Raw genomic sequence first — 230,686 nt, 5'->3', positions numbered from 1 at the left:
GCGAACGCTCCGCCCAGCGCGCCAGGCGCCCCTCGGCTCCCCCGGCGCGCAGGACCTCGAGCGCCTGCGCCGTCCCCTCGCGCAGGTCCGCCGCGCGCCCGCTGACCCAGAGGAGCGCCCCCGCGTTGATGGCCACGATCTCGGCGTGCGCCGCCTCGCCGCGCCCCCCGAGCAGGTCGCGCAGCCAGCGGGCGTTCTCCTCGGCGCCCCCGCCGCGCAGCGCCTCGAGCGGCCGGCGCTGCAGCCCGGCTTGCTCGGGACGCAGGACCAGCTCCTCGAGGCTCCCCTCGCGCCAGAGCGCGGCCACCGTCGGGCCGTGGAGCGCGATCTCGTCCAGGCCGCAGCCGTTCACCACCAGCGCGCGCTCGCAGCCGAGCAACCCCAGCGTGCGCGCGAGAGGAGCGCAGAGCGTCGCATCGTAGACTCCCACGACCTGCCACGCCGGCCGGGCGGGGTTCGACAGGGGACCGAGGAGGTTGAAGAGCGTCCGCACGCCGAGAGCCCGCCGCACCGGCATCGCGTGCCGCACGCCAGCGTGGTACTGCGGCGCGAAGAGAAAGCAGATGCCGAGCTCGTCGAGGCACCGCCGCGAGACCTCGGGGGGCGCGTCGATCTTCACCCCCGAGGCCTCGAGCACGTCCGCCGACCCGCAGCGCGACGAGATGGAGCGGTTCCCGTGCTTCGCCACGGGCACGCCGGCCTCGGCCACCACGAGCGCCACCGCGGTAGAGATGTTCACCGTGGCCGCCCCGTCTCCGCCGGTGCCGCAGGAGTCCGAGACCTTGAGGCTCCCCACGTCGAGCGCCAGGGCCGCATCGCGCAGCGCCTGAGCGGCTCCCGCGATCTCCTCCGGGGTCTCGCCCTTGGCCTTGAAGCCGATGAGGAGCGCCGCGAGCTCGACCTCGCTCACCTCCCCGCGCAGCACGCGCGAGAAGAGCTCGAGGGCGGCCTCCCGCGAGAGGCTCTGGCCACGACAGAGCGTCTCGAGCGTCTCCCGCGTGGTCATCGCGCCACCTCGGCGGCGGTGGCCCAGGCGACGAGACGATCCATGAGCGGACCGCCGAGCGGCGTCAGGATCGATTCGGGGTGGAACTGCACGCCGGCCATCGGATGGTGGCTGTGCTCGACGGCCATCACGATCTCGCCGTGGCGCGCGGTGACCTCGAGGACCGGCGGCACGCGGGTCGCCGCCAGCGAATGGTAGCGGCCGACGCGCAGCGGGGACGGGAGCCCGCTGAAGAGGCCCCGCCCCGAGTGCTCCACCAGCGAGGCCTTCCCGTGCACGACCTCACCGGCGAAGGCCACGACGCCGCCGAAGGCCTCCACGAGCGCCTGGTGGCCCAGGCAAACGCCGAAGAGAGGCACCCGCCCTTCGGCCAGGCGCGCCAGCTCGAGACAGCACCCCGCCTCGGCGGGGGTACCGGGCCCCGGGGAGAGCACGAGGAGCCGCGGAGGGGGCTGCGCGAGGAGGTGCTCGAGGGCGCGGAGCGCCGGCACGTCGTTGCGGAAGACGATGACCTCGGCCTGACGCCGCCGCAGCTCCTCGACCAGGTTGTAGGAGAAGGAGTCGAAGTTGTCGATCAGCAGGACGCTGAGCGGCCCGGCCTCCTCTGCCCCCTCGGCCTGCAAGCTCCGTTGATCCACGGTCGGTCGCCTGGTCACTCTCGCCGACGCACTCATGGCTCGCTCCCGTCGTGGGTCTGCCGCAGAGCCTCGAGCACCGCCTCGGCCTTGCGCCGCGTCTCGGCCGCCTCGGCCGCGGGCTCCGAGTCGTAGACCACTCCCGCGCCCGCCCGCACGTGACCGAGCCCGTGCTGCACCACCGCCGAGCGGATCACGATCGCTGTATCGAAGGCCCCGTCCTGCGCCAGGTAGCCGACCGCACCGCCGTACGGCCCTCGCGCGGTGGCCTCGTGCAGGCGGAGCAGCTCCGCGGCCTTCAGCTTCGGCGCCCCCACCAGCGTCCCCATGTTCATGGTGGCCGCGTACGCGTGGAGGGCGTCGAGCTCCGGCCGCAGCTCGCCCTCGACGTGCGAGACGAGGTGCATGACGTGCGAATAGCGGTCCACGCCGAGGAGGCGCGAGACGGCGCGCGTCCCCGGCACGCTCACGCGCGCCACGTCGTTGCGCGCCAGGTCCACCAGCATGAGGTGCTCGGCGAGCTCCTTCTCGTCGAGCCGCAGGTCGGCCTCCAGGCGGCTGTCCAGGTCCCGGTCGATGCGACCGTCCGCGCTCTTGCCGCGAGGCCGGGTGCCGGCGATCGGGCGAATCTCCACCCGCGGCGGCCGTCCCTCCACCTTGAGCGCCGTCTCCGGAGAGGCGCCGAATAGGACGCCGCGCGTGCCGTGCACGAAGAACATGTACGGGCTCGGGTTGAGCCGCCGCAGCACGCGATACGCGGCGAGGGCGTCCCGACAGGGGAGCGAGAAGGTGCGCGAGGGGACGATCTGGAACACGTCGCCGGCCACGATGTGCTGCTTGAGGGTCTGCACGAGGGTCCCGTACCCGGCGTCGTCGAGGTCCACCGTCGGCACCGACGGCGTCTTCCCGCGCGAATCCTGCCCCTCGTCGACCGCGCCGGCCCCGCCGACCGCCCCCGCCGAGCGCTGCAGCGCCTCGCCGAGGCGCACCATGGCGGAGGTCGCGTCGTGGTAGACCCCCTCGGCGTGCTCGCCCCCGAAGACCTGCAGGACCACCGTCGCCGAACCCTGCCGGTGATTGAGCCAGACCACCTGGTCCGCCAGGCAGAGCTCGAACTCCGGCCAGCCCAGCGGGTCGGCCGCAGGCGGGGGCAGCGTCTCGTACTGGCCGAGCAGGTCGTAGGAGAAGACCCCGGCGGCGAGCGGCAGGAGCGTTCGCTCGCTCGCGCGAGGGCGCAACGAGAGCACCATGCCCCTGAGGACATCCATGGGCGAGGGGGCGTGGAGGCGCGCCTCCTCGTCGCCGGCGACCGGCGCCTCGTAACGCACGACGAAGGTGCTGCCGTCGTCCTTCACGAGGACGTCCCGGCCGAGCGACCGCGCGATCCAGGGGAGCAAGCTCCGCCCGTTGGCGTTGAGGGAGGTGATCTCGACCTCGCGACCGGTGCACCGCGCGCGAAGGGCGCTCCGCACGACGAGGAGGCTCTTCTCCCCCGCCTGCGTGGAGGTCTCGGCCGACTCGAGCAGCAGCGTGTTCGGCCACCGCCCCCCCTCGGCGAGCTCGGAGAAGAGCGTCACCGGATCGGGACAGTGGGCGTACGTGCGCGACAGCGCCAGGGTCTCACCGGCGGCGAGGGACCGAGGGCTCACAGGGTCTTTCCGGCCGCTTCGACGAAGGGCTGCAGGGCCCGCATCAGCGCGCTGAACTGGTCGGGGTAGAGGGACTGCTGCCCGTCGGAGAGCGCGTGGGCCGGGTCGCGGTGCACCTCGACCATCACGCCGTCGGCGCCGCAGGCCACCGCCGCCCGCGCCATCGGCGCCACGAGCTCCCGGATCCCCGTCCCGTGCGACGGGTCCACGATCACCGGCAGGTGCGAGCGTTGCTTGATGAAGGGGATGGCGTTCAGGTCGAGCGTGTTGCGGGTCGCCGTCTCGAAGGTCTTGATCCCGCGCTCGCACAGAATGACGTGCGGGTTCCCCGTGCTCACCACGTACTCGGCCGCCATCAGGAGATCCTCGATCGTCGCCGCCATCCCGCGCTTCAAGATGATCGGCTTTTTGCAGTCCCCGAGGGCCTTCAGGAGCCGGAAGTTCTGCATGTTCCGCGCCCCGACCTGGAGCACGTCGGCGTGCTCGGCCACCGCCTCGACGTCCGCCACCTCCACGACCTCCGTCACCGTGGGCAGCCCCGTGCTGCGCCCCACCGCGGCGAGGATCTTCAGCCCCTCGAGGCCGAGCCCCTGGAAGCTGTACGGGCTGCTTCGGGGCTTGAAGGCGCCCCCGCGCAGCGCGTGCGCGCCGTGCTCCTTCACGCGACGCGCCGTCTCCTCGAGCTGCTCGAGGCTCTCCACGGCGCACGGTCCGGCGATCACGGTGAAGCGCCCGCCCCCCACGCTCCCGTTCCCGAGCGGGATCAGCGTGTCGTGCGGGTGCATCTCCCGACTCACCATCTTGTAGGGCGCCAGGATCGGCTTGACGCTCTCCACCTGCGGGTAGCCTTCCAGGTGGAGCGCCCCGAGCACGCGCTCGTCACCGATGGCGCCGAGCACGGTGCGCTCGATCCCCGGCATGCACAGCGGCTTGCACCCCTTCTCCTCGATGTGGGCGAGGATCTCGTCCGCCTCCGCCTGCGTCGCGCCCCTCTTCAACACGATGATCATGTGCCGTCCTCTTCCTCCCCTCGGGGTTTCTCGTATGGACCCGCGACGACGCTCGCCACGGCCGCCCATAGAGTGTCGGTCTCTCTCGCCGGCAAGCCAAGCTCTCCCGCGACCTCCCGACGGAGGTTCGCCAGCGCTCCGTCCGCCGTCGCGCTCCCGCCGAGCTCGCGCCGCACGGCCGCGTAGGCCGCCACCGCGCGCAGGACCTCGGCCTCCCGGAAAGCGAGCTCAGCTACTAATTGCGCCTCGTCCGTCGCCGCCTCGCGCAGGGCCTGCTGCCGGAGGAAGGCGTCGCAGAGGACCAGGGCCAGCATGGCCTCGGCCACGGGCACCAGCCGCGGACAGATGCAGGGGTCGTGGCGCCCCGTGACCCGCAGCGTGACGGGGCGACCCTCGGTGTCGATGGTCGCCTGCGGCACGCGGATCGACGAGGTGGGCTTCACCGCGAGGCGCGCCACGATGGGGGCCCCGCTCGAGATGCCGCCCAGCAGGCCGCCGTGGTGGTTCGAGGCGAAGCCGCCGGGGAGAAGCGCGTCGTTCGCCTCGGAGCCCCGGAGGGAGGCCAGGGCGAAGCCGTCGCCGAGCTCCACGCCCTTGACCGCGCCGATGGAGAGCAGGGCGGCGCCGATTTGCGAACTAAGTTTCTGGAATACCGGATCGCCTAGGCCGGCGGGCACCCCGTGCGCCACGACCTCTACCACCCCCCCGAGCGAGTCCCCGGCCTTTTGCGCCTCCTGGATCGCCGCCGCCATCCGCTCGGCCGCCTCCGGGTCCGCACAGCGCACCGGGTTCTGCTCGATCGCCGCCGCGTCGAAGCGCGCCGCCCGCACCGGACCTACCTGCAGCACGTGCCCGAGGATGGTGATCCCCTCGCGTTCGAGGAGCTGGCGCGCCACCGCCCCCGCCGCGACACGCGCCACCGTCTCCCGCCCCGAGGTACGCCCGCCGCCGCGCCAGTCGCGGATACCGAACTTCCGCTGCCAGGTCAGGTCGGCGTGCCCCGGTCGAAAGAGGTCCTTCATCCGATCGTAGTCCTGCGAACGCTGATCGGTATTGCGGACCAGCAACGCGAGCGGCGCGCCGGTCGTCTTCCCCTCGAAGAGCCCGGAGAGGACCTCGACGCGGTCTCCCTCCTTGCGCGGCGTGGTGAGGGAGTTCGAGCCCGGCCTTCGTCGGTCCAGCTCGCGCTGGATCCCCTCCACGTCCACGGAGATGCCCGGGCGCAGCCCGTCGATCACGACCCCGAGCGCCGGGCCGTGGCTCTCGCCGAAGGTGGTGATGCGGAAGTTGTCGCCGAGGGTGTTGGAGCTCATGGGTTCCTAGGTGCGCCGGAGCAGGGCCGCCGCGGCCTGCGCCACCTCGGCGGCGGACTGTCGCGAGGTGTCCATGGTCCAGGTCGCCACCTCGCGGTAGAGCGGCTCCCGCTGCGCGAGCACCTCGGCCAGCTCGAGGTGGATGGGCAGGCCCGTCAAGCTCGGCCGGTCCGTATGGCGAACCCGCGCGGCCAGCACGGCCACGGGCGCCGTCAGCCAGAGCGTGGCGCGCCGTTTCAGCCGCCCCCGCACCTCGTCGTGCAGCACGGCCCCACCTCCCGTGGCGAGGATCAGCCCCGGCTGGTCCAGGAGCTCGAGGAGCACCGTGCGCTCGAGCTGCCGGAAGCCGGCCTCCCCCTGCTCGCGGAAGAGCTCGGGGATGGTGCGTCCGGCGCGCCGTTCGAGCTCGGCGTCCGCGTCGAGCCACGGGGCGCCGAGGAGCTCGCCGAGGAGGCGCGCGACGGTGCTCTTGCCCACGCCGCGCATCCCGACCACCACGAGCCCGGGTGAAACGAGCGCCGCGGTCATGCGCCAGCCCCCTGCCCCGTCGAGGGGTCGAAGCGCGCGAGCTCCTCCCAGAAGAGCGGGAAGGACTTGCTCACACACCCCGGGTCGAGCACGCGGAGGCCGGGGACGCGCCGCGCCCACAGCCCGAAGGTCATCGCCATGCGGTGGTCCTCGTGGGGATCGAGCTCGATCGGACCCGGCCGGGGCGCCTCGAGCGGTCGGACGGTCAGCCCGTCGGGCCGCTCCTCGACGCCGGCCCCGATGCGGCGCAGCCCCTCGGCGAGGACCGCAATGCGGTCGCACTCCTTGACCCGCGTGTGCCCCGCTCCGACGATCTCCGTCGCATCCGCCGCGAAGGGGCAGAGCGCCACGAGGGGGGCGAGGAGGTCGGGGGTGTCGGTCAGGTCGAAGCGATGCACGCGGGGCCGCCGAAGCTCCTCGATCATCCCGGCGAACGCGGCGTCCCCCTGGAGCGAGGCCTCGGGGGGGAGGAGCCCCGGGACCTCGACCGGGCGCCCCAGGAGCTCGCCCGCGGCGAGGAGAAAGGCCGCCCCCGACCAGTCCGGCTCCACGCCGAGCGCCGGCGCCAGCGCGTCGGCCCGGTAGCTCCCCGGCTCCACGCGCACCGTCCGCGCGTCGAGCCAGGCCAGCTTCGCCCCCGCTCGCTCCATCAGGGCCCCGGTCATGGTGAGGTAGCTGCGCGAGACGACCGCGCCCGCGAGCCGCAGAGTGAGCGGCGCGGGGAGGCGCGGCGCCACGAGGAGCAGCCCGCTCGCGAACTGGCTGGAGAGGGCCGCCTCCACCGTCACCTCGGCGGGGGGCGGGGCGCGACGCTCGAGCCGCAGCGGCGGAAAGCCGGGCTGGCCGAGGTAACGGACCTCCACGCCGAGCGCGTGCAGTGCGTCTCCGAGAGGACCGATCGGCCGCTCGCGCATGCGCGCGTTGCCGTCGAGGACCAGCGGCCCGTCGAGGATCAGGGAGAGCGCGGCCGAGAAGCGCATGGTGGTGCCGGCGTTGCCGCACGCGTGCGCTTCCTCGCTCCCGCGCAGCGGACCGGGAGTAACGCGCACGCGCGTGCCTTCCCACCGCACGCCGACCCCGAGCCGCACGAGCACCTCGGTGAGGTGCCGCGAGTCGTCGCAGACCAGCGCCCCCTCCACGGTGACGGGCCCGTCTGCCAGCGCCGCGACGACGAGCGCCCGCTGGGTCAGGCTCTTGCTCCCGGGAGCAGTGAGGATCGTGGGCTTCATGGCAAGAGCGACCTGAGCTCCTCGGCGTCCACCGGCTCGCCGGTGATGAAGGACATCTGGGTCGCGCCCTGGTGGAGCCACATCTCCTCGGGACGCAGGAGCCGCGCCCCTTCGCGCTCGCTCCGCGCCACGAGGGGCGAGGCCCCCGGGCCGATGGCGAGGTCGAAGACCACGCGGGGGAGCGGCGCCTCGGCGGGCCACGCGCCGTCGTCGCGCAGCGGAGTGGCGTTCACGAGCACCTCCGCGCCGAGGCTCGCACGGTCGGCCCACGCGACGAAGCGTCCGCCGGCGAGCGCCACCGCCAGGGCGGCACGGTCGCGCGACCTCGCGCTCACCACCACCTCGAGACCGAGCTCCCGGCAGGCCAGCGCCGCCGCGCGCGCGGCACCTCCCGCGCCCTGGACGAGCGCCACGCACCCCGGCCGCTCGCCGAGGGCCGCACCGCGGAGCGCCCGACCGAGCGGCACCGCGACCCCCTCCACGTCGGTGTTGGTGGCCCGCGTCTCGCTCCCGTCGAAGCGCAGAGTGTTCGCCGCCCCGAGCTCGCGCGCCCGCTCGTCGAGAAGGGCCCCGTCGAGGACCGCCGCCTTGTGCGGCATGGTGACGCTCGCACCGAGCGCGCCGAGCCGCCGAAGTAGCGCGAGGCTCTTAGCCGCCTCGGCGCTCGCGACCGGCAGGTAGCTCCAGGCCTTGCCGCGGCGGCGAAAGAGCCGGTTGTAGACCACGGGGCCCGGAGAGTGCGCCACCTGCGCGCCTCCGAGCAGCGCCACGAAGGGCGCACGCGCTCCCTCGGGCAGACCGAGCTCGAGCGCGGCGGCGAGCGAGAGCTGTCCCGGCGCGGTGGCGAGCTCCGCCGCGGCTGCGACGTAGGTCCAGGGAGAACCGAAGGCGGGATAGCGCGCGCGGCTGAGCAGGCCCGCGAGGCCCATCCCGATCACGATCGCCGGTCGGCCGAGCCTCTGCCCCAGCTCGAGCAGCGCGGTCAGCTCCGCCGCGTCGTCGACCCGCGCGGCGAGCTTCACCAGGTCCACGGGCCGGCTGGCCATGCGCTCGAGGCGCCCGAGAAGTTCCGGCGACAGCCCGTCGAAGTCGTGGTGCGAAAGCACGAGCTGCCGCGCGCCCAGGCTCCTGAGGCGCGAGAGCGCGGCGTCGGGAAGCTCCTCCTCCAGGTCCAGGTAGGCCACGCCCGAGGCCGCGGCCCGCGCGAGCAGCGCCAGCCGTTCCTCCTCGGACCCCGCAAACGCGCCCCCCTGACGCGGCGGCCGGCAGCAGACGACGAGGCGGTCGCGCCACGGGGCGAGCCCCTCCTCGAGCCCCTCCCCCGGTCGGTCGAGGGCGTCGAGGCGGACCTCCTGCAGAAACGAGGCGCCGCCGGCCTGCGACGCCACGCGCGCGAGGCGGGCCCCGAGCGCCTCCCAGCTCTTCTCGGCCCCCGTCACGCAGAGCACGCGTCGCTCCAGGCCGCCTCGAAGCGTTCGAGCGGGACGGTCACCGCGAACGCCCCCTCCGAGGGCTCCATCTCTCCGAGCCGTAGCGGGAGCGCGCACCGCACCTCGCCTCCGCGCGTCTTCTTGTCGGCGCCGAAGTACACCCGCGCCTCGGCGAAGGGGACGGGCGGGCGCGTCGGCAGCCCGAGGCGTTCGAGGAGCGCCACGAGGCGGGCCCGCTCGTCCCCGCCAAAGCCGCAGAGCGCCTCGGCCACGCGCGCCTCGACGACCATCCCGGCGGCCACCGCGCGTCCGTGCGGTACGGCGTGCCCCGTGGCGGCCTCGATCGCGTGCCCCGCCGTGTGCCCGAAGTTCAGGATCTGCCGAAGCCCCGCCTCGCGCTCGTCCTGCTCGACCACCTCCGCCTTGATCCGCACGCAGCGGCCGAGGAGCTCCTCGGGGAGCACGAGCCCCCCTTCCCCGCCCCACGCCTCGAGCGACGCGAAGAGCTCGGCGTCCGCCACGACCGCGTGCTTCACCGCCTCGGCCAGGCCGCAGCGAAGCTCCTCCTCGGGGAGCGTGGAGAGCGCCGCGCGCGCGACGAGCACCGCCCGCGGGGGGTGGAAGGCGCCGATCAGGTTCTTGCCGCGCGAGGTGTTGACCCCCGTCTTGCCGCCGACGGCCGCGTCCACCTGGGCCAGGAGCGAGGTCGCGAGGTTCAGGTGGGCCACGCCCCGCAGGTAAGTGGCCGCCACGAAGCCCGCGAGGTCCAGCACCACCCCGCCCCCCACAGCCACCACGCAGGCCCGGCGATCGATTCCGGCCGCCAGCATGGCGTCCTCGAGCTCGGCCTTCATCTCGCGCGTCTTCGACCCTTCGCCGGCGGGGATCCGCAGCGGCAGGAGGCGCTCGACGCGCGAACCGAGCCACGCCTCGAGCGGCCCGAAGAAGAGGGGCGCCGTGTTCTCGTCGCCGACGAGCACCGCCTGGCGCCAGCTCTCGCGCCACACCTCCCCGAGGCCGCTGACAAAGTCCGGCCCGAGGAGCACCGGGTAGGACTCCTGACGAGCCGTTTTCACCTGGGTCAGTAGACGCATCGGAACGGTAAGTCTAACGCAGGAAGGGCCCGGCCGGCCACGTCCAGGTCGGGGCGGTGTCCAGGTCGGGGCGGGGTGTGAGCGCGGACTGTCGGTCAAGGGTTCCGGGGGAAATGGTGGCACTGGCCAGGGAGGGGTGGACGACGTCGAGCAGGCGGGCGTTTGGCCGACGCGCGAGAGGTGGGGGGTTTGTTGGTGGGAGGTGGGGGGGGGGGCGCGAGCGGCGGTGAGCGCACGCGGAGGGCCGGGGTGGATCGGTGCGGCGAAGAGGGGTTTGTGTCTGTTTGTGTGTTCGTGAAATGAGCTCGCTTGATGGCAGACCGGCGCTTTGATGGTATTAGCCGTATTCATGATGGCCCGCAAACGCAAATCCTCCTCGGGTTGTGGCCGGCCTTCGGGCACGCGTGCGCCGGCGGGGTGGGGCGGGAAGCGCGACGGTGCAGGGAGGAAGAAACAGCCGGGGAGCGAACTCCCGCATCGGGCGCGACCGCTTCTGGCGAGCCGCTTTCCGGTGCACGTGACGATGAAGGTCGTGTCAGACCTCCCGAACCTGCGCGTGAAGCCGCAGCTCCGGGTGACGGAAGCACTGCGCGCAGCGCGGCAAGTGGGTGCCCAGGCGTGAGCTCGATCCGTGCTCCTCGGCGCTCTATCTCGTGGACGGCTGGAAGGACCTCGCGCCGGTGCCGCCCTCGGGAGAGCCTACGGTCGGCGAGCCACGAACCTGGCTCCTGCACACGGGCTGGAAGCTTCGCGGGAAGCTGCGTACGGACGACGTTCCAGGACGCTGAGCCTCTCAGAAGGCCGGGACGACCGCCAGCGCCTGCTCGAGGCCGGAGAAGACGCGCGCTCCCGCCGCGGTCAGCGCCTGGGCCTTGAGCGAGTCGGTGGTCACGCCACAGAAGGTGAGCTCGAGCGTCACCCCGTGCGCGGCGAGGAGCTCACCGGCCGCCTGGGCGCTGTGCAGGCCCTTGGCCGAGTCCTCGAAGATCCAGACCCGTGCTCCGTCGAGCGCGCGCCACGCCGCACCGTCGAGCCCGTCGAGCGCGAGGCCGGCGGCGAGGTCGAGCGCGTCCGCTGCGGTGCGACCGGCCGCGAGCTGCAGCGCCGCCAGCGCGTGCACCGGCGAGGGCTTCATCAGCTCGTCGGTGAGCGCCCCGCGCCGCTCGGCCAGCCAGCTCAGCCCCCCGAGCCCCAGGATGGGGAGCTCCGGTACGCCCACGCAGCGCACCCCCGCCTCGGCCTCGGGCGTCCCCCGCGCGCCGCCCGGCCCTCGACACGGGCGGTTGGTGAATACCGCCCCATGCTGCGACGGCCGACCGAGCCAGGCCCGCAGCCGCGCCGCCCCCGCCGGGCTGAGCCCCGGGCGATCGTGCTGTTCGAGGTAGCTCGCCGTGCCGAGCGCGGGCTTGCGCCCGTAGGTCCGTTCGAACTCCGCGCTGCCCAGCGCGAGCTCCTGAAAGACCCGATGCGTGACCGACCCGTCGAAGTCGCGCGCGCGTCGCAGAAGGTCGCCGACCACGCGGCGCTTCTCCTGCTCCAGGCGGCGGTGGGTCAGAAGCGCCGCCTCGGCCCGCTCGGGGGCGCTCGTCCACCTCTCCTGGCCGTCACGCGCGAGGCGCTGCATGAAGGCCACGAAATCGGGGACGGGGAGCCCGTGCGCCTCCGCCGCGGCCCCCGGCAGCTCCTCGGGCAGAGAGCGCGGCAGCTCCGCCTCCCAGGCCTGGACCAGCATCAGCGCCGTGCAGATGGCCGACGACTCCCACTCGCTCGAGACGCCGGCCGCCTCGAAAGCCGCGATCTCCTCGGGGGTGAGGCTCACCTCGGGGTAGCCGAGCGCCTGCCCCGCCAGCCGCACCGTCTCCGCGAGAGCCCGGTGGTAGCCCTCCGGGGCCACGAGCACGCCGTCCATGTCGAAGAGCAGGATCTTCATCGGCGGCGACGGAGCTCTTCCTCGAGGTCGGCGAGCGTGAGGTCCCGCGACACGAGCAGCACTGCGACGTGATAGAAGAGGTCCGCGAGCTCCTCGACGAGCCGGGCGTCCCCCTGCCCCTTCGCGGCCAGGATCACCTCCACGGCCTCCTCCCCGATCTTCTTCAGCACCTCGTCCTCTCCGGCCGCGAAGAGTCGCGCCGTGTAGGACTCGGGCGTCGGGTTGACCTTGCGCTGTCGGATGACCTCGAAGAGTTCGCTCAGCATGCTCTACTCCAGTTCCCGGAAAAAGCAGCTCCGGGCCCCCGTATGGCACGCGGGTCCCGCCGGCCGCACCTTGAGCAACAGGGTGTCCCCGTCGCAGTCCACGCGAATCTCGACCACCTCGAGCACGTTCCCCGAGGTCTCCCCCTTCTGCCAGAGGGCCTGACGGCTGCGGCTGAAGAAGGTCGCGCGCCCGCTCTCGCGCGTTCGCCGCAGCGCCTCGGCGTTCATCCAGGCCACCATCAACACCTCGCCGGTCACCGCGTCCTGCGCCACCGCGGGGAGCAGCCCCCGTTCGTCGAAGGTGAGGTCTTTCATCAGGCCCCCGGGGGTCGAACGGGTACGCCCCGGTCCGCGAGGTGGCGCTTCACCTCGGCGACCCCGAGCTTCCGGTCGTGAAAGAGCGACGCCGCCAGCGCCGCGTCGGCCTTCCCCTCGGTGAACACCTCGGCAAAGTGCTCGAGCCGCCCCGCGCCCCCGCTCGCGATGACCTGCACCGCCACGGACTCGGCCACCGCGCGCGTGAGCGGCAGGTCGAACCCCGCGAGCGTGCCGTCCGCGTCCATGCTGGTGAGCAGGATCTCGCCGGCCCCGAGCGCGACGCCGCGGCGCGCCCACTCGAGCGCGTCGAGCCCGGTCGGCGTCCGTCCGCCGTCGAGGTAGACCTCCCAGCCCCCCCCCGCGCACCCCTTCGCGTCGATGGCCAACACGATGCACTGGCTGCCGAAGCGACTCGCCCCCTCGGAGAGGAGCTCGGGGCGTCTGACCGCCGCCGAGTTCACGCTCACGCGGTCGGCCCCGGCGAGGAGCAGGCGGCGCATGTCCTCCACGGTCCGGATCCCGCCCCCCACCGTGAGCGGCAGAAAGACGCAGTCGGCCACAGCGCGCACCACCTCGGCCGTGGTGTCGCGCGCCTCGGGGGTGGCGGAGATATCGAGGAAGACCAGCTCGTCGGCCCCCTCGCGGTCGTAGAGCCGCGCCTGCTCGACCGGGTCGCCGGCGTCGCGCAAGTTGACGAAGTTGACCCCCTTGACCACACGGCCGTCCTTCACGTCCAGGCAGGGGATGATCCGACGCGCGAGAGACATGCTCAACGCCCCTCCCCGACGGCCGCGAGCGCCTCCTCGAGGCCGAAGCGGCCGTCGTAGAGCGCGCGCCCGACGATCACTCCCGGCAACCCGGCCGCGCGCACCCGCCGCAGATCCTCGAGAGAGCCCACGCCTCCGGAGGCGATGACCTCGAGCCCGGTGGCCGAGGCCAGCGCCGCGCAGGCGGGCACGTCCACGCCGGTGCCGAGCCCGTCGCGGCTGATCTCGGTATAGATCACCGTCCTCAGCCCATCCTCGCCGAAGCCACGCGCGAGCTCGTCCGGTGCGACCCCGGCCCCGTCGCGCCACCCCCGGGTCCGCACGAGCCCGTCCCGCGCGTCGAGGCCCACCGCCACGCGCACGCTGCCGAAGCGCGCGAGGGCTTCGCGCACGAGCTCGGGCTTTTCGACCGCCGCCGTGCCGAGCACCACGCGCGCCACGCCCAGCGCGAGCGCCTCCTCGACCGCCGCGAGCGAGCGCAAGCCCCCGCCGAGCTGCACCGACGCGCCCTCCCCCGTCGCCCGCTCCAGGATCGCGCGCACGGCCTGCCGGTTCCCCGCGTCCGCCTCGTCGAAGGCGCCGTCCAGGTTCACCACGTGGAGCCAGCGCGACCCCGCCGCGAGCCAGGCCTCGGCCACGGCCGCGGGGTCGTCACCATAGGTCGTCTGGCGCGCGGGGTCCCCCTCCGCCAGGCGCACCACCTTGCCGCGACGCAGGTCGATCGCGGGATAGACCACGCAGGCCTTCATCCGCGGCGCTCCACGAAGTTGCGCAGGATGGCCAGGCCCACCCGCTGGCTCTTCTCGGGATGGAACTGCACGCCGAAGAGCCAGCCGTCCCGCGCGACGATCGAGGCGTACCTCCGTCCGTAGTCCGTCTCCGCGGCCGTGTCGGCGGGCGCCGCGTCGCAGAAGAAGCCGTGGTTGAAGTAGGCGTAGGCCCCGTCGTCCAGGCCCTCGAGCAACGGGGCGTCGCCCTGCGTGCGCCAGAGCTGGTTCCAGCCGGTGTGGGGCACCTTCAGCGCGCCGGCGTCGAAGCGCCGCACGCGACCCGGCAAGAGTCCGAGCCCCTCGTGCCGCCCGTGCTCCTCGCTCTCCTCGAAGAGCACCTGCATGCCGACGCAGATGCCGAGCAGCGGCGTCCGGCGGCGCGCCACCTCGACGAGCGTCGCGATGAGGCCGCGCTCCGCGAGGCCCCGCATCCCGTCGCCGAAGGCGCCGACCCCGGGGAGGACGACCTTCTCGGCCTCGAGCACCACCTCGGCCCGGTCGGTGAGGCGCACCTCCGTCCCGATCGCCTCGAAGGCCTTCTGCACGGAGCGCAGGTTTCCCGCGCCGTAGTCGATGAGGGCGATCATTGGGCCGGGTTCTATTCTACAGCGTCCCCTTGGTGCTCGGCACGCGCCCCGCGCGACGGGGGTCTTCGGCCACGGCCGCCGAGAGCGCCCGGCCGAGGGCCTTGAAGAGCGCCTCGGCCTGGTGGTGGTCGTCCTGGCCGTAGAGCACCTTGGCGTGGACGTTCGCCCGCGCCGCGACCGAAAGGGACTGAAAGACGTGTCCGACGAGCGTGGTCTGCAGCCCGCCGATCGTCGGCGTCTGGAAGTAGGCCTCGAAGACGCAGAAGGGCCGGCCCGAGAGGTCCACCGTCACCTGCGCGAGGGTCTCGTCCATCGGCACCACGGCGTGCCCGATGCGCGCGATCCCCGCGCGGTCCCCGAGGACCTGATCCAGCGCCTGGCCGAGCGCGAGCGCGCAGTCCTCGACGGTGTGATGGGGATCCACGTGCAGGTCCCCCTTCGCCCGCAGCCGGAGGTCGAAGAGACCGTGGAGCGCGACGTGCCCGAGCATGTGGTCGAAAAAGCCGATCCCCGTGCTCACCTCGTGCTCGCCCCGGCCGTCGAGCGAGAGCTCGACGCGGATCTCCGTCTCCTTCGTTTTTCGCTCCACGATGGTCTGGCGCATCGGCTCACTCCAGGGCCGCGAGGGCGGCGAGCAGGGCGTCGGTGTGCTCGGGCTTGCCGACGCTCACGCGAACGTGGTCGGTGAGGCCCGCCGTGTCGAAGTAGCGCACGAGCACGCCCCGAGCGGCCAGGCCTTCCTTGAGCGCCCGCGCCTCCCTCCCGACGACGCGGCAGAGGATGAAGTTGGACTGAGACGGGTACGGCGAGAGGAACGGCACGGCCGCGAGGCCCGAAAAGAGCCGCGCCCTCTCGGCCACGAGCCGCTCCCCCACCGCGTGGAGCTTCTCGGCGTGACGGAGCGAGACGATGGCCGCCGTGCTCGCTGCGACCGAGACGTTGTACGGCTGCTTGATCTTCCAGAGGTGCGGGACGAGCCCCGAGGGGAAACCGCCGTAGCCGACCCGCAGGCCGGCGAGCCCCGCCCACTTGCTGAAGGTGCGCAGCACGATGAGGTTCGAGCGCTGTGCGACCTCGGTCAGGCGGCTCGTCCCCGGCGGGGCGAACTCGACGTACGCCTCGTCGAGGAGCACGACCACCGGGAGCGCGAGCACGCGCTCCAGTGCCTCGCGCGGAAGCTGGCTGCCGTCGGGGTTATTCGGCGAGGCGAGGCAGAGGAGCTTCGGCCGCTCCGCCCGCACCACCCGCTCGAGCTCGTCCAGGTCGAGCGAGAAATCCGCGCGCCGCCGGACGTTCACCACCCGCGCCCGGTGCAGCCCCGCGTCGAAGGCGTACATGCCGAAGGTCGGCGGGCACGAGACCACGGCGTCCCCGGGCTCGAGGAAGAGCAGCATCACGAGGTCGATGAGCTCGTCGGCCCCCGCCCCGGCGAGGAGGTTTCCGACGGGCAGCCCGGTGTGCGTGGCCAGCGCCTCGCGGAGCTCGGTGCTCTCGGGGTCCGGGTAGATGTGCGCGAAGGGGAGCGCGGCGAGGGCCAGCCGCACCTCGGCGAGCGGACCGTAGGGGTTCTCGTTCGCGTCCAGCTTGACGATCGCCTCGGGGGCGCGGCCGAGCCGTCGGGAGAGCACCTCGAAGGGCAGGATCGGCTGGTACGCGGAGAGCCCCCGCACGTCCCGCCGGATGAGCGACTCCGCGTCGATCACGAGGCGCCCCGGCGCAGCGCCGCGGCGTTCGCGTGCCCCGTGAGCCCCTCGGCCCGCGCGAGCGCCTCGGCGGGGACCGAGACGCGTGCCGCCGTCGGCCCATCCAGCGCCACGATGCTGGTGATCTTCACGAAGTCGAGCACGTTCAGCGGCGAGGCGAAGCGCGCCGTCCCCCCCGTGGGCATCACGTGGCTCGGCCCGGCCACGTAGTCCCCGAGCACCTCGCACGAGTGCTCGCCGATGAAGAGTCCCCCCGCGTTGTGGATCTGGTGGCTCCAGAAGTCCGCGTCGGCGACGGAGAGGCAGAGGTGCTCGGGGGCGTAGGCGTCCGCCAGCGCGGCCGCCTGCACCAGGTCGTGGGTCACCACGATCCCGCCGTGGCTGGCCAGCGACTCGCGCGCGATCTCGGCGCGCGCGAGGGTCGGGAGCTGACGCTCCACCTCGGCCTGCACGGCCCGGGCGAGCTGCGCCTCGGGGGTGAGCAGGATGGCCGAGGCCAGCATGTCGTGCTCCGCCTGGGCCAGTAGGTCCGCCGCCGCCCAGTCGGCGCGCGCCGTCGCATCCGCGACGATCATCGTCTCCGTCGGCCCCGCGAGCCCGTCGATCCCGACGAGCCCGTAGACCTTCTGCTTGGCCAGCGTCACGAAGAGGTTTCCGGCCCCGACGATCTTGTCCACGGGGGCGAGGCCCTCGCAGCCGAAGGCCAGCGCCGCGATGGCCTGAGCGCCGCCGATCTGCACCACCTCGCGCAGCCCGCAGAGCCTCGCCGCGGCGAGGATAGAGAGCGCGGGGCGTGGCGGCGTGCAGACCACCACCTCGGAGACCCCCGCCACCTGCGCGGGGATGACCGACATGAGCAGCGACGAGGGGAGAGGGGCGGACCCGCCGGGGACGTAGACCCCCACGCGGCGGATCGGCGTCATGCGCTGCCCCACGTTCCCGCCGAGCGCGTCGGTGCTCCACGAGCTCCAGGGCTGGCGGTGGTGAAAGAGGCGCACCCGCTCGGCGGCCTCCTCGAGCGCGCGCGCGAGCGCCGGGTCGAGCGATTGCCAAGCGGCTTCCAGCGCCTCGTGCGGCACCTTCAAGGTATCCAGGTCCACACGGTCGAGCCGGGTGGTCCAGCGCTTCACGGCAGCCGCGCCGTCGGCGTGGACCTCGGTGAGAATGCGCTGCACCGCCTGGTCGGGGGTCAGCGCCTCGCCGAAGCGGGCACGGATCCCCTCCAGCAGGGCCTCCGAGTAGATCTGCGCCCCGGACCACTGGCGGCGCAGGATGCTCCGCCGCGCGTGCTCGACGTCGAAGATCTTGATCAACGACATGGGTTCACCCTTCCCGGCTCGCAGTCTCGTCGCGCCCGAGCGCCTCCACCATCGCCCGGCACGCCTCCGGCTCCTCCTCGAAGATGTACGTCACGGGGGCCACCACCACGCCGCTGCCCCCGATCGCCCGGAGCTCGGAGATCGCCTGCCCCAGCCGATCTTTGCGCACCACGATGTGCACGGCGAACCAGTCGCTCCGCGCGGGGTGCACGATGGGAGAGACGGTCGGGCCCTGGAGCCCCCCGATCACCTTCTGCGTGGCCATGCGGGCGGCGATCGCCTCGGGCGAGGCCCCACGCATGTTGGCGAAGATGGCCACGTTCGCCGCGGCGCGCAGATGCGCGTCGATGAACTCGATGAGCTGTCGGGCCAGGGCCAGCACCTCGGGTCGCCGCTTCAGGCTCTGCCGGTGGGCGATGAGGCAGGCCTCGGAGTCCACGATCAGGCCGTCCTCGAGCGCCTTGAGGCGGTTGTCGCGCATCGTGGTCCCGCTCGAGACCAGGTCGCAGATCAGGTCCGCGTACCCGATGGTGGGCGCGACCTCGAGCGTCCCCTCGGGCTGGATCAGGCGCGGCTCGCCGAGGCCGTGCTGCGCGAAAAAGGCGCGCGTCAGCTCGGGGAACTTCGTGGCCACCCGCAAGGGCGCCCCCTGCGACGCGGCCACCGCGGCCAGGTCCCGCATGCAGCGGACCTCCGTCCAGGCCTCGGGCACGATGGCGAGGAGCCGGCAGTGGCCGAAACCGAGGCTGGGGATCAGCCGGAGCACGGCCCCGTCGGCCCCGCCGCGCTCGGCGACCGCGTCCCAGCCGGTGAGCCCGAGGTCCACGCTGCCGTCGCGCACGCTGACGGCGATGTCCCCGGCCCGCTGGAAGAGGACCGAGAGCCCCGGCAGCGCGGGGATCGTGGCCTGTAGCTGTCGCGGATTGGGCTTGTCCACTCGCAAGCCGGCCTGCGAGAGAAAGGCCAGCGCCTCCTCGGCCAGGCGCCCCTTGCTCGGCAGGGCCAGCCGGATATCCGTTCGGTTCGTGCTCATGCGCTCCTCGCGGCCGGCGGAGGGGCCGCGGACCGCTCCGATTGATAACACGGCCCGCCGAAGGGGGCGAGACGCCCACACCGGGGTTAACTTTGCCGCAGCCCCGCCGATGGATCCGGCTGGATGCGTGTCCTTTCCTATCAACTGGGCGCCGAGCTCGCCGAGGAGCTCGCCCCCCTCTGCCGAAGCCGTGGATACCGTCTCGAAGCCGTCGCCAGCCCGGAGGCCGTGGTCGCCGCGCTCCGGGGACGCGACGGGCCGACCGTGCTCCTACTGAACGAGTGGGACGAGGGCGCAGACTACCCCACCCTGATCCAGACCCTGAAGAGCCTGCCGGAGGGAAGCCGCCTAACCGTCGTCGCTCTCCTCGCCTCCGACGACCCGTCCGCGCTCGAACCACGCGCGAGAGCGGCGCTCTGCGACGCGATCTTTCCGCCCCACCGCGCGGCACGGGTGCTCTTCCGGCTGGACCTCGCCGAGCAGCGCCTCTCGGCAGCGCGCCGCGAGGCCGGTCTCGTGGACCTCGTCAAGCTGGTGGCGCAGGTCGCCGAGCGGTCGAGCTCCCTCGACGAGGCGGCCCGGGACTGCCTCGCGCGCGTCGGCCCCATCGTCGGCTGGCCCGTGGGACACCTCTACATGGCCTCGGAGGCAGGCCTCCTCGTCTCCACCCACCACTGGTACCTGCCCGAGGAGGCGCGCTTCGCCGAGTTCCGCCAGCTCACCGAGGCCACCCCCTTTCCCCCGGGGACGGGACTGCCGGGGCGGGTGCTCGAATCCGGCCAGCCGGTGCTCACCATCTGCCTCGAGGAGGAGGCGTGGTTCGTGCGCCGGGACGCCGCTCGGTCGGTCGGCCTCCGCAGCGCCGCGGCGTTCCCCATCTCGTCCCACGAGCGGACGGTCGGCGTGCTGGAGTTCTTCCATCCGGAGCGCCTCGAGATGAACCCCGGCCTGCGGGAGGCTCTGGTGGAGGTGGGCAAGCAGCTCGGCCGCGTCGTCGAGCGGGACCGCGCCGAGTCCCGCCTCGCGCGCAGCGAGGCCCGGCTCCGCGCCCTGCTGAGCGCCGTCCCGGACATGATCTTCCGCCTGAAGGCCGACGGGACGGTGGTCGACTTCAGCTCCTCCGCTGGCCTCGAGCCTCTCGTGCCCCCCGAGGAGTTCCTCGGCCAGCGCGTGAGTGACGTGCTTCCCCCCGAGGTGGCGGTCCGCGTCACGGAGGCGATTCGCCGGGCCATCTCCCGGAGGGAGTCCCAAACTCTGGAGTACCGGCTCGCCACACACGGCAAGACGCGGTACTACGAGGCCCGCCTGGTGGCCACGAGCCCCGACGAGGTGGTGGCCATCGTGCGCGACGTGAGCGAGCTGAAGCGGATGCACGCCCAGCTCTTCCTGGCCGACCGCCTGGCCTCGGTGGGAACCCTGGCGGCCGGCGTGGCGCACGAGATCAACAACCCCCTCTCCTACGTGATCTGGAACCTCGGCTACCTGGCCGAGTCGCTGACCGAGCTCGCGCAGTGGCTTCCGGCCGAACGCCAGAAGGAGCTCGACGAGGCCCTGGGAGAGGCGCGCCAGGGAGCGGAACGCATGCGGCAGATCGTGCGGGACCTGCGCACCTTCTCGCGCCCCGACGATCAGAAGGACGGTCCCGTGGACCTCCATCGTCTGCTCGAGTCGACGGTGAACATGGCGCACAACGAGCTCCGCCACCGCGCGCAGGTCACGAAGGACTTCGGCGCGGTGCCCGCCGTGCTCGGCAACGAGTCGCGCCTCGGCCAGGTCTTTCTGAACTTGCTCGTGAACGCCGCGCAGGCCATCCCGGAGGGGGCGGCCGACCATAACGAGGTGCGCATCCGCACCTTCACCGACGCCACCGGACACGCCGTGGTCGAGATCACCGACACGGGCAGCGGCATCGCCCCGGAGCTGGTCGGCCAGCTCTTCGACCCCTTCTTCACCACCAAGCCCGTAGGGGTCGGCACCGGGCTCGGCCTCTCCATCTGCCACGGCATCGTGACCAGCCTCGGGGGCGAGATCCAGGTCGAGAGCGAGCTCGGCCGCGGGAGCACCTTCCGCGTCGTGCTCCCGCGCGGACGACCCGTGGCAGTCCCTCCGTCGATGGGCGCGGAGGCCCCGACCCCGAGCAAGCGAGGCCGCGTGATGGTCGTGGACGACGAACCGCTCGTCGGGACGGCGATTCGCCGCTCGCTGAGCGCCGAGCACGACGTGGTGGTCCTGACCCGGGCCCGCGAGGCCCTGGACCGCATCCTCTCCGGCGAGCTCTACGACCTCATCATCTGCGACCTCATGATGCCGGAGATGACCGGCATGGACCTGCACGCCGCCCTGGCCGACCGCGCGCCGGGGACGCTCGAGAAGGTGGTGTACCTGACCGGCGGCGCCTTCACCTCGCGCGGGCGCGACTTCCTCGACCAGGTCCCCAACCTGCGCCTCGACAAGCCGCTGAACCCGAAGGAGCTGCGCGCCCTGGTGCGCGAACGCCTGGGAGAGTGACGAACCTGAAGGGACCCGCCGCGGCCCCCAGCGGCCGAGCGAGCTCCGTCAATACCCTTCCGGAATGCGCCCGTGCAGGCAGGTGATCGTGTGCGGCCGTCCGGGGCCCGAGCCGAGGGCCAGCTCGGGCGCCGAGGAGCTGCCGCGCGCGAGGCCCTCACCGGGGTCCCACCCGGGTCGTGCCCCGGCGTCGAGGCTGTGCAGCCCGCTCTGCCAGAAACCGATCACGTGCGTGTGGCCGGCGGTGCGCGCGCCGAGAAAATCGCTCCACGCGCTCGCGAAGCGCTGCCCGGCCACGGCCCCGTAGGTCTCGCAGGTGCGCCACCACCAGAGCCCGCGCCCGTCGAGGACAAACCTCGACCGCATCGCCTCGAGGAGGGGCCAGAGCTCGTGCCGCGCCACGAGCGCGCTCGCATCCAGCCGCTCTCCGCCGACGAGCGCGCCCCCCCATTTGCCGTGCCCCCAGAACTGCACCTCGGCGATCCGGCGCCCGGGAGCGACGCTGCCGAGCCAGGCGAGCGCCTCGGCCCAACCGGTCGCCCCGAACGCCGCGTCCAGGCGACCGAGCCCCCGATAGAGCCGCGAGCCCGCAGCCCAGCTGTGCGAGAGGCCCGGCAGAAGCGGTCGCCCGCGACAGGTCCTGTCGAAGACGAGGACCCTCAGTCCTCGTTCCGGCTCGCCGCTCCTCGGTGGATCGATTCGCATCGCGACTCCCTCGACCGTCGGAGCGAGAAGTCTACCGCCCCGGACGGGGGCTGACAGAATCGATCGCCCCGGCCGCGCTCCCGTCCGCGGTTGACGGGCCCCGCCTCCTGCTGCTAATTCGCCGTCATGCGCGCGGCGGCCTTTTACGACCTCGACGGGACCCTCATCCGGACCAACCTGGTCCACTCGCTCGGCTACTTCGCACGCAACCAGCAGGGGCTCCTCCCGAGTCTGGCCAAGACGGCGCGCACCGTGGTGAGCGTGCCGCTCTTTCTCGCCGCCGACTTCTACAGCCGCAAGGTCTTCAACACGATCTTCTTCAAGCACTACGAGGGCGAGTCCGAAGACCGCCTGCGCTACCTGGCGGACGAGCTCTTCGACGAGGTGCTGAGGCCCTCGATCTATCCGGGCACCCCGGCGCTCATCGAGAGCTCGAAGCGCCGCGGCCTGCGGCAGGTGCTCGTCACCGGGGCGCTCGACTTCGCCATCCGGCCCCTGCTCAAGCACCTCGGCTTCGACGACTACGTCGCAAACCGCCTCGAGTTCGTGGGGGGCCTCGCCACGGGGCGCCTGCTGCCCCCCGTGATGGCCAGCGCCACCAAGGCCTCCTGGATGCGGGTCTACGCCGAGAAGGAGGGGCTCTCGCTCTCCGACTCGTACGCCTACTCGGACAGCATGAGCGACCTCCCGATGCTGTCGGTGGTCGGCCACCCGACGGCCGTGAACCCCGACTTCCGGCTGCGCGCCACGGCGCAGCGCCACGACTGGCCGATCGTGGACCTGCGCTGAGCGCGTTGATGCGACGGTTAGGGCCCTTGGACGTTCCCATCCGACGCGCGATCCTGCTGGCGCTCGCGCTCTGGACCGTCGCCTGCCCCGGGACGAGCGGGTATCTCCCGCCCGACCGCGGAGGCAGCGACTGGGGTCCGCACTTCGGGGACGCCAGCGGGCTCGCCGATGCGACGGACGATCTCGCGCGGGGCGACGGCAGTGCCTCCGACGGACGGCGCGCGGATGGTCCTCGTGCCGACGGCCCGGCGAGCGACGGCCGCCCCGTGGACGCGGGGGACGGACCTCGCCCGAGCGGCGACCTTCGCGCCCCGGACGGCCCCTCCCCCGTCGGAGACAAGGGCCCGCCGAAAACCGACGCCGACCCCTGCGCGAGCCTGACCTGCGGGGCCCACGCGGCCTGCACGCTCGGCGCCTGCGGCTGCCTTTCCGGCTACGGCAACTGCGACGGCAACTTCGCGACGAACGGCTGCGAGGTGCAGCTCGGTTCGAACGCGCACTGCGCCCGCTGCGGCGACACCTGCACGGGAGGCGCGACCTGCCAGAGCGGGGGCTGCCGCTGCTCGGGCAGCCAGAAGCTCTGCGGCGCGACCTGCACGACCCTCGGCACCGACGAGAACTGCGGCGACTGCGGGGACCGGTGCACCGGGTCGAAGCGCTGCCAGAACGGCCAGTGCAAGACGATCTGCGCGCCCGACCAGTGCTGGACCGGCGCGGACTGCCACCTCGGAGCCACGGACGCCCACTGCGGCAAGAACGGCGATACCTGCGCGACCTGCGGCACGGCCTTCGACGGCTGCCAGTGCTACGCCGGCTGGGTCTGCGGCGCGAACCGCAACTGCTGCTACAACGCGGGGCTCGGCCGCTTCTGCTAGCCACGGTCACCTGGGCCGCGATCCATCCCGTCAGGGGGCGTCGCGCCCGCCGGACGCCTCGCAGGCGACGCGCAGACGACGCGCAGGTTGACGGCCGCGCCCCGAGGCTGCTAATGCCTGCGGGCCCACGTCACCCGTCGAGGTCTGCCCGATGCCCATGAGAGCCCTGCCCCGCCGCAAGCTGGACGAGCAGGTGGTCTACATCGATAAGGATTCCGCCCCACGCATCGTCTACTACGGGGAGGACTTCTGGCTCGAGGACTTCCCCGTCGGGACGCGCGTCATCTACCCCAAGCCGCCGATCCAGGGCCTGCCGAACGCGGGGGCCGCAATCCGCCACGCGCTCAACCACCCCGAACAGATGGACCCCCTCTTCGCCCAGCTCGAGCCGGGGATGAAGGTGACCATCGCCATGGACGACATCAGCCTCCCGCTGCCGCCCATGGCCACCCCCGACCTGCGCCAGACCATGCTCGAGATCGTGCTCGAGCTGCTCGCGAACTACGGCGTGGACGACGTGCACCTGATCGTCGCCACCTCGCTGCACCGCCGCATGACCGACGCCGAGCTGAAGCGCATGGTGGGGGCCAAGATCTTCGACGCCTATCACCCGGACCGGCTCTACAACCACGACGCGGAGGACCCCGACGGGATGGTCTTCCTCGGCAAGACGGACCACGACGAGCCGGTCTGGCTGAACCGCCGGGCCGTGGAATCGGACCTGACGATCTACCTGAATCTGAACCTCGTGCCGATGGACGGCGGGCACAAGTCCGTGGGCGTGGGGCTCTGCAACTACGAGACGGTGCGGGCCCACCACGAGCCCCACACGATTCGCGCGAGCGACGGCTACATGGATCCGGCCCGCTCGATGCTGGCCAAGAAGTGCAACCGCATCGGTCGCCTCGTCGACCAGCACCTGAAGGTCTTCCATATCGAGACGGCCCTGAACAACCGCATGTACAAGGGCCAGATGGACTTCCTGATGAAGCAGGAGGACGACTTCACCGAGCTCGACCGGCTGAAGTTCGAGGGCCTCAAGTGGACGCTGTCGAAGCTACCGCGCGCGGCGAAGCGCAAGCTGATGCACTCGGTCCCCGCGAGCTACGAGCTCATCGCCTGCCACGCCGGCGCGACGGAGCCCGTGCACGAGAAGATCCTGGCCCGCTGCTTCGATCAATACGCGGTGAAGGTGCGCGGGCAGTGCGACATCCTCGTCTCGGGGATCCCGTACATCTCGCCCTACAACGTGAACTCGATCCTGAACCCGATCCTGGTGCAGGTGATGGGGCTCGGCTACTTCCACAACATGTACCGGGGCAAGCCCTTGCTCAAGAAGGGGGGGGTCCTCGTCCTCGCGCACCCCTGCTACGACGAGTTCGACCACGACCACCACCCGAGCTACATCGAGTTCTTCAACCGGCTGCTCCCCGAGACGCGCGACGCGGTGACGCTGCGCGAGAAGTACGAGCTCGAGTTCGCCCACAACCCGAGCTACGTCCAGATGTACCGGCGCGGCAACGCCTACCACGGCGCGCACCCCTTCTTCATGTGGTACTGGGGCGAGAACGGGCGCCAGCACGTGGGGAAGGTGATCGTGGCCGGGGCGATCAACGCCCACGTGCCGGAGATCCTCGGCTGGGAGCGCGCGGACACGATGGCCGAGGCCCTGGCGATGGCCAAGGGCTACGTGGGCGCGAGCCCCGAGATCTCGGTCTTGCACCACCCGCCGATCCTGATCGCCGACGTCGAGTAGGCCGCGGCGACGCGCACGGACGGGCGGGACGCGCGCGCTACTTGTTGATGAAGCTCGTCGGCTGGGCGTCGAACTTGGTCTTGCAGGGCGGACAGCAGAAGGCGTAGTGCTTGCCCCCGTGCTCCGAGCGCGGGGAGTCCGCCGCGACCGTGAAGGTCTCCCCCGACACGGGGCACTTGGCCTTGGTGCCGGCCGGAGGCGCGCTGTCGAAGGCCGCCGCGGGCGCCGCTCCTTCGCCCCCCACGGGCTGAGCCGGCGCCGCCGCCGGAGGCGCCCCCGTGGTCGGGGCACCGCCCTGAGGGTTACCGCTCTTGCACCCCGCCGCCACCGCGAGCATCACTCCACCGACGAGAAAGAAGGTACGCATCATCCACTCCTTGAAATAGTCCGATGGTTGACGCCTGGGTATCGCATGCCGACAAGGAGCGTGCAAGGCGCCGCACCGCGCCCATGAACGCGCGCCGCGACGGGCGTTGATGCTGCCCGCCACGGTGTGTAGAGTGAGGCCATGAAGGCTTCGATGCGTTGGATGGGGATGGGGATGGTCCTGGTGGTGGCCAGCCTGTCGTCGGTGGCTCGCGCCGCGGGCGACGAGGATCTGGCGAAGAAGTACTTCACGCTCGGCGAAGAGCTCTACAACCGGGCCGACTACGAGGGGGCGCTCAAGCAGTTTCAGCAGGCCTACGGCTATTCGAAGAAGCCGGCGCTGCTCTACAACATGGCGCGCTGCTACGAGTCGCTCGGACGCGAGGACGAGGCGATCAAGAACTTCGAGGCCTACGTGGCCTCGAAGCCCGGCGAGGAGGTGGAGCGCCAGGTCCGCTCGCGGGTCGAGAACCTGCGCCGCACCTGGGAGAAGAAGAAGGCCGAGCGGGACCGCGTGGCGGCCGACCGTGCGCGCCTCGAGGAGGAGCGACGCCAGCTCGAGGCCTCGCGACGACAGACCCGGGTGACGGAGGCGCCGGCTCCGCGGCGCGGAGCCCTCGGGATCGCCGGGTGGACGACCCTCGGCGCGGGGGGCGTGCTGCTCGTCGTAGGCGCCATCATGGGCGGTCTGGCCAAGGCCAACGCCAGCGCGCTCGAGGAGGACAACCTCGCCGGCCGGGAGTTCTCCGAGGTGGCGGGCAAGGAGTCGCGCGGCAAGACCTTTCAGAAGGTGGCCTTCGTGGGCCTCGGCGTCGGTGCGGTCGCCGCGGTGACCGGCGGCGTCCTGCTCGTGCTGCACTATCGTCGTCCTCGCACCGAGAGCCGCGTCTCCATCGCACCGCTCTTCGGTCCCCACGGGGCGGGCCTCCACGCCGCCTTCCGGTTCTGAGGTGACGCCATGACCCTACGCACGCGCCGCCTCAGAGGCATCCTCCTCGCCGCGCTCGCAGTCACCTCCGCCGCGGGCTGCTTCAACCCGGACTACGGCGACGGCGGGTTCACCTGTAACGAGGGGAAGTGCCCCGAGGGGCTGGTCTGCCGGGCGGAGGGCCTGAAGCACGTCTGCCGGCCGTCGGGCTTCGTCCCCTCGGCGCAGCCGCAGGTCTCGGCCACGGCAAACCCCACCACCCTGCGAGGCGGCGACAAAGTGCGCCTGACGATCACCGTCACCAACTTCGCGCTGGTCGACCCCGAAAAGAACACCGAGGTCAAGACGGGAGAGGGGCACTACCACGTCTTCCTCGACGACCGGAGGGGGGCCTACCTCGCGCTCGGCTTCAAGGGAGAGATCGAGGTGGACATCCCGCGGACCACCCAGCAGGGCAAGCACGACCTGATCGTCGCGCTCGTGCAGAGCAACCACACCCTGCACCCGTCCGGGGCCCACGCGGTCGTCCCGATCACGGTCCGGCCCTGACCCACGCGCGGCGCGCGCGCGTCCGTCTTGGTTGACGCCCTTGGTTGACGCCCCCCGCGGCTTCCTGTTAATGCCCTGTCACGTCCCGAGGATACGCGTGCATGGCGACCCTTTCCCCAACCGAGATCTATAACGGCCGCAGGGTCTTTCTCCTCGGCGGCACCGGGTTCCTGGGGAAGGTGACCCTGGCCATGCTGCTCCACCGCTTTCCCGGGGTGGGCCGCGTCTACACCATGTGCCGGGCCGGCAGCGGCACCGACAGCGAGGCCCGCTTCTGGGCCGACGTGGTGGGCTCCCCCGTCTTCGACGTGCTCCGCGAACGCTACGGCGGCGCGCTCGAGGGCTTCCTGCGCGACAAGGTGCGCGTGGTCGGCGGCGACGTCACGCTCGACAACCTGGGCTACACCGACGAGCAGGCGCAGGCCATCGCCGACGACGTGGACGTGATCCTGAACAGCTCCGGCAAGGTGACCTTCAACCCGGCGCTCGACCAGTCGCTGCGCACGAACGTCCACGGCACGAAGAACCTGCTCGCCTTCGCGAAGCGCATGAAGCGCCCTGCGCTGGTGCACGTTAGCACCTGCTTCGTCGCGGGGAACCGCTCGGGGGAGGTCTGGGAGGACGAGGAGGTCTTAGGCTACTTCCCGCGCCAGAAGGAGCTCGAGGGGGCACGCTTCTCCGTCGAGCAGGAGCTGGCCGATTGCGCCCGCCTCTCCGAGCGCGTGCGCGAGGAGGCCGACGACGCGGTCCAGGCGGCGCAGTTCCTGGTGGCCGCGCGCCTCCGCCTCCGCGAGGAAGGGCGCGACCCGGACAACGAGCGCTACGTGAAGCTGGCGCAGGCCCGCGAGCGCAAGAACTGGATCCGCGACCGGCTGACCCAGCTCGGCGTGGAGCGCGCCCAGCGCTGGGGCTGGCCCAACATCTATTGCTACACCAAGGCCATGGGGGACCAGCTCGTGGTGGCCGAGACGGGGATCGTGCGCTCCATCGTGCGCCCGGCCATCGTGGAGAGCGCCGTCCACTTCCCGCTCGCCGGCTGGAACGAGGGCTTCACCACCACGGCCCCGCTCATCTTCCTCGCGCTCAAGGGGCAGAACCTCTTCCCCTCGTCGGACAAGCTGATCCTGGACCTCATCCCGGTGGACTACGTGGCCTCGACGCTGCTCCTCGTCGGCGCGCAGGCCTGCGTCGAGCAGCCGAAGCTCGTCCACCAGCTCTGCTCGGGGGACGACAACCCCATCCGCATGCGGCGGGTCGTCACCCTCCTCGGGCTGCACAAGCGCCAGCGCTACCAGGAGAAGGAGTCGGGCAATCGGGTCGTGAACGAGCTGATGGCCCGCATGGAGGCCCAGCCCGTCTCGCTCGAGCGCTTCGACCGCACCTCGCTGCCGATGTTCAACCGGCTGGCGAAGAAGGCCGGCGAGACGCTCGACCGCCTGCGTCCCCGCTGGGGGGGCGGTCATGTGGTCGACCTCGTGGACCGGCTGAAGGAGAAGGTGGACCGCGCCGAAGAGGTCACGCGGAGCATGCAGGACGCCTTCGACATGTACCGCCCCTTCACCGTCGAGAACCACTACATCTTCCGGGCGGACAACGTGCGGGCGCTGCACGGCCGCGTCCCCGCCGAGGAGCGCGCGCTCCTGCCGTGGGGGGTGCACGAGCTCGACTGGTACGCCTACTGGATGGAGGTCCATTTCCCGGGGCTGCACAAGTGGGTCTTCCCCGAGCTCGAGAAGGACTTCGCCGCCAAGCCGAAGTCGACCTACACGTACAATCATCTGCTCGAGCTCTTCGAGACCTCGACCAAGCTGCACCGCCACCGGGTGGCCCTCCGGATGCTGCGCGACGGCCACCGGGACCAGTACACCTACGAGGAGCTCCACGAGCTGGCGACGCGCGTGGCGGGTTTTCTCGCCGAGGGGGGCGTGGCCCCGAGCGACCGCGTGCTCCTGCTCAGCGAGAACCGGCCCGAGTGGGCCATGGCCTACTTCGGGGTGATCAAGGCCGGCGCGACCTGCGTGCCCATCGACAAGGAGTCCACGCGCGACGAGATCGTCAACCTCACCCGCTCGGCCGCCGCCCGCGGGATCTTGATCAGCGACGCGCTCCTCGAGAAGCACGCCGGGCTGGAAGCGGCGCTCCGCGGCGCGGGGTTGGAGAGCCAGCTCTGGACCTTCAGCCAGGCCTTCGCGCTCCCGCTCCTCGAGGAGGAGACCGCGCGCAAGAGCCGCCTCCCCGACCGCGTGGCGAGCGACGCCGTGGCCTCGCTGATCTTCACCTCGGGGACCTCGGGTCACCCGAAGGGGGTGATGCTGACGCACAAGAACTTCACCTACATGGTGTCGGAGCTCTCGTCGGTCTTCGACTTCACGCCGAACGACGGCTCGCTGAGCGTCCTCCCCCTGCACCACACCTTCGAGTTCTCCGCCGGCCTGCTGATGCCGCTCGCCAGCGGCGCGGCGATCACCTACCTGCCGGAGCTCACGGGCGAGGCGATCACGAGCGCGCTCAAGGAGGGGCACACCACGGCCATCGTGGGGGTCCCGGCCCTCTGGGAGCTCCTGCAGCGCCGCATCCGCAACCGACTCGGAGAGCGGTCGGTGGTGCTCGAGCAGGCCGCCGAGCTGGTGATGCGCGCCAACAGCTGGCTCTGGGACAAGAGCGGGCTCAACCTCGGGCGCATCGTCTTCTACCCGATCCACCGCCTTTTCGGCGGTCGCATCCGGTACCTCATCAGCGGCGGCTCGGCCCTCGCCGACGACGTGAAGCGCGCCTTCCACGGCCTCGGGCTCCAGCTCCTCGAGGGCTACGGTCTGACGGAGGCCTCACCGGTGCTGACGGTGGCACGCCCGAGCCACAGGCTCATCGCGGGCTCCGTCGGTCAGCCGCTCCCGCACGTGGAGGTCCGGATCCTCGAGCCGGACGAGCGCGGGGTGGGCGAGGTCGTGGCCCGAGGGCACAACGTGATGGCCGGGTACTTCCAGAACCAGGAGGCCACGCGCGCCACGATCCGCGAGGGGTGGCTCCACACGGGCGACCTCGGGCACCTCGACGAGGAGAAGAACCTCTACATCGTCGGCCGCAGCAAGGAAGTGATCGTCGATTCGAACGGCAAGAACGTCTACCCCGACGAGCTCGAGGAGCTCTACGCCTCGCCGTGGGTGAAGGAGCTGAGCGTGGTCGGGCTCCCCGACGGGACCGCCGAGCGCGTGGCGGCGCTGGTGGTGCCGGACTACGAGCACGACGGAGCGCTGGAGAAGGAAGAGGTGCGCGAGCGGGTGCGCGAGCACGTGCGCTCCGTCTCGGCGGGCCTCCCCTTCTTCAAGCGCATCAAGGTGGTGCAGCTCAGCGACCGGGAGCTGCCGCGCACGGCCACGAAGAAGGTCAAGCGGCGGGAGGTCGTAGCCGAGCTCCAGCGGCTGCACAAACACGGCGAGACGGATGGGGCCCGCGAGGGGGGCGGCGAGGCGGAGCACGACTGGCTGCTCGACATCGTGGCCCAGGTCTCGGGGAGGCCACGCGGCCGGATCGCGTTGCCGACGCGGCTCGACGAGCTCGGCTTCGACAGCCTGATGTACACGGAGCTCGGCGTGGCGCTCGAGGCCGCGGGGGCCACCGTGCGCGGCGTGGACGACCTGACCGGGATCGCCACGGTGCGCGAGCTCGCCGGCGTAGCGCAGCGCACGCGCCCGAGCCGCGCGCCGGTCGACGAGACGGAGGCCAGCGTGGCGGTCGAGCGCGACGAGCTCCAGATCCCCGAGGTCGTGGCGAGCGTCGGCCGGAAGGTCCTCGGCGCCGGCCAGCGCTGGCTCTACGAGCGACTCCTCGAGACCTCCTTCGACGGTCAGGCGCACATCCCGGCCCACTGCAACTTCATCCTCGCACCGAACCACTGCTCGCACCTGGACATCGGGCTGGCCAAGTTCGCCATCGGCGAGGCCGGCGACAGCCTCTGCGCGCTGGCCGCCTCGGACTACTTCTTCGACCAGCGCTACAAGCGGGCCTACTTCGAGAACTTCACCAACCTCGTGCCGATGGATCGCTCGGGGTCGCTGCGCAAGTCCCTCAAGCGCGCGCTCCAGCTGGTGGAGCACGGCTACAACCTGCTCATCTTCCCCGAGGGGACGCGCTCTCCGACGGGCGAGCTCGGCGAGTTCAAGGCCAGCCTCGGCTACCTCGCGCTCCACGGCAAGGTCGGCATCCTGCCGATGCACATCTGGGGGACCTTCGACGTCTTCCCGAAGGGGGCTGTCTGGTTGAAGGGCCGCAAGGTGGGGGCCACGATCGCCCAGTTCATGCCCCACGAGGGACTAGAAGAGCTCGTCTCCGGGCTGCCCAAGAGCGAAGGCTACCGGCTGGTGGCGGCCGCCACGCAGCGCCTGGTGGAGCGCGCCCGGGACGGCCGGAACGCGACCTTCGTCCCCTCCGCGCTGCGCGCCCTCTGGGATGGTGAACGGCTCGGCCCCGACGGAGGCCTCGCATGACGCGCACCCTCGTGACCGGCGGAACCGGCTTTCTGGGACGACACCTCGTCGAGCACCTGCTCGCCCGAGGAGAGAGCACGTTGCGCGTTCTCACCACCGGGCCGGCGCCGCGCTGGCTGGAGGCGCTCGGCGCGGAGGTGGTGCAGGGCTCGATCACCGAGCCCGAGGTCGCCACGCGCGCGGTCGCGGGGGTCGAGACGATCTACCACCTGGCGGGGCGGGTCTCGCGCAGCCCCGACGACGCGCGGCTGATGCACGCCATCCACGTGGACGGGACGCGCCACCTCTGCGAGGCCGCGAAAGCGGCGCGGGTGCGGCGCATCGTGCTCGTCTCGACCAGCGGCACGCTCGCCGTGACCGAGACGGGGCTGCGGATCCCCGACGAGAGCCACGCCGCGCCGCTCGAGCTGATCGGACGCTGGCCCTACTACGCCAGCAAGTACTATCAGGAGGAGACCGCAGCGCGCGCGTGCGAGGGGGGGCCGGAGCTCGTGACCGTGAACCCGAGTCTGCTCCTCGGCCCGGGCGACGACCGGCTGAGCTCCACGCAGGACGTCCTGCGTTTCCTGAAGGAGGAGATCCCCGTCGTCCCCTCCGGAGGGATGAACTTCGTGGACGCGCGAGACGTGGCCCCGGCGCTCGTGGCGGCCATGGAGCGCGGGCGCCCCGGCGAGAAGTACCTGCTCGGCGGACCGAACTGGACCTGCGCGGAGTTCTTCGGACGCCTCGCGCGCATTACCAAGGTCCCCGGGCCGCGGTTGAAGCTCCCCGACCGGCTGACGCTCCTCGGGGCGCGCGTGATGGACAGCCTCTACCGGCATTTCGACCGCGTCCCTCCAGTGGATTACACGAGCGTCGAGATGGCGACCTACTTCTGGTACCTGGACGATGGCCGCGCGCGCCGCGAGCTCAGCTTCACCACGCGGGACCCGGGGGAGACGCTGCTCGACACCGTGAGCTACCTGCGGCGACACCTCCTCGAGAGCGACGCCTTCTCCGATCCGCCCGCCGAGCTTCCGGCCTGACCCGCGGGCCCTCGTAGCGGCATGGACCCGACCGCGCCCCTCGGACTGTCGCTGCTCTGCCTGGCGGTTGCGCTGGGGGCGGCGCTCTACTCGGCGGGCGGGCACGGAGGCGGCTCGGCGTACCTGGCCCTCTTCGCGCTCTTCGGCATGCCCGCGGCGGTGATGAAGCCGACGGCGCTGGCCATGAACGTCCTCGTCGCCGGCGTGGCCGTCGTGCGCTTCGGCCGGAGCGGCGCCGTGCCCTGGCGGCTCCTCGTCCCTCTCTGCGCGGGGTCGGTGCCGGCGGCCCTCGGCGGGGGCTTCATCCTGCTCCCCGAGCGGATCTACATGCCGCTCCTCGGCGCCACCCTCCTCGTCGCGGCGGCCCGGCTCTGGCTTCCCGCGCGGCTGGACGCGTTGCGCCCGGCCCCCGCGTGGCCCTGGCTCGTGCTCCTCGGTAGCGCGCTCGGCTTCCTCGCCGGCCTCACGGGCATCGGCGGCGGCATCTTCCTCTCGCCGATCCTGATCCTGGCCGCCTGGCAGGACCCGCGCGGGGCGAGCGGCGCGGCCGCGGTCTTCATCGTGGTGAACTCGGCCTTCGGCCTCGCGGGACACCTCTTGCGCGGCGCGCCCCTGTCGACCGCCTTCCTGCCGCTGGCCGGCGCGGCGGTGATCGGGGGCCTCGCCGGGAGCTGGCTCGGCGCGGCGCGGCTCGAAGCGCGGACGCTGCGTCGCATCCACGCGCTCGTGCTCCTCGTGGCGAGCGCGAAGCTCCTCGCCCGGCTGCTGCGCGGAGCGTGACCGGCGACCGTGTAGTTTGATCAAGAACACACTAATTCGAGATCAAACATGGCCGGATTGGCCGCGAGGCGCCCGGCAGGCAAGGAGCGCCGAGCACCGGAGCGGAGCAGCCTTTTTTGCGCTGTGAGCACCGGAGCGCAGGCGCGACACAGCCCGCCGGGATGGATCGCGGCCAAGGTGGCCATGTTTAGGGACAGCGGTCGTCGCCGGGCAAATCCACCTTGCAGTCGGAGATCATCTCGAGCTTGAGCGAGAGCTTCGCGCCGTCGGCCACGGTGAGCGGCTTGTTCGCGCGGCACTTGGCACAGCGGTCGGCCCCGCAGTAGGCCGCGAGCGCCACGCGGATCTGCGAGCCCGCGGTGAGCTGCAGGCCCGCCAGCACCTGATCGGGCTGCGCGGTCACGGGCGCTTCCCTGTAGATACAGCCCTCGTGCCCCCCCTCCTTGAGCACGTAGACGGTGTACCGGTTCACGGTGCAACCCGGCCTGCACTCCCTCTGGTCCACGGTCACGTCGAGCCGCGCGGCCGGTGGGGCCTGGACCGGCTCCTCTCCGCACGCCAGAAAGAGGCTCGCGGCGACGAGGCTTCCGATGCGACGGAGCGCGTGGTTCACGTGGTCCCTTCCTGCCTCAGAAGTGGAGGTGCAAGTCGAAGCCCGCGGGGCCCGGAGGCGTCGGAGTCCCGCCACGGCTGGTCGTCAGCCCCACGCCGAGCGCGACCGCCGTGCCCGACACCACGACTCCGGCCACGGTCCAGACCCACCAGTGCTGATACCAGGACCGTCTCTTCGCGGCCGGCGGAGGGGCGCCCTGCCCTCCCGCGCCCGCCGCGAGTCCCGGGGCCGGCGGCCCGCCGAGAGCTCCGCCGAGCGCCTGCACGACGAGCGCCGCGCTCCCCGCGAGCAGCGTCCCCTCGGGCATCGTCCGTCGCAGCGTGGCCGCCACCGCGCCGCGGGAGTGCTCGTACACGGCGACCTGCACCTCGACCTCCGCCGGCCCGCGCGGCTGCACCGAGACCCACACCAGCGTCCCGAGCCGGCTGCGCTGGGCGAGCTCGGCGAGCTCCTCCCGGCGCGGTGGCTTGGGCGCACGCGGGGCGCGACGTGCTTCCTCGAGCAGGCGCGCGGCCCGCGGTGCCATACGGTCGGGGTCCACGGCCAGCTCCGGTTCGAGCTCTACCGCCGCGCCGAAGGCGGCCTTCGCCCCGTCGGGGTCCGGCGGATAGAGGAGCAGCGCCTGACCGAGCGCCAGGTGCGCCTGCGCGAGCGAGTGCCTCGCGTGGTTGGAGGCGCCGACCGCGCGAAGCTGCGCCACGGCCTGCGTCGCGGAGGCCACGGCCGCCGCTCGGTCCATGCGCAGGGCGGCTTGCTCCGCGTGGACCACCTTCTGCCCCGCGGCCTCCACGGCCTGCGCCACCCCCTCCGCGCCGCCGAGTCGCACGCTCAGCTCGGCCGGAGCGAGCACCCCCGGACGTCCGGCCTCGGCTACCGCACGCCCGAGAGAGACCTCGAGACGCGCCGCGTGTCGCGCCGGCGCGGCGACGCGCAGGATGCCGGCCCCACCGTCCGCGAGAACCCGCGCGGGTGCGGCGAGAGCCAGCGCGACCCCAAGGAGCGCCCGCGCGAGGGAGGCTCGCGCGCTCACGGTTCCTCCGGAAGGCCGTGCTTGCGCAGGAGCCGGCGCACGAGCTGGCGGTCGACCCCCGCGTCTCTCGCGATGCGCGAGATGTTGTGGCCGTAGCGCTCGTAGAGGCGCGAGAGGTAGAGCTCCTCGAAGAGCTGGAGCAGCGACTCCTTCGCCCCCTTGTAGGGCTGGTCGAGGAAGCCGGCCGGTACCGCCGGAGCGAGCCAGTTTGCGGCGCCGCTCGGCGTGGTCACCGGACGGTGTGCGGCCCCGCGCTCCTCGTCGGTCAGCCCCTCCTCCTCGGAGGTGGCCGAGAGCTGCGCCGAGTCCACCTGGAAGGGGGCCTCGTCCGCCAGCACCACCGAGCGCTCCACCACGTTGCGGAGCTCGCGCACGTTCCCCGGCCACTTGCGCGAGAGGAGCACCTTGAGCACCTCGGGGGTGAGCACCTCGGGCGGGTTGACGCAGCCCATCTGCCAGAGGAAGTGCTCGGCGAGGAGCGGGAGGTCTTCGAGCCGCTTGCGCAGCGGGGGCACGTTGATGCGCACCACGGAGAGGCGGAAATAGAGATCCTGGCGAAAGCGCCCCTGGCGCACCTCCTCGCGCAGGTCCCGGTTCGTGGCGGCGACGATGCGCACGTCCACCTTGCGCACGGCGTCGCCCCCCACGCGGCGGATCTGCCGGCGGTCGAGGACCCGCAGCAGGCGCGTCTGCACGTCGAGCGGCAGCTCCCCCAGTTCGTCGAGGAAGACCGTTCCGCCGCGGCTCTTCTCGAAGATACCGGCGCGCTCGGACGAGGCGCCCGTGAAGGCCCCTCGCTCGTGCCCGAAGAGCTCCGACTCGATGAGCGTGGGCGGCAGCGCCCCGCAGTCCACCACGCTGAAGGCGTGGCGCGCGCGCGAGGAGTGACGGTGCAGCTCCTCGGCCACGAGCTCCTTGCCCGTCCCCGTCTCCCCCTCGATGAGCACCGTCACGTCCGTCGGCGCCACCGCGGCGATGAGCCCGTAGACCTCCTGCATCGGGGCGGAGCTGCCGATGAGGGTCCCCAGGGCCTGGCGCCGCGCCACCGGCTCGGAGCGCTCGCTCTGGGCCACCACGCGGAGCACCGTGGACCCGAGGCGCAGCTCGGCCCCCGGCGAGACGAGCACCTCGAGAATCCGGGCCCCCTGGTAGTAGGTCCCGTTCGTGCTCTTCAGGTCCCGCACCAGATAGCCCTGGTCGTGCACCTGGAACTCGAGGTGGCGCCGCGAGACCTGCGGATCGGTGAGGACCAATTCGTTATCCGACGCCTGCCCGACGCTGACGCGATGCAAATCGAGCGCGCAGCTCTTGCCGACGTCCGGCCCCGCGTGGACCGTGAGCATGGCCGCCCGCAGCACCAGCACGGGCTTCTGTTCCTGGTAGATGATTTCCGTGGGCCGTTCCACGGTGCTCCTCGAGGGGGTGGGAGAGCCGCCATCCGAACAGGCTCCATGGTAGCATAGGAGCACCATGACCTCGCCACGGTAGCCACGGGGCCTGCACGGTGTTTCCCGAGGCTGACGGCGCAGAGCTGCTGCGCCGCATCGACAAGTACGAGATCCTCTCGACCATCGGCGAAGGGGGGATGGCGTCGGTCTATCGCGCGCGGCTGCGCGGCCCGGGGCATGCCTCCAAGCAGGTGGCGCTGAAGCTCATCCACGAGCACCTCTCGCGGCGCGAGAACTTCCTGCTCATGTTTCTCGACGAGATGCGCGTGGCCATGGCCATGACCCACCGCAACATCGTCCAAACCTTCGACGCCGGCCAGGTGGGGGAGCGCCATTACCTGGTGATGGAGCTCGTCCCGGGGTGCACCTTGCGCTGGCTGCTCGACCGCACGGCCGGCCGACGCCTGATGCCCGTGGAGCTCGCGGTCTTCATCGCCATGGAGGTCTGCTCGGCCCTCGACTACGCGCACTCGTTTCTCCCCGAGGTGCCGGGGCAGCCCGCCGGCGTGGTCCACCGGGACGTGAGCCCGAGCAACATCCTCCTCTCCAGCCACGGCGACGTGAAGCTGGCCGACTTCGGGGTGGCCAAGGCCGCCGGCCAGCTCCAGGAGAGCTCGGCCAACCTGATCAAGGGGAAGCTCGGCTACATGGCGCCCGAGCAGGCCCGCGGCCGCGTCGAGCCGCGAAGCGACCTCTTCTCCCTCGGCGCGGTGCTCTACGAGATGCTGGCCGGGCAGGCCTTCCGGCAGTCGTACGGCCTCGAGAGCGTGCGGCAGGGGGGAGAGACGAGCGCGCCCCTCGCGCACGTGCGGCCCGACGTGCCCGCGTCGCTCGAGGCGCTGGTCCGGCGCTGCCTCGCCACGACCCCCGAGCAGCGCCCCGCCTCGGCGGCGGCGCTCCGTCAGGCCCTCGCCGACGAGGCCTTCCGCTGGCAGCTCGACCAGGGCCAGCGGCAGGACCCGCACGCGCACCTGCGCGCCTTCCTGGCGGAGGAGGGCGCGAGCGACGAGCCGGCCGCCCCCAGTCAGCGCGCAGCACGCCTCGCGCAGCTCATGGTGGAGCAAGCGGGCGAGGTCGCGAGCACGACCGAGCCCTCCCTCGACGACGCGCCGACGATCGCGCGGCGGCTGGAGGCGCCGGGAGCCTCGCCCGCGCCGGCCGCAGCGGAGCCCTTCACCGAGCCCGCGCCGCGACCGAGCGAGCCCTTCACCGAGCCCGCGCCGCGACCGAGCGAGCCCTTCACCGAGCCCGCGCCCCGAGCGGGCGAGCCCTTCACCGAGCCCGTGCCGCGACCACCGGCCACCTCGATGCCGGTCGCCGCCGGCGACGATCGTTCGCCGCGCCCTCCTTCGGCGGTGGAGACCACCTTCGACGTGGTGCCGCGCTACCGCTACGCGCGATGGATGCTCGCAGCCCTCGCGCTCTGCGGCCTCGCCGCGGTCGGTTTCTGGGCCTTCCGGCGGCGCGTCCCCGACGAGGGAGCGGCGGTCTCGGCGGGCCCCGGAACCGCGCCGGAGGATGAGGCCGCGCGAGTGAACGCCACCACCCGTGCTCCGCTCGCAGCGGTTCGCCCGCGGGCCCCGGCCTCGACCGACGCCGGAGGGGACCCGCAGGCTGCGGACGCCGAGCCGGCCCCCCCGTCCCGAGCCGTCGCGCGTCCGAGCCCGACCGCACCGCCGCCCCGCGCCGCCCCGACGCCCCGTCGACGCGAGAGCGGCGTGGGCCGCCTGGAGCTCAACGCGGTCCCCTGGGCCGAGGTCTACGTGGATGGTCGCCATCGCGGTGAGACCCCTCTGCAGCGCCTCGAGCTGGAAGCGGGAACGCACCACGTGCGCCTCGTGAACCGCCGCCACGCGATCAGCAAGAGCTTCACCGTGCGCATCCGTCCCGGGGCGACCACCACGCGCGTGGTGAATCTCCGCTGACCATTGACAGCGGAACCATGGACACGCGACGAGGGGCGCCTTGACCCCTCCGTCGGGGGCAGGGATAATTCAAGGCGCAGTTTGAATGTTCGGATAACTAACCGTGACCAAGCACCGCGCCTTCAAGGACGCCGTCTACGAGCAGCTCGGTCGGGTCGGCCGGGCGGTGGGGAGTCCGCGCCGCATCGAGCTCCTCGAGCTCCTCTGCCAGGCCCCTCGGACCGTGGAGGTGCTAGCCGAACTGACGGGACAGAGCGTGGCCAACACCTCGCACCACCTGCAGGGGCTGCGGCGCGCGCAGCTCGTCGAAGCCGAGCGGGCGGGGCTCTACGTCACCTATCGCGTTGCCGACGAGGAGGTCTGCCGCTTCGTGGTGGCCCTCCGGCAGCTCGCCGACGCCCGCCTCGCCGAGCTCGAGCAGGTGACGCGCCAGTTCCTCACCGCCGAGGATCTCGAGGAGACCGATCTGAAGCAGGCCCTCTCTCGCGCGCGCCGCGGTGAGGTCCTGCTGCTCGACGTCAGGCCGGCCGAGGAGTACCGCGCCGGTCACCTCCCGGGGGCGCTTTCGCTGCCGCTGGCCGAGCTCCAGGCCCGCCTCGCGGAGCTTCCGCGCAAGACGCCTATCCTGGCCGATTGCCGGGGACGCTACTGCGTGCTGGCCGTGGAGGCGGTGCGCAAGCTCCGACGACAGGGCTATCAGGCGGTGCGACTCGCCGAGGGCGTGCCGGACTTTCGCGCGCGCGGCCTCGCGCTGCGCAGCGGCGCCGAGCCTTGATCTGGCGCCCTTGACACGGATCATGGCGAGCGCCACCTCCGCACGCTAACCCTCTTTTCCCCTGGCGCTGCTCCGGAGCGCGGCTATGCTCCGGACCCCACAAGGAGTGAACCCGTGAAGATCACCGATGCCCTGCTTGGCGAGCACGGAGTGCTCTACGTCCTCTTCGACCACGCCGAGGAAAACCTCGCAAAGACCACCACGACCGACGACGTGGTGCGGCTGACCGGCGCCTTCATCGAATCGCTCATCACGCACGCCAAGATCGAGGAGGAGTACCTCTTCCCGGCCATGGAGCAGAAGATGGGGCCCATGGGCCCGCTGGCCGTGATGCGGGCGGAGCACGAGGAGATCGAGGGCACCCTCGTTCGCCTCCCGTCCCTCGGCGACGCGAAGTCCATGGTGGACGCCGCCCGGCACGCTATCGCGGTCGCACGCGACCACTTCATCAAGGAGGAGCAGGTCCTCTTCCCGATGGCCGAGAACGTGCTCGGCGAGAGCGCGCTCCTCGACCTCGGCCGCGTCTGGGCCGACAAGCGCCGCGTCGCGATTCGGTAGCGCGAAGCTGGCCTGTGCCCCATCGCCCCGCCCCGCGCTTGATCTGCCGCGGCGCAGGGGTAGAATGCCCGCGGTCGTAGCTTCCACCCCGTTTTCCGACGGAGGGCGCACGTGAGTCTCGAGCGAAGCGACTGGATCATTCGAACGCTGAAGGAGCAGGACCTGCCGCGGCTGGTGAAGATCGACCACCAGATCACCGGCCGCAGCCGCCAGCTCTGGTACGAAGGTAAGCTCCGGCGCGCGCTCCGGGACACCGACGTGCAGATCTCCCTCGGCGCCGAGCGGGACGGAGTCCTGGCCGGGGCGCTCCTGGCCTCGCTGCACTACGGCGAGTTCGGCGTTCCCGAGCCGGTGGCGGTCCTGGACACGATGCTCGTGGACCGCTCGTTCGCACGGCAGGGGGTGGCGAGCGCGCTCCTCGAACAGCTCGTGAAGAACCTGCGCGGCCTGCGCATCGAGCAGGTCCGCACCGAGGTGGCCTGGGATCAGCAGGAGCTCCTGAGCTTCTTCAAAGACGCGGGTTTCGCGCCGCTGCCGCGGCTCGTCCTCTCCCTCGACGTGAACCGCTTCTCCGAGCGTCCGCCGAAGGGCGAGTAGCCAGCGCCGCCGCCATGTCCCAGCCGACGTCCGACGCCACCTCTCGCGCAGCGACGCGCACGATCGTCGAGCTGCGGGTCAACGGGCGCCCGATGAGCGTGCTCGTGGCCACGCACCGCACGCTGCTCGAGCTCCTGCGCGAGGACCTGGGGCTGACCGGCACCAAGCACGCCTGCGAGCTCGGGGAGTGCGGGGCCTGCACGGTGCTCCTCGACGGCACGCCGGTGCTCTCGTGTCTCACGCTGGCCGTGGCCTGCGCCGGCCGCGAGGTCACGACGGTGGAGGGGCTGGCCCATGGCCCCACGCTCCACCCGCTGCAAGAGGCCTTCGCCGAGCTCGGCGCCGCGCAGTGCGGCTTCTGCACCCCGGGCACCCTGATGACGGCGCGCGCGCTCCTCGAGGAGAACCCGAGCCCCACGCGGCAGGCCATCGCCGAGGCGCTCTCGGGGAACCTCTGCCGCTGCACGGGCTACGCGAAGATCCACGAGGCTGTGGAGCTCGCCGCCCGCCGCTCCACGGAGAAGTGATGCCCCCGGAACGGCACGTCGGAAAACCCGGCCGCAAGGTGGACGCGACGGACAAGGTGCTCGGCCGCACGCGCTACACGGCCGACCTGAGCCTGCCGCGCATGCTCGCCTGCAAGCTCCTGCGGAGCCCCGAGCCGCACGCCGTGCTCGAAGGCGTGGACGCGAGCGCGGCCCTGGCCATGCCGGGGGTCGTGGCCGTGCTGACGGGTCAGGACCTGCCCATCCCCTTCGGTCTCTTTCCGATCAGCATGGACGAGCACGCGCTCTGCACCGACCGCGTGCGCTTCGTCGGGGATCCGATCGCGGCCGTGCTCGCCGAGGACGAGGAGCTCGCCGAGGCCGGCGCGCGCGCCTTGCGCCCGACGCTGCGGCCGCTCCCCCCGGTGCGCTCGATCGAAGAGGCCGTCGCCCCCACCGAGCACAAGATCCACGACTACGTCCCGGTGGCCAACATCCACCGGCTCGCGGCGATGGAGTTCGGGGACATCGAGCAAGCCCTGGCCGGCTCGTCGCACGTGCGCGAGGACCTCTTCTTCTACGGCGGCAACACGCACCTCGCGCTGGAGGAGCACGCGGCGCTCGCCGAATGGTCTCCCGACGGACGGCTCACGGTCTGGGCCTCGACGCAGACCCCGCACTACCTGCACCGCGCGCTCGTGCGGGTGCTCGAGCTCCCCTTCGCCCGCATCCGCGTCATCGCCCCTCCGACGGGGGGCGGCTTCGGCGGCAAGACCGAGCCCTTCGGCCACGAGCTGGTGGTGGCGAAGGCGGCGATGCTCACGGGGCGGCCGGTGAAGATCGTGCTCACCCGCGAGGAGGTCTTCGCCTGCCACCGCGGGCGGCACCCGACGCTGCTCTCGATGCGCACCGGCGTGGACGCCGAGGGGCGCATCCAGGGGATCCACGTGCGTACGATCCTGGACGGCGGGGCCTACGGCTCCTACGGCGTGGCGAGCACCTACTACACGGGCGCGCTCCAGACCGTGACCTATCAGGTGCCGCGCTATCGCTTCGACGGCGCGCGGGTCTTCACCAACAAGGCGCCCTGCGGGCCGAAGCGCGGCCACGGCACGCCGCAAGGGCGCTTCGCGCTCGAGGTGCAGCTCGACAAGCTGGCCGAGGAGCTCTCGCTCTGCCCGGCCGAGCTCCGCCGCCGGCAGCTCGCCCCCGCCGGCAGCACCACCGCCAACTTCCTCCAGATCGGCTCCATGGGCCTCGGACCCTGCCTGGAGGCGGTCTACGCGGCGAGCGGCTTTCGCGACAAGCACGGCCAGCTCCCCTTCGGCCGCGGGGTGGGGATCGCCTGCTCGAGCTACCTGAGCGGCGCGGGGCGCGCGATCTACCGGAACGACCTGCCGCACTCGGGAGCCAGCCTGAAGCTGGACCGCGGGGGCGGAGTGACCGTCTACTGCGGCACCACCGAGGTGGGCCAGGGCTCGGAGACGGTGCTCGCCACCATCGCGGCCGAGGTGCTCGGCGTGAGCCCCTTCGACGTGCGCACGGTGACGGGAGACACGGACCTGACCCCCGTGGACCTCGGCAGCTACTCGAGCCGCGTGACGGTGATGGCAGGCCGCGCGGTCCTGCAGGCCGCCGAGCGCGCGCAGGAGCTCCTGCGGCACGCGGTGGCCGAGAAGGTCCAGGTCGCGCCCGAGGCGCTCGTCTTCGCCGACGGGCGCGTGTTCGACGCGGAGAGCCCTGAACGGGGCGTGACCTTCTCCGAGGCGGTGCACCTGGCGGAGAAGACGCACGGCACGCTGGTCACGGCCGGCAGCTACGCCCCTCCCGAGACCCCCGGCACCTATCGCGGCGCCGGCGTCGGCCCCTCCCCCGCCTACAGCTACAGCGCGGCGGTGGTCGAGGTCACCGTGGATGCCGAGACGGGGATCGTGCGGCCGGTGCAGGTCTGGGTGGCCCACGACGTGGGCCGCTGCATCAACCGGCAGTCGGTCCTCGGCCAGGTAGAGGGCTCCGTCTACATGGGCCTCGGCGAGGCGCTGATGGAGGAGATGGCCTACCTGCCCAAGCGCGGGATGCTGCACCGGCGGCCGAGCCTCCTGCAATACAAGAGCCCGACCAGCGTGGACATGTGTCCCATCGAGACCTTCTTGATCGAGGAGCCCGACCCCGAGGGGCCGTACGGCGCCAAGGAGGTGGGCCAGGGACCGCTCCTGCCCATCCCGCCGGCGGTGGCCTGCGCGGTCTACGACGCGGTGGGCGTGCGCATCGACGAGGTGCCGATCACCGCGGAGAAGGTGCTCAAGGCGCTCACCGCAAAGCGCGCTGGCAAGGAGCCCCGCGTGGGCCCGAAGGCCATGCCCGCCGTCCCATGGCCCACGCCCGAGAAGGTGCCGCCCCCCTGGGAAGGGGGGGACGGCTCCGCGCTCCCTCGGCCGCCGAAGGAGAAGCGCTGATGCTCCGGCTGCCTCCCTTCGAATTCTGCGTGCCGACAAGCGCCGCCGAAGCGGTTGCGCTCAAGGCCGAGCTCGGCGAGAGCGCGAGCTACGTGGCCGGCGGGACAGACCTCTTCCCCAACATGAAGCGGCGGCAGCAGGAGCCCACGCGGCTCATCCCGGTCGGCGCGCTCCCCGAGCTCCGCGGCATCCGGCGTCTTCCGTCGGGAGAGCTCTTCGTGGGCGCCTCGGAGACGCTCGCGCAGGTCGCAGCGAGCCCGCTCGTGAAGGAGCACGCCCCCGCGCTGGCCCGCGCCGCCGGGCTCGTGGCCAGCCCGCTCCTGCGCAACATGGGGACCGTCGGCGGGAACCTGTGCCTCGACACCCGCTGCAACTACTACGATCAGAGCTACGAGTGGCGGCAGGCCCTCGGCTTCTGCATGAAGAAGGAGGGCGAGATCTGCTGGGTCGCCCCCTCGTCTCCGCGCTGCTGGGCCACCTCCTCGAGCGACACGGCCCCCGTGGCCGTGGCCCTCGGCGCCGAGCTCGACCTCCTCGGCCCCGACGGCGAGACGCGGATCCCCGCGGCGGGCTTCTACGCCGACGACGGGATGCGCCCCTTCACCAAGCATCCGGACGCCCTGCTCCTCGGGCTGCGTGTGCCGAGTCAGGCCGGCGCGCAGGCCACCTACCTGAAGGTGGCCCCGCGCGGGAGCATCGATTTCCCGGTATTGGGCGTAGCGGCCTATGTTAAACGCATAGCGCAAGACGCCCCTGTGACCGAGGCGCGTATCGTGCTCGGCGCGATTACCTCCTATCCGCTCCTCATCCCCGCGGCGGCCGCCGCCCTGGTCGGTAAGCCGCTATCCCCCGAGACCATCGCCCAGGCCGCCCAGGCCGCCGCCCTCGCCGCCCGCCCCCTCGAGAACCTCGACGAGCCGGCCTCCTGGCGCAAGAACGTGACCCAGGTCCACGTCCGACGGGCTCTCGAGGCGCTCGGGGCGTAGGCCCCCAGGTTTCCTTGACCTCTCGCCGCCTGCCGTTGATGCTCTCGGAGGGGGTAAGACGCGTTTGCACGATCCGGGTCGCACGCAACCTAACCGCTCGCCCCGCGTGGCTCTCACTGTACTCTGCCTGCTCGCCTCTACAGGGTGCACCCCCAACCCACCCCGGGATCCCCGTTTCCCCATCTACGTCGACCGACCCTTCACCGGGATGTCGAGCGCGGGCCCGCTGCAGCGGATCTACATCGTCAGTGGACCGCCGCCGGAGGCCGCGGCCGCGGCCGCCTACCTGCCCCCCTACCTCGAGCTGCTGAACCTCCGGTCGGGCGTGGTGACCCCCGTCACCGTCCACGCCGGTAGCACCGAGCCTGGGGTCAGCACGAGGTACCCCGTCGTTGTGGTGCCAAAGACGCCGCTGCCGGCGAACGAGGAGTACGGCCTGCGGCTGCTGCCGAACCCGCGCTACGTTCGCCCCGTCGGCGATGCCTCTCGGGAGGAGCTGGCGCAGTTCTTCGTAGGGTCGAGGCCACGCGCCCACTTCGTCCGGGGAGGTCATTACCCCGGTCTCCCCTTTCTCCAGGACGCTTCGCTGAGCCTGAGCTTCTCGGAGGGCATGTCCCTCACGGGCCTCAATGCGCCCGGAACGTTCTCGCTGCGGGACGTCCAGACCGGCGAGGTCACGGAGCTCCACGCGCTGGATCCCCGCGACGGTGACAACGCCGTCGTCCTGCCCCTCGGCCCGAAGGAGCGGTGGCACGCAGACCACCGATACGTCCTCCGGGCCTCCCGAAATGCCACCTCGACGGCGGGCGCGCCGCTCGATGGCAAGCTGACCTGGCCGGGTGCGGCGGAGGACTTCGAGTTCGCCCTGCCCTCCAGCTTCCCGGCGGTCATCTACGAGTCTCTATCGGGCGCGTTCACCTATTGGTGTGACGAGCAGAGGTGGTGGACGGGTAACGGCCCCGCCGCCATTCCCCCCCGCTGCCGTTTCGAGAGCCGCGAATGAGCTATCTCAGAGCAGTTGCGATTCTCTTTGGCCTCTCCGCCTGCGGCAGTAGCCCCGGCGGCTCGACCCCCGGCTCGGGGAAGGTCCTCCTCGGCTCGTGGACCCCTCGCCCCGGCGCCTCGAGCCAGACCCACGACACGGCCATCTTCGTCACGATCGGCAACGACACGGGGCTCGCCAGCGTCGCCACGGAGGCCGCATCGACGCTCGGCCAGCACTTCGAGCTCTGGGATCTGACGAACGGCCAGCTCGTGACGACGACCCGTGATGCCGGCTCCCCGAACGGCGACCCACGAAACACCATGCTGCGCCTGCGGGCCGCGAGCCCCCTCCGCGACGGTCACGAGTACGGCCTGCGCCTCCTGCCGCACCCCAGCTACGAGGTGCTTGGGGTGCCGAATGGGGAGCTGACCCACTTCTACGTGGGCCCCCGTCCGCGCGTCCGGGAGATCGTCCTCAAGTCGTCTGGAGGCGCGAGCTCGCCGAAGGGCCCTGGACCCGCGCGAACCACTCTCGCGGTCGAATTCTCGGAAAGCGTGGAGAGCAGGTCCCTCAGCGGCGCGCTCACGCTCACCAACCTCGCCACCGGCCAGAGCCTCACGCCTCCACTGCTGCTCGGCGGGGGGAGCGTGGGCTCCGTCGGCCTGGACCTGCACAGCCTGCCCATCTGGAACCCGAGCCAGCGGCTGCGCCTGACGCTGGCGAACTCCATCTCCGGCGCTTCGGGCAACGCCCTCGACGGCAAGAACCAGATGCCGGGCGGCTCACCCGCCGACTTCGAGCTGATCTTCGAGCCCTCCGAGCTCGAGAAGGTCACCCCCGGCCGCGACGCGCTCGTCACCTATGCATGCGGCTACAGCACCTCCTGGGGCGCAGGGCCGACGCCAACCCTACCCCGCCCTAGCTGCGCGGCGCTGACCGTACGCGAGCTCTGATTCGCGCAGTCGACTACGGAAACAGCCAGTCCGTGAAGGCGAGGCTCCGGCCCATCGCGGCGGGCTGCGTCGGCAACGTGGTGCCGTAGAAGTGGTTCGTCACCCAGGGGATGTGCCGCTGCACGGAGCCGTTCGCGCTCGACGGGAGCTGCTTCTCGCGGAGCAACCACTGCATGCCGCGCCGGAGCGCGTCCCCCGACCAGCCGAAGGCCGGGTAGCCTGCCCCCTGGAGTAGCAGCGCCGCGAGGTGCAGCGCGCCGAGAGATTCGTACGTGTACCCGATGCCGGTGGCGTCCCAGCTCGGATAGGCGCCCGCCGACCGAGCGATGTCCTCGACGACGAGGCCATCGTAGCCGGGGCCGCAGCTCGCCGGGTTGATGGGCTTCCACCCGCCCACCGTGGCAGCGTAGGGGCAGGCCCAGCTCGCGGCGAAGCCGGCCGTCACCTGGAAGCCGGCCCCGGCCGCGGGGGTGACGCCCGGCGGGTAAGCAGGATACGCCGCGCTGTCCCCGAGAAACCCGCGCACGACCAGCGCGGCGCGGGAAACGTCGCTCGCATCGCCTCGATAGCGGCTCACCGCGATGCGGGCCGCAGCGCAGTGCGCGCCCCAGTTGGACGCCGAGTTCTCATGCGTCTGCGAGATGCTCTTCCAGCGGCCGTGCGTGCCGATGGTCTTCGTCAGCATCGTCTTCAGCCACGCGTCGAAGCTGACCCCGGTCCACCCGGGTCGGCTCCCCGTGAGCGTTCCGTTGAAGTCGATGAGGTCGGCGGCCATGACCCACGCCGCGAGCTGGCGACAGGTGGCCAGGAGTGCATCCCCCGAGGCGGTGCCGTCGGTGCTCGCCGCTTGCTCCGAGCCGATGACGTGTCGGAGCGCGTCCTCCACGGCCTTGCGGTAGGTGGCCTTCGCGCCGCTCCAGGCGCTGGCGTACACGAGCGCCGCGCCGAGGTACTTCGGCGCCACGACGGCGTAGTTCGGCAGCCACGGCGAGCTCGCGCTGGTGGCGTTCAGAGGGGTGGAGACAGCCTCGTCGGCGCGCGCCCGGAGGTACGTCCACGCATCGCCCGAGGTGGGCAGGGTCAAGAGCCGGGCCTTGGTCAGGAGGAGGTACTTGCCCGACGCGACGGAGCCGTCCTTGCCGGCGACGAGCGCGTCGGAGCCCGCCGAGCGCAGATCGCTCGCGGCCGGTCCTCGGTCGCGTCCTCCGCGCCCCGTGTCTCGTCCCGGGAACCCGCCATCGGGCCCCGGCAGGGCGCCATCTCGCTGCGCCAGCCCGTCGACCGCCGCCAGGTCGCGACCGAGCCCCGGGCCGTCCGTCCCGCGCGCATCCGCCGCGCCGCCCGTCGCGTCGGCGCCTCCCCGGCTCGGGCCGCTCGTACATGCTCCGGCCAGGAGCGCGGCGATCACATAGAGGGCGCGTTTCGCCATGCAGGTCGCTCCTCGCATCGTCTTCGGGCTGAAGATCGACGGATCGACTATAGGGACGGCCGAGTCGTGGCGCAATCAAGGCGCTCCCGCGAGAACAGGCGGACGGCGGGACCTCGCTTCCCCCTGGGCCCGCCGAGTGCCTGCGCCACTATCTGTACGCGCAGCGTTGTCGGAGCGACAAACCGGACGAATAGTTCCGGCCACGGAGGGACATCCCATGCGCATGACGAAAAGCGACCTACCCGTAGTAATGGAGATCCCGGGTGCCGTCCTCCGCCTGAAGGGCGGCTTCGGGGAGGCGGCGGGGCTGGGCAAGATCAGCGGCGAGTACTTCTCGCTCTCGGCCGGCGTGGACACCACACCGCTGTTTCAGGGCCTGAAGGGAAACCAGTGTCAGGTGCCGCACTGGGGCTACGTCCTGCGGGGCGAGCTCACCACGACCAGCGCGACCGGGGAGGAGGAGACCGTCAAGGCCAACGACCTCTTCTACTGGCCGCCCGGCCACAACGTGAAGGTCACGGCCGACGCCGAGATCGTGATGTTCAGCCCGGAGCACGAGCACACGAAGGTCATCGACCACATGCGGGAGAAGGTGAAGGCCCTGTAGCTCGGGCGGGGCGCAGGGCGTATCACCTGCGCCGCCTACGGCGTGAGCAGCGGCGTGGGGAAGGCGCTCAGCCGGATCGCGAGGCCCTCGGGGACGAGCGCGTTATGGAACTGGCGCTCGAAGGTAGCCCAGGGGACGTGGTCGTAGCGCGGGCTGTCGGGCCAGGGGTCCATCAGGTGCACGCCCACGGCATCCACCCCCTCGACGACGCGGAAGTGCCCGGAGTCCGGACTCACCCCGTCGAGAAGACCCCACACCACCGGAGTCTCTCCGAGGGCCAGCCAGCTCGCGAGCTGGTTGGTGAAGCCGTCGGTGCGGACGCCGCGTTCCACCTTGGCGTAGAGCCCGTGGTGCCGAGCCGCCGCGGCCAGCCCGTCCGCGTCGTTCCAGAGGAAGGTGGGGTGCGGCGCCGTTCGAGCGAGGAGCGGTTTGAGCGCGGCCGCGTACTGGGTGGCGAGCTGCACCACCTGCATCTCGTCGGGAAAGCGCAGCTCGAAGCCGGGGAGCCAGTAGCGCAGAGCCGCGGTGACGGCGCTCGGGCCACAGGTATTGCGGAGCACGGCGTTCTGCATGAAGGCCGGCACGCGCCGGGGCAACGCGATGCCCGCGCCGCGAAGGGGCGCTCGCGGGGCCCACGGCTCGGCGGCAGCGGGGCGCGTCAGCGTGGCGGCGCCCACGAAGGCCAGCGCCGCGAGAGCGCAGCGGCGACGGGTCGATGGGTACATGATGGGTCTCCTCCGGTCGGACGTGACTGTTTCGGGGGCGCTCGCGCCCCGTGGCCGCGCTGCGCGAGGACCGAGAGCAAGAGCCGTTCCTCGCCCGCCTCTACGCGGCAGTCGCAGGTTCGTCGCCAGGTTGCGCGTCGCGTGGACGCCACCGCCGCCTGCCCACCGCATCGAAAACGAGCCGAGCTGTCGCGCATTCGCGGAGGTGACGAGAGTTGCCGCCAGGCCTCCGGCTTTCGGAGCGCGTGTCGCAAAGGAAGTCGGCACGCCGTGACCGCCGAAACGTAAAGCATTGACACGACATACCTCGCGATTGGCCCGCCCGGTGCAGCCCTCGCGACCCCAGCATGAGCCTTTCACGACCCGCAGCGCGAGGCCTCCCCCACTCTCTTCGACGATGCGCCGCGCTCCTCGCCCTCCTCCTTTGCGGTGCATCCACTTCGGCCATCGCGCAACGCCTGGACGCGCGCGCTCCGATTCCGGCGTCGATCCAAGCGCTCTCCGCCGAGCTCGCGCCGCTGCAACGCGTGCTGCAGCAGGAGTTCGGCCACGCGCGCTTCTTCATCGGCGGCGGCAGCTCGCGTTCGATCCTGGACGCGCTCTACTTCGGTCGGCCGCTCGACGCACGTGACATCGACATCTTCGTGGTCGCGGACCGCAAGGTAACGCGCGCCTACGCCGCGAAGGTGGCCGAGCGCTGCCAGGCCGTGCGACCCGGAGCCCTCGCGATCAAGGACCTCGAGACCCGCCCGCGCGCGAACCCCGCGCTCCCGCCCCGCGAGGCGGCCCGCTACATCGCGGGCTATGGGTTCTTTCTCACGCAGCCCGACGGCAAGGTCTTCGACCTCTCCCTCTACCATTCGCCCGCGGACCTCGCGCTGAACGGCGCGCTGAGCGTGGACACGGTCATGATCCCGCTCCCGCCGGAACGGACGCTCGTCGGCGCCGTCGACGCGATGCGGGGGCGGCCCTACGAGCGGCTCGTGCGCGACGGCACGGTGGTCGACGCGTATCGGGGCTACGAGGCGTGGCAGACGCGCCGGCTCGAGCTCGTGCATCCCGCCGAGCTCCAGGCCAAGCCGCTGCTCTGGCTCCTGCGCCTCGCGCGCAGCTTCGGGCGGTCGGGCTACGACCGGCTGCCCTTCGAGATCGTGAACGCGATCCAGCGCGGCACCAAGCTCGCGCCCGCGCGGCTGAACGTGAAGGTCTTCACCCGCTACCTGACGCGGGTCCTCAACGATCCTCGGGCGGACGTGGAGCTGCAGATGCTCAAGGATGCGCGCGTGCTGGAGGGGCACGCCGGCATCCGACGGCTCCTCGGCTCCCCCGCAAAGTGGGAGGTTCCCACCTTGCGGAGCCGTCTCGAAGCGCTCGCCGTGGCGAAGGTCGACCGCGCGTGGAGCAAGGCCGCGCGGCCTGCGCTGCCCCGGAGCCCGCTAATCGTCAACCGGAGATGAGGATGCTGCGAACCTTCGACGCGCGTCGTACACGACCCGTTCTTCTCGGGACCGCCTCGGTCATCTGCGCCCTCGCGCTCCTCGGCTCGCTCGCGCTGCCGCGCCGCGCGCAGGCCGGAGCGCCCGGGAGGCTGCGCATCGTGGCCTCGGTGGGTCCTACCTCGGGGACGGTGGAAGTCCTCCAACGCCTGCTCGTGCAGGGCGCGGACCTGTTCCGCTTCAACCTGGCCCACAAGGATCGACGGATCTCGCTGCGGGAGACGCAGGCGGCCCGTGCAGCCGTGGCCCGCGTCGGACGCCAGGACGTCGCGCTCCTCTTCGACCTGCCGGGAGGCAAGCTGCGCACCGGCCCCGCGCCCGCAGGCGGCGAGCTGACGCTCCGCGAGGGGGACGCCTTCGCGCTGACCTTCGGGGGCCGCGCCGGCGCCACGACCCGCGACGGCGCCTCGGTGGACTACGCGCGCCTCGACCGCTACGCCCAGGTGGGCGGACGGGTCCTGCTCCACCAGGGCAAGCTCGAGCTGGAGATCACCGCGGTCGCGCCGGGCCGGATCGAGACCCGCGTCGTGCGCGGCGGCGTGCTGCGCGGCCACGCCACCGTGAACCTCGTGGGCCAGGACCCGCGCTTTCCGGCCATGACGGCCCAGGACCGGCGCAAGCTGAAGATCGCGGTGGAGTGCGGGGCGGACCTCGTCGGTGTGTCGATGGTCCAGACCCCGTCGCAGATGCGCGCGGTCCGCCGAGCGCTCGTCCGCCTCGGCGCTCCCCGGGTGCGGCTGGTCTCGAAGATCGAGACCCTCTCGGCCCTCGAGCACCTCGAGGCGATCGTGGACGAATCGGACCTCGTCATGATCGCTCGCGGCGACCTCGCCACCGCGGTCGGCACCAAGGAGGCGCTCACGGCGGCCGAGCGGCGCATCGCGGAGGTCTGCCGCCGCAAGGGCAAGGCCTTCTTCGACGCCACGGGCTTCGAAGGCCCCGACGCTGCCGCCGAGGTAGCGCGCGCGCGGGCCCTGGGATCGAGCTACATCATCCTCAAGAACACCGCCATCGACGCCGACCCAGCGAGCCTGGTGAGCCGCCTGAGAGCCCTCCTGACGCGAAAGTAACGACCCGCCGACCGGCGCCGCGTTGCTGGGAGCCGAGTCGCCGGATCGGGGTCCCCGCGAGAACCCATTCGTAGCGGCGAGGCTACGCTGCGCGGTGCGGCGCCGCGCGAAACCCTCGGAACCGCGTGCGCCCCACGACGGTACGGGGAGTGCAACGCTCACGCTCTAAGACACCCTTCTGAAGCATGACCCGCGTGATCGCTGCGACCAGGAGCACGACATGATCCGCTCGGCTTGCGTCCCGTCCATCTGCTATCTCGCGGCGCTGCTGCTGGCGAGCTGCGAAGGGACCATGCCGCGGCGCGAGGCCTCCGAGGCCGGCCTGGCAGCGGATGCGGGCGGCGCCGGCACGGACGACGCGGGCGGAGGAACCGGCGGAGGAGCGGGACCGGGCGGCTCCGGCCCGGGGGCCGTCGCTGACGGAGGCGGCGCTTTGCCGACGGGCGATGGGCGAAGCGCAACGGACGGGAGCGGCGCGCCGAGCGGCAAGAAAGACGCCCGCGCCTCCTCGGGGCGGCTGGACGGCGGCACCGGCGGCACCGGCGGCAACACCATCTCGGGGACCGTGAAGGGCAAGAGCTTCGCGTCGGTGGGGAGCGCCTCGTGGATCAACGTCACCCCCGACCCGACCGACCCGACCTCGCGCCCGACGCAGATCTACATCTCGGAGGCGGCGCTCAGCTGCGGCGCGATCAGCGTGCCCCTCTGGGACAAGGTCCCCGGGGTGACGCAGCTCCTGGAGGTGGTCCTCGCCAGTCCGAGCGTGAAGACCTTCACCATCGGCAAGGACGCGGACGCGAACTATCTCGCCGGCGCCACGAGCGCCTACAACCCCACCGCCACGGGTGGAAGCGTGACCGTCACCGCCGTGAACCCATCGCAGAACATCAAGGGCACCTTCGACCTGAACGTGGGCGGAGGCCGTCTGCAGGGGAGCTTCGACGCGCCGTTCTGCGCCACGGGGCTCGAACCGTGACGCGAGCGACTCACGATGAAGGAGCGTCGATGGCATTGCGCGGTCTGGTGAGCTGGATGGTGGTCGGCTTGGCAGGAGCGGCGGGACTCGGGTGCAGCCCCTCGAGCCCCGCCCCGGCGTCGGTCTCCGACGGGGGAGTGACGGGCCCCGCGCGGACCGACGCGGGCGGCGACCCGGCTACCGGGTGCGCGGCCGCGAAGCTGCCGGGGGCGCCGAGCTACGACCCGCTCATCGTGGCGGCGAACTTCTCGGCCACCATCGACAACCCGTACCTGCCGCTCACGCCGGGCACCGTCTTCTCGTGGCGCGAGACGACGGGCCAGACGGGCGAGATCACCGTCACCTCGGAGACCAGGACCATTCTCGGGGTGCCCTGCCGCGTGGTCCACGACGTGGCCCGGGCCGCCAACGGAGAGGTGATCGAGGATACCTGGGACTGGTACGCGCAGGACAAGGAGGGCAACGTCTGGTACTTCGGTGAGGACACCAAGGCCTTCCAGAATGGCAAGGCCATCTCCACGCTGGGCTCGTGGGAAGCCGGCGTGGATTGCGCCAAGGCCGGCATCGTGATGAAGGCCAGGCCACAGGTGGGCGACAGCTACCGCCAGGAGTACCGCGCCGGGATCGCCGAGGATCGCGCGGAGGTGGTGAGCCTCGACGAGCGCGTGACGGTGCCCTACGGGGCCTTCGAACACTGCCTGATGACGAAGGACTACACGGACCTCGAACCGGGCAAGTACGAGCATAAGTTCTATTGCGCCGGGGTGGGACAGGTCGCGGCCGAGGAGATCGTCGCCGTCAAGAAAGGGGACCGCGAGGAGCTGGTCTCGGTGGTGAAACCCTAGGCGGCGTTCCGACCGCGCTCGGCCTCGGTTTGACCCGGTCCACGCGCGGTGCTTCACTGAACCTATCACTCCGCGCAGCCACATAGCCCCGAGCCCGCCGCGACCACGGTGGTCCCTTGTGGTGCTGCTCTGGCTGGTGGGCTGCCCCGGCAGTACGGAGATCCTGCCGCCCCAGGCCTTCCCCGAGGCGAGCATCGCGTACGGCGACAGCCGCCCGCCGCGACCCGGCGACGATGCGCAGCCGGACGCGCCACACGATGGAACCGCCCTCGGAGACGGCGCCAGTCGGACCGACGGTGCGCCCGCCGACGGACGCCGCCCCGATGCGCGCGCCCGCGACGCGCGGCTCCCGGATGCCCGCCCCCCGGACACGCGGCCCGATCCCTGCGCTCCCGGCGCGCCCTGTACCGCGGGTCAAACGGAGGAAGGCGCTCCCCAGGGCTGCGGCCGGTGCGGAACGCAGCGCCCGAAGCGGCAATGCAGCGCGACCTGCACCTGGGGAGCCTGGGCGCCCGGCACCTGCGGTGGCGAAGGGCCCTGCGACCCCGGGGACACGAGGACGACCGGGTGCGACACCTGTGCGCGGAAGGTCTGCGGTCAGAATTGCCAGTGGGGGGGATGCACGCTCAAGCCCGGCGCGCAGTGCGAGTGGCGCGCGGGAGCCCACTTCCGCTGCTGCGCGGCCGACCGCTGGGAGTACTGCCTCCCCTCGTGCGTATGGAGCGGCAACTGCGCCTACTGCGGCTCGAACTGTCCCGAGTGCTGACGGCCCGTGTCTGTGTCTAGCGGGCCGCCTCGACGGTCGTTCCCGTCCAGCGCAGCGCGTCCACGCGCGGCCCCTCGAAGACGTGACCGCGCAGGGTCCCCCCAGCGCTCACGCGCGGCTCCTTTACGTTGACCCGCCACGGCCCGCCGCGCCCCATGGTGCTGAAGGTCGCGACGCTCTGGATCCCTCGCGGCAAGTTTCGATAGCAGGAAATGCTGGAGATGCTGCGCGGCCCGTCCACCCCGTGATCGAAGGCCACCGAGACGAAATCGAACGGCTGCCGTCCGAAGAGGCCGCCGCCCCCCTGCGGGCCCTTGAAGTCCACGTAGATCAACCCTCGCTCGAGCAGGCCGATGGAGAGCTCGGGACGCCAGCCGTTCCCGAGAGCCCGTTCGAACGCCCCGAGGGCCGGGCCCCGTCGGTCGTGACGGAAGTTGAACCCACGCTCGCCGGAGAGGAGCAGGTCTCCCGTCACTCCCGGCTGCCCCGGCTGCGGCAGGGTCACGAAACACGAATCGCGGCTTCCGTGGGTGTTCGCCGTGAGGCCGCTCTCGAGGAAGGGAGCCAGCACGGGATGCGCGCAGAGCTCTCGCAGGAGCCGCTGCACCTCATGAGGCGCCTGCTGCTCGTCGGCGCGGGCCACGCTCGCCCCACTCAAGGCCAGCAGTAACCCTGCCGCGCCAAACCAACCCCTCGGTCGACGTCGCATGACACGATCTCCTTTCACGCAGGGCTCCTCGGCCACGCCCGACCGGGCGGGACGGGGTCCCCTCGAGCCGCTCCACCTCGGCGGCGTGCCGTCCGACTTAGCAACTGCCAGACCAACGAGCGTTGCTTCCCCGCCCGGGCGCAAGCTGTGTGATTGCACGGCACTTGCGGCGTCCCCGCCCGCCTCGGGCAGGATTCCTCTGACCGATACCGAGAGGGTGGCTAGCCGCGCCGCGGACGCCGAATCGGCCGGAGGCGCCGGCAGACCAGCAAGACGCCCAGCCCCACGAGAAGCGCCAGACCGTCGATGCCGGCGTCGTCCGAGGAAGACATGCTGCAGCGCCCGCCGCGCGCTTCGTCAGCGTGGAGGCCGTCCGCCCTTCCCTGCACCTCGGCGTCGCCTCCCCGTAGGCCGTCCGCGGGGCCGGACGCGTCGAGCGCCCCTCGCGCGTCCGGAGCAGCCCCGTCCGCACCACCGTCGCCGAGGCCTCCTCCGTCGCGCGTCGCCCCCCCGTCGGGCACGTCGCTACAGCTCGCCGGAATCGCACCCGTCGACGCCGCCACGACCCCCAGGTGATAGGCCACGAGTCGCTCCTGCCCGTCCGTGGGCGAGTTCTTGAGGCCCCCGAGCGCCAGCACCCAGAGCTTGCTCGAGCCCCCGCCGTCCAGATTGACGGCGTCCCAGGCGCCGTACTCGAGCGCGACGTGGCCGACCGAGGCCGCCCCCACGACCGTGTAGCCCTGCGCTCCGACGGGGACGTTGCGCCCCTGCGTGACGAAGACGAACGCGTATCGGCGATCTCGCGACAGTCCGATCACCGTGCGCGGATGGCGCGCGAAGAGCCCCGCGTCGGTCGACGTGCTGCTCGCCGGCACCACGCCGCCACGCACCGCCCACTCGGAGCCCGTGAAGACGTCGGTGAAGCAGCGCGGTGCCGGCCCGTGGAGCAGGTTCAGCGAGTCGAAGGCATCCGCCAGCCCGTCCTGCCGCCGAAATCCTAGACTCGCCGTGAAGGTGGGCGGCTGATACCAGCGCACGGCGTTCTGCGCCACCACGCCCGCCCCGACGAGCAGCCCCACGGGAGGCCCCTTGGCGGCATCCACGTAGAAGTTGGAGTTCGCCACGGCGAGCGCCGAGGTGGCCTTGGCGAACGCGGCCGCCGAACGCTGTAGCACCTTCGACGGATCGGTCTGCACGATCCGCAGCCGCGCGAGGTCGACGCGGAGGACGTGCACGGGACCTCCCTTGAACTTCCCGGGGAGCACCTCGTAGTCGAGGCCGGGAACCACGGGAGCCGCGAACGCGGAGCGCGCGACCAGGACCAACACGAGAAGTAGCGGGAGACGATGCACCGGAGCCGACCCCCTTGCACGAGGACCCTTCGCCGCCGCGCAGAGGGAGCTCGAGCCTCCCTGTGCGCGGCGGATTCACGAGAAGCAGGGCACGTGCCACCGGGCGCACGTCGAACCTCGCGCACCTACGCGCCATCGCAACCGCCTGTCCGCGGCCTTCGACCACGCCGGTCGCCACCTCGCAACGATCCAAGCTAGCCGCGCCCGCGGAGAGGGGTCGGGTGGACCGGGAAGGTTGTCCTCCCCGGTCCACCACGGCGTCGGCCCCCACGACGAGTTGTTTTCGGAGCTCCATCACGCGGCCCGCGCACTCGCCCGCCGTCCTCTCGAAGCTCAGCGTCCTGGGACTCCGTCTGTGCGCAGCCGCCCTCGAAGCTTCCAGCCCGTCTGCAGGAGCCAGGTTCGTGGCTCGCCGACCGTAGGCTCTCCCGAGGGCGGCACCGGCGCGACGTCCTTCCAGCCGCCCACGAGATAAAGCGCCGAGGAGCACGGATCGAGCTCACGCCTGGGCACCCACTTGCCGCGCTCTGCGCAGTGTTTCCGTCGGTTCTGGAGCACATAGGCGACGGCGTGCCTGGTCTCGCTCGGCGTCTTCAAGATGCGCTGGTGGTAGCGGTCGGCGAAGACCCGGCCGTGGCGCCCGAGACGGTCGTTGAGTCGCCGGGCGAGGCGAATCGCCAGGCCCCTGAGCCCCTTCATGAGCACGTCCCGGTCTTTGGCCTCGGTGATGAGGTGCAGGTGGTTCTTCTCGATCGAGTAGTGCGCGAGATTGAGCCCGTGGCGGCCGAGTGCCGCCCGAAATGCGCCCTCGATCACCCGGAGCTGCGGCTTCGCGCGCAGGTTCGGGAGGTCTGACACGACCTTCATCGTCACGTGCACCGGAAACCGGCTCGCGAGCAGCGGTCGCGTCCGGTGCGGCAGTCCACTCCCCGGCTGCTTCTTACGCCCCGCGCCCTCGCGCTTCCCGCCCCACCCCGTCGCCTCCCGCAGTGGCAACGGGAGCTGCTTCGCAGAACCCGCCGGAACACGCGTGCCCGCAGACCTGTCACTACCCGAGGAGGATTTGCGTTTGCGTGCCGTCATGAATAGGGCCAATACTATTCGAACGCGGGTCTGGCGTCAAGGATGTCTGTGGTTGCACACACCAACAACAAAACCAAAACAACAGCCCCCACACGCGACCCCCCTCCCGCCGCACCGATCCACCCCGGCCGTCCGCAAGCGCCCACCGCCGCTCGCGCTCTCGCTCACCCCCCGCGCGTCGGCCCAACGCGCGCTTGCACGACGTCGCCCACTCCTCCCTGGCCAGTGTCACCATCTCCCCCGGCACCCTTGACCGACGGTCTGCGATCACACCTCCACGGGCCGGCCCGCTACCGGTCCCCCCGCCGTGCCGCTAGAATGACGCCATGCGCAGCCTGCTTCCCTGGGTCCTCGCCGCCGCCTCGGCCTGTCATACGGTGGCACCGTACGCGAACACGGACGCGAGCGGTCCTCGTGACGCAGCCGCGGACCGGGGCACCGTGCTCGACGGCACGGGGGACCGCGGGCCTCGCGACGCGGGCGACCTGGGGAGCCTTCCCGATGGCCGGCCTCGCGACGGGGCCACCGACCTCGTCCTTGCGCGCGACGCCCAGCCCCTGTGCGCACCGGGCTGCACCCTCGGCTGCACCTCGACGGGGAGCTGCCTCGCCGTGAGCAACGTGACCGCAGCGCAGCTCAGCGCCGTCTCGAGCTGCGGGGACCTGCGCCTCGACGCGCCGGCCCTCCTCGACACCACGACCTGCGAAGCAAAGCAGCTCACCGGCCCCTGCGGCGGCACGCACGGCAAGCTGCGCCTCGTGCAGAGCGGCGGCGGCCAGCCGGCCTGTCTCTGGGTCCTGCGCACCCTGACCGTGGACTCGCAGCTCAACGTGCGCGGCACGGCACCCCTCATCATCGTCGCCGACCGGGTCGAGATCACCTCGGGGAACGGCATCGACCTCACGGCCTCGCAGAGCACCGCCGGGGCCGGCGGCTACGCGGCGGGACTCGGGCCCGCGAGCGGCACGAGCTGCGGCTGCAGCATCGCCGCGAGCGATGACTGCGGAGGGGGTGGCGGCGGAAACGGTACGGCAGGGGGCTCCGGAGGGGCCGACATCAGTGCATGCGCCACCCCACCAACGGGAGGCGGAACCATCGCGAATCCGTTCTCGCCGCTCGTCGGTGGGAGCGGCGGCGCCTCCGGCGGAAACATCCACGCCACGGCCACGGCCGGCACAGGCGGCGGTGGGGGCGGCGCGATCCAGCTCAGCGCCCGCGAACGCCTGCGCCTGGACGGAAAGATCGTGGCTACCGGCGGCGGCGGCGGCGGGGCCACGGCCAACGACAGCTCCGCCGGAGGGGGCGGAGGCGGCGCGGGAGGCACGATCCTCCTCGAGAGCTTCGACGTCTCCGGCTCCGGGTGCCTCACCACCAAGGGGGGCGCCGGCGGCGGTGGAGTGCACGCCGATGCGGGTGACACCGAGTCGAGTCAGGCCGGCGAGGATGGTCCCGTGAACTGCAACGCGGACGCGGCCTCGGGAGGCAAGGGAGTGCGAGGCACGACGGGCGCCGTCACCGACGGAGGCGACGGGGCCACGCTCCTTCAGGACGGAGTCTCCGCTCTCGGCGTGGTCGCTCCGAGGGTGGGCGGCGCGGGGGCCGGTGGGGGCGGAGGGGGCATGGGGCAGGTCGGGCTGCGCTGCCCGAGCTGCGGGTCGATCAGCCTGAAGGTCGCGGGACGTCTCGTCCGCCTCCCCTGAGCCCGAGGAGGCGGACGGAGGTGGGACTACGCGTCGCGGGTTACCGCTGGTGCACGAGGCCGATGGCCCCGATGCGACCCGGGCCGTGGCACATCATGCACTGCTCGGTGTTCCCGGCCGCGAGGACCTGAGACCGCGGGGCGTAGAAGCTGCCACCGTGGGTCGTCATGTGCGTCCGCGCCACGGGGCTATCGTGGCAGGCCGAGCAGACACCCGTGAGCTGCGACATGACCAGGGTCGTGCCGGCGGCCTGCGTCGCGAGGCCGGTGGCTCCGGCGAAGGAGAAGCCCGCGCCGTAGTCCTTCAGGTTGTCCGCCACCACGTACGGTGCCAGCGTGTAGTAGGTGGAGTTCACGAGCGGGTCACTGTTGTACTTGCCCGTGGCCGTCGTGATGACCGTCCGGTTGGCCAGCGCCGTGAGGTTCGCCGACGCCGTCAGGTCGTAGGTGTTCGCCACGTGACAGACCTTGCAGTCGTTGAGCGGGCTCGGGAACTCGATCTCCCCGTAGCCGGGCCCCTTCTTGGTCGCGTGCCAGGTGAAGTGCTGCGTGCGCTTGCGGCCCGCGTGCACCGCGTGGATGAAGTACTCGGAGCCCGCCGACCACCCGGAGCTGGCGCGGTTCGGGGTGTGGCAGAAGGAGCACGTCGGACCGTCGTTACGCTGCCCGGCGTGGAAGGAGGGCGCCACACCGAGGGTTCCGTGGCAGTTCTTGCACTTCGCGTTGTCTACGATCGCGCGGCGGCCGGTGAAGCCCGTGGCCACCTTCCAGACGTTCGGCGGCGGCACGACGAGCCCGCCCTGCTTCTTGTCGGCCGTGTACGGATAGGCCGGAAGGTCGATCTGCGTGAGCGGCAGCGCCGTGCTGATGTTGTAGCTGTAGCCGAGGCCACCGGTCAGCATCGTGGCCTTCTCGGGGAGCTGCACGCCGGTGAGCTTGATCGTGTAGTAGCCGCTCGCGTCCGGGCCCGTGATGGTCCCGGCGGCGGTGCCGGTCGCGGTGCCGTTCCAGATGTTCTTGATGTAGCCGCTGGCCGAGGCGTTGAAATCGGCCGGCTTCTCGATGCCGTCCTGCGGCACGGCGAAGGCGAAGTAGACGCTCGGCGAACCCACGAAGCCCGCCATGAGCTCGGTGGTGGTGCCCGCCGCGTAGGTCTGGAAGACCACGTCCTTGCCGTCCTTCTTCAGCTTGAAGGTGATGGCGAGGCGCTTGTTGGGCTTGATGGTGTCGTCCGCCACCGCGTCCACGCTCTTCACGTCGTAGGTGATCACCGCCGCGCCCTTGGGCACGAAGCCCGTCGCCGCCACGTACGCGGCGTTGGTGTTGTTGCTACCGCCCGTCACGATCAGCCCGTTCTTGGGATCCGGCGGGATGACCGGCTCGTGCTTCGCCAGCACGGAGTCCGCCTTGTGGCAGCCGGCGCAGCCCGTGTCGTCCGCCTGGGCACCGCCCACGTGCTTGCACGGGACGGGCAGGCCGTTCGCGTCCACCGTCACCGGGTTGGTACAGGCCGGCTTCGTCGAGGCAGCGAAGTCCACGTAGTCGTGGCACGACCCGCAGGAAGCGATCGTCGGCCGGGTCTGGGCCTGGGCCCCCTGCGCCGCGCCCTTGTGGCAGGCGTCGCAGTTCCGGATGTCCTGCGGATAGGTCGCCGCGATGCCGTCGAAGATATTCGCCGGCTGCAGGTGCTCGCCGCGGTGAATCCGGTGCACGAAGGTGGCGGAGTTCGCCGCCGGGTTCGACTTCCGGTCCGGGTTGTGGCAGACGTTGCAGAAGAGCGCGTTGATCCGGCCACCGCCGTGGAAGGCGTTGCTGGTCGTCGTCTCCGGCTTGAACTTGCTGTGGCACTTGATGCAGCCGTCGTTCGAGACGATCTCGCGCGACAGCGGCGTGCCCTTCCCGCTCGGGATGAAGTAGTAGTCCTGGTTCGCCGCGAAGAAGGTGTTCGCGTTGGTCGGGAAGACGAGGTCAGTCTGGCGCGAGGCCTGGATCCAGACCACGTGCGTCTCGTCCAGCTTCGTCGCATCGTAGGCCACTTTCCGCGGCCCGGGCTCCGTGTCCGTGCTGGGGAAGGTATAGGTGTAGTCGCCGGCGCCGACGCCGTTCTCCTTGATCGTTCCGGCCGTCGTGGCCGTGGCGCTCGGAGCGTAGGCCGTGGGGTTCGGCGTGGGGTTGGTCGCCGAGTTGCTCTTGGTGTAGACGTTCAGGGGCAGGACGTTTCCGTCCTTGTCCTTGGTGAACCAGGCCAGCGCGAAGCGCGGCGCGATAGGCGTGTTCACCGAGAAGTTGCCGGCCATGTCCACCGGGAAGCCGCGATCGTCCTTGAGCAGGAAGCGCACCGTGATCGGGTCGCCCGCCTTGGTACTGACGGACTTGACCTCGATCTTCAGCCCCGTGCTGGGCGAGGTGATGCCCGTCGGCCCGGAGGCCGCGGCGCCGTTGCAGACGTAGGTCGTCTGCGCGGCCACGATCTCCGTCGGCTCGAGCGTGCCGTTGCCGTCGGCGTCCACGCCGGTCTCGATCTTGATGCCACCACCCGCGCAGTTCGTGCCCGCGGGCTCGGCGCTGGTCTTCACGAGCGCGCTCTTGCCTGCCGCCGTCCCGTTACAGACGTACGAGGTGGCGGCGGCCGTCACCTCTCCATCTTCTAGCGTGCCGTTGGCGTTGGCGTCGAGACCCACCTCGACCTTGATTCCCCCTCCGGGGCAGGTCTTGCTCGCCGGCTCGGTGGTGGTCCGGACCAAGGCGTTTCCACCCGGAGGACCTGCCTTTCCTTCCGAACCCGCCGGCCCCTCGCACCCCGTGAACAATAGCGCGACGCTCGATAGCGCCGCGCCCACCATCCAGCTTGATTTGCGGCTCATGTCGTTCCTCCTGGGAATCTGCAGTCAGGCTAGACCCCGAGGAGAATCGCGACGTGACATGAGGCCGGTGCCTACTTGACGTAGGTCAATTTTGCCCCCAGGTAATGGAACGCGGCGAGCTGATCCAGGCGATGCAACACGAAGTGCTCGGCCAGGTGCTGCGTCAGACCGTCGTAAACCACCACCGGGTAACGCACCCCTTGCGGATCGTAGGGGCTGACGATCCACTCGCCGGGGGACCCTACGAGCGGGATCCCGGTGACCTCCTGGCTGCGCACGACGCGCCCCGAAGGGCAGTGAAGCTCCGTGAATACCACCCCCGTGCGATCTCGCTTCACGAGGTGCGCGAAGAAGGTGTGCCCCTTCTCGTGCTCTTCGCCGTAATGCGCTCGCATCCGCGCGCCATCCGTCCCCGCGTAGGCCTGCTCGAGGACCCAGGAGGCCACCTGCAGCCGCGCCTGCGCGAGAGCCTGCGCGAGAGCCTGCCTCGCCACCTGCCCCAGGTTCCAGATCCGCACCTCGGGGCCCCCGAGGAACGTCCCTCGCACGACGCGCTCGGCGAGTAGCCGGCTGCCGCGTCGGAGGCGCAAGCGCAGCGTCGCGGTTCCGTGCGGCAAGAAGTTGCGCGTGTCGACGAAGCTCCCTCCGCCGAGGGTGGCCATCCCCTCCTCGTCCTGGTACTGCGCCGCGACGAGGTGCAAGAGCTCTGTCTCCAGGCTCAGCTCGCCGCGCGCGGGCGAGACCTCGGCGAAGAGCCCCGTCGACCGCAGGTGGAGCAGCAGGCTCTGGTGCAGCTCGGGGAGCAGCGTCGGCAGGAAGTGCCCCGGCCCGGTCAGGTGCGTTCCACGGCTCGCGCTCACGAAGGTGAGGCCGAGGAAGACGAAGTACTTCACGCGCGGACGATCCCCGTCGCGCTCGAGCTGCGGGCGAAGGTCCACGGGCGGCCGCACGTACAGGCTCGGCGGTCGCCCGACCGATGGCAGGCGCAGCGGCGCCGGAGCCGCGATGAGCATCGAATAGGGCTGCGTGCACGCGGCGAGGCCGAGCACGAGCAACGCGGCGGCAGTGCGGAACATCATGGCGCGCCTCCGATCGCCACACGAAAGGCCCGATCCCCGAGGAGCCCCGCCGAAACGGCCTGTCCGAGCCGCCGGAAGGGATCGTGGGCCCACGCGCTGCGAAACGCGACGCGGGGCCTTCCCCGCCAGAGCAGCTCGCCGCTCTCCCCCCGCAGCAGGCGCAGGTCGAGCTCCGCGATCAGCACGTCCCCACCGTGTACCTGCCGCGCGAGCCCGAAGGACTCGATGCTCCCCCGAAGCACGAGCAGGCCCGGCGGATACGGCGGCGATGGGAAGGGCGCGGGGGCGCCAGAGTCCAGGTACTCCTTCACCACGCGTGCTCCGCGCTCTCGCAGCCCCGCGTGCAGCTCGTCGAGCACCTTCGGCGCGAGCGCCCAGTAATAGAAGGTGCGGAGGAGCGGCGAGACCCGGTACTCCTCCTCGTTGTATTGGCCCCCCACGGGCTGCACGGTGTGGTCCTCGAGCGCTCCGAGCACGAGGAGCCGGGGCATGGCCGGCGCACGCACGGCGGAGTCCACGAAGGTCGGTACCTGCTCGAGGACGAAGTCCGGCTGCCCGTAGGGGCGCGCCGGAGTGGCGCAGGCCAGCGCCGTCGCGGCGCCGAGGATCCCGAGGCTCACGCGCAAGGCCGCTAAGCGCGCGGTCATAGCGGCGCCTCGCCGAGGGGCCGAAACGGCGCCAGCAGGAGCTCCTTGCGCGATCGAAGCAGCTCGTCGGAGCCCGGGTAAGGGGGCACCGGTTCGCCGGCGCGCTGGGGGACGCGCACCCCCGTGTACCCGCTGCTCGCCTGCGTGAGCGTGGTGGTCGTCGTGAACGCTCTGCCGCCGGAATGCGAGGTGCTGCTGCTCGTGGTGCTGCGCACGACGTGCCGGCGAAAGCCCGCCGCCACGAAGTACCAGTCCCGTCCCTCGGGGACCGGCGCCTCCGAAACGGGGGTGGTGCAGGCCCCGACCCCGAGCAACGCCGCCGCCGCCACGCCTCGTGTCCACGCTCGAACCATCGGCTTCCTCCCCGACGAACGTCGCCGCGAGCTGCATCTTTAGAGCCCGGCCATAGCCTGGTCAATGCGCACCCTGACAAGCTTGTCGCGTCTACGCCCCCGAGCCGCGAGGCCACGGCAGGGCTGTCACGCCATTTCCGCCCTTTGGCCGACGCAGTGGGACGGCACGTAGCTTGCCCTGTCAGTCTTCGGCCGCTACGGTCCGTGCCGTCCGAGCCACGGCCCTCGACCACCGAGCCGACAAAGGAGCCCTCCATGCGCCACCCCGTCTTCGCCCTGCTCGCCGCCCTGGCCACCGCGAACCTGACCATCGTGCCCGCCGCGACGGCCCGCGCCGAGCCCGCCATACCCGTCCACCCCACGACGGGGCTCGACCCGCAGCGCAGGCTCCTCGCGCTGCAGCAGCTCGACGATCAGATCGCCGACGCCCGCAGCCTGAAGCTGGGCGGCATGCTGCTCACCTTCCTCGGCATCGTGGCCACGGCGACCGGCGCCGGCCTGATGCCCGCCGCCTACGAGCATTCCAGCCAGAAGGCCTTTCAAGGCGCCGCGTGGGCCACCCTGATGGTGGGGCTCGCCTCCCTGCCGGTAGGTCTTCCGTTCTGGGTCATGGGGAGCAAGCGCGAGAAGGAGTACCGCGACCTGAAGACCCGCGTCATCCTGAGCGTGTCCCCGGGGCGCGAACGGCAGATCGTGCAAGTGGGATTCGCGTTCTAGAACGAAACTACTCGGCCCAGATCGAGGTCCCCTCGCCCCCCCAGCGGGCATAGAAATCCTGCAGCTGCGACCGCGTCAGCTCGAGCGGCCCGAGCTTCGAGAGCGGATCGGCCACGAGGTACTTCCCCGACGCGCGCAGCGCCAGGACCAGGATCGAGTGGCGCCCGTCGAAGGTGTACGCGTAGCCGGCCGTCGCGAACGCCTTCTGGTAGGCCGTGGAGGAGCCGCCTCCGCCATCGCCGGGCGTGCCCACGAGCACCACCAGCCGCCCCTTGCCGAGCTGCGCCTCGAGTCCCCCTTTGGCCATCGCCACGTACTTGAGGCCGAGCTTCTCCACGCCCGTGCGCACCTGGTCGAGCGTCGCCCCCCCGGAGTCGGAGGCCTTGCCCATCAGCTTGCGCACGCGGTCGATGCTCTCCTCCACGTCCAGGTCGGGCGGCTCCTTGCCGAGCGCCTTGACCGCGATGGCGAGGCTTGTGGGGGCACAGTTGCCGCTCGTGGAGGGCCCCGTCGGATTCCACACGCTGTGGAAGACCTGCCGCTTGAAGAAGGCCTTTGGATGCGCCAGCGCGACCTCGCGCATCTTCGTCCCGAGCGCGACGCCGACCAGGCGCGAGGTGGGCATCCAGCCCGTCTTGGTGAGGAACTTCACCTTCAGATAGCCGCCCGTCGCCGCAGCGTTCGCGTCCGCCGGCGCGACGATCGACCCCCGGAGCACGCTCCTCACCGTCGCTGCGTCGGCGCGCGCCTCGGAGCGCATCGGCGTGTCCCAGAGCACGAGGTACGAGGCGGGTCGGGCTGCGGCGTCGGCCCCGGCGCCACGTCCATCCAGAGACCCATCGCCGGCACCCTCGGGAAGCTCTCCCGCGTCGAGTCCCACGGAAGACCCGCCATCGGGTTCGAGCGGCGGATCCTCGGTGGCGAGGCTCTCGATCGGAGTCGATCCGGCGCACCCCCCGAACGATGCCAGGACCAGGACGAGCAGCAGAGCAAGACCTGGGACCCTTTCGGACTGCGTCCAGCGCCACATCTCCTTCACGATAACACCGTTGCGGCCCAGTTCGGCTACGCTTCCGCCATGCCTCACGCCTCCCTTCGCACGGTCCTCTTGATCTCCGTCGCTCTGCTGCTCGGGGCCCCGGCCTGCCGCTCGCCGCGCGGAGTGCGCTCGCCGCCAGCGGCCTCCGTCAGCCCGCCGCGGAATGAGCCTCGCATCTTCGACGTGCGCGCCCGCCGCTTCGTGGACGAACGCACGCTCCTCGCCGCGCTGGCGAAGGCCCGCTTCGTCCTGCTCGGCGAGCGGCACGATCACCCCGAGCACCACCGGCTGCAGGCGCGCATCCTGGCCGGCCTCGTCGCGAGCGGTCGCCGGCCATCGGTGGGCTGGGAGATGATCGAGGAGGAACGAGGCGACGCGCTGCGGGCGTACCTGCAGCGGCCCGACGCGTCGGCCCAGGGCCTCGGCCCCGCGCTCTCCTGGGAGCGTTCGGGCTGGCCCCCGTGGGGGATCTATCGACCGATCGCCGAGGTGGCGTTCGCCGCCCACCTGCCCCTCTTCGCGGCGGGCATGAGTCGCACCGCGCTGATGCGCCTGCACACCGCGGGGCCGCCGCCCGACGCCCTCCCCGCCTCGCAGCCGCACGCGGCGACCGACCTGCTCGGTCCCGAAGCGCGCGCCGAGCTGGCCGTCGAGATCAAGGAGGCCCACTGCGGACACGCGAGCGAGCGCCTCGTCCGGATGATGACGGCCATGCAGGCGGCGCGCGACCGGCACCTGGCCGAGCGGCTTCTCGCCCACGCCACCTCCCACGGCGCGGTCCTCATCGCCGGCAACGGGCACGTGCGGCGCGACCGGGGCGTCCCGCTACACCTCGCGCACCTGGGCCGCCGGCAGGCCACGGCCATCGCGGTGGGTATTCTCGAGGTGGACGCGCTGCCGGCCAGCTCCGATACGCGCCTCGAGCCGCTCCTTCAGCTCGCGCGCCCGTTCGACTTCGTCTGGTTCACCACGCGCCTCGACCGCGAGGATCCGTGCGTGAAGTTCAAGCGCGCGCTGGAGCGCATGAAGCGGCATCGGTAAGCGCCCGACGGCCGGCCCAGCACCAACCCTCGTCACGTCGCGGGCAGCAGCGTCGCCACCTGCTGCGCGTAGAAATCCACGAAGAGGCGCACCTTGGTCGGCAGGTGCTCCCGATGCGGGTAGACCAGGTAGAGCGCCGAGGGCTTCAGCTCGTACTCCTCGAGGAGCGGGCGCAGCCGGCGCGCACGCAGCTCGTCCGCCAGATAGAAGCTCGGCATGGCCGTAATCCCCGCCCCCGCCATCAGCGCCTCCCAGCCGGCGAGCCCCCCGTTCGTGGTGAAGCGCCCGTTCACGCGCACCGTCACGCGCCGCCCGTCGCGGTGGAAGACGAGGCGGCGCGGCGACGGGAGCAGGCTATAGATGAGCCAGTCGTGGCCCGCGAGGTCCTGGGGTTCCTTCGGCGTGCCCCGCCGCTTCAGGTACCCCGGCGTGGCGCAGACCACGTAGCGAATGGGCGCCACCTTGCGGGCCACCAGGCTGACGTCGGCCGTGAGCCCGATGCGGATCCCGACGTCGATCCCCTCCTCCACCAGGTTCAGGTAGTGGTCGTCGAGCAGGACGTCCACCTTCACCTCGGGATAGCGCGCCATGAACGCGAGGAGGGGCGGAACGATCAGCCGATGACCGATCACCGGGCCGGTCACGCGCAGCGTGCCCGTCGGCCGACTCTGGAGCTGGCGCACCGACTCGTCCGCCGCCCGCGCCTCGGCCAGAATGCGCGCGCAGGCCTCGTAGTAGCCGGCGCCCGCCTCGGTCAGGCGAAGCGTCCGCGTCGTGCGATGCAGGAGCCGCACGCCGAGCTGCGTCTCGAGCAGCGCGACCTGCCGGCTCACGGCGGATCGGGTGAGGCCCAGCTTCCGGGCCGCCTCGGAGAAGCCCCGGAGCTCCACCACCGTGCCGAAGATCCCCATGCGGCGAAGCTGGTCGATGGCCATTGTTGCGTTTCCTGCAACAGTCTTGTCCTGCCTCGAACCATTGTCAATGAGGCCTGTCGCCCGCATGGTTAGGGCAGGCAGAATCCAACCGACCAGGGAGCCAGGACCATGAGAACGCATCGAACCTCTCGCGCCACCCTCCTCACCGCGTGCGCCGCCGGCCTTCTCGCCACGCAGGCCCACGCCGCCGACAGCTATCAGCTCGACCCGTCGCACACGACGGTGCTCTTCCGCGCCACGCACTTCGACATCGGGGTGGTCTACGGCATGTTCCGGAACGTCACCGGCAAGTTCAGCCTCGACGAGAAGAAGCCGGCGGAGAGCTCGGTGACGATCGAGGTGGACGCCGACAGCGTCTACACCAACGAGAAGAAGCGCGACACGCACCTCAAGAGCCCCGACTTCCTGAACGTGAAGGTGAATCCGAAGATCACCTTCACCAGCACGAAGGTGAAGAAGGCGGGCAAGGGCTACGCCGTCACGGGTGACCTCGTGCTGGCGGGCGTGACCAAGTCCGTGACGGTCAAGCTGACCAAGCTCGGCCAGGGCAAGGACCCCTGGGGCAAGGAGCGCCTCGCCTTCGAGGGCACCTTCTCGGTCAAGCTGAGCGACTTCAAGGTCAAGGGGGTGCCCAAGGTGGTGGGGGACACGATCACGCTCACGCTCGCCACCGAGGGGATCAAGCAGTAGCCCCCCATCACGCGCGGAGGTCGCCATGCTCGGCCAGGCCTTTCTCGCGAGCGTCGTCGTTCCGGCCGTCGTCGCGGTTCTGGCCCTGCTCCTCGCCTGGCAGCCCTTCCGGCGCGACGAGAGGCCCCGCGGCGGGTGGGGCCTCCCGGCGGGCCTGGGCCTAGCCTATCTCGGCGCGAGCTACCTGGCCGGCGGCGGCCTGCTGGGTAGCTCGCCGAATCACCGCCTCGCGCTCGTCGTCGCGGCCGGCTCGGCCGTGGGGGTGCTCGAGGCGCTGGCGCCGACGCTCCCGCGGCTCGTGACCTGGGCGCTGCGTGTCGGCGGAAGCGCCGGGGCAGCCTGGTTTCTCCTCGTGCCGCTCGCCGCGCCGCAGAACTGGAGCAGAACGCACTTCGGCCTGTGGGTCGGCGCCGTCGCAGCGGCCATGCTGTTCGTCTGGCTGGTGGTCGCTCACCGCGCCTCGCGCGAGCCCGGAGGCTCTCTCGGCGCGGGGCTTCTGCTCCTCGGCGGCGTGGGGAGCGCGAGCGTGCTCCTCTCCGGCCTCACCTCCACCGCCCAGCTCCTCGGAGCTATCGCGACGGTGCTCGGGGTCGGGATGGTCGGTGCCTGGCGCTTTACCGCCCCCGAGACGCCACGGCTGCGCGGGATCGCCCCCGGCTTCGCTCTCGGTTTCGTCGGACACCTGGCCGTGGCGCTCGGGTACGGGGAGCTCCCCGCGGGCAGCTTCGCCCTCCTCGCGGTGGCTCCAGCCGCGCTGCTCGTGGGCGGACTCGCCGCGCCCAGACGCCTGCCGGTCGTCGTCGCGCTCGCCCTGCGGCTCGTCCTCGTAGCCGCTCCTGCCGGGTCCGCCGCGGGCCTGGCCGCGCTCCACTACTTCGGCGCGTCGGTGACCACCCCCGACGCCGGCGAGCCGAAGGGGAAGGCGCGCCCCGACCCGAGGAACCCGGACTACGACCCCGACTACGGCTACGAGTAGCCACGCGCGGCGCGCGATTCCACGACCGCAATTCCACGAACCCGTGGCCGGCGGATTGCCCGACCCGGTATACTGCGCGTCTCTCTACGGAGGCGCAGGTGAACCGCCGATCGACTCTCGCTCTCGCCGCACTCTTCGCGCTCGCATCCGTCGGGGCGGGCTGCACGAAGGACCAGGACCGCCCGGACGCCTCGGGCATCGCCTGGGACGCGCTCGGTCCCTCCTCGGACCTGGGCCCACGGCTGGACGGCCCCGGACGCGACGACGGCCGACGCGATCAGGGGACTCGCGATGCCGGTCGCCGGGATCTCGCGACGGGCGACGGCGGCGGGGTGAACAAGGCCAAGGACTGCGCCTCCACCTTCGGTGCCGTCCTGACCAACGCCTTCGGACGGCTGGACGGGACCGTGCTGGCCATCGTCACGCCCAGCGACCGCCAGTGCGCGCAGGTCAACTCGGACCATCTCATCCTGCAGGTCAAGATGAACGGTGCCGCCTACCGGATGGTGGTGAACGTGCGCTCCGACTGGGTCGGGGTCAGTCCCGACGTCCGCCTGCGCGAGCTCGGCGCCCCGCTGGTCGGCCCGGCCTGGTCCGAGGGCTGGCACACGGGGATCGCGCTCGACTACGCCACCACGCTGAACGTGCACAGCACCTCGGGGTTTTCGCCCTACGCGATGAACGCACTGATCCAGGAGCTCTCGAGCCGCATCACGCTCGGCGAGAAGGTCTCCGTCTACGCCCGGAGCTCGGGCGGCACGAAGGCCGACAGCGCCCACCTCATCCATCGAAACAAGGCCGGGGACAACGCGGACGGGGCCATCGTGCTCGGCGCCGCCACGGGCAGCCCGCGCTTCCTGCTCCTCCACTTCGAGAACCAGACCTTCTGAGACCGGGCCCTCCCTCCCGGGGGTGTTGCGCGGATCCGTGCAGTCCCCGGGCAAAGGCTGCGCGGATCCGTGCGCCCCGGCCCTCGAAGTAACCCGCTAACTGGGGACAACCACAGGACTTGATGGTATCGTGCGCGCGGTGATCACGTGGCACGGCGGTTGCTCTGAAAGCCCGCTAGGAGCCTCGCCCGGTGGTCGCGGGGAACACGCACGTAGCCGATTGAACAGCGGAGGAGACGCCATGAGTTCGTGGACGCGACTAGCAGCGGTGATGTTGATCGGGGTGCTTGCCGGAACCGGCTGCGAAGGGCCATCCGGCAAAGACGGCCTGAACGGCACGAACGGCGTCGACGGCAAGGACGGCGTGGTCGGCAAGGACGGCGTGGCCGGCAAGGACGCGGTCGCCTGCTGGGACACCAACGCGAACGCCACGTGCGACGCGGCCACCGAGGACCGGAACGGTGACAAGAAGTGCGACGTCCTGGATTGCCAGGGCGCGGCCGGCCTCACCGGCCTGCCGCTCGAGGCCGCGGGCATCGTGGGCGTGGTAACCGACACCACCCGCCAGCCGGTGCAGGGGGTGAAGGTTTACCTGGTGCCAGCCACGGACATCCCAACGGCGGCCTTGACGCTCGGCTCCGACATCGCCGCGGTGCGGGCGGACCCGAACGACGAGCCGCTCGAGGACACCATCGCCGCCAAGGGGGCCGGCTACACGCAGGCCACCACGAGCGCCGACGGCGTGTACCGCATCCCCTCTGTCCCGGCGGGCAAGTACTTCGTCGTGGCCCTGCCGGACGCCACCGACACGGGGCACCTGCCAGGCGGCAGCCTCTGCCGCAAGGCGCAAGAGCAGAAGGACCTGGTCGGCAAGCAGTGGAACATCCAGATCTCCACCAAGCCGAGCGCGAAGGCCAAGTACGTGGGACCGTCCGTCTGTCTGACCTGCCACGGCGTGGTGCACGAGCTGTCTACGCTGCACATGCTCGGCCTGCGCAAGGTCGGCGTGACCGGCCCGCTGCAGGACAGCAGCCGCTTCCCGGACTGGAACAGGGCCCTCGCGACCAAGTTCACCGTCGCCGGAACCTGGCTCTACTTCTACGGCTACGGCGGCACGGGCACGCCGGCCGCACCCAACTTCAAGGTGTCGGAGAAAGATCCGGGCACGGGGATCAGTTTCAAGGCGCGGCTCTATTCGAACGGCGCGGGCAAGTACTTCGTGGACCTCGTCAACGTGAAGGACCCCACCCAGCCGATGGCCACCTACGAGGTGGAGATGACCTACGGCGGCGGCATCTATAAACAGCGCTACCTGGCCAAGCTCCCCGACGGCAGCCGCTACGTGCTCCCGATCCAGTTCAACTTCGAGGGGCAGGCCACCGAGACGGGGACCCCCGCCTCGCGCTGGGTCTGGCAGCACTACAACGCGCAGAACTGGTACGACGAGGCCAAGACCACGGCCCAGCTCAAGACGCCGGCCAAGACCAAGTCCTTCGACAACAACTGCGCCGGCTGCCACTTCTCGGGCTTCAAGCTGACGGGTGACGCCACGGCCGGCTTCAAGGCCCACGGCGTACCGGACCCGAAGGGCGAGATGGACTACGACGGGGACGGCAAGCCCGAGGCGATCAACATCTCCTGCGAGAACTGCCACGGCCCCGGTTCCGAGCACTGGGCCAAGGCCGGCGGGGCGAAGGCCATCGTGAGCCCGCGCCTGCTCACCCCGGAGCGCGAGGTGGCCATCTGCGGGCAGTGCCACACCCGGGCCCTCGGCATCGGCGGCGCCAACACCGAGACGCCGATGAACGCCGACGGCATGATGATGCACGCCGGAACCAGCCGAAAGGACTTCCTCACCAACTACGTCTCGAAGATCGACGACGGCCTCTGGGACGCGACGAAGGGGGACGGCAAGCAGTCGGTGAAGCACCATCAGCAGGCCTCGGACTTCATGAAGACCAAGAAATACCGCAACCAGAAGCAGCTCCTGGCCTGCTCGTCCTGCCACGATCCGCACGGCGTCACCGAAGAGCCCCATCAGCTCGACGGCAAGCTCGACAGCGTGAGCGCCGGCAAGGGGCAGTGCCTGAGCTGCCACGACGCCACGTTCACCGCGGGCGCCACGGTCGGCGAGCGCATGCAGGCCCACTGGGCGAGCTACAAGGTCTCCAACACGGCCATGGGCGACATCAGGTGCACCGACTGTCACATGCCGCTCACGGCCAAGTCCGGGGCCGGACGGGCGCAGGCCGCCATCGCGGGCGTGACCTACTACTCCGGTGACATCAGCTCCCACCTCTTCCAGGTGCCGCTCCGCACGGCGATCAAGCCGGAGGGCAAGGGAGCCGAGATGATGCCGATCCCCTACACGAACAAGTGCGGGACCTGCCACACGACCGCGCCGTAGCTCGCCTGCCCAAGGGCCGCGGATGGAGGTGAGCCCATGGAGCCCCGAAGTGCTAGCCTGCACGACGTGACGTCGGCACCGCTCGGACCTCGGGCCCAGTGAAGAGGAGCTCACATGGCGTCGGGTGGGTGCGCCGCAGCCTGATCCTGAAGGTTCTGCTCCCCACCATCGCCGTCGTGCTCGCGCTCAGCTTCGCCTCCACCGCGGTCCTCGGACGCCTCTTCACCGGCATCCACGAACAGGACGCCGCCCGGCGCGCCACACGCTTCACCGGCGTGGTGCAGGAGGCCCTGCGGACCGGCACGAAGCACGGTCACCTCGACGTCGTGCCGCTGCTCAAACGCCTGTGCGGGGCGGCCGACAAGTCGGCCTTCGTGACCACTCCCGACGGGCGCGTGACCCTGGCCTGCGACGACCGGCTGCGCGGCACCTCCGCGAACTATCGCGTGGCCTCCGCCCAGACGGTCTTCTACGGCGGCCGGCACTGGGCCCGTCGCGTCCGGGCCGTCGTGACCGAGCCCTCGTGCGCCCGGTGCCATGCCGACAAGGGGCCGCTCGGGTACGTGGGGGTGGACATCCCCATCGAGGAGGCCGAGGAGGAGGTCCGCGAGCAACAGCGGCTGAACCTCGCCGTGGGAGGGATCCTGGCCGCGGTCCTCTCGCTGCTCCTCGTGGGCGTGCACCTGCTGCTCGTCCACCGCCCGATCAAGCGCCTCGAGTCGGCCGTCGGCCGCATCCGCAAGGGGGACCTCGCGGTGCGCTTGCCGCGTTCGCAGCCCGACGAGCTCGGTCGGCTCGGCCAGAGCCTGAACGACATGGCCGCCAGTCTGCAGAGCGCGACCACCGAGCTGGACCGCAAGCACCGCGCGGAGCTGGCCCAATCCGAGAAGCTGGCGGCGCTCGGTCAGCTCCTCACCTCGGTGGCCCACGAGATCAAGAACCAGCTGGCCGGGATCATCGGCGCGCTGAAGGTGGTCGAACGGGAGGCCGCGGCGGAAGACCCCAACAAGCCCATCCTGGGTAAGATCCTGGCCCAGATGGAGCGCATGAGTCAGACGGCCGTGAGCGCCCTCGACTTCGCGCGGCCCCTCAAGCCCGCCGTGACGTCGGTGGAGGTCACCGAGCTCCTCGATCACGCCCTCTTCTTCATCGAGCGCAAGGCCGCCGAGCAGAAGATCGAGCTGCGCAAGCGCTACGCCACGGGCCTCCCGCGGGCGCGCGTCGACGAGGAGTTGATGAAGCAGGTCTTCTTGAACGTCCTTCTGAACGGGGTGCAGGCCATGCCACGGGGCGGCGCGCTCGAGATCGAGGTGAAGAGCGCCACCCCGCAGGTCGTCGAGGTGGTCATCTCCGACCAGGGGCTCGGGATCCTGCCCGAGAACAAGGAGCGCATCTTCTCGCCCTTCTTTTCGACCAAGGCCCATGGCACGGGCCTCGGGCTCTACGTCGCGCGCCAGATCGTCGAGACCCAGCGGGGGGAGATCCAGGTCGAGAGCCGCCCCGGGCAGGGGACCTCCTTCACCATCCGGCTGCCCACGGACGGCGGCAGCGAAGAGGAAGGTGTGCATGCCGCGAGCTAGCGCGCGAGTGCTGGTGGTCGACGACGAGGAGCTCATCCGCTGGTCGCTGGAGAAGGACCTGGCGCGCGAGGGCTACACGGTGGCCACCGCCGGCACGGCCACGGAGGCGCTCCGCCTGCACGAGGGCGACCCGGCCGACGTGGTGCTCCTCGACATCAATCTTCCCGACGGGAGCGGCGTGGCGCGCATCCCCGAGTTCCACGCGGTCCGCGAGGACACGGTGATCATCATGATCACCTCCACCACCGCGCTCGAGACCGCGGTCGAGTCCGTGCGCCAGGGGGCGTGGGACTACGTGACCAAGCCCTTCGACTTCGCCAAGCTCCACAACAGCGTGGCCAAGGCGGTGGAGCGGGTCCTCCTGCGGCAGGAGAACCGGGCTCTCCGCTCGCGAGACCGCACCACCACGGCGCCGGCCATCGTGGCCCAATCGGCGGCGATGCAGCAGGCGCTCGCCCTCGCCTCGCGGGTCATGCGCAGCGACCCGGCGACGGTGCTCCTGCAGGGAGAGAGCGGCGTCGGCAAGGATCTCCTCGCACGCCACATCCACCAGGGCAGCGTGCGCGCGGAGCGGCTCTTCCTCGACATCAACTGCGCAGCGCTCCCCGAAGCCCTGCTCGAGAGCGAGCTCTTCGGCCACGAACGAGGGGCCTTCACCGACGCCAAGGCGGCCAAGCAGGGGCTCTTCGAGCTGGCCGCCGGCGGAACGGTCTACCTGGACGAGATCGCCGATGCGCCGCTCGCGGTGCAGGCCAAGCTGCTGAAGGTGCTCGAGCAACGCACCTTCCGGCGCGTGGGCGGCGTGCGAGACCTGGCGGCCGACCTTCGCATCATCGCGGCCACCAATCGCGACCTGCAGCGGGCGATTGAGGCCCGCACGTTGCGCGAGGACCTCTACTACCGGCTGAAGGTCTTTCCGATCGTGATCCCTCCCCTGCGCGAGCGACGGGAGGACATCTTGCCGCTGGCCCGGCAGTTCATGACGGACTACCGCGGGAGCTTTCGCAAGCGCGTGCGGGAGCTCGAGCCCGAGGCGGAGCGGCGACTCCTGGCCTACGCCTGGCCCGGCAACGCCCGCGAGCTGCGCAACGTGATCGAGCGAGCGATGATCCTCGCCGACGACGACGCGCCGCTCGGCGTGGACCTCCTGCCGGCCGAGATCGGTGAGGCGCGCACGGCCGAGGACGTCGCTACCGAGCCGGCCGGGCCTCTGGCCCAGCACGAGGCCCGCCTGATCCGCGAGGCGCTCGCCTCGTCGGGTGGCAACCAGAGCCGCGCTGCGGCGCAGCTCGGCATCAGTCGCGGCGCGCTGGCCCGCCGGATGCGGCGGCTCGGGATCGCGGTGGGAGAGGACGAGGGGTGAGGAGGGGCCGTCGCCAGACCAGCCGCGCTAGCGGCCGCCGGTGACGGTGTGGAGGAGCGCCCCCGAGTTGCCGAGCGTGCTCGCGCAGCCGGCCAGGCCGAACGTATCGCTCACCATGAACAGGGCCTGCACGAAGCAGCTTCGCTCGGTCGGCTGGCGGCTGAAGCGCGCGCCCCCGTCGTCGGAGTGCAGGATCGTGCCCTCGGTGCCACCGATCCAGATCTTGTCCGCCGTCGAGCCGAGGCTCACCGCCGCGAAGTCCACCGCGCTCGTCACCGCGAGGGAGGTCAGGCTCGCGCCGTGGTCCCGGCTCAGCAGGACCGTCCCCGCGTCACCCACCGCCACGCACCGGCCGTCGCGACAGGCCACGTCGTGCAGGTTGGCCTTCGTGCCGCTCGCCTGCTCGGTCCAGCTCGCACCACCGTCGGCCGAGGTCAGGACCAGGCCTTCGTTCCCCACGGCCACGAAGGTGCGCAGCGTCGCATCCGTCGCGGCCAGACCGCTCAGCTGGTGCTGGGCTCCGCGCTCCCACCGGTTGAAGAGCTCGCTCCACTCCTCGCCGCGTGCCCCCCAGATGATGGCGGAGTTGTCACCCAGGCCACCCACGAGGAGCACGCTGGTCTCGGTGGCGAGTACCTCGTGGATGCGATCGAGCTGGGTGAGCGTGCGGTTCGGATAGACCGCGACGGTGTTGAAGCGCACGACCCAGGACTGCCCCGCGTCGCGGCTCTCCCAGAGCGACGCCCCGCCCCCCTCCGTGTCCTGACCCGCGACGTAGACCCGCGTGGCGCTGACGGCGAAGACGCTGCGGAGCCGGCCGCTGCTCGGGAAGGGCACGCGCACGGCCGAGCTCCCGCCGTCCGTCGTGTGGAGCACCTCGCCCTGGTTGCCCACCGCCCAGCCCTCCTGCTCGGTCACGAAGTGGATGGCAAAGGTGCCGGAGACCTCGCCCGCCATGACGCCCCCCGTTCCGGCCGGCGCCGCCAGGGCCCCACCGCTCTCTGCGACCACGCGCCAGCCACCCTCCGGGGCGCGGAACACATGCTGCCGGGCCTCCATGGGGTGGTCCTGTGTAGGGTCACACGCCACGGTCAGGCCGCACACCCCGAGCAGCGCGCTCAAGAAGGTCCCCTTCTTCGACGATGAGGTCATCATGGCTCGACTCCTTTTCCCGCTCCGTGAGGAGCACGACCTCGGGAAAGAGCACGAGCGGTGCCAAGGTCTCGGCGGTATCCTGGAGCTCGCAGCTCGGCGAAAGAAGGAGAGAAGCCCCGTGACACCCCACCCAGGGACCGGCGCATGGGCCTGACCTGCCCCGATCGGCTGAGCAGCCGTTGCCCACCCTGTGAAGGTGTTGCACAGGGCGAGCGGCCTCGCAGCGGGGACCTCCGATGAACGGGCCGACGGGCGGCCGGGCACCGGGCGGGGCGAGAACCATGCGGCTCGGCGACGCCACGCGCGCGGCGGAGTTCATAGACCCCCTGGCCGCGGAGCAGCGGCTGCTCCTCTTCTATCACCGGGACGGGCTCGAGCTCGCCACCCTGCGCCCCGGAGAGCAGCTCGTGGTGGGACGCGGCGAGCTCGCGAACCTCCGCATCGAGGAGAGCAGTCTCTCGCGGCAACACGCCTGCTTCCGGCTCGCGGCCGGTGAGCTCTGGGTCGAAGATCTGGGCTCCACCAACGGCACGCGCGTGGGCGGCGCCCCGGTGGCCCGCAGCGTCTTGCCCCTCGGCGCGGAGGTGCAGATCGGTACGGTGACGGTCGAGGTCCAGGCCCCGGCCACCTTCGAGCCGCGCCGCTACGGACTGCTCGGTCACGAGGCCTTTCTCGCGTTCCTCGAAGACGAGGTGCTCCGTGCACGCACCTTCGGCGAGCCCTTCGCCCTCTTGCAGCTCGCCGGCCCACTCGACGGAGCGAGTCGCCTGCCGCGCTGGGCGCCTCTGCTCCGAGAGGCGCTGCGCCCGGTCGACCGCCTCGGCCGGTACGGCCCGGAGACCGTGGAGGTGCTCTTGCCGCACACGGACACCGAGGGAGCGCGCGTCGTGGCCGAACGGCTCCTCGCGCCCCGTGCCGGCCTGCCCCCCCTGCGCTGCGGGCTCGCGAGCTGGCCCGAGCACGGGACCGACCTGGAAGCCCTCCTCGCGGCGAGTCGCGCGGCGTTGCTCGCCACGAGCGAGGCTGAGACGCTTCACGTGGCGCCCGCGCACTGGCCCGGCACCCTCAGCCTCGAGGTCAGGCCCCCGGCAGAGAGCGTCACGGAGGCCGCGGCGCGCAAGCTCGCGCGGATCGCCGCGGCCGAGATCTCGGTTCTGATCGTGGGGGAGACGGGCGTGGGCAAGGAACGCGCGGCGGCCGCGATCCACGCCCAGAGCGCGCGCGTCGGGCGCCCGCTCGTGGCGGTCAACTGCGGAGCCCTGCCCGCAGCCTTGCTCGAGAGCACCCTCTTCGGGCACGAGCGCGGCGCCTTCACCGGCGCGGAGCGCACCCGCCCCGGCGTGTTCGAAAGCGCCGAGGGGGGCACGGTCTTTCTCGACGAGGTCGGAGAGCTCTCCCCCGCGGCGCAGGCTGCGCTGCTTCGGGTGCTCGAGACCAAGCGCGTGACGCGGGTCGGATCGAGCGCAGAGCTGGCCGTGGACGTGCGCGTCGTCGCCGCCACCCACCGCGACCTGGAGGCGATGGTTCGCCGGGGCGAGTTCCGCGAGGACCTGCTCTACCGGCTCAACGCCGTGACGCTCGAGCTCCCGCCGCTCAGGGCGCGGCGCGCGGAGATCGAGGCGCTCGTGCAGGCCTTCCTGGCCGCGGCGAACCAGGCCAACGGCCGCACCCTCGAGGGCCTCGACCCCGCGGCGCTCGCGCTTCTGCAGAGCTACGCCTGGCCCGGGAACCTCCGCGAGCTGCGCAACGTCATCGAGCGGGCGGTGGTCCTCGCAGAAGGGCCCCTCATCACCGTCGAGGATCTCCCCGAGCGCCTCCGCAAGGCCCCACCCGCGAGCGCGCCCCCCGATGGCAGCGCGCCGGACTCGGGCTCCACTTTGTCGCTCGCCCCCTTCAACGAGCAGGTCGAGCGGTTCGAGAGCGCCCTCATCGTCGACGCGCTCCGGCAGAGCGGCGGAAACCAGTCCGAGGCGGCCCGCCTGCTCCACATGCCGCGCCGGACGCTGATCAACAAGCTCAAGGCCTACGGCATTCGCGGGGCCCAGGAGGAATCGTAGCCACGCGCACGTTCGCCACGACCGATGCGGTGGGGAGGCGCCCGTCGCCCCGTGGGTGTCGCCATGTCTGAAGACCGGACGCGCCCGCTGGTCCCCCCGACCTCCCCGCGCCAGGGGGAGCAAGCGCCACGGTCCGCGCCGGCGCCCTCCGAGCACCACGTCCTCGGACCCGGCTCCGAGGTGGATCACTTCCGCATCCTGCGCCCTCTCGGCGAGGGAGGCATGGGCCAGGTCTTCCTGGCGCAGGACACCCGGCTCGGGCGAAAGGTGGCGCTCAAGCTCATCCATCCGTCCCAGCTCGCCTCGCCGGAGGCGAAGGAACGTTTTTTCCTCGAGGCCCGCGCCACGGCGCGCTTCAGTCACCCGCACATCGTGACCGTCTACGCCGTGGGCGAGCACGACGGTCGGCCCTATCTCGCGCTCGAGCACCTCGAGGGGCGCTCGCTGCGAGAGGGGCTCGGCGAAGGAGAGCTCTCGCTTCCCGAGGCGCTGCGCGTCGCGCGCGCCATCGCCGAGGCCCTGGCCGAGGGGCACCGACACGGAGTGCTGCACCGCGATCTGAAACCGGAGAACGTGATTCTGGCGAAGGACGGCCGGCCGCGCGTGGTGGACTTCGGACTGGCCAAGCTGGTCTCCCGCGCCGACGGGGAGCGCTCCGTCTCGGCCGAGTTCGCCGCGGTGGCGCCCGGGGGCGGGCTCGCGGAGCCCACGCTGAGCCGCTTCGGCGAGCTCCGAGGAACGCCGCTCTACATGGCCCCGGAGCAGTGGCGCGGCGAGCCCTGCACCCCCGCCACGGACCTCTGGGCCTTCGGCCTCGTGCTCTGCGAGCTCGCGCTCGGGAGGCACCCCTACGGCGATTTCCCGCTCGAGGAACTCCGGAGAGCCATCGGCGAAGGGCACGCCCCGCTCCCGCGGCCTGCCGGGTTCGAACGCCTGGGCGAGGAGCTCGCGCGTCTCCTCGACGATTGCCTGGACCGCGATCCCCATCGCCGCCCCCGCGCGAGCGAGGCGGTCGAGATCCTCGCCGCCGCGCTCACCCGGGAGAGCCGCGGCGCCACGACCGAACGCAACCCGTACCCCGGACTGCTCCCCTTCACCGCCCGCTCGGCGCACCTCTTCTACGGGCGCGAGGCGGAAACGGCGCTCGTCCTCGAGCGCCTTCGCGAAGAGCCGCTGCTCATGCTCGTGGGCTCCTCGGGGGCCGGGAAGAGCTCCCTCGCCCACGCCGGCGTCCTGCCCCGCCTCGCCGAGGGGGGACGCACCGTCGTCCTCGCGCTTCGGCCGGGAGCGAGCCCCTTCGAGGCTCTCGCGGCAGAGCTCCTCCGGGGATCCGGCCCGGCGAGCGGCGAGATGGAGCTCGCCCGAAGCCTGGCCGAGGCTCCCGGACTCCTCGGGTTGCTCCTGCACGATCGCACCCGCCGCGAGGGACGTCGGCTGCTGCTCTTCGTCGATCACGTCGAAGAGCTCTACACGCTAGTCGAGGACGCGGAGCTTCGGCGCCGCTTCGTCGAGGCGCTCTGCCTCGCCGCGGACGACGCGCAGGAGCCGGTGCGGGTCCTCCTCGCCCTGCGCGAGGATTTTCTCGGACGCGTCGTGGAGGGCGCCGTCGCTCGCGCAGCGCTGGCGCGCGTCGTCGTGCTGCGCCAGCCCGACGCGGCGGCCTTGCACGAGATCGTGACGCGCCCCCTCGCGAGCGTCGGCTACCGCTTCGACGACGAGACCCTGGCCGAGGAGATGATTCGCGCCGTCGGTGGGCAACCGGCCTGCCTCCCCCTGCTCCAGTTCCTCTGCCACCTGCTCTGGGAGCGGCGCGACCCGAGGGAGCGCGTGTTGCGGCGCGCGGTCTACGACGAGGTGGGAGGCGTGGCGGGGGCTCTCGCGACCCACGCGGATCGCATCTTCTCGACGCTCTCGGCGGCGCAGCACGAGACGGCCCGCGAGCTCTTCCTGCGGCTCGTCACCCCCGAGGGGACGCGTCGCGTCCTCTCCCTCGAGAGCGCGCTCGAGGGCCTCGGCGAGGGGGCGCGGGAGGTCCTCGACCATCTGGTGGACGCCCGCCTGCTCCTCGCCCGGGGGGGAAGGGTGGACGGGCAGCCTACCGAGCTCGAGCTGGTGCACGAGTCGCTCGTCTCCGGTTGGCGCCGGCTGGCGCAGTGGCGGGACGAGATCCGCGACGACCACGCCGTCTTCACGGACCTCGCGCAGGTCGCCGAGCTCTGGATCCGTCGGGGACGTCCCGAGGCGGAGCTCTGGCGCGACGAGGCCCTCGCGCACGCGAACCGCGTGCTCGCGCGCTCCACTCGCCCGCTTCCGGAGGACGCGCGGCGCTTCGTCGCGGCCGCACGGGCGCTCGCGACCCGCCGGCGACGCCGACGACGCCTCCTCGCGCTGGCCGGGGCGCTCACCCTGGCCGCCATCGCCGCGACCGCGACCCTGGTGGCCATCGCCATGACGCGCCAGGAACGCGAGGCGCAGACCCAGCGCCGTCTGGCCGAGAAGCGACAGGCCAGCGCGCAGCGCGAGGCCGCCCGCGCCGCCTGGGCGCGTGGCGACCTCCTCGCGGCACGCGGACACCTGCGGGCCGCGCTCGAGACGGAAGATTCGACGCTCGGGCGTGCGCTCTGGTGGCAGCTCCGGCAGGAGCCCGAGCTTTGGCAGCTCGGCGGGGGGACGGGCCTCTACGACGCCGCGTTTCTCCCCGGTGGCGCGGCGAAGGGCGTAGCGGTGGCGTCGCAGGATCGCAAGGTCTACCTCGTCGACGGAGCGACGCGGGCCTTGACGCCGCTCGAGGGCCTGGCCGACCAGGCGCTCTCGGTGGCCGTGGCGCCGAACGGAGCGCGCATCGCCGCCGGCGGCTGGACGGGCGGGCTCGCGATCTGGGACCTCCGAGGAGGTACGCGACGAATTCTGCTCGCCGGGGCGCAGAGCCCTGTCTTCGGCGTGGCCTTCCACCCCGACGGCCGCTGGCTGGCCAGCGGAGGCTGGGACCAGCGCGTGCGGCTCTGGGACGCGGCCACGGGGCGCCTCGTCGCGACGCTCGTCGGTCACACCGATCGCGTGATGCGCCTGCGCTATTCCCCCGACGGAGGGCTCCTCGCCTCGGCCAGCTACGACGGCACGGTCCGCGTCTGGGATGGACGAAGCGGACGCGCGCTCCGCGTGCTCCGCGGCCACACCGATCGCGTGGTGGCGCTGGCCTTCAGCTCGGATGGCGAGCGCCTGGCCTCGGGCTCCTGGGACGAGACGATCCGCCTCTGGGACCTCCGGCGAGAGGCGGCTCCCCCCCGGGTGCTCTTGGCGCGGCAGGGAGCGGTCCTGGCGCTCGCCTTTCACCGGGACGGGCGCGAGCTCCTGTCGGGTGGCTGGGACCACAGCGTGCGGCGGTGGAACCTCGCCGACGGACGCTGGCATCGGCTGCAGGTCCGTCACGAAGGGGCGGTCTTCGCCGTGGCCTACAGCCCCGACGGCCTGCACCTCCTCAGCGCCGGCCTGGACGGACAGCTCCACCTCGCGCGGCGGCAGGCGACCGTGGCGGCGGCGACGCGCGTGCAGGGACACACCAAGGAGGTGGGGGCGGTGGCCTTCCATCCCGACGGAAAGGTCCTCGTGAGCGGAGGCGCCGACGGCGCGCTGCGGGCGTGGCAGGTCGAGACGGGGGAGGTGCGGCTCATCGCCACGAGCGGTGGCGGCCCGGTGCGTAGTCTCGCCGTTCGCCCGGACGGTCGATACCTGATCTATGGCGCGTGGGACGGATCGATTCACGAGACGGAGCTCGCGACCGGCGTCGACCGCCGCGTCTACGCCGGACACCGCACGGCCGTGGAGAGCCTGGCCCTCGCACCCGGCGGTCGGAGCTTCGCCTCGGCGAGCTGGGATACCTCGATCCGGCTCTGGGACCTGCTCGCGGAGCGACCGCCGCGCGTGCTTGCGGGCCATCGGGACGTGGTGAGCGGCGTGGCCTACAGCCCCGATGGAACGCTGCTCGCCAGCGCGAGCTGGGATCGCACGGTCCGGCTCTGGACCCTCGCGCAGCCGGACCGGGCCCCGCGCGTCCTCGAAGGCCACACCGCCGCGGTGAGCGGAGTCGCCTTCACGCCCGATGGACGAAGCCTCGTCTCGGGGAGCGACGACGGAACCCTGCGCCTCTGGCGAATCAAGGACGGGACGAGCACGATCCTCGGACGTCACGCGGCGAGGGTCTACGCCCCGGTGGTGGACCCCGCGGGCCGCTGGGTGGGCGCGCCGAGCGCGGACCAGACGGCGCGCCTCTGGCCGCTCGTCCCCACGGGGCGCCCGAACGTAGTGCTGCGCGGGAACCGCGGGGACGTCAACCGCCTCGCCCTCTCGCCCGACGGCGCGCTCGTGGCCACCGCGGGCGACGACGGAACGGTGCGGCTCTTCCACGCCGCGACGGGGTCCCCCGTCTGGCACGCCTCCTTCCTCAACCCCTCCCCCCCGTTTCTGCTCAGTCACCGCGGCTGGACCGCGCTCGACTCCCACGCGCACGGCACGCGTCCCCCCGAGAGCCGCTGGCTTGCCGCCCTTCAGGCCAGAGCGCGCCGTGCGGCGCTCCACGCCGCGAGCGGCACGGTCTGCCTCGCGGACGGGACGGGGGTGCTCGAGCTCTGGAACGCGGGCGAGGACGCACGCCGCCTGCGGGCAAACGTACCGGGGCTGCACCGGCTCGTCGCGCTCCCGGATCGCTGCGCCGCGCTCGCCGGGTCGAGCGCCTGGACCTGTACGCCACGTCGCGGCTGCGCTCGCCTCGCCGAGGGCGCCACGGCCATCGCGCGCGACGGGGACGAGCTGCTCGTCGCGGCTTCCGGACGCCTCCTGCGGGCGGGCCCGAGCGGCCTCCCGCGGGAGCTCGCCCGTACCGCGGCGCCACCGACCGCGCTCCTCGCGACGCGAACCACGCTCTACGCGGGACTATCTGATGGGCAGCTCGTGCGGAGTCCCTCCCGCGGCACCGGGCCCTTCACGCCCCTGGTGCTCGAGGGCGCGCCCTCGCGCACCATCGTCCAGCTCGCCGAGGGTCCTCGGGACACGCTCGTCGTGGGCTTCGCCAACGGGGTCCTCGGCCTCTTCAGCCTCGTCGACGGCGGCCTCCTCTACGCCACGCAGCTCCACGGACCGGTGGACCAGCTCCTGCTGCGGCAAGGCCACCTCTACGCGGCCACCGAGCTCGGCAGCCATCTCGAGCTGGACCTGCGCGACCTCTCGCTCGGTCATTGCGACCTGCTGCGCGACGTCTGGCGCGCCGTGCCCGTGGTGCAGGAAGCCGGCCGGCCGCAGCTCCGTGCACCGCCCGCGCACCACCCCTGCCGCCCTGCGTCCAGGGATTGAACCCGCCACCCCGGGCTTGACATAAATCAAGCCGTGGTGTAAGTAGCTATTTCATTTGGTTAACTTGTGCTTTCCAGGCCTCGCCATAATTGGTGAGAGGAGTATATTTTTCATACTTAGCGAAAGGACTATTTCATGCAGCTCAGGAACCTGATTCTTCTTGCAGGCCTGCCCATCCTCGGCGCGGGCTGCGACGACAAGCAAACCTTGAAGGCCGACTCGGCCGTCGTGCAGGCCGATGCCGGCGCTGGCCGTCAGGATGCGCAGACCTCGCTAGGAGACGCCGCGCGCGGTGACGGCAGCCAGGGAGACGCCGGGCCGAAGATCGTGAAGGGCCCGAAGGGAACCTTTGCCGGTGGCGAGGTGGCGACCTGGGCCAAGGTGGACGGACAGGGAAGCATCCTGGAGGTGGGGGTCACGGTCGCCGCGGCGACGCTCGAGGGCGCGGCGGCAGAGGAAGCGGTCTTCATCGAGTTCGCCAAGGACGTGCAGACGAAGACGTTCCTCAACCACCTCGGGTTCGACTTCAACCCGAAGGGGCACGGACCACCGAAGGTCTACGACGTGCCGCACTTCGACTTCCACTTCTACGGCATCGACCAGGCCACGCGGGAAGCCATCGACTGCAAGGCCGAGAAGATGCCCGAGCAGGCGGCGATTCCAGCGCCCTTCATCATCCCCGGCGTGGGTCCGGAACCCGACGGCACCTGCGCGCCCAAGATGGGCGTGCACGCCATCGACCCGACGTCCCCCGAAATGTCCCGCTCGAATCCCAAGCCGTTCACACTGACCCGCGTCCTCGGGTACACGGCGGGCAAGCTCGCCTTCCTCGAGCCGATGGTGACGCAGGCCTACTTGAAGGAGCACAAGGATTTCAAGCTCACCTTCCCTGCCGCGCCGGGCGTGACCACCGCGTGGCCAACGACGGTCAGCGGGACCTATGACGCCACAGCGAAGACCTGGTCGTTCGTACTGACCGACTTCGTCGGGGCCGGCACTAAAAAATAGCCGCCGTGGGCGGTGCTCGGGAGCTCGCGCTCCCATCACGAGGGAGAGAGAAGATGGCAACGGCGTGTCTGCTCATCGGATGGAACCAGCCGTATCCGGATCGTCAGGACGAGGCCTACAAGACGGTGATGCGCGAAGGCCTCGAGAAGGCCGCGATGTGGAAGAAGGGGGGCTGGTTCGAGGGCTACGAGGCCATCGGGCTCACCCCCCACGGCGGCACCCTCGGCGGCTTTCTGCTCTTCAAGGGGGAGCGCGCGAAGCTCGACGAGCTCCGGCGCACCGACGAGTTCGAGCGCTTCTCGATGCGGCTCGCGCGCCTCTTCGACGGCTACCGGGTGGTGCCCGGAGTGACCGAGGAGGGGCTGCGCAAGGTGGCCGAGCGCAACCCGGAGATGTTCAAGTAGACCTACCGGCTCCCTCCGCTCGCGCGGCGACGCGGGCGCGCCGACCTACTTTGCCGCGCACACGCTCAGCTTCGAACCGTACGCCTTGCACTTGTAGTTCACCGCGTCGGGACACGGGTAGGTCTTGCCGTCGATCCGGCAGAAGACCATGCACACGTTGATCGACCCGAGCTCCGGATTCGTGTAGGTCGCGCAGCCCGAGAAGAACTTCGGGTCGGGGACCGAGCAGAGGTTGTTGGGCTTGCTGCAGCTGCGCAAGCAGACCCCCGAGGCCGCCCCCTCCTCCATGCGCACGCAGCGCTCGCCCGTGGGGCAGGTCGTCGTGCAGAGAGCCGCCAGGCCGCTCCCCACCGGGGGTGGAGGGGGCACGGGCGGGGGCGGAGTCACCGGCGCCCGCGCGTCGGCGCGACCGAGGTCGGCGGGACCCGAGGCCGCGTCCAGCGGCGGAACGACCACCGGATCCAGCACGGAGGCCTCCGCCAACGGCGCGCCCGCGTCCGTCGCCCCCGCCTCGGGAGGATCGTCGGGATCGAAGCCCGGGTTTGGCACCGTGCAGCCCACCCAGAGGACGCACAGCGCCAGCGAGCATCGGGGAGCACGCGCTGGAAACCGCATCGTAGACCGGGTCCAAGTGCAGACCTCGTGCCATCCACGAGCGACGCATTCACGGGACTTGCGCCCGCTGCCCTGGGGGCGAATCCCCCACGCGTGGCAGGTCCACCACCACCGAGCAGGTGCCAGGCCCGTGCTGGAGAGCCCCGGGCCCCGGGCCCCGGAACTTGCGCACCCTCGCCGTTCGCCGGACAGTGACCGAGCGCCCAAGCCGCCTGCGCGCTCGGCGCACGGAGGACCTATGAAGCCGCCCGCCGTCACTCTGCCGCTCACTCTGCCGCTGGCCGGCCTGCTCGCCGGCCTGCTCGCCACGCCTCTCGCCCGCGCCGACTGGCCGATGCCCGGCCACGACCCGCAGCGGAGCTCGTATTCGGCGAGCGACGCGTGCACGAACTGCACGAGCCTCAAATGGTCGAAGAATATCTCTGCGATGATCCCTTCGCGCGCGCAGCTCATCACCGTCGAGGGTAAGAATGGCACACCCGACCTGCTGCTCGTGCCCACTTCCGAGGGGGTGCTCGCGCTCGACCCGGCCGGAGGGGCCGAGAAGTGGTCCTACAAGATGGACCTCCCGGTGGGCGACGCGCCCGCCGTGGTGGATGGCGTGGTCTACGTCGGCGGCACGGACAAGACGATCCACGCCGTGAACCTGGCCACGGGCCAGAAGCTCTGGCAGACCGACGAGGCCGGGGCCGCCTTCTACGTCAGTCCGCTCGTGGTGAACGGCCGCGTCTATGCCGGCTCGCGCGACGGCTACTTCTACTGCTTCGCCGCGAAGGACGGAGTGAAGCCCGGCGTGAAGGCGGGCGGGCTCCTCTGGTTCTACAAGGTCGGCGCCCCGATCTCCTTCTCCGCCGCCTTTCAGACCTACGCCGAGCACCCCGCGGGCCTGGTCTTCTTCGCCGCGCACGACGGCTTCGCCTACGCGCTCAAGGCCGACAGCGGCCAGCTCCACTGGAAATCCCCGCGCCTGCCCGCGAGCCGCTTCTCGGGCTACTGGCCGGTCGTCGCGGGGGACCGCGTGCTCTTGGCCAGCGCGACGCACTACCCCACGCACGACGGCACCGACCTGAACGGCCTCGCGCGTGACGCCGGCATCCTCTTTCCCGACATGAACGCCGTGCTCCAGAAGGTGAACGCGTCCCCGGACAAGGAGAAGTTCTTCGACCTGTCGTCGTTCACGAGCTACCTCGACAAGTACCCCGAGCGACGCAGCGTCTACGTGCTGGACCGCACGACCGGCCAGCAGAAGGAGACGGCCCCCTTCCTCTGGTTCGGCAATCCGGGCGGACAGCGCTTTCCCCCGGCCGTGGACCACCGCGGCTACGTCTGGGCCAGCAGCGCCTTCATCACCGGCTTCTACGCCTGGGGCCGGCTCCTGGTCTGGAAGCCGGGGACCAAGCTCGCGCGCCCCTTCCCGCTCATCCACGATCACTGCGAGGCGGGTGACGAGCCCGACTCCTTCTCGCTCGTCGGCACGTCGCTCCTGCTCACCGCCGGAGGAGACGGCCAGGACAAGGCCGGCTTCTTTCCCGGGGCCCTGAACCTCGAGGACAAGAGCGTCGCGCTCCAGAGCTTCATGAAGACGGACTACGGCGCGAACTACTCCGCCGGCTGGAAGCGCCGGAAGTACGGCAACCACTTCGTCCCGGGCGGTCCCTGGCAGGGCTCCGTCGGCTGGCACGGGCATCAGAACGCGCCTGTCCCCCTCAAGGGCAAGATGTACTTTCACCGCAGCAACGCCGTCGTCTGCATGGGGCAGTAGCCATGACGACCGCGCTTCGACTCCGCCCGCTCCTCTTCGCGCTCGCGCTCTTCGTCGTTCCGGCCGCGCACGGCGCGCGTCTCCCCACGGTGGCAAGGCTGGAAGACCTCCTCGCCGAGCAGGTCCAGCTCATGATCGACGCGGGTCACCTGCGCCCCGTGAAGTGCAACTTCGAGCAGCACTGCGACGCCATGGGAGAGCTCGGCTTCGAGATGGACGAGTACTTCACCAATCCGGCCGAGCTCATCTACACGCTGGCCATCGCGATCCCGCACCTGCCCGAGCCGCTCAAGACCAAGGCCAAGGCCTACCTCAAGCAGGAGTTCCACGGGGCGAGCCCCGCTACGACCTTCCCGCCGACGAAGTTCATCAAGATGGACGGCGCGGGCGCGCACCGCGAGTACCAGGACATCCCCGCCGAGTTCTACCGCAACCCCGGCGATCCGAAGCAGCGCGCCGAGGACTTCGGCAAGACCTACGGCATCCGGTACGCGATGCAGACCGCCGACGCGAGCTGGAAGGGGTGGACCTTCAACCCGTTCAACCTCTACGCCTGCTGGAAGTACGCCGAGCTCTTTCCGGAGGAGGCGCAGGCGCTCTTCGACGAGCTGAAGGGCAAGCTCGGCAAGCTCCCCGCGGACGACGCGTTCCTTCGGACGCACCCGCACGTCGTGAACCAGTACATCGCCGGCTACTACGGCTATCTCGGCTTGCAGAGCCTGCTCAAGCAGCCCGCCTCGAGCGAGGTCAAGGGGTGGCTCGACGAGGCGCTGCAGCGGCGCGTCGCGCTCATCCCTACCCCGAACACCGACGAGGGGGTGCCGCTCTACGGCGTGGAGTCGGGGGGCTTTCTCTATCTCGTGCGGGAGCTCGGAGACTACCTCTATCAGAACGCGCGGCAGAAGGTGGAGGCGGTCGTGGCCGAGCAAGGCTGGGGCGCGCCCTACTGGCACATCGCCGGAGCCGAAGAGGTCTCGCGCTACGACCCGAAGCGGCAGTACATGGAGGGCTACCATCAGCACCTCTACGAGACCTCCGCCCAGTTTCAGGCCCGTGCCCTCGCGCTGCGCTGGGAGCGCCAGCGGCTCGAGCGAGTGCTGGACGTGCCTGCCGTCTGGCGCGGCGACCTCTTCTATCTGCAGAACGCGGTCGCGGCGCTCGAGGCCCCCGGTGCACCGCCCCCTCCGCCCCCGCCGCTACCGACCGACGGCGGCGGACCTCCACCGACGGGCGACGGCGGACCGGTCGCGGGGCAGGGCGACGCCGGCACGAGCGCTAACCCCAACCAGCTCCGGGCCGGCTGCGGCTGCGGCGCGATCCCCGCCACGTCCTCCTCGGGGGCGGCGCTGCTCCTGCTGGCCGCGAGCTGGGTGCTCCTCAGACGTAGCGGCCGACGAGGAAGCTACCGCGCTCGCCAGGCCCAGGGGGACAGCTGACCCCTCCAGGGGACCCTGGAGCCACCGCGCGCGCTTCAAACGACGGCAATGACACGCGTTGCGAAGCTCTCGGCGCCGGCCCGATCATTGCTAAAGACCCCTGCGGAGGGACCGGTGCCATGGGCTCTGCAGGCTACCTCGAATCGGTCGGCGCCTCGGGCAGGCGCGCGCGCGTCACGGCCTGCGCCACGGCCCTGCTCCTGCTGGGCCTCACGGCTAGCGGCGCCCCCGCACGGGCCGCCTCCGGTCCCGAACCGAAGACGACCCCGAGCCTCCGCGAGGCCTTCCGGCTGGCGAAGCAGGGCTACCGCTCGCAGCCCGGATCGGTGGCCAAGCTCTGGCGGGCCGGCCGCACCGTCGTCACGTACTTCTCCCTCCACGCCGCCGCGCTGCCCGCGGCCGCGGCTTTTCTGCGCACGCAGGCGCTGACGGCGCTCCAGGAGGACGTCGCCGTCGCCCCCACCGCCGACGACGCGGCGACGCAGCGGCAGAACCAGATCGCGCTCGCGCTGCACGCGGGGCGGTTCTTCAAGGGGCTGGGCCGCATGCCGCTGCCCGAGTCCGAGCACGAACGCGCCGTCGCCGCGGCAGTGGCGCTGCTCACGGATCCTCCGCGCGGCTCGGAGGTGCGAAGTCGGGTCACGCCCCTCCTTTTCTCGCGCGGTCGCGCGATCACGCTCGAGCGGTCCTCGTACAGCTCCCATCCGGGGATCCGGATGGACCTCGTCGAGGGGCCCGGCACGGGGCGGTACCTCAGCGTCTTCCGCAAGAAGACCGACGGCGAGCAGTCGCGCGAGACCGAGGTCATCGTGGGGATCAGCGGCAAGGGCGGCCGAGGCAAGCCCGCCGCGAATCGCGCGCTCGTCTCGAGAGCGAGCCAGTACTGGATGTACGCCGACTTCGGGCATTCGCACTGGGGCGAGACACTGGGTCCACACGTCGCCCTCGTCGGCGATGGCCGCCGCCTGGGCGAGGCGGAGATCCTGAAGCTGCCCGAGGCGACCCAGCTCGCCCGGCGCCTGGGAGGCTTCTTCGGCGGAGCGATGCCCGAGGCGCTGCGACACCTGAAGATGCTCTCGTCTCACTTCCTCGACTAACCTCTCCGCACCTTCTCCCCGCACGGGCCTCTTCCCGGCGCGCGCACTCCCGTGGGCAGCGGCTCGCCGCGTAGGGCCGGTCGCTCGGTCGCCCTAGCCACCCGTCGCCGCCAATCCGATGCAATTCCAGCGCATCGCCCTGGCACGCGCAGTGCATTTCCTGCGCGCGGCCACTGGCCGGGAAGGAACCCAGACCATGTCCTCCACGCGAGCTCCGCGCCTCCTCCGCCACCTGCTCCTCTCGTACGCCATCGCGAGCGTCGTGGCCTCCGGCAGCCCGGCCACCGCCGCGCCCTTCCGCGGCTCGGCGCTCGAGCGCGAGGCCTACGCCCTCGTGAACAGCCTCGCGTCGGTGCGCAACCTGCCCGTGCGCGAGCAGTACGCCGTCGTGGCCTCCTTCGCCCGCGGCGTGGCGGTCCTGAAAGGGAAGGTCGCCGGCGAGCGCGGCGCGAACTACCGCTTCCTCCACCAGACGCTGACCCGCGTGGAACAGATGCTCTCCGCGGACAATCGCACGATCGGGATGTCTCCGGGGCGTTGCGTGGCCTTCGACGCCTCGACCCTGCTCGGCACGCTGCAGCAGATCGCGCTCGGGCACCCCACCGTCGAGCGCCGGGCGACCGCTGCCGTGCGGCGCGTGGAGCGTGCCCCCGCCACGCGGCACCTCTTCCGTCAGCGCGACGCGCTCGCGCGGGCCTACGCCGATGCCGTGACCGCGGCGGAGCTCTTGATGGAGAAGAACAACGTCGGAGACAAGGCGTGGCAGCGGTACCTGAGCCGCGGCAACTACGGCGGCTGGGACTCGATGGAGGACCTGAGAGACTACTTCCAGATGGGGCAGGAGCAGTGGGCCTACGGGAGGACCGGAGCCACCCGCGCCAAGAAGGCGCTGGACGCCTTCGAAGCGAAGCTCGTGCGCACCGTCCCCGAGTACGCGGCGGCCCTCGAGGCGGCGAAAACGGCAAGCTCGTGGGCCCTGGGGCGGGAGGTGGTCTTTCCGCAGGCGAGCGCGATGGCCGACGAGCTTACGGCGAACGGCCTGCTCGTGACGGCGCCCAAGGCCCGCACCGCCCGCCGCGCCAAGTAGGCGTCCTCGCTGGCCCGCTACAGGCTTTGATACAGCTCGAAGGGATTGCCGTCCGGATCGCGCAACCGCGCCACGATGCCGAGCGGGGTTGAGCGCGGCGCGAATTCCACGGCCACGCCCGCCGCGCGTAGTCGCTCGAAGTCCCGAGCTGCGCTGCGAACGTGAAAGGCCACCCCCGCCTCGCCGCGCGGGGTGGCCGACCCCGGCGCGCCGCCGAGCGGCCAGATGGAGAAGTAGACGGCGCCCAGGTCGCACCCCCAGTGAGGATTGAGACCGGGCACGTTCACGGCCACGAGCGGGATGCCGAGCTGTTCGCGGTAGAACGAGGCGAGCGCGGTGGGGTCGGCGGCGAAGAGCAGCACCGCCGCGATGCCCAAAGGCGGAACCGGCGCGCGCGGCGCCCCGTCAGGATCGACGGTCATCGCACTGACGCTCGAGCCAGCAGAAGTCCTCCGGCTGCACCAGCCGCTCGTGCAGGCCGCCACCGAGGCAGGTCGGGAACCACGAGCAGTCCGCGCACGGCCCGCTCTTGCGCCAGGAGAAATCGCGGTAGCGCGCGAAGCGTTCGCGCCAGACCTCGGAGAAACGCTTCTCGAGCGCCGAGCCCTGCGCCATCGAGCGAGGCAGGGACGGGCACGCGCTGACCTGGCCATCCGCCAGGATCGACGCAATCACGAGGCCGGCGTAGCACTGCCCCCCTTCGGGTCGCACCTCCTGCTCCTGCTCCAGCCCGAGAAACCCGCCGCACGAGAAGCGCACGCCGAAGTCGGGATCGCTCGCGCTGGCCTGCCGCCGTTCGGCCACGAAGGCCATGAGGCGCCGCACCTCGGGTGGCTCGAGCCACATCGACTTCGTGTCCGCCCCGTCCCCGAGCCGCCCCATGCGATCGATCGTGATCAGGCGCCACCGGTTCGCCCCGGCCTCGCGGACCATGCGTTCCAGGCGCGGCAGATCGTCCAGGTTGGCCGGACGCACGCAGGTGATGGCCTCCACGATGCGCATCCCGGCGCGGCGGGCGGCGCCGAGCGCGGCCAGCGTCCGCGGAAAGGTCCCCCGACCGCGTACCTCGTCGTGCTCGGGCTGCAGCCCGTCCAGGCTGATCGTGACCGTCCGCATGCCGGCGGCCACGAGCCGCGCGGCAGCCGCGTCGTCGAGGAGCGTCCCGTTCGTGACGATGCACGAGCGCAGGCCGAGCTCCGTCATGTACTCGACGACCTCGAAGAGGTCCTTGCGAAGCAGCGGCTCCCCGCCCGTGATGGAGACGAAGATGCGCGAGGCGTCGAAGTCCTCGGCGATCGTCTCGAGGATCCCCTTCACCTCCGCCGTGGTGAGCTCGCGCACCGGCGAGTGCGGCGTGCAGCTCGAGCCGCAATGCGCGCAGCGCAGGTTGCAGCGCAGCGTGCACTCCCAGAAGAGGTAGGTCAGGTCCGGCGCCCGCGCGAGCCGCTGCCGCCGCTGCGCCTCGCGCTGAGCATCCACGAGCTTCGGGAAATCCCGCAGTCGAATGTCAAAAGGATCGGAGCTCGACATCGGGGGCGTATCCGGCTCAGCCCGGCCGGCCGCCGTACTTGGCCACCATCGCGTCGCGCCCCGCGTCGGGCGGGCCGCCGTACTTCGCCACGGGACCGTCACGTCCCGCATCCGGCGGGCCACCGTACTTCGCCACCGGGCCGTCCGTCCCCGCGTCGGGCGGGCCACCGTACTTCGCCGCAGGGCCGTCTGCCCCCGCGTCGGGCGGACCGCCGTACTTCGCCACCGGGCCGTCTGCCCCCGCGTCGGGTGGTCCGCCGTACTTCGCCACCGCGTCGTCGCATCCTGCGAGAGCGGTGCCGGCGACTCCCGCCGCACAGACCGCCGCCGCGCTGGTGAGCAAATCCACGAAGAACGATCGTCTGGACTTGGTTTCGTCGGCCATGGATCCGTCTCCGGTGAGAGCACGAGCGTACCGCCGCCACGCTGGCCCGGGATACGCCGATCTGCGGAGCCTTGCCCTGGATCAAGCCTCGCGACCGCGGCTCGCGGCCCTCTGCGCCACGCCCCGCACTGCGTGCTCGACGTGCTCGGTGTCGAGCGCCTCCGCCACCTCTCGCAGCAGCTCCGTCGGGCTGAACGGCTTGCGCACGAAACGAGTCCCCGACTCGAGCACCCCGCGTGCAAGGATGGCGTCATCGGTGTAACCCGACATGTAGATCACTCGGAGCTCGGGCCGCGTCCTGGCCAGCTCCTGGGCGAGCGTGTTGCCCCCCATCCGGGGCATGACCACGTCGGTCAACAGCAGGTCGATCTCGCCCGCGTGGCGCAGTCCTGTCTGGAGCGCCTCGGCGCCGTCCACCGCGGACAGCACCGCGTAGCCCGCCCCTTCGAGGATTCGCGTGGCGACCTTGCGCAGCGCCTCCTCGTCCTCCACCACGAGGATGGTCCGGGTTCCCGCGGGTCGCCGCCGAATGGTCGGGCGCGCGATGGGCGTCGCGGCCGCCGCCGAGAGCTCGCGAGGCAGCTGGATCGTGAACGTCGTCCCCCGGCCCTCCTCGCTGTCGACCCTGATGTGGCCACCGCTCTGCTTGACGATGCCGTACACCGTGGACAGCCCGAGGCCGGTGCCCTTGCCCCTCTCTTTGGTCGTGAAAAACGGCTCGAAGATCTTTTCCTTGGCCTGCTGGTCCATGCCGCAGCCCGTATCCGCCACCACGAGCTGGACGTACGAGCCAGCCTTCACGCCCGGCTGGCGTACCGCGTAGTCCTCGTCGAGCTCGACGCACGCCGTCTCGATCGTGATCCGCCCGCCGGAGGGCATCGCGTCGCGCGCGTTCACCACCATATTCATGAGCACCTGCTCGAGCTGCCCGCGATCGGCCCTCACGAGGTGCGGCTCGGGCGCGAGCCGGAGCTCGAGGTCGAGGTCCTCCCCGATCACGCGCCGGAGCATCTTCTCCAGCTCGGACACCACCTGGTTGAGCTCGAGCACCGTGGGCTCGAGCACCTGCTTGCGACCGAAGGCCAACAGCTGCCGCGTGAGCGACGCCGCGCCCTCGGCGGCCTTGCGGATCTCGTCGAGGTCGCCTCGCACGGGGTCCGCCGCGGGGAGCGCCTCGCTCGCGAAGGTGGCGAAGCTCAGGATCACCGAGAGGAGGTTATTGAAGTCGTGCGCCACGCCTCCCGCGAGACGGCCGATGGCGTCCATCTTCTGCGACACGCGGAGACGCTCCTCGAGGTTCTGGCGCTCCTCCTCGGCGCGCTTGCGGTCAGTAATGTCCTGGGCGACGCCGAAGGTCTTGACCGTGCGTCCAGAGGCGTCCTTGACGATCGAGAACACGACGGAGAGGTAACCGAACTCTCCGTCGGCGTACCGCATGCGGTGCTCGACCTGCCGCTGGTAGCTCGCATCGGGAGCGTCGATTAACCCCCGGATCTCGTCGCCCACGATGCCGATGTCCTCGGGGTGACAGAACCGACGCGCGTAGTCTCCGGAGGACATCTGGTAGCCGCCCACCTCGGCGGCCGTGGTCCGGAAGATGCGGTAGAAGTGGTCGTTGAAGGTGAACAGGTCGCTGCCCACGTCGTACTCCCAGTGCCCCGCGCGCGCGAGCTCCAGCGCATGGGCCAGCCGGGCCTCGCTCGTTTGCAGCGCGTCCTTCGCACGGGCCTCGAGCTCCCGCTGCTGCGCCTCGCTCAGCTCCCGCTGGCGGCGCTCCTCGAGCACGACCGCGATCATCGAGGCCAGGTTGCTCACGAAGGGCGCGTACGGGAGAAACGCGTCGGGATCGGTCAAGAACACCGCGAGCTCGCCGTGGGAGCGCTGACCGAGCCGCAGCGGAAAGCGCCGCACGCCACGGTCTACCGTGAGGCTCCCAGCGGGCGGCACGTGGAGGGCCTTCGTCACCCCCGGCACGCGCTCGAGGCCCCGACCGACGAAGGCGAGGATCTCCTCCGGGCCACCCAGCTGGCCGGCCGTGCTCTCGATGAGGAGCAGCCGCGCGAGCACGTCTGCCGTGGGCGCACGTGCGTGGGTCACGACGAGAGCAGCTCTTCCGGACGGACGAAGAACGGGTTGTGGATGATCGTCCCGCGAACGGCCAGCATCGGATGAATGGCCAACACGTCCATGATGGTCGCGCCGTCGAAGGCGTGGCCGTCGTACTGGCAAAGCGCCGTCACCGGACGCTCGCGCAGGAGCCGGTTGACCATCGCCTCGTACTCCAACAGCCGGGAACCGCCGGGGACCCGGCCGATCTCGGCGCTCATCTCGCCGATGACCCTCGCCCCCGGACGGCCGGCACGAACCGCGTTGTCGTGGAAGGTGGCGAGGAGGTCCAGCATCCGTTCGGGGTCGAATCGCCCGTCCGCGAAGTAGACGCCCCGCGCCGAGGCGAAGCTGAGATGGCCCGCCTCGCGTTCGTCGGAGAGCGAGAGGCCGTCCCGGGCGAGCCAGGCTGCCGCCGCGTCTGCGCCCAAGTTGTCGGAGAAGCAGGCGGTGGTCTCGCCGTTCCGCAGGCCCTGCGAGAGGAACCGCAGCAGCGCCTCGTCGCGTTCGTTCGCGTCCCCGTAGATGTGGCAAAGATGCGTTCCGGGAGGCAAGAACGCTTCGCCGAACCCCAGATCGATGACCCGACTCTCCACGCCTTCCGTCCCCTCCCCCCCGACACTGACCAATTGTGTCACTCGGACGGGGACGGTCAAGGACGGTGGAGAATCGGTCGAAACCCCCGTGACGGGGTATTAGCGCAGGGAGTTGGCCAGCGCCCGAAGCGCCGCCTGGTCGGCCTGGGGCAGCGCGGCGCCGTGGTTGAGCTGCCGCTGAAGCTCGGGCCGGTCGAGGACGCTCTGCACGGTCTGCCTGCGTGCCTTGATCGTGTCGCTCCGGGCCTTGCCGAACTCCTCGAGGGCGCCGCGGGCCATCAGGCCGGTCCACAACACGTTCAGTCCGGCAAATACGGCCGGCAAGGCCGTCCCAACCACCGCCCAGCCGATCTCGCCGGGGTTGCCGCGCGCGATGGTCTCGCGCAGCACCGGGAGGGCCGTGGCCACACCGTGGGCGCCGAGCCCGATGTAGAAGGCGCCGATGCTGCCGACGAACGCCGCGAGGCCACCGCTGCCGATCCGCGAGCGAATCCCGGCCGCCTGAATCTTCTCCCGGTAGAGGGCATCCACCGGCTCGTAGCGCCGGGTGAGCGAGGCGAACGCCCTGCCGGTAGACTTGCCGGGCGCGAATTTCTGGTAGGCCCAGGTCTTTTCCGCCCGGGCCGGCGCAGAGCCGAAGAGGCCCGCGGCGAGCACGATCACGCATGCCGAGGTGCAGCGACGTCCAATGATAGCGAGCATGTTCCTCTCCCGGTTGGGTCGGTTTCGGTTTCCGCTGAGTGTTGCTTGCGGCCCGGCCACTACAAGTTCCGCGCCGTGGACGGTCGGCACGTGACCGCCTGAAATCATGGGCGTTGGCCTCGTACACCCCCCCTGGAGGCCTCCGAGGACGCCGCCAGCACTCTGCGAGAACCGGAGACAGGACGTCTCGAATGTTCGGGAGACCCGAGGGGGGCAAACCTTGCGGCAGGCTCGGTCAGCGGAAGCGACCGCCGCGCGGAAGCGAAGCGCAGGCGGCGAGCCCCAAAGAAAAAGCCCACCTCGGAGAGGCGGGCTTCAGGGTGCGAAAGAGGGGAGTCGAACCCCTACAGCCTTGCGGCCGCTGGAACCTGAATCCAGTGCGTCTACCAGTTCCGCCACTTTCGCAAAAACCGTCCGTGTCATAGCTCCGGCCCGTGGTGCCTGTCAAGGCATACGGCTCGCACGAGGCGCGAGGAGGTCACCGGCGGGGGTGCCCCCTCGGCGCCAGGCTCGCCGAAGGGGGGTCACCCCTGGCTCTCGTCGTCTACCAGAGCGCGCACGAGCCGCGCGACGCGGTCGAGGTCCAGGTCTTCGCCTTCCTCGCCCTCCGCGGCAGGCCGCACCGCTTCGGCCACGACGCGCGCGGTCTCCTCGCTCATGCGTCGCGTCACCTCCCGGTGCTCCTCGGCGACGAGCGGCTCGCCGAACTCGCCGGGGTCGGGTTCGGCGTCCGTCGGCGATTCGCCGATCACCGGCCGCAGCACGAGCTCCGAAGACGGGTTCCGATCCCCCGGCGCGGGGCGCTCCACCGTGGGGTCGTCGAGCCCGACGTGGTCGTCGGCGTCGACCTCGGTCGTCCGCGGAGCCTCGGAGGCCGCGGGACTCGCCGCCCCTTCCGCCGCCGGATGCGGGGCGGCGACGACGCGCAGGCCGGTGGCTGTGACGTGCCCCCCCAGCACCGCGGGGAGAGGTGACGGCGTCGTGACGGGCGCGCTCAGCCGCGCCAGCTCGCGGCTCGGGGCGGGACGACTACGCGGCTCGACGGCACGCAACACCTCTTCCCAGGGCGTCAGGCCGTCCAGCGGCGGCTCTTCTGCCGTCTCGGGCGCGCCGGCCAGTCCTCTCGGCAACCCATCCACGTCGGTGCGCTCGGTCTCCTCCTCGTCGGGCACCTCCACGGCGACGACCTCCAGGCTCTCCCTGAGCTGACGCGCCTCCCGCTCCGCGTCCTGCGCGCGCGCCTCCGCGCGGTGGGCCCGCTCGAGTGCCCGGTCTCGCGCGAGCTCGGCCTCGTGGCGTCGCAGCTCGGATTCCCGCAGCGCCGCCGCCGCGAGCTCCTGCCCACGCGCCTGCTCCTGCCCGAGCGCCTCGAGCTCCGCCCGCACGGTGGCGTGCAGCACGCGCTCGTTCTGCATCTCCGCCACGACGGCGGCCACCTGCGCCGCGTTCCGCGAGGCCTCGTCGCTCGTGAGCCAGATCTGCCCCTCCAGGGCCTCGAGCTGCCGCAGCGCCACCTCGAGCTCGGCCGACCGCACCTCGATCTCCAGCTCGCGCCGTCGCGCGGCTTCGGCCGACCTCGTCTCGAGCCCCTCGAGATCCCGTCGCAGCGAGGCGATCTGCTGCTCGTGGCCGCGCTGGAGGTCCACGATCTCCTGCCGCGCCTCGCCAAGCGAGGCCTGCAGCTCCACCAGCGCGCTGCTCCTCTGCTGCCCGTCTCCCTGCAGCTCGCTCACCAGCTCGTCCCGCTGCACGAGCGCGGCCCGCGCCGCGGCCACCTCTCCCGCCAGCGCCTCGAGCTGCGTGCGCCCCACGTCGAGCTGCGCCCGCAGATGCTCTTCCGTCCGTTGTCGCCGCTCGAGCTCGCGCTCGAGCTCCGCGTGCCTCCCTCTGACCTGCTTCAGCTCCGCGTCCGCCTCGAGCAGACGCACCTCGAGCGCGCCGAGCTGCGCCTCCCGCTCCGCACTGGCCGCCCGCGCCGCGTTCAGCTCCTCGCGAGAGCGCGCGTTCTCCGCCGCCGCCCCCTGCGCGCTGCCCTCGACCGCCGCGCGCGCCTCCCGCTCCACCGCGAGTTCGTCGCGCGCCGTCGCCTCCGCGCGCCGGAAACGCTCCGCCTCCTCGGCCTGGGCCCGCAGCTGCGCCGTGAGCTCCTCGCACCGCTGCCGGGCGCCCGACAGCTCCCGGTCGAGCGCGTCGATCTGCTCCCCCCGCGCCCGAAGCTCCCCCTGCAGGTCCGCCGCGACGGCCCCTCGCGCGAACAGCTCGTCGGTCTGCTGCTTCAGCCGGCCGAGCTCCTCCTCGCGCGCCCTGAGCTGGCCGCGGAGCTGCCCCACCGCGGCCTCGAGCTCCATCGCCCGACCCGCCACCTGCGTCTCTCGCTCCACCCGCGCGCCGAGCTCGCCCCGAGCGCTCTGGAGCTGTTGCTCGGCCACCTCCGCGCGCAACCCGAGCGTGCGCTGGTCCGCCACCGCCTCGATGGCCCGCGCCTCGGCCTCGCGCAGCTCGGTCAACCGCTTGGTCAGCTCGCCCCGCAGGCGGTCGCGCTCCTGTGCCACCTCGCTGAGCAGCTTGCCCCGCTCGGTCCACTGCCCCACGCGCGCGTGAAGGTCCGCCGACTGGCCCCGCGCCGCGTCCAGCTCGCGTCCCAGCTCCTCGATCCGCGCCCTCAGGTGGCGGAGCTCCTCCTCGCGCTGCGAAGCGATCTCGACGCGCGACGTGAACTCCGCCTGCAGCCTCTCGCGACGGTCGCGAACCTCCGCCAGCTCCGCCGACAGGTGCGCCACCCGCTCGACGAGGGCCCCGCGCTCCTCCTGCATCGCGAGCCGCGCCGCCTCCGCGCGCTCGCACCGTTCCTCCTCGGCCATGGCCGTCTCGCGAAGGCGGTCGCGCTCGACGAGTAGCGCCGAGAAGCGATCGCGAAGCGCTCCCGCCTCTTCGACCACGCGTCGCAGCTCCTGACTCAGCCGCTCCGCCTGGCGCCCTGCCTCGTCGGCGGTGCGGCGCGCCTCGTCCGCCGAATCGCCCACCTCGCGTCTCTCTCGCCGGAGGTGCTCGAGCTCCTCTCCGAGCTCGAGCTGGGAGCGAAGCAGCTCGTCGAGCTGACGGCGCGTCCGATCCCTCTCGAGGGCCAGCTCGGTCGCCGCCGATTCGGCCTCCTGCGCCCTGCGCCCCGCGTCCATCCCCACGCGCCGCGCCTCGGCCAGCGCCTGCTCGAGCGCCGCGTGCTGCGCCAGCGCCAGCTCCACCTGTCCCTTGAGCCGCCCCTGCTCGCGCGCCACCTGCGATTCGTGCACCTGCGCAGCGCGGGCCACGCCGCGCGCCTCGGTCAGCTCCTCCTCGAGGCGATGCAGCCGCGCTGCCCGTCCCGCCAGCCCCGCCAGCTCGGCCTCGTGCTGCTTGAGCTCCGCGCGGAGCCGCGTCACCTGCTCTCGTTCGCGCGCCCGCTCGTCCTCGTCGGAGACCGAGGAGCCGTCGGGCGGGTCCGGCGCGACCACGCTCTCGGCCGGCAGCGCGACCAGGGCGTAGCGCGTGAGCTCGGGCAGCGGCAGCCGCGACGCCAGGACGGCGAAGTGCCCCGCCTCCTCGGGTTCCCCGCTCAGCTCGTCGCGCACGCTCAGACGCTGCGCTGCGAGCGGCGGGTCCAGGTAGCTCACGGTCACGCCGACGAACGCGGCCTGCCCCAGCGTAGCCACCTCGGGGAAGCGACCGCGCACGAGCTCCACGAGCTCCCAGTACGAGAGCGCGTCGGGACCCACCGGCTCCGAGCCCCGGCGCTCCGGGTTCGGGGCGACCACGAGCAGGATCCCCGCCGGGGCGAGCAGCCGCTCGAGCTCGTCCATCCAGCGCTCGCGCAGCGCGGGCCAGCGCTCGAAGAGGTCCGGAGCGATCACCACGTCCACGGAGCCCGCGGGAAGTGGAAGCGGCGGACCGTCGGCCCGGAGGCGTTCCGCGCCGCGAAGGGCCTCTCCTCCGCCGGGTTCCCAGGTCGTCAGGCTCCGCGGACGCCCTCGCGCCAGCAGTACCGTCCCCCGCTCATCGCGCGCCCCCACCTCGAGGACGCGCCGGTCGTGGACGAGCGGCTCGGCCAGCAGGTAAATGGGCAGGTGACTCGCATTCGTCATCGGCGTGGGCGAACCCGTCTCGGCGCGGCCTACCAGGGCGACTGCGTGATTTCCATCGAAACGGTGGGGTTGAAGACCAGGACCGACGTCTTGTTCACCAGCGGGTGCTTGACGAGCTCCTGGTATTCCGCAGAGGCACCGACGTGCGTCGCGCTCTTCGTGAATTGGATGCGCAGGTTCGGATCCGTGACCCCGAGCTCCCGGAACTTGCTCTCGGTGCGGCGCCGCAGATTGGCCAAGAACTCTCCCTCCGCGGCGCCCTCCATCCGGCGCTGGGCGTAATACGCGGCGGTGCTATCGCCCAAGATCCCCTTCGCCTTCCACTTGCGGTAGTGCGGCGGTCCGTACTGCACGCCCCAGTAGATGGCCGCAGCAGCGCCCAGATAGAGCAGGATCGAGACAGCGTTCAGACCTCGGGGTTTCTTGTAGTCCGACATCGACGACAGCCTCCTAGCGACCAGCCCACGGCGCAGCCACCGTCGGAGGGAGCCTCGCTTGCGCGGTTGACTTGAAAAGCGACGCGGTTACCATCAGACGGTGCTCCATTCTCCCACAATCTTGGTTGCAGGTGGAGAAGCCGTCTTTCTCGACCTGCTCGACCAGCTGCCGACCTCGCGCTGCCGGCTCCTCTTCTGCGAGACCGTCGGTCAGGTACTCGATCGCGCCTCGAGCGCCCAGCTCGTCGTCGTGGACGCGGATCTGCCGGGCGGAGGAGAGGAGCTCTGTCGGCGATTGCGCGCGCAGGCTCAAACGCAGGCCCTGCCTCTGGTGTTGCGAGGCGGCAAGCGCCCCACGCCGCAGGGTCTCGTCGACGCCGTCGTCCCCGCGGAGGGGCTGACCGAGCTGATGAGCGCCATCGAGCGCCTCTGTCCCGGGCTCGGGGCGACGGGCGCCCGCGCGAGCTCCCCGGCCGCCGTCGCCGAGCTCGCGAAGCCGGCGGCCGCGTCACCCGCACCTGCGACAGCCACGCGCGGCGGCGCGGCAGCGGTCGGTTCCCCCCGCGGGCCGTCTGCGGCCAGCGCGAGCGGCTGGCCCCCCACACCGCCCACGCAGGCCTCCGGCGAGCCCTTCCTCGCCTTCAGCGTGCGGCTGGCCGAGTACCTGCAGTCCGTGATGGATCGCCTGCGGTCGCCTGATCCGCTCTCTGAGGCGGACCGGCAGGGCTTCCTCTCGGTCGTGGGCGACTTCCTCACCACCACCGACGCGCTGCTCCAGGCCGGTCAGCGCGCGATCAACGAGGCGCTCTCCGCGGGCGACCTGCAGCAGATGCGGCTCCTCACCACGGAGCGAAACGGCCTCGTCGAGCGGTTTCAGGCGCTCCGATCGGCGCAGCAGCAGGTCTCCCAGCCGGTCGAGGCCCTGGAAGCCGGGGCCGTGACGTTGCCCAGCCTGCAGAAGAGCGCCCTCACCCGCGCGTACGAGGCCAAGCAGGCGCAGGGACCCAAGGCTGCGCCCCGCCCTCGTCGCCCGACCTCGACCGCCGGGTCCGCTGGGTCTGCCGCCCGGCAGCGCGCGGGCCAGGCCACGCGCTCCGTCTCCGGGTGGCTCGTCGTCGGCGCGCTCGGAGGCCTGGCGCTCCTCGGTGGAGGCGGCTACTGGCTCTGGCAGAGATCGCAGGCGCCGGGCAGCAGCCCGGCCACGCGCGGCAGCAACGCCGCCCCGCTCATGCGGTGGGTCACGGTGACCGAAGGTCCGACGGGTTTCGTGGTTCAGCCGAAGGCCGAGGACCCCGAAGGCGACCGCGTGACCTTCGCCATCCGCTGGCTCGTGGATGGAAAGCTCGTGGTCGGAGCCCACACCGCGCGCCTCGGTCCGGAGAACTATCGTGGTGCGCGCAGCGTCCAGGCGGAAGTGACGCCGCTCGACCCGCTCGGACCGGGGAAGGCCATGGTCTCGCAGCCGCGGGTTCCCGCCGCGCCGAAGACGGACTCGCCACCGCCCCCCCCTTCGCCGCGGCGGAAGTAGCTCCTACCGCAGGTGGGCCTCCACCGCCTTGTGCAGCGCGAACACCGCATCCTTGACCTGCGGATAGGGCGCCTTGGTCTGCACCTTGACGACGAGCGACGTCCAGAGCGCGGCCGGAACGCCCGCCTTGGTGGCCGCGTTGGCGATCCCCTTGGAGGCGCTCACGCCGAGTGAATCGCCCGGCACGTAGATCATGGCGAGCAGGTTGGCCTTGTTCGCCAGCTCGAAGAGCGCGGCAGCCTTGGCGCCGTGCGCGGCCTTCAGGTGCCCGTGAATCGGCGCGCCGGCCTGCTTCAGGAGGTACCGTAGCACCGCCGCGCTGTCCTTGGCCCGCACGCCCGTCTTCGGGGGCAGCGGCGGAACGCTGGTGCCGAGCGCCTTGGCCAGGATCTCCGCCTTCTTGAAGATGTTGGTCACGGCCCCCTCCGGTGCCCCTTGCGCGTGGCCCACCGCCGCGAGACCGAGATTCCTCCCGAGGCTGTACGCGATGAGCTCCTTCGAGATCTTCGCCTCCGCGCGGTTCGCTCCCCCGACGGCCGCAAGGACACCCAGCACCACGACTCCCATTCCTAGGCAACGCATCGCCCGCTCCTTTCGTTCTCATCGCATGCGCCTCGAGGTCCACCGCACGGTCGACCGGCGCAGCCTCGGTCGCTGTGGGACGCGTCGCGCTTCCCGCGCCACGGCGTGATGTACGCCCCTCGCCGGACACCCTTCCCGGGGGCCCCGCCCCTTCACACCTCTGCAGCTCGCCGAAGCGCCCGGTACTCGTCGCTCATCCAGTACCGGACGAGCTCGAGCGCCAGCGGGTTTCTCTGCAGCGCCCACACCTGCCGCTCCGCGTCGGCCCCCTGCGGGAGCCGCGGGTCGTTTCGGCGCAGGTGAGAGAGCGCGGCCTCCAGGTCGTTGACCATCCGGAGCCCCGTGCGCACCGCCGTGTACTGCATCGCGCGCGCCCATTCGGCCATGTTCGGGCGACGACCGACGAGCAGATCCTGACAGGCCTCCTCGAGCGCCCGCCGTCCCCTCCGACTGAGGCTGCGCTGAATGACGCGGGCCCACTCCGCCACGTCCGCCTCCTCGGCGCCGTCCACCGGATAGGTCGGATCGATCGATCGGCACGCGGCCTTCACCAGCACGTCGAGCGCTCCGCCGTCGAGACCGTACGCGACCCAGGTCCGGTTCCGCAGGTAGCTGAGCAGGACTCCCATCCAGAAGCGCACCTCGCGCGAGGGCAGAGCGGCCATCAGGCCACCGCCCACGACGAGGGCAGGGGGGTCCGTCAGGAGCAGGTCCATGTCCCGCGACCGCGTGGGGGAGACGTAGACCTCCACCTCGCGAGCCAGCCCCAGACGATCGCCCACCTCGCGCAGCAGCGCCTTGAGCGGATCCTCCGAGCGAGCCGGAAGCCGGTCGGCCCGACCGATGTGCCACTCCTCGAGCGGCGGCGGCCGCAGCCGGTGCGCCACCTCGCCGAGCACCGCCAGGAGGGCCCTCCCGGCCGACGACTCCGCCGGATGGACGAGCTTGGCCTCCGACAGCGTGTCGTCCACCGGCCCGCTCGGCTCGCGCACGCCGCGAGCGCGGTGCTCGCGGTAGGCCCGCTCCTCGGGCTCCGTCGCCGCCCCGACGCAGACCAGCACCGTCACCGCAGCGTGGGCCTGTTCGTGCGCGCCGAGCCGGGTCCAGATCGTGCGCAGCTGCCGCAGGCTCTCGGCGTTGAGCGGGTCCAGCGCGAGCACCTCGCGATGCGCCGCGATGGCCTCGGGGAGCCGCCCCTCGTGCGCCAGAATCCGCGCGCTGGCGAGCCGCGCCTCGATGTTTCGCCCGTCCGCCGCGATCACGGCCCGGTACTGCTCGAGCGCCTCGGCGTTCCGCCCGAAGCGCTGGTGCAAGATCTCCGCGAGCTGGATCCGGCGACCGATGTTGCGCTGCTGCTGCTCCTCGGGAAGCGCGACCAGATAGGCCCGCAGCGTCTCCGAGAGCGTCTCCCACTGCGCGAGCCGCGCGTGGAGGTCCACGAGCCGAGAGATCAGCCGCTCGCTCGTCGGGGCCACGGCCAGGGCGTTGCGCAGCTGCTCGGCGGCCATCTGCGGGTCGCCGAAGCCCTTCTCGTGGATCTCGGCGAGCGCCAGGTAGTGCTCGACCTGCCGGTCCGCGTCGGGCTCGATCTCGATCACACGACCCAGCGTCTCGGCCGCGTTCTCCCAGTCCCGGCTCCAGACGAACAGCTCGTAGAGCCGTCCGAGCGCGCGGCGGTCTCGCGGTGCGATGGCGAGGACGTTCTGGTAGCAGGAGATCGCCTGCCGGTGGTCGGCGAGCTTCTCGCTCCAGATATCGCCCAGCTGATAATGAGCCCGCCGCAGCAGCTCCGGATCGTCGCTGAGCGTCACGATGCGCGAGAGCACGGCCACCGCCTCGTGCCACTGATCGAGACCCACGTGGAGCTCCCCCAGCGTGAGCAGCGTCGGCAGGTGGTTCGGATCCAGGCGCACGGCCCGACCGAGCGTCGCCACCGCCTCCGTCGGCGCGTGGAGGTGCTCGCGCTGAATCCACGCCATGCGCGCGATGAGCTCGATCTGGAGCATCGTCGCGTTGCCGGTGGTCGGTCGCGCACCCGAGCCGACGGCCTCCACGCGTCGCCGGCTGACCTCGACGAGCTGCTCCCACGCTCCCCGCTGCACGAGGAGCTGCTCCAGCCGCCCCGCGGCCTCCTCGTGGAAGGGGTCGATCGTCAGCACCTGCTGCAGCGCAGCGACGGCACGATCCAGCTCGCCGAAGCGCTCCTGGTACGAGCTCGCGGCCCGCAGCAGGCTCTCGAGCGCCAGCGTGCGGTCCCGCGAAAGCGCCGCCTCACGTTCCAGGCTCTGCGTCGCCTCCCGCCACTGCTCCAGACGTTCGCGGAGCCGTCGCAGCTCACGAACGACGAGCCAATCCTCCCCGAGCGTCGCCGCCTCGGAGAGCGCCTCCGCGGCGCCCGCCAGATCGGAGGCCTCCTCTCGAACCACGGCGAGCCGGAGAAGAATGCTGCGCCGCAGGTCGGGTTCCTTCTCGCGCGCGAGCTGCGCCTCGAGAACGCGCCGCAGCGCCGCCGAGTCGCCGGCCTCCTGGTGCCGCATGGCCAGCACGTCGAGGGCGGCCCCCTCGTCCGGCCCGAGCTCTACGATGCGCTCGTAGAGGGCCGTCGGGTCGCGCTCCGGCTGCAGCCGCACCTCCACCACGCTCGCCGCCTCGTAGAGGTAGTTGACGGCGTCCTGGACGTTGCGCGACGCCGCCGCGAGCCGCTCGTAGGTCTCGGCTAGACGCTCGAAGTGACCGAGGCGCCGATAGAGCCGCGCGAGGGCCTCGAGCGTCTCGAGGTTGTCGGGCTCGGCGGCCAGCGCCTGCTCGTAGTAGCCGGCCGCCCGCTCCGGATCGAGCAAGCGATGGTCCCATACCTCGCCGAGCTGCTTGAGCAACGAGACGCGACCTCGCTCCTCGCCGCACGCGCGCAGCGCCTGCTCGTAGAGCTCGGCCACCTCGCCGTAGCGCCCATCGGCGACGAGCAGCCTCAGCAACGCCTCGCGCGACGCCTCGTGGTCCGGGCTGAGCTCGAGCGCCTGGCGGTAGCAGTAGGCGGCCTGTCCCTTCTCTCCGAGGCGGGCCTCCCACACCTCTCCGATCGTGTAGAGGGCGGTGGCCTTGTGCCGGGGCTCGGAGAGGGCCGCCGCCTTGCGCTGCATGACTTCGACCAGCCGCGGCCACTGCCCCTGCCGCCGGTGAATGCGCGCCAGCGCCTGGAGCGCCGGCAGGAACCCGGGGACGTGGTGCACCGCCTGCTGGTACGCGGCGAGCGCCTCGTCGTCCTTCAGCAGCTGCTCCTCGTAGATCTCGCCCAGCTTGTAGAGCAGCAGGCCCATCCGATCCGCCGGAAGCCCCCCTCGGTCGAGCTCGCTGCGAAAGAGCTCCACGAGCTCCACCCAGTTACCGCGACGATGGTAGATGCGCCCGAGCGATTTGAGGGTGGGAGCGTGCCCGGCGCTCCACTCGAGGATCTGCTGGTAGCGCGCCACCGCGTCGTCGAGTCGGTCCAGCCGCGTCTCGCAGGTCTCGGCCGCCTGGTGCGCCAGCGCCAGCCGCAGCTCCGGGTCGCTCGTCTGGGCGATCTCCTGGTCGAGCACCTCGAGCAGGCTGTCGAAGCGCTGCGCGGCAGCGTAGAGCCGCGCGAGCATCTGCAGGAGCGGGCCGTGCCCCGGTCGTGCGGCCAGCGCGCGACGACAGTAGGCGATCGCCCGGTCGGGGTCCCCCTGGCGCTCCTCGCAGACCCGCGCCATCTGTTCGAGGAGCTCGGCCCCGTCGGCCGGCGGCAACCGTTCGAGTCGCGACTCGAGCAGGATGAGCAGCGCCGCCCAGTCCTTCGTCGTCGAATAGAGGCGTTCGAGCGCCCGCTCCGCCGGTCCGAAGTGCGGCACGGTCGCGAGCGCCCGGCGGTGCAGCTCGACGGCCCGCCGCGGGTCGTTCAGCCGCGCCTCGCAGAGCTCCGCCACCGCGCAGAAGCGCGCCGCGCGCGCCTGAGGGTCCTGGATCGCCTCGGCCTCGGCGGCGTACATGCCCGCCAGCTCCGCCCACGCGCCGCGCCGCTGATACAGCCGGCCGAGCGACTGGAGCGCCGGAACGTACGCCGGGTCGAGCGCCGCCGCGCGCCGATAGTGGAGCAGCGCGTCCTCCTCGCGACCCAGCCGTTCCTCGAGCAGTTGCCCGAGCTGGTGGTGCGCCGAGACCCGCTCGGCGTCCTCGCGCAGCGTGGCGATGAGCTCGGGGAGCGCCTCGGCCAGCTCGGCGTGCAGGCCGCTCTGCTGGAGCAGCTCGACCAGCTCCTGCAGGATCAGCGGGTCGGGGGCCTCGAGGCGCGCCCGCCGCAAGAGCTCGAGCGCGCGGTCCGGCTGCTCCAGGCGGTCCCGGCAAAGGCGTGCGGCCCCGAGGTAGGCCATCGCGCGCTCCCGCCCGCTCGGCGCGAGCTCCGCCTCGGTGAGGAGCACGTCTACCAGGTCGCCCCACCGCTGTCGCTGGTGGTACAGGCGCTTCAGGGCCGACCGCACCGACGCGTTCGCGGGATCCTCCGACAGCGCCACCGCGTAGGTCTCGATCGCCGCCTCGGCCTGGCCCAGCTCCTCCTCTTGCAGCCGCGCCACCTCGTTGTAGAGCAGGCTTCGCTGCCTCGGGTCACGGGTGGCCGCCGCCGCGCGACGGCAGATCTCGAGCAGGCCCTTGGTGTCCTGGCGTCTCCAGTAGAGGCTGCGCAGCCGATGCAGCGCGTGAGGCTGTCCGGGGTCCGCGTGGAGCGCCTCGACGTAGCAGCGGATCGCCGCCTCGCCGTTGCCGAGCCAGTCCTCGTAGATCCGCCCCTTCTGCCACTGGAGCTGCGCCAGCGCCGCCGGAGTCCCCGCCAGGTGGAGCTCTGCGTCGAGGAGCGTCAGCACCATGGCCCAGTTCTGTCGCGCCGCGAAGACCTGCCTCGCCGCGCGCAGACTGGCCACGTTCTCCCCCGCGAGCCGGTAGGCCTGCTGGTAGTGGTGGATCGCGCGACGCTGGTCGTGAAGCTGCTGCTCGTAGATGACGCCCAGCTCGAGGTGCAACCGGGCCTGCTGCGCCTCGTCCGCCGCGGCGAGCTCGCGCTGCGCGTCGAGGACCAGGCGTCGCGCCTCGTGCGCCACGTCGGTACGCGGCTCGAAGACCGTCGCGACGACGAGGGGCCCCTCCTCCTCCTCGGGCTCGGGCAGCACGAACTCCGCGGTCACCATGTCGGCGACCGGTCCGTACTGATCCTCTTCGTCGTCGGTAGCTGCGACCCGGCGAAGCCGGGGCTCGTCGGCCATGCGGCGATTCTCTCCCACGCCTGGTCAAAAATGAAGGGGCAAACCCTGCTCGACCATGTCCGTTTTGATACACTCGAGCCGTGCACGCCCTGCTGCTTGCCGCCCTCGTCGCGGCCGCTCCTGCGGCTGCGGTACCCGAGGCGCCGGCGCGCCTCAAGCCTCCCGCGCGCCCGATCCCGCTCGTGGTCGTGTTGCGCGAACCGGGGATCACGACCTTCGAGCAGGTGGCCGAGGAGTTTCAGGAGCGCGTGCGCGCGGCGGTCCACGTCGTGGCCGTCCGACGAGACCAGCAGAGCTCCCTCGTCTCGTGGCTCGAGCAGGTCCGTCCGAACCTTGTCTTCACCATCGGGCAGCTCGGCTACGACCTCGTGCGCAAGGCCAAGCTGCCGCCCGTCGTCCACGCCCTCGCGTTCGACCGCCAGGAGCCCGACGACCACGGCATCCACGCCCACGTCGCTCCGCAGGCCGTCTTCGAGGCCTTTCGCGCCGCACGTCCGCAGCTCCGCATGCTCGCCGTGCTCGTGGGTCCCACCGGCCAGCCGCTCCTCCCCGCGGCGCACGCCATGGCGAGCCGCATGGGGCTCCAGCTCGTCGAGCTACGCGCCTCCTCCCCGGCCGACGCCGTCCGCATCCTGCGACGCATGGCTCCCGCTGTCGGCGGCCTCTGGCTCCCCGCCGACCTCACGCTCCTCACGCCGCAGGTCGTGCAGTACGCCGTCGGGCTCCAGTTTCGCCGCCGCATTCCGCTGATGGGGGCGACCCTCAGGCACGTGCAGCAGGGGGCCCTCTTCGCCCTCGACTACGCACCGGACCAGATCGGCAGGCAGGCCGCCGCGATGGTGAACCGCCTGCTCTCCTCCCCCGCGCGCCCCGACCGACGCGTCGGCTCCGGCGACGGCTTCGGCATGCTCACCGGCCCGTACGGCGTCGGTTCCCCGCGCCTCGGCCTCAACCTGGGCACCGCGGAGCGCATTCGCGTCAACCTCGACCTCCTCAGGGCGCGCGCCAGCGAGGTGATGCAGTGAGGAGGAGGCGCCCGACCGACGAGCGCGTCACGATGAGCGGCCTCGCCCGCGCGCTCGACGGAACCGTCGCCGTGCGCTGGTGGCAGCGCTTCCAGACACGCCTCCTCAGCTCGCTGATCCTGCTCTCGGTCGCGACGTCGCTCGCCGCCGGGTCGATCTACTACACGCGCCAGGTCAAGTTCGTCGAGGAGGAGCAGGCCAAGCGAGGCGCCACGCTGATCTCGAACCTCGCCGGCCAGAGCGAGCTGGGCGCCTATTCGGGGGACCGCGCCTTCCTCATGGTTCCGGCGCGCCGCGCCTTCCTCGAGGCGGACGTCAACTACGTACAGATCTACAACAGCCGCGGCGACGAGCTCGTCCGGATGGCCAAACCCGACGTGCGGCCCCGTAGCACCTTGCCGCCGGGGATGCTCGAGCAGCTCCTCGCCGATCCGAGCGGACGGCCGACGACGCGCCGCCACGAGAGCTACGACGACCTGCTCGCCCCCATCGTCACGCTGCAGGGGAGCGCCGAGGAAGGGATGTTCGGCGAGCCGGGGATCAGTCCCTCCACCGTCATCGGCGTGGCGCGACTCGGCCTCTCGCGCACTCCTGCCGAGGCCAAGCTCCGCGAGATCCTGCGCTGGGGCACGTACCTGACCCTGATCGTCCTCGTGATGGGCGTCCTGCTCGCGCTCTTTCTGGCGCGACGCATCTCGCAGCCGGTCCTCGAGCTCGCCCGCGGAGCCGACGAGCTCCACCGCGGCCGTCTCGGCTACCAGCTCGAGGTCCATCGCTCCGACGAGCTCGGGCTCCTCGCGGAGTCCTTCAACCGCATGTCGGCCAAGCTGCGCGACACGGTGGACACCCTCGCGCATCTCAATCGCAACCTGGAGCAGGAGGTGGCCAGCCGCACCGTGGCGTTACGGCGGAGCCGGGACTTCATCGCTCTGCTCAACGCGCCGCTCCAGCTCCACAGGCTCCTCGACACCGCGCTCGACGCCCTGGTGCGCGTGACCCGCGCCTCGGCGGGAGCCGCCTACCTGGCCACGAGCCCCGACCAGATCGAGCTCGCGGTCTCCCAGGGACTCCTCACCAACACCTTCGACGCGCAGCTCACCGGCGCGGAGGAGATCGTGCGACAGGTCACCGAAGGCCACCGCGCGGTCGTCGTCGTGGACCTCCCCGAGGACACCACGGTGCGAAAGGAATGCCCCGACGCCCGCGCCGTCATCTACGCCCCCGTGCGCCACGGGGAGCGCCTGGAGGCCGTCGTCGTCCTCGCCCTGGCCGCGCCGCCCCCCGACGACGTCGTCGACTTCGTCGAGCACGCTGGGCCCCAGCTGGCCATCGCCGTGAGCAACGCTCGCGCCTACGCGGCCGCCGAGCGCCTGGCCCGGGACCTCGAGCAGCGCAACGTCACCCTGCAGCAGCAGCGCGATCAGCTGCAGGAGATGAACCGCCTCAAGTCGCAGTTCCTGGCCAACATCTCGCACGAGCTCCGCACGCCGCTAAACGCCATCATCGGCTACACCGAGCTCCTCGCCGACGGGATCTACGGCGAGGTCTCCGCCGAGCAGGCCCAGAGCCTGGGCGGCATCGGCGAGAACGCGACGCACCTCTTGCAGCTGATCAACGAAATCCTGGACCTCTCCAAGGTCGAGGCGGGAAAGATGACCCTGGCCTTCACCGACGTGAACCTGCCGCAGCTCGTCCGGGACGTGGTGGACCACACCGCCCCCCTCGTGCGCGACCGCCCCTACCAGGTGGAGACCTCGCTGCCCGAGGGAGCCCTGCGCGTCGTCACCGACGCGGCGAAGGTGCGGCAGATTGTAGCGAACCTCCTCAGCAACGCGGTAAAGTTCACCCAGGAAGGGTCGGTGCGGGTCGTGCTGGAGCCACGCGCCGAGGGCGGTGCGACGATTCAGGTGATCGACACCGGCATCGGGATTCGCCCCGAGCACCTGGACGTGATCTTCGACGAGTTCCGTCAGGTGGACGGCTCCTCCACCCGACAGCACGGCGGTACGGGGCTCGGCCTGGCCATCTCACGGAAGCTCGCGACGATGATCGGTGGGCAGATCTTGGTAGAAAGCCGTCACGGCCAGGGCAGTCGCTTCACGCTCATCATTCCGCGGGGCGAACCGAAGGCCGAGGCTCCGCGGTCGCCGAGAACCCGACCCGAAGTTGAGCTCACACTGGGAGAACGACATGTCGGTCGATCCTAAGGCGCCGCAGATCGTCCTCCTGGTAGAGGACAACATCCACAACCGGCGCATCTTCTCCGGGGTGCTCAGGCACTACGGCTACGAGGTGCACGAGGCCGAAAACGGCGAGCAGGCCGTCGAGCTCGCGCAGGCTACGCGACCGGACATCATCCTGATGGACCTTTCGCTTCCCGTCCTCGACGGGTGGGAGGCCACGCGCCGGATCAAGCTGGTACCGGGCCTGGCGAACGTCCCGATCATCGCCCTCACCGCGCACGCCATGTCGGGGGACGACCAGCGCGCGCTCGAGGCGGGTTGCGACGGCTACCTCTCGAAGCCCATCTCCCCGAAGCGGGTCGTCGCCGAGGTCGAACGCGTGCTGCAGACCCGCGCGCCGACGGGCGAGTGACGGCCCTGCGCAGCTCGTCGCCGCCGCCGGAGCTCGCGTCCTACGGCTCCGCCTCCGACGCCGAGCGCCGCCGCCGCCGCACGTTGTAGACCCCCTTGCCCGTGGCGAGCACCGTGACCGGGTCCGCCACGGTGACGATCTTCATGTCCGCCACGCCCACGCGGTTGCCGAGCCGCACCACCGTGGCCTGGCAGATCAGGTCCTCTAGCGGCGCCGGCCGCAGGTAGTCCACCCGCAGGTCCACCGTGGCGATCCGATCGCCGGACTCGATCCCGGTCCAGACCGCAGCGCCCCCGGCCGTATCGATCAGCGCGCTCAGCACGCCCCCGTGCAGCGCGGGTCGCATCGGGTCTCCCACCAGCTCCTCTCGATAGGGGACGAGGAGCTCGGCGAAGCCGCGGCGCACTTCCTTCACGGTGATGCCCAGGTAACGATTGAACGGCACCAGGGCCATGAACTGCCGCACGATCTCGACGTCCACGGTCTCGCGCATGGCACTCTTTTCCAAATCGTCCGCGCTTAATCTACCATGAGGCGATGATTCTCCGTACCAGCGTGGGCCGCCCCTATCCCCTCGGCGCCACCGTCGGGCCCGAGGGGATCAACTTCGCGATTTTTTCGCAGCACGCGACGGCGATCTACGTCGAGCTCTTCACCCACCCCGACGACAGCCGCCCTGCGGCGACCCTCAAGCTCGACCCCCAGACCCACCGCACGGGCGACGTCTGGCACGTCCACGTCTACGGGCTCGGCCACGGCCAGCTCTACGGCTACCGCGCCGACGGTCCGTACGCGCCGGCGGAGGAGGGGCACCGCTTCAACGTCCACAAGCTGCTCTTCGACCCCTACGCGCGCGCTCTCATCGGCGGCTACGACACCGAGCACGACGCCCTCTACGGCTACGACCGGCGCTCGCCGCTCGGCGACCTGAGCTTCAGCAGCGAGGACAGCGCCCCCTACACCGTCAAGTCCGTGGCGATGGCCCCCTCCCCTTTCGACTGGGAGCAGGCCCGCCCGCTCCGCCTCCCGCTCGAGGAGTGCGTGTTCTACGAGGTCCACGTCAAGGGCCTGAGCTTCCACCCGTCGTCGGGCGTCGGCCATCCCGGCTCGTACCTGGGCGTCGTGGAGAAGATCCCGCACCTGGTCCAGCTCGGGGTGACCTCGCTCGAGCTTTTGCCCGTCCACGAGTTCAACGCCGACGAACTGGCGCGCGCCGACCCCGAGACGGGCCGCCCGCTCCGCAACTACTGGGGCTACTCCACCCTCGGGTTCTTCTCGCCCGAGCAGGACTACGCCGCCGACCGCCAGCCCACCGCGGAGGTGGACGAGTTCCGCTACATGGTCAAGCGCCTGCACCAGGCCGGCATCGAGGTCATCCTGGACGTGGTCTTCAACCACACCGGTGAAGGCAACGAGTGGGGCCCGACCCTCGGCTTTCGCGGGCTCGACAACGCCGTCTATTACTGCCTCGAGCGCAACCGCTACTACCGGAACTACTCGGGCTGCGGCAACACCGTCCAGTGCAACCACCCCGTCGTGAAGCAGTTCATCCTCGACTGCCTGCGCTACTGGGTGGCCGAGATGCACGTCGACGGCTTTCGCTTCGACCTCGCCACGATCCTGGGGCGGGACCGGCGCGGCGAGTGGATCGGGGACCTGAGCCTCCTCTACGACATCGGTGGCGACCCGATCCTGCGCGGCTGCAAGCTCATCGCCGAGGCCTGGGACGCGGACGGCATGTACAAGGTGGGCGGCTTCCCGCACGGCTGGGCCGAATGGAACGGGCGCTTCCGCGACGACCTCCGTCGCTTCGTCCGCGGCGACCAGGGGCTCGTCCCCTCCCTGGCGCGACGCCTCGGCGGGAGCCGCGACCTCTTCGGACACAAGCGGAGCCCCGCCCACAGTATCAACTTCGTCACCTGTCACGACGGCTTCACGCTCCGCGACCTCGTCTCCTACGAGCAGAAACACAACGAGCGCAACGCCGAGGGGGGGCGCGATGGCTCCGACGACAATCACGGCCACAACCACGGCGTGGAGGGGGAGACCGACGATCCAGCGGTGCGCCTCCTCCGACGCCAGCAGGCCAAGAACGTCATCGTGGCGCTCTTCCTCTCGCGCGGCACGCCGATGCTCCTCGGCGGGGACGAGATCTGGCGCACCCAGAAGGGCAACAACAACACCTACTGTCAGGACAACGAGCTGAGCTGGTTCCACTGGGAGCTCGACGCCGAGGCCCAGGAGATGCTGCGCTTCGTGCGGCTCGTCGTCGGGCTCCGCCGGCGGCACCCCGCGCTACGACGCGCGAGCTTCGTGGACCCCTTCGTCGGTGACGGCGGTGGCGTCGTGTCGCTGGCCGGGGCCGACATCCACTGGCACGGCGTGCGGCTCGGGCGCCCCGACTGGTCTTTTCATTCGCGCACGCTCGCGCTGCACATCCAGGGGAAGGCGCCCCCTTCGGTCCCGACGTCCGATGACGCCGACCTGTACGCGGTGTTCAACGCCTGGAGCGAGGCGCTCTCCTTCGAGCTGCCCCACTGCGCCCCCCCGCACCGGTGGCATCGGGTGATCGACACGGCCCTCGAGTCCCCGCTCGACATCGTGGCCGAGGAGGAGGCCCCGCTGGTGCACGAGAACACCTACCTCGTCCAGCCCCGCTCGTCGATCCTGCTCGTGGGAAGGTGAGTGCTGCTGCTCAGCGCGCGGCTTCGTCGAAGCGCCGCAGCACCTCGAGCAGCACGGCCTGACTGTCGAGCTCGATCTCGATCTCGGCCGGCCGCCTCTCGCGATCCCCCTTGTCGGGCTCGAAGGCGAAGCGCCCCTCGGTCCACCCGACCATCTCGAGGAGCGCGCGGTGGACCTGGTCCTCGAGCACCTGCCGCACCGTCTCCGGGCTGACGGTCCCGCGCTGGGCCAGGATCGCTCCGAGCAACTCGTCGGGGCTTTCCGCCACCTGCGAGTCGGTCGCGGCGGCCAGCTGCTCCTCGGTGATGGCCCGCCGCTCGAGCAGCAGGTCGCCGAGGTTCGAGCAGCCGGGCGACGCCGCCCCGGTGATCATCCCGCGCGCGAGGTACACCGCCCCGATTCCATGGTCGGTGGTCACCACCAGCGTCCCCGTGCGCCGACTGGCCCGCAGGAACTCGAGCAGGTCCGGCACCGCGAGCAGCATCAGGTCCCCGGTGAAGGCGGCGCGAGCCACGCTCCCCGGCGCCTCGATCCCGGGGTGCGAGCCCGTCGGCTGCATCACCTCGCCCCCCACCACCGCGCTCGGCGGCGGCGGCGCGTCCAGCTCGAGCTCCACCTCTGCGGGGCGCGACATCGAGCCCACCTTCACCACCTGGACCTCGCCGCTCCGCGTCCCCCCGGCCGCCCGGATCGACTCGGGCATCGCCGCAGCAGCAGCCGCCACGCGAGCCCCCGGCTGCCGATGCAGGTGCTTGCGATTCGCCAGACAGCCGAGGCCAAGCAACACGGAGGCCTGCAGCCCGGGGTCCAGGTTCTGTTCCGCCAGGAACTCGAGGTGCCCCTCCGCATCCCCCTCCTGCCCCAGCTTCAGAAAGGTCCAGGCCAGCAGCTCGCGCGCCTGTAGAAAGCCCGGGTTCTCGCCGACCATGTGTTTGAGGAGCGTCACCACCGTGGAGCTCGGCGGACGCTCTCGGAGCTCGAGATACTCGGCGACGACCGCCACGCTCACCTTTCCCTGCCGCACGAGCTGGATCAGCCTCATCTCTCGCTGCAGCTCGGCCGAACGGCTGTCCGCCTCCCAGAGCGGGACGATCGTCTGTTCGGCCTCGTCCACGTCCCCGGCGAGCATTGCCTGCCGCGCCACGAACAGGATGGGCTGCTCCCACTCGGGGTCCCACTCGTGCGCCCGCAGCGCCGCCTGCATCCCCTCCTCCCGCCTTCCCGCCCCGGCCTCCACCCGCGCGCGCGCCAGCCACGCCGTCGCCGTTCCGCGCCGGTGTCCGAGCTGCTCCAGACTTCGCGTGGCCTCGGTCAGGTGCTCCAGGGCCTGGTCGTACTCGCCGCGCAAAAACTCGATCTCCCCGCTGATGCAGAGCGTGGTGCTGAAGGCCTGCGCGTCCAGCCGACTGCCGAGGTCCAGCGCGGCCTGCGCCGCGGACTTCGCCGTCGCGAGATCGCCGGCGTCGGCAGCCGCGCGCGCCAGCCAGAGCCACGCGACCCACTGCAGCGATTCGTTGGCGTAGACCGCGCCGGTGATGTTCCGGAGGTAGGCCATCCCCGTGAGGTTGTCCTGCGCCAGGACGGCGCCGATCCCCTCCGTGAGCCACTGCATGCACTCGTGGTGCAGCCGGTTCTCGGCGAGCTCGTCCTCGGCCCCCCCCTCCTGGGCCTGCAGCACCACGCCGATGAGATTCCCCACCTGCTCGGCCTGCGAGACCCGCCCGAGCACGAGCAGGTCGCGGAGCTCGTTGTAGGCCGCCTCGACCCACCCCGCGCCGTTGTCGGCCTGGGACGAGAGCAACGCGACGACCGCACTGGGATCACGCTGAACCGCCGTCAGCGCGTCCCGCAGCGCGCTGTAGGCTTCAGAGTTGGGGAGCAACGGGCCGATCCTGCCTTCCTTCACGCATCCTAACGAGGCCCTCCCCGCCGAGCAACTTCCCGAGACGCGCTCTGGCCCTGGTACCCCACATCCCCCGAGGTCACTGCCCGATACCCAGGCCGAGCTGCGCCCGCACCGCGAAGTACTCCTCGGACACGCTGTAGAGGACGAGCTCCTTCACCTTCTCCTTGGGCGGCAGCCCGCCGATCGCCGTCGGCTCCGTGCTCACCATCTTCGCGGCCACTTCCAGGTCGTTGCAGAGGAGGAACCCGACCCGATTCGCCGACAGCTCGACCGCGGTCAGCCAGCGTGCGAGGTCCACCTCGGCCTTCGAGGCCACGAACTTCCGCACCAGCAGCGCCACCTGCTCGAGCTGCCCGGGGTGCATGCGGGTGCGAATGAACTTGATGATCTTGTCGACCTCCAGCTCCTCCGCCGGCGGGAGCTGGAACTGTGGGTTGCACATCTTCAAGGCGGAGAGAAAGACCGTCCGAAGCTGCGACGGCGCCGGCAGCACGTTACGCAGGAAGTGCTCCGGCCGCAGATACGTGAGCTGCTTCGCGATCGCGAAGGCGAGCTCCTTCTCCGGCCGTCCCTGGAGCAGGTCCGCTCCCACCACGAACGACGGCGCCTCCTGGGTGTGCGCCATCTGCAGGCCGGCGGGGCGCTCCGGCTGCAGGTACAGCTCCGCCTGCACCACGTTGAGCACCGACGTGACGTAGTTGAACACCTTGGAGAAGAGGAGCTGGTCCGTCGCCAGGTCGCGCTTGTCCTTGCGCTTGAGCTGGAACGCCTTGTGCGGCTTCGCGCTCATCGACGCCACGACCGGCGCGATGGTCGCGAAGATCGCGCCGATGTACCGGTCCTCGTCGGGGTGGAAGGCGTACCGCTGCCAGATCTCGTCGGTCATCCGCGCCTTCGCGCGCACGAACCCCCGCTGCCGGTACTGCTCGAAGAACTGCTGCTCCTCCGGGTCGGCCTTCTTCAAGAAGGCCAGCGTAGAGCACAGGCACCACGCCTTGTCGTAGTGCTTGATGTCCATGTAGATGCGTCGCAGCGCCTTGTACGCCTCGATCTTGAAGGGCGAGCGCTTGATGAGCGTCTGCTGCTCGGCGATCGCCTTGTCCGCGTACTCCGGCCCCGACAGCATGTAGAGCTCGGCCAGGATCTCGTGCCGCTGCGTGTTCTCGGGCTCCATCGAGGCGGCGACCTCGAAGGAGGCGATGGCGCTCTTGAAGTCCTTGAGACGCGTTCGATAGATCTCGCCGAGCGCGTGCCACAGCATGGTCTTCAGCTCGTTCTGCCCGTCCTGCGGCAGCCGCTTGAGCATCTTGCGGTAGCTGCGCTCCTGCGTCTTCCAGTCCTTCTTCTGCGTGCAGATGCGGTCGATCGCCTCGAAGGCCTTGAGCTGCGACGTGTCCTCGTCGAGCACCTTGTTGAAGTACTCGATCGCGTCGTCGAGCGCCTTCACCTCGTCGCGGTAGATCACCGCCACGCTGTAGTAGTACTTGCCCCTCGTCGCCGCACTCGGCTCGATCGAGATCAGCTTCAGCACGATCTCGACGGCCTTCTTCCACTGCTTGGTCTCGGTGTAGAGCTCGAGGATCTCGTGCAGCGCCGCGTGGTTCTCGCTGAGAATCTCGAGCGCTTCCTGGTAGGCGCCGATCGCCTTCTGCGCGTTGTTGAGCTTCGTGCGATACAGCTCGCCGAGCTCCATGTGCACCTGATAGCGCTCCTGGTCGTTCAAGGCCGGCAGAAGCGCCCGCTTCGCCGCAACCACCGCCTCCCAGTCGTTCTGCTTGGCCTGCAGGTCGATGATCGCCAGCAGGGTCTGCCGGTGCGCCGGCTCCACCTCCAGCGCCTTCTCGAACATGTTGAGCGCCTTCTTGCGCTCACCCAGCTTCAGCTTGATATCGCCGAGCCGGTAGAAGATGTCGACAATCTCCTCCTTCCGCTGGCTGTCGCGGTGGTGGACCAGGATCGTCTGGTAGATCTTGAACGCCCGGTCCCAGTCCTGCATCCGATAGAGCAGGTCGGCCATGCCGATCAGCGTCGGCAGGTGCGTCGAGTCGATGTCGTAGGCCGCGCGGTAGTACTTGAGCGCCTTCTCGTTCTTGCCGAGCGCGTCGGCCGTCTTACCGAGTCGGTAGTAAAGGTCCTGCAGCGTCTTGTTGTCGCGCCGGTCCGCCTTCCGCACCAGCATGTCGAGCACGGGCTCGAGGTCCTGGTAGCGTCCGTCGCGGAAAAAGATGCGCGAGAGCGGGTCGCCGGCCGCCACGTGGTCCGGGTCCACCTGAAGCGTCCGGGCGAAGAGCTCGCCCGCCGTCGCCTCGTCGTCCATCTGCGTGAGGTAGGCCATCCCCGCCTCGTACAGCAGGCGGGACTTCTCCAGCGGGTTGCTCGAGTGCGCCTCGGCGCGGATCATCATCTGAGCCGCCTTGGCCCAGTCCCCGCGCTGCTTGTAGATCTCCACCAGAGCCTTCATCGACTCTTCGTGCGTGGAGTCGATCTCGAGCGCCTGCTGGTATCGCTCCTCGGCCGTCGCCGCGTCGCGGAGGTGCTCTTCGTAGATGCGCCCCAGCCGGTAGAGGACGTTCACGCGGTAGGCCGCGTCGTCCACCAGCTGGACCAGCCGGATCATCACGTCGACCGCCCGGCTCCAGTCGGAGATCTCCTCGTAGAGCCGCGCCAGCGCGTCGAGCGCCTGCGTGTGGTCCGGGTCGAAGGTCAGGATATCGGTGTAGGCCTCGATGGCCCGGTCCTTGTCCTGCAGCGGCCCCTCGTACACCTCCCCCATCTTCATGTAGAGCTCGATGCGCTCGTGGGGGTCGCCGGTGGCGTTGACGTGTCGCCGCAGCACATCGACAAGGTCCTCGAACCGCGTGTCCTGCCGGTAGAGCCGCTCCAGGCTCCGGTAGGTCGCGAGGTTCCGGTCGTCGATGAGCAGGATCTTCTCCAGGCACTCCGCCGCGCGGTCGAGCTTGGTGAACTGCTCCTCCCAGACGACCGCCATCCGCTGATAGAGCGACATCCGCGCCTCGTCGGACCCCGTGACGTCGAGCTGCTGCTCGAGGACGTCGAGGTACGCCTCGGTCTGGCCGGTCTTCTCGTAAAGCCCCTCGAGCGCCTTCAGCGCCGGGAGGTTCTGCGGCTCCAGGTTGAGGATGTCCTTGTAGCACTCGATGGAGGCCTGATGGTCGCCCACCCGCTCCTCGTAGAGCTCGCCGATCGAGCCCTTGAGCTCGATCACCGCCTCGGGGTCCTGCGCCAGCTCGGCCTTGCGCGCCAGGATCGCGATCAGCTGCTCCCACTGCTGGTACATGCGGTAGAGCCGCTCGAGCGCATCCAGCGCCTCGTTGTTCGTGCCGTCCACGTCCAGCGCGCGCCGGTAGGCGTTGATGGCCTGCCCCTGGTCGCCGAGCTGCATCTCGAAGAGCTCGGCCATCTGCAGGTAGAGCCCGACCTTCTTCTCCGGGTCGCCCTCCAGCTGGGCAGCGCGGTTGACCACCTGCACGAGCTCGCTCCAGCGCGCCGTCTTGCGATAGAAGCCCGCCAGCGTCTCGAGCGCCGGGACGTTCTCCGGGTCGATCTGCAAGGCCTGCTGCACCGACGCGATGGCGTAGTCCAGGTGTCCGAGCTCGCTGCCGTACCAGCGCCCCATCTTAACCAGCAGGTTCGACTTCACCTTGGGGTCGACGATGGCCTGGACCACCGTGTGGTACTCGGTGAGCAGCTCGTTCCACTTGTTCGTGGTGGAGGCGAGCCGCTCGAGCTCCTGGGCCGTGATGTCGTTCGTGTAGTCCTGCTTGAATGCCGCCTGCAGCACGACGAACGCCTGCTCCGGCGCGTCGAGCTGCTCCTCGTACACCTTGGCCGTCCCCTGCAGCAGCTCCACCGTCTCGGACACGCTCTCCGAGTGGTCCACGCGCGCCAGCAAGAGGTCGATGAGCTTCTCCCAGTGCCAGCCCTCGCGGTAGATCTGCTCGAGCGCGACGAAGGCCACGCGGTTGGCCGCGTCGAGCGACAGGACCTGCTCGTAGACCCGCCCCGCCGACGCGTTGTCCCCGACCCGCTCCTGCCAGATGCTGGCGGCCTGCATCAGCACGTCGATCTTGTCCTGCGGCCCCTGCAGCACCTCGACCTTGCGCTGCAGGACCTGGATGCACTCCTCCCAGCGCGCCTCCTGCGTGAGGAGCTGCTCGAGCGCACCGAGCGCGCGGAAATCATCCGGCTGCAGGTCCAGCACCTTGCGCCAGGCCTCGATCGCCTCCTGCGGGCGCATCAGGATCTCGCCCTCGAGCTCGCCGAGCTGCGTGTAGAGCTTGTGCAGATCCTGCTCGCTCATGTCCCCCGTGATACCGATCTCGATCAGGCGGTGCAGCGTCTCGACCAGCTCCTGCCAGGCCTGCGTGTTGCGGTAGATCTCGGCGATGGCGTAGAGCGCCGCGATGTTGCTGCGGTCGATCTCGAGCACCTTCTGCCAGCTCTCGAGAGCGTTCCGGTCGCGTCCGAGCTTCTCGCCCCAGATGCGTCCCAGCCGCTGGTAGAGGCGCACCTGTGGCTCGGGCTCCTCCACGATGTGGACCTGCCGCTGCAGCACCTCGACCAGCTCGCGCCACTCGCCGGCCGCCTCGTAGAGGTCCGCGAGCGCCCACAGCGCGACGGGGTCCTCGCCGCGGAGGTCGAGCACCCTATTCCATAGATCCTGGGCGCGCTCCGAGTCCGCCAGCGCGTCGCTCGCGATCTTCGCCATGCGCGCGTAGCACTCCGCCACGCCGGAGTCACCGGGCGCGACGTCCACCATGCGCTCGTAGACGTCGTAGAGCTCGGCCCACTGCTCGCGCTTGAAGTAGGTCTTCTCGAGCGCCGCCAAGGCCTGCGCGTTGCGCGAGTCCGTATCCAGCACCGCGCGGTAGGTCGCCACCGCGCTGTCGAGGTCCTCGAGCGCGAGCTCGTACGTCCCGCCCAGACGGAGCTGCAGCTGGACCAGGAGGTCCGAGCTATCCGTCACAGCGATGCGCCGCTTGAGGATCTCCGCCAGCTCCTGGAACATCCCGGTCTGCTCGTAGATCCGGTCGAGCGCCGCGAGCGCGTCGGCGTCCTGCGGGTCGATCTGCAGCACGTAGAGGTAGCTCTCCTCGGCCCGCGCCCGGTCGTTGATCTCGTCGTCGTGGACCCGCGCCATCATCTTGAGGACGCGCCGCCGGTCCTCGGGGTCCAGCTTGGCGAGCACGCCGTTGTAGAAGCCGACGAGCTCCTCCCAGCCGTCCACGATACGGGCCAGCCGCTCGAGCTCCTCGCTGACCACGTCCGAGCGCGGGTCGACCGCGAAGGCGTGACCCCACCAGCGGAAGGCCCGCAGGTGGTCGCCGAGCCGCTGCTCACAGATCTCGGCGATGCGCTGGACGGCCTGGACCTTGTCGTCGGCCGACTCCATGCGCTCGAGCTGCACGGTCATGATCTTGACGAGCTTCTCCCACTGCTCGCTCATCCGGTAGAGCGGCTCGAGGATCTCCGCGATCTCGAGCTGCTGCTGACCCTCCTCGAAGAGCAGCTCGAGCGAGGTGACCGCCGGCGAGTGCGTCGGAGCGACGGTCAGGATCTCCCGGTAGCACTCGATCGAGCTGGTCAGGTCGCCGAGGCGCTCCTGGTACAGCGCCCCCAGTCTGAACTGCAGGTCGATGACCTGGTCGTCGGTATCGGCCATGCGGATCTCGCGCCGCAGGATCTCCGCCAGCTCCGCCCACTGCTCGCCATCCCCGTAGAGCCGGTCGAGCGCCAGAATCGCCGCGCGGTTCTCGACGTCCACCTCGAGGACGCGCTTGTAGTGCCGGATCGCCTCGGGCGCCCGCTTGAGCTCCTCCTCGTAGACGCGCGCCACGCGGAGTCCCATCTCGACCTGCCGCATGGGATCGATGAGCTTCTCGAGCTCCACCTCGTAGAGCTTGGCCAGGTCCTCCCAGCCCTTGATCTCGTCGGCGAGCCGCTCCAGGTTCATGAGCGCCTGCTCGTCGGTGCTGTCCTCCGTCAGCGCGCGCCCGTAGGCCTCGAACGCGCGACGGGAGTCCTCCACGCGCAGCTCGTAGAGCTCGGCGATGCGGTGCAAGAGCTCGAGCTTGCGGAAGGGGTCCTCGACGTGCCGCACCATCACCTCGTAGAGGTCGATGAGCTTCTCCCACTCCAGCGACTGCTCGTAGACCGGCTCGAGCACCTGGGCCGCCAGCACCGGCTCGTCCTTGCCGTGAGCGATCGCGTCGAGCGCCGCCAGCGTCGGGTCGTGCGTCGGCAGAAGGTGCAGCACCTCGCGGTACGTCTCCACGGCCCGCGTCAGGTCGCCGAGCTCGCGCTCCCAGAGCTGCCCCACGCGGAACTTCAGGTCCACGCCCTCGTGCGACCGCCCCGCCAGCTCCACCTGCCGCTCGAGCACCTGCAGCAGGTCGTACCAGCGCCCCGCCTGCTGGTAGAGCCGGTCGAGCGAACGGATCGCGGTCAGGTCCTCGGGGTCGAGGTCCAGCACGCTCTGGAAGGTCTCGATGGCGCGTTCCAGATCGGTGAGCTGCTCCTCGTAGACCGACCCCAGGCGGTAGAAGATCTGCTTCTTGTCGTCGGGGTCCTGGGCGAGCTCGGCGCGCCGGGCGTAGATGTCCTTCAGGTTGTCCCAGCGCTGGAGACGGAAGTAGAGCCGCTCGAGCGCCTCGATCGTCGTCGTATCCGCGTCGTCGATATCGAAGACCATCTGGTAGACGCGGATCGCCGCGTCCAGATCCTCGAGCACGTCCTCGTAGATCTGCGCCGCGCGGAAGAAGAGCGCCTTGCGCTCGTCCGCCGCCATCACGATCTCGGCCTTGCGCAGCAGAACCTCGACGAGCTGCTCGTGGGCCTCGGCCCGCAGGTAGATCTGCTCGAGAGCCTCCACCGCCGCGAGGTTTTGCGGGTCCACCGCCAGGATGCGCTTGTACGCCTCCGCCGCCTGCGCGAGGTCCCCGAGGTGCTCCTCGTAGATCTCGGCCACCTTCATGTGCAGCGAGACGGCCAGCATCTCGTCGGTCACGTCGGCGACGAGCGCGTTGTAGAGCCCGACGAGCTGCTCCCAGCCCTCGAGCTGACGGGCCAGCCGCTCGAGCCGCCCCTGCGTCTCCTCGTGCGACGGGTCCTCCCGCAAGGCGCGCCCGTAGACCTGGAAGGCGCCCCCGGCGTCCTCCCCCGCGATCTCGTAGAGCTCGCCGATCTGATGGAGCAGCTCGATCTTACGCGTCGGGTCGAACGCGTGCGCCACCATGATCTCGTAGATGCCGACCAGCTTGTTCCAGTCGTCGGCCGTCTTGTAGTAGGGCTCGAGGATCTGCGCCACCGTGAGCTGGTGCTCCTCGTTCTGGATGAGCCGCTCCAGCGCCGCCACCGCGCGCTGGTTCGTCCCGTCGCGCTCGAGGACCTGGCGGTAGGTGTCCACCGCGGCAGCCGTCTCGCCGAGCTCCGTCTCGCGAAGGCTCGCGAGGCGCACCAGCAGATCGATCGTCTCCTGCCGGTCCTCGGCCAGCGCGAGTTGCCGCGAGAGATTGTCCGCCAGCTCGTGCCAGGTCCCCTGCACCTGGTACAGGCGGTCGAGGGCCCGGAGCGCGTCCAGGTTCGAGTCGTCCTGCGCCAGCACCTCGCTGTAGCAGCTCACCGCCTCGGGAAGGTTCCCGAGCATCTCCTCCCAGATGTACGCCATCCGCACGTAGAGCTGCCGCCGATGGTCGGGGTCGGTCGACAGCTCCGCCCGGCGACGATAGACCTCGAGCAGCTCGGGCCACTTCTCGGCGCGGGTGTAGAGCTTCTCGAGGGCCTCGAGGGTGCCGAGGTCGTCGGGCTCGAGCTCCTGCGCGCGCCGGTAGAACTCCACCGCTCGCTCGGGTTGCTCGAGCCGCTCGTCCATCATGGCCGCGAGCTTCAGGAGCAGCTCGTGCTGCAGCGGCGCGTCGAGCGCCTCCCGCGTCGCCGCCTCGTAGAGCCCGGCGAGCGGCTCCCAGTAGTCCTGAATCGAGGCCAGCCGCTCGAGCTCGCTGCGCGCGAGCTCGTTCGTCGCCTCGAGCTTGAAACACCGGCTGTAGGCCTCGAACGCGCGCTCGCCGTCGCCGATCTTCTCGACCCAGAGCGCCCCGATGCGGAGCAGCAGGTCCACCTTGGCTTGCGGGTCCTGCTCCCGCGCGAGCTGGATCTCGTGCACCTGCACGAGGTGGTGCCACTCGCCGATCTGCTGGTAGATCGGCTCGAGGATCTGCGCCGCCGCGAGCTGGTGCTGCTCGTCCTCGAGTTTGTGCTCGAGCGCCGCGCGGGCCCCCGCGTGGGTCGGGTCGAGCTCCAGGATGTCGCGGTAGCACTCGATCGCCCCGTCCACGTCGGCGAGGCGGGTCTCGCGCAGCTGGCCGAGGTTGTACTTCAGCGCGATCGTCCCGGCCACGTCATCGACGGGGAGCAGGCTGAGCTCCCGGAGGAGCGTCTCGGCCAAGTCCGACCAGCGCCCCTGCTCCTGGTAGATGTTCGTGAGCGACCTGAGCGCGCGAATGTCGTCGCCGGCCAGGTCGAGCACGGTGCGGTAGGCGGCGATGGCGCGCTCCGCATCCTTCAGCTCCTCCTCGTAGAGGTAGGCGATGCGGAAGTAGATCTCCTTGCGCTCGTCCGGATCCTCGACGAGCTCGATCTTCCGCTCGTAGATGCCGAGGAGCTCGGGCCACTGCTGCGTCTTGGTGTAGAGCCGCTCGAGCGCTCCGACGGCCTGCGCGTTCTGCGGCTCGAGCTCGAGAATCCGCTGGCTGGTCGATAGCGCGCGCTCCGTGTCGGCGAGCTGCTCCTCGTAGACCCGCGCCACGGTCAACATCACGGGCAGAAGGTCGAGCGGATCGGCGAGACGCGCGTAGGCGCGCTCGTAGGCCTCGACGAGCTCGGGCCAGCGGTGCACCTCGCCGGCCAGCCTCTCGGCCTGCTCGCGAATCCACTCGCTCCGGCAATCCACGTCGAAGGCGCGCAGGTACCACGAGAAGGCGGCGTCCTTCAGGCGCAGCTTCTCCTCGCACAGCTCCGCGAGGTGCCGGATCCTCTCGAGCCGCGTCCCCTCGTCCTCGGTGTGCGCGAGCTGGATCTCGAGCACCTGGGCGTACTTCTTCATGTCGCGCCCCGCCTCGTAGAGCGGGATGAGCGCCTCGGCCGCGGCCAGGTTGCTCTCGTCCAGGCTGAGCACCTTCTCGTAGGCCCGGATCGCCCGGTCGGGCTTCTCGAGCTTCTCCAGCCAGAGGTTCGCGATCTTGAAGTTCAGCCGGAGCCTCGTCTCCGCGTCCTCCGTCTCGACCTGCCGCTCGAGGACCCGGATGAACTCGTCCCACTTGTCGTGGGCAGCGTAGAACGATTCCAGCTCGTCGTAGTTCTTCGCCTGCAGGTAGAGCTTCTTCAGCGCGTCCTGCGCGCGGCGGTTCTCGGGCTCGAGCTCGAGCAGCCGGCGCCAGGCGTCGATCGCCCGCGCGTCGTCCTGGACCTTCTCGGTGAAGAGCACCCCGAGCTTCTGCAGGACGAGGGACTTCTTCGCCGGGTCGGCGATGAGGTCCACCTGCCGGTTGCACACGTCGGCGAGGTTGTCCCACTCCTTCGCCCGCTCGTAGAGCTGCTCGAGCTGACTGAGCGCCTCGATGTTGCTCGAATCGTACTCGAGCACCTTGCACCAGAGCTCGGTCGAGACCTGCGGCTTCTTCAGCTTCGAGGTCGCCATCTCGGCCACCTCGAGGTAGCGCACGGCGCGCTCGGTGTCGTCGTCGAGGAGGTCGATCTCGCGCTGCGAGATGGCGATCAGGCGGTCCCAATCCCGCCGTCGCTCGTACATGCCCTTCAGCTGCTCGATGGCCTCGCGGTGCGTCGGATGCAGCTCGAGCACGTGCTCGTAGGCCTTGATCGCCTCGGCCTGGTTCGAGAAGCGCTCGACGAAGAGGTGCGCCACGCGCGCCCAGAGCTCTACCTTCTCGTCGATGCTCTCCACCTCCTCGGCCTTGTGGCGCAGGACGGTGATGAGGTCGGTCCAGCGGCTCATCTTCTCGTACTGCAGCGCCAGGTCGTCCAGCACCTCCACGTCGTGCGGGTTCGACTTGCTGAGCTGCCCGAGGATGTTCACCACCATCGCGTCGAGGTGCAGCCGGTCGCGGTAGAGCGCGGCCAGCTCGCGCAAAAGGTCGCGCTTCTCGACCGGGTCCGCCGCCAGCTCCGCGTCCTCCTTCAGCACCTCCACGAGCGCGTTCCAGCGCTCCACCTGCCGGTAGAGAGCCGCCAGAGCGCGACGCGGCGTGCGCAGGGTCTTGGCCTTCAGCGCCACCTTCCGCCAGGCCTCGATCCCCTTCTCGACGGACTCGTGCTCCGCCCGCGCGGCGTCGGCACAGAGCTGCGCCGTCGCATCGTCCATCGGCTCGTCGAACGACGCCAAGGCGGTCGCCTGCGGCTGCGGAGCGAGCTCCTCGACCGGCGCGGGGGCCGGGGTCGCCTCGACAGGTGCCGCTTCGACAGGTGGCGGCTCCGAGATCACGACCACCTCCTCCTCCGTGGGGGCCGCGGCCTGGGGCACCGGCTGCTCGCCCGTCCGACGACGCCGTCCCCGCCTCCTCCCCTCAGGAGCCGGCGCCGGGGCCGCCTCGCCGCCGTCGCCGAAGAGCACCTGCTCCGTGGCCACGGCTTCGGCGTCCGCCTGCACCGCACGCGACTCCATCTCCTGCCGCGCGATGACCGCCGTCTCTCGTTCCGGTGCGGCTTGAGGGGGCGGGGCCGCCCGCTCGGCCTGGGCCTGCGCCGCCTCGACCGCCTCGAGCAGCGCGCCGTGCGCGGTGGCGAACTCCCGCAGCGCCGGGCTGTCCTGGTCGAGACGACGAACCCAGTCGAAGTAGAGCGCCGCGCGCTCGGGGTCGTCCATCTCGCGCCACGCGATCTCGGCGGCCTGCGTGGCCAGGACGAGCTGATCGTCCTCGAGGAGTGGCGCCTTGTTGAGGCCCTCGTCGGCCAGCTCGAGCAGGTGCCGCAGGTCGTCGCGCGAGGTCTTCAGCTCGCCGCGCAAGAAGGTGAAGGCCGCCAGGTGCCCCGGGAAGGGGTCGGAGCCGTTGTTGTAGTAGCTCTGCAGCGCGCGGTCGTAGAACTTGGCCGTCGTGGACACGTCGAGGAAGCGGATGGCCCAGGCCGACGCGAAGTTGCGGTACAGGGCCGCCCGCTGCTCCTGCGGGGCCATGGCGGCCCGCTTCTCGTGGAGCGCCACGATGTCCGTGGTGCGGGACTGCTCGGCCAGGAGCGTCTCGAGCAGGAAATTCGCCTCGTCGTTCTGCGGATCGAACTCCAGCGCGCGCCGCAGGATCTCCTCGCGCGTGGCCTCTTCCGGAGCTTCCAGGTTGTAGATGCGCGCCGCGCGCACGAGGAACTTCGCCGCCTCTTCACCGTCACGCGCGGACGAGGCCGCGTCGAGGAGCAGGTTGACGAAATCCGGCCACTGCGAACGCTCGTAGTTGGCCGTCTCGAGCGCCTCTGCGAGCCCCGGCTGACTCGGCGAGAGCGCCTGCGCCTCGACGAGCCGCGTCCGCGCCACGTCGGGCCGGCGGAGGTCGAGGTACACGTTCGCGACCTCGATGAGCAGCGCGGCCCGGTCGTCGGGCTTCTCGACCACCTTGAGCTGGAACTCCATGAGCTTGGCAACCATCTTCAGGTTGCCCATCTCGCGGTAGATCTGGCGGGCGCGCACGAGGGGGCGAACGTCCTCCGGATAGACCTTGAAGGCCTTCTGGTAGTTCACCATCGCCTTGTCCTTGCGCAGGAAAATCTCCTCGCAAGCCTGGCCCAGGGCGTACAGACGGCGCGCCTTCTCGTAGCGATCCTCAAGCTGCTCGGCTTCGGCCTCGAGGTCTTCGATGAGGCTGAGCCAGTTGCGTGAGGTGCGAAGACGCTGCTTGATCTCGTTCATGGTCTCCCCGTATCGCCTACGTGCGGTGGGTCCTTCGCGGTGAAGCCGGGCGGTGCCCCGTCCGCGCTAGCTCCACAGGCCGATTGGGAAAAAACACCCAAATATCGGGGTTCTTATATCATAGAGAGCGACGCACGATCAAAGCATTATCCCGTGGGTGGGCGCGGCCTTTGCGCGCTCTCTCCCGAGGCTGTTTGCAGAAAGGTCGGACCATCAATTCCTGGAAGAAGCCGCGGCGAGGAGTACAGCGGGGAGCTACTGACTGAGGCGCTTCGGAAGGTTCGGCTTCGGCGCCGATGCAGCGCCCGCCAGCTCGGAGATCTTGTCGTGCGCGGCCTTGACGTAGTCGGGGTCCACGCCGGTCTTGCCGGTCGCGAGCTTCGCGAAGCGGTTCAGCGTCTCCTCCGCCTCCTTACGCTTGTCGGCGGCCGCGTAGGTCATCCCCAGGTTGTAGATCGCGTCGAGGAGCTGGCTATTGAGCTGGACCGCCTTGGTGAAGCTGGCGATCGCCTTGTCGTACTGCTTGAGCCCCTGATAGGCCACGCCCAGGCCGTTATGCGCCTCGGCGCTGTCGTCGTTGATGGCCACCGCCGTCTGGAAGACCTGCATCGCCAGCTCGGGATAGTCGTGCCCGAGGTAGAGCAGGCCGAGCTTCACGAAGGCCTGCGTGAAGCGCGGGTTGATCTCGATCGACTTGCGGTAGGCGGCGTCCGCCTTCGCCGGCTGATCCTGCGCCTCGGCGATCGTTCCCAGGCGGAAGTGCGCGGCGAAGAGCCGCTGGTTGAGGGCCAGCGCCTTCTGATACGAGGCCTGCGCGAGGTCGATGCGATTCAGCATCTGATAGCAGAGGCCGAGGTCGTAGTGCGCCACGGCGTTGTCAGCCTCGGTGGCGACCACGCGATTGAGGTGCGTCTGCGCCTCGTCCCACTTCTTCATCTCCTGGTAGACCTTCGCCAGGTTGTAGTGCGCCGCGGTGAACGAGGGGTCCTCCTTCGCCGCCGCCTCCAGGTCCTTCAAGGCCTGGGCGTGCAGCCCGTCGGTGTACTTCTTGATCCCCGTGTTCATGAGGTTGATCGCCCGGTGCCGCGCTTGACTGCAGGTCATCTGGGCGCAGGCCGGGACCGCGAGCAAGCCGAGTAGAACGACCAGGCGTTTCATCTATCCTCTCCTTCCGTCCACGAGAGCCGGCGGCCTCCAGCGGGCCGCCCGCACGCTCGACGATTGTTCCAACGATCGGTTTGTGAAGTCAAAAAAGAAAGGCCGCGAGGGGTCTTTCGCGGGGCGAGCGCCCTGCGCTTGCGGCGTGGCTCGGACCGAACGGGCCTGGAGGGGGCGCGCGGGGCCGGCGACGAGGTGCACGGCCCCGGCGATGAGGTCTACTCTGCGCCCGCAGCGCGGAGCACGAACGGGTAGGAGACGATGACGATGCCGCCGCCCTTGGGCTTGGGGAAGAGCCAGCGACGGACCGCCTGCGCGATGCACTGGTCCACCACCTGGTTGTTCATCGTCGAGCTCTGGACCACCGAGGCCACCACCTGGCCGGTCGCCGAGATCGTGAACTGGATCATCACGCGGCCCGACAGGTCCGGCTTGCTCTGGAGTTCCTTGCTATAGCAGAACGAAACCTCGTTGATGTGGCGTCGAATGATGCGTCGGATGATCTCCTTGTCGAGCGAGCCGCGCACCTCCGCCTGACCCGCGAGCACCCGAGGTGCCTTCGCGCGCCGCCCACCGAGTCGGCCCACGCCTCGGCCGTAGCCGGCGCCGTCACCGCCGCCGCCGCCCTTGCCGATGGTGCCCAGCGTTCCGAGACCGATCGTTCCCTCGCCCGTGCCACCGCCGCCGCGGCCGCTCCCCACGAGGCCCAGGCCACCGACGCCGTACGCCTCACCCACCTGGTTGCCGATCAGGCCACCGAGGGCGTCCTCCGCGTCCGTGCCGAGGGCCGTGTCACGGCCGAAGATCGACGCGAGGTGGCTACCCTGCGACTGCTTCAGGAGTCCCAGCACACCGGCGTTCTGCGCCGCGTCCTCGGCCAACCGCTTCGCGAGGTGCGGGTCCGCGTTGTCCTTGGGTCCCTTGAGGCCGTAGAGACCGGTCTTCTTCTGGGAATCCTTCTTCCCCATCTTGCCTTCGTCGCCCTTGTGCTTCTGCCCCTTGCCGCCCGCCTCGTCGGGGCCCTTCTTCTTCAGCCAGTCGGGGATCTCGTCTTCCTTCTGCTCCGGGGGCTTGATGAGGAACTTGACGAACTTGTTGTCGGCGTTGAAGAGGTCGAGCGACAGGCTCTTCGCGTCGGGCGGAATGGAGAAGATGAGGAAGAGGAAGATGGCGTGCGCGGCGAAGGAGACGCCGTTCGACATCTGCGCCGCCCAGTTCACCGTGGACAGGAACGGGGCCACCACCCGGCGCGCCGGGGCCACCGAGTTGATGAGGAAGGTGTTGTCCCCGAGGTCGATCTTGATGCGGGCGTTCTGCGGGATCTGGAAGCTGTAGGTGCCCGGGAAATCCCCCGCGGGCGCCGCGCGCCCCGTCCCCGGAAGCTGGTCGAGCGCGATACGATCGGCGCCCACCGTCACGTCACCCGCCATCTGGCCGGTGAAGAGCAGCGAGTAGTCCACCCCCGACGACCGCACCAGCGGGAATGCCGGCGCCGGAATCGACGGGCTGCGCACGTGAATGTTCGCCTCTACCGACTCTCCGACGACGTAATCGGGCGATTCGCGTTCGCTATGGAGCCGGGTCAGGCCGTAGGTGGCCTTGGCCACGCCCAGGATCATCAGGAGCGCGCCGACCCCGATCAGCTTCGTGACCACCAGCGCCAGCACGAGACCGCCGAGGAACGTCGCCGCGCCGAGGATGATCGTGGCCCAGGTCACGGGGCTCACCTTGCCCGCGGCCGGATTCGACAGGTGCTTCACCTCGAGGACGCTGTCCTCGAACATCGCCGTGACCTCGATGGCCCGAGACCCGTCCTGCACGTCCAGCATCGGGTCCATCGCCGGCACGTAGGCCTGCATCGGCGCAGGCTGCGGCGCCATCATCGGAGGTGCCACGGGCGGCGCGAAGACCGGCGCCGGACTGGGCGAAGGGGGCGGCATGACCCCCGGCATCGGCGGCTGCATCATCGGGGCCGCCATCACCGGCGGAGGGATCGGAGCCGGGGAGGGAGCCATCGGCCGGGAAGCCGGCGCGGAAGGGACTGCGGCGCTCGCCGCGGCCCCCGCACCCACACCCACCACGATGCGCGTGTCTCCGAGGAGCAGCTCGTCGCCGTCCTGGATCTGGCACTTGTTGACCTTCTGGCCGTTGACGATCGTCCCGCGCGCGCTGCCGAGGTCGATGACGTGGATCTCGCCGGGACCCGTCACCTCGATCACCGCGTGCATGCGCGACATGTTGTCGTCGTCGATCCGCAGGTGCGAGGACTCGAGCTTGCCGATCTTGATGATGTCCTGGGCCAGCGATTCCTCGCGTACGAGCTGGTCGCCGCGGTAGATCCGAAAGGTCAGCGGGGTCTTCGTATCCATCGGCTCCTCCGTGGCGCACCCCGAGGCGAGAGCGTGCACCATCCCTGATGCGCTGCACACCGGCACAGCGCCCGACCGACCTCGAGGCCGGCCCAGTTGTCAGTCTATCGTGCGTCCGTCGGGCGGCCCGGAAGCCCTAAGCCCGTCGGCAGGCAATCGCTTCCTAGATATCCTCGGCCGACTTCAGCATCTCGGGGATGAAGTTCTCCCGGATCTTGATCAGGCTCGAGTGCTTGGCCTTCCGGCGCGTATCGATGTACTCGCCATCCGGCCGCTGAAGCTCGCCTTCCACCACGTCATCGTCGAAGTCGTACACGGTCTTCTTCTTGTAGACGACGCCGGGACCCTCGCCCGCCTGAGCCGCCGCATCGCCGGCCCCGAAGAGCAACCCACCCAGCGCCAGTCCGAAGAGAGCTTTTCTCAACATCGGGTACTCCCAGCCCTTGAAGTTGCGTATCCAGCGGAGTGAGACAGCATCGTTCCTCCGCGGTTCCGAAAAACTTTACCAGACCACGAACTTTTCGCAAACGGCCGAGAATCGCAAGTGATTGACCCCTGGCTCGGCGGCCGCTGCGACGCCACGGAGGCTACTTCGCCCCCGCCTTGGCCTTCGCCGGCTCGGCAGCCGGCTGGGCCCCCATCTTCTCCTGCTCGCGCAGCATGGGGATCATCTCGTTGATGTTCTTGATCCGGCGCCTGGCGTCCTCCACCTTCCCTTGATTCTGGCCCCCGGCGATGTAGCGGTTGAAGTGCCCCTCCGCCTGCTGCAGCGCGGCAATACCCTTCGCCGGGTTGCTGGCGTCGAAGGTGTAGTCCTGCACGATGAGCCCCATGTTGTACGAGATGTCCAGGTTCGAGGGGTCCAGTTTCTGGACCTCCTGGTAGCGGGCCATCGCGTCGGCGAACTTGCGCTGGCCGCGGAGCGCCACCCCGAGACCGATGGTGGCGGCGATCTGGGTCGACTTGGCCGGACTCAGGCTGAGCACCTTCGCGAAGGCCTGCTCGGCCGACTTGTAGTCTCGGAAGGAGAGGGTCACGGCGCCGATGTTCATCAGCGCCTCCTTGAAGTTCGGATCGATGGAGACGGCGCGCCGGAACTCGACCAGAGCCGGAGTCACGCGCCCGGACTTGAGCAGCACCAGCCCGAGGATGTTGTAGATCGGCGAGTACTTCGGGTCGACCCTGGCCGCCTGCAGACAGATGAGGCGCGCCATCTCGAGCTGCGCCGGCGACTTCGCGTGGTCGTAGAGCAGGAGCGCCAGCGTGGCGTAGGCCTCGATGTTGTGCGAGTCCACGGCCAGAGAACGATGGATGTTGTTCACCCCGTCCTTGAGCGAGCCCGAGTCCCCCTGCAGCGCCCGGTTGCGCTGCACGAGGGCCAGGTTGGCGTAGCCCTCGCTGTTCTTCTGCCCCGCGGCCTTCTCGAAGTACGAGAGCGCCTGCGGCTCCGACCCCCGGCCGAGATAGATCTGGCCCAGGTTGTTGAGCGCGGGGCCGTACCCGGCGTGCTGGTTGAGGATCCCCTGGTAGATCTGCTCCGCCTTGGCGAGGTCCCCGCACTCGTGCCAGACCGCCCCCTCGTTGAACTTCGCCTCGACGAGCTTCGTGTTCCCGGCGTAGATGCTGCCGAACGCCTCGGCCACCGAGGCGCAGTCCCCCTTCGACAGCCCGCGCTGACGCGCCTCGCGGTAACGCTTCACGGCGGTAGCGAAGTCCTGCGCCGCCGCGCCCGAGACCTCGCGCTTGGCCTTCGGCGGCATCATGGCCTGAATGCTCGCCTCGCCCGATTCCTTGGCCGCCTTCTCCTTCGCCAGGTCCGCCCCGGTCTTGGGCGCGGGCGTGCTCGGCCCGCAGGCCACGAGCACGGAAGCACCGACGACAAACGACAGTTTGGTGATGGTGTTCATGGCTCGCCTCCTCACTTCACCGATTCCACGACCGTCGCCACGTCCGCCTTACCGGCGACGTAGCCCGGCTGGGCCCGGATCTCTGCGGCGAGCGGGTACTCGGCCGGCTTGATTTGGTTCAGCTCCGCTTCGCAGAGCGTAGACCACTCGTTGTACCAGGAGAGCTCGGTGGACTTCTTGAGGCAGGTGTCGAGACCTTCCACCGCCTTCGCCTCGAGCTTGCCCGCCTCGTCCTCGAGGCGGTCGCAGTACGCGTCGTTGAAGGTGGAGATGAACTCCTCGCGCGCGTCCTTGTTGTTCATGAGCTGCTTGGGCACCGGGGGCTTCGGCACCGGCGCCGTGTAGAGCGCGTCGGCGAAGTTCTGGAAGAGCTGCCCGATGCGGGCGGACGCCGCGATGGCCCAGTGCGCCGAGAGCGTCTTGATCACGTCCTGGTAGACGGTCCGCGTCGCCGCGAGCTTCTTGCCCTTGATCCCGAGGTACTGCGTGAACTCCTTGTTCGACTTGGCGAGCTTGGCCTTGTTCGAGGCCGAGAAGTCGAGACCCTGGGGAAACTTCACCGCGAGGAAGTCCTCGAGCATCTCCTCGGCGAGGTAGAAGATCGCAGCCGCCGCGCTGTGCTCGAGCTCCTGCGTGCGACGCGCCATCTCCTCCTTGTCCGCCCCCTTGGCGGCCTTCTTCCCGCCCTTCTTGTAGAGCGAGAGCGCGGCCTTGAAGTACGCCTGTGCGCTCTTCGCCTTGCCCGGGTTCCGCTTCTCGACGACGATCTTGCTCTTCGTCTCGGGACCGCACTGGGTCTTGAGCTCGATCGACTTCTTCTTCTTCTTGGTCGCCTTGGCGATCTTCCGCTTGGCCCGCTCGCGCGTCACGGTGATGCACGCGCCGTTCACCCCCTTCTTCGGGCACGAAGCCCGCCAGAGGGCCTCGCCCATCTTCACGTTCGCCACCACCTGGCGGTCCACGCCGCCGTGCCGTCCCCACTTGCCGAGCCAGTTCTTGTAGTGCTTGACGACGCCGTCCACGTCGCCCCGCTGCTCGTAGATCATGCCCAGCGAGAAGTTCACCGCCGCCGTGCGCGCCGCGTACTGCGGCCGGCTGCCGTAGCTCTTCTCGAAGAGCTTGCTGTCCTCGATCGCCTTGTCGTACTCGGCGCGGCCCAGCCGGAAGACGATCGCGTTCTGGAGTGCCTCGGGGGCCTGCTTCTCCCCCGGGAACTGCGTGGCGAACTTCTCGTAGTTCTCGGCGGCGCGGCTGTACCAGGCGAGGGCGTGGTAGTTGGCGCCGATCATGTAGAGCGCCTTCTGCGCCAGCGGGTGCTTCGGCTTGGCCTGGATCAGCGTGCTGCGGATGGCGATCGCCTGCCCGATCAGCTTGGCCGCCTCGAAGCAGAGCGCCGCGTTGTAAACGAGCTCGGCCCAGCGCGCGTCATCCTGGTACTCGTTCGCCAGCTCCGCGTACTTCTCGCCGCACTCCCGGTACCGCGCGTCCTTCTGCATCTGCTCGGCGATCTTGCGCTGCAGCCCGCCCTTCAGCTTGCGGAGTTGGGCGAGGAACTCTCCCTGGGCCAGTTTCGGGGACTTCAGGAAGGTCTCCACCCACCGGCTCAGCTCGTCGTACTTTTTCAAGATGTTGAGGGCATCCAGCAGCAGGTTCGCCGAGTAGAGCGCGAGCTCGTGGTCGGGGTGCTTGGTCGCGATGATCGCGAACATGTCCGCCGCCTTCTGGAAGTAGTTGTTCTCGTAGTAGATGCGCGCCTTGCGGTACATGATCGAAACCAGCTCCGGCGAGTTCGGCACGTATTTGATGTAGGTGTCGAAGGCCGCGATCATCTTCTGCTGGTTCGGCGGAATCGGGCGGGGCTTCTGCGCCTCGCCGGGCTTCACCTTCTCGGTGTCCTTCATCTCCTCCTGCACGTTGAGCGCGTTCTTCCAGGAGATGACCGCCGCGTACGCCGCTTCCTTGAGGTGCGCGCCGTTCGGTCGCATCTTCACGACCTTGGTGTACGCGTCGGCGGCGGCCTCCCACTTCTCGATCTTGAAGAGGAGCTCCGCGTAGTAGAAGGACATCACGTAGGCGTCCTTCTCGTTCGGGAAGCTATCCAGATATTCCTTGTAGAGGTACTGCGCGAGGCCGTAGGTGTCGTCGTTCTGCGTCTTCTGCGCCTCGCGGTGCCAGGTCGTGGCCAGCTCGCGCAGCACGCCGGACGAGTTGCCGCGGCACTCCTCGATCGCCGTCTTCTTCATCCCGGCCCGCTTGCTCGCGATGCCGTAGACGGCGGCCAGCCGCTTGACCTCCACCACCTGCGACCGCTTGTCCCGGCCCGAGAGGGTCGCGCGGACGATGTTGTACTGCCAGCTGCAGAGGCTCTTGCTGTTCGAATCCAGCTTGATGAGCTGCTTGTAGACCAGGATCGAATCGAGGAACTTGCCCTGGTCGTAGTACATGTTCGCCAGGCGCTCGAGCATGTTCATGGCGTAGTCGCCGCCGATGCGCTTGAAGAAGTTCCAGGCGCGGTCCGGCGTGCCGACGTGCGCGTAGGCACGCACCGCGTCCTTCTTGGCTTCCTTGACGAGCATGATCTTGCCCCGCTTGGTGCCCGACCACTGCTCGGCGTTCTTGATCACCTTCACGAAGAGCTCGAGGGCGCGGCGCGGATCCTTCAGATTGAGCCAGCACCACCCCTGCTTGTAGACCGCGTAGCCGTAGATCGGCGAGTCGGGGTATTTGCCCACCTGGTCGTAGAGCTTGAGCGCGCCCTCCACCTGGCCCTGGTTGAAGTAGTACTCGGCGAAGGCCAGATACGCGTCCGGGATGTACCTGCTCTGCGGGTAGTTCTTGATCAGCTGGCCGAAGAAGATGCGCGCCTTGTCGTGCCGCTTGGCCTGGTTGAGCATGTCGGCCACGTTGAAGAGCACCTCGTCCATGCGCTTGAACTTGGAGTACTTGCCCTCGGCCTCGGCGGCGATGGTGATGTACATCTTGATGGCGCTGACGAGCCACTGCTGCTCCGTCTGCTCGTACTGCTTCTGGAGCGACTTGAGCCGCTCCTTCTTCACGGGATCGTGCGAGGTGAAGATCTCCTCGTCGAGCTCGCGCGCCTTGAACATGTACTGGTTCTTCTTCTCGCGGTAATGCTCGGCGAGGCGGAAGTAGAAGTCGGGCTTCTCGGGGTCGCTGTCGTCGGTGACCGCGACGAGCTGCTTGAGCTTTGCGATCGCCGCGTTGGTGAGCGTCACGACCTTGGCCTCGGCCGAGGCGCGGAACTGCTCGGCGGCGAGGGTCGGGCGCTTCGGGGCCTCGGCCTCGGCCTTCTTCTCGATCTTGGTCAGGTGGCTCTGCTCGGCCTTCACCTGCACCTCGGACTTCTTGTACTTCGCGGCCAGCGCCTCGCCCCCGGAAACGAGCAGGCTCAGGCTGGCCACGAGGCAGCTCCCGGCTCCGACGGTGCCGGACAACAACCTACCGCGACGTATCACGTTGCTCATCATGCTCCCTCGAGTGCGGCGTCCTTGACGTCAATACCGAACAGATAGCGGAAGTCCTTGAGACGCGCGTCACGCTAGCGCAAAAGGTCTTCATCCGGCAGTAACTTTTTGTCACGTTCGTGTCATCGCAGTGGGGGCGAAGACCCCACGATCCTCGACGAGAAAACGAGGTCGTCGATCGTAGCGCGAGCCGTGAGCGTGAAACGAACGGCGGGGGTGAAAGCGGGAGGCTGGAGACGAGACGCGGGATCGACGAGCGGGAGTGGGGCGACGAGCGGTCAGCGACCGCAGCGCGATTGGATCTTGTAGCGGTAGTAGCCGAGCTCGTCTTTCCAGTATTCGCCGTTGAAGGGCCAGAAGTGGTGCTCGTCGTCGGGCTCCACCTCGCTCTGTCCCTTCGCGTTGGCCGGCACGACGAGCTCGTTCTTCACGGCCGCCTCGAGCTCGTTCTTCTTGCCGCTGATGATTTCGTACTCCACCTTGATCGACTGCTTCTGCAGCTCCTGGATCTCGGAGGCGAGCCGCTTCAGGCGCCGCTGCGCCAGGTCACCCGCCTCGCGCTGGGCGAGCGACTTCTGCAGCGTGAGGTCCTGGAGCACGACGCCCGCGATGGCCGTGGCCTTCCACGCGGGGTCCGCCGCCTGGACCTGCTTGAGCTCGCGGTCCAGCTCGTCCACGTACGAGAAGGTCTTCTCGAGCGTCTTGTCCATCAGGGCCGTGCGAGCGAGCCGCCCCACCTCGTCGGCCAGGCCCGAGGTCCGGGTGCGGATCTTCACGGCGTAATCGTAGAACTCGGTCGGATCTTTGTACTGCCGCACTACCCCGTCGAGCTGGTTCTTGAGCGAGGGGTACTTCGCCTTGAACTCGTCCACCGCCTCCTGGCTGCGGTCCCACTGGCAGTGCTTCCAGTAGACCACCGCCTTGAGGATCAGCGACTCGGGGACGAACTCGTCCTCGAAGAAGGGGGCGTTCAGGGTGTGGACGTTGCCGAGCGACTTGGAGAAGTTGTTGCGCTGGAACTGGGCCCAGCTCGACTCGAAGAGCGAGGGGAGCCAGTTGCTCGACTCGGCCGGGATCTGGTCGAAGTACTTCACGCTCAGGTCGTACTGGCCGGTGGAGTAGAAGACGCGGGCCAAAGAGAGGATCGACAGCTCCTCGAAGTCCTTGATCTCGGGGGTCTTCGGGGCCTCCCGGGCCGTCCGGAGGAGCACGCGGAAGGCCTCCGCGGCGGGCCGCGCCTGGTAGGTCCGGACGTGGGTGATCCCCTCCATGAACTTGCCGCGCGCGTAGAAGTTGCTCGTCGTGGGGACCAGCCCGAAGAGGGCCACCGCCTCCTTGAAGTTCCCCACGGAGTAGTGGTACCTGCCGAGCAGGTAGTAGAGTTCGTCGCGCACCTTCTCGAGCGCGGGCTGCTCGAGCTGGGCCCGCTCGTACTTGCCGACCTTCTTCAGAATTCCCACCGACTCCGGCAGCTGCCGGCTCAAAGAGGCGAGCCACTTCAAGGTGGCGTTGTAGTACCGGTGCTGCGCCCCCTTCTGCACGATGCGGTCGAAATAGGAGAGCGAGGCCGAGTAAAACCCGAGGTGATACAGGGTCTTGCCCATCCAGAACTCGGCGCGCTGCTTGTTCGCGTCGCTGTCCCCGGTCTCGCCCTCGATGACCTTGTGAAGCTCGATGCTCGCGCTGTAGTAGTCCTTCGTTTCGTACAGCTTGAGCCCCTTTTGCATGGTCTTCGAGGCCGGTCCGCTCTTCTCGACCGTCTCGGGGGCGAACTCCATGTCCGCCGATTCCTGGGCGCGCGCGGCGCCCGTGAGCATGCAGAGGACTGCTAGGGGGAGGAGTCGTCGAATCATCGGCTACCTCGTGCTCTCCTCGGAGAGAGGGGTCCAGGATCGCGATCTGGGGCCGCAACCTAGCACCCGGTTCTTCAGGGAGGCAAGGAAAATCAAACTCCTACCGGGTGGATCCGAGGCGTGGGGTGCTTGACTTGAGAAACCGCCTGTGTAAGATGGGCGCGCCTATGGGCTTTTGCGGTACACCATCGGCCACCCACGACCAGGCGCCCCCTTGAAGGAGCCCCCGAGAATGAAGAGATCGCTGCCCGCCCTCCTGCTCCCCGCGCTCATCGCCATCCTCTCTGGGGCCGCCACCGGTTGCGCCGACAGCGACACCGGCCTGCCCTGCGAGGCCTCTACCACGGGGACCGATACCGTCATCATTACGCAAGCGCTGGACTGCCGTTCCAAGCTCTGCATGCGCTACGGGGCCACGGGCTCCACGCCCATGTGCACGAAGAGCTGCGCCCAGGACAGCGACTGTCCGGACGCCACGGATACCTGCGCGCAGGGCTTCAAGTGCGTGCATTCCGTGGGCGTCGGCACGCTGAAGTGCTGCAAGATGTGCGTCTGCCGCAGGTTCATCTCCGGGGACACCGACCCGCTCGCGAACTCCTGCGCCAACGTCTCGAACGAGAAGTGCCCGTCCCTGTAGCGGGACGCGGCGGCCCAAAGCTTGCTCGCGACGCCCGACCTGCCGTAGGCTAGATCCAAACAACGTAAGCGCTAACACAGCGGCGGCCGCGCTTGTCCGTCCGGCCGGACGGCGAGCCGCGGCGACCTCGCTCTTCCCCCCGGGAAAAGAGCCGGTCCGGCGTGCGAGCGCGGAGGCAAAGCGGGAATGCGGCACGCGATAGTGGCCTTGGGATGCTGGGCGCTCGTGGGGTGCTCGGGAGCGGGCAGCAGCCTCCCCGCCGACGGAGGCACCTCCGATGCGCAGACCCTGCTCGACGCTGCCTCTCGGGACGGGGCCAGCGACGCGGGACGCGATGCCGCGCCGGCCGATGCGCCCGCCCCGGACGCGCCCGCACCCGGCGACTCCGCGCCTCCGGACGGGCTCAGGATCGATACGGCCGCTGACGCGCCGAAGCCTGCGCCGGACGCGGCACCGACCGACACGGTCGTGGTCTTCTCGGACAAGGGTCCGGCCGACCGCGCGGTCCCCGACGCGCGCCTGCCGGACGCGCCCGCGTGCCCGGCGCCGGTCCACGACCTGTGCTCCGCTCCCGAGACGCTCAGCTGGGCCGGGAGCGCGATCAGCCGGAGCGGGACCACGGCCTGCGCGAAGAACCAGCTCGATGTCGTCCCCTCCGCGTCGTGCAACCTACCGGACGGGACGCCGGGCTTCGACGTCTTCTACACCATCACGCTCCCCCCGGGGCGGTACACGGTTCGGCTCACGCCCGCCGCCGGCTGGGACGCGGCGCTCTACGTGCTGGCCAGCTGCGCCAGCACCACCTCCTGCGTTGCGACCTCGGACCTGACGGGGGTCGGGGTCGTGGAGGACGTGCTGCTCACGCCGACGAGCAGCACCACGTACGTCCTGGGCGTGGATTCGTATCACCCGATGGAGCAGGGGCCCTTCACGCTGGAGGTCCTTCCGGGGCCGGCCTTGAATCCCGACGCCGGCGTGCGCCCGGACGCGGGACCGCCGCCCCCCGACGCGGCCCCCCGCGACACCTCGAGCACCGCGCCGACGCTCGTGATCACGGAGGTGATGGTCGACCCCTCCAGGGTGAGCGACTCGGAGGGCGAGTGGGTCGAGATCTTCAACGCCGGGGGCTCGAGCGTCCTGCTCAACGGCTGGCGCATCCGGGACAACGCGGGAGGCTTCGGTCACACGATCAACGCCCCGACCCTCAGCATCGCTCCGGGCCAGTACCGGGTGCTCGCGCGGAACGACAACGCCACGCAAAACGGCGGCGTCTCGGGTGCCTACTCCTACGGCAGCGCCATGAGCCTCTCGAACAGCGGCGACTACGTGGAGCTGCTGACCCCGGCGGGGGTGCTGATGGATCGCGTAGCGTGGACCAGCGGTTGGCCCTTCCGCTCCGGCCAGTCGATGTCCCTCAAGAGCCCGGCCCTGGACAACAGCCTGGTCGGGAACTGGTGCCGCGAAGCGATCGCCTGGACTGGATCGGCGGGCGACAAGGGAACCCCGGGGGCCGCGACCAAGTGCGGGCCGTAGACGAGGCACCACCCGTCGCCTCGAGCCTCGCTGACGCCTACGCTCCCGTCGCGTCGAAGGCGTTCTTCACGACCGTGATGCGCAGCTCCGGCTCGTAGACGATCCCCACCACGTCGAAGCGCACGGCGCGCTCGAGCCAGCCGCGCTCGGCGAGGAGCTGGCGCGCGGCCCGCACCAGGCGGGCGCGTTTCTCGCGCGAGATCGTTTCCAGCGGATCCCCGAAGTCGGCGCTCTCGCGGCTCCGCACCTCGACGAGACACAGCACGTCTCCCTCCTCGGCCACGAGGTCGATCTCGCCTCGTCGCGCGAGGAAGTTCCGATCGAGGATGCGATAGCCCTGCGTTTCGAGGTGGACGGCGGCCAGCGCTTCGGCTCGCTCGCCGAGGCGGCGCGTGGAGGGCAAGCCCAGACTACTTGGCGGAGCGGTCGGTCCGGACCTGTTCCTTGATGCGGGCGGCCTTGCCGGCTCGGTCGCGCAGGTAGAAGAGCCGCGCGCGGCGCACGCGCCCGCGGGTCAGCAGCTCGACGCGCTCCACGCGCGGGCAGCGCACCGGGAAGGTTCGCTCGACGCCGATACCGTAGGAGATCTTGCGCACGGTGAAGGTCCCACGCGCCCCGCAGTTGCGGCGCTTGATCACCACGCCCTCGAAGGCCTGGAGACGCTCCTTGTCACCCTCGACGATGCGGACCTGCACGCGCACCGTGTCGCCCACCCGGAAGGGAGGCAGATCGTGCGCCGGCGTGCGGGCCTCGAGTTGCTCAATGATCGGATTCGTGTAGCTCATCGGTCTATCCTCGGAAAGCGCCGGCCGGCGAGGCGCCGGGGTGCTGGCTCTATCGTCGAAGTCGCTGAAAAAAACAGCGCGGGCCGCGCGCTCGGCGAGGCCCTACGTCTCTTCGCGCAACCCGAACAGCCTGTCAAGTAAGATCGCGGCGGCGCTACGCACGGAGAGGTGGTTGTACGCCGCGCCCCCGTGCACGGGCCGAAGCGCCAGGTCGGCCCGCTCCAGCACCTCGGTGGCCAGACCCCAGCCCGTTCCCATCATGATCACTACGGGTTGTCCGGACCCCAGCCAGCGCCGGACCTCCGCCCCGGTCACCTGGCCCGGCCGCGCGGCGGCGCTCGTTGCCACGGTGAGCGGCCGCTTCCCCTCGCGGGCCTCCACCTCGGTGAGGACCTGCTCGAGGCTCTCCACCACCTCGAGCAACGCCAGCGCCTCGGCCCGGTCCTCGTTGTAGCTGGCCCCGTGCCCCTCTTTCCAGTGCGCCAGGATGCGGCGCGCCAGCTCCTGCTGGCTCGCCACCGGCGTCACCACGAAGTAGCCGCCGAGCCCGAAGGTGCGACTCGAGCGCGCGATGTCGTGCAGGTCCAGGTTGGTGATGGCCGTGGTGACGATGCGCTTGCCCTTGTCGTAAACGGGGTAGTGCAGCAGCGCCACGTAGGCGCGGCCCGCCAGCTCGGCGCGGTCTTCGCGGCCGTCCACCTCGGCCAGGATCGTGCGGTCCTCGCCGCTCGGCTGATAGCGCTCCCACAGGTCGGGGCGGCGCTGCCGCGTGCGTACGAGCATCTGGAGTCGACGCCAGCGGTCGATCCGCGCGTGATTCCCCTCGACCAGCACCTCGGGGACGGCGAGCCCGCGGAACTCGCGCGGACGCGTGTACTGCGGGTACTCGAGCAGCCCCTCGCCGTGGCTCTCGGTGGTGAGCGACGAGGCCTTGCCGATCACCCCGGGGACGAGACGGCTCACCCCGTCGATGATCGCCATGGCCGCGACCTCCCCGCCGTTGAGCACGAAGTCCCCGAGGGAGAGTTCCTGATGCACGAAGGTGCGGATCCGCTCGTCGAAGCCCTCGTACCGGCCGCAGACCAGGACCACGTGGCGGCGGTCGAGGAGCTCCACGAGGTGCCTTTGCGCGAGCGGTTCGCCCTGCGGCGTGAGCAGCACCCGATGCGGCGAAAGGTCGGGGTCGTGCCCCACCGACTCGAGCGCCGCGACCAGGGGGTCGACCTTGATCACCATCCCGTCCCCGCCGCCGTACGGCGTGTCGTCCACGGTGTGGTGCTTGTCGGCGGCGAAGGCCCGCGGGTCGACGAAGTCCACCTGGACGAGCCCCTGCGCCACGGCCTTGCCGAGGAGCGAAGCGCGTAGAAACGAGTCGAAGGCCTCGGGGAAGATCGTGACGACGGTGAAACGCACGGGCAGGCTCCGCCGCTACGAAATAGGGGTGGCTTCCCACTGGTCGCCGCCGCTGACCCAGATCGTGCGCTCGGTGAGCTTCACCTCGACGAGCCAGGGGGCGACGAAGGGGATGAGCCGCTCCTCGTTCTCGCGACGCACGACGAGCGTGTCCTGGGCTCCGGCAGAGAAGACCTCGTGCACCGTGCCGAGGTCGAGTCCGAGCTCGCGGTCCTTCACCGCGCAGCCGACGAGGTCGGCATAGAGATACTCCCCCTCCTCGAGCACGAGGGCGCTCCGCGGCAGGTGCACCGTGGCGCCCCGCAGCTCCTCGGCGGCCTCGCGGCTCTCGACGCCCGGCAGCTGGAAGATGGCGCCCCCTTCACACTGGCCGACGAAGACGAGGCCGACGAGCAGCTCCCCCGTGGGGCGGCGCACGACGAGCAGCTCCGGCTGCTCGAGCGCCTCGGAGGCCGGGTCGTGGAGCTGCACCTTGAAGGCGCCGCGCACGCCGTGCGGGCGGGCCACCACGGCAACCTCCACCGTCTGCGCGAGCTCGATGGCCGGTGGATCGACGGAGGGCGAGCGGCCCCGCGTCACCCGACGGCCCGGCCGCAACATTCGCCTGCGCTGGTTCATGACGGGGCGCGGGAAGAACGGCTACTCGAGGATCTCGAGGACCGTGCGCTTGCGGATCTTCGTGGAGGCGGCGCTCAGGATGGTGCGCATGGCTCGCGCGGTGCGGCCCTGCTTCCCGATCACCTTCCCGAGGTCCTCCTTGGCGACCTTCAGCTCGATCACCGAGGTCTGCTCACCCGAGATCTCGTTGACCTCTACCCGGTCGGGCTGGTCCACGAGCGCCTTGGCCATGAAGATGATGAGCTCCTTCATCTGCGATCCGCTGTCGCTCATGCTCGTCCTCCGCGTTCGAACGAAGCCCACCTGGCCGACACGGAGCCCCAAAGCCCGCGTCCCACCTCAGGGGCGCGACAGCGCACAGAACGGCGCGCTAGCTCTGAGCGGGCGTCGCCTGGCGGAGCTTCAGGATCAACTTCTTCAGCGTCTCGGTCGGCAGCGCGCCGACCTTCAGCCAGTGATCCAGCCTTCCAGAATCAACGTTCAATTTCGACGGGTTCTCGTTCGGATCGTACGTGCCGATCTGCTCGATGAAGCGCCCGTCCCGGGGGCTCCGGCTATCGCTCACCACCACCCGGTAGTAGGCATGCCTCTTCGCACCCGCGCGGGACAACCGTACTTTGACTGCCATGATGACCTCGCTCCTACGCTACCTTGGCTCCCCGCGGGTCGAGACCCGTTGACATCCTAGACGTTGAATTAGTATAGCGAAACGCCCGTGTCCTGGGGAGCAATAGTTCAGGACGGGGCTAAGTACCCCAAATCCCGTGCCGATGTCAAGTCGGCCTCGCGGAAGGCCCAGGGATGCTGCTCGAGCTGGACGGGGTCAACAAATTCTACGGTCCTGTCCACGCGTTGCGCGACGTGAGCCTGCGCCTCGCGCCCGGGAGCATCGGCCTGCTCGGGCCCAACGGCGCGGGAAAGTCCACGCTCCTGAAGATCCTGCTCGGCCTCCTCTCGCCCACGGGCGGCCGAGCGCAGGTGCTCGGCTGCGACCCCACGGGGAGATCTCTCGACCTGCGACAGCGCATCGGCTACATGCCCGAGCAGGATTGTTACATCGCGGGACTCGACGCCGTCGAGACGTGCAGCTATGCGGCCCAGCTCTGCGGGCTCCCGCCGGCCGACGCCAAGGAACGCGCGCACGCGGTGCTCGAGTACGTGGGGCTCGGCGACAAGCGGTACCTCAAGGTCCAGGGCTACTCCACCGGGCAGAAGCAACGGGTCAAGCTGGCGCAGGCGCTGGTCCACGACCCCGACCTCCTGCTCCTCGACGAGCCGACCAACGGCCTCGACCCGCAGGGGCGGGACGAGATGCTGGCGCTCATCACGCAGCTGCCGGCACGCCGCTCCTGCTCGATCATGCTCTCGTCGCACCTCCTGCCCGACGTGGAAGAGGTCTGCGATCAAGTGATCGTGATCGCCGAGGGGCAGGTCCGCTTCTCCGGTCCTCTGGCCGAGCTGCGCGGCACGCAGGACGGCTACTACGAGGTGCGCGTGAAGGCCGACGCCGACCGCCTCCGAACGCTGCTCGACGCCGCGGGCTGTCAGGCCCTCGTCGAGGACGGGCTGCTCAAGGTGCGGCTGCCCCCGGGAGCCGACCCGGACCTCATCTTCCGCACCGCGCTCGACGCGCAGATCCAGGTCCGGCACCTGGCGCGCTGCGAGCTCTCTCTGGAGGCCGCGTTCATCGCGGTGCTCGAGCGCAAAGGAGCGGCGTAACCGATGGCACAGGGGACGATCCGTGCGCACGCGCCCGGCGAAGGAGAGATCCGGGACCTCGGCTATCGCCGCTACGAAGGGGCGCGGCTCGCCCATCGCACGCGCTACCGGGTGCTCTCGCGCTACGCCTTCTCGCTCGCCTGGGCGAGCGGCCTGGTGAAGGCCGACCTCATCCTCGGCATGTTCCCGGTGGTGGTCTGCGCCGTGGTGATGTTCTTCAAGATCAAGGCGCAGCAGCTCCTCGCCGGTCAGAACGCCCCGATCGAGATCGAGGACCCGAGCTTCTGGGTCTACTACTGCCTCTTCTGGTGCCAGATCTGGTTCGCCTTCGCCATGAGCCTGCTCTCGGCCGCCCCGGCCATCGCCGAGGACGTGCGCACCGGCGCCTTCCAGTTCTACTTCGCCCGCCCGGTCGCCGCCGCTCACTACCTCTGGGGCAAGCTCCTCGGGGCCGGGGGGCTCATCCTCCTCGTCTGCGCTCCTCCCGGGATCCTGCTCGCGCTGGTGCGCGTCGCGCTCGGTGGTAGCGGGAAGGCCTCGCTCGCGCTCTTGCCGCTCGTCCCGCTGGCCCTCCTCTACGCCGCGATCATCACCGTGAGCCTGACCCTCCCCGCGGTGGCGCTGAGCTCGGTCTCACGCCGCGCGGGCTACGTCCAGGGGGGCTGGGCGGCGCTCTTCTTCTTCCCCTGGGTGCTCGGCGAGGCGATGGCCGCCGCGACGGACGTGCCCTACCTCGTGCTCCTCTCGCTCCCCACGAACCTCCGCCTCGTCGGCCAGTACCTCTTCGGCGTGCCGCGAAGCTACCCCCTCCCCTGGTACCTCCCCGCGGGTGTGCTCGCGCTCGTGGTCGGGCTCTCGGTCTGGTTCGTCTGGCGCCGTCTCAGGCGAGTGGAGATCTTCGCGTGATGGCCCAAGGCACCAAGAACGCCCTCGTCACCACCGAGCACCTCTCCAAGTGGTACGGCAAGGTGGTCGGGATCAACGACTTCACGGTCACGATCTCGCCCGGGGTGACGGGCCTCCTCGGACCGAACGGCGCCGGGAAGTCCACCTTCCTCAAGCTGCTCATCGGCGTGCTCAGGCCTTCGAAGGGCAAGCTCACCGTGCTCGGCGAGCGCGTCTGGGGGAACCTCCCGCTCCTCGCGCGGATCGGGTACTGCCCCGAGCACGACGGGGTCTACGACGACCTGACCGGACGCGAGTTCGTGATCGCGATGGCGCGGCTCTCAGGCCTCGTGCCGGCGGAGGCGGCCCGGCGCGCCGACGCCACGCTCGACCGCCTGGGCCTCATGGAGGCGCGCCACCGACGGCTGCGGGAGTACTCCAAGGGGATGCGTCAGCGGGTGAAGCTCGCGCAGTCCCTCGCGCACGACCCGGACCTCGTCTTGCTCGACGAGCCGATGACGGGCTGCGACCCACCCACACGCGTCCAGCTGGTGAAGATCATCAAGGAGCTCGGCGCGGCGGGCAAGGCGGTGATCGTCTCGAGTCACATCCTCCACGAGGTGGAGGCGATGACGAGCGAGATCCTCCTGCTCTACAAGGGGCAGGTCCTCGCCGAGGGAAACGTCTATCGCATCCGCGAGATGATCGACCGGCACCCGCACAAGATCGAGGTGCAGTGCGACCGGCCGCGCGAGCTAGCGAGCGAGCTCGTCACGCACCCCGAGATCGCGTCCGTGCGCTTCGACACCGCCGGGGCGCTGCTCCTCGAGACCCGCGACCCCGACGGCTGCTACCCGCTCATCCCGCGCGTGGCGCTCGAGCACGGGGTGAAGATCCAGGCCCTCACGAGCCCGGACAACAACCTCCAGGCGGTCTTCGAGTACCTCACCCGGGACCGAGGCCCCGAAGGGGTGGCGCGCAGCGGCGCGGGAGGCGCTTCATGAGCACGAACCCGACCCGCTCCGGCGGGCGCGCGCTGCCGAGCGGGCTGACCCTCGTCGGGATCTTCGCCGGCCTGAGCCTCGAGCGGTCCCGCCGCAGCAAGCTGCTCCGGCTGATCCTCGCCGTCCTGGCGTTGCCCCTCGTCGCGTCGGCCGGGGCCCTCGCGGCGGGAAAGGCGGGGCCGGAGTTCTTCAAGCAGATCGTCGAGCTCTACCTGCGCTACCTCATCCCCTTGGTGATGGCGCTGCAAGCCTCGGCCACCGTGGCGGAGGAGGTGCAGGCCAAGACCATCACCTACCTCTTCACGCGACCGGTGCCGCGCTGGACCCTGCCCCTTGGCAAGTACCTGGGGAACATCGGGCTGAACCTGATCCTGCTCCTGCCCTCCCTCGCGGTGGCCTACGTGCTCTGCATGGTCGGAGACGGCTACGTCGGGTCGGAGCTCGGCACCCTCGGCAAGAGCCTCTTCGCCGCGCTCCTCGGCGCGATCTACTTCGGCGCCCTGGCCATGGCCTTCGGCGCGATGGTCACGAACCTGCCGTTCGCGATGATGCTCACCTACGTGCTGGTGATGGAGGTGGGCTTCTCGTTCGTGCCCGGCTGGCTCAAAGCCACCGCCATGACCGTGCATCTGCGCGCCATCGCCGGCACCTACACGCCGGCCGCGGCGAGCTTCTTCGCCTCGGATCCGAACCTCACGACCGCCGTCTCGGCGCCCGTGGTCTTCGGCGTGGCCCTCTTGTGGATCGTCATCGCGCTCGCCTGGGTCGCGAGCACCGAATACCGAACGGACCGCTAGTCACTGGCTCGTGACGGGCCCGCGCCGGTCAGGCAGGGCCGGCGCCAAGGGAGAAGACCGATGAAAGCACTTTGGCTCGCCGCGCTGGTCGGCTCGACGCTCCTCGGAGCCTGCGGCGGCGGCAGCAGCATCGCCGCCAACTGTCAGGAAGCCTGCAAGGTCGAGGAGGGGAACCCCTGCACGAGCCGCCTGGGCGAGTGCCAGGAGAAGTGCAAGACCCTCGCCTCGCAGGCCGAGCAGTCGGGCTTCCAGAAGGCGGATTGCGGCAAGTGCATCGCGGGGCAGTTCAAGTACAGCATCTCGCCGAAGAACGAATGCTGGGGCGTCCTCGCTCCGACGGGGATCGACATCCCCGCCTGCGCCAAGCTCTGCATCGAGCCCGACGCCGGCGTGCGGTAGGCGGCGCGCGCTACGCCCCCGTGGCGGCCGGCTCCACCTCCGAGGTGCAATGGGGGCAACGGCTGGCCTTGAGCGCGATAGCCGAGGTGCAGCGAGGGCACTCGCGCGTGCTCGCCGGCGCCGCTTCCTCCTTTTTCCGCAAGCGGTTCATCGCCTTCACCACCAGGAAGAGCACGAAGGCCATGATCACGAAGTCGATGGCCGCCTGGATGAACAGGCCGTAGTTCACCGTCGGTATCCCGGCCGCCTTCGCCGCCGCCACGCTCGCGGCGGGCTTGCCCGTCAGGTTGACGAAAAGGCTCGAGAAGTCGATCTTGCCCAGCAGGAGCCCGAGCGGCGGCGTGAGCACGTCGGAGACGAACGACGAGACGATCTTGTTGAACGCGGCCCCGATGATGATGCCGATGGCCATGTCGACCACGTTCCCCCGCATTATGAAGGCCTTGAATTCCTTCAACATGATCGCAATCCTCCGGTGACGGTTGGCCACGATATAGCAGAAGCGCGGCCCACCGTCCGCAGCCGTGTGCGGGCCGGGCGGCGCGCTGCATCCTTCGAGCGGGAGAAAGACCGTCGCCTTGACGCCCCGGGGAGGCGCGTGGCACTACTCGGCGACGTGGTCGGTAAAGGCCGCCTTGCGATGGCGAGCGGTCGGCAGGTGCGCGTCCCAGCAGGCCGGACTGCAGAAGACGAGTTTCAGGCGACCGCTGTTGCAGGCCGAGACCGTGCAGCGATAGTAGGTCTGCCCTCGGAAGATCTCCTTGCTACACATCGCGCATTTACCGAAGAGCGGGGGCATGAGAACCCAACCCTACCGGACGGGCCTGGGGATGACAAGGACGAGCGATGGACGAGGGCCGCAAGCTGTCTGACCCCGAATCGCGCGGACGCACGATTCACTTCGTGTCGCTCGGCTGCCCGAAGAACCGCGTCGACACCGAACGCATGGTGGCGCTCGCGACCGGCCAAGGCATGCGCCTCGTGGCCGACCCGGCCGACTCGGAGGTCATCGTCGTGAACACCTGCGGGTTCATCGGACCCGCGAAGCAGGAGTCGGTCGAGACGGTGCTCGAGCTGGCGCGCCACAAGGAGACCGGACGCTGCCGCACGCTCGTCATGACCGGGTGTCTGTCGCAGCGCTACCCGGAGGAGCTGGCGCGCGAGCTCCCCGAGGTCGACCACTTCCTCGGCACGAGCGACCTGCCGCGCCTCGGCGAGATCCTCTCGCGGCGCGACGAGGCCCGGCTCGCGGTGGGACGACCCGAGGGCCTCGCCGAGGCGGAGTTCGGACGCCAGCTCCTCGGGCCCGCGCACACCGCGCACCTGAAGATCTCGGAGGGGTGCAACCGGCCGTGCGCCTTCTGCATCATCCCGCTCATGCGCGGCGCGCAGCGCAGCCGGACCCTCCCGTCGCTTCTCGAGGAGGCGCGCACGCTCGTCGCCTCGGGGGTACGGGAGCTCATCCTCGTGGCCCAGGACACCACCGTCTACGGAAGCGACCTCGCGGGGGAGCAGGAGACGGACCTCGTCGCTCTGCTCGAGGCGCTGAGCAGCCTCGAGGGCCTGGTCTGGATCCGCCTGCACTATACCTACCCTTCCGCGGTGGACCGGCGACTCGTCGAGGCCATGGCCACGCTGCCGAAGGTCGCCCCCTACATCGACATGCCGCTGCAGCACGTGGACGACGAGGTCCTGCGGCGCATGCGTCGCGGGTACGGGGAGAAGAAGGTGCGCGAGACGATCGCCCTCCTGCGCGAGGCGATGCCGAAGGTCGCCATCCGCACCACCCTGCTCACCGGCCACCCGGGGGAGACCGACGCCGCCCACGCCCGGCTCCTCGCGTTTCTCGAGGAGGTGGAGCTCGACCATGTCGGGGTCTTCCCCTTCTCGCCCGAGGAGGGCACGCCGTCGCACGATCTACCCGACGCGGTGCCGGAGAAGGTGGCCCGCGCGCGCGCCAAGGAGGTGATGGCGCTGCAGCGCAAGATCAGCCGCCGGCGGCTCAAGCGCCTGCGCGACGAGGTCCTCGAGGTCATGGTGGACGGCCCGAGCGAGGAGAGCGAGTTCCTGCTGCAGGGGCGGCACGGGGGGCAGTCCCCGGAGATCGACGGCGTCGTGATCCTGACCGACGGCACGGCCCAGCCGGGGGAGGTCGTGCGGGCCCGCGTGATCAAGTGCAGCGACTACGATCTGGTGGCCTCGATCGAGCAGGCCGAAGAGCACGCGCCGGACGGCGGCGACTCGGGACGCGGCGCAACGTCACGCTGAAGTCGACGCGGCGCCGCCGAGATCCGCGAACCCTACTTCGCCGGCTCGGCCAGCGCCCGATCGATCGCCGCGCGCAGCTCGCCGGTGCCGCGACCACCGACCTGGACGTGCTGGACGACCCCGCGACGATCCACCAGCGCCACGTGCGGGATGGTCTGCACGCCGTACTGCGCCGCGACCGCGCCGTCGTCCACCAGCGCGAAGAGCTTGCCGCCGCGACGCTGGAGGAACTGCTGGAGCATGGGGGCGTTCCCCTCGACGTTGACCGCGAGCACCTTTAACCCGCGGGGCCCGAGCGCCTCCTGGACCTGTTCGAGCCAGGGCAGCTTGCGCAGGCAGGGGCCGCACCAGGTGGCCCAGAAATCGAGGAGCACGACCTGACCGCGCAGGGCGGAGAGCTTCACGGGCTCGCCGGTGGGCGTGGGCAGGGTGAAGTCCGGCGCCTCGGTACCGATCCCCGGCCCTCCTATGGGAGCGCAGCGCCGCGAGAGCGACACCACGTTGAGGAGCAGCAGGACGAGCACCGCCGCCAGGACGATCGTGCCGACGGCGGAGCGTTTGCCTTCCATGGAGTAACGCTACACCACCGACGTCCCGAGAGCACGCAGGGCCCTGTAGCCCTCACGAGCGTCTGGAGGCGAGCTCCTTGGCCGCCTTGGCCAGGACGGCGGGGATGTTCTTCGAGCGCGAGAGGGTCCGAAGGTCGGCCGGTCGCAGGTGGGGCAAGATGCGCAGCGCGTGCCCGAGCGGGCACTTGGGGTTGTTGGCCAGGGCGAGCTTGATCTGATAGCTCTTCTGCCACTCCTTGCGAGTCGCGATGTAGCGGATGACCTCCTCGCTGAGCCCGCGGTTCGAGGCGTAGCGCCCCGCCTCCTGCTCGTTCACCGCCGGCGACTGGATCGCCGCCATCGACACGAGCTTGTTCGAGTCCCGGATGAAGACCGCGCGGTGGGACTGCGAGCCGATCGTGGCCAGCCGGATCTTGGCGTTGATCGGCAGGTCGGAGAGCTTCTTCCCCTTCTCGTCGACCTGGGCCTCCCCCTCGTATTCGAGGTTCCCCACCGCCCCGCCCTCGAACCCCTCCTCGAAGGCCGACGAGAAGAGGGCATCCATCGCGTCTTCGTCCATCGACGACGGCGCGCCGAAGCTGGCCGCCAGGTCCTCCGGCGGCAGCTCCAGCAGCTCCTCCTCCCCCTCCTCGGTCGCGGCGGCGGCGGTCCCGGCGGTCGGCAGCGCGTGGCCTAGGATGCTGGCCGCGAGCTCCTTGTAGTGCGGGACGCGAGGGAGCACGAGACCGTGACGGACCGCCAGCTCGAGCAGGCGATCCACCGTCGACATCCGCGCCGACTTGTTGAAGTAGACGGCCTCGACGATCGCCGGGCAGCGCAGGATGCGCTCCTGGTTCCCGGCGAGGATCTCCAGCTCGCGCTCCTGCATCGTCCCGGCGAGCGTCACGAGCGTCTCGTCGTGCACCGCGCGGTTGAGCAGCACCCGCTCGGCCAGGACGGGACGACGGCTGACCCGCGTGGCGAAGAAGTCGAGGACGCGCGGATCGAGCGCCTCGCCGAGGGCCGCGGCGAGGATGTTCTCCGGCAGACCGTCGGCCGTCGCCGCGGCGGCCTGCGCGATCTTGGCGTCCGCGTCACGACTGAGCTGGTAGAGGGCCACCGCCAGGTCCTTCGGACCGAGGGGAGCCAGCCCCTTGGCGGCCATCATCTTCGCCGGAGCGGGCGCGGCAGGCCCCACGACGCGCAGCAGGCCGGCGTTCAGCAGCTCGGGCTCGAGGGGGGTGAGGTCCAGCGCCATCCGTCAGTACCTAATCGTCTTCCTCGGCCGCCATCTTGGCGTTGGCAATGATCTTCTCGGCGAGGTTGCCCGGGACCTCGTCGTAATGCGCGAAGGACATGGTGAAGGCGCCGCGCCCGGCGGTGATCGACTCCAGGTCGATGGCGTACTTCAGGAGCTCCGCGAGGGGGACCATCGCCTTGATCACCAGACTGCGCCCCTTGGTGTCGGTCCCCAGCACCTTCCCGCGCCGGCTGCTCACGTCGCCGATGATGTCTCCCATGTACTCGTCGGGACAGGTCACCTCGAGGTTCATGATCGGCTCGAGGAGCGCGGGGGTCGACTGCCGGAAGGCCTCCTGAAAACCCTTCGACCCGGCGCGCTCGAACGACCGCCCGTCGGAGTCCACGTCGTGGTACTTGCCGTCCTTGAGCGTCACGCGGATGTCCACCACCGGATAGCCGGCGATGACGCCCCGGGCCATGCGGTCGCGGATCCCCTTCTCCACCGCCGGGATGAACTGCCGCGGCACCGAGCCCCCGAAGATGGCGTCCACGAACTCGAGCGGGTCGTCCTTCACCTCGCTGTCCTTGGGCTTGGGCTCCATGTCGATGTAGACCACGCCGAACTGGCCGCGCCCACCGCTCTGCTTCTTGTGCTTCCCCTCCACGTCCACCGCCTTGCCGCGGATCGTCTCGCGGTAGGGGATCTTGGGGGCGGCGAGCTCGACGTCCACGCCGTGCCGACGGAGCTTCTCGACCGCCATCTCGATGTGAATCTGCCCGAGGCCTCGGAGCAGGATCTCCTTGCTCACCTGGTCGCGGTCGAGCTTGAGCGAGGGGTCCTCCTCCATCAGATCGGCGAGGCGCGAGGCCACCTTCTCCTCGTCCCCCTTCGACTTCGGGCGAATGGAGAAGCTGATCACGGGTTCGGGGAGCTTGACCATCGGGTAGGTGATGACCGACTTCTCGTCGCAGAGCGTGTCGCCGGTCTTCGTGTCCTTCAGCTTGGCCAGACCGATCACGTCCCCCGCCACGGCCTCGGTGAGGTTCTCCCGCTTCCGGCCGATCAGCGTGTAGAGCGTGCCCACACGCTCCTTGGAGCCCTTCCGGGGGTTGAGCACGGTAGCGTCCGAATGGAGCGTCCCCGAGATCACGCGACAGAGGGCGATCTTGCCGATGTCCGCGCTGATGACCTTGAAGACCCGCGCGGAGAAGGGCTCGTTCTGGTCCCCCTTGCGCGCCACCTCGGCGCCGGCCGCATCCACGCCCACGGTGGGCGGACGGTCGAGCGGCGACGGGAAGGTATTCGCGATCACATCCATGAGGGGCTGCACGCCGAGGTTGCGCGTGGCCGAGCCGCAGAGCACGGGCACGATGGTCCCCGCCAGGATCGCGCCCGAAAGGCCCTTCGTGATCTCCTCCTCGGAGAGCTCGCCCGTCTCGAGGTACTTCTCGATCAGCTTGTCGTCGCTCGACGCGATCCCTTCGATGAGCTGCTCGCGCGCGGCGGAGGCGGCGGCGGTCAGGTTGGCCGGCACATCCCCGACGGTCATCTGACGCCCCTCGTCGGTGAAGGTGTAGGCCTTGAGGCTCAGCAGGTCCACGACGCCGGCAAAGGCGCCCTCCTGCCCGATCGGGATCTGCAGCGCGACGGCCTTGTCGGAGAGGACCTCGCGCACGTCCTTCAGCGCGGTTTCGAAGTTGGCGCGCTCGCGGTCCACCTTATTGAGGAAGACCACGCGGGGCAGCCCGAGCCGGTTCACGATCTCCCAGGCTCGCTCGGTCCCCACCTGCACACCGTCGGGGGCGCTCACCACCACGATAGCCGCATCCACGGCCGAGGTGCCGAGCTCCGCGTCGGCCACGAAGTTCCCGTCACCCGGCGTGTCGATGAAGTTGATCTTGACCTTCTTCCACTCGCAGCTCCCGACGGCGCACTGGAGGCTCGACTTTCGCTTGAGCTCCTCGGGCTCCGTGTCCAGGTTCGACGACTCGTCGTCGACCTTGCCGAGGCGCGTGGTCGCCTTCGTGTCGAATAGAAACGCCTCCGCCAGCGAGGTCTTTCCACACTTGCCGTGGCCGACGAAGGCCAAGGTACGCACATCCTTCGAGTCGTATTTCTTCATCGCGGCTGTTTCCCTCGCTGGCGGGGCCTCGGCCCCGCGGCTAGAACACCGTCTGACGAGTACGCACTGCTCGAATAGTTGCCGGGCAAATGTTGTTAGATCGAAAAGAAAAGCCAGTCAAGCGGCACGGTTGCGCTCGAAGAGGATCCGGAGTCCGGTCAACGTGAGGAGCTCGTCGGTCTCCTCGATCGTCGAGGAGGAGGCGGCGATGAGGCGCGCGAGTCCCCCCGTGGCCATGACCCGCGGCGTGAAGTCGAGCTCCTGCACCATTCGCGTCACCACCCCGTCCACGAGTCCGACGTAACCGTAGAAGAGACCGGACTGCATGCTCGCCACGGTGTTGCGGCCGACGACGCGCGCGGGCCGGGCCACCTCCACGCGCGGGAGCTTCGCGGCGTGCCGGTAGAGGGCGTCGGCGCTGATGGTCACCCCGGGGGCGATCACGCCGCCCAGATATTCCCCGTGCGGACTCACGCAGTCGAAGGTGGTGGCGGTGCCGAAGTCCACGACGATCACGCCGCTGCGATAGCGCTCGTACGCCGCCACGCCGTTGACGATGCGGTCGGCCCCCACCTCCTTCGGGTTCTCGTAGAGGATCGGCATGCCGGTCTTCAGGCCGGGCCCGACCTGCAGGGGCTCCACGCCGAAGCGCCCCTTCAGCGCCTGGAGCACAGCGCGGACGGCGTCGGGTACCACGGACGCGAGGATGCACGCGTCGATGACCGGACGCACGCCGCTGAGCTCGAAGAGCGCGTGGAGCGCGATGGCGTATTCGTCGGAGGTGCGCTCCTCGGAGGTGGCGATCCGCCAGTGGTCGACGAGCCGACTCCCGTCGAAGAGCCCGAGCACGGTGTTGGTGTTGCCGATGTCCACGGTGAGCAGCATCGCGTCGTCACCTCCGCGGTGCATCCTACCCAATCGCGCGGCACGCGGCACGGCCGTTGTGAGGCGGCCCGGAAGCACGCTATCGTTCGGCCCGATGGCCCAGGCGCTCGAGCGACGGAAGATCTGGCTCTACCCGGTACTCCTCCTCGGCGGCGTAGCGCTGGCCTGGTTCGGGCTGCTGCTCGGCGCGGACCAGCTCCTGAGCGGCGGCCGGGGGGTCGGCGTCTTCGGCGCGCTCGCCCGCTACAGCGCCGAGGATATGCAGAGCGCCCTCGGCAACCTCCCCGAGGTGGTGGTGGCGATCCTCGGTATCGCCATCACGGTGGTGTCGATCATCTTGCAGCTCTCGGCCACGCGGTACACACCGCGCGTGACGGAGCTCTTCTTCCGCGACCGCACGAACCTGCTCCTGCTCAGCTTCTTCGTCGTGACCTCCATCCACGCCATCTGGGCCACCTTCGCCGTGCACCGGACCTACACGCCGCACGTGCTGATCGTCGTCACGCTGGTGATGATGACCGCCGCCGTGCTCCTGCTCATTCCGTACTTCAGCTACGTCTTCGCCTTCCTCGAGCCGGAGCGCGTGGTGGCGCGCCTGCAGGAGCACTCGCTGGCCGAGGCGCTCGCGCGCGAGGCCGCGCCGGGGGCGCTCCGGCAGGGGCGCGTGCTCCAGGGGATCGAGCAGCTGGCCGACGTCGCGGTGAACGCCGTGGCGCAGAAGGACCGCATCATCGCCTCGCGCAGCGTCGACGCGCTGAAGGACCTCTGCACCCGCTACGTGGCCGAGAAGCAGCGCCTCGAGGCCGAGTGGTTCGAGCTCGGCGAGGCGCTTCGAAGCAACCCGGACTTCGTGGTGCTCGGCGCGGCGAGCCACACGGAGCTCCTCGAGCAGCGCACCTGGCTCGAGTGGAAGGTGCTCCGTCAGTACCAGACCATCTTCAACGAGTCGCTGAACCGCATGGCGGAGCTCGCCGAGCTGGTGGGGATCGACTCGCGCTACATCGGAGAGACGGCGCTCCAGGCGGGAGACCGGCCGGTCCTGCGGCTCACGATCAAGTTCTTCAACACCTACCTGCGCGCGACGATCAACCGCCGCGACGTGCGCACGGCCTACAACGTGCTGCACCAGTACCGGCAGCTCGCGGAGGGGCTGGCGCGCGCCGGGTGGGGCGCTGAGGTGCTGGAGCTCGGTGCCTACTTCAAGTACTACGGCCAGACGGCCAGCGCCGCGGGGCTCCCCTTCGTCACGGAGACCGCCGCCTACGACCTCTGCGCGCTCTGCGAGGTGGCGCACCAGGTGGGCTTCTCCGACGAGCGGAAGCTCCTGCAGACCTTTCTCGAGGTGGACAAGGCGGCGGAGACCGAGGCCGAGGAGCGTTCGCTCCGCGGGGTGCGTAAAGCGCAGCTCAAGCTCGCCACCTATTACCTGCTGCGCGAGGGAGAGGAGCTGGCGCGGCTCATCTTCCGCGACATGGAGCACGAGCGGCCCGAGCGACTGGCCAGCATCCGGGACGAGCTGCTGGCCGTGAAGGACCGGGACTTCTGGGAGATCATCGACCGCGGCCACAACTTCGAGTACCTGGAGCCGGAGCGGAAGGCCCAGCTCGAGCGCTTCTACGCCTGGTTCGGGGAGAAGGGGGCGGCCTGACCGTTGACGGGTCTTCGGCGCGCGGCGTATCGTGCGCAACCATGAAATCCATCAAACAGCGCGTCCTCTTCCTTCCGGCGCTCCTCCTCGTGACCGCGACGCTCGTGCCGGCGTGCGAATGCGGCGATAGCACTCCCAAGGCCGACGCCGGGACACCCGACGCGGCCACACCGGACGCCGCCGTCTCGCGCGACCTGAGCGCGAGCCTCGACACCAAGGCGCCGGACGCCAAGGCCCCCGACGCGGCCAAGCCGGATGCGGCGAAGCCCGACGCACGCCTCCCCGACGCGGCCAAGCCCGACGCTTCGCCCATCTCGTGCACCGGGAGCGCGGGGCTCTGGAGCTTCGACGAGAACACCGGCACCACGGCGAAGGACCGTTCGGGGAACGGCCACACCTTCACCTCGAGCGGGGCCACCTGGACCCCAGGCAAGCAGGGGAGCGCCTTCTCCTTCACCGGAGGGTCGAACGCCACGACCCCCTACACCGCCAAGTTTGAGGCCAAGCGCAAGCTCACGCTGACGGCCTGGATTCGCCCGAACACGCTCGGCGTGGCCGGCATCGTGGTCAAGGGCGCCCGCGCGGGGGCCACGCAGGACTGGGGCTTCTACCTCTGGAACGACGAGCTCGGCGTGCTCTTCAACTGGCCGACCCTGGGCGACAACCCCATCCTCTCGACGGGGGCGAAGATCGCCACCGGAAGCTGGGTCTTCGTGGCCATGGTGCTCGACGTGGACGCCGGGACGGTGTCCTTCTACAAAGACGGAGTCTTCCTCTCCAAGGGGACCTGGACCGCCGAGCTGCTGCAGAACAACACCGACCCGATCACGATCGGCACCGACGCGGGGACGCCCAACGACTTCGACGGCGCGATCGACAACGTGGGGATCTGGACCCGCGCCCTCTCGGCGAGCGAGATCGCCGCGCTCTACGCCACCCCGACGATCTGCATGAAGCCGTAGCCCCACCTGCCGCCCTAGCGTAAGAGGGGTTACGAGACGCGTTCGCCCGGCGGGGGACCGCTCGCGGGCCACGAACCCCCCCGCGGCCGGCTCACCCGCACGAAAGTTGTTGGTTTGCCATGGAAATCGTTGTGTGCTGGCCGGACCAACACGTTGACCGCGCAATGCATGCGTTGTAGACTTTGACCGTAGCGCCCTGCCACCGCACAGGAGTAGCAATGGAGTACCAGCTCCACGAGGAAGCGCCTCGCGTCCTCGTCGTCGATGACGAGAAAGTCATCCGAGAGATCCTGAGCGACTTCCTCACCATGGAAGGGTTCCTGGTCCGCACGGTGGAGGATGGGCAGGCGGCGCTCGCGGAGCTGGAACGACGCTCGTACAACCTGGTGATCAGCGACCTCAAGATGCCCAACATGGGCGGTCTCGAGCTGCTCGAACAGATCAACCAGCGCAGCATCAACGTCCTCACGGTGATCATGACCGGCTTCGGCACGGTCGAGACCGCCATCGAGGCGATGAAGAAGGGGGCCTACGACTACATCCTCAAGCCGTTCAAGGTCGAAGAGGTCGTGCACATCGTCCAGCGCGGCCTCGACCGGCAACGGCTCCAGCTCGAGAACATCCGCCTGAAGGAGGCGCTGAGCCTCTACAAGCTCTCCGAGGCGATCAGCCAGAGCCTGAGCATCGACAACATCTTCGAGCTCATCACCGACGCGGTGCTCGAGGAGCTCCAGGCCGACGTGGTGACGCTGCTCCTCGCCGACGAGCACGACCCATCGAAGTTCAGCGAACGGGTACGGCGCTGCTGCGGGACGGCAGACCAGGAGGATCTCGTCGGCGAGCTGAACCTCGAGGAGGTCACCGGCTGCTACACGCAGGACCTGCCGCTCCTCGCCCACGGGGCCAAGGCGCACCGCTTCTTCAAGCGCACGCCGCGGTCGCAGCGGCTCGTTTCGTTCTGCTCGATCCCGCTCACGGTTTCGAACCGCGTCCTCGGCATGCTGAACGCCTACTCGTACAACCGGGGCAACAAGTTCACCGAGGGGCAGCGGAAGATGGTCTCCATCCTCTGCAGTCGCGCGGCGGTGAGCATCGAGAACGCACGCCTCTACCTGAACCTGCTCAAGTCGAACAAGGAGCTCGAGGCGGCGAATCAGAGCCTCGCCGAGAACTTCCGACAGACGATCGTCGGCTTCGCGAACGCGCTCGAGGAGAGCGACCGGTACACGCGCGGCCACTCCGAACGCGTGTCGGTCTACGCCCGTATGATCGCCGAGGCCATGGGGCTTCCGGCGCGACAGGTGGACGCGGTCATTCTCTCGGCGCAGGTGCATGACATCGGCAAGATCGGCATCCCCACCGAGAAGCTGAACAAGCCCGGCAAGCTCACCCCCGAGGAGATCGCGATCTTCCGCACGCACCCCGAGAAGGGGAAGCGCATCCTCGAGCCGGTCCCCTTCTTGCGGGAGCTGATCCCCGGGGCCTACTGCCACCACGAGGCCTTCGACGGCACGGGGTACCCGCAGGGGCTCGGCGGCGACGAGATCCCGATCCTCGGGCGGATCATCGCCGTGGCCGACGCCTTCGACGCCATGACCTCCGACCGCGCCTACCGCAAGGCCCTGCCCTACCGCGTGGCGCTCGACGAGCTCCGTCGCTGCGCGGGGACGCAGTTCGACCCGCACGTCACGGCGGTCTTCCTCGACGAGATGGAGCGACGGCACCCGACCGCCGAGGAGAACCTCGAGGCGGTGATCTCCGCCATGGCCGCTGCCGCGGCTCTTTAGTACCAGCAGGCCGAGCAGCCGCCCCTCCGACGGAAAGCCGCCCAGAGTCCCTGGCGGATCCCTTCCCGCGGTTGACTCCCGCGCGGATCTGCGCTAATCAGCGTTTTCCGGTTTTTATACGCGGCCTTACCTCACAAGAGCCCTCACGGCGCACCCCACGGGATCATGACGGAAACTCACGGCCTCACCATCCACACCAGCATCGAACAGGAGATGCGCTCGTCGTTCATGGACTACGCCATGAGCGTCATCATCTCCCGCGCGCTGCCCAACGTGCGCGACGGGCTGAAGCCCGTGCATCGGCGGATCCTCTACGCCATGCACCAGCTCCGTAACTTCCACAATCAGCCCTACAAGAAGTCGGCCCGCGTGGTGGGCGACGTGATCGGTAAGTACCACCCGCACGGCGACGCGGCGGTCTACGACGCGCTCGTGCGCATGGCGCAGGACTTCTCGCTCCGCTACCCGCTGGTCGACGGGCAGGGGAACTTTGGCAGCATCGACGGCGACCCTCCGGCGGCCATGCGTTACACGGAGATCCGCATGGCGCGGATCGGCGCCGAGATGCTGGCCGACATCGAGATGGAGACGGTCGACTGGCAGCCCAACTACGACGACAAGGAGCTCGAGCCGGTCATCCTGCCGGCGCGGATCCCGAACCTCCTCGTCAACGGGGCGCAGGGGATCGCGGTGGGCATGGCCACCAACATCCCGCCGCACAACCTGAACGAGATCGTCGAGGCCACGGTGGCCTTGATCCGCAACCCGCGCATCACCACCGCCGAGCTGCTCCAGCTCGTCCCCGGCCCCGACTTCCCGACCTCGGCCTTCATCTACGGCCGCGCGGGCATCCTCTCGGCGTACGAGACGGGGCGCGGGCAGATCTGCATGCGCGCCCGCACCGAGGTGGAGGAGCACCCGAAGAGCAAGCGCCAGGCGATCATCGTGAGCGAGCTCCCCTATCAGGTGAACAAGGCGCGCCTGATGGAGAAGATCGCCGAGCTCGTGAAGGAGAAGCGCATCGACGGGATCTCGGACCTGCGCGACGAGTCCGACCGCGACGGGATCCGGGTGGTGGTGGAGCTGAAGCGCGACGCCGTCCCCGAGGTGGTGCTGAACCAGCTCTACAAGCAGACCCCCCTGCAAGAGACCTTCGGCGTGAACATGGTGGCCATCGTGGACGGCCGCCCCGCGCTGCTCTCGCTGAAGGAGCTCCTGAGGCAGTTCGTCGATCACCGACGGGACGTGGTGACCCGGCGGACGGTCTACCAGCTTCGCGAAGCCGAGAAGCGGGCCCACATCCTCGAGGGACTGCGCATCGCGCTCGACAACCTGGACGAGGTCATCGAGCTCATCCGTCGCGCGTCCTCGCCGGCGGAGGCGAAGAGCGGGCTGATCGAGCGCTTCGCCCTCTCGGAGGTGCAGGCGCAGGCCATCCTGGACATGCGGCTGCAGCGCCTCACCGGTCTCGAACGCGAGAAGATCCTCGAGGAGCTCCGCGAGGTGCTGGCGCAGATCGCCTACCTGCAAGACCTGCTCGCGGACACCGCCAAGCTGATGGAGGTGGTGGTCACCGAGCTCCAGGAGATCAAGGAAAAGTACGGCGACGCGCGCCGCACCGAGATCGTGGATGCTTCGGGGGAGATCAACCTCGAGGACATGATCGCCGAGGAGGCCACGGTCGTCACCGTGACCCACTCGGGGTACATCAAGCGCAACCCGATCAACGACTACCGGGCGCAGAAGCGCGGCGGCAAGGGGGTCACGGGGATGGCCACGCGCGACGAGGATTTCGTGCGCGAGCTCTTCGTGGCCAACACCCACGACCTGATCCTGATGTTCACCAACCAGGGGCGGGTCTACTACAAGAAGGTCTACGAGATCCCCGAGGCGGGACGCGCCGCGCGGGGGAAGGCCATCGTGAACCTGCTCGAGCTCAAGGACGGCGAGAACGTCCAGCAGATGCTCGCGGTGAAGGAGATCCGCGAGGGGCTCTTCGTGGTGATGGCCACGCGGCGCGGCCTGATCAAGAAGACCGACCTGCTCGAGTTCTCGAACATCCGCACCACGGGGATCATCGCCATCGAGCTCGAGGAGGGCGACGAGCTCACCGACGTCAAGCTCAGCGACGGGACGAAGCACATCCTCATCAACACGCGGCAGGGGATGTGCATCCGCTTCCCGGAGGAGCAGGTACGTCCGATGGGACGCGCCACGCGCGGCGTTCGGGGGATCACGCTCCGCGAGGACGACGCGATGGTGGGGATGGCGGTGCTCGATTCGGACAGCCAGGCCAGCGTGGTGACGGTCTGCGAGAACGGCTACGGCAAGCGTACCGCGGCGGCGGAGTTCGGCGAGCAGAACCGCGGCGGCATCGGGCTCATCGCCATCAAGACCACGGAGCGGAACGGCCTCGTGGTGGGCTCGAAGGTCGTGGAGGGTGACGACGAGCTGATGATGATCACCGGCGCCGGCAAGGTCATCCGTATGCGGGTGAAGGACATCTCGGTGATCGGTCGCAACACGCAGGGCGTCCGCCTGATCCGCCTCGACGAGAGCGAGCGCGTGGTCTCGGTGGAGCGGCTCGCGGAGACCGAGGAGCTCGGCGAGGAGCCGGGCAGCGGCGAGGGGGACAACGGACGAGGCAGCTCGCCCTCGCGGGAGGTCACGCTCGGGGCTGCGAGTCAGCCCGAGCTGGCGGAGAGCCCGGAGGACGACTCGGGAGAGGATGAGGAGCCATGAGCTTGAAGCGAACCGCGTCCGAAGCGCTCATGCGGCGCGCGCAGAAGGTGATCCCCGGCGGAGTCAACAGCCCCGTGCGCGCGTTCCGCGCCGTCGGGGGGACGCCGCTCTTCATCGAGCGCGGCAAGGGATCCCGCATCTGGGACGCCGACGGTAACGAGTTCATCGACTACGTCTGCTCGTGGGGGCCGCTCATCCTCGGGCACGCGCCGGAGCCGATCCTGGCGGCGATTCGCACGGCGTGCGAGCTCGGCACGAGCTTCGGGGCGTCTACCGAGCGGGAGGTCGAGTTCGCCGAGCTGATCGCGCGCCTCGTGCCGTCGATGGAGCGCGTGCGGCTGGTGAATAGCGGCACCGAGGCCACGATGAGCGCGCTCAGGCTGGCGCGCGGCTTCACCGGCCGGGACCGCATCGTGAAGGTGGCGGGGGGCTATCACGGGCACGCGGACTGCTTGCTCGTGCGCGCGGGCTCGGGGGCCGAGACGCTCGGCATCCCCGATTCGGCGGGAGTGCCGGCCGCGGTGGCGCAGGACACGCTCGTGGTCCCCTACAACGACCTCTCGGCGGCGCGTGAGCTCTTCGCCGCGCAGGAGGGGCGCATCGCGGCGCTCATCATCGAGCCGGTGGCCGGGAACATGGGGGTCGTGCCGCCGGGGCCAGGGTATCTCGAAGGGCTGCGCGAGCTGACGCGCGCGGCGGGGACAGTGCTGATCTTCGACGAGGTGATCACCGGGCTCCGGCTCGGCCTCGGAGGCGCGCAGGCCCGCTTCGGCGTCACGCCGGACCTCACCTGCCTCGGCAAGATCATCGGCGGCGGGCTTCCGGTCGGCGCCTACGGCGGGCGGGCCGAGCTGATGGACCGCGTGGCTCCGTCGGGGCCGGTCTATCAGGCGGGGACCCTCTCGGGCAATCCGCTGGCCGTGGCCGCCGGGCTCGCGATGCTGCGTACCCTGGAGAGCGAGGCGCCGTACGCGCGTCTGGAGGAGCGGACCCTGCGCCTCACCGACGCGCTGCTGGCCGAGGCCCGCGCCGCGGGCGCCCCCTGCTGCATCAACCGGGTGGGCTCCATGTTCACCGCCTTCTGCTGCGAGGGCCCGGTCACGGACCTCGCCACGGCGCAGAAGAGCGACACGGCCCGCTACGGCCAGCTCCACGGGCACCTGCTGGCCCGGGGGATCTACGTCGCCCCGGCACAGTACGAGGCCGCCTTCCTCTCGACCGCCCACACCGACGCGGACCTGGACCGCACGGTCGCGGCCTACCGCGAAGCGCTCCGGGCGTAGCAGCCAGGGCCCTCCGGCGCAGCGGCCCCCGGCGCAGCGGCCCCCGGCGCAGGGGCCCCCCGGCGGGGAGTGCCCGGCTACCGCAGGAGCCAAGCGGCTATCGAAGACGCGCGTCCGGCCGCGGACGAGGCGGTCGCAACCATCGGTGATAATTAAAGTAAGTTCCTTGCCGACCGTGGCATATGGGATGCAGGTGGTCCATCCCACGGAGCGAGACGATGAGCCGACAACGCGTACTTCGAGCGCCGATCGTGGTGTGTGCGGCCCTGGGCCTGCTAGCGCAGGGTTGCGTCGGAGAGATCCGCGGAGGTGGGCAGACGGGCTCGGGCGGCTCGGCCATGGGCCCCGAAGATCCGGTCGGGGTCCCGCTCCCCAAGGGGCTCCGCGGCAAGGCGAACGGAACGCTCCCGGCGCAGGTGGACCACGCGAGCCGGCTCGCCCCGGTGAGAGACCAGGGCTCGCGCGGCATGTCGCTGGCCTTCGCCACGGCGGCTGCGCTCGAGGGGTACTACGGCCTGAAGGAACACCTCTCCGTCGAGCACGTGCAGCAGCGCATCGGCATCCTGGGGGGCATCGCGATCGATCTGCGTCTGCGCGGAGCACGCGTGGCCAAGGAGACCGACTGGCCCATCGGTGGCAAGGCTGCCGCGGAGCTCGACAAGCGCGCGTCCTGGGGCGTCGACGAGGCGATCAGCACGGGCCTCGACGAGGCGGCGCTGAAGAAGTACCTGGCCGACGACGCGAAGAACAACATCGTGGTGGAGCTGGCCTGGGACAAGACCTACGAAGAGGACGGCACCCTCGCCAATCCGAAGCTGGGCGGGCTGCAGGCCACCTGGCAGCGCATGTCCTGCCGCGTGCGGTCGGCACAGTGCGAGGTGCACACCGTGCTGCTCGTCGGCTACAAGTCGGCGCAGATGGACTCCGATGGGCAGGCGCGCACGTTCTTCAAGGTGCGCAACAGCCGCGGCGCGAGCTGGGGCGAGCAGGGCTACGGTTGGGTCTCTGCGGCCTACCTGACCGCGATGGGCCACCGCGGGATGCTGATCACCAAGGCGCCGACCCCCGCCGCGGCGGCCGCGAGTGCGACGACGCCGTCGAGCACCGCGCCGACGGGTCCGGAGCCGACCGAGCCCGAGGAGCCGGCTTCCGGCCCGAGCACGGGCACGGGCGGCGGCGACAAGCAGGCTCCGCAGGTGAAGATCACCAAGCCCGCCGAGGGCGCGGTGCTCCAGAGCGCGGTCGTGCACGTCGAGACGGACATCAAGGACAACGACGCCATCGTGCAGGTGGAGCTGCGGGTCAACGGCGAGCCGGAAGCGCTACGCACGGAGGGGCCGTGGAACTTCATCATGCCGCTCCCCTCGGGTCCGCACGAGCTGACGGTGGTAGCGCAGGACAAGGCGGGCAACCGGGCGCAGGCCACGGTCCACATCGTCGTGGACGCGGGCGACATCGAGCCGGGCGGTCCGGCTCCGGGCGGAGCGACGCCGGGCGGCCCCGCACCGGGCGGCACCACGCCAGGCCTCGGTACCGGCGCGCCGCTCAACCCGGGAAACACCACCTCGAAGGATCCGATCCCCGGCGGCCTCGGCGCGATCTGCAAGACGGGCAAGGACTGCGCGAGCAAGCTGTGCGCCGAGGATCCCGTGATCGGCCAGTTCTGCAGCGAGACCTGCGTGCCGACCGAGGACACCTGCACGAACGGCCTCGTCTGCATGCCGAACGACCTGGACGGCGGCTCGCACCAGTGCCTCCCCTTCTTCGAGATGCCGTCGGACGGCAAGGGCTGCAGGGTGGGCAGCGGCGCCACGGGTGGGGCCTCGGGCCTCCCCGCGGGACTCCTCCTCGCCCTCGCGGCCCTGGCGCTGGCCCGTCGTTCTCGGCGGTAGCCGGACGCTCAAACGCACCGCATCACTCGAAAGATCTCGCGGGATTCCTTGGCGTGAAGCGCCTCCTGACCTTCGATCGGTTTTTTTGCGGCAACGCGTTGACCCGACGGAGGGGACCATGCTATGCAGCCGGCCAGTCGAGGTAGGGCGCTGTAGACCCACGACGTTTTGGCATTCACCGTCGGAGCGACGCGATCGACAAGGATGCCCAGAGCATGTGGCGCGCCGCACTGCGCTATAGCGCGGTGGGGCTGGAGATGGGGGTGGCGGTTCTGGTCGGGTACGGCGCGGGCTGGTGGCTGGACAAGAAGTTCGGCACCAAGCCCTACCTCAGCTTGGTGATGTTGCTCGTAGGGATCGCGGCGGGGTTTCTGGCTCTCATCCGGGTGGCGAAGGAGGTCGGGCGGGAGGAGGAGAGGTCGAAACAGGACGGAACGAAGCCCCCCGAGGCCCCGCGAGACGACGGAGACGCGAAGCGCTGATGCCCCACCTGTCCTTCATCGAGCGATTGAGCCTCCTGCTCGTGGTTTTGGCCACGCTCGTCTGCCTCGTCGCGGGCCACCGCCCGATGAGCCTTGGCGCCGGCGTGGGCGGGCTCCTCGCAGTGGCCAACTTCTTCGCCCTGCGGCGGCTCATGCTGGGCATCGTGCGTAGCAACCATCCGCCGCGGCAGATCGTGCTCACGCTGCTCTTGCTGGTGAAGATCGGGGTGCTCGGCGGCGCGATCTACCTCGTCATGACGCGGCTGCCCGTAGACCCGAAGGGGATGCTGCTCGGCGTGTCGGTCGTGGTGCTGTCCATCTTCGTCGAAGGCTTCCGGACCGTCCTGCGCGGCGCCGCGGCCCAATCCGAGTGATGCGCCATGGGTGAACATAGCACCTGGTTCCACCTGCTGCCGGGCTACACCAACTTCGAGCAGTGGGCGTCCCACTACTTCAAGCGCACCTGGCGCTGGGAGATGTTCCAGGACACCCACTTCACGATGGTCCACGTCGTCATCTCGGGCCTCGTCGTGGTGCTGCTCGTCCTCGGGGCGATCGCCTATCGCAGAAAGGTCGCCGCCAGCAACGCGAGTCGGCTGGTCCCAGAGGCGACGCTCGGCACGCGCAACGTGTTCGAGCTGGTGCTCGAAGCCACGCTGGGTATCGCCGAGGGGGTGATGGGCCGCCACAAGGCCGAGAAGTTCCTGCCCCTCATCGGCACGCTGGTCTTCTTCATCCTCTTCAACAACTTGATCGGTCTCGTACCGGGCTTCATCCCGGCCACCGACACGCTCAAGACCAACATTGCCCTCTCGGGGCTGGTCTTCCTCCTGACCCACGCCTACGGCGTGCGCGAGCACGGGCTGGCCTACTTCAAGCACTTCCTCGGCCCGGTGTGGTGGCTGGCGCCGCTCATGCTTCCCATCGAGCTCGTCAGCCACGTGGCGCGACCGGCCTCGCTGGCGCTGCGCCTCATGGGCAACATGTTCGCGGACCACAAGGTGCTCGGCACGTTCTTCGTGCTCGTGCCGATCCTGGTCCCCCTCCCCTTCTACCTGCTCGGAATCATGGTCTGCATCGTGCAGACCTTGGTCTTCACGCTACTCACGATGGTGTACATCGATATGGCCGTGGCCCACGAGGAGCACTAGCCAGCTCGATAGGATCTAACCTCGCTGCGCCCCGCGGGAAAGGAGTCTCAGATGGTAAGCCGGAATCTCAAATTTGCGTTGTCCATGCTGTCAGGCCTGTTCGTGATGCTCATCGGCGCCGTGGCGTTCGCCCAGGAGCACGGCGGAGCCGGTGACAACGAATTCACCATGAAGGCCTGGATCGGCCTGGCCTGCGGCCTGGGCATCGGCATCGCGGCCTTCGGAGGCGCGCTCGGACAGGGGCGCACCGCATCGGCCGCCCTGGACGGCATCGCCCGGAACCCCGGCGCGTCGGGCAAGATCTTCACCCCGATGATCCTCGGCCTGGCCCTCATCGAGTCGCTGGTCATCTACTCCTTGATCATCTCCATCCTGCTCATGGGCAAGATCTAGGGGGTCTCCCTAGCGCCCCGGCGCGCCCTCGACCCGCGCGCTCCGCCCCGATCGCCTTCTTTCCGAGTCAGCCCCGTGCGTTCCACGCGCGTGGGCTGCGCTCCACGCCATGCGTGCTACCATCCTTTCATGTACCGCGACGAACTGGAGGCCCTTCAGGCACGGGTGAAGACCCTCGAGGCTGAGCTCCACCTCGAACAGCGGCGACGCGAGGCCGCCGAGGCCGGGGCGGCAGCGGCACGCGCTGCGGCCGTCGAAGCGGAGCTGTCCGCGCGGCGGCTGACCCGCAAGGGGGGCTCGCCGGCCGGGTTCCTGTCCGAGAGCCCGAAGCTGTGGATCGCGGCCATCGTCGCGGTGCCGCTCTTCATGGTGGGACTCTCGCTGCACGCGACCTATCTACGGATTCGACACCATCAGAGCGCCCTCCACGCGGCCATCGAACGTCCGGCGAACGCCGAGGCCCTGGTCGCCGGGGGAGCGACCGCGGCCGCCTCCTCGCTGGCCAACGGAAGTGTTTCCGAGGCCTTTGCCGCGGCGAAGGCCTGCGCCGAGGAGGCCACGCCCCCGGCCGACCTCCCGACGGTACCGCTCGGGATCGTGTCGCAGCCGAGCGGCGCCCTGGTCGTGGGACAGAAGAGCGGCCTGGCCTTCGGCCGCACTCCTCTGCGGCTGAGCCTGCCTGTGACCCACGGAGGGGTGGCCTTCGAGCTGCAGCTCCCGGGATATGAGCGGCGACGCGTGGCCGTGCAGGCCCCCGCCTCCGGAAAGCCGCAGCTCGTCTCGGTGACCCTGACCCCGCTCTCGGCGGACTGAAACACCTCGCGCGGACCGTTCTTGGCCTTGAGCCCCCCCAGATGCTGAAGCGCTATCTCGTGTACGCCGTCGGAGGCATCGTGCTGGGCGTGGCGATGAGCTTCGTGGCGCGGGCCACGGGCTCGACCTGAGGGCTGACCTGCAACCCGGCGGTCGCCGGGGTCGTCGGACTCTTGGTGGGGCTGTCGCTGGCCAAGCCCTGAGGCGGGCGGAAGCGGCTCCCTTGCATTGCGGCGGACCGGCGCGCTCGGCTCTACGACAGGACGAAGGTCTCGAGCAGGATCACCACGATCCCCATCAGCGCTCCGCCCGCGATGACCCCCGCCGCGGTGGGCTCCTGGTTTCGCACCAGCACCCGATGCAGCAGGGTGTTCTCCCGCCGGCTGAGCCTCTCGGCCAGCCAGAAGATGAACGAGCCCAGAAACATGGCCAGACAGGTGTTGAAGGGGATCACCGCCGCCAGGCCGAGGCCCACCCCGGAGAGCCAGAACCGGCCCTTCGTGACGTGCTTGAGCACCTCGAGGAGCAGCCCGATGCACACCCCGGCCAGCGCCGCCCAGCGCGCCGTCAGGGGTAGGCGGTCGAGCCCCGCGGTCAACGCCTCGGCCACGGCCTTCCAGATGGTCACGCCCGGCATCGGGTAGTCGGCCGAGACCAGGTTCTCCGGACCCTTGTGCAGGAAGACGAGATAGAAGATCGGCACCGCCGCCGTCGCGCCGGCGATGATGCCGAGCACGTGGCCGATGGCCTGCTGGCGCGGCTTTCCGCCCAGCATGTAGCCCGGCTTGATGTCCATGAGCAGGTTCGAGGCGTTTCCCGCCACCTCGCCCGTGATCCCCGCCGTCATGAGGTTGGTGGTCACGTTCCCGGGGGCCAGGATGCCGTAGGTGAGCTGGGTCAACTTGCCGAGCGCTCCGGTCGGGGTGATGGCGGTGAGCGCGGTGGAGTTGGCCGCGATGAGGGTGAAGACGAAGACCAGCGGCACGGCCAGCGCGCCGAGCCAGAACGAGACGCCGAAGAAGTAGTTGGCCAGCACCACCACCAGGCCACCGACCAGCGGGATGCCGATCACGAAGACCTTCATCGGCAGCTCGATGTCCTTCAGCGCGTCGTTCTGCGCGGCGCCGTCCCGCCGCTTGAGCATCCCCCTGAAGGCCGAAACGAGGAGCTTCGGCTTGGAGAAGAAGGCGTAGAGGGACGAGGCGGTCATCATCGCCACGCCGAACCAGAGGCACCACATGGTGATGGGCTTGAAGCCGTAGTGGGTCACGCCGTCCTTCACCGTGCCCACGATGTCCCCGCGCGAGATCATCCAGGGGGCGAGGATGAAGTAGTTCACCACGGCCCCGATCATGAGCGACACGCCGGTGCGGATCCCCATCAGGCCGCCCGCGGCCATCATCGTGATGTCGGAATCCAGGCGAATCGTGAGCTCGCGGAGCTCCACGCCCATGATGCGGGGCGAGGCGAGCCGGTAGACCCAGTTGTCGAGGTAGTGCGGCAGGTGCAGAAACCCGAGCTTCAGGCGATTCACGATCGCGTCGCTGTGGAAGACCTGCACCAGCGCCGCGAGCCCCGCGCCGATGGCCAGGATCTTGGCCTTGAAGACGCCGTCCTTCGGATCGCCCTCGTGGAGCGCGTCCATCACCACCCCGGCGGCGCGCCCTTCGGGAAAGGGGTGCTGCTCGTCGTTGATGAAGCGCCGCTTCAGCGGAAAGGCGAAGAGCACGCCGAGGACCGCCAGCGCGATGATCCAGAGGTAGACCGTGAAGAAGGGGAGCGTCTTCTTGGTCACCATCAGATACGCGCCGACGCTGGAGATGAGCGGGGCCGTCATGTAGCCCGCCGCGGTGGCGATGGACTGCATGCAGTTGTTCTCGAGGAGGGTGAACTCCTGCCCGAGCCCGACGCGGGCGAGCACCTTCCACATGGCGAAGGCCAGGATCACCGAGGTGATCCCCACGCCGAGGGTCCAGCCGGTCTTGGCCCCGACGTAGAGGTTGGTGAGGGAGAGCACGCCGCCGAGAAGCATGCCGGTCAGCGCCGAGCGCAGCGTGAGCTGCGGCATGTTGCCCTTGTAGACGTTCTCGAGCCACCAGCGGTCCTTCTGCTCGAGGGTCCAGTCGCGGATCTGCTGCTCGTCGAGGTGCTTCAGGGCCATCGCTGCTCCAGTCCGGGCCGTTTTTGCGAGCCGCAAGCTACCCCGAGGGCGCCGGTCGGTCAAAGGCCAACAAACGTAGGATGTTGCACATCGTGCGCAGGCTCACGAACCCGCCAGGAGGCGGCACGAAGGTGCAAGGGGTCGTGCGCGCAACGCCTCAACTGCGCAAGATCGCAGCGTCGCCCAGGGGCACGAGGCTTGCTTTTCACTCGCTGTGGAGGTGACGCAGCATGCGCACGCAACGAATCATCGGGCTCCTCCTCGCCGCCGGAGCGCTCGTCGCCCCAACGGGCGGAGCCTTGGCTCGAGCCGGAGAGACAGCTCAAGCCACCGCGGCACTGCAGGCGGACAAGGTTCGCGTACAGCTCGGCTACGTGCAGCACTGGCTGGATCGAGGGGACGTCCACGTGGCGATGTCCGTCTTCGGCAGCGGCGTCGTGAGGTCGGCCGCGTACGTGGAGCGCGTGCATCGCGAAGGGCGTCCGCCCCACGACGAGCTGGTGTGGCGCAGCTCGCTCGCCACGGACCCGGCCCTGAACAAGGAAGCGAACGCGCTGCTCCATCGCATCCTCCGCTTGACCGCCCGCCAGGAACGACGTCTCGCGCGCCGTGTGACGAGGCCGGGCTGGTACCGGAACGCAGCGTTGAAGCAACGCCTCGCAGCGGCCCGCCCAACCGCAGCGCAGCTCTTCGACGCCGAGACCAACGCCTTCCACGGGGACACCAGCCGGGCCACCGCGACCGCTCTCGCGACCGGTCGACCGGTCGAGGCCCCCATCGCGTTGTATTCGGCCGAACGCGAGTCGCGCCTTCTCGCCAGCATCTGGGAGGACGCTGCACGACTCACGGCGCCCGAGTACGGACTCGTGCTCCCCTCGGCGGCCTCTCTGCAGGCGCGCAAGGAAGCGCTCGAGCTGCAAGCCGTCAGGCTCGGCACGCGCAGAGCGATCTTTCGCATCGCGGGCAGCACGCCCTGAACGCCCCGCGGCGCGCGAGAGGCCACCGCAAATGGGTCGGGGCGGTGGCTCGACTCCTCGCCAGGTGAGTCGGCTCGGCGGGCGCGCAGCACGACATCGCAGGGATCTTCGACCAACGCCCCACGCCAAACGCCGGCCTCGGATTTGCACGGGGGCCGCGCAACAACCTGCTGTCACTCAAGGAGGTCGCCGATGTCTCGTCGTCGAAAGATTGGTCGTGTCGTGCTCGCGTGCATGGTCGCATCGGTGCTGGGGGCGGGCGCGTCGGCCTGCGGCGAAGGGGCCTCGCCGGTCGGAAGCCGTGGCTCGGCTGTCACCAACGGAACGCTGGATAGCGCGAACCGCTTCTCGAACGTGGGAGCCATGGTGGTGGAGTTCCCCGCCGGCAGCGGCGACTTCATGCCCATCTGCACGGGCACGCTCATCGCCCCCAACGTCTTTCTGACGGCCTCGCACTGCACAATCGTGGCCGACATGTATCAACTCCCGGTCTTCGTGACCTTCACGCCCGCGTTCGCTCCCGACTCGCCCCGCATCGCGGGGACGCAGCACACGCATCCGGCCTTCGGGGTGCCGGGGAACGATGATCCCCACGACATCGCGGTGATCACGCTGGCGCAGGACGCGACGGCCGTGTATCCCGGCATCGTCCCGGCAGCGCTCCCCACGGCGAATCAGTTCCACAAGCTCTTCGGCGGCGCGGGCCAGAAGAACGACCCGTTCACGGCCGTGGGATACGGCGTCTTCGACCGGACCGTCGGCCACGGGCAGCCCACGATGGAGTTCGACGGCGCGCGCCGCGTCGCCGTGTCCACCTTCAACGCGATCAACAAAGCGTGGCTGCGCCTCTCGCAGAACGCCTCCACGGGCAACGGCGGCACCTGCTACGGAGATTCGGGCGGCCCCAACTTTCTCGGCGCCGACGCCACGCTGACGAACGTCGTGGCCGGCCTGACGGTCACGGGAGACACGGCGTGTCGGTCCACGAACGTGATCTACCGACTGGACACGCCGGCCGCGCGCGACTTCCTCGCGCCGTTCGTCGCCCTGCCCTGACGGCCGTCCTCTCCATGCAGCCGCCCGCCTCGTCGGGACGCCCGATGGAAGCCGCTGACGTCGAGTGGACGAGCGCGCTCATGACCCAGGCGTTCTTCACCGAACCGTACATGCGCTGGGTCATCCCGGAGGACGCGCTCTGGGAGAAGAAGGCGCACTGGCTCTACACGCGCATCCTGCGCCTGTGCGTGGGGCGCGTGCGGCTCTACGAGGGACGCGAGCGGCTCGGCCTCGGCACGATGTACCCTCCCGGCGTCAGCCCCTTCTACAGCTTCTTCAAGCAGCTCCAGGTGGGGCTGCTCGTGGCCCCCTTTCGCGTGGGGTGGAAGGAGACGGGACGACTCACGCGTCTGGCGGAGGGCGTGAATCGCCTGCACAAGATGGTGCGCACGGACGCGCACTGGTATCTCGACTACGCTGGCGTAGTGCCCTCGGCGCAGGGGCAAGGCATCGGCTCCGAGCTGGTTCGCCAGCGCCTGCGCGACGTGGATGCCGCCGGGCAGCCCTGCTACGTGATGACCGCCCAGCCCGCGCTGCCCCCGCGGTACGCGCAGTTCGGCTTCGAGGTGCTGCACGAGGGTCCGGTCTGCGACGACGGGCCGAAGAACTGGCTCCTGCACCGCGAGGCGCGACCGAAGCCGCAGCCCGCGTAGCGCCGCGGCGCGCGGCCAGGGCCCCTGGCCGGAGGCGTCACCGGGCGAAGTCGAGGGCGCCACCCGGGCCTCCTCCAACCGCGTGGTTTCATAGCGCATCAGCGCCGACCGGGGTGGACCGCCGCTTGCACTGCGACGGCGTCACGAACTCGCGCTGGAAGTACGTGTCGCTGTCCATGGCGGCGCGGTCGGCCTGCGCTCGCCTGGATGTGACGCCATGACGCGACTTCTGGAAGTGCGACGACGGCTGGGACAGGGAGTGGTGCTGGGCCTGGCACTCGCCCTGTGCGCGGCCACGATCTCCGAGGCGCGCGCCGCCGACGGCCCGCAGCGAAAGACCCGCCGATGGCGCAATCAGTACGGCTTCGGCAGCCACAGCGTCGTCACCGACGCGGACGGAAAGGTCGTCTGGGAGTCGCGCGATCGCAGACTGACGCGCGGGCGGGTGGACAGCCTGACAATCACCTCCACCGGCGTGAAGAGGAAGCAAACCGGATGGGACCTCGGGGCGGTCCGCATCTATCATTCGGTGAAGTCCGACCCAGAGACGGGCAAGACGACGTGGACCCGTACGATACGGTTGAAGAACGGCCTTGAACGGACCTTCGGTGACGTCTCGTGGGCCAGCAAGGACGAGCTCGGCGGAGCGCGCATCTACACCATGCCCGTGGGCTACACCATCCCCATCGGCCTCTATTTCCTGGGCCGCATCGCGGCGCGCGCAGCCACTCCCGTGGTGACCGAGGGGAATGGTCTCCGGATACGTCTGGAGCCAGCGGGCGATACCCCAGGTTGGAAACGCACCGACGCGCCTGACGAGGCCGAGGCTCGCTCCCGTGCCCTCGGCGCGCTCTACCATCGGAACTCGGGCGCGCTCCGTAAGGGAGAAACGGCGGTCGACGTCCTGGACGGCATGAAGATCACCATGACGAAGCACCACGGCTCCTAGGCCACGTCACCTGGGCCACGCGGGGCTCGAGCTGGGACTGCGCGCGTCCCCGTGGTTGCGTCCAGGCTACGGTCCCCCGACACCTCTCACGACCTTGCCGCAATATCGCCCTAGAAGACGGCCTGCCCCGCCTGGCCCTGGCCTTGCAGCACCGTAGGGTGTGCGCCACCCGAGAGCGAGTAGCCTGATGCCGCGCGGCGCGCTTCACGCCCTGGTGCTCTCGGCAACCCTGGCACTGGCCGCCTGCGGGGAAGGAGCTGTCCCCGGCGGCCTGAGCGACGCAGGCGCGACCGATGCGAGCGCTTCGGAAGGCCATCTCGACGACGGGGGCCCCACCCCTCCAGCCGCCACGTCCGACGCCGCCACGCTCGGGCCCGACGCTGCGCGACCACCCAGCGCCGACGGCCGCGTGGCCGATGGCCGCGTGGCCGACAGCCGCGCAGCCGACAGCCGCGTAGCCGACAGCGGTGCAACCGGTCTCACTCCCGGGGCGGCGCTCCTCCTCGGCGAGGCGAACCGACAGCTCCAGAACCTGAAGAGCACGGTCTACCAGCACACCACCTCGGTGAACGAGGCCACGGGCCACTACGGCTACGACTGCTCGGGCTTCATCGACTACTCGCTCAAGCGCGTGCTGATGCCCGCCTACTCGGCCCTGCCGACGGCCAGCTCGGTGCGCCCGCTGGCCGAAGATTTCGTGCACCACTTCAACTCGCTGAGCGCGAGCTCCACGGGCCCCTGGAGCAGCGTGGCGCGGCCCATCGAGCTGCGCCCCGGGGATGTCGTGGGCTGGCTCACGGCGCCCGGTTCGAGCAGCAGCAACACGGGGCACGTGATGATCGTGCGCGGCACGCCGACGACGAACACGAAGCGCCCGACCGAGGTGCTCGTCCCCGTCGTGGACGCGACGCAGTCCCCGCACGCCAGCGACAGCCGCACGGGCGGGCAGACGGGGCTCGGCACGGGCACGATCGGGATCCAGGTCGAGGCGAGCGGTCGCGCGCGCGCCTACTACTGGCGCGGGGGCCTCTCCACGACGGCGGTAGCCACCACCTTCGGCTTCGGGCGACCGCGGTAGCGCGAGCGGCTCGTTCCGCGCTGGGCCCTCACCACCACGACGGCGGCTTGCTGTTCACGATGGGGTGGCTCGCGATCCCTTTCGAGACGTCGGCGAAGCTGAAGGCGTCTCCCGCGCTCGTGCTGTCGCGGTACGAGAAGGTAATGAACGAGGCGTAGAGGCCGTTCGGCGCTGGGCTGAGCCCGAAGCTGAAGCTCTGCTGCAGCGAATCGGTGACGCTGCGCGCGTAGTCGATGGCCTCCACGGCCGGAGCGCAGGGGACGCGTCCCTGGTACGTGGGATTCGCGCACGGATGGTTGGCGTCGGGGTTCTTGGGCTGCATGTCCGAGCGGCCGACGCCCGTGCGGGGGTGGAGCAGCATCCAGTCGCCCATGCGCTCGGGCGCCTTGACCGGATTGCCATCCATGCTCATGAAGCCGCCCTCGAAGTAGATGAAGGCGGCAAGGCGCGGGGCGGCCGCGGTCACGGCGAGGAGGTTTTCCTGCACGGCCTGCAGGTGGCGGTAGGGGTCGAAGCCCGCGGCCGTGAGGATGCCCACGTCCTTGGTGCTGGAGGTCTCGTTGAAGATCACCCCCGCCACGCTGGAGAGATAGGGGCTCTTCGTGAGGTGCGAGGCCATGGCGAAGACCCAGGCCTTCAGCCGCGCCTCGACGGCCGCGTTCCAGAGGAGGGCGTAGCGCGTGGACCCGATGACCATCTCGCCGCAGACGGAGCCGTTGCAGTGCGCGCCGGGGCCGGCGCGAAGGTCCGCGGGCACCGCCGAGCTACCGTCGAACTTCTTGTACATCAGCATGACCAGCAGCTTCTTGCCCTTGGCCGCGACGCGCGCCAGATCGTCGTCGAGGGCCGCGAAGCCGGCGGAGTAGTTCCCCGGGGAGAGCTCGGACTCGGCCCAGTCGTAGCGGAACTGCACCCCGTGAAAGGGGGCCACGAGCGGGTCGTCCAGGATCTTCTGCTTGCCCTTGGGCTCGCGCGTGGCCGCGAGCACGTAGTAGCCGGGGTACCAGTTGAGGCCCGTGGGGGGGGTGGCGCCGGCGTCTCGCCGCTGCGCATCGAGACCCGGGGCCTTGCCGTCCCGCGCCGCGCCCGAATCCTTCAGACCGCGGTCCGCGCCGCGGCGTGCGTCCCCCACCCGCCTCGCGTCGCTCGCAGGTCCACCGTCGGAGGTCAGCCCCGCCTCGGCGACAGACCCGGCATCGTTCGACCCGCCCCCCTCTGCGGCCGCTCCACCGTCGGGGGTGCGGCCCGGATCGCCGCTCACGGCAGCGTCGGGCGTGCCCCCCTCGGTGGCGCTTCCTCTCCGGAGCACGCCGTCGCACGCGGCGAACCCGCAGAGCGCGGCAAGCAGAAGAGCCCGGTCGATAGTGGCCCGCTGAAGGTGGGCAGGCCGTTCGGCCATGCGGTGCTCCTCCGGAGGCGGTGGGTGCCTCGGGGCTAGCTCGATGCAACCGGAGGGCCAGCGGCACGCTGCGCGGGGCACACCTTCAACGTGTGAGAACCGCTCGGGACAGCACGCCCCCGGCCGTTCGAGGCCGACGATCGATCTTGCCACCGTAGCCCCGGCGCAACGACACGACGCCCCGACGTGGTAGCGGTCAGAAGCGGATCCAGCGCCTGCACCACCCCGCCGGATGAATGCGCCCCTTGAGCACGAAGCAGCTACCGCACTCGCCGGGGAAGGTGGCCCGGTAGAAGCGGCAGTTCGCGCAGAGGCGCTTCGGGATGGGGGAGCGCTCGAGGTACGAGAGCAGCTTGCGCGCCCGCTCGTCCTCGGCGGTGAGCGGCTGGTCGGCGGCGCACTGCTCGGGGGTCTTGGTCTTCCAGCGTTCGCGGTTGCAGGCGGCAAGGCCGAGCGACGCGCCCGCCAGGAGCCCGAGGCCCGCGCGACCGAAGACGAGAGCCAGCCATTCCCGACGCGTCATCTCGGTTCGCGTTATAGCGCAGAGAGGGGCCTCGGGGCGAGCAGGCGCTACTCCGCAGGCGCTACCCCGCGTCCGGGGGATGCACGATGATCGGGCCACCGCGATCGGGGATCGGGCCACCGCGATCGGGGATCGGCCCGAGGTCAGGGCGGGGGCGACCGTAGCGATATTCGTAGGGCAAGCAGGTAGAGCAGAACTTCGGGCAATGCGAGAGCGACTGGTCGCATCCGCGCACCTCCATCGGGTACGTCACGCCTGGGCAACATCTCGGGTCCGCCGTGGCAACTGCCTTCGGCCCGCAGCAGTACGTGCCCGTCTCGATCTGCTTGCATAGTTTCGCGAGGCTGCACACCTCGAAGAGCTCGACCTCCTCCTTCGCACACGCGACGAAGAAGACCGCTGTCGCCGCAGCAATGCCCCCGGCGAGCACCCTACCGAACGTCATAGGCCCACCCCACACCAACCATCTGGCCGAATACGGCGCAGCTGCCCCCAGTGAAATGCGTTCTGCACGATTTCCCCCCTGGCGAAGCTAGACGGCGCGACCGCGCGCTACTCGAACTTCGCGCTGATCGAGAGCATGGTCATCTTGTCGTTGGTCTCGCGCAGGCGCGTGGAGAGGGTGCGCACGAGCTTCCAGAGCAGGTCGCAGGCGAAATCGCGGTCCACGAAGAGCAGGTCGTCGAGCTCGGGCTTGGCCAGCACGTAGAGCTCGCAGGCCTCGTGGGCCAGGGCGTCGGCCGAACGCGGGGACGCGTCGATCAGCGCCATCTCGCCGAAGGCCGCGCCGGGGCGCAGCACCGCGAGCGCCTCCTCGCCCATCCCGGGGACCTGGCGACTGATGCGCACCGCCCCCTTGAGCACCACGAAGAGCTCCTGCCCCGGCTCGCCTTCCTGAAAGACGTGCGCGTTGCGCGGGTACGCCGCCACCGTGCCGAGGCCCGCGAGGCGCCGCAGGTGCGGCTCCGCGAGACCGGTAAAGAGCGTGCTCCCGCCGAGGAGGGTCACGAGCTCGTCCGAGCCGCGCAGGATCGTGGTGTCGGGCATCGGCCTCAGGCCCCGCGCCGCGTGAGCCAGCGCTCGGCCTCGATCGCCGCCATGCAGCCGGTCCCCGCCGCGGTCACCGCCTGGCGATAGACGTGATCCGCCACGTCCCCCGCCGCGAAGACGCCGTCCACGCTGGTCTGCGCCGTGCCCGGGACCACCTTCAGGTAGCCGTTCTCCTCGAGCTCGAGCTGTCCGACGAAGGGCTCCGTGTTCGGCTTGTGCCCGATGGCCACGAACATACCGTGGCAGGGGATCTCGCGCGTGGCGCCGCTCTTCACGTCCTTGACCCGCACGCCGACCACGCCCCCTTCCTTCGGGTCCCCGAGCACCTCGTCCACCACGCTGTTCCAGACCACCTCGATCTTCGGGTGCTCGAGCAGGCGCTTCTGCATGATCTTCGAGGCGCGAAACTCGTCGCGCCGGTGGATCACCGTCACCTTGCTGGCGAAGCGCGTGAGGTAGGTCCCCTCCTCCATCGCCGTGTCCCCGCCCCCGACGATCGTGACCTCCTTGCCACGGTAGAAGAAGCCGTCGCACGTGGCGCAGGCCGAGACGCCGTAGCCCTTGAGCTTCTCCTCCGAGGGCAGCCCGAGGTAGCGCGCCGAGGCTCCGGTGGCGACGATCACCGACTGCGCGGCGTGCACGCTGCCGTCGTCCACGAAGACGCGGAAAGGGTGGCCCGAGAAATCCACGCGCGTGACCATGCCGCTCTGGAAACGCACCTCGAAGCGTTCGGCCTGCTTGCGGAAGAGCGCCATCATCTCCGGTCCCTGCACCCCGTCGGGAAAGCCCGGATAGTTCTCCACGTCGGTAGTGATGGTGAGCTGGCCGCCGGGCTCGAGCCCCTCGATCACCAGGGGATTGAGTTCGGCGCGCGCGGCGTAGATCGCGGCGGTGTAGCCCGCGGGGCCGGTACCGATGATGATGAGCTTCTCGATCTTCGTCATGGGGCTCTCCAGGGGGGCGCCGACGCGCCTACTCGACGGTCACGCTCTTGGCCAGGTTGCGCGGCTGGTCTACGTCGGTGCCGCGAATGTCGGCCACGCGGTAGGCCAGGATCTGCAGCGGCAGCACGGTGAGCAGGGGCTGGAGCTCGGGCCGCACCCCGGGGACCTGGATCACGTCGTCCACCATGTCGCCGATCTCCGCGTCCCCCTCGGTGGCGATGGCGATGACCTTCCCCTGGCGTGCCCGCACCTCCGTCAGGTTGTTGATGATCTTCTCGTAGCCCGAGCCGGAGGGAGCGATGACCACCACCGGGAGGTTCTCGTCGATGAGGGCGATCGGGCCGTGCTTCATCTCGCCGGCGGCATAGCCCTCGGCGTGGATGTACGAGATCTCCTTCAACTTGAGCGCCCCCTCGAGGGCGATGGGGTAGTTGATGCCGCGCCCCAGGTAGAGGAAGTCCCGCGCCGTGGCGTAGCGGCGGGCGATCACGTTCACCGCGGCCGAATGGTCCAGCACGCGCTTCATCTTCTCCGGCACCGCGAGGAGGTCCTCGATCAGCTCCTTGCCCTTCTCGGGGGTGAGCGCGCCGGTGCGCCGGCCGAGGTAGATCGCGAGCACCACGAGCGCCGCGAGCTGCGTGGTGAAGGCCTTGGTCGAGGCGACGCCGATCTCGGGACCCGCGTGCGTGTAGAGCACACCGTCCGACTCGCGGGCGATGGTGGAGCCCACCACGTTGCAGATCGAAAGCACGCGCGCCCCTTTGCGCTTCGCCTCGCGCAGCGCGGCCAGGGTGTCCGCGGTCTCTCCCGACTGCGAGATGGCCACGAGCAGGTCGTCCTTGCCGACGATCGGATCGCGGTAGCGGTACTCGCTCCCGAGGTCCACCTCCACCGGCACGCGCGCGATCCCCTCGACGAGGAACTTCCCGACCAGCGCCGCGTGCCACGAGGTGCCACAGGCCACCATCGTGACCTTCCGCAGCGCCTTGCCGTCGATCTCGAAGCCGTCGATGAAGGCGTCACCCGTGCTCGGGGAGATGCGGTCGCGGATGGTGTCGGTCACCACCCGCGGCTGCTCGTGGATCTCCTTCAGCATGAAGTGTTTGTGGCCGCCCTTCTCGGCCATCATCGCGTCCCAGAGGATGCGCTGCGGCTCCTTCTGCTTCTTGTTCCCCTCGAGGTCCGTCACCTCGATGCCGGTCGCCCGGACCACCGCGATCTCCTGCTCGTCGAGGAAGATCATGTCGCGCGTGCGGCTCAGGATCGCCGGGACGTCGGAGGCCACGTAGTTCTCCCCCTGGCCCACGCCGAGGATGAGCGGGGCGTCGTGGCGCGCGGCGACGAGCTGGTCCGCGGCGCCGTCCACGATCACGCAGAGCGCGTAGGCGCCGTGCACCTGGGCCAGCGTGGCGCGGACCGCCTCGTAGGGGGTCTTGCCCGCCTTCACCTCGTTGTCCACGAGGTGCGCGACGATCTCCGTGTCCGTCTCCGACGAGAAGACGTGTCCCTGGGACTGGAGCTGCGCCCGCAGGGTCGCGTGGTTCTCGATGATCCCGTTGTGCACCACCGCCACCGAGCCGTACTTGTGCGGGTGCGCGTTCTGCTCCGAGGGACGCCCGTGCGTGGCCCACCGCGTGTGCCCGATGCCGACGGTGCCGGCGGGCTTGGCCTCGTTCACGAGCTTCGTCAGGTTGCTGAGCTTGCCCTGAGCCCGAAGGATCTTGGTTCTCGTGCCGTCGACGATCGCCACCCCCGCGGAGTCGTAGCCGCGGTATTCCAGTCGCCGCAGCCCATCGATCAGGATCTCCGCACAGGCCTGGCTGCCCACGTACCCAACGATTCCACACATGGCGTGTCACTCCTCCGCTCGGGCAGAAAAGGGCCCCATCATACCCGCGGCACCTCTGCGCCGCCAGCGTGCGGCGCCCTCGCCGGCCGCGTGCGCCACCCTCAGCCCGCCGTCGGCCCGCGCGCGCCGTGGGGCTTGTACGCGGTGGGGGCGGAGCGGTATGAGAAGGCGTGCAGCACGAACGAGCGGCCCCGGCGAAGATCAACCTCTCCCTGCGCGTCGTGGGTCGCCGCGAGGACGGCTACCACGAGCTGGACAGCCTCTTCGTGCCGCTCGCCCTCGCCGACCGGGTCACCGTCGAGCTCGAGGAGGCGTCCTCGTCGGTGGTGACCTGCACCTGCCCCGGCCGCCCCGACCTGGACGGGGCCGAGAACCTGGCCGCACGGGCCGCAAAGGCCTACCTCGCGCGGACCGGCCGCACCGCCCGGGTGAGACTTACCGTCGAGAAGCGCGTGTGGGCCGCCGCCGGACTCGGGGGAGGCTCGAGCGACGCCGCCGCGGTGCTGCGCGCCCTGAACGACGCCTTTCACCCCCTGTCCGAGGCCGAGCTCGCGACCGTGGCCCTCGGACTCGGCGCCGACGTCCCCTTCTTTCTGCTCGGCCGCGCCGCGCGGGCCCAGGGGATCGGGGAGCGGCTCACCCCCCTCTCGGGCCTGCCGCTCCTCGACCTGGTGCTGGCGAACCCCGGGACCCCGCTCGGTACGGCCGAGGTCTATCGCGCCCTGGGCCTGACCCCGGGGGAGCGGCGCCCCGCCCCCCCTCAGCCCGTGGCCCTGGATGGGCGCCTCGAGTCCGTCCTTCCATTAATATGGAACGACCTCGAGCCCCCGGCGGCCCGGCTCTGCCCCGAGATTCCGCGCCTTCGCGCCCGGCTCGCGGAGGCGGGGGCCCTCGCCACGGGCATGTCGGGGAGCGGACCCACCGTTTTCGGGCTCTTCCGGAGCCCCGAGGAGGCCGGGGCCGCGGCCCTCTTTCTGAAGGAAAGTCGCGGCGTCTCGGCGCTCGCCACCCAGGGTGGTTGCAGCTTGACACACCTATTCGGATCCCCTATATAGGCGGCGGCGGGCGCGTGGGCAGCAGCCAAACGAGATCAAACAGTTGGACGACGGAGGCGCCCGTCGCAGCATGTCGCTCCGTCGATTCAGAAACGCTACTGGGGCGTCGACAAGCGGCAAGTCACGGGACTTTGGTTCCCGCATTCGGAGGTTCGAATCCTCCCGCCCCAACTGGATCGACGTGAGGGGCGGGCGCGCCGACGCAGCGGCGCCGGAGTAGTGCATGCTCAAGGCCTTGACCATCTTCAGCGGTAGCGCAAACCGCCCCCTCGCGGAGGAGATCTGCAAGTACGTGGGCGTGCCGCTAGGGCAGGCCAACGTCTCGGCCTTCTCCGACGGGGAATCGTTCGTCGAGATCGGCGAGAACGTTCGCGGCGTGAACTGCTGCGTGGTGCAGCCGACCTGCTCCCCGGTCAACCAGAACATCATGGAGCTGCTCGTGATGATCGACGCCCTGCGCCGCGCCTCGGCGGGCTCGATCACCGCGATCATGCCGTACTTCGGCTACGCCCGGCAGGACCGCAAGGTCAAACCGCGCACCCCGATCTCCTCCAAGCTCGTGGCGGATCTCATCACCGCCGCGGGAGCCGACCGCGTGCTGGCCATGGATCTCCACGCGGGCCAGATCCAGGGCTTCTTCAACATCCCCTTCGACCACCTCTTCGCCATGCCGGTGCTCATCGAGCACCTGCGGGATCGCATGCGCGACCACGAGCTCGTGATGGTTTCCCCCGACGCGGGTGGCGTGGAACGAGCGCGAGCCTACGCCAAGCGGCTCGGCGCGACCCTCGCGTTCATCGACAAGCGGCGCGAGAAGCCGAACGTGAGCGAGGTGATGAACATCATCGGCGAGGTCGAAGGCAAGACCGCCGTGATCCTCGACGACATGATCGACACGGCGGGCACGCTCACGCAGGCCGCCGAGGCCGTCCTGAAGAAGGGGGCCAGGCGCGTCCTGGCCGCCGCCACGCACGCGGTCCTCTCGGGGCCGGCGGTGGAGCGTCTCGGCGCCTCCTGTCTCGAACAGGTGCTGGTCACCAATTCCATTCCCCTCCGTGAGGAGGCCAAGCAGCTCAAGCAGATCAAGGTGCTCAGCGTGGGTCGCCTGCTGGGTGAGGCGATCAAGCGCATCCACCACGGCGATTCGATCAGCTCGCTGTTCGTTTAGCGATCGCCGGCAGAAAGGGTTCAGACGATGGAAACGCAGAACGCAGTGCCGATGGGTCAGGTGACGGTCAGCCGCCGCGACAAGGCGGGCAAGGGGGTTTGCCGACGGCTCCGCGCCTCGGGACAGATCCCGGCCGTGCTCTACGGCCTGAAGGGCGAGGCCGAGCTCCTCCAGCTGAATCCGTCGTCGCTGCAGAAGGCGCTGGACCCGGCGAAGAAGGAGAACACGCTCCTCGATCTGACCATCGAGGGCGGGGCGAAGGGGACCGAGAACCTCAAGGTCCTGGTGAAGGACTACCAGATCGACCCCATCAAGAGCACGCTACGGCACGTGGACTTCGTGCGCGTGGCGCTCGACCAGCCGCTCACGGTGACCATCCCGTTCGTGACGGAGGGGAAGCCCGAGGGCCTGATCGTGGGCGGCGTCCTGCACCAGGTGTTCCGCACGCTCGAGGTGCGGTGCCGGCCCGAGCTGATTCCGGCCAAGATCGTGGGCAACGTCGCGCCGCTGAAGATGGGCGACACGCTCTCCATCTCGCAGCTGCCGGCGCCAGAGGGCGTGACCTTCGTCCTACCGCCGAATCAGACCGTGGCGCTCGTCACCGCGCCGCGCAAGGAGGTCGAGGTCGCGGCGACCACCACCGAGGGTGCGGCCCCGGCGGAAGGCGCGGCGGCAGCGGCCCCGGCGGAGGGTGCGGCCAAGGATGCCAAGGCGGGCGCAGCGGCCAAGCCCGCGGCGGGCGCGAAGGCCCCGGCCGGCGACAAGAAGGAGAAGAAGTAGCCCGATCGTCGCCCCTGGCCGCGCGCGGACCCCGTCATGGACGCAGAGGCTCGTTGGATCGTCGTGGGCCTCGGGAATCCGGGGACGCGCTACCAGAGAAACCGGCACAACATCGGCTTCATGGTGGTGGAGCGGCTGGCCCGGGCCGGGGAGCTCGCCTTCAAGCGCTCCGCCAAGTACGCGGGCGAGCTGGCCCAGGGAGAGCTGAGCCGGCGACCGGTGATGCTGGTCAAGCCGCAGACCTTCATGAACCTGAGCGGTCGCTGCGTGGCGCCGCTCGCGAGGTTCTACCGGGTGGCGCCGGAGCAGATCGTCGCGGTGCACGACGACGTGGACCTGGAGCTCGGGCGCCTGAAGGTGAAGCAAGGGGGAGGCGACGCGGGGCACAACGGGCTTCGCTCCCTCACCGAGGAGCTGGGCAGCGGCGATTACGTTCGGGTGCGACTCGGGGTCGGACGGCCGACCTTCGGCGAGGTCGCGGACTACGTGCTCGCGGACTTCCGGGCGAGCGAGCAGGAGGCGGTGGAAGAGCTGGTGGCGAAGGGCGCGGAGGCGGTGCGCACCGTGCTCACGCGGGGCCTGAAGGAGGCCATGAACCGGCACAACCGGACCCCGGCCAAGCCCAAGGACCCCGAGGGGGGCTCGGGCGAGGCGGCCGGCGGAGGCGGCGGGCGCGGCGGGGAGAAGGACTGAAAGATCGTTCGGCCCGCACGGCGAACGCGACAGAAGCACGGGACGTGGTATAGGTATGCCACTTCTTGCTCCCACGAGTGGGTGGGGGCTGACGAGCCGAAAGGAGAGCACATGGCCCAGCTGGTGTCGCAACGGGACCAACCAGGTACCCAGCGCGAGTACGAAACCATCTACATTCTCAAGCCCGACGCGCCGACCGAGCAGATCCAGGAGATCAACGACCGGATCCGCGGCGTGATCGAAGGACGCAAGGGGAAGCTCCTGCGCCTCGAGAACTGGGGCAAGCGCAAGCTCGCCTACGAGATCTCGAAGCAGCTCAAGGGCATCTACCTCTACTGGCGCTACCTCTCGCCGGCGGACGTGGTGGCCGAGGTGGAGCGCAACCTGCGCATGCTCGACCTGGTCATCCGCTTCATCAGTGTGAAGGTCGACGAGGACGTGGACCCGAACGCGCGGCCCACGGACGTGAACGACGAGAGCTACGCCGCCGCGGCAGCGACGGTCCCCGACGAGGAAGACACGTACCTCGGCCGTGGCTACGACGAGCAGGGTGAAGAGGAGAGCGAAGAGGCCAGCGAGGAGGGCGAGGAAGGCGGCGAGAAGGGCGGCGACGACGAGACGGCAACCGAAGCGAGCGGCAGCTCCGAGACCAGCGCCAAGACGGAGGACGAGTAATGAACGGACGTGGCGGCATGAGTAAGGATCGCGAGCGCAGCGGCGGCCGGGATCGCGACAAGGACGATCGTGGAGGCGACAAGAAGGGCGGCCGCGGAGGCGGTCGCGGCTTCGGCCGGCGCAAGATCGACCGCTTCGCGGCGGACCCGAACCTGGTCATCGACTACAAGGATCCGCAGCTTCTGCGCAACTTCGTCACGGAGCGCGGCAAGATCGTTCCGCGCCGCATCAGCGGCAACAACGCGAAGCACCAGCGCCAGGTGGCGCTCGCCATCAAGCGGGCCCGCATGATCGCGCTCGTGCCCTTCGTGGTCACGGGAAAGTGAGGGGCCCATGCAACTTATCCTCCGTGAGGATGTGGATAACCTTGGCCGCACCGGACAGGTGGTGAACGTTCGGGACGGCTACGGACGCAACTACCTGATCCCGCGTGGCCTGGCCGTTCCGGCCTCGGACCGGAGCCTCAAGCAGCTCGAGCATCAGAAGCGGATGATCGAGGCGCGCGACCGGAAGCTGCGCAAGGACGCCGAGGCGTACAAGGTCCAGCTCGAGAAGACCTCGGTCAACATCGCCAAGCCCGTGGGCGAGGAAGACCGCCTCTTCGGCTCGGTCACGACCCGCGAGATCGCCGAGGCCCTGGAGGCCGCCGGCGTGAACGTGGACAAGAAGAAGATCGAGCTCGACCAGCCCATCCGGACCATCGGCGTGCACACCGCGAAGGTACGGCTGTCGCGCGACATGGTGGCCGAGGTCAAAGTGTGGGTGGTGGCGAAGTAATGCCGCTGCTTGCGCGCTGATGGCCGAACGACCGCCTTCCTCCGGGGGCGCTGGCCGCCCCCTGCCCCACAACCGCGACGCGGAAGCCTCCGTCCTAGGAGGCGTGCTCCTCAATCCGAAGGAAGCGCTGAACCAGATCATCGAGCTCCTCGAGCCCGATGACTTCTACGTGCCGGCGCACCAGGCGATCTACAACGCCATGCTGCGGCTCGAGCAGTTCGGCCGGCCGGTGGACATCATCACGCTGGAGGAGCAGCTCCGCACGAGCGACGAGCTGACCCGGGTGGGGGGCGTCTCGGGGCTCGCGGAGCTCGCGACCAAGGTCCCCACCGTCGAGAACATCGCCTATCACGCGCGCATCGTGCGCGACAAGTCCACGCTGCGCCGCCTGATCCAGCACACCTCGGAGATCACCGCCAAGGCCTACACCGAGCCCGAGCCCGTGGACGGCTTCGTGGACGAGGCGGAGCACCGCATCTTCGAGCTGACGCAGCGCACGGCGCGGAGCTCCTACGTGCCGGCCAAGGAGCTCCTGATCAGCGCCTTCGCCGCGATCGAGCGCCGCTACGAGAAGAAGCAGTCCATCACCGGGGTGCCGACCGGCTTTCACGACCTGGACGAGATGACGGCGGGGCTGCAGCGCTCGGACCTGATCATCGTCGCGGCCCGACCCAGCATGGGCAAGACCGCTCTCTGCCTGAACATCGCGCAGAACTCGGCCACCTTGCACAACGTGCCGGTGCTGGTCTTCTCGCTCGAAATGAGCAAGGAGTCGCTCATCGAGCGCATCCTGTGCTCCGAGGCGCGGGTGGACTCGCAGAAGCTCCGCCGCGGCTTTCTGGACCAGAACGACTGGATGAACCTCACGCGCGCGGCGAGCCGCATCGCCGAGGCGCCGATCTGGATCGACGACGCCGCCGCGCCATCGGTGCTGGAGATCCGCGCGAAGTCGAGGCGCTTCCGCGCCGACCGGAGCATCTTCAGCGAGCCGGACCAGATGGGGCTCATCATCGTGGACTACCTCCAGCTCGTCCGCGGGCCGCGCCAGGTGGACAGCCGGGAGCGCGAGGTGGCCGAGGTGAGCCGCGGGCTGAAGGCGCTGGCGAAGGAGGTCGCGCTGCCGGTCATCGCGCTCTCGCAGCTCCGGCGCGCGGCAGAGGATCGCAAGGGCTCGCCGCCGCAGCTCTCGGACCTGCGCGAGTCGGGCGCCATCGAGCAGGACGCCGACGTGATCGCCTTCATCCACCGCAGCGAAGAGATGCGGGACCAGGGGCTGGCGGAGCTCATCATCGGCAAGCAGCGCAACGGGCCGGTCGGCGGCGTCCCACTCGTCTTCCTCGACAAGTACACGCGCTTCGAGAGCCGCGCGCGCCACGGCGAGTAGCGCGGTCCGCAGGTGTTCGCACGGCACGGCGAGTAGCGCGGTCCGCACTTGCTCGTCCGCCCGGGGAGTGGAGTCCCACCCGAGGCCGCCGGTCCACGCCTGCGCTCGTAGGATCACGACGGAATCTGGCGACGGCGCTTGGTACGTGCCGTGCTACCCCTTCCCGGCGGGCACGACACCTGAGCGGAGGCGGCATGTCGAAGACGCGGCGCAGCACGGCGCCCTGGGTCCTTCTGGCAGTGGGCGCATGGCTCTTCACAGCCTGCAGCGATAGCGGGCAGGCGGGCACGGACGGGGCGGCGACGGGAGACGGCAGCGCGGGGCCGGTGGTCGACGGAGGGGGCGGAAGCTCCGATGGACCGCCGGGCGGCTCGGCCGACGGCGGAGGCGGGCCACGCGACGGGGCGGCGCGCGACGGGGCGGCGCGCGACGCGAGCGGGCCCCGGCCCGACGGCGGCGTGAAGCCGGGGGACTCGGGGAGCGGGCGCAAGGACACGGGCGGCGGCGGCACCAAGGACAGCGGCAACACCACCGGCTACAAGGTCACCTTCTGCAACCTGGGCGGAGCCTGCGGCGCGGACGAGACCTGCCTGGTTCCAGGCTGGGACCAGAAGAAGGGCGTCTGCACGAAGAAGTGCAGCGGCAACCCGGCCTGCGCGAGCGCGGACCGCGTCAAGTTCGGGCTGTCGCAGATGTGTGTGAGCGGCAGCGTGACCCGGCCGGGCACGGGGACCACCACCTACTCGGCCTGCGCCTACCTCTGTAAGGACGAGTTCGGCAAGACCTACAACTGCCCGAGCGGCACGAACTGCTGGGCCGTAAATCCAATGCAGTCGATGTGCATCCCGCCGCAGTGACCGCTGTCATCCAGCGCTGCGGCGAGACGCCCGGGGGAGGCCCGGCCGAGCTCGAGGCGATCCGCGCGCTCTTTCGCGAATACCAGACCTGGCTCGGCGTCGACCTCTGCTTTCAGGGGTTCGAGGCCGAGCTGGCGACGCTGCCGGGAGACTACGCCCCTCCGCGCGGCGCGCTCCTCCTCGCGCGGGACGGCGAGACCCCCATCGGCTGCGTCGGCCTGCGCCCCTTCGACGGTGACATCTGCGAGATGAAGCGGCTCTACCTTCGTGGCGCACATCGCGGCGCCGGCCTCGGGAGGCGGCTCGCCGACGCGGTGGTCGCCGAGGCCCAGAGCCGCGGCTACGCGCGAATGCGGCTCGACACGCTCCCCTCGATGCAGGCGGCCCTCGCGCTCTACGACCGTCTCGGCTTTCGTCCCATCCCGCCGTACCGGCACAACCCGGTCCCGGGAGCGCTCTACTTCGAGCTGGACCTGACCCTCTGATAGACTGCGCGGATGAGCGCCGAGAGCTCCAGCCTCCCCGAGGTGGGCACCGTCGTCGGTCGCTACGTGATCCTCGAGCACCGCGGGTCGGGTTCGATGGGAGAGGTGCTGCTCGCCGAGGACCGCATGCTCGGGCGCAAGGTGGCCGTGAAGCTGCTCCGGCAGGAGCACCTGGCGCGCCCCGACCTGCGGGCGCGCTTCGAACGCGAGGCCCGCTCGGTGGCGGCGATCAACCACCCCAACGTGGTGCAGATCTTCGACACCGACAGCTGGGAGGGGCGGCCCTTCTTCGTGATGGAATACCTGAGCGGCGTGGACGTGGCGCAGCTCCTCGACAGCGCCGGGCGCCTCGAGCAGGGGATCGCCGCCTCGATCGGGGTGGGCGCAGCGCTCGGTCTGGCCGAGGCCGCCGCCGCCGGCGTGGTGCACCGGGACGTCAAGCCCGCGAACCTGGTGGTCACCGAGCGCGGCCAGGTCAAGGTCACCGACTTCGGGCTGGCCAAGGCGGCGCGCCCTTTCGACGGGAGCGCCGACCTGACGCTCCAGGGCTCGACGCTCGGCACGCCGGACTACATCCCGCCCGAGCAGGCCCGCGGCGAGGAGGTGGACAGCCGCGCCGACGTGTACGGGCTCGGCTGCACGCTCTTCCACCTGTTCGCGGGGCGGCCGCCCTTCCGCTATCTCGACGAGAACTGCACCTATATGGACGTGGTGGCGCGGCACGTGACGAGCCCGCCGCCGCTGCTCGAGCTGGAGGCGCCGGAGGTGGCGCCCGAGCTCGCACAGCTCGTCCTGCGCATGATGGCCAAGGAGCCCGCGCGGCGCCCCGGCTACGACGAGGTCGTCGAGGTCCTGACCCCGTTCGCCACCGCGCTGCCCACGGGGAGCGCTCTCTACGCCCCTGCCCCGCGCCCCGTCCGTCCCAAGGGCGACGCCGTCGTCAGCACCCCGACGCTGGTGCAGGGCCCACGGCGGGGTCTCCTGCCGCTCGCCACCGACGGTCTCCGCCCCGGACCGGCCGCGCTGGAGGTGCCCCGACCGCTCCCAGGGTGGGCGGTAGCGCTGACCGTCGTCTCCGTGCTGTGCGCCCTCGGGGCGGCGGGTCTCTACCTCTTCCTCCCGGGCAATTGACGCGGCCCTGCCCGCGGCGCTAGCCTGACGACCTGCGAGGGCATTCTCCTCGGACGGCAGCCGTAGCGATGGACGATCTGGACCGTATTGCAGAGATCGTGGCCGAGCGCATCCGCGCGCAGCTCGGCCAGCTCAAGACCCCGGCGGGGACCTCCTGCGCCGACGCGTGCACCCAGTGCGGCAGCTGCGCGGTGAAGCTGCAGGACGTGGTGCGCAGCATGACCCACCACGGGCTGGTCCGCGTGGGCGCCAAGCCGGGGATCACCGGACCCGTGTCGTCGGACCTCGCGTCCATGATCGACCACACGCTGCTCAAGCCCGACGCCACGGACGACGAGTTCAAGAAGCTCTGCGAGGAGGCGCGCCGGTACAGCTTCGCCACGGTCTGTGTGAACAGCGCGCACGTGCCGCGCTGCAAGGCCCTGCTCGCGGGGAGCCCGGTGAAGGTCTGCGCCGTGGTGGGCTTCCCGCTGGGCGCGATGAGCCCGGGGGCCAAGGCCTACGAGGCGCGCGAGGCGGTGCGGGCCGGGGCGAGCGAGATCGACATGGTGATCAATCTCGGCGCGCTGAAGGACGGCAACTACACGCTGGTCCTCGAGGACGTGAGCAAGGTGGTGCAGGCCTCGCGCCCGGCCAAGGTGAAGGTCATCCTGGAGACCGGGCTCCTCGACGACGAGCAGAAGGTGGCCGGGTGCACCCTCTCGAAGCTCGCCGGAGCGCACTTCGTGAAGACCTCGACCGGCTTCGGCAAGGGGGGCGCGACGGAGCCGGACATCGCCCTGATGCGCAAGGTGGTGGGGAGCGGCATGGGCGTGAAGGCCTCGGGAGGCGTGCGCAGCCTCGAGGACGCGCAAAAGATGGTGGCCGCCGGAGCGAATCGCATCGGCGCGAGCGCGAGCGTGGCCATCGTCACCGGCGGGGTCAGCACCTCGCAGTACTGATCGACCCGAAACGCGCGCAAGCGGCGGCCCGCGGGGAGGGCCGCGACCGTCATTTTCCGAGGAGCGAGCGTGAGCCAGCGAGTTCTCCTGATCGTCCTCGATAGCTGCGGCTGCGGTCGGGCCGCGGACGCCGACCGCTATGGCGACGCCGGAGCGGACACGATCGGCCACACGGCGCGGGCCGTGGGCGGCCTGAAGGTCCCGCACCTGGGCGCGCTGGGGCTCGGCAACCTGACCCGCGCCGAGGGCGTGAGCTCGGCCGACGCGCCGCGCGCCGCCTACGGGCGCCTGGCGGAGGCCTCGGCGGGCAAGGACACCACCACCGGCCACTGGGAGCTCGCGGGGCTGGTCACGACGGAGCCCTTTCGCACCTTCCCGGACGGCTTCTCGGAGGAGCTCATCGCGGCCTTCGCCGAGGAGACCGGCCGCGGGGTGCTCGGCAACGTGCCGGCCTCGGGGACCGCGATCCTCGACGAGCTCGGCGAGGAGCACCTGCGCACGGGGAGCTGGATCGTCTACACCAGCGCGGACAGCGTCTTTCAGATCGCGGCGCACGAGGAGAAGGTCCCGCTCGAGGAGCTCTACGCCGCGTGCCGCGTGGCGCGCAGGCTGTGCGATCCGCTGAAGGTCGGGCGTGTGATCGCGCGCCCCTTCGTCGGCAGCCCGGGGGCCTTCAAGCGCACCTACAACCGCCACGACTTCGGCATGCCTCCCCCCGAGCCCACCCTGCTCGACCGGCTGCACGCCGCGGGAGTCCCGGTGGTCGGCGTGGGCAAGATCGGGGACATCTTCTCGGGGCAGGGGCTCTCGGAGTCCATCCACACCGAGGGGAACGCCGACGGGCTCGTGAAGACGCGCGACCGCTTCGCGCGCCTCGACCGGGGTCTGGTCTTCGTGAACCTCATCGACTTCGACTCGCTCTACGGACACCGGCGCGACGCGACGGGCTTCGCGCGCTGCCTCGAGGAGTTCGACGCGTTTCTCCCCGAGCTCCTGCCGCTCGTGGGGCAGGACGACCTGCTCATCCTGACCGCCGACCACGGTAACGACCCGACGCACGCGGGGACCGACCATACGCGAGAGCACGTCCCGCTCCTCGCGTACGGGCCTGCGCGCGCGGCGGGACGCAATCTGGGCGTGCGCACAAGCTTCTGCGACGTGGGTGCGACGATCGCCGAGGCGCTCGGCCTCGCGGCGCTGCCGCGGGGCCAGAGCTTCTACGGAGAGGTGAGGTAGCGCGATGAGTCTGCGTCCCCAGGATCTGATCCGGTCGAAGCGCGAAGGGCACGCCCTACCGGGGGCGGAGCTCCGGCGCTTCATCGCCGGAGTGACCGACGGCAGCGTCCCCGACTACCAGGCCGCGGCGCTGCTGATGGCCATCTTCTTCCGCGGGCTCGACGAGGGGGAGCTCTCGGCGTGGACCGACGCGATGGTCCACTCGGGGCGCGTCCTCGACCTCTCGGGGATCCCCGGGGTGAAGGTGGACAAGCACTCGACGGGCGGCGTCGGTGACAAGGTGTCGCTCTGCCTCGCGCCGCTCGTGGCGGCGTGCGGTGTCCCGGTCCCGATGATCTCGGGCCGCGGGCTCGGACACACCGGAGGCACGCTGGACAAGCTCGAGGCGATCCCGGGCTTCCGCACCGACCTCGAGGTGCCGCGCTTCGTAGAGGTCGTGCGAGAAGCCGGCCTCTCACTCATCGGGCAGACCGCCGACCTCGCCCCCGCGGACCGGCGGCTCTACGCGCTCCGCGACGTGACCTCCACCGTCGAATCGATCCCGCTCATCGCGTCGAGCATCATGAGCAAGAAGCTGGCCGAGGGGATCGACGCGCTCGTGCTGGACGTGAAGGTGGGCAGCGGCGCCTTCATGAAGGACCTCGAACACGCCCAGGTGCTGGCCACCACCCTGTGCGGCATCGGCCGGCGCGCGGGCAAAGAGGTCACCGCCTTTCTCACGGACATGAACCAGCCCCTCGGTCGCGAGGTGGGCAACGCCAACGAGACGCGCGAGGCCCTCGAGATCCTCCACGGGCAAGGCCCGGACGACCTGCTCGACCTGACGCTCCAGCTCGGCGCGGAGATGCTGATGCTCGGGGGGGCGGCCAAGACCTGGGACGAGGCGCTCGAGCGCATCCGCACCGCGCGGCGCAGCGGAGCCGGTCTGGAGCGCATGCAGCGGTGCGTGGAGCTGCAGGGCGGCGACCCGCGGGCGGTGGAGGACCTGTCGCGTCTGCCGCAGGCGGCGCACCACAGGGCGGTGAAGGCCGAGCGCACCGGGATCGTGCGGCGCATCGACACCGAGCGCGTGGGTCTCGCCGGCATGATGCTGGGCGCCGGGCGACGCCGCGTCGAGGACCGGGTCGACCACGCGGTGGGCCTGACGATGAAGGTGCGCCTCGGGGACGCGCTGCGCCCGGGGGACGAGCTCGCCGTGCTGCACTATAACGACGCGGCCCGCGCCGCCGAGGCCGAGGGGATGCTGCGCGCGGCCATCGAGCTCGGGGACCAGGCCCTCCCGCCGCCGCCGCTCGTGTACGAAGTGCTGCGGTAGGGGCGGGAGCGCGGTCGTTCGTGCCCGGCCTACGGGCCCGGAACGACGCTCGTGGGAATCAAGCCCCGTAGCTTCCAGCCCGTCTTGAGCAGCCAGGTGCGCGGCTTCAGCACCGGCGGGTCTCCGTCGGGGCGGAGTGGCGTGAGGTCCTTCCACCCGGTGAAGTAGAGGGCCGAGCTACATGCATCCAGGTCGCGCCGTGGCACCCACTTGCCGCGCGCACGTGCGTGCTTGCGTTGATTTTGAAGGACGTAGGCGAGGACTGCGCGCACCTCACTCGGTGTGCGCAGGATGTGCTGGTGGTAGCGGTCCCGAAAGACCTGCCCCTTGCGGCCCACCGTGCGGTTCAGCGCGTGCGCGAGGCGAATGGCCAGCGCGCGCAGGCCCTTCATGAGCACGTCCCGGTCCTTGGCCTCCGTCACGAGGTGCAGGTGGTTCTTCTGGATCGAGTAGTGGGCGAGGTTCAGGCCGTAGCGCCCCGCCGACTTCACGAAGGCCTGCTCGATCGCGCGGAGCTGCTTCTTGCTCCGCAGGTTCGGTAGCCCCTCCACGACCTTCATGGTCACGTGCACCGGAAACCGGCTGGCCAGGAGCGGTCGCGCCCGATGCGGCAGTCCGCTCCCCGGTCGCTTCCTCCGCCCCGCACCCTCGCGCTTTCCGCCCCACCCCGTCGCCTCCCGCAGTGGCAACGGGAGCTGCTTCGCAGAACCCGCCGGTACACACGTGCCCGAAGAGCTGTCATCTTCCGAGGAGGATTTGCGTTTGCGTGCCATCATGAATAAGGCTGATACTAGCAAAGCGCTGGCATAAGTCAAGCCTGCCCTTGCACAGGGGGTACGTCCTTGCACGAACAAGACGGTCAGCGACGTCGTTGTACGAAGAAACACAAACACAAAGGTCGCTCGCCGGCGCACCGATCCACCCCCACCGCCCGCGTGCGCCCGCCGCAGCACCGAGGCGCCGCCGCCCTCGCCGAAATTCCCCTTGCTTCGAGGGGGGGCGTGCGATCGTTTCGCCAAGCGGCTGCCTCATGGGCGGCCAAACCCGAAAGGAGCTCTTCATGAAACGGAAGACCAACGTTCGCGCGGGGACGGGCGTCATTCAGGGGTAACGCCCCTCCCCCGCGGGCCGAGGGCGCGCCTTGATCGGGCGCTCTCGGCCACTCCTCCTTGCGCCGTGCGGGGCCGATGCCGGGCCCCCGTTGCATGCAGGCTCAAGGCCGTACGCCGGTGGAAAACTGGCCCCGGGGCAGTCGAGCCCTCATCATGGGCTAGGGCCTCGCGCGCCGCGCGGGCACCTCCCCCGCAAGGAGCCGCGTGCATGCAAGTCTACGAACAGGTGCAGGAAGCCGCCGCCTCGGTGGTCCGGAGCATCGCGCCGGCCCTGCCGCGCATCGGAGTGATCTTGGGCTCGGGGCTCGGCAGCTTCGCCGACGCGCTCGAGGACGCGGTGGCCGTGCCGTACGGCCGCATCCCCGGCTTTGCGGAGAGCAGTGTGGTGGGGCACGCGGGTCGGCTCGTGGCCGGCCTCTGCGCCGGGACGCCGGTGCTCGCGATGCAGGGGCGCGTGCACGCCTACGAGGGTCACCCGATGACCCAGGTGGTGCTCCCGGTGCGCACGATGATCGCCGCGGGCTGCCGCATCCTGATCATCACCAACGCGTCGGGGGGGATCCGTGAGGACCTGATGCCCGGCGACCTGGTGGTGATCAGCGACCACCTGAACGTGGCGGGTCCGAACCCGCTCGTGGGGCCGAACGACGAGCGGCTCGGGGACCGCTTCCCCGACATGACCGCGGCCTACGACCTGGAGCTCCGCGCCGTCGCGCACCAGGCGGCGAACGCCGAGCGCCTGCCGCTCAAGGAAGGGGTCTACGCCTACACGGGAGGCCCGAGCTACGAGACCCCCGCCGAGATCCGCATGCTGCGCGCCATGGGGGCCGACCTCTGCGGCATGTCCACGGTGGCCGAGGTGATCGCCGCGAACCACATGGGGGCGCGGGTCCTCGGCATCTCGTGCGTCACGAACCAGGCCGCGGGGCTCGGCGGCAAGCTCTCGCACGAGGAGGTGCAGGAGACCGCGGCGCGCGTACGCCTCCCCTTCGTGGGGCTGCTGAGCCGCATCGTGGCGGCGCTCCGGGAGCGCTAGCGTGGCGCCCTCGCCGCTCCCCTGGGAGTCCCTGGCCAAGACGGCGCTCGCCGCGCGCAAGCAGGCCTACGCCCCGTACTCGCGCTTTCGCGTGGGAGCGGCCCTGCTCACGAGCACGGGCGAGGTCGTCACGGGCTGCAACGTGGAGAACGCGTCGTACGGGCTCTGCGTCTGCGCCGAGCGGAACGCCATCGCCAGCGCCGTCGCGGCCGGGCATCGCAGCTTCGTCGCGCTGGCCGTCGCCACGGGCGCCTCGCCGCCGGCCCCCCCCTGCGGCATGTGCCGGCAGGTGATGGCCGAGCTGTGCGTGGACCTCGAGCTCCTGCTCGTGAATCCCGCCGGCGAGCAGCGCCGCACGAAGCTCTCTAAGATCTTCCCCGAGCCCTTCCGCTGGAAGGGAGCCGGGACGCGCGCGGCGCGGTAACGGCCCGATTCGCGGGGCTCGGAGGTCCTCCGTGGGGTGTTCCATGCGCGAAGGGTACCGCCGTACCGAGTGGGTGTTCGATCGGGCTCGGCCATGACGCCCTCGATTCCACTTCTCCGACGGAAAGGCGACCTCGTCTTCCTCGGGTTCTTCCTGGTGAACCTGTTCTTCATCACCTACATCGTCGACCTGGAGCAGCTGGTCATCGACGATCCCGCTCGCTTCGCCTACCCCGCCTGGCCGCCCCCCGTCCTCGTGGACCTGGTGCACTGGTGGGGCAGACGCTTCGACCCAGTGCTCCTCGCGCGCCCGGTCTGGTGGAAGATGACGATCTGGATCGACGTGCTCTTCTTCGGCCCCTACTACGTCGCGGCGATCTACGCCTTCTTCAAGGGGCGGGACTGGATCCGGGTCCCGAGCTTCGTCTACGCCGGGCTCATGATGGCCAACGTCACCATCATCATGGGTGAAGAGCTCTTCGGCGCGCACGCCACGCCCGCGCCCCTCGTCGTCGGTCTGGCCAACGCGCCCTGGTTCCTCTTTCCGGTGGCGCTCATCGCTCGTCTCGGCCGCTCCCCGAAGCCCTTCGCCGAGCCCGCCCACCGCGGCTCCCCGTGACGCATGAACCTCCCCGACCACGCGTGGCTCGAAGCCCAACGCCAGCGAGGAGATCCGCTGGCCGACGCGGTAGTGACCGAGCTCGTCCGGAACCCCGGCCCCGAGAGCGCCGACCTCTTCGCGGCAGTAGAGGCGCGCGCGCCCGAGGACGCCGCCTGCGCCGCGCTGCTACGCGCCGTGACGACCGTTCCCGACTGGGTGGACTTCTCACGCATGGCACGCGGCACCGCGCTCGGCGTGACGCACAGTGTCCACTCCGCGCTCTCCCTGCTCCTCGGCAGTCTGGTGGAGAGCTACGCCTCTGCCCGCGCGGCGAAGGTGCTCATTCGGTCGCGACGGCTCGAGCAGGACACCGTCCGGCGGCTGCGGGACACGGCGACCTTCGCGCTGTGCATCGCCCGCTCCGGCGGGGCGCCCCCGGGCTCGGGAGCGCATCGTCACGTGGTGAAGGTCCGGCTGGTGCACGCCTTCATCCGGCACGGCATGCTTCACCGGCGCGACTGGGACCCGAGCTGGGGGCTGCCGGTCAATCAGGAGGACTACGCGAGCACGCTGCTGATGTTCTCTCACGTCTACCTGCGAGGCCTCGGTCGCCTGGGGATTCGCCTCAGCGCGACCGAGGAGGACTCGGTGCATCACACCTACCGCTGGGTCGGCTACCTGATGGGCGTGACGCCGGAGCTTTTGACCGCGACCCGAGACGAGGAACGTGCGCTCTACGAGCTCATCACGCGGCGTCAGTTCAGGCCCGACGAGGATAGCCGCGTCCTGGCCCACGCGCTGATCGACACGATGGGTGGCCGGCCGCCCCTCTTTCTGCCTCGGCGCGCGCTCTACGCGCTCAGCCGCCACCTGATCGGCGACGCGCTGGCGGACGAGCTCGCCTTTCCTGCGCCCGGGTCCTGGAGCGCGACGCCGGCGATCGTGGCCGCCTGTGGTCGCCTGCAGCAGGTCGTGCTCGAGGCCCCTGCGGGCGCCCCGATCGGCCACTGGGTGGGCGAGCGCGTGGCCAGCGCCATGCTCGAGTACGGGCTGCGGTAGCTCTCTACTCGCACTGCGGCGGCGGCGCCGAATCGCGGTTCAGGCATTCTGCCTCGGCTTGGTTGGGGGCCGCGCGTCGCTCCCAGCCGAAAATAGAGTCGACGCACGAGAAGCATCTAGCGAGAGAGAAGGCTCCGGGCCAACTTCGCATAGTGTGCTCGGCGCCTCAGCCACTGTCCGCGAATGTACGTCGCGAGCCAGCGATACCTGTCTTGCTGAACGCTCTTCCCTTCGAGTACCCGAAGAACCATCTCGAGGTGTTCGCGATTCCAGGCCCAGAAGTCCTCGCCAGCCTCGGAGGCCGCGAACCAGAGGGGCGCATGTTCCCGCAGGTCGGCATAGCTGAGTGGTCCGGCGCGATGCGCGCATTGCGAACAGGCAACACGCCAGTCCTCGCCGGGGTAGGCAGGCGAGAGGTCGTCGACGATGAGCACTCCCTCTGCATGACAGGGGAGCGCGGCGCTCGCTTCCGCTCCACAGGCTGGGCAGCGAAGCGAGAGCAGTGTCGGGCCGCAGCTGTGCCCGTACCGAACATGCGTCGATCCTCCGGAGCCTATGGATCTGGAGTTGGATCTCGAGGCTTTGCTCATGCCTGTGATGATACTCCGGCCCGCCGGCACGCAACGCCCGGGCCGACACGGTGCGCCGACGAGAAGAGCAGAAAGCGGCGGCTCGTCGAACGTCCTTGCGGCGCCGCGTGTCCTCTGCGCGCTCTACTCGCACTGCGGCGTAGTCGCCAGGTCGCGGCTCCCCCAGGGCACCCCCGGGCTGACACAGCGGACGATGAGGTTCGAGGTCGGCGGCGGAGCCCCGCTGCGCAGGATCTCCAGCATGAAGGGCGTCCCGTGCACCTCGGGGTCGCAGCCCGCGTCGGGGTTGTCGGTGCGCACGAGGCGCCAGCAGGGGCAGCTCGTGCCGCAGGCCCGGTTGCCCGAGAGGAAGACGGCGTCCGGACAGCGCGGGATGGGCTCCTGGCGCTCCTGCGGCGTGCCCTCGTTCGTGAGCTCCTCCACCTGGCAGTCGGCCTTCTCGAGACAGCTCTTCCGGCACAACACCGGCCAGCCGTCCGAGCCCGTGCCGAGCAGGTCGCCCTCGCGGCAGACCACGCCCCCGTTCGAGGTCGCGGGGGGCCAGTGCAGGCACGGTCGAACGGTGCGGCCGATGATCCGCTTGCCCATCGCCGCGAGCGCGGGGCCAAAGCCCGGCTCGCAGATCTGCGCCACCGCGTGGTTGCCCCGGGTGCGAGAAAGCGCCTGGAGGAACGCGTTCAGGCGGATCCCCGGCGTGGCGACGACGGTACGGCCTAGCTGGCAGCTCGGCTCCAGCATCGGCTGCCCCGCGAACACCCTGACGCGCACTGGCTCGGGCGGCCCCGCGATGAGCGTCACGAAGAGCTTCTCCGGCTCCTTCACCCGCCCGAGGAGCTGGAGGTAGCGGTCGAGGCGGTGGAGCCAGTCCCCGTCGGGCACACAGTGCCTGCGGGGACCGGGCCTCCGGCGGTCGTTCACGTCGCAGCGGATCCCCTTGTCGAAGCAGCGGAAGGAATCGAGCGGGCCGAGCGGGTCGGTCAGCCCCTGGGGGGCGGGGTCGAAGAGCTCGGGGCGGGCGGCCGAGCAGTCGTCCTCGTCCGTGAAGATCACGATCCCGAGGCTCGCCTCGCGGCGGAGGAAGCCCGGGTTCAGGCCAAGCTTCGGGTCGAGCGCGCGGTACATGGCCTCGAGGGGCTGCTCGAAGCCGCAGCCGGCCGTGCCGAGCGCGGCGATGCAGCTGAAACCGTGCTGCACCTGCTCCACCACGCCCCCCTGGGCAAAGGGCACGTTCGTCACGCCGAACTCGTGGGTGATGAACGGGTCCGTCGGCGGGACGCACTGCCCGGCGCGCGGCCGGTGCTGGAGCTTGCCCTGATCCCCCCCCGCGCGGTCGCAGGTGGGGAACGAATAGGGGGCCACGCCGAGGTCCGTCGTCACCACCCCCACGTGCAGGCTGGGCAACGTTACGCCCCGATCGCGTGCGCGCAGGGCCTCGAGGAGCGAGGGGAAGTGCCACCGCAGCGCTCCCTGCGCCTCTCCCATGGCCTCCGAGTTATCGATCACGAAGAGCAGGTCGAGCGCCGGCGAGCGCATGAGCGGAAATACGTCCATCGGCCGCAGCGGGCCCTTCGGGCAGGTCGGGCACGCCGGGCCGGCGTCGGTCGCGGGCGGGCTCGTGGAGGTGGGGGGTTGCTGGCAGGCGACGACGAGGCACGCCGCGGCCAGGCTGACGGTGGCGCGCCCGGCCTGCTTCCGGCGCAGTACACGGAGCGCGCGCGACGCGACCTCCGACGTGCGGGAGCTCGACATGGTGTTCCCCCCTTACCCCAGCTCGAGCATAGCACCCCGGGATGGAGGACCGTCAGGCCCCCACGCGACGCAGGTCGGGGATCCCGAGCGAGCGGCCGACCTCCTCGACGAGACCCGACTCACGCACGAAGCGGCGCACGCACTTATCCACCTCCACCCCTCGGGCGACATCTACGAGCGCGGCGCGCTGGGCGCGATGGACCCGCTCGAGCGCGCGCACGCGTTGCGGACGATTCAGGCCGAGCCAGGTCGTATCGTGCTTCCAGTCGTGCAGGAGCAGTCTCGCGCCGAGGTTCGTCTGGGTCGCCTCCTCGAGGCGCGTGCGCGCCTCCGCCGAGGCGAGGGTCCCCTTCACGAAGGCCGGGGCGCTCGCCCAGAGCTTGCCGAACGGGCGGTTGTAGTGCAGCGCGGCCAGGCGGTCCTCGACGGGGCCGCGAAGGTAGTTGGCGCGGAAGAGCTCACCGCACCAGGCCACGAGCGCCGAGGGCGGCAGTCCGTAGTGGCCGGTGATCAAGCTGCGCTGGATAGCGTTCACCGCCGCCTCGCGCGTCGCCCGATCCTGCGGGTCCTTCTGCGGAGCCTCGTCGCGCACGCTGCGCAGCTCGTAGCCCTCGAGGCTCCCGTCGGGCATCCCTTGCTCGTTGCGGTAGATCGCGACGCGGTAGCCGACGGTGCCCATCTTGAGCTCGCTCGCCCTCAAGTGCGTGCCGTAGGCCAGGTGGTTGTAGAGGCGGCCTAGTTTCTCGGCCGAGGTGTAGTCGTAATAGGTGAGGGAGTCCGAGGTCCGGCGCTCGAGCACGCCCATGTAGGCGGCACGGCGTAGATCGAAGTACAGATTTGCGCGCCGCCAGTGGTCGGTGACGATGGCCGCCTCGGTGCGCTCCCGCGCCTGCGGACCCAGCTTGCGCCCCTCGGGCCCGTAGAAGTAGAGCGCGGCCGGCAGCCCGGGGCGCCGGACCAGGTGGACGTGCTCGTGGTGCATGTCCCCGCCCATACTCTTCACCCGCTCGAAGGTCTGGGTCGTGTTGGCGCCGGCCGGGCCGCGGCCCACGTGGTGCAGCTCGATGCCCTCGAGGGCCACGGCATCCTCGTGGCTCTTGAGCTCCACGAGGGGCAGGAAGCCGAAGCCGGTGCGCGCCGTGTCCGCGCGATGCTTGCGCTTCGGCGGCGCGAAGGTGACGAAGGGGATGGCTCGATCCCCATGAAAGTTGGCGGTCGCGGCCACGGCGAGAACGAGCAGCCCGCGTTGTAGCTGACGATTCTCCTTGCCGAGGCGCTCCCAGGAGAGCTTCTCGAGCGGCACGTGAAGACGCGCGGCCACCGCGCGAAGTTTCTGCCCGAGCCGCTCGACCGCCTGCTTGAGCGCCTCGTCGCGCAAGGCGCGCGATTCCTCGGTGCCCGGGGCAGCGGGCAGAAGCCCCACCGCGGCGAGCATCGGGCGCAGCCCGGCCTCCGGGTCGCTCGGGACCATGCGCGCCAGCATCGCGTCGGTAAGGCGCGTCTCGGCCTCGACCGCCGAGCGGTAACCCGGTCGCCGCACGTCCGTCTCGGCACCGTAGAGGTACTGCGCCAGGCTCGTCGCGCGAAACCAGCGGTCCCACGCCGCGCGCCAGCGACTCCCCGAGGGCACCCGCCGCAGCTCCCAGCCCAGCGCGGCGAGCGCGTCTCGCTCGGCGTGCACGGCCTCGGGCGACTTCATCGCGGCCTCGATGCGCTCCATCTCCCTGAGCCAGCCGACCGTCACGCCATGCTTGCGCTGATACGCCACGGCCGAGAGCGCGCGAAAGCGGCCGAGGAGCTGGTCTCGCTCGGCGCCGGCGGGGCGGTGCAGGAGCTCCCACCCGACCCGGGCCAGGTCCCGACGAAACGTGCTCGGACGGAGGTGCGCCTGGCCCGTCGCGCTGCGCTCGAGGCGGGAGAGCGCCGCCGCGGGTTCCTCCCGTGCCGCGAAGGTCCGCACCATCGGAACGCCGAACAGGGCGAGGGCGAGCACGACCGCTCCGCACCGACGGAGGGCGCGCCCGCGCAGGCCCGAGCCTGCTCGCGTCTTCGCGGCAGCGGGGTGCGTCCCCGCCTCGGGTGGCCTCAGGGTCATCGTGCAGAGATGCGATTGCAAACGGAGTGCCGGGTCAGGAGGGCCTTCAATCCAGGCAACGGCTTGGAATGACTTCGCATCGCGAGCGGTCGTCCGGCCCCGCGGCACCGGCAGCCACCAGGAAACAGGGACTACGGACCCCGCTCAGGGCACCGCGCCGGCGGCAGCGTGCTAGTCGCACTGCGTGAGATCGGCCAGGTCCCGGCTCCCCCAGCGATAGCGCGTGGCCGTGCAGCGGGCCTGCACAGCGGCGCCGGGCACGGGCGCGGCCGACCGCACCACCTCCAGACGGTACGGCGAGCCGTCCACCGCCGGGTCGCAGCGCTTGGCCGGGTCGGCGGAGGTGACGAGCCGCCAGCAGGGACAGCTCGCTCCGCAGGTGGCCGCCGGGTCCTTGAAGAGCGGCGCCGGGCAGCGCGGAATGGGCGTGGCCTTGGCCGAGGGGGTCCCCGGGGCCAGCACCTCCTCGACGGTGCACTCGGCCTTCTCGAGGCAGCTCGCGGCGCAGGTGACCGCGCGCCCGTCGGAGGCCGAGCCGATCGGGTCCCCCGCGGCGCAGAGCAGGCTCCCCGAGGCGCTCAGCAGGGGCGCCGCCACGCACTGCCGGGAGAGCTTGCCCACCAGCTTGCGCCCGAGGCGGGAGAGCGCCGGACCGAAGTCCTGGTCGCAGATCGAATGGAAGGTGCTGTCCATGCGCAGCGTGGGATCTCCCTCGAGCACCGCGCTCAGCCGCAGCGCCGGAGCCGCCGCCGCGCTCTTGGAGACGGCGCAGCTCGGCCGGAGCATCGGCTCCGAGCCGTCCCGGCCCACCTCCACGCGGTCGGGGGGGCCGGAGATGGCCGCGAGCACCACGCGCCCCGCGGGCTTGAGGCGCTTGAAGAGCTCCACGTACTCCTCGACGGGGTAGAGCCAGGTCCGGTCCGGAACGCAGTTCTGGCGTGGCCCCGCCTTCAAGCGGTCGTTCACGTCGCAGCGAAAGCCGAACTCGAAGCAGCGGAAGGAGTTCAAGGGGCCGAGCGGGTCAGAGATCCCCTGCTGCGCGGGGTCGTAGAGCCTCGCGTCCTTCGACGAGCAATCGTCCTCGTCGGTGAGAAAGACCACCGCGAGGAGGGCGTCCTTGCGCAGAAAGCCGGGGTTAACGTTCAGCGCCGGGTCGAGCGCGCGCCGGACCGCCTCGAGCGACTGCTCGAAGCCGCAGCCGCCGGTGCCGAGGGTCGCGATGCACGAGAAGGCCGCCTTCACCTGCTCGACGGGGTCATCGGCGGGAACGGGCAGGTTCGTGGCCCCGCGCTCGTAGGCGAGAAAGTGGTCCTTCGGGGCCGTGCACCCCGGCAGGCGCGGAGCGCTCAGGAGCTTGCCCCCGTGCCCGCCGGGCGTCTCGCAGCTCGGCAGGCCGTAGGCGCCGGCGCCGAGGTCCGAGCTCACGACGCCGATGCGCAGGTCCGGCAGGTCGTTTCCGAGCTCGGGGCTCCGGAGCGCCTCGACGAGGCGCGGGAAGTTCGCCGCGAGGCTCGCCTGCTCGTCCCCCATCGAGTCCGAGTTGTCGACGAGAAAGAGCAGGTCCACCTCGCGATCGATCACCTGCGGGAAGTGCCCGCGCCACTCGCTGAGCGGCGCCTTGGTCGGCCGCGGGTCGGTGACGTGGATCCCCGCGTCGGGGCGCGCGCCCACCTCCACGGCGCGGTTGCAGCCGAGCGCGAAAAGGCTCGGGAGAAAAAGCGCGGCGAGCCTCTGCGGCGTGCGGTTCATGGGGTCTCCCTCCGGCGGTCGTCGCTGAGGAATTGGAGGGGAGCGCCCCGATCCGTCACGCGAGCGTCCCGCGAGGCTCAGCGGCCCGGGCGCTTCCGCAACGCCTCCTCGAGCGCGGGCCAGAGCATGCTCTGCGGATAGCGCGCGTGAAAGCGAGCGGCGCGGCGGCGGGCGAGCGACAGCGCCCCCGAGCGTAGCTGGGCGAGGATCGCCAGAGCCTCCCGTTCCTCGACCAGCACGCCGCGCGGAAAGCGTTCCCCGTGCTCGGCGAGCCCGGCGAGGGCTTCTTCGAGCGCGCCCTTCCCGAGCGCGTGACGCACGCCATCGAGGAGCGCACGCTCGGCGGCCAGCGTGTCCGCGTCGATCGGGCCAGCTGGCGGCCCCGATCCCGCGGAGCCCCGGCGGGTCCTCGGCCAGCGGCCCACCGGCGCCGTCTCACGCGCGGAAGGCCGGACGGGTGGATTCGGCTTCGCCTCGACGTGGGCAGCCCCGGCCGTCGGCGATCTCGACTCGGCCGTCGCCGCGCGGGGGAGCGTCGCGCTGGCCCGAGCCTCGACCGACGTCGCGGGGCTCGTCCCCGGATCGCGCAGCCCCTGGCGCTGCGACGGAGCGTCCGCCCGCTGGGCCCACCAGACCCCGCCTCCCCCGAGGAACGTGCCGACCCCGAGAGCCAGGAGGGTGGCCGGCTTGCCGAGCGCGGCGAGCAGAGCGCCGGCGGCGCCTCGCGGGGCGACCGACCGCGCTGCGCCGGTGAGCCCGGCCGAGGTTCCGTGCGCGGAACCGGCGCTCGATGAGGGAGCCGTGGGCGGAGCGTCGAGGGAGCGCGGGGGGAGCGGCTCCACCGGGAGACCGAGCGTCCCCCGGACGCGCGCCAGCAGCTCCTCCGTGACAGCAAACGGCGGGTCAGGCGCACGGCGCTCCGCGCGCAGCAGCGCGAGCAGCTCCTCGGAGAGCGGAGTCAGGCGAGGAAGATCGCTCATGGGCAGCCTCGCACGCCACAGCGACGCACGGCTGCCGCGAAGTCCTCGCGGGCCAGGCGCAGGCGCGAATAGAGCGTGTTGAGGGGCGCGCTCACGATGGTCGCGATCTCGGGGACGCTGTAGCCCTCGAGCTCGTGCAGCACGAAGACCGCGCGGCGATCCTCATCGAGAGCCTCGAGCGCCGCGAGGACGAGCTCGCGGGCCTGGCGCTCGGCCACCGCCGCGTCGGGCAAGCTGCGCGGATCCACCGCCTCCGAGAGCTCCCGGGTGCACTCCCGGCGCCGCGGCGCCGCGCGCCGGTAGTCCGAAGCCACCCTGAGCGCAATCCCCGCGAGCCAGGGCCGCGCGGGTCGAGCAGCGTCGTAGTCCGCCCAGCGCCGGTAGGCGATGACGAACACGTCGTGCACCTTGTCCTCCAGATCCGCGTCCGCGACGCCGAGCCGACGCAAACAGCGCCAGACCTGCGCCACCTCGGCGCGATAGGTTGCCGCAAAGGACGCGGGCTCCGGCGGCTGCGAGGCGTGGTCGGGCGCGGGCACCACGTGGAGGTATTGGAGAGACCCCTGCCGCTCCGTCATAGGAATCGCCCGAGGAGGGAAAGCCCGAAGCTCCCCCAGACCGCCGGCGCCGCCCAGAAGACACGCCCGGTCCCGGTCTCGCGGAGCTCCGTCTGCGAGAAGGGAGCCCAGAGGTCGGTGTGGGCGCGAAGCCCGAGGACCGCGCCGAGGGGCACCTCGAGGCCCAGCCGCAGCGCCCCCGCCGCGTAGCCGAGGGTCACCGGCGCCGATCGCTCGAGCCCCGAGGTATTCACGCGCAGCGCGCCTCCGCCGAGCAGAACGCACGCCGAGACCAGGCTCAGGTGACCGCAACCGAGCGCCGCCGCCATGAGCAGTGCGGTGCTGAGCCGGCCGGGCTCGAGGTCCTTTCCTACCGGAAGGTCCACGCGCCCCTCGAGCCCCACCGAGGTCCGCCCGAAGCGCAGCGTCGCATCCACCCGAAGGCCGGCGTTCGGCGACGGCGCGGCGCCGACCGACAGGAAGGGCCCGGCGGCGATGGCGAGCGCGAGACTTCTCGGGCGCGCCCGCAGCGCCGGGGTCGGCTGCACCGCGGGGGTCGACCGCACCGGCGACGTCGACGCGGCGCGGAGCTCTCGACGCGGCTCCGGTGGGGGCGACACCGCGGCGGGCCTCGGAGCGGGGGCCCGCGGAGCGCCTCCTCCGTCGCCGGGCGCGACCCACGGATCGATGGCGATGCTGATGGCGAGGGCCATGGCCGCCGCGAGCTCGCGACAGTCCGGGCTCGGCGCTCGCAGGACCCGCTCTCCGAGCCGCGCGCCCCCCGCGCTACGCAGCGTCACGCGCGCGCGAAGGCCCTCCCCGTCGGCGGCCACCTCGGCGTGCACCCATCGCGCGGGGCGAGCGCTCCACGGACGGTAGCCGAGCCGGCTCTCCACGGCACGCGCCAGCGCCTCGTCCCCCGGGCACGAACCGGCCCCCGGTCCGCGCTGGTAGAGGAGCTGCACCGTGGACCGCGCCTCGGCCCCGAAAGCGGTCGGGTGCGGCCCCACGGCCTGCAGCAGCCCGCTCGCGAGCACGAACACGGCCGCACGCCCGAACGCGTCCGCGCGCCGCGCGGCGCGCCCGCACCTGCGATACACGCGTGCTCCCCCGAGCTCCCCCGTCGGCATCGCCTACGTTTGATCGACGACGCGCCATCGCACAAGGGGATGACGGTCGGCCATCGGCGCGACCCAGGCCCCTCCGACCCCGGAGCTCCTCCTTGTCGCCGACCGGTCACCCCGGTAGCCGATCTGGGGCTCATCGACCCTAGCCCGCCCCGCGCCGGGCCTCCCGACGACCGCCAGCTTCCGTGCGGTTGGGCGGCCGCGCTTCTGGCGTGGCCGTTGCAGTAGCCCGGGCCCGACCAGGGGCCGCAGCGGGGCTCGTCCCTCCCGCCGCCTCCCTCGTGGAGCCATCCATCATGCGAAGCTCGCGTTCTCGGAGTCTGACCCTCACCGCGCTGCTCTGCCTCGCGCTCCCTTCGGGCCACGCGATGGGCGCTCGACCCGAACCGCCCGCCTCGAAGGCGGCGAGCCGCGCGCTCCGCCTCGCGGGCAAGTACGCCACGCGCGTCGTGGGCAACGGCCACCTCGGGGCCTTCAACCTCGAGCTCACGCAGGGGGCCGACGGCGCCTATACGGTGCTCTTCCACCAGCCGCACGACCGCGCGCGCCGGCCGCTCCATTTCACGAGCGCGGGCGAGTTCATCGACGGCCCCTTCGCCCGGGGAAACCGCCCCTGGAAGCCCACCGACGCGCACGGCAGCAACCCGATGGTCTCGGCCGCCTACCAGCTCGTCAAGGCCGCCAAGACGCTGGGCACGGGCGAGGCGAAGCTGAACGCGATAGAGCAGAACGGGCGGTTCCTGGTCTCGATTCAGTACGCGGGACACACCCTGCTCGAGACCTTCGACGCCGTGGTCGGGCGCCTCGACGGACGCCACGCCACGACCAGCGGCACCACCTCCTTCGAGGACGCCTGGCGCGCGCCGATCCGCGGAACGGTGCAGCGCGTGAATGATCGGAGCCGGCTCTCCAAGCCCGTGAAGAGGTTCGCCGGCAGCCACGAAGAGCTCCTCCGCGTGCAGCTCGGTAGTCGCCAGGCCTACGTGGCCTTCGATCCCTCCAAGGCAGACTACGGTCTCAACGTGCGGCCAGCCGATCGCAGGTATCGCTCGCAGTGGGTCTCGGGCACGTTCGAGCGCATGGGTCCCACGGGGCGCTACCTCATCGTCTCGAAGGAGCTCTCGAGCTGGGACCTCGCTGGCGCACACGACCTGAAGTACCGTGAGGGGTCCAAGCCGCGGCGGCTCTATCGCGTCGACCTGATGACGGGCGGCATCCAGCCCGAAGCGCACTTCGACCCGACGGTGGCGCTGGCCGAGGAGCAGGCGCTCGAGGAGTATCGGAAGACGCACCCCGTGGACCACGCCCGCTGGACCGCCGACATCGAGGCCTTCACGCGCGAGAGCAACGCGCGGCACTCCCGCGCATCGGCACGCCAGTGGCAGGGCGAAGATCAGCGCAATCGCCGAGCGGACCGCGGCGACGCCTACATTCCCTGAGTAGCTCCCGCACAGGACGCACGCGCGCCCTCGAAAACGCCCTCCTTCTCGTCGGTCGCGATTTGACAGCCTCGATCCCCGCCCCTATTCTTCTCGCGTGACTCCATTCCGTCGGATCGGCAGCCTGGCGCTGCTGGTCGGGGTGCTCGCGACCCCGGCAGCGGCCCAGCAAGGTCCCGCCACACTTTCCGTTGAGCAGATCCAACCCGGCCAGAAGGGCTACGGCCTCACGGTCTTCTCGGGGTTCAAGATCGAGCGCTTCAGCGTCGAGGTGGTGGATGTCCTGAAAAACTTCCTGCCCAAGCAGGACGTGATCCTGATCCGCTGCGACCACCCGCGGCTGCGCATCACGGGGATCCAGGGAGGGATGAGCGGCAGCCCCATCTACATCAACGGCAAGCTGATCGGCGCGCTGGCCTACGGCTGGCGCTTCTCGAAGGAGCCGATCGCCGGGGTCACTCCGATCAAGGACATGCTCGAGCTCGTGAAGTGGAAGACCCGCGGCCCGTCGAGCCCGGCGCTGGTCCAGGCCCGGCCGCGTCCGGGCGAGAGCCGCGCCCTGGCCGAGCTCACCAAGCAGGAAGGGTGGTGGCGCACCCCCGTCTTCTCGCGGCAAACCTATCCCGAGGGCGGACTCGCGCCGGTCTCGGTCCCGCTCGCCGCCGCCGGCTTCTCGACCGAGGCGCTGGCCGACCTGAAGGCCGCCCTCGGACCGCTCGGCTTCGAGCCGATGCAGGGGGGCGGCACCGGACGCGCCGAGGGACCGGACAAGCTCGCGCCCGGCTCGGCCGTCGGAGTCCAGCTCGTGAGCGGCGACCTCTCCCTGACGGGGACCGGGACCGTGACCTGGGTCGGCGGCAACAAGGTGCTCGCCTTCGGCCACAACATGTTCAACGCGGGCGAGATCTACCTGCCCGCCGTGACGGCCAAGATCAACCACACCGTGGCGAGCCTCTCGCGCTCCTTCAAGCTCGCGAGCCCCGCGCGCCCGGTCGGCACGCTGGTCCACGACCGACAGCCCGGAATCATGGTGGACACCGGCCGCCGCCTCCCGACGGTGCCGATGAAGGTCACGCTCCGCGACGAGGCCAGCACGCGCGTCTTCAACGCCCAGCTCGCGAGTCACCGGCTGCTCACCCCGTCTCTGGCCGTCAGCGTGGTGAACAGCGCGCTCACGCAGGCCATGTCCGAGGTCTCGCACTCGACCTTCCAGGTCACGACCACCCTGGTCATCAAGGGGCAGGCGCCGGTGAAGATCGTCGAGCACCGCTACGCCTCGGCCGGCGTGCGCCGCATGGGCATCTTCTTCGTGGACGGGCTCCGCGCCCTCTCGATGATCCAGAACAACGACTTCGGCCCGGTGGAGTTCGAGCGGATCGAGGTGGACATCAACGTGCGCTACGGAGCCCACGTGGTGGACATCACCGAGCTCTCCCTGAGCTCGACCACCGTCGAGCCGGGCTCGCGCGTCAACGTGACGGTCAAGTTCCGCCCCTACGGCGGCCACGAGTTCACGCAGACCTACCCGCTCGAGATCCACCCCTCGCTCGCCGGGTCGGTCCTGCAGCTCGAGGTGGCCGGCGGCGGCCTGGTCTATCCGGAACGGGCTCCCGCGCAGAACCTCAAGCAGTACCTGAAGCAGCTCCAGGAGAGCTACCCCGCGCAGGCGGTAGTGCTTAGTCTCTACACCCCCGCACAGGGGCTGAAGCTCGGCGGCCAGGTGCTGCGCGACCTGCCGCAGTCGGTGATGGACGCGCTCCACACCGCGTCCAGGATCCGCAGCGAGCAGACCTACCAGCCGGTGCAGCGGCAGATCTTCGGCACCGCCCGGCTGGTGGGCGGCCGCCAGCGCATTCGCATTCGCGTCAAGAGCGAGGTGGAAAAGTGAGCATTCGCCCACGGGCAACCCATAAGCCGATCCTCGCCGCGCTCGTCCTGCTGGGCCTCGGCGCGCTCTCGAATGAACTCTTCGCCATCCCGACCGCCACCTTCGAGGTCTCGAGCTTCGAGGAGCTGGACAAGGGGCAGCCCAAGGGGACGCTCATCTCCTCGGAGGGCGAGATCGTCGCCGGCCGCAACGCCTGGCGCGTGAAGAGCGGGCCCCTGGCGATGGTCTGGTCGCGCGCCGTGGACAGCGCCGGCAACGTCTACTTCGGTACGGGCGACCCGGGGCAGATCCTCGCCGTCCGCGGCAGCACCGCGCGCGTGGTGACCGATCTGAAAACCGTGCTCGTCACGGCGCTCGCCGTGGGCCCGGGGGGCAAGCTACTCGCCGGCACGATGCCCGACGCGAAGATCCTCGAGGTGGACCCGAAGAGCGGCACCTGGCGCCAGCTCGCCAAGCTCCCTACCGCGCACGTCTGGGCGTTGGTCCACGACCCGCGCACGCGCCGCATCTACGCCGGCTCGGGCGCTCCCGGTAAGGTCTTCTCGATCCCCGAGGGAGGCGGCACCCCAAGCGTCTACTACGACCCGGGGGAACAGCACGTCCTGTCGCTGGCCGTGGACGGCAAGGGGCACGTGCTGGCCGGCAGCGCCGAGAACGCGATCCTCTATCGCATCACCGCGGCGGGCAAGGCGAGCGCCATGCACGACTTCGACGCGAGCGAGCTGCGCCGCGTGCTGGTGGGGCCGAACGGCGCCATCTACCTCGCGGTGAACAAGTTCCCGGGGCGCACCGCCGGCCTGCCGCGCTACGACGCCCCCGAGGCCGGCGAGGCCGGCACGCCGCTGAAGAGCGAGAGCCGCCGGGTGCGCGCTCCGTCGACAAAGCTCCGTCCGCAGGAGCTGCGTCCCGGGGCGAAGCAGGGCAAGGGGGCTCTCTACCGCATCGACCCGCAGGGGCACATGGACGAGCTGCTGACCCTCGACAAGGGGTACTTCACGGACCTCGAGCTCGACGGCGAAGGCATGCTCTGGGCCGCGGACGGCGCCGAGGGGAAGGTCTACTTCGTGCGCCCCGACCGGACGGTGCTGACGGCCTTCGACCTGCCCGAGCGGCAGGTCCTGGCCCTCGCCGTCACGGGCAAGGCCCAGTACCTCGGCATGGGGGACGCGGGGGCGATCTATCAGGTGAGCGCGAGCCCGAGCGGCCAGCCCTCGTACCAGAGCAAAGTCTTCGACGCGAAGTTCCCCTCGCAGTGGGGGCAGGTGCACGTGCAGGGCTCGGCCAAGGTGAAGCTCATGAGCCGGAGCGGCAACACGGCCAAGCCCGACAAGACCTGGAGCGGGTGGCACGGCGCGCAGCCCGTCTCGGCGCAGCGGATGCGCCTCACGAACCCGGTCGCGCGCTACGTGCAGGTGCAGGTGAACTTCCAGGCCCCCTTCAAGGGGGCGCTGCGCAGCTTCGCCATCCACTACCGACCGCAGAACCAGCGCGCCACGATCAGCGAGGTCACCGTCGATGACGCGGGGGCAAGGGGCGACAAGGGGAAGGCCGCCAAGCTCAAGATCAAGTGGAAGATGGACAACCCGGACGGAGACCCGCTCGTCTACCGGGTCTACTTCCGCGAGGAGATGGGCGTGAACTGGCGCAAGATCAGCGGCCACGACCCGCTCGAGAAGACCGAGCTCGAGTGGGACACTGAGCCCGTGGCCGACGACTACTACCGCATCAAGGTCGTGGCCTCGGACGAGAAGGGCAACGGTGCTGAGCACGTCCTCAAGGACAGCAAGGTGTCGGCGCCGGTCCTGATCGACAACCGCAAGCCGGAGATCACCGGACTGAGCGTGCGCTACCCGATGGCCTCGGGGCTGGCCCGCGACTCGTACAGCGCGATCCAGCTCGTCGAGTACTCGGTGGACGGCAAGCGCTGGCGCACCGTGAGCCCGAACGACGGGGTCTACGACAGCCCGGCGGAGGGCTTCCGCCTCAAGCTCCCCGGCAAGCTCAAACCCGGCACGCACATCCTGGCGGTGCGCGCGAAGGACTCCGCCGACAACCTGGGCGTGGCACAGATCCGGTTCGTGAAGTAAGGCACCGCCCGGGGCGCGCTACTCCTCGGGGTGCAGCGGCACTCCCGCCTTGACCCAGTTCTTGCGGATGCGCTCGAACGACGCGAGCAGCCGGTCGATCTGCGCCTTGCTGTTGTTGGAGGTCACCGTCACCCGTAGCGCCTCCTGCCCGCGCGGCATCGTCGGGTACGGACACGAGGTGAGAAAGATCCCGTCGCGGTAGAGCCGGCGCGAGGCCTCGATCAGCTTCTCGGTGTTCCCCGCCCAGACCGAGACGATCGGAAAGTGGGTTCGGTTCATCACGTGGAAGCCCTGCGCGCGCAGGCCCGAGATGAGGCGCTCGCACAGGGCGTAGACCTTCGCGCGCCGCTTGTCCCCCACCTCGAGCTGCAGGTCCAGCGCCGCGTCGAGCACTCCGAGCGCGAAGGGGGTCGGCGGCTGCGTGTAGTCGAGGGGCTTGGCATACGCCAGCAGGAACTCCTTCATCCGCGGGCTCACGAGCGCAAAGCCGGCCGCCGCGGCGAAGCCCTTCGAGACCCCGGCCACGTAGAGGAGCTGGTCGTAGGACATGCCGTAGTGCCGCACCAGGCCGTTGCCCTTGAAGCCGTACGGCATGGCCTTGGTGGGCTTCTGGCCGACGAAGGCCAGTCCGTGTCCGTCGTCGACGTAGACGAGCGCGTCGTACTTCTTCGCCAGCGGCACGAGCTCCGGCAGGTTCGCGTAGTCCCCGGTCATGCTGTAGACGCCGTCCACGCAGATGAGCTTGCGCCGCCGCTTGCGGTTCGCCTTCAAGAGGTCCTCGAGGCGCGTGAGGTCGCCCTGCTCGTAGGAGAGGAGCGCCGCCCCCTTGTCACGGGCCATCTGCGCCGCCTGGTACATCGTGGCGTGGGCCGACTTGTCGAGGAAGATGGCGTCTCCCTCGAGCGCCAGGGCTGGGATGATGCCGATGCTGGCGAGCGTCGAGGTAGGAAAGAAGACAGCGTCCTCGCCCCCCAGAAAGCGCGCGATCTTCTGCTCGACGTGCACCATCAGGCTGTGCGTGCCCATCAGGCGCGCCCGCCCCGAGTGGATGCCGAACTTCTTCGTCGCGGCCGCGCCGGCCTTGAGCAGGACCTTCACGTCCTGGTCCATGCTGATGTAGTTGCACGAGGCGAAATCCGCGAGCTCGTGCCCCTCCAGATCCACTAGCTCGCGCTTGTGGATCGACCGCACCTTGACGTCGTACTGACGGCTCTCCTTGAGCACCGAGAGCAGCGGGTCCCGCTGGTGGCGGTCACCGAGGGTCAGATAGCGGTCTTCGAGCGAGGTCGTTCGTCGCTTGGCCCGCGCCATGGGACTCCTCCTCTCGCAGAGCAGCGGGTGCGTTCGCCGCGCCGGCTCGCCTCAGTTACGCAGGCTGATGATCGGCGCGGGGATGCGCCCGCCGTGGCGCACGAAGGCGGCGCCGCTGAAGCGGTTCACCGCCTGCACCTGCGCGGTGCCGAGCAGCCCGCCGAAGTCGTAGCTCTCGCCGGCCACCTTGCCGGGAATGGGCAGGATGCGCACCGCGGTGGTCTTGTTGTTCACCACGCCGATCGCCATCTCGTCGGCGATGATCGCGCTCAGCGTCTCGGCCGGGATGTCGCCGGGAACGGCCACCATGTCCAGCCCCACCGAGCAGACCGCGGTCATCGCCTCGAGCTTCTCGAGGGTGAGCGCCCCGAGGCGCGCGGCCTCGATCATGCCGTGGTCCTCGCTCACGGGGATGAAGGCCCCCGAGAGCCCGCCCACCGAGGAGGAGGCCATCACGCCCCCCTTCTTCACCGCGTCGGTGATGAGCGCGAGCGCCGCCGTGCTCCCCGGCGCTCCGGTCCGCTCGAGCCCGAGCGACTCGAGGATCTCCGCCACGGAATCGCCGATGGCCGGCGTGGGTGCGAGGCTCAGGTCCACCACGCCGAAGCGCGCGGGGGGTCCGAGCCGACGCGCCACCTCGCGGCCGATGAGCTCGCCGGCGCGGGTGACCTTGAAGGACTGGCGCTTGACCGTCTCGGCGATCGTGCCGAGGTCGCAGTTGGGCTGCTCGGCGAAGAGGCGTCGCAGCGCCGAGAGCACGACGCCGGGGCCGGAGACGCCTACGTTGAGCACCACCTCGGGCTCGCCGATGCCGTGCATCGCGCCGGCGATGAACGGATTGTCCTCGGGGATGTTGGCGAAGGTGACGAGCTTGGCGTTGCCGATGCCACCCTCCGAGGCGGTGAGCTCGGCGAGTCGCTTGATGCGCTCCCCCATGAGGAGGATCGCGTCCATGTTGATCCCCGCGCGCGTGGTGGCCACGTTGATCGACGAGCAGACGCGCTTCGTCGAGGCGAGCGCCTCGGGGATCGAATCGAGGAGCACGCGGTCCCCGGGGGTCATCCCCTTCTCGACGAGCGCGGAGAAACCACCGATGTAGTCCACGCCCACGTCGGCGGCGGCGCGATCCATGGCCTCGGCCACGGGGACGTAGCTCGACGCCCCGCTCGCCTCGGCCACGAGCGCGATCGGCGTGACCGAGACGCGCTTGTTGGTGATCGGCACCGCGAACTCCTGCTGTACCTGCAGGATCGTCGGGACCAGCCGCTCGGCGCAGCGCTCGACCCGCTCGCGCAGCGCGGTGCAGGTGCGGGAGATCTCCTCCTTGATCACGCCGCGCAGCGAGATCCCCATCGTGACGGTGCGGATGTCGAGGTGCTCGTGCTCGATCATCCGGAGGATCTCGGCCACCTCTTCGCGTTGCCAGATCATGGGTGCGGTCGCCTCGATCAGACCCGCTGGAGGGCCCGCACGACGTCCTCGTGCATCACGACGGCGTGAACTCCGAGCGCTGCGGCCGCCTGCTGGAGCTTCTCCTTGAAGCCGGAGAGCGGCACCGTGAGCGCCCCCGTGTCGACGAGGATGATCAGCGTGAAGTAGTCCGAGACGATGGTCTGGCTCACGTCCTCCACGTCTCCACCGCTCTCGGCGATCGCCGCGGTGAGCGTGGCGATGACGCCCCGCCGGTTGCGGCCGGTGGCGGTCACCACGGCGCGATTCTGGTTGCGGCGACGGCTCTGCTCGACGCAGCCCGTGCAGAGCGAGAGCGACGCGGCCGATGGGCGCGGGAGCACCGCGCCGAGCGGCGTGGTCATCGTGCCGTCCCCGTTGTCCGTGGCGCTGCCGCTCGCGGTCGAGCCGCCCGCCGATCCGCTCGGGCTCGTCGCGCCCCCGACCCGTGCGTCGGCGGCGACGGCGGCCGCGACCTCACGAGCCACGAGCGCCACTACCTCGGCGTCGGCGCGTCCGAGGCGCTCGGTGACCATGCGGGTCACCGCACGCACTACCTGGTCGAGCTCGGCTTCTCTCATGGACCTCGCTGCCAGAACCTACGGAGTGGGTCCGCGCGGCGATGTTAGGCGACCTTCTTCTTCCCCGAGGACTTCTTGGAGTCACCCTTCTTCGCGGACGTCTTGGCCGGCGCCGACTTGCCACCCGACTTGCCACCGGGCTTGCCACCCGACTTAGCGGGCGTCTTGGCCGCCGCCTTGGCTGCCGCCGCCTTGGCTGCCGCGGCCTTGGCCGCTACCGCCTTGGCCGCCGCCCTCGAGCGCCGAGGCCGCTTCGCACGCTCGGTCTTGCGCTCCCACTCGCCGTGCAGCGCAAGCAGCCGGATGCTGGTCAGACCCAGGAGCTTCTCCCGGTAGTCCTTGTCCTTGCCGCGATTCATCAGGGCAAGGACCGCATCTACCATCTTGCTCTTGTCACCGAAGCGCTTCTGAATCGCGGCGCCTCCGTCGTGCAGGCGCAGCAGCTTGCTGTTCGGCGCGGCGAGCAGGCGCTTCGTGAAGTCCTCCTTGGACTCCTCGCCGCGATCGAGCAGCGCGACCACCTTGTCGACCAGCTTGTCCTTGGTGCCGTGCAGCTCCTTGACGAGCTGAAGCGGGGTCTTCTTGGCCATGACTCACTCCTCAGGCGGCCCGTCGGGCCGGCGCATCTCCAAAGCGGGCGCTACTCTCGGTTGTTCCGATTCCCCTGTCAAGTCGATTGGCGTGCGCGGTCGCGATCTAGGCCAGCGGGATTATTGGTTCCCTGGACCGAGGCGGCGCGGCTCCGAGCCCGGCGTGCGCGCGGCGGAGAGCGCCTTCCGCTCGCGCCTGCGCCGCTTCCAGGCCTGAAACCCCGACTCGCCCGGAAGCCGTTCCTCCACCTCGGCGTTGCCGAACACGGCCGTGCCCGTCACGCGCAAGGTGCACGGACTCGCCTCGTCGCCCGACCCGCCGCGGCTATCCTCGAAGTTTCCGAAGACCCCCGTGCCGTGGAGCTCGACCCGCACCCCCGGAGGCACGACGAGGTGGACGTTCCCGAAGACCGCCTTCACCCGCACCGACGTCACGCCGGGGGCCAGCCGCGCCTGCCGGAAATCCAGCTCCGTGTTGCCGAAGACGGAGACGACCTTGAGCGCTCGCGGAGGGGTCCACTCGCGGGTGCGGGTCACGTTCGAGAAGACGGCCACCACGGAGGCCTCGGGAGGAACCTCCTCGAGGCGCGCGAGCGCGACCACCGGTCCGGACGCGACGAGCGCGTCCTGCCTGGACGCGGGGGCGAGGTCGGCCACGAGGACGCTCAGCGCCTCCGCGCTCTCGGCCCGCTCCACGAGCTCGAGGCGCCGTTCGTACTCCTCCAGCTCGAGCCGGTCCTCGGAAAAATGGTGGGCGAGCACCTCGGTGACGCGCTGGCGATCGGCCTCGCTCACCCCGACGCGAACTGGGAGGTCTCCGCTCATGGGCGGATGGTGGCACCCGCGACGGGGCCTGACAACCGGCGTTTGTGCGGAATGACCGGGGTGCCCGGCCGGAGCGGGTGGGGCTCGCCGTCCAGAGGAAACGCGTACCGGAAGTAGTCCACGCGGGGCCCGTGCGCCTGGGCGTAGGAGATGTCGCGCGTGCCGTCGGTGGTGAAGCTCGCGACGTGTAGCCCCTCCTTCACCCAGTCGAAGAGCTGGCCGGTCTTGTACTCCGGAGTCCTGTAGCCGTCGTAGCGCGGCTTGAGAAAGAGGTGGTCCGAACGCGCGTCGGGTAGTCCCTGCTGCACGAGCTGCCGGAGCGTGGGAAGCCGCAGCCCCTCACTGCCATCCGGCAACGTCTCGACGCGCCCCGTGAGGTAGCGGTTCTCCGCGCCGGCCCACCAGGCCGCCCAGGCCATGTCCGCCGTCTTCCCGATGCGCCGATCGTAGTGCAGGTTCTCCCCGTACCAGAAGAAGCGCTCCCACAGGGCTCCGAAGCGCTCCACGACGATCGGGTCCACGATCCCGAGGTTCCGACACGTCTCCGCGGCGTCGCGTCCCACGTCGCGGATCTTCACCGACGCCAGGCGCTCGAGCTCGGGGGGCCGCTTGCCCTGCCACTGGGCGGCGAAGGTCCGGGCCGCCGCCTGCGTGCGATAGCGCGTGTCGACCAGGGTGTTGTCGATGTCCCAGACCATCACGCAACGTTGCCCGAGCCGCACGCGGGCCTCGACGTCGGCGAGCACCGCCTGAAACAGGCGGTCGCCGTCGGTGCCGGCCCGGGCGCGTCGCCACGAGAGCAGAACCTGGCGCTTCGCGGTCAGGACCGCACGTACGACCGGCTGAGCGATCCTCGGCACGTGCTCCAGCGCCTCGCCCAACCGCGGCCGACGCCGTCCCTCGACGGAGGCCGACCAGAGCAGGCCGCTCAAGAGGAGGGTCAGAGGAAGCCAGACGGGACGCACGCGCGCTGCTAGTGCAGGGTCCGTACCACTGCCCGAGCGGTTGGTGCGCCGCGTGATCTCCGGGGGTTGTCGCTCGCCCTCTCCGGGCTCGGCCCGCCCGGTCTCACCCGAGCGCGCCCTGGACCCCAGCGGTGGCAGGTGCGTCGGCCAGCGTACCGTCGGGTATCACCCAGGGCCGCCTGCCTCACCGGCAGCGAGGGGGCGAGCTGGCGGTATCGCAGGTGCCGCCCCCCTTGCACGGCAAGCCGTGCGTGTTCATCCCCGCCTCGCCGCAGGTGATGCAGTAGTCGGTCCCCGAGGCCTTGCGACAGACGTGCTGGCTCCCCGGACAGCGTGACACCTGCGTCCCGCTGCAGTCGCAGTACATCCCCGTCCCCCCGGGATAGGCCTGCGTGTAGTCCCCGCTCAGGCAATAGCCCGCGAAGCTGTAGGCCTCGCAGCTTCCGAGGGCGGGCATCGTGCTGCGCGCGCCGGCGCGGCAGGCGAAGCACTCGATGGGGAGCTGGCCCGTGGTCGGCGTCCAGCAGGTCGTGCAAGCGGAAACGCACTCGTTCTTGAACCGGCAGTACAGGGGAGCGCCCGAGCAGCTCGAGCAGTTCGTGGCCCGCACGCACGTCCCGTTGCAGCGCAGCTGATCGGGCATGCACCCTCCGGCTGCGTCCCCCGCCACCACGGCGTCCGGGCGCAGAGAATCTGGCCGCGGACCGTCGCGGAGGGGGGCGTCGGGCCGAAACAGATCGAGAACGCGCGCGTCTCCTCGGGGCCCGTCCGGGGGCGGACCGTCGAACGGTCCCCGGTCGGACGCTGTCCCGTCCACCGACAGGTCCGAGGCGCCGTCCATGCCCCGCTCGGCGCGCGCGTCGTGGGGCTGAACCGCTCCGTCAGCGCCTGAGGCCGCGAAACGGAACAGCCGATCGCACCCGACGGAACTGGTCCCGAGAAGAAGCGTGAAGGCTATGAACCCGGAGCCGCGAGGCACTGCCTCCAGGATAGTGCGACTCGCCGCCGCGGGCCACCTGGCGGTCCTCGGGATGTCGTCGGGATGCGGGCGCGGCGGCCTCGGGGCGGCCGACGGCGCCTCACGACACGCGTCGGCATTTCCGGATTCCCGAACCCGAGGAATCCTCGACGGATGACCGCGCGTGACGGGAGACGCAGACAGCGCGCTCGATCCGCGGCGACGCAAACCGCGAGAGACACACGCCGTCGAGTTTGGCTCTCGCCTTGCAGTAGCCGACTGCGGATGTCGGAAACCTGAAGGAGGTTCGCCATGCGCGTCGGAAAAGAACATGCAGCTACGAAGTGGGGCACGTACGTTGGCTCCGGGCTCGGACTGGTGGCGTTCCTCCTCCTGGGGGCCGTGCCGGCCCTGCTCTTCGGCGGGTACGCGGGCCTGATGATGGCGCACTTGATCGTCGGCGCGGGCCCCGAGCCTTCGATCCTGGCGCGGGTGCTGACGGGGGGCGGGATGCTGCTCGGCCTCGCGGCGGTGGGCTTCCTCTTCCTGGTTGCCGGGGCCTTCCTCGGTACCGTGGTGGGCTATGGAGTGGACGCGGTGGCGAGCTGGGGGACGTCGATGGCGGCCGACAAGGCGAGAAGCCCGAGCAAGTAGCCTCGCGCGGAACCGCTCCACGGGGGCTGTCGGCAACTCGCAACAGGCGCTGTAGCGGTTCTCCTACGCACCCGTCGGCCACTCCCTACGCGGCCTCTTCTCGACGGTGAGGCGCACGAAAAAACCGAGCCGAAGATGCTAGCCGGGACCCGGCTCTTCGATGCGCGTCGGGAAAACCAGACAGACGCGCCCCCCGCCGATGAGACCCCGGCACGCCGGTCGAGCAATGCCGCGCACCTGCGAGAAGTGGAACGGGCCTTGCTCCGCGTAGGGGCATGAGCCTGCGCCGCGCAGAAGCTGTCGCCATCTCCCTATCGAAGGTCCTGATCGCCGCCGCCATGCTGGCCTCTCCCGGAAGCGCCGGCGCCGCCGGGGGGGAGAAGAAGGTCGCAGCCCCCAAGGCGGCCAGACCCGAGGCGGGCGACGACGCGAAGGCCAAGGGAGGCGCGAACGACGCGCGCTGGTGCCGCGCGTGCCACCTCCAGACCCGCTTCAACGCGGCCTCCGTGTCGAAGTCGGCCCATTTCGAGCTCACCTGCCGGGACTGCCACGTGGGCTACCACTTCAACCCGCACGAGCCAGTGGAGAAGCCCGACGAGGAGGTGGGCGCGGCGCTCAAGGGCCTCGCGCGCCACGACCCCGTGGCCCTGGCCGAGTGCACCGCATCCTGCCACGACGACCTGGTGAGCAGCGCGGGACGCTTCCCCCATGGGGCCGGGCGGAAGGGCGCGCCGCGCGGACCGAAGGCGCGCACACCGTATTGCCTGGACTGCCACGGCGACTCGCACCTCATCCCCGCCTCGGAGAAACAGGCCGCGCTCCCGCGCCGTCGCCTCGAGAACGATAAGTGCCTCCATTGCCACGCCGACGAGCGCGTGACGGCGGCGGCGAAGGTCTCGCGCGAGGTGCTCCCCTCGTACGAGGACTCGGTGCACGGACGGATGCTGACCCTGGGCTCGGAGCGCGCGCCGGGCTGCGTGGACTGCCACGGCGGGCACGAGCTCGTGACGAAGCCGGAGAAGATGCTGGCGCGGTGCCGCAAGTGCCACGCGAAGGCCACGCCGAAGTTCGCGGGGCTCGTGACCCACAAGCCGCTCGGCCCCGGCCATCGGCCCGTCTCTTTTTACACGCAGAAGTTCTTCGGGTGGCTGACCTTCCTCACCATCGCCGCGCTCGGGGTGCACATCCTGCTCGACCTGGCGCGCGCCCTGCTCGGTCGGCTGGCCGGCGGCCGCTCGGAGAAGGAGTAGACCCATGGATCCGGCGAGACCCGACACCTCGACCCCTGCCGAGCGGTCCGCTCCGGAGCTATCCCCGGCGGCCTCGGAATCCGTCCTTCGCTTCGACGTGCATCAGCGCTTGCAGCACGCCCTGATGGCCCTCTCCTTCACCGTGCTGGTGCTCACCGGCTGGCCCCTCTCCGCGCACGGCGTGGGGGCCTCGCACCACCTCGTGAAGGCCTTCGGCGGCCTGCACCAGTGCGGGGTGTGGCACCGCGTGGCGGCCGTCGTGCTGATGGTCGCGGCCGTTTATCACCTGGCCTACCTCGCGTCGCTGCTCGTGCGGGGGCGGCTGCGCCTGCGCATGCTGCCTCGCCCGCGCGACCTCGTGCACCTCTTCCAGAACCTGGCCTTCTTCATGGGGCTGCGCCGCGCCCGCCCTGCTTTCGACAAATATTCCTATTTCGAGAAGTTCGACTACTGGGCGGTCTTCTGGGGCATGGTGATCATGGCCGGCTCGGGCCTCGTGCGCTGGTTCCCCGAAGCGACGGTCAAGCGCTTCCCCGTCTGGGTCTACGAGGTCTCCTACTACGCGCACGCCGACGAGGCGATCCTCGCCGCGCTGGCCATCTTCGTCTGGCACTTCTACAACGTGCACCTGCGGCCGAGCGTCTTCCCCATGTCGCGGGTCTTCCTCACCGGACGGCTGACCCTCGCCGAGCTCAAAGAGGAGCACCGCGCGGAATACGACGAGCTGATGGCTTCGCGGGCCGCGGCGGGCCGCGCGACCGGGGAGACCCCGTCCAGCCACGAGGAGCGGAAGTCGTGACCCAGCGCGCGCGCAAGGCCGTGCTCCAGCTCCTGCTCGGCGGCGTCGTCGTGGCGTCGCTGGCCCTCATCGCCGCACAGCTCCGCCGCGCGCAGCCCGCCCTGGCGGAGCTCACGCGGGCGGCCGGAGCCGCTTCCCGCGCAGTCGTCCCGTCGAGAACCGAGCGCCCCGAGCCACCGACGCGACTCGAGTCGCTCCCCTGCTTCCGCTGCCACAACCTCGGCCGCTATCATAAGGGGAAGGACTTCTCACACGACCAGCACCGCGAGGAAGGGGTCGGCCACTGTCACGTCTGTCATGCGTTCTCCGGTCATTTCGAGGTGGTGGTGAGGCGGGGAACCTGTGACGGGTGCCACTGAGAAGGCGTCCCCCGCCAAGCGCCCTCGTCGCCCGGTCCTTCGCGTGGCGCTTGGCCTCGTGCTCGTCGGCACCGCGCTCGGGGTCGCCCTCGCCTACTCCAAGCTCTCGCGCTTCGTCGAACGCGACCAGCGCTTCTGCGCCCTCTGCCATCGCACGCAGAAGGAATACAGCCTCTGGACCAAGAACGAGCATCGGACCATCGTCTGCCAGCAGTGTCACCACCAGAGCCGGGGGGCGGCGCTCTCGATGCTCGGCACCTACGTCTGGCGCGGCGGCAAGTCCGCCGACGGGCGGAACAAGCTCGCCAAGCACGCCAAGGTCGACCTCGGCTCCTGCGAGAGCTGCCACGCGCAGCACGACGCGAAGTGGAAGGTGACGAGGCGCTCGGCAGGTCACCGTTCCCACGCCAAGACCTCCTGCCTCCGTTGCCACGCGCGCTCGGTGCACCGCTTCACCGACGCACTGGATAGCTGCGCCGACTGCCACAAGCAGGAGGTGCACGGCGCCAAGGGGATGGAGAAGCTGCACTGCACGACCTGCCACAACTTCCTCACCGGTCGCGACGACGAGCTGCGCCCGGGGCCCTCCACCTGTCTCGGCTGTCACCAGGCCCGCGGCGTGAAACAGGTGACCTTCCCCAGCCAGGCGCCCATGGCCCACCTGGCCTGCTACTCGTGTCATCGTCCGCACGCCCAGGCCGGGCCGCGCACCGTCGACTGCGCCGCGTGCCACGACCGCCAGAGCGTCAAGGGGCTGCACGCCACCCCGGGCCACGCGCGCTGTCTGAGCTGCCATCAGCTCCACGACTGGGCCACCCCGCGCGACCGCTGCCTCGGCTGCCACAAGCCTCAGGCCACGAAGCACCACGCCGAGCGGCGCTGCCAGAGCTGCCACTCCTTCCTCGGGGCAGGAGAGCGCCGATGAAGAGGCCCTCCTGGCTCCGCTGGCTGGCTCGCTTCTCGCTGCGCGGGCGGCTCCTCGGCATGCTCTTCGTCATCGTCAGTCTGATCCTCGGCGCGCAGACGCTGGTCTCGCTCTCCGGAGAGCTCTCGGCGCTCGACCGCCAGGTCGAGATGGAGGGGACCATCGTGGCGCAGGGGATCGCCACCGCCTGCGCCGACCTGCTCGACGCCGTGGACCCGACGCGCTTCGACCCGCTCCTCGTGCGCGTGCGGCGCAAGGTCCACCTCGTGAGCCTCGCGGTGCTCCGCAACGACGGACGCATCGTCGGCCACTCCGACCCGCGGCGCGTCGGTCAACAGGGGCGCACCGCCGGGGCGCTGGGCCTCGTACGCCCCGGCCGAGGACTCGCCGCCACCGGAGGTCCGCTCGAGTACCGCGTCTCCGCGCCGATCCTGCGCGGCACCGAGAGCGTCGTGGGGGTGGTCGAGCTGGCCTTCCTCTCCGACGAGGTTCCGCGGCGTGCAGTGAGCGTGATCTCCCGTGCCTCGATCCTCGGGCTCTTCTGGCTCGGCGTGGCCGCCGTAGCCGGGATCCTCTACCTGCGGCGCATCACCCGGCCGCTCGGCGACCTGACCCGCGCCGCCCAGGCGCTCCGCACCCACGGGGGAGAGCTCCCCGACACCGTGACACTCGCGGAGCCCGCCTCCACCCGCGACGAGCTCGGCCTGCTCCAGGGGGCCTTTTCCGACCTGGTCGTGGCCCTGCGTGCCGAGCGACAGAAGAACAGCGCCCTCGTCGCCGAGCAGCAGCAGATGAACGCCGAGCTCCAGGTCCGCGTCGATCGGGTCACGGCCGACCTGCGGGAGGCCTCGACCTACCTGCAGTCGGTCATCCGTTGCATCGGGGAAGGCTTGCTCACCTGCAACAGCCGGGGCGAGGTCGTCCAGGCCAACGAGGCCGCCCACCGCCTGCTCGAGGGCCTCGGGACGCCGAGCGAGGGACGCTCCGTGGGCGAGCTCTTCCCCGGCGCGGCCCCGCTCGCGGACGCCGTCCGCCGCGCGGTGGAGCGCGGAACCGCCGAGTCGCTGGAGCTCGTCACCGATGGAGCGGCCCCGCAGCGCGTCCTGGCCTGCCAGGTCTATCCCCTGACCCGGGGGAATGGAGCGGCGAGCGAGGGCGCGGCGAGCGAGGGTGCGGCGAGCCGCGGAGCCGTGCTGCTGCTCCAGGACGTCACGAACCGCCAGGAGCGCGAGCGGCGCCTGCGCGCGCAGGATCGCCTGGCCTCCCTCGGCACGCTGGCCGCCGGCTTCGCCCACGAGTTCGGCAACTACATGCACGCCATTCACGGCTTCGCCGAGCTCCTTCTCGACGCCGTGCCGGAAGAGGATGTGCGCCGCCGCGACGTCGCCACCATCCACCACGAGAGCACGCGCGCCATCGCGCTGCTCGAGCGCTTCATGCAGTTCGCGCGCCCGGGCCACGGAGAGTCCCTCCCCACCCTCATCGACCCGCTCGTCCGGGAAGCCGTCGAGCTCTGCTCGTACCGCCTCCGCAAGGCAGGCATCACCACCGTCGACCGCCTCGGCCTGGCGTCCTGCGAGGTGGCCTGCGATGCTAGGTTGTTGCGGCAGGTCTTCATGAATCTGGTGCTGAACGCGGTGGAGGCGATGCAAGAGAGCGACGACAGGCGGCTCACCCTCGCGTCGAGGGAGCTCGACGACGGCCTGGTGGAGATTTCCATCACCGATACGGGGTCGGGGATCCCGCCGGAGCTGCGCGAGCGCATCTTCGACCCCTTCTTCACCACGAAGGATCTCGGAACCGGCCTCGGGCTCGCCATCGCGCACCAGATCGTCGCCCGCCACGGCGGCTCACTGCGCGTGGAGAGCGAGCTCGGCGTCGGAACGACCTTTCGCACGCTGCTGCCGCGACAGGGACCGGAAGGAGGCAGACCTTGACGCTCCCACGAGTCCTCTTCATCGACGACCAACCGGCCGCGCGGGAGCTCTTCCTGCGCATGCTCGATCCGCAGCGCTACGAGGCCAGCGTCGCCGCCTCGGTCGCCGAAGCCGAGGAGGCCGTTCACCGCGCCGCCCCCGACGTGGCGATCACGGACCTGCGCATGCCCGGCGTGGACGGCCTCGAGGCGCTCGCACGCCTGCACCGGATCGCCCCCGAGTTACCCATCGTCGTGGTAAGCGCCTTCGGCACGGTGGACAACGCCGTGGAGGCGATGAAGAAGGGAGCCTTCGACTTCCTGCGCAAACCGTTCGACCGCGGCGAGATCGAGCTCGTGATCCAGCGGGCGCTGCGGCAGGTGCGGATTCTGAAGGAGAACGCGAGCCTCCGGTCGCAGGTCGAGCGCACCTTCCGCAAGGAGAACATCGTCTGCCGCTCCGCGGCCATGTCCGCGGTCATCGACCTCATCGAGCGCGTCGCTCCGTCGGACGTGTCGGTGCTGATCCAGGGCGAGAGCGGCACGGGCAAGGACCTGGTGGCCAAGCTCGTGCACCACAGCAGCCACCGCGCGGACGGCCCCTTCGTCTCGCTCAACTGCAGCGCCATCCCCGAGCAGCTCCTCGAGAGCGAGCTCTTCGGCTACGAGAAGGGAGCCTTCTCGGGGGCCGACCACCCCAAGACCGGCTTCTTCGTCAAGGCCGACCGCGGCACGCTCTTCCTCGACGAGATCGGTGACATGAGCCTGGCGCTGCAGCCCAAGCTCCTGCGGGTGCTGCAGGACGGCGAGTTCTACCCGGTGGGGGGCCGGCAGCTCGTCCGCACCAACGTGCGGCTCATCTGCGCTTCGAACCAGAACCTCCAGAAGATGATCGAGCAGAACCGCTTCCGGCAGGACCTGCTCTACCGGATCAACACCGTCTCGCTGGTCCTGCCGCCGCTCCGCGAGCGGCCCGAAGACATCCCGCTGCTCGTCGAAGCGGTGCTGGGGTCGCTCCGCGCGCGCCGCGATCACACCCCGCGCGCGGTCTCCGCGCCGGCCCTCCGCTGCCTGCTCGAGTATCGCTGGCCGGGCAACGTGCGCGAGCTCGAGCACGTGATCGAACGCGCGGTGCTGGTCTGCGACGGCGACGAGATCCAGCCGCAGGACCTGCCCCCCGAGCTACGCGCCGCTACTCCGGCCGCCGGCGCCGAGCTCGCGTCGCGACAGGCGCAACACGCACCGATCCAGTCCTACAAGGTCGCCCGCGGCGAGTTCGAGCAACGCTATTTCTCGCGGGTGCTCGACGAGGCGGGGCAGAACGTGCAGCGCGCGGCGGAGCTGGCCGGGCTGCACCGCACGACGCTCTACGAGAAGCTGGCGAAGCTCGGCCTCCACGTCGAGCGCCCGGGGCGCCCCGACACGGATCACTGAGCTTGCACAGAAGCACGTTGGTGCGTGATCAAACTGCTTAGATCTTTCCCTCGCGCTGGACGAGCTCCGCGGCCTCGCGGAGCGTGACGAAGCGGTAGCGATCCTTTAGCCCCTCGAGGGTGCGCAAGAAGATCGCCCGCTTCTCGGCGAAGGGGACGCGCAGGTCCGGTTGTCGCCCGGCGAGCGCCGTCGGAATGCGGTCGGCGACTGCGTCGGCCAGGTCGATGCCGTGGAGCTCCAGGTTGAAGAACGAGACGCGCGCCATCTGCGCGAGGACCGCGCTTCGCACCCACTCCGGCGCGACGGCGAGCATGGTGCCGATGGCCGGTACCCGCAGGCCCGGGATCACCGCCACGGGGAGCTCGACCAGCGGGGCGTGTCCTCGGCGCCAGGGGTGTTCCACGTCGGGGCGGTAGGGCTCCGTCGGGCCCGTGAGACCCCGCGGGTCCGAGAGCACGGCCCCCGAACGACGGCCGCGCAGCGCCATCATCGCCAGCACGGCGGCCTTCGCGGCGTAGTAGGGGGGCGAGGGGAACATGGAGCTGTCGTAGAGGTAGCCGTGGTTGGCGAGGACCCCGAGGACCTTGCCGTTGATGAAGTAACCCGGCGACCGGAAGCCGACGGGGGCGTGCCCCTCGCCGGCCAGCTCGCGCAGGAGCTCGTGCGTCTTGCGCACCTCCTGCTCCACAACCTGCTCGGGGAGGCGGCAGAGGTCGTACGGATGGGTGTAGGTGTGATTGGCGAGCTCGTGCCCCGCCTCGGCCATGCGACGCAGCGTCTGCTGCGCGTCGAGCTCGTCCTCGAGCTCGCGCCCGACGACGAAGAGCGTGGCGGGGATCCCCGCCTCGGCGAAGAGCTCCTCGAAGCGCGGCAGGGCCTTGCGCAGGACCGTGGCCTTGAGCTGCGTCGGGGCTCCGCCGAGCCCGTGGATCTCGTAGTAGGCGGTCAGCGAGTCGAGGTCGACGCTGACCGCGCAGAGCTTCTTCTCACTCACTCGAGCACCCGCATCACGTAGGTGAGGTACGAAAGGTTGCGGACCACGTTGGGCACCCGCTTGATCAGGTTGATCGACGGCTTGCGCTTCTCCACCACCCGGACGGGGATCTCCACCACGGGATACCGCTCCCGCTCCGCCCGGATGACGAACTCGCTGGCGAAGACGTCGCGGTCCACCACGCAGCGCCCCGCCGTGCCGACGAGCGTGTCACGATGGAAGGCCTTCATGCCGTGGGTGTCCGTGCCGTGGAAGTGGAGCACGGTGCGCAGCATCGTGTTGTAGACCACCGTGGCGACCCGACGGAAGACGGGGCGCGTGTCCTCGGCGCCGACCAGCACCTTGGAGCCCACGACCATCGCCGCGTCCCCGTTCACCAGGCGGTCCAGCGCGCGGCGGTAGAAGTCCATGTCCCCGAGGTCGATCTCGTCGCACACCACGTACGAGCCGCGGGCGCGCAGGATCCCTTCCTTGAGCGCCTTGCCGTAGTTCGGCTCGCCGACGGAGAAGTAGTCCACCTCGGGGTAGCGCGTCTTCAGCTCCTCGCAGAGCTCGAGCGTGCGGTCGACGCTGCCGTTCTCGGCGAGCAGGATCTCGAAGGTCTTGCCCAGCTCCTTCAGGTTCTCGCGCAGGCTGATCACCGAGGAGGCCAGGATCCCCTCCTCGTTGTAGATGGGGATCACCACGGAGAGCCACGGAATGGGCGACGCCCCCTCGGGGAGCCCCCCTGGGAGCACCTTCAGGTTCGGATTGCCGTCCTGCTGTGCCGTCATGCTCACCTCCGCCCGCGAGCGCGCGATCGCGTCATGGCTCCCCTACCCCTCGGCCGGCAACGCTGCCGCCGCCTCCGCCGCCCCGCGGCCGGCGAGGAGGCTATCCTCCATCGCGTTGTAGATCCAGGCCCCGTAGCGCCCGCGGGAGAAGATGCGCTGCCCCTCGAGGTAGCGCTGGATCGTCCCCACCGAGCTCTCGTAGAGCTCGTCGAAGACCACGTAGGCCGGGTCGATCCGCCGGACGTCGGCGAACAGCACGTCGTCGGGAGAGGCGATGGCCTTGACCTCCACGAGAGCTCGCACCGCGTCGGCGACCATCGCGGCGGGGTCGGGGCCGACCTCGCGGGTCGAGAGCTCGACGTAATAGCTCGCGCAGCCGGGCGGAGCCATGCTCGGCATGGCGTTCGAAAAAACGCCGACGCGATAGAAGGGAAAGCGCTCCTCGGGGACGTAGACCCAGTGGTAGTCCACGGGGCAGGGCCGGCGCGTGGCCACGTTCAGATAGACGAGCGAGGTGGCGCGCAGGCGGGCGGCGGCCTCCTCCACCTCGCGCGGCGGCTCGACGAGGAGCTCCACGAGGCGCGGGAGCGGCAGGCTCGGGATGAGCGCGTGGTAGCGCACGGTCTCGCCGTCCACGCGCACGGTGCGGGCCGCAGGGTCGATGGCCTCTACCCGGCTGCGCAGGTGCACGCGCGTCGGGTCCAGCTCGGCCACGAGCGCGCGGGTGAAGGTCTCGATCCCGCCTTTGCGCGGGTAGCGGAAGCGCACGTTGTAGCCCAGCTCGGAGGGGCCGACGCCGAGCGCCCCGGCGAGGACCTGCTCGACGCTCGGCAAGGGGACGAAGCGGCTGCACCACGCGCTCGTGATCTCCCGCGGGTGCACGCCCCAGAGCTTGGCGTTGTACGGCACCATGAAGTGCCGGGCGATCCCCTCGCCGAAGTGGTAGAGCACGTACTGCTCGAAGTTCCGCGGCTCGGTCGCTCCCCGTCGGAGCTGCGCGTTGAAGAGCCCGAGCAGGCACTCGTAGACCACCTCCGGCGGAAGCCCGTGGAGGTTGGCCTGGAAGGGGTAGAGCGTGAGCGCTCCGTGCGAATAGACGCGCGCCTTCCGCTCCACCTCGGCGAGCTCCGGTCCGAGCACACGCTCCGCCAGGGCCTTGATCCCCGGGTCCCGGAGGTGCAGCCAGTGGCCGGTCCGGTCGAAGTAGAATCCGTCGCGCTCCTCGGTGCGGGCGAGGCCGCCGAGCGTCTCCTCGCGTTCGAAGAGCAGGTACGGTCGCCCCGCGTGCAGCGCGGCGGAGATGCCGGTGAGCCCGCCACCGACGATGACCGTGGGGTGACCGGGCCCGGACGCGTGCGACATGCCGCCTCTCTACCATGAGGCCCCGAGCCGCGCCAAGCAGACGGCGGGTCGTAAGGCGGCCGGCCACAATTAGGTGTGCAGGGATCGTAGTCGAGGCGCCCGGATGGCGAGGCGCGACGAGGGCGCATACCCCTCGGTACGCAACCGAGGAGCAACGAAGCCAGCCGGGATGCATCGGCGGCGAGGATGCACAGGTAATTGTGGCCGGCCGCCTAAAGGGGAAAGGAGTTGCATCCCCACCGCCGGCCCCGGTAAAAAGCGGGGGACT

General features: G+C 70.4%; 191 protein-coding genes and 2 tRNA genes (1 of these 193 cut by a window edge). 100 read left to right on the top strand and 93 right to left on the bottom strand.

Annotated elements, in window-relative coordinates:
• The 9 genes in view from trpD to aroB are tightly spaced (at most 6 nt apart) and all read right to left on the bottom strand, a layout consistent with a single transcriptional unit that may run on beyond the window.
• Positions 1-1,006 carry the 5' portion of an anthranilate phosphoribosyltransferase gene (gene trpD / locus IT371_09020; protein MCC6747785.1) on the bottom strand. Its footprint begins 11 nt before the window's first position, so 1,006 of the gene's 1,017 nt are visible here — the first part of the coding sequence; it begins with the start codon at positions 1,004-1,006; its stop codon lies off the left edge, out of view.
• Positions 1,003-1,680 carry an aminodeoxychorismate/anthranilate synthase component II gene (locus IT371_09015; protein MCC6747784.1) on the bottom strand — a complete coding sequence of 226 codons (678 nt, stop codon included), beginning with the start codon at positions 1,678-1,680 and terminating at the stop codon, positions 1,003-1,005. The genes trpD and IT371_09015 overlap by 4 nt, the downstream gene beginning before the upstream one ends.
• Complete coding sequence (locus tag IT371_09010; protein ID MCC6747783.1) at positions 1,677-3,290, bottom strand: anthranilate synthase component 1; 1,614 nt, start codon at positions 3,288-3,290, stop codon at positions 1,677-1,679. Before IT371_09010 ends, IT371_09015 begins: the two co-directional genes overlap by 4 nt.
• Positions 3,287-4,300: a 3-deoxy-7-phosphoheptulonate synthase gene (aroF, locus tag IT371_09005; GenBank protein ID MCC6747782.1), complete on the bottom strand. Its 1,014-nt coding sequence runs from the start codon at positions 4,298-4,300 to the stop codon at positions 3,287-3,289. The genes IT371_09010 and aroF overlap by 4 nt, the downstream gene beginning before the upstream one ends.
• Positions 4,297-5,613, bottom strand: a complete 1,317-nt coding sequence (gene aroC / locus IT371_09000; GenBank protein ID MCC6747781.1) for a chorismate synthase — start codon at positions 5,611-5,613, stop codon at positions 4,297-4,299. The genes aroF and aroC overlap by 4 nt, the downstream gene beginning before the upstream one ends.
• Before the next feature lie 6 nt (positions 5,614-5,619).
• Entirely contained in the window at positions 5,620-6,141 is a 522-nt protein-coding gene (locus IT371_08995) for a shikimate kinase (GenBank protein MCC6747780.1), read from the bottom strand.
• The gene (gene aroA / locus IT371_08990; GenBank protein MCC6747779.1) at positions 6,138-7,370 is read right to left on the bottom strand and encodes a 3-phosphoshikimate 1-carboxyvinyltransferase; all 1,233 of its coding nucleotides are present in this window, start codon (positions 7,368-7,370) and stop codon (positions 6,138-6,140) included. The genes IT371_08995 and aroA overlap by 4 nt, the downstream gene beginning before the upstream one ends.
• Positions 7,367-8,818, bottom strand: a complete 1,452-nt coding sequence (locus IT371_08985; protein ID MCC6747778.1) for a type I 3-dehydroquinate dehydratase — start codon at positions 8,816-8,818, stop codon at positions 7,367-7,369. Before IT371_08985 ends, aroA begins: the two co-directional genes overlap by 4 nt.
• The gene (gene aroB / locus IT371_08980) at positions 8,806-9,876 is read right to left on the bottom strand and encodes a 3-dehydroquinate synthase (protein ID MCC6747777.1); all 1,071 of its coding nucleotides are present in this window, start codon (positions 9,874-9,876) and stop codon (positions 8,806-8,808) included. Before aroB ends, IT371_08985 begins: the two co-directional genes overlap by 13 nt.
• Positions 9,877-10,502: 626 nt before the next feature.
• On the opposite strand from aroB, the gene IT371_08975 reads away from it, so the two are divergent.
• Entirely contained in the window at positions 10,503-10,682 is a 180-nt protein-coding gene (locus IT371_08975; protein MCC6747776.1) for a hypothetical protein, read from the top strand.
• A 5-nt stretch (positions 10,683-10,687) separates the two neighbouring features.
• Here IT371_08975 and IT371_08970 read toward each other — a convergent pair whose 3' ends face one another.
• The 10 genes from IT371_08970 to hisG are packed head-to-tail and all read right to left on the bottom strand — an operon-like array spanning position 10,688 to position 18,587.
• Complete coding sequence (locus IT371_08970; protein ID MCC6747775.1) at positions 10,688-11,824, bottom strand: hypothetical protein; 1,137 nt, start codon at positions 11,822-11,824, stop codon at positions 10,688-10,690.
• Positions 11,821-12,090 carry a phosphoribosyl-ATP diphosphatase gene (gene hisE / locus IT371_08965; GenBank protein MCC6747774.1) on the bottom strand — a complete coding sequence of 90 codons (270 nt, stop codon included), beginning with the start codon at positions 12,088-12,090 and terminating at the stop codon, positions 11,821-11,823. The genes IT371_08970 and hisE overlap by 4 nt, the downstream gene beginning before the upstream one ends.
• A gap of 3 nt (positions 12,091-12,093) precedes the next feature.
• Entirely contained in the window at positions 12,094-12,405 is a 312-nt protein-coding gene (gene hisI, locus IT371_08960) for a phosphoribosyl-AMP cyclohydrolase (GenBank protein ID MCC6747773.1), read from the bottom strand.
• Positions 12,405-13,175: an imidazole glycerol phosphate synthase subunit HisF gene (gene hisF, locus IT371_08955; protein MCC6747772.1), complete on the bottom strand. Its 771-nt coding sequence runs from the start codon at positions 13,173-13,175 to the stop codon at positions 12,405-12,407. The genes hisI and hisF overlap by 1 nt, the downstream gene beginning before the upstream one ends.
• Before the next feature lie 2 nt (positions 13,176-13,177).
• Positions 13,178-13,924, bottom strand: coding sequence for a 1-(5-phosphoribosyl)-5-[(5-phosphoribosylamino)methylideneamino]imidazole-4-carboxamide isomerase (gene hisA, locus IT371_08950; protein MCC6747771.1), 747 nt, complete (start codon positions 13,922-13,924; stop codon positions 13,178-13,180).
• Entirely contained in the window at positions 13,921-14,532 is a 612-nt protein-coding gene (hisH, locus tag IT371_08945) for an imidazole glycerol phosphate synthase subunit HisH (GenBank protein MCC6747770.1), read from the bottom strand. The genes hisA and hisH overlap by 4 nt, the downstream gene beginning before the upstream one ends.
• A gap of 16 nt (positions 14,533-14,548) precedes the next feature.
• Entirely contained in the window at positions 14,549-15,136 is a 588-nt protein-coding gene (hisB, locus tag IT371_08940; protein MCC6747769.1) for an imidazoleglycerol-phosphate dehydratase HisB, read from the bottom strand.
• A 4-nt stretch (positions 15,137-15,140) separates the two neighbouring features.
• Positions 15,141-16,235, bottom strand: coding sequence for a histidinol-phosphate transaminase (hisC, locus tag IT371_08935; protein MCC6747768.1), 1,095 nt, complete (start codon positions 16,233-16,235; stop codon positions 15,141-15,143).
• Positions 16,232-17,554: a histidinol dehydrogenase gene (hisD, locus tag IT371_08930; GenBank protein MCC6747767.1), complete on the bottom strand. Its 1,323-nt coding sequence runs from the start codon at positions 17,552-17,554 to the stop codon at positions 16,232-16,234. Before hisD ends, hisC begins: the two co-directional genes overlap by 4 nt.
• Before the next feature lie 4 nt (positions 17,555-17,558).
• Complete coding sequence (hisG, locus tag IT371_08925) at positions 17,559-18,587, bottom strand: ATP phosphoribosyltransferase (protein ID MCC6747766.1); 1,029 nt, start codon at positions 18,585-18,587, stop codon at positions 17,559-17,561.
• Positions 18,588-18,710: 123 nt separating this feature from the next.
• Here hisG and IT371_08920 point away from each other — a divergent pair, with 123 nt between their 5' ends.
• A complete protein-coding gene (locus IT371_08920; GenBank protein MCC6747765.1) occupies positions 18,711-21,095 on the top strand; it encodes a GAF domain-containing protein in 2,385 nt (794 codons plus the stop codon).
• A gap of 48 nt (positions 21,096-21,143) precedes the next feature.
• Here the strand turns inward: IT371_08920 and IT371_08915 are convergent, their stop codons facing one another.
• The gene (locus tag IT371_08915) at positions 21,144-21,800 is read right to left on the bottom strand and encodes a hypothetical protein (GenBank protein ID MCC6747764.1); all 657 of its coding nucleotides are present in this window, start codon (positions 21,798-21,800) and stop codon (positions 21,144-21,146) included.
• Between the two features lie 126 nt (positions 21,801-21,926).
• Here IT371_08915 and IT371_08910 point away from each other — a divergent pair, with 126 nt between their 5' ends.
• From IT371_08910 to IT371_08900, 3 genes are all read left to right on the top strand, one after another.
• Complete coding sequence (locus IT371_08910) at positions 21,927-22,589, top strand: HAD family phosphatase (protein ID MCC6747763.1); 663 nt, start codon at positions 21,927-21,929, stop codon at positions 22,587-22,589.
• A gap of 26 nt (positions 22,590-22,615) precedes the next feature.
• Positions 22,616-23,464, top strand: a complete 849-nt coding sequence (locus IT371_08905) for a hypothetical protein (GenBank protein MCC6747762.1) — start codon at positions 22,616-22,618, stop codon at positions 23,462-23,464.
• Positions 23,465-23,615: 151 nt separating this feature from the next.
• Positions 23,616-25,220 (top strand): DUF2088 domain-containing protein, encoded by a 1,605-nt coding sequence (locus IT371_08900; GenBank protein MCC6747761.1) that lies wholly within the window; start codon positions 23,616-23,618, stop codon positions 25,218-25,220.
• 37 nt (positions 25,221-25,257) lie between these two features.
• On the opposite strand, the gene IT371_08895 is transcribed toward IT371_08900, so the two are convergent.
• Entirely contained in the window at positions 25,258-25,590 is a 333-nt protein-coding gene (locus IT371_08895; protein MCC6747760.1) for a YHS domain-containing protein, read from the bottom strand.
• Between the two features lie 138 nt (positions 25,591-25,728).
• Here IT371_08895 and IT371_08890 point away from each other — a divergent pair, with 138 nt between their 5' ends.
• From IT371_08890 to IT371_08870, 5 genes are all read left to right on the top strand, one after another.
• A complete protein-coding gene (locus IT371_08890) occupies positions 25,729-26,535 on the top strand; it encodes a tetratricopeptide repeat protein (GenBank protein MCC6747759.1) in 807 nt (268 codons plus the stop codon).
• Between the two features lie 9 nt (positions 26,536-26,544).
• A complete protein-coding gene (locus IT371_08885; protein ID MCC6747758.1) occupies positions 26,545-27,063 on the top strand; it encodes a hypothetical protein in 519 nt (172 codons plus the stop codon).
• A 101-nt stretch (positions 27,064-27,164) separates the two neighbouring features.
• Complete coding sequence (locus tag IT371_08880; GenBank protein MCC6747757.1) at positions 27,165-31,547, top strand: AMP-binding protein; 4,383 nt, start codon at positions 27,165-27,167, stop codon at positions 31,545-31,547.
• Positions 31,544-32,572, top strand: a complete 1,029-nt coding sequence (locus IT371_08875; protein MCC6747756.1) for an NAD-dependent epimerase/dehydratase family protein — start codon at positions 31,544-31,546, stop codon at positions 32,570-32,572. Before IT371_08880 ends, IT371_08875 begins: the two co-directional genes overlap by 4 nt.
• Positions 32,573-32,593: 21 nt before the next feature.
• Positions 32,594-33,352: a sulfite exporter TauE/SafE family protein gene (locus IT371_08870; protein ID MCC6747755.1), complete on the top strand. Its 759-nt coding sequence runs from the start codon at positions 32,594-32,596 to the stop codon at positions 33,350-33,352.
• A 187-nt stretch (positions 33,353-33,539) separates the two neighbouring features.
• Here the strand turns inward: IT371_08870 and IT371_08865 are convergent, their stop codons facing one another.
• The 3 genes from IT371_08865 to IT371_08855 are packed head-to-tail and all read right to left on the bottom strand — an operon-like array spanning position 33,540 to position 36,338.
• Complete coding sequence (locus tag IT371_08865; GenBank protein MCC6747754.1) at positions 33,540-33,965, bottom strand: hypothetical protein; 426 nt, start codon at positions 33,963-33,965, stop codon at positions 33,540-33,542.
• A 16-nt stretch (positions 33,966-33,981) separates the two neighbouring features.
• Positions 33,982-34,995, bottom strand: coding sequence for a hypothetical protein (locus IT371_08860; GenBank protein MCC6747753.1), 1,014 nt, complete (start codon positions 34,993-34,995; stop codon positions 33,982-33,984).
• On the bottom strand, positions 34,992-36,338 hold the full coding sequence (locus IT371_08855; protein ID MCC6747752.1) for a sigma 54-dependent Fis family transcriptional regulator: 1,347 nt from the start codon (positions 36,336-36,338) through the stop codon (positions 34,992-34,994). The genes IT371_08860 and IT371_08855 overlap by 4 nt, the downstream gene beginning before the upstream one ends.
• Before the next feature lie 161 nt (positions 36,339-36,499).
• Here IT371_08855 and IT371_08850 point away from each other — a divergent pair, with 161 nt between their 5' ends.
• The 9 genes from IT371_08850 to IT371_08810 all read left to right on the top strand — a co-directional run bounded on the left by IT371_08850 (position 36,500) and on the right by IT371_08810 (position 46,163).
• On the top strand, positions 36,500-38,368 hold the full coding sequence (locus IT371_08850; protein ID MCC6747751.1) for a protein kinase: 1,869 nt from the start codon (positions 36,500-36,502) through the stop codon (positions 38,366-38,368).
• Positions 38,369-38,471: 103 nt separating this feature from the next.
• Positions 38,472-39,143, top strand: coding sequence for a metalloregulator ArsR/SmtB family transcription factor (locus tag IT371_08845; protein ID MCC6747750.1), 672 nt, complete (start codon positions 38,472-38,474; stop codon positions 39,141-39,143).
• 114 nt (positions 39,144-39,257) lie between these two features.
• On the top strand, positions 39,258-39,701 hold the full coding sequence (locus IT371_08840; protein ID MCC6747749.1) for a hemerythrin domain-containing protein: 444 nt from the start codon (positions 39,258-39,260) through the stop codon (positions 39,699-39,701).
• Positions 39,702-39,812: 111 nt separating this feature from the next.
• Complete coding sequence (locus IT371_08835; GenBank protein ID MCC6747748.1) at positions 39,813-40,298, top strand: GNAT family N-acetyltransferase; 486 nt, start codon at positions 39,813-39,815, stop codon at positions 40,296-40,298.
• A 14-nt stretch (positions 40,299-40,312) separates the two neighbouring features.
• Positions 40,313-40,825 carry a (2Fe-2S)-binding protein gene (locus IT371_08830; GenBank protein ID MCC6747747.1) on the top strand — a complete coding sequence of 171 codons (513 nt, stop codon included), beginning with the start codon at positions 40,313-40,315 and terminating at the stop codon, positions 40,823-40,825.
• Positions 40,825-43,239 carry a molybdopterin-dependent oxidoreductase gene (locus IT371_08825; GenBank protein MCC6747746.1) on the top strand — a complete coding sequence of 805 codons (2,415 nt, stop codon included), beginning with the start codon at positions 40,825-40,827 and terminating at the stop codon, positions 43,237-43,239. The genes IT371_08830 and IT371_08825 overlap by 1 nt, the downstream gene beginning before the upstream one ends.
• A complete protein-coding gene (locus IT371_08820; GenBank protein ID MCC6747745.1) occupies positions 43,239-44,225 on the top strand; it encodes an FAD binding domain-containing protein in 987 nt (328 codons plus the stop codon). Before IT371_08825 ends, IT371_08820 begins: the two co-directional genes overlap by 1 nt.
• Positions 44,226-44,433: 208 nt before the next feature.
• Positions 44,434-45,228: a hypothetical protein gene (locus IT371_08815; GenBank protein ID MCC6747744.1), complete on the top strand. Its 795-nt coding sequence runs from the start codon at positions 44,434-44,436 to the stop codon at positions 45,226-45,228.
• Entirely contained in the window at positions 45,225-46,163 is a 939-nt protein-coding gene (locus IT371_08810; GenBank protein ID MCC6747743.1) for a hypothetical protein, read from the top strand. The genes IT371_08815 and IT371_08810 overlap by 4 nt, the downstream gene beginning before the upstream one ends.
• A 13-nt stretch (positions 46,164-46,176) precedes the next feature.
• Here IT371_08810 and IT371_08805 read toward each other — a convergent pair whose 3' ends face one another.
• Positions 46,177-47,592 carry a hypothetical protein gene (locus tag IT371_08805; GenBank protein MCC6747742.1) on the bottom strand — a complete coding sequence of 472 codons (1,416 nt, stop codon included), beginning with the start codon at positions 47,590-47,592 and terminating at the stop codon, positions 46,177-46,179.
• A 217-nt stretch (positions 47,593-47,809) separates the two neighbouring features.
• Here IT371_08805 and IT371_08800 point away from each other — a divergent pair, with 217 nt between their 5' ends.
• The gene (locus tag IT371_08800; protein MCC6747741.1) at positions 47,810-48,199 is read left to right on the top strand and encodes a cupin domain-containing protein; all 390 of its coding nucleotides are present in this window, start codon (positions 47,810-47,812) and stop codon (positions 48,197-48,199) included.
• A 35-nt stretch (positions 48,200-48,234) separates the two neighbouring features.
• On the opposite strand, the gene IT371_08795 is transcribed toward IT371_08800, so the two are convergent.
• Positions 48,235-48,924, bottom strand: coding sequence for a hypothetical protein (locus tag IT371_08795; GenBank protein MCC6747740.1), 690 nt, complete (start codon positions 48,922-48,924; stop codon positions 48,235-48,237).
• A 347-nt stretch (positions 48,925-49,271) separates the two neighbouring features.
• Here IT371_08795 and IT371_08790 point away from each other — a divergent pair, with 347 nt between their 5' ends.
• The 5 genes from IT371_08790 to IT371_08770 all read left to right on the top strand — a co-directional run bounded on the left by IT371_08790 (position 49,272) and on the right by IT371_08770 (position 54,077).
• The gene (locus IT371_08790; GenBank protein ID MCC6747739.1) at positions 49,272-50,381 is read left to right on the top strand and encodes a hypothetical protein; all 1,110 of its coding nucleotides are present in this window, start codon (positions 49,272-49,274) and stop codon (positions 50,379-50,381) included.
• 2 nt (positions 50,382-50,383) lie between these two features.
• Entirely contained in the window at positions 50,384-51,490 is a 1,107-nt protein-coding gene (locus IT371_08785) for a hypothetical protein (protein ID MCC6747738.1), read from the top strand.
• A gap of 220 nt (positions 51,491-51,710) precedes the next feature.
• Complete coding sequence (locus IT371_08780; protein ID MCC6747737.1) at positions 51,711-52,466, top strand: hypothetical protein; 756 nt, start codon at positions 51,711-51,713, stop codon at positions 52,464-52,466.
• Between the two features lie 29 nt (positions 52,467-52,495).
• A complete protein-coding gene (locus IT371_08775) occupies positions 52,496-53,311 on the top strand; it encodes a hypothetical protein (protein ID MCC6747736.1) in 816 nt (271 codons plus the stop codon).
• A 121-nt stretch (positions 53,312-53,432) separates the two neighbouring features.
• Complete coding sequence (locus IT371_08770) at positions 53,433-54,077, top strand: hypothetical protein (GenBank protein ID MCC6747735.1); 645 nt, start codon at positions 53,433-53,435, stop codon at positions 54,075-54,077.
• 16 nt (positions 54,078-54,093) lie between these two features.
• On the opposite strand, the gene IT371_08765 is transcribed toward IT371_08770, so the two are convergent.
• From IT371_08765 to IT371_08755, 3 genes are all read right to left on the bottom strand, one after another.
• Complete coding sequence (locus tag IT371_08765; GenBank protein MCC6747734.1) at positions 54,094-54,786, bottom strand: hypothetical protein; 693 nt, start codon at positions 54,784-54,786, stop codon at positions 54,094-54,096.
• 221 nt (positions 54,787-55,007) lie between these two features.
• Positions 55,008-56,138 carry a phosphodiester glycosidase family protein gene (locus IT371_08760; protein ID MCC6747733.1) on the bottom strand — a complete coding sequence of 377 codons (1,131 nt, stop codon included), beginning with the start codon at positions 56,136-56,138 and terminating at the stop codon, positions 55,008-55,010.
• Between the two features lie 333 nt (positions 56,139-56,471).
• Positions 56,472-57,134 carry a hypothetical protein gene (locus IT371_08755; protein ID MCC6747732.1) on the bottom strand — a complete coding sequence of 221 codons (663 nt, stop codon included), beginning with the start codon at positions 57,132-57,134 and terminating at the stop codon, positions 56,472-56,474.
• Positions 57,135-57,547: 413 nt separating this feature from the next.
• Here IT371_08755 and IT371_08750 point away from each other — a divergent pair, with 413 nt between their 5' ends.
• Complete coding sequence (locus IT371_08750) at positions 57,548-58,921, top strand: hypothetical protein (GenBank protein ID MCC6747731.1); 1,374 nt, start codon at positions 57,548-57,550, stop codon at positions 58,919-58,921.
• A gap of 40 nt (positions 58,922-58,961) precedes the next feature.
• Here the strand turns inward: IT371_08750 and IT371_08745 are convergent, their stop codons facing one another.
• The 4 genes from IT371_08745 to IT371_08730 form a co-directional block, all read right to left on the bottom strand.
• Positions 58,962-61,784 carry an OmcA/MtrC family decaheme c-type cytochrome gene (locus IT371_08745; protein MCC6747730.1) on the bottom strand — a complete coding sequence of 941 codons (2,823 nt, stop codon included), beginning with the start codon at positions 61,782-61,784 and terminating at the stop codon, positions 58,962-58,964.
• A gap of 71 nt (positions 61,785-61,855) precedes the next feature.
• Positions 61,856-62,863 (bottom strand): hypothetical protein, encoded by a 1,008-nt coding sequence (locus IT371_08740; GenBank protein MCC6747729.1) that lies wholly within the window; start codon positions 62,861-62,863, stop codon positions 61,856-61,858.
• Entirely contained in the window at positions 62,860-63,510 is a 651-nt protein-coding gene (locus IT371_08735; protein MCC6747728.1) for a hypothetical protein, read from the bottom strand. Before IT371_08735 ends, IT371_08740 begins: the two co-directional genes overlap by 4 nt.
• On the bottom strand, positions 63,507-63,863 hold the full coding sequence (locus IT371_08730; protein MCC6747727.1) for a hypothetical protein: 357 nt from the start codon (positions 63,861-63,863) through the stop codon (positions 63,507-63,509). The genes IT371_08735 and IT371_08730 overlap by 4 nt, the downstream gene beginning before the upstream one ends.
• Positions 63,864-64,118: 255 nt before the next feature.
• Here IT371_08730 and IT371_08725 point away from each other — a divergent pair, with 255 nt between their 5' ends.
• Positions 64,119-64,580 carry a hypothetical protein gene (locus IT371_08725; GenBank protein MCC6747726.1) on the top strand — a complete coding sequence of 154 codons (462 nt, stop codon included), beginning with the start codon at positions 64,119-64,121 and terminating at the stop codon, positions 64,578-64,580.
• Between the two features lie 7 nt (positions 64,581-64,587).
• On the opposite strand, the gene IT371_08720 is transcribed toward IT371_08725, so the two are convergent.
• A complete protein-coding gene (locus IT371_08720) occupies positions 64,588-65,619 on the bottom strand; it encodes a hypothetical protein (GenBank protein MCC6747725.1) in 1,032 nt (343 codons plus the stop codon).
• A gap of 39 nt (positions 65,620-65,658) precedes the next feature.
• Between IT371_08720 and IT371_08715 the strand changes: the two genes are divergently transcribed.
• Positions 65,659-66,660, top strand: coding sequence for a ChaN family lipoprotein (locus IT371_08715; protein ID MCC6747724.1), 1,002 nt, complete (start codon positions 65,659-65,661; stop codon positions 66,658-66,660).
• A gap of 32 nt (positions 66,661-66,692) precedes the next feature.
• On the opposite strand, the gene IT371_08710 is transcribed toward IT371_08715, so the two are convergent.
• Positions 66,693-67,595, bottom strand: a complete 903-nt coding sequence (locus tag IT371_08710; protein ID MCC6747723.1) for a LysR family transcriptional regulator — start codon at positions 67,593-67,595, stop codon at positions 66,693-66,695.
• A gap of 108 nt (positions 67,596-67,703) precedes the next feature.
• On the opposite strand from IT371_08710, the gene IT371_08705 reads away from it, so the two are divergent.
• The 6 genes from IT371_08705 (at position 67,704) to IT371_08680 (ending at position 75,501) form a co-directional block, all read left to right on the top strand.
• Positions 67,704-68,285, top strand: a complete 582-nt coding sequence (locus IT371_08705; protein MCC6747722.1) for a YceI family protein — start codon at positions 67,704-67,706, stop codon at positions 68,283-68,285.
• A gap of 25 nt (positions 68,286-68,310) precedes the next feature.
• Positions 68,311-69,261, top strand: coding sequence for a hypothetical protein (locus tag IT371_08700; protein ID MCC6747721.1), 951 nt, complete (start codon positions 68,311-68,313; stop codon positions 69,259-69,261).
• 98 nt (positions 69,262-69,359) lie between these two features.
• A complete protein-coding gene (locus IT371_08695; GenBank protein ID MCC6747720.1) occupies positions 69,360-70,151 on the top strand; it encodes a hypothetical protein in 792 nt (263 codons plus the stop codon).
• A gap of 241 nt (positions 70,152-70,392) precedes the next feature.
• Complete coding sequence (locus tag IT371_08690) at positions 70,393-72,558, top strand: hypothetical protein (protein MCC6747719.1); 2,166 nt, start codon at positions 70,393-70,395, stop codon at positions 72,556-72,558.
• A 128-nt stretch (positions 72,559-72,686) separates the two neighbouring features.
• Positions 72,687-74,138, top strand: a complete 1,452-nt coding sequence (locus IT371_08685; protein ID MCC6747718.1) for a HAMP domain-containing protein — start codon at positions 72,687-72,689, stop codon at positions 74,136-74,138.
• Positions 74,125-75,501 (top strand): sigma-54-dependent Fis family transcriptional regulator, encoded by a 1,377-nt coding sequence (locus tag IT371_08680; GenBank protein MCC6747717.1) that lies wholly within the window; start codon positions 74,125-74,127, stop codon positions 75,499-75,501. The genes IT371_08685 and IT371_08680 overlap by 14 nt, the downstream gene beginning before the upstream one ends.
• A gap of 27 nt (positions 75,502-75,528) precedes the next feature.
• Here the strand turns inward: IT371_08680 and IT371_08675 are convergent, their stop codons facing one another.
• Positions 75,529-76,656, bottom strand: coding sequence for a hypothetical protein (locus IT371_08675; protein MCC6747716.1), 1,128 nt, complete (start codon positions 76,654-76,656; stop codon positions 75,529-75,531).
• A 281-nt stretch (positions 76,657-76,937) separates the two neighbouring features.
• Between IT371_08675 and IT371_08670 the strand changes: the two genes are divergently transcribed.
• The 4 genes from IT371_08670 to IT371_08655 all read left to right on the top strand — a co-directional run bounded on the left by IT371_08670 (position 76,938) and on the right by IT371_08655 (position 85,471).
• Positions 76,938-78,713, top strand: coding sequence for a sigma 54-interacting transcriptional regulator (locus IT371_08670; GenBank protein MCC6747715.1), 1,776 nt, complete (start codon positions 76,938-76,940; stop codon positions 78,711-78,713).
• A 63-nt stretch (positions 78,714-78,776) separates the two neighbouring features.
• Positions 78,777-84,059: a protein kinase gene (locus IT371_08665; GenBank protein ID MCC6747714.1), complete on the top strand. Its 5,283-nt coding sequence runs from the start codon at positions 78,777-78,779 to the stop codon at positions 84,057-84,059.
• A gap of 135 nt (positions 84,060-84,194) precedes the next feature.
• Entirely contained in the window at positions 84,195-85,067 is an 873-nt protein-coding gene (locus tag IT371_08660; protein MCC6747713.1) for a hypothetical protein, read from the top strand.
• A gap of 53 nt (positions 85,068-85,120) precedes the next feature.
• Positions 85,121-85,471: a hypothetical protein gene (locus tag IT371_08655; protein MCC6747712.1), complete on the top strand. Its 351-nt coding sequence runs from the start codon at positions 85,121-85,123 to the stop codon at positions 85,469-85,471.
• 45 nt (positions 85,472-85,516) lie between these two features.
• Here the strand turns inward: IT371_08655 and IT371_08650 are convergent, their stop codons facing one another.
• Complete coding sequence (locus IT371_08650; protein MCC6747711.1) at positions 85,517-86,086, bottom strand: hypothetical protein; 570 nt, start codon at positions 86,084-86,086, stop codon at positions 85,517-85,519.
• Positions 86,087-86,324: 238 nt separating this feature from the next.
• On the opposite strand from IT371_08650, the gene IT371_08645 reads away from it, so the two are divergent.
• From IT371_08645 to IT371_08630, 4 genes are all read left to right on the top strand, one after another.
• The gene (locus IT371_08645) at positions 86,325-87,848 is read left to right on the top strand and encodes a PQQ-binding-like beta-propeller repeat protein (GenBank protein MCC6747710.1); all 1,524 of its coding nucleotides are present in this window, start codon (positions 86,325-86,327) and stop codon (positions 87,846-87,848) included.
• Positions 87,849-87,850: 2 nt separating this feature from the next.
• Positions 87,851-89,284 carry a hypothetical protein gene (locus IT371_08640; GenBank protein MCC6747709.1) on the top strand — a complete coding sequence of 478 codons (1,434 nt, stop codon included), beginning with the start codon at positions 87,851-87,853 and terminating at the stop codon, positions 89,282-89,284.
• A gap of 119 nt (positions 89,285-89,403) precedes the next feature.
• On the top strand, positions 89,404-90,381 hold the full coding sequence (locus IT371_08635) for a hypothetical protein (protein MCC6747708.1): 978 nt from the start codon (positions 89,404-89,406) through the stop codon (positions 90,379-90,381).
• Between the two features lie 196 nt (positions 90,382-90,577).
• Positions 90,578-91,468 carry a hypothetical protein gene (locus IT371_08630; protein ID MCC6747707.1) on the top strand — a complete coding sequence of 297 codons (891 nt, stop codon included), beginning with the start codon at positions 90,578-90,580 and terminating at the stop codon, positions 91,466-91,468.
• A gap of 17 nt (positions 91,469-91,485) precedes the next feature.
• Here the strand turns inward: IT371_08630 and IT371_08625 are convergent, their stop codons facing one another.
• From IT371_08625 to IT371_08585, 9 genes are all read right to left on the bottom strand, one after another.
• On the bottom strand, positions 91,486-91,890 hold the full coding sequence (locus IT371_08625; protein MCC6747706.1) for a VOC family protein: 405 nt from the start codon (positions 91,888-91,890) through the stop codon (positions 91,486-91,488).
• A complete protein-coding gene (locus IT371_08620; protein ID MCC6747705.1) occupies positions 91,874-92,998 on the bottom strand; it encodes a radical SAM protein in 1,125 nt (374 codons plus the stop codon). The genes IT371_08625 and IT371_08620 overlap by 17 nt, the downstream gene beginning before the upstream one ends.
• A 16-nt stretch (positions 92,999-93,014) precedes the next feature.
• Entirely contained in the window at positions 93,015-93,383 is a 369-nt protein-coding gene (locus IT371_08615; protein ID MCC6747704.1) for a hypothetical protein, read from the bottom strand.
• 81 nt (positions 93,384-93,464) lie between these two features.
• Positions 93,465-95,480: a response regulator gene (locus tag IT371_08610; GenBank protein MCC6747703.1), complete on the bottom strand. Its 2,016-nt coding sequence runs from the start codon at positions 95,478-95,480 to the stop codon at positions 93,465-93,467.
• Positions 95,477-96,085 (bottom strand): MEDS domain-containing protein, encoded by a 609-nt coding sequence (locus IT371_08605; protein ID MCC6747702.1) that lies wholly within the window; start codon positions 96,083-96,085, stop codon positions 95,477-95,479. Before IT371_08605 ends, IT371_08610 begins: the two co-directional genes overlap by 4 nt.
• 99 nt (positions 96,086-96,184) lie before the next feature.
• On the bottom strand, positions 96,185-96,748 hold the full coding sequence (locus IT371_08600; GenBank protein ID MCC6747701.1) for a hypothetical protein: 564 nt from the start codon (positions 96,746-96,748) through the stop codon (positions 96,185-96,187).
• Positions 96,749-97,108: 360 nt separating this feature from the next.
• Positions 97,109-97,192, bottom strand: a tRNA-Leu gene (locus tag IT371_08595).
• 119 nt (positions 97,193-97,311) lie between these two features.
• Positions 97,312-100,905 (bottom strand): hypothetical protein, encoded by a 3,594-nt coding sequence (locus IT371_08590; protein ID MCC6747700.1) that lies wholly within the window; start codon positions 100,903-100,905, stop codon positions 97,312-97,314.
• Between the two features lie 29 nt (positions 100,906-100,934).
• A complete protein-coding gene (locus IT371_08585; GenBank protein ID MCC6747699.1) occupies positions 100,935-101,342 on the bottom strand; it encodes a hypothetical protein in 408 nt (135 codons plus the stop codon).
• 100 nt (positions 101,343-101,442) lie between these two features.
• Between IT371_08585 and IT371_08580 the strand changes: the two genes are divergently transcribed.
• Complete coding sequence (locus IT371_08580; protein MCC6747698.1) at positions 101,443-102,870, top strand: hypothetical protein; 1,428 nt, start codon at positions 101,443-101,445, stop codon at positions 102,868-102,870.
• A gap of 3 nt (positions 102,871-102,873) precedes the next feature.
• On the opposite strand, the gene IT371_08575 is transcribed toward IT371_08580, so the two are convergent.
• Positions 102,874-103,452 (bottom strand): hypothetical protein, encoded by a 579-nt coding sequence (locus IT371_08575; GenBank protein MCC6747697.1) that lies wholly within the window; start codon positions 103,450-103,452, stop codon positions 102,874-102,876.
• A gap of 152 nt (positions 103,453-103,604) precedes the next feature.
• Positions 103,605-108,725 (bottom strand): tetratricopeptide repeat protein, encoded by a 5,121-nt coding sequence (locus tag IT371_08570; GenBank protein MCC6747696.1) that lies wholly within the window; start codon positions 108,723-108,725, stop codon positions 103,605-103,607.
• Positions 108,726-108,805: 80 nt separating this feature from the next.
• Between IT371_08570 and IT371_08565 the strand changes: the two genes are divergently transcribed.
• The 3 genes from IT371_08565 to IT371_08555 are packed head-to-tail and all read left to right on the top strand — an operon-like array spanning position 108,806 to position 112,345.
• Positions 108,806-109,750: a hypothetical protein gene (locus tag IT371_08565; GenBank protein MCC6747695.1), complete on the top strand. Its 945-nt coding sequence runs from the start codon at positions 108,806-108,808 to the stop codon at positions 109,748-109,750.
• Positions 109,751-109,782: 32 nt separating this feature from the next.
• Positions 109,783-111,957: a HAMP domain-containing protein gene (locus IT371_08560; GenBank protein MCC6747694.1), complete on the top strand. Its 2,175-nt coding sequence runs from the start codon at positions 109,783-109,785 to the stop codon at positions 111,955-111,957.
• Positions 111,941-112,345: a response regulator gene (locus IT371_08555; GenBank protein ID MCC6747693.1), complete on the top strand. Its 405-nt coding sequence runs from the start codon at positions 111,941-111,943 to the stop codon at positions 112,343-112,345. The genes IT371_08560 and IT371_08555 overlap by 17 nt, the downstream gene beginning before the upstream one ends.
• A gap of 40 nt (positions 112,346-112,385) precedes the next feature.
• On the opposite strand, the gene IT371_08550 is transcribed toward IT371_08555, so the two are convergent.
• Positions 112,386-112,799: a hotdog fold thioesterase gene (locus IT371_08550; protein ID MCC6747692.1), complete on the bottom strand. Its 414-nt coding sequence runs from the start codon at positions 112,797-112,799 to the stop codon at positions 112,386-112,388.
• A gap of 83 nt (positions 112,800-112,882) precedes the next feature.
• Between IT371_08550 and glgX the strand changes: the two genes are divergently transcribed.
• A complete protein-coding gene (glgX, locus tag IT371_08545) occupies positions 112,883-115,030 on the top strand; it encodes a glycogen debranching protein GlgX (protein MCC6747691.1) in 2,148 nt (715 codons plus the stop codon).
• Between the two features lie 10 nt (positions 115,031-115,040).
• On the opposite strand, the gene IT371_08540 is transcribed toward glgX, so the two are convergent.
• The 8 genes from IT371_08540 to IT371_08505 form a co-directional block, all read right to left on the bottom strand.
• Positions 115,041-116,936 (bottom strand): DUF4388 domain-containing protein, encoded by a 1,896-nt coding sequence (locus tag IT371_08540; protein MCC6747690.1) that lies wholly within the window; start codon positions 116,934-116,936, stop codon positions 115,041-115,043.
• A gap of 76 nt (positions 116,937-117,012) precedes the next feature.
• Positions 117,013-128,865: a tetratricopeptide repeat protein gene (locus IT371_08535; protein ID MCC6747689.1), complete on the bottom strand. Its 11,853-nt coding sequence runs from the start codon at positions 128,863-128,865 to the stop codon at positions 117,013-117,015.
• 255 nt (positions 128,866-129,120) lie between these two features.
• The gene (locus IT371_08530; GenBank protein ID MCC6747688.1) at positions 129,121-130,023 is read right to left on the bottom strand and encodes a tetratricopeptide repeat protein; all 903 of its coding nucleotides are present in this window, start codon (positions 130,021-130,023) and stop codon (positions 129,121-129,123) included.
• A 218-nt stretch (positions 130,024-130,241) separates the two neighbouring features.
• Complete coding sequence (locus IT371_08525; GenBank protein MCC6747687.1) at positions 130,242-132,392, bottom strand: TonB family protein; 2,151 nt, start codon at positions 132,390-132,392, stop codon at positions 130,242-130,244.
• A 163-nt stretch (positions 132,393-132,555) separates the two neighbouring features.
• The gene (cglF, locus tag IT371_08520) at positions 132,556-132,819 is read right to left on the bottom strand and encodes an adventurous gliding motility protein CglF (protein ID MCC6747686.1); all 264 of its coding nucleotides are present in this window, start codon (positions 132,817-132,819) and stop codon (positions 132,556-132,558) included.
• 160 nt (positions 132,820-132,979) lie between these two features.
• Positions 132,980-134,299 (bottom strand): tetratricopeptide repeat protein, encoded by a 1,320-nt coding sequence (locus IT371_08515; protein ID MCC6747685.1) that lies wholly within the window; start codon positions 134,297-134,299, stop codon positions 132,980-132,982.
• A gap of 11 nt (positions 134,300-134,310) precedes the next feature.
• A complete protein-coding gene (locus tag IT371_08510) occupies positions 134,311-137,775 on the bottom strand; it encodes a tetratricopeptide repeat protein (protein ID MCC6747684.1) in 3,465 nt (1,154 codons plus the stop codon).
• A gap of 287 nt (positions 137,776-138,062) precedes the next feature.
• Positions 138,063-139,637, bottom strand: coding sequence for a hypothetical protein (locus IT371_08505; protein MCC6747683.1), 1,575 nt, complete (start codon positions 139,635-139,637; stop codon positions 138,063-138,065).
• Between the two features lie 232 nt (positions 139,638-139,869).
• Here IT371_08505 and IT371_08500 point away from each other — a divergent pair, with 232 nt between their 5' ends.
• Together IT371_08500 and IT371_08495 are read left to right on the top strand one after the other, a co-directional pair.
• Positions 139,870-140,274 (top strand): hypothetical protein, encoded by a 405-nt coding sequence (locus IT371_08500; protein ID MCC6747682.1) that lies wholly within the window; start codon positions 139,870-139,872, stop codon positions 140,272-140,274.
• A gap of 186 nt (positions 140,275-140,460) precedes the next feature.
• On the top strand, positions 140,461-141,807 hold the full coding sequence (locus IT371_08495; protein ID MCC6747681.1) for a lamin tail domain-containing protein: 1,347 nt from the start codon (positions 140,461-140,463) through the stop codon (positions 141,805-141,807).
• A gap of 37 nt (positions 141,808-141,844) precedes the next feature.
• On the opposite strand, the gene IT371_08490 is transcribed toward IT371_08495, so the two are convergent.
• The 6 genes from IT371_08490 to rpsP form a co-directional block, all read right to left on the bottom strand.
• On the bottom strand, positions 141,845-142,210 hold the full coding sequence (locus IT371_08490; protein ID MCC6747680.1) for a YraN family protein: 366 nt from the start codon (positions 142,208-142,210) through the stop codon (positions 141,845-141,847).
• Positions 142,211-142,217: 7 nt separating this feature from the next.
• A complete protein-coding gene (gene rplS / locus IT371_08485; protein MCC6747679.1) occupies positions 142,218-142,592 on the bottom strand; it encodes a 50S ribosomal protein L19 in 375 nt (124 codons plus the stop codon).
• Positions 142,593-142,694: 102 nt separating this feature from the next.
• Positions 142,695-144,005 carry a tRNA (guanosine(37)-N1)-methyltransferase TrmD gene (gene trmD / locus IT371_08480; protein MCC6747678.1) on the bottom strand — a complete coding sequence of 437 codons (1,311 nt, stop codon included), beginning with the start codon at positions 144,003-144,005 and terminating at the stop codon, positions 142,695-142,697.
• Positions 144,006-144,020: 15 nt separating this feature from the next.
• Positions 144,021-144,605, bottom strand: a complete 585-nt coding sequence (gene rimM, locus IT371_08475; GenBank protein ID MCC6747677.1) for a 16S rRNA processing protein RimM — start codon at positions 144,603-144,605, stop codon at positions 144,021-144,023.
• Positions 144,606-144,644: 39 nt separating this feature from the next.
• Positions 144,645-144,875: a KH domain-containing protein gene (locus IT371_08470; protein MCC6747676.1), complete on the bottom strand. Its 231-nt coding sequence runs from the start codon at positions 144,873-144,875 to the stop codon at positions 144,645-144,647.
• A gap of 118 nt (positions 144,876-144,993) precedes the next feature.
• Positions 144,994-145,251: a 30S ribosomal protein S16 gene (gene rpsP / locus IT371_08465; GenBank protein MCC6747675.1), complete on the bottom strand. Its 258-nt coding sequence runs from the start codon at positions 145,249-145,251 to the stop codon at positions 144,994-144,996.
• 173 nt (positions 145,252-145,424) lie between these two features.
• Between rpsP and IT371_08460 the strand changes: the two genes are divergently transcribed.
• Genes IT371_08460 through IT371_08440 form a run of 5 tightly spaced genes read left to right on the top strand, consistent with a single transcriptional unit; the run spans position 145,425 to position 149,427 of the window.
• Entirely contained in the window at positions 145,425-146,342 is a 918-nt protein-coding gene (locus IT371_08460; protein MCC6747674.1) for an ABC transporter ATP-binding protein, read from the top strand.
• A 3-nt stretch (positions 146,343-146,345) separates the two neighbouring features.
• On the top strand, positions 146,346-147,248 hold the full coding sequence (locus IT371_08455; GenBank protein ID MCC6747673.1) for a hypothetical protein: 903 nt from the start codon (positions 146,346-146,348) through the stop codon (positions 147,246-147,248).
• The gene (locus IT371_08450) at positions 147,248-148,231 is read left to right on the top strand and encodes an ABC transporter ATP-binding protein (protein ID MCC6747672.1); all 984 of its coding nucleotides are present in this window, start codon (positions 147,248-147,250) and stop codon (positions 148,229-148,231) included. Before IT371_08455 ends, IT371_08450 begins: the two co-directional genes overlap by 1 nt.
• Positions 148,228-149,028, top strand: coding sequence for an ABC transporter permease (locus IT371_08445; GenBank protein MCC6747671.1), 801 nt, complete (start codon positions 148,228-148,230; stop codon positions 149,026-149,028). The genes IT371_08450 and IT371_08445 overlap by 4 nt, the downstream gene beginning before the upstream one ends.
• Positions 149,029-149,088: 60 nt before the next feature.
• On the top strand, positions 149,089-149,427 hold the full coding sequence (locus IT371_08440; protein MCC6747670.1) for a hypothetical protein: 339 nt from the start codon (positions 149,089-149,091) through the stop codon (positions 149,425-149,427).
• Between the two features lie 10 nt (positions 149,428-149,437).
• Here the strand turns inward: IT371_08440 and mscL are convergent, their stop codons facing one another.
• The gene (mscL, locus tag IT371_08435; protein MCC6747669.1) at positions 149,438-149,887 is read right to left on the bottom strand and encodes a large-conductance mechanosensitive channel protein MscL; all 450 of its coding nucleotides are present in this window, start codon (positions 149,885-149,887) and stop codon (positions 149,438-149,440) included.
• A 144-nt stretch (positions 149,888-150,031) separates the two neighbouring features.
• Positions 150,032-150,226 (bottom strand): hypothetical protein, encoded by a 195-nt coding sequence (locus tag IT371_08430; protein ID MCC6747668.1) that lies wholly within the window; start codon positions 150,224-150,226, stop codon positions 150,032-150,034.
• Positions 150,227-150,273: 47 nt separating this feature from the next.
• Between IT371_08430 and rimO the strand changes: the two genes are divergently transcribed.
• Positions 150,274-151,695 (top strand): 30S ribosomal protein S12 methylthiotransferase RimO, encoded by a 1,422-nt coding sequence (gene rimO / locus IT371_08425; protein MCC6747667.1) that lies wholly within the window; start codon positions 150,274-150,276, stop codon positions 151,693-151,695.
• Positions 151,696-151,727: 32 nt separating this feature from the next.
• Here the strand turns inward: rimO and IT371_08420 are convergent, their stop codons facing one another.
• The 4 genes from IT371_08420 to IT371_08405 form a co-directional block, all read right to left on the bottom strand.
• Complete coding sequence (locus tag IT371_08420) at positions 151,728-152,264, bottom strand: TlpA family protein disulfide reductase (protein ID MCC6747666.1); 537 nt, start codon at positions 152,262-152,264, stop codon at positions 151,728-151,730.
• A 52-nt stretch (positions 152,265-152,316) separates the two neighbouring features.
• Positions 152,317-153,501 carry a hypothetical protein gene (locus tag IT371_08415; GenBank protein MCC6747665.1) on the bottom strand — a complete coding sequence of 395 codons (1,185 nt, stop codon included), beginning with the start codon at positions 153,499-153,501 and terminating at the stop codon, positions 152,317-152,319.
• Positions 153,502-153,511: 10 nt separating this feature from the next.
• On the bottom strand, positions 153,512-155,608 hold the full coding sequence (gene fusA, locus IT371_08410; protein MCC6747664.1) for an elongation factor G: 2,097 nt from the start codon (positions 155,606-155,608) through the stop codon (positions 153,512-153,514).
• A 117-nt stretch (positions 155,609-155,725) separates the two neighbouring features.
• On the bottom strand, positions 155,726-156,493 hold the full coding sequence (locus IT371_08405) for a type III pantothenate kinase (protein MCC6747663.1): 768 nt from the start codon (positions 156,491-156,493) through the stop codon (positions 155,726-155,728).
• 94 nt (positions 156,494-156,587) lie between these two features.
• On the opposite strand from IT371_08405, the gene IT371_08400 reads away from it, so the two are divergent.
• From IT371_08400 to IT371_08350, 11 genes are all read left to right on the top strand, one after another.
• The gene (locus IT371_08400; GenBank protein MCC6747662.1) at positions 156,588-158,141 is read left to right on the top strand and encodes a DUF2254 domain-containing protein; all 1,554 of its coding nucleotides are present in this window, start codon (positions 156,588-156,590) and stop codon (positions 158,139-158,141) included.
• 41 nt (positions 158,142-158,182) lie between these two features.
• Positions 158,183-159,103, top strand: a complete 921-nt coding sequence (locus IT371_08395) for a LamG domain-containing protein (protein ID MCC6747661.1) — start codon at positions 158,183-158,185, stop codon at positions 159,101-159,103.
• Positions 159,104-159,321: 218 nt separating this feature from the next.
• Positions 159,322-160,890, top strand: a complete 1,569-nt coding sequence (locus tag IT371_08390) for a response regulator (GenBank protein MCC6747660.1) — start codon at positions 159,322-159,324, stop codon at positions 160,888-160,890.
• Between the two features lie 165 nt (positions 160,891-161,055).
• Positions 161,056-163,632 (top strand): DNA gyrase subunit A, encoded by a 2,577-nt coding sequence (gene gyrA / locus IT371_08385; GenBank protein ID MCC6747659.1) that lies wholly within the window; start codon positions 161,056-161,058, stop codon positions 163,630-163,632.
• Positions 163,629-164,915, top strand: a complete 1,287-nt coding sequence (gene hemL / locus IT371_08380) for a glutamate-1-semialdehyde 2,1-aminomutase (protein ID MCC6747658.1) — start codon at positions 163,629-163,631, stop codon at positions 164,913-164,915. Before gyrA ends, hemL begins: the two co-directional genes overlap by 4 nt.
• A gap of 218 nt (positions 164,916-165,133) precedes the next feature.
• A complete protein-coding gene (locus tag IT371_08375; GenBank protein MCC6747657.1) occupies positions 165,134-166,807 on the top strand; it encodes a hypothetical protein in 1,674 nt (557 codons plus the stop codon).
• A 215-nt stretch (positions 166,808-167,022) separates the two neighbouring features.
• Entirely contained in the window at positions 167,023-167,289 is a 267-nt protein-coding gene (locus IT371_08370) for an AtpZ/AtpI family protein (protein ID MCC6747656.1), read from the top strand.
• A complete protein-coding gene (locus tag IT371_08365) occupies positions 167,289-167,663 on the top strand; it encodes an ATP synthase subunit I (protein ID MCC6747655.1) in 375 nt (124 codons plus the stop codon). The genes IT371_08370 and IT371_08365 overlap by 1 nt, the downstream gene beginning before the upstream one ends.
• 6 nt (positions 167,664-167,669) lie before the next feature.
• Positions 167,670-168,440 (top strand): F0F1 ATP synthase subunit A, encoded by a 771-nt coding sequence (atpB, locus tag IT371_08360; protein ID MCC6747654.1) that lies wholly within the window; start codon positions 167,670-167,672, stop codon positions 168,438-168,440.
• Between the two features lie 51 nt (positions 168,441-168,491).
• Entirely contained in the window at positions 168,492-168,833 is a 342-nt protein-coding gene (locus tag IT371_08355; protein ID MCC6747653.1) for an ATP synthase F0 subunit C, read from the top strand.
• 129 nt (positions 168,834-168,962) lie between these two features.
• Positions 168,963-169,646: a hypothetical protein gene (locus IT371_08350; protein MCC6747652.1), complete on the top strand. Its 684-nt coding sequence runs from the start codon at positions 168,963-168,965 to the stop codon at positions 169,644-169,646.
• Positions 169,647-169,899: 253 nt separating this feature from the next.
• Here the strand turns inward: IT371_08350 and IT371_08345 are convergent, their stop codons facing one another.
• On the bottom strand, positions 169,900-171,807 hold the full coding sequence (locus IT371_08345; protein ID MCC6747651.1) for an OPT/YSL family transporter: 1,908 nt from the start codon (positions 171,805-171,807) through the stop codon (positions 169,900-169,902).
• A 230-nt stretch (positions 171,808-172,037) separates the two neighbouring features.
• Between IT371_08345 and IT371_08340 the strand changes: the two genes are divergently transcribed.
• The 5 genes from IT371_08340 (at position 172,038) to IT371_08320 (ending at position 176,520) form a co-directional block, all read left to right on the top strand.
• Positions 172,038-172,784 (top strand): hypothetical protein, encoded by a 747-nt coding sequence (locus tag IT371_08340; GenBank protein ID MCC6747650.1) that lies wholly within the window; start codon positions 172,038-172,040, stop codon positions 172,782-172,784.
• A gap of 192 nt (positions 172,785-172,976) precedes the next feature.
• The gene (locus IT371_08335; GenBank protein MCC6747649.1) at positions 172,977-173,840 is read left to right on the top strand and encodes a trypsin-like serine protease; all 864 of its coding nucleotides are present in this window, start codon (positions 172,977-172,979) and stop codon (positions 173,838-173,840) included.
• Between the two features lie 80 nt (positions 173,841-173,920).
• Entirely contained in the window at positions 173,921-174,493 is a 573-nt protein-coding gene (locus IT371_08330; GenBank protein MCC6747648.1) for a hypothetical protein, read from the top strand.
• A 259-nt stretch (positions 174,494-174,752) separates the two neighbouring features.
• Positions 174,753-175,442 (top strand): hypothetical protein, encoded by a 690-nt coding sequence (locus IT371_08325; GenBank protein MCC6747647.1) that lies wholly within the window; start codon positions 174,753-174,755, stop codon positions 175,440-175,442.
• Positions 175,443-175,629: 187 nt separating this feature from the next.
• Positions 175,630-176,520 carry a hypothetical protein gene (locus IT371_08320; GenBank protein MCC6747646.1) on the top strand — a complete coding sequence of 297 codons (891 nt, stop codon included), beginning with the start codon at positions 175,630-175,632 and terminating at the stop codon, positions 176,518-176,520.
• A 28-nt stretch (positions 176,521-176,548) separates the two neighbouring features.
• Here IT371_08320 and IT371_08315 read toward each other — a convergent pair whose 3' ends face one another.
• The 6 genes from IT371_08315 to glmS form a co-directional block, all read right to left on the bottom strand.
• On the bottom strand, positions 176,549-177,919 hold the full coding sequence (locus tag IT371_08315; protein MCC6747645.1) for a hypothetical protein: 1,371 nt from the start codon (positions 177,917-177,919) through the stop codon (positions 176,549-176,551).
• A gap of 196 nt (positions 177,920-178,115) precedes the next feature.
• Complete coding sequence (locus tag IT371_08310) at positions 178,116-178,442, bottom strand: high-potential iron-sulfur protein (protein MCC6747644.1); 327 nt, start codon at positions 178,440-178,442, stop codon at positions 178,116-178,118.
• Between the two features lie 61 nt (positions 178,443-178,503).
• Positions 178,504-178,887, bottom strand: a complete 384-nt coding sequence (locus IT371_08305; GenBank protein MCC6747643.1) for a hypothetical protein — start codon at positions 178,885-178,887, stop codon at positions 178,504-178,506.
• A gap of 107 nt (positions 178,888-178,994) precedes the next feature.
• Positions 178,995-179,489 carry a cyclic nucleotide-binding domain-containing protein gene (locus IT371_08300; protein MCC6747642.1) on the bottom strand — a complete coding sequence of 165 codons (495 nt, stop codon included), beginning with the start codon at positions 179,487-179,489 and terminating at the stop codon, positions 178,995-178,997.
• Positions 179,490-179,494: 5 nt separating this feature from the next.
• Entirely contained in the window at positions 179,495-180,436 is a 942-nt protein-coding gene (gene trxB, locus IT371_08295) for a thioredoxin-disulfide reductase (GenBank protein MCC6747641.1), read from the bottom strand.
• Between the two features lie 28 nt (positions 180,437-180,464).
• Complete coding sequence (glmS, locus tag IT371_08290; GenBank protein ID MCC6747640.1) at positions 180,465-182,285, bottom strand: glutamine--fructose-6-phosphate transaminase (isomerizing); 1,821 nt, start codon at positions 182,283-182,285, stop codon at positions 180,465-180,467.
• 170 nt (positions 182,286-182,455) lie between these two features.
• On the opposite strand from glmS, the gene IT371_08285 reads away from it, so the two are divergent.
• The 15 genes from IT371_08285 (at position 182,456) to IT371_08215 (ending at position 194,782) form a co-directional block, all read left to right on the top strand.
• Entirely contained in the window at positions 182,456-183,340 is an 885-nt protein-coding gene (locus tag IT371_08285) for a 4-(cytidine 5'-diphospho)-2-C-methyl-D-erythritol kinase (GenBank protein ID MCC6747639.1), read from the top strand.
• 99 nt (positions 183,341-183,439) lie between these two features.
• Positions 183,440-183,511: transfer RNA gene (locus tag IT371_08280), tRNA-Gln, on the top strand.
• A gap of 52 nt (positions 183,512-183,563) precedes the next feature.
• Complete coding sequence (locus tag IT371_08275) at positions 183,564-184,508, top strand: ribose-phosphate pyrophosphokinase (GenBank protein MCC6747638.1); 945 nt, start codon at positions 183,564-183,566, stop codon at positions 184,506-184,508.
• A 27-nt stretch (positions 184,509-184,535) separates the two neighbouring features.
• Positions 184,536-185,288 carry a 50S ribosomal protein L25 gene (locus IT371_08270; protein MCC6747637.1) on the top strand — a complete coding sequence of 251 codons (753 nt, stop codon included), beginning with the start codon at positions 184,536-184,538 and terminating at the stop codon, positions 185,286-185,288.
• A 36-nt stretch (positions 185,289-185,324) separates the two neighbouring features.
• A complete protein-coding gene (locus tag IT371_08265; protein ID MCC6747636.1) occupies positions 185,325-185,981 on the top strand; it encodes an aminoacyl-tRNA hydrolase in 657 nt (218 codons plus the stop codon).
• Between the two features lie 111 nt (positions 185,982-186,092).
• Positions 186,093-186,656, top strand: a complete 564-nt coding sequence (gene rpsF / locus IT371_08260; protein MCC6747635.1) for a 30S ribosomal protein S6 — start codon at positions 186,093-186,095, stop codon at positions 186,654-186,656.
• Positions 186,656-186,982, top strand: a complete 327-nt coding sequence (locus IT371_08255; protein ID MCC6747634.1) for a 30S ribosomal protein S18 — start codon at positions 186,656-186,658, stop codon at positions 186,980-186,982. Before rpsF ends, IT371_08255 begins: the two co-directional genes overlap by 1 nt.
• Before the next feature lie 7 nt (positions 186,983-186,989).
• Entirely contained in the window at positions 186,990-187,433 is a 444-nt protein-coding gene (locus IT371_08250) for a 50S ribosomal protein L9 (protein ID MCC6747633.1), read from the top strand.
• 19 nt (positions 187,434-187,452) lie between these two features.
• Positions 187,453-188,817, top strand: a complete 1,365-nt coding sequence (dnaB, locus tag IT371_08245; protein ID MCC6747632.1) for a replicative DNA helicase — start codon at positions 187,453-187,455, stop codon at positions 188,815-188,817.
• Positions 188,818-189,011: 194 nt separating this feature from the next.
• Positions 189,012-189,674 (top strand): hypothetical protein, encoded by a 663-nt coding sequence (locus IT371_08240; protein ID MCC6747631.1) that lies wholly within the window; start codon positions 189,012-189,014, stop codon positions 189,672-189,674.
• An 8-nt stretch (positions 189,675-189,682) separates the two neighbouring features.
• A complete protein-coding gene (locus tag IT371_08235) occupies positions 189,683-190,159 on the top strand; it encodes a GNAT family N-acetyltransferase (protein ID MCC6747630.1) in 477 nt (158 codons plus the stop codon).
• A gap of 12 nt (positions 190,160-190,171) precedes the next feature.
• Entirely contained in the window at positions 190,172-191,290 is a 1,119-nt protein-coding gene (locus IT371_08230; protein MCC6747629.1) for a protein kinase, read from the top strand.
• A gap of 218 nt (positions 191,291-191,508) precedes the next feature.
• Positions 191,509-192,231: a deoxyribose-phosphate aldolase gene (deoC, locus tag IT371_08225; protein MCC6747628.1), complete on the top strand. Its 723-nt coding sequence runs from the start codon at positions 191,509-191,511 to the stop codon at positions 192,229-192,231.
• Between the two features lie 69 nt (positions 192,232-192,300).
• Positions 192,301-193,467, top strand: coding sequence for a phosphopentomutase (locus IT371_08220; GenBank protein MCC6747627.1), 1,167 nt, complete (start codon positions 192,301-192,303; stop codon positions 193,465-193,467).
• Positions 193,468-193,477: 10 nt separating this feature from the next.
• The gene (locus IT371_08215; protein ID MCC6747626.1) at positions 193,478-194,782 is read left to right on the top strand and encodes a thymidine phosphorylase; all 1,305 of its coding nucleotides are present in this window, start codon (positions 193,478-193,480) and stop codon (positions 194,780-194,782) included.
• A 29-nt stretch (positions 194,783-194,811) separates the two neighbouring features.
• Here the strand turns inward: IT371_08215 and IT371_08210 are convergent, their stop codons facing one another.
• Complete coding sequence (locus IT371_08210; protein ID MCC6747625.1) at positions 194,812-195,471, bottom strand: transposase; 660 nt, start codon at positions 195,469-195,471, stop codon at positions 194,812-194,814.
• Between the two features lie 631 nt (positions 195,472-196,102).
• Here IT371_08210 and IT371_08205 point away from each other — a divergent pair.
• The 4 genes from IT371_08205 (at position 196,103) to IT371_08190 (ending at position 199,013) form a co-directional block, all read left to right on the top strand.
• Positions 196,103-196,930, top strand: a complete 828-nt coding sequence (locus tag IT371_08205) for a purine-nucleoside phosphorylase (GenBank protein ID MCC6747624.1) — start codon at positions 196,103-196,105, stop codon at positions 196,928-196,930.
• Between the two features lies 1 nt (position 196,931).
• Positions 196,932-197,354 (top strand): cytidine deaminase, encoded by a 423-nt coding sequence (gene cdd, locus IT371_08200; protein ID MCC6747623.1) that lies wholly within the window; start codon positions 196,932-196,934, stop codon positions 197,352-197,354.
• Between the two features lie 93 nt (positions 197,355-197,447).
• Positions 197,448-197,972, top strand: a complete 525-nt coding sequence (locus tag IT371_08195) for a DUF2781 domain-containing protein (protein MCC6747622.1) — start codon at positions 197,448-197,450, stop codon at positions 197,970-197,972.
• A gap of 3 nt (positions 197,973-197,975) precedes the next feature.
• A complete protein-coding gene (locus IT371_08190) occupies positions 197,976-199,013 on the top strand; it encodes a DUF2236 domain-containing protein (protein ID MCC6747621.1) in 1,038 nt (345 codons plus the stop codon).
• Positions 199,014-199,726: 713 nt separating this feature from the next.
• Here the strand turns inward: IT371_08190 and IT371_08185 are convergent.
• From IT371_08185 to IT371_08160, 6 genes are all read right to left on the bottom strand, one after another.
• Entirely contained in the window at positions 199,727-201,352 is a 1,626-nt protein-coding gene (locus tag IT371_08185; protein MCC6747620.1) for a hypothetical protein, read from the bottom strand.
• Between the two features lie 52 nt (positions 201,353-201,404).
• Positions 201,405-203,447 carry a hypothetical protein gene (locus IT371_08180; GenBank protein MCC6747619.1) on the bottom strand — a complete coding sequence of 681 codons (2,043 nt, stop codon included), beginning with the start codon at positions 203,445-203,447 and terminating at the stop codon, positions 201,405-201,407.
• Positions 203,448-203,618: 171 nt separating this feature from the next.
• The gene (locus tag IT371_08175) at positions 203,619-205,196 is read right to left on the bottom strand and encodes a hypothetical protein (protein MCC6747618.1); all 1,578 of its coding nucleotides are present in this window, start codon (positions 205,194-205,196) and stop codon (positions 203,619-203,621) included.
• A gap of 77 nt (positions 205,197-205,273) precedes the next feature.
• Positions 205,274-206,176 (bottom strand): hypothetical protein, encoded by a 903-nt coding sequence (locus IT371_08170; protein ID MCC6747617.1) that lies wholly within the window; start codon positions 206,174-206,176, stop codon positions 205,274-205,276.
• Positions 206,173-206,754 carry a sigma-70 family RNA polymerase sigma factor gene (locus IT371_08165; GenBank protein MCC6747616.1) on the bottom strand — a complete coding sequence of 194 codons (582 nt, stop codon included), beginning with the start codon at positions 206,752-206,754 and terminating at the stop codon, positions 206,173-206,175. The genes IT371_08170 and IT371_08165 overlap by 4 nt, the downstream gene beginning before the upstream one ends.
• Complete coding sequence (locus tag IT371_08160) at positions 206,751-207,833, bottom strand: hypothetical protein (protein ID MCC6747615.1); 1,083 nt, start codon at positions 207,831-207,833, stop codon at positions 206,751-206,753. Before IT371_08160 ends, IT371_08165 begins: the two co-directional genes overlap by 4 nt.
• A gap of 323 nt (positions 207,834-208,156) precedes the next feature.
• Here IT371_08160 and IT371_08155 point away from each other — a divergent pair, with 323 nt between their 5' ends.
• From IT371_08155 to IT371_08145, 3 genes are all read left to right on the top strand, one after another.
• Positions 208,157-209,299 (top strand): hypothetical protein, encoded by a 1,143-nt coding sequence (locus IT371_08155; protein MCC6747614.1) that lies wholly within the window; start codon positions 208,157-208,159, stop codon positions 209,297-209,299.
• A gap of 97 nt (positions 209,300-209,396) precedes the next feature.
• Positions 209,397-211,187 carry a hypothetical protein gene (locus tag IT371_08150; GenBank protein ID MCC6747613.1) on the top strand — a complete coding sequence of 597 codons (1,791 nt, stop codon included), beginning with the start codon at positions 209,397-209,399 and terminating at the stop codon, positions 211,185-211,187.
• Complete coding sequence (locus IT371_08145) at positions 211,184-213,274, top strand: hypothetical protein (protein MCC6747612.1); 2,091 nt, start codon at positions 211,184-211,186, stop codon at positions 213,272-213,274. Before IT371_08150 ends, IT371_08145 begins: the two co-directional genes overlap by 4 nt.
• Positions 213,275-213,292: 18 nt before the next feature.
• Here IT371_08145 and IT371_08140 read toward each other — a convergent pair whose 3' ends face one another.
• The 7 genes from IT371_08140 to IT371_08110 all read right to left on the bottom strand — a co-directional run bounded on the left by IT371_08140 (position 213,293) and on the right by IT371_08110 (position 219,638).
• Positions 213,293-214,585 carry an aminotransferase class I/II-fold pyridoxal phosphate-dependent enzyme gene (locus tag IT371_08140; protein MCC6747611.1) on the bottom strand — a complete coding sequence of 431 codons (1,293 nt, stop codon included), beginning with the start codon at positions 214,583-214,585 and terminating at the stop codon, positions 213,293-213,295.
• Positions 214,586-214,636: 51 nt separating this feature from the next.
• On the bottom strand, positions 214,637-216,016 hold the full coding sequence (locus tag IT371_08135) for a PFL family protein (GenBank protein ID MCC6747610.1): 1,380 nt from the start codon (positions 216,014-216,016) through the stop codon (positions 214,637-214,639).
• A gap of 17 nt (positions 216,017-216,033) precedes the next feature.
• Positions 216,034-216,615: a hypothetical protein gene (locus tag IT371_08130; protein MCC6747609.1), complete on the bottom strand. Its 582-nt coding sequence runs from the start codon at positions 216,613-216,615 to the stop codon at positions 216,034-216,036.
• A gap of 44 nt (positions 216,616-216,659) precedes the next feature.
• On the bottom strand, positions 216,660-217,205 hold the full coding sequence (locus tag IT371_08125) for a hypothetical protein (GenBank protein ID MCC6747608.1): 546 nt from the start codon (positions 217,203-217,205) through the stop codon (positions 216,660-216,662).
• Positions 217,206-217,325: 120 nt separating this feature from the next.
• Positions 217,326-218,030, bottom strand: a complete 705-nt coding sequence (locus IT371_08120) for a DUF1707 domain-containing protein (GenBank protein MCC6747607.1) — start codon at positions 218,028-218,030, stop codon at positions 217,326-217,328.
• Complete coding sequence (locus IT371_08115; protein ID MCC6747606.1) at positions 218,027-218,995, bottom strand: hypothetical protein; 969 nt, start codon at positions 218,993-218,995, stop codon at positions 218,027-218,029. Before IT371_08115 ends, IT371_08120 begins: the two co-directional genes overlap by 4 nt.
• A gap of 184 nt (positions 218,996-219,179) precedes the next feature.
• Complete coding sequence (locus tag IT371_08110; protein ID MCC6747605.1) at positions 219,180-219,638, bottom strand: hypothetical protein; 459 nt, start codon at positions 219,636-219,638, stop codon at positions 219,180-219,182.
• 627 nt (positions 219,639-220,265) lie between these two features.
• Between IT371_08110 and IT371_08105 the strand changes: the two genes are divergently transcribed.
• From IT371_08105 to IT371_08075, 7 genes are all read left to right on the top strand, one after another.
• Positions 220,266-220,607 (top strand): hypothetical protein, encoded by a 342-nt coding sequence (locus tag IT371_08105; protein MCC6747604.1) that lies wholly within the window; start codon positions 220,266-220,268, stop codon positions 220,605-220,607.
• A 275-nt stretch (positions 220,608-220,882) separates the two neighbouring features.
• Positions 220,883-221,857, top strand: coding sequence for a cytochrome c3 family protein (locus IT371_08100; GenBank protein ID MCC6747603.1), 975 nt, complete (start codon positions 220,883-220,885; stop codon positions 221,855-221,857).
• A gap of 4 nt (positions 221,858-221,861) precedes the next feature.
• Positions 221,862-222,656: a cytochrome b/b6 domain-containing protein gene (locus IT371_08095; GenBank protein ID MCC6747602.1), complete on the top strand. Its 795-nt coding sequence runs from the start codon at positions 221,862-221,864 to the stop codon at positions 222,654-222,656.
• On the top strand, positions 222,653-223,015 hold the full coding sequence (locus tag IT371_08090; protein ID MCC6747601.1) for a hypothetical protein: 363 nt from the start codon (positions 222,653-222,655) through the stop codon (positions 223,013-223,015). Before IT371_08095 ends, IT371_08090 begins: the two co-directional genes overlap by 4 nt.
• The gene (locus tag IT371_08085; protein ID MCC6747600.1) at positions 222,999-223,940 is read left to right on the top strand and encodes a hypothetical protein; all 942 of its coding nucleotides are present in this window, start codon (positions 222,999-223,001) and stop codon (positions 223,938-223,940) included. The genes IT371_08090 and IT371_08085 overlap by 17 nt, the downstream gene beginning before the upstream one ends.
• Positions 223,937-225,877: a HAMP domain-containing protein gene (locus tag IT371_08080; protein ID MCC6747599.1), complete on the top strand. Its 1,941-nt coding sequence runs from the start codon at positions 223,937-223,939 to the stop codon at positions 225,875-225,877. The genes IT371_08085 and IT371_08080 overlap by 4 nt, the downstream gene beginning before the upstream one ends.
• Positions 225,874-227,289 (top strand): sigma-54-dependent Fis family transcriptional regulator, encoded by a 1,416-nt coding sequence (locus tag IT371_08075; GenBank protein MCC6747598.1) that lies wholly within the window; start codon positions 225,874-225,876, stop codon positions 227,287-227,289. The genes IT371_08080 and IT371_08075 overlap by 4 nt, the downstream gene beginning before the upstream one ends.
• Positions 227,290-227,326: 37 nt before the next feature.
• Here the strand turns inward: IT371_08075 and IT371_08070 are convergent, their stop codons facing one another.
• The 3 genes from IT371_08070 to IT371_08060 are packed head-to-tail and all read right to left on the bottom strand — an operon-like array spanning position 227,327 to position 230,418.
• Positions 227,327-228,283: a polysaccharide deacetylase family protein gene (locus IT371_08070; GenBank protein MCC6747597.1), complete on the bottom strand. Its 957-nt coding sequence runs from the start codon at positions 228,281-228,283 to the stop codon at positions 227,327-227,329.
• Entirely contained in the window at positions 228,280-229,056 is a 777-nt protein-coding gene (locus IT371_08065) for a glycosyltransferase (GenBank protein MCC6747596.1), read from the bottom strand. Before IT371_08065 ends, IT371_08070 begins: the two co-directional genes overlap by 4 nt.
• A gap of 42 nt (positions 229,057-229,098) precedes the next feature.
• A complete protein-coding gene (locus IT371_08060; GenBank protein MCC6747595.1) occupies positions 229,099-230,418 on the bottom strand; it encodes an FAD-dependent oxidoreductase in 1,320 nt (439 codons plus the stop codon).
• Positions 230,419-230,686 lie beyond the last annotated feature (268 nt).

The organism is Deltaproteobacteria bacterium, from assembly GCA_020848905.1.
Taxonomy (GTDB): Bacteria; Myxococcota_A; Polyangia.
The sequence above is the reverse complement of the archived record's forward strand: the minus strand, read 5'-3'. Positions and strand labels throughout refer to the sequence as shown.

What these genes read in the sequence shown, in the direction of transcription:
- IT371_08570 (MCC6747696.1), bottom strand. Translation starts at nt 108,725, where the DNA reads ATGGCCGACGAGCCCCGGCTTCGCCGGGTCGCAGCTACCGACGACGAA.
- IT371_08890 (MCC6747759.1), top strand. Translation starts at nt 25,729, where the DNA reads ATGAAGGCTTCGATGCGTTGGATGGGGATGGGGATGGTCCTGGTGGTG.
- aroF (MCC6747782.1), bottom strand. Translation starts at nt 4,300, where the DNA reads ATGATCATCGTGTTGAAGAGGGGCGCGACGCAGGCGGAGGCGGACGAG.
- IT371_08455 (MCC6747673.1), top strand. Translation starts at nt 146,346, where the DNA reads ATGGCACAGGGGACGATCCGTGCGCACGCGCCCGGCGAAGGAGAGATC.
- IT371_08550 (MCC6747692.1), bottom strand. Translation starts at nt 112,799, where the DNA reads ATGGCCCTGGTGCCGTTCAATCGTTACCTGGGCATCACCGTGAAGGAA.
- IT371_08815 (MCC6747744.1), top strand. Translation starts at nt 44,434, where the DNA reads ATGTCGAGCGCGGGCCCGCTGCAGCGGATCTACATCGTCAGTGGACCG.
- fusA (MCC6747664.1), bottom strand. Translation starts at nt 155,608, where the DNA reads ATGAAGAAATACGACTCGAAGGATGTGCGTACCTTGGCCTTCGTCGGC.
- glgX (MCC6747691.1), top strand. Translation starts at nt 112,883, where the DNA reads ATGATTCTCCGTACCAGCGTGGGCCGCCCCTATCCCCTCGGCGCCACC.
- hisB (MCC6747769.1), bottom strand. Translation starts at nt 15,136, where the DNA reads ATGCGCCAGACCATCGTGGAGCGAAAAACGAAGGAGACGGAGATCCGC.
- IT371_08775 (MCC6747736.1), top strand. Translation starts at nt 52,496, where the DNA reads ATGGCATTGCGCGGTCTGGTGAGCTGGATGGTGGTCGGCTTGGCAGGA.
- IT371_08445 (MCC6747671.1), top strand. Translation starts at nt 148,228, where the DNA reads ATGAGCACGAACCCGACCCGCTCCGGCGGGCGCGCGCTGCCGAGCGGG.
- IT371_08995 (MCC6747780.1), bottom strand. Translation starts at nt 6,141, where the DNA reads ATGACCGCGGCGCTCGTTTCACCCGGGCTCGTGGTGGTCGGGATGCGC.
- IT371_08135 (MCC6747610.1), bottom strand. Translation starts at nt 216,016, where the DNA reads ATGATCTGGCAACGCGAAGAGGTGGCCGAGATCCTCCGGATGATCGAG.
- IT371_08140 (MCC6747611.1), bottom strand. Translation starts at nt 214,585, where the DNA reads ATGGCGCGGGCCAAGCGACGAACGACCTCGCTCGAAGACCGCTATCTG.
- IT371_08615 (MCC6747704.1), bottom strand. Translation starts at nt 93,383, where the DNA reads ATGGCCGACGAAACCAAGTCCAGACGATCGTTCTTCGTGGATTTGCTC.
- IT371_08125 (MCC6747608.1), bottom strand. Translation starts at nt 217,205, where the DNA reads ATGGCCAAGAAGACCCCGCTTCAGCTCGTCAAGGAGCTGCACGGCACC.
- gyrA (MCC6747659.1), top strand. Translation starts at nt 161,056, where the DNA reads ATGACGGAAACTCACGGCCTCACCATCCACACCAGCATCGAACAGGAG.
- IT371_08155 (MCC6747614.1), top strand. Translation starts at nt 208,157, where the DNA reads ATGCGAAGCTCGCGTTCTCGGAGTCTGACCCTCACCGCGCTGCTCTGC.
- IT371_08820 (MCC6747745.1), top strand. Translation starts at nt 43,239, where the DNA reads ATGCTCCGGCTGCCTCCCTTCGAATTCTGCGTGCCGACAAGCGCCGCC.
- IT371_08340 (MCC6747650.1), top strand. Translation starts at nt 172,038, where the DNA reads ATGCGCACGCAACGAATCATCGGGCTCCTCCTCGCCGCCGGAGCGCTC.
- IT371_08715 (MCC6747724.1), top strand. Translation starts at nt 65,659, where the DNA reads ATGCCTCACGCCTCCCTTCGCACGGTCCTCTTGATCTCCGTCGCTCTG.
- hisE (MCC6747774.1), bottom strand. Translation starts at nt 12,090, where the DNA reads ATGCTGAGCGAACTCTTCGAGGTCATCCGACAGCGCAAGGTCAACCCG.
- IT371_08515 (MCC6747685.1), bottom strand. Translation starts at nt 134,299, where the DNA reads ATGAACACCATCACCAAACTGTCGTTTGTCGTCGGTGCTTCCGTGCTC.
- IT371_08240 (MCC6747631.1), top strand. Translation starts at nt 189,012, where the DNA reads ATGTCGAAGACGCGGCGCAGCACGGCGCCCTGGGTCCTTCTGGCAGTG.
- IT371_08390 (MCC6747660.1), top strand. Translation starts at nt 159,322, where the DNA reads ATGGAGTACCAGCTCCACGAGGAAGCGCCTCGCGTCCTCGTCGTCGAT.
- IT371_08230 (MCC6747629.1), top strand. Translation starts at nt 190,172, where the DNA reads ATGAGCGCCGAGAGCTCCAGCCTCCCCGAGGTGGGCACCGTCGTCGGT.
- hisD (MCC6747767.1), bottom strand. Translation starts at nt 17,554, where the DNA reads ATGTCGTTGATCAAGATCTTCGACGTCGAGCACGCGCGGCGGAGCATC.
- IT371_08625 (MCC6747706.1), bottom strand. Translation starts at nt 91,890, where the DNA reads ATGACCGTCGATCCTGACGGGGCGCCGCGCGCGCCGGTTCCGCCTTTG.
- hisI (MCC6747773.1), bottom strand. Translation starts at nt 12,405, where the DNA reads ATGAAAGACCTCACCTTCGACGAACGGGGGCTGCTCCCCGCGGTGGCG.
- IT371_08700 (MCC6747721.1), top strand. Translation starts at nt 68,311, where the DNA reads ATGCTCGGCCAGGCCTTTCTCGCGAGCGTCGTCGTTCCGGCCGTCGTC.
- IT371_08420 (MCC6747666.1), bottom strand. Translation starts at nt 152,264, where the DNA reads ATGGAAGGCAAACGCTCCGCCGTCGGCACGATCGTCCTGGCGGCGGTG.
- IT371_08335 (MCC6747649.1), top strand. Translation starts at nt 172,977, where the DNA reads ATGTCTCGTCGTCGAAAGATTGGTCGTGTCGTGCTCGCGTGCATGGTC.
- IT371_08620 (MCC6747705.1), bottom strand. Translation starts at nt 92,998, where the DNA reads ATGTCGAGCTCCGATCCTTTTGACATTCGACTGCGGGATTTCCCGAAG.
- IT371_08495 (MCC6747681.1), top strand. Translation starts at nt 140,461, where the DNA reads ATGCGGCACGCGATAGTGGCCTTGGGATGCTGGGCGCTCGTGGGGTGC.
- hisA (MCC6747771.1), bottom strand. Translation starts at nt 13,924, where the DNA reads ATGAAGGCCTGCGTGGTCTATCCCGCGATCGACCTGCGTCGCGGCAAG.
- dnaB (MCC6747632.1), top strand. Translation starts at nt 187,453, where the DNA reads ATGGCCGAACGACCGCCTTCCTCCGGGGGCGCTGGCCGCCCCCTGCCC.
- IT371_08505 (MCC6747683.1), bottom strand. Translation starts at nt 139,637, where the DNA reads ATGATTCGACGACTCCTCCCCCTAGCAGTCCTCTGCATGCTCACGGGC.
- IT371_08330 (MCC6747648.1), top strand. Translation starts at nt 173,921, where the DNA reads ATGACCCAGGCGTTCTTCACCGAACCGTACATGCGCTGGGTCATCCCG.
- IT371_08645 (MCC6747710.1), top strand. Translation starts at nt 86,325, where the DNA reads ATGAAGCCGCCCGCCGTCACTCTGCCGCTCACTCTGCCGCTGGCCGGC.
- rpsP (MCC6747675.1), bottom strand. Translation starts at nt 145,251, where the DNA reads ATGGCAGTCAAAGTACGGTTGTCCCGCGCGGGTGCGAAGAGGCATGCC.
- IT371_08785 (MCC6747738.1), top strand. Translation starts at nt 50,384, where the DNA reads ATGCTGCGAACCTTCGACGCGCGTCGTACACGACCCGTTCTTCTCGGG.
- IT371_08575 (MCC6747697.1), bottom strand. Translation starts at nt 103,452, where the DNA reads ATGCGTTGCCTAGGAATGGGAGTCGTGGTGCTGGGTGTCCTTGCGGCC.
- IT371_08195 (MCC6747622.1), top strand. Translation starts at nt 197,448, where the DNA reads ATGACGCCCTCGATTCCACTTCTCCGACGGAAAGGCGACCTCGTCTTC.
- IT371_08100 (MCC6747603.1), top strand. Translation starts at nt 220,883, where the DNA reads ATGAGCCTGCGCCGCGCAGAAGCTGTCGCCATCTCCCTATCGAAGGTC.
- IT371_08255 (MCC6747634.1), top strand. Translation starts at nt 186,656, where the DNA reads ATGAACGGACGTGGCGGCATGAGTAAGGATCGCGAGCGCAGCGGCGGC.
- IT371_08060 (MCC6747595.1), bottom strand. Translation starts at nt 230,418, where the DNA reads ATGTCGCACGCGTCCGGGCCCGGTCACCCCACGGTCATCGTCGGTGGC.
- IT371_08640 (MCC6747709.1), top strand. Translation starts at nt 87,851, where the DNA reads ATGACGACCGCGCTTCGACTCCGCCCGCTCCTCTTCGCGCTCGCGCTC.
- IT371_08365 (MCC6747655.1), top strand. Translation starts at nt 167,289, where the DNA reads ATGCCCCACCTGTCCTTCATCGAGCGATTGAGCCTCCTGCTCGTGGTT.
- rimM (MCC6747677.1), bottom strand. Translation starts at nt 144,605, where the DNA reads ATGTTGCGGCCGGGCCGTCGGGTGACGCGGGGCCGCTCGCCCTCCGTC.
- trxB (MCC6747641.1), bottom strand. Translation starts at nt 180,436, where the DNA reads ATGACGAAGATCGAGAAGCTCATCATCATCGGTACCGGCCCCGCGGGC.
- atpB (MCC6747654.1), top strand. Translation starts at nt 167,670, where the DNA reads ATGGGTGAACATAGCACCTGGTTCCACCTGCTGCCGGGCTACACCAAC.
- IT371_08915 (MCC6747764.1), bottom strand. Translation starts at nt 21,800, where the DNA reads ATGCGAATCGATCCACCGAGGAGCGGCGAGCCGGAACGAGGACTGAGG.
- IT371_08405 (MCC6747663.1), bottom strand. Translation starts at nt 156,493, where the DNA reads ATGCTGCTCACCGTGGACATCGGCAACACCAACACCGTGCTCGGGCTC.
- IT371_08430 (MCC6747668.1), bottom strand. Translation starts at nt 150,226, where the DNA reads ATGCCCCCGCTCTTCGGTAAATGCGCGATGTGTAGCAAGGAGATCTTC.
- IT371_08665 (MCC6747714.1), top strand. Translation starts at nt 78,777, where the DNA reads ATGTCTGAAGACCGGACGCGCCCGCTGGTCCCCCCGACCTCCCCGCGC.
- IT371_08065 (MCC6747596.1), bottom strand. Translation starts at nt 229,056, where the DNA reads ATGACGGCACAGCAGGACGGCAATCCGAACCTGAAGGTGCTCCCAGGG.
- IT371_08585 (MCC6747699.1), bottom strand. Translation starts at nt 101,342, where the DNA reads ATGTCGGACTACAAGAAACCCCGAGGTCTGAACGCTGTCTCGATCCTG.
- aroA (MCC6747779.1), bottom strand. Translation starts at nt 7,370, where the DNA reads ATGAAGCCCACGATCCTCACTGCTCCCGGGAGCAAGAGCCTGACCCAG.
- IT371_08735 (MCC6747728.1), bottom strand. Translation starts at nt 63,510, where the DNA reads ATGACCGCGCGCTTAGCGGCCTTGCGCGTGAGCCTCGGGATCCTCGGC.
- IT371_08105 (MCC6747604.1), top strand. Translation starts at nt 220,266, where the DNA reads ATGCGCGTCGGAAAAGAACATGCAGCTACGAAGTGGGGCACGTACGTT.
- IT371_08345 (MCC6747651.1), bottom strand. Translation starts at nt 171,807, where the DNA reads ATGGCCCTGAAGCACCTCGACGAGCAGCAGATCCGCGACTGGACCCTC.
- rimO (MCC6747667.1), top strand. Translation starts at nt 150,274, where the DNA reads ATGGACGAGGGCCGCAAGCTGTCTGACCCCGAATCGCGCGGACGCACG.
- IT371_08460 (MCC6747674.1), top strand. Translation starts at nt 145,425, where the DNA reads ATGCTGCTCGAGCTGGACGGGGTCAACAAATTCTACGGTCCTGTCCAC.
- glmS (MCC6747640.1), bottom strand. Translation starts at nt 182,285, where the DNA reads ATGTGTGGAATCGTTGGGTACGTGGGCAGCCAGGCCTGTGCGGAGATC.
- IT371_08110 (MCC6747605.1), bottom strand. Translation starts at nt 219,638, where the DNA reads ATGCCCGATCAGCTGCGCTGCAACGGGACGTGCGTGCGGGCCACGAAC.
- IT371_08880 (MCC6747757.1), top strand. Translation starts at nt 27,165, where the DNA reads ATGGCGACCCTTTCCCCAACCGAGATCTATAACGGCCGCAGGGTCTTT.
- IT371_08250 (MCC6747633.1), top strand. Translation starts at nt 186,990, where the DNA reads ATGCAACTTATCCTCCGTGAGGATGTGGATAACCTTGGCCGCACCGGA.
- IT371_08630 (MCC6747707.1), top strand. Translation starts at nt 90,578, where the DNA reads ATGTCCTCCACGCGAGCTCCGCGCCTCCTCCGCCACCTGCTCCTCTCG.
- IT371_08205 (MCC6747624.1), top strand. Translation starts at nt 196,103, where the DNA reads ATGCAAGTCTACGAACAGGTGCAGGAAGCCGCCGCCTCGGTGGTCCGG.
- hisH (MCC6747770.1), bottom strand. Translation starts at nt 14,532, where the DNA reads ATGATCGCCCTCATCGACTACGGCGCGGGAAACCTGCGCTCCGTGCAG.
- IT371_08660 (MCC6747713.1), top strand. Translation starts at nt 84,195, where the DNA reads ATGCAGCTCAGGAACCTGATTCTTCTTGCAGGCCTGCCCATCCTCGGC.
- IT371_08500 (MCC6747682.1), top strand. Translation starts at nt 139,870, where the DNA reads ATGAAGAGATCGCTGCCCGCCCTCCTGCTCCCCGCGCTCATCGCCATC.
- IT371_08810 (MCC6747743.1), top strand. Translation starts at nt 45,225, where the DNA reads ATGAGCTATCTCAGAGCAGTTGCGATTCTCTTTGGCCTCTCCGCCTGC.
- IT371_08395 (MCC6747661.1), top strand. Translation starts at nt 158,183, where the DNA reads ATGAAATCCATCAAACAGCGCGTCCTCTTCCTTCCGGCGCTCCTCCTC.
- IT371_08875 (MCC6747756.1), top strand. Translation starts at nt 31,544, where the DNA reads ATGACGCGCACCCTCGTGACCGGCGGAACCGGCTTTCTGGGACGACAC.
- IT371_08765 (MCC6747734.1), bottom strand. Translation starts at nt 54,786, where the DNA reads ATGCGACGTCGACCGAGGGGTTGGTTTGGCGCGGCAGGGTTACTGCTG.
- IT371_08270 (MCC6747637.1), top strand. Translation starts at nt 184,536, where the DNA reads ATGGAAACGCAGAACGCAGTGCCGATGGGTCAGGTGACGGTCAGCCGC.
- IT371_08300 (MCC6747642.1), bottom strand. Translation starts at nt 179,489, where the DNA reads ATGCCCGACACCACGATCCTGCGCGGCTCGGACGAGCTCGTGACCCTC.
- IT371_08675 (MCC6747716.1), bottom strand. Translation starts at nt 76,656, where the DNA reads ATGATGACCTCATCGTCGAAGAAGGGGACCTTCTTGAGCGCGCTGCTC.
- IT371_08900 (MCC6747761.1), top strand. Translation starts at nt 23,616, where the DNA reads ATGCCCATGAGAGCCCTGCCCCGCCGCAAGCTGGACGAGCAGGTGGTC.
- IT371_08790 (MCC6747739.1), top strand. Translation starts at nt 49,272, where the DNA reads ATGAGCCTTTCACGACCCGCAGCGCGAGGCCTCCCCCACTCTCTTCGA.
- IT371_08350 (MCC6747652.1), top strand. Translation starts at nt 168,963, where the DNA reads ATGTACCGCGACGAACTGGAGGCCCTTCAGGCACGGGTGAAGACCCTC.
- IT371_08165 (MCC6747616.1), bottom strand. Translation starts at nt 206,754, where the DNA reads ATGACGGAGCGGCAGGGGTCTCTCCAATACCTCCACGTGGTGCCCGCG.
- rplS (MCC6747679.1), bottom strand. Translation starts at nt 142,592, where the DNA reads ATGAGCTACACGAATCCGATCATTGAGCAACTCGAGGCCCGCACGCCG.
- IT371_08535 (MCC6747689.1), bottom strand. Translation starts at nt 128,865, where the DNA reads ATGAACGAGATCAAGCAGCGTCTTCGCACCTCACGCAACTGGCTCAGC.
- IT371_08885 (MCC6747758.1), top strand. Translation starts at nt 26,545, where the DNA reads ATGACCCTACGCACGCGCCGCCTCAGAGGCATCCTCCTCGCCGCGCTC.
- IT371_08370 (MCC6747656.1), top strand. Translation starts at nt 167,023, where the DNA reads ATGTGGCGCGCCGCACTGCGCTATAGCGCGGTGGGGCTGGAGATGGGG.
- cglF (MCC6747686.1), bottom strand. Translation starts at nt 132,819, where the DNA reads ATGTTGAGAAAAGCTCTCTTCGGACTGGCGCTGGGTGGGTTGCTCTTC.
- IT371_08265 (MCC6747636.1), top strand. Translation starts at nt 185,325, where the DNA reads ATGGACGCAGAGGCTCGTTGGATCGTCGTGGGCCTCGGGAATCCGGGG.
- IT371_08525 (MCC6747687.1), bottom strand. Translation starts at nt 132,392, where the DNA reads ATGGATACGAAGACCCCGCTGACCTTTCGGATCTACCGCGGCGACCAG.
- IT371_08830 (MCC6747747.1), top strand. Translation starts at nt 40,313, where the DNA reads ATGTCCCAGCCGACGTCCGACGCCACCTCTCGCGCAGCGACGCGCACG.
- IT371_08415 (MCC6747665.1), bottom strand. Translation starts at nt 153,501, where the DNA reads ATGGCGCTGGACCTCACCCCCCTCGAGCCCGAGCTGCTGAACGCCGGC.
- IT371_08190 (MCC6747621.1), top strand. Translation starts at nt 197,976, where the DNA reads ATGAACCTCCCCGACCACGCGTGGCTCGAAGCCCAACGCCAGCGAGGA.
- IT371_08740 (MCC6747729.1), bottom strand. Translation starts at nt 62,863, where the DNA reads ATGATGTTCCGCACTGCCGCCGCGTTGCTCGTGCTCGGCCTCGCCGCG.
- IT371_08355 (MCC6747653.1), top strand. Translation starts at nt 168,492, where the DNA reads ATGGTAAGCCGGAATCTCAAATTTGCGTTGTCCATGCTGTCAGGCCTG.
- IT371_08275 (MCC6747638.1), top strand. Translation starts at nt 183,564, where the DNA reads ATGCTCAAGGCCTTGACCATCTTCAGCGGTAGCGCAAACCGCCCCCTC.
- IT371_08750 (MCC6747731.1), top strand. Translation starts at nt 57,548, where the DNA reads ATGCGCAGCCTGCTTCCCTGGGTCCTCGCCGCCGCCTCGGCCTGTCAT.
- hemL (MCC6747658.1), top strand. Translation starts at nt 163,629, where the DNA reads ATGAGCTTGAAGCGAACCGCGTCCGAAGCGCTCATGCGGCGCGCGCAG.
- mscL (MCC6747669.1), bottom strand. Translation starts at nt 149,887, where the DNA reads ATGTTGAAGGAATTCAAGGCCTTCATAATGCGGGGGAACGTGGTCGAC.
- IT371_08670 (MCC6747715.1), top strand. Translation starts at nt 76,938, where the DNA reads ATGCGGCTCGGCGACGCCACGCGCGCGGCGGAGTTCATAGACCCCCTG.
- IT371_08450 (MCC6747672.1), top strand. Translation starts at nt 147,248, where the DNA reads ATGGCCCAAGGCACCAAGAACGCCCTCGTCACCACCGAGCACCTCTCC.
- aroC (MCC6747781.1), bottom strand. Translation starts at nt 5,613, where the DNA reads ATGAGCTCCAACACCCTCGGCGACAACTTCCGCATCACCACCTTCGGC.
- IT371_08315 (MCC6747645.1), bottom strand. Translation starts at nt 177,919, where the DNA reads ATGGCCGAACGGCCTGCCCACCTTCAGCGGGCCACTATCGACCGGGCT.
- IT371_08560 (MCC6747694.1), top strand. Translation starts at nt 109,783, where the DNA reads ATGAGCGGCCTCGCCCGCGCGCTCGACGGAACCGTCGCCGTGCGCTGG.
- IT371_08080 (MCC6747599.1), top strand. Translation starts at nt 223,937, where the DNA reads ATGAAGAGGCCCTCCTGGCTCCGCTGGCTGGCTCGCTTCTCGCTGCGC.
- IT371_08920 (MCC6747765.1), top strand. Translation starts at nt 18,711, where the DNA reads ATGCGTGTCCTTTCCTATCAACTGGGCGCCGAGCTCGCCGAGGAGCTC.
- IT371_08895 (MCC6747760.1), bottom strand. Translation starts at nt 25,590, where the DNA reads ATGATGCGTACCTTCTTTCTCGTCGGTGGAGTGATGCTCGCGGTGGCG.
- IT371_08185 (MCC6747620.1), bottom strand. Translation starts at nt 201,352, where the DNA reads ATGTCGAGCTCCCGCACGTCGGAGGTCGCGTCGCGCGCGCTCCGTGTA.
- IT371_08305 (MCC6747643.1), bottom strand. Translation starts at nt 178,887, where the DNA reads ATGACGTTCGGTAGGGTGCTCGCCGGGGGCATTGCTGCGGCGACAGCG.
- IT371_08175 (MCC6747618.1), bottom strand. Translation starts at nt 205,196, where the DNA reads ATGAACCGCACGCCGCAGAGGCTCGCCGCGCTTTTTCTCCCGAGCCTT.
- IT371_08800 (MCC6747741.1), top strand. Translation starts at nt 47,810, where the DNA reads ATGCGCATGACGAAAAGCGACCTACCCGTAGTAATGGAGATCCCGGGT.
- IT371_08795 (MCC6747740.1), bottom strand. Translation starts at nt 48,924, where the DNA reads ATGTACCCATCGACCCGTCGCCGCTGCGCTCTCGCGGCGCTGGCCTTC.
- IT371_08710 (MCC6747723.1), bottom strand. Translation starts at nt 67,595, where the DNA reads ATGGCCATCGACCAGCTTCGCCGCATGGGGATCTTCGGCACGGTGGTG.
- IT371_08730 (MCC6747727.1), bottom strand. Translation starts at nt 63,863, where the DNA reads ATGGTTCGAGCGTGGACACGAGGCGTGGCGGCGGCGGCGTTGCTCGGG.
- IT371_08910 (MCC6747763.1), top strand. Translation starts at nt 21,927, where the DNA reads ATGCGCGCGGCGGCCTTTTACGACCTCGACGGGACCCTCATCCGGACC.
- IT371_09015 (MCC6747784.1), bottom strand. Translation starts at nt 1,680, where the DNA reads ATGAGTGCGTCGGCGAGAGTGACCAGGCGACCGACCGTGGATCAACGG.
- IT371_08310 (MCC6747644.1), bottom strand. Translation starts at nt 178,442, where the DNA reads ATGACGCGTCGGGAATGGCTGGCTCTCGTCTTCGGTCGCGCGGGCCTC.
- IT371_08780 (MCC6747737.1), top strand. Translation starts at nt 51,711, where the DNA reads ATGATCCGCTCGGCTTGCGTCCCGTCCATCTGCTATCTCGCGGCGCTG.
- IT371_08725 (MCC6747726.1), top strand. Translation starts at nt 64,119, where the DNA reads ATGCGCCACCCCGTCTTCGCCCTGCTCGCCGCCCTGGCCACCGCGAAC.
- IT371_08095 (MCC6747602.1), top strand. Translation starts at nt 221,862, where the DNA reads ATGGATCCGGCGAGACCCGACACCTCGACCCCTGCCGAGCGGTCCGCT.
- IT371_08530 (MCC6747688.1), bottom strand. Translation starts at nt 130,023, where the DNA reads ATGAAACGCCTGGTCGTTCTACTCGGCTTGCTCGCGGTCCCGGCCTGC.
- IT371_08470 (MCC6747676.1), bottom strand. Translation starts at nt 144,875, where the DNA reads ATGAAGGAGCTCATCATCTTCATGGCCAAGGCGCTCGTGGACCAGCCC.
- IT371_08745 (MCC6747730.1), bottom strand. Translation starts at nt 61,784, where the DNA reads ATGAGCCGCAAATCAAGCTGGATGGTGGGCGCGGCGCTATCGAGCGTC.
- IT371_08650 (MCC6747711.1), bottom strand. Translation starts at nt 86,086, where the DNA reads ATGCGGTTTCCAGCGCGTGCTCCCCGATGCTCGCTGGCGCTGTGCGTC.
- IT371_08440 (MCC6747670.1), top strand. Translation starts at nt 149,089, where the DNA reads ATGAAAGCACTTTGGCTCGCCGCGCTGGTCGGCTCGACGCTCCTCGGA.
- hisF (MCC6747772.1), bottom strand. Translation starts at nt 13,175, where the DNA reads ATGTCTCTCGCGCGTCGGATCATCCCCTGCCTGGACGTGAAGGACGGC.
- IT371_08555 (MCC6747693.1), top strand. Translation starts at nt 111,941, where the DNA reads ATGTCGGTCGATCCTAAGGCGCCGCAGATCGTCCTCCTGGTAGAGGAC.
- IT371_08655 (MCC6747712.1), top strand. Translation starts at nt 85,121, where the DNA reads ATGGCAACGGCGTGTCTGCTCATCGGATGGAACCAGCCGTATCCGGAT.
- IT371_08825 (MCC6747746.1), top strand. Translation starts at nt 40,825, where the DNA reads ATGCCCCCGGAACGGCACGTCGGAAAACCCGGCCGCAAGGTGGACGCG.
- IT371_08180 (MCC6747619.1), bottom strand. Translation starts at nt 203,447, where the DNA reads ATGACCCTGAGGCCACCCGAGGCGGGGACGCACCCCGCTGCCGCGAAG.
- IT371_08120 (MCC6747607.1), bottom strand. Translation starts at nt 218,030, where the DNA reads ATGAGCGGAGACCTCCCAGTTCGCGTCGGGGTGAGCGAGGCCGATCGC.
- IT371_08870 (MCC6747755.1), top strand. Translation starts at nt 32,594, where the DNA reads ATGGACCCGACCGCGCCCCTCGGACTGTCGCTGCTCTGCCTGGCGGTT.
- rpsF (MCC6747635.1), top strand. Translation starts at nt 186,093, where the DNA reads ATGGCCCAGCTGGTGTCGCAACGGGACCAACCAGGTACCCAGCGCGAG.
- IT371_08680 (MCC6747717.1), top strand. Translation starts at nt 74,125, where the DNA reads ATGCCGCGAGCTAGCGCGCGAGTGCTGGTGGTCGACGACGAGGAGCTC.
- IT371_08130 (MCC6747609.1), bottom strand. Translation starts at nt 216,615, where the DNA reads ATGAGAGAAGCCGAGCTCGACCAGGTAGTGCGTGCGGTGACCCGCATG.
- IT371_08855 (MCC6747752.1), bottom strand. Translation starts at nt 36,338, where the DNA reads ATGCTCACGGTCCACGCGGGGCCGGACGTCGGCAAGAGCTGCGCGCTC.
- IT371_08375 (MCC6747657.1), top strand. Translation starts at nt 165,134, where the DNA reads ATGAGCCGACAACGCGTACTTCGAGCGCCGATCGTGGTGTGTGCGGCC.
- IT371_08690 (MCC6747719.1), top strand. Translation starts at nt 70,393, where the DNA reads ATGAGTTCGTGGACGCGACTAGCAGCGGTGATGTTGATCGGGGTGCTT.
- IT371_08170 (MCC6747617.1), bottom strand. Translation starts at nt 206,176, where the DNA reads ATGAGCGATCTTCCTCGCCTGACTCCGCTCTCCGAGGAGCTGCTCGCG.
- IT371_08805 (MCC6747742.1), bottom strand. Translation starts at nt 47,592, where the DNA reads ATGGCGAAACGCGCCCTCTATGTGATCGCCGCGCTCCTGGCCGGAGCA.
- IT371_08705 (MCC6747722.1), top strand. Translation starts at nt 67,704, where the DNA reads ATGAGAACGCATCGAACCTCTCGCGCCACCCTCCTCACCGCGTGCGCC.
- IT371_08970 (MCC6747775.1), bottom strand. Translation starts at nt 11,824, where the DNA reads ATGAAGATCCTGCTCTTCGACATGGACGGCGTGCTCGTGGCCCCGGAG.
- IT371_08590 (MCC6747700.1), bottom strand. Translation starts at nt 100,905, where the DNA reads ATGACGAATGCGAGTCACCTGCCCATTTACCTGCTGGCCGAGCCGCTC.
- deoC (MCC6747628.1), top strand. Translation starts at nt 191,509, where the DNA reads ATGACCCACCACGGGCTGGTCCGCGTGGGCGCCAAGCCGGGGATCACC.
- hisG (MCC6747766.1), bottom strand. Translation starts at nt 18,587, where the DNA reads ATGAGCACGAACCGAACGGATATCCGGCTGGCCCTGCCGAGCAAGGGG.
- IT371_08400 (MCC6747662.1), top strand. Translation starts at nt 156,588, where the DNA reads ATGGCCCAGGCGCTCGAGCGACGGAAGATCTGGCTCTACCCGGTACTC.
- IT371_08635 (MCC6747708.1), top strand. Translation starts at nt 89,404, where the DNA reads ATGGGCTCTGCAGGCTACCTCGAATCGGTCGGCGCCTCGGGCAGGCGC.
- IT371_08320 (MCC6747646.1), top strand. Translation starts at nt 175,630, where the DNA reads ATGCCGCGCGGCGCGCTTCACGCCCTGGTGCTCTCGGCAACCCTGGCA.